The organism is Actinomadura madurae, from assembly GCF_900115095.1.
GTDB classification, from domain to species: Bacteria; Actinomycetota; Actinomycetes; order Streptosporangiales; family Streptosporangiaceae; genus Spirillospora; species Spirillospora madurae.
In genome coordinates this window covers 1-227,344 of the sequence record NZ_FOVH01000001.1, presented here as the reverse complement: position 1 = coordinate 227,344, position 227,344 = coordinate 1, and the positions used below count along the sequence as shown (strand labels likewise).

The 227,344-nt window shown below is 73.0% G+C and carries 214 protein-coding genes, 6 tRNA genes and 4 pseudogenes; 74 read left to right on the top strand and 150 right to left on the bottom strand.

Annotated features, from left to right (window positions below; all coding sequences use genetic code 11):
- Positions 1-52 precede the first annotated feature (52 nt).
- The 8 genes from BM339_RS01105 to BM339_RS01070 form a co-directional block, all read right to left on the bottom strand.
- Positions 53-895, bottom strand: a complete 843-nt coding sequence (locus BM339_RS01105; protein ID WP_024936782.1) for a GNAT family N-acetyltransferase — start codon at positions 893-895, stop codon at positions 53-55.
- A 137-nt stretch (positions 896-1,032) separates the two neighbouring features.
- Entirely contained in the window at positions 1,033-2,625 is a 1,593-nt protein-coding gene (locus BM339_RS01100; RefSeq protein WP_083597160.1) for an alpha/beta hydrolase, read from the bottom strand.
- Positions 2,626-2,795: 170 nt separating this feature from the next.
- Positions 2,796-4,385, bottom strand: coding sequence for an alpha/beta hydrolase (locus BM339_RS01095; protein WP_256255138.1), 1,590 nt, complete (start codon positions 4,383-4,385; stop codon positions 2,796-2,798).
- 173 nt (positions 4,386-4,558) lie between these two features.
- On the bottom strand, positions 4,559-6,220 hold the full coding sequence (locus BM339_RS01090; RefSeq protein ID WP_024936590.1) for an alpha/beta hydrolase: 1,662 nt from the start codon (positions 6,218-6,220) through the stop codon (positions 4,559-4,561).
- Between the two features lie 260 nt (positions 6,221-6,480).
- Complete coding sequence (gene ispG / locus BM339_RS01085; RefSeq protein WP_021596338.1) at positions 6,481-7,674, bottom strand: flavodoxin-dependent (E)-4-hydroxy-3-methylbut-2-enyl-diphosphate synthase; 1,194 nt, start codon at positions 7,672-7,674, stop codon at positions 6,481-6,483.
- 115 nt (positions 7,675-7,789) lie between these two features.
- Positions 7,790-8,989: a M50 family metallopeptidase gene (locus BM339_RS01080; RefSeq protein WP_075019660.1), complete on the bottom strand. Its 1,200-nt coding sequence runs from the start codon at positions 8,987-8,989 to the stop codon at positions 7,790-7,792.
- A 38-nt stretch (positions 8,990-9,027) separates the two neighbouring features.
- The gene (gene dxr / locus BM339_RS01075; RefSeq protein ID WP_021596336.1) at positions 9,028-10,245 is read right to left on the bottom strand and encodes a 1-deoxy-D-xylulose-5-phosphate reductoisomerase; all 1,218 of its coding nucleotides are present in this window, start codon (positions 10,243-10,245) and stop codon (positions 9,028-9,030) included.
- Between the two features lie 40 nt (positions 10,246-10,285).
- Complete coding sequence (locus BM339_RS01070; RefSeq protein WP_218163545.1) at positions 10,286-10,666, bottom strand: winged helix-turn-helix transcriptional regulator; 381 nt, start codon at positions 10,664-10,666, stop codon at positions 10,286-10,288.
- Between the two features lie 122 nt (positions 10,667-10,788).
- On the opposite strand from BM339_RS01070, the gene BM339_RS01065 reads away from it, so the two are divergent.
- The gene (locus BM339_RS01065) at positions 10,789-11,637 is read left to right on the top strand and encodes an NAD(P)H-binding protein (RefSeq protein ID WP_075019659.1); all 849 of its coding nucleotides are present in this window, start codon (positions 10,789-10,791) and stop codon (positions 11,635-11,637) included.
- Between the two features lies 1 nt (position 11,638).
- Here BM339_RS01065 and BM339_RS01060 read toward each other — a convergent pair whose 3' ends face one another.
- Entirely contained in the window at positions 11,639-12,685 is a 1,047-nt protein-coding gene (locus BM339_RS01060) for a sensor histidine kinase (protein ID WP_075019658.1), read from the bottom strand.
- Positions 12,686-12,922: 237 nt separating this feature from the next.
- Here BM339_RS01060 and BM339_RS47370 point away from each other — a divergent pair, with 237 nt between their 5' ends.
- Positions 12,923-13,306 carry a hypothetical protein gene (locus BM339_RS47370; protein WP_024936591.1) on the top strand — a complete coding sequence of 128 codons (384 nt, stop codon included), beginning with the start codon at positions 12,923-12,925 and terminating at the stop codon, positions 13,304-13,306.
- Between the two features lie 9 nt (positions 13,307-13,315).
- Here BM339_RS47370 and BM339_RS01050 read toward each other — a convergent pair whose 3' ends face one another.
- The 4 genes from BM339_RS01050 to BM339_RS01035 form a co-directional block, all read right to left on the bottom strand.
- Positions 13,316-14,533: an ABC transporter substrate-binding protein gene (locus BM339_RS01050; RefSeq protein WP_021599366.1), complete on the bottom strand. Its 1,218-nt coding sequence runs from the start codon at positions 14,531-14,533 to the stop codon at positions 13,316-13,318.
- A gap of 467 nt (positions 14,534-15,000) precedes the next feature.
- Positions 15,001-15,366 carry a hypothetical protein gene (locus tag BM339_RS01045; protein WP_021599367.1) on the bottom strand — a complete coding sequence of 122 codons (366 nt, stop codon included), beginning with the start codon at positions 15,364-15,366 and terminating at the stop codon, positions 15,001-15,003.
- A gap of 222 nt (positions 15,367-15,588) precedes the next feature.
- Complete coding sequence (locus tag BM339_RS01040) at positions 15,589-17,088, bottom strand: CoA-acylating methylmalonate-semialdehyde dehydrogenase (RefSeq protein ID WP_021599368.1); 1,500 nt, start codon at positions 17,086-17,088, stop codon at positions 15,589-15,591.
- The gene (locus tag BM339_RS01035; RefSeq protein WP_075019657.1) at positions 17,085-18,389 is read right to left on the bottom strand and encodes an aspartate aminotransferase family protein; all 1,305 of its coding nucleotides are present in this window, start codon (positions 18,387-18,389) and stop codon (positions 17,085-17,087) included. Before BM339_RS01035 ends, BM339_RS01040 begins: the two co-directional genes overlap by 4 nt.
- A 145-nt stretch (positions 18,390-18,534) precedes the next feature.
- On the opposite strand from BM339_RS01035, the gene BM339_RS01030 reads away from it, so the two are divergent.
- Positions 18,535-20,151 carry a PucR family transcriptional regulator gene (locus BM339_RS01030; protein WP_024936592.1) on the top strand — a complete coding sequence of 539 codons (1,617 nt, stop codon included), beginning with the start codon at positions 18,535-18,537 and terminating at the stop codon, positions 20,149-20,151.
- Between the two features lie 61 nt (positions 20,152-20,212).
- On the top strand, positions 20,213-21,007 hold the full coding sequence (locus BM339_RS01025; protein ID WP_075019656.1) for an alpha/beta fold hydrolase: 795 nt from the start codon (positions 20,213-20,215) through the stop codon (positions 21,005-21,007).
- Here the strand turns inward: BM339_RS01025 and BM339_RS01020 are convergent.
- Positions 20,970-21,968, bottom strand: a complete 999-nt coding sequence (locus BM339_RS01020; RefSeq protein WP_024936594.1) for a hypothetical protein — start codon at positions 21,966-21,968, stop codon at positions 20,970-20,972. The two genes, BM339_RS01025 and BM339_RS01020, sit on opposite strands and share 38 nt — an antisense overlap.
- 118 nt (positions 21,969-22,086) lie before the next feature.
- Between BM339_RS01020 and BM339_RS01015 the strand changes: the two genes are divergently transcribed.
- Both BM339_RS01015 and BM339_RS01010 read left to right on the top strand, forming a co-directional pair.
- A complete protein-coding gene (locus BM339_RS01015; RefSeq protein ID WP_075019655.1) occupies positions 22,087-23,217 on the top strand; it encodes a carboxylate-amine ligase in 1,131 nt (376 codons plus the stop codon).
- A 17-nt stretch (positions 23,218-23,234) separates the two neighbouring features.
- Complete coding sequence (locus tag BM339_RS01010; RefSeq protein WP_075019654.1) at positions 23,235-23,870, top strand: class I SAM-dependent methyltransferase; 636 nt, start codon at positions 23,235-23,237, stop codon at positions 23,868-23,870.
- Between the two features lie 216 nt (positions 23,871-24,086).
- Here BM339_RS01010 and BM339_RS01005 read toward each other — a convergent pair whose 3' ends face one another.
- Complete coding sequence (locus BM339_RS01005) at positions 24,087-24,572, bottom strand: helix-turn-helix transcriptional regulator (RefSeq protein WP_075019653.1); 486 nt, start codon at positions 24,570-24,572, stop codon at positions 24,087-24,089.
- A gap of 201 nt (positions 24,573-24,773) precedes the next feature.
- Here BM339_RS01005 and BM339_RS01000 point away from each other — a divergent pair, with 201 nt between their 5' ends.
- From BM339_RS01000 to BM339_RS00965, 8 genes are all read left to right on the top strand, one after another.
- Positions 24,774-26,024: a hypothetical protein gene (locus tag BM339_RS01000; RefSeq protein ID WP_075019652.1), complete on the top strand. Its 1,251-nt coding sequence runs from the start codon at positions 24,774-24,776 to the stop codon at positions 26,022-26,024.
- Complete coding sequence (locus BM339_RS00995; RefSeq protein ID WP_075019651.1) at positions 26,021-28,396, top strand: serine/threonine-protein kinase; 2,376 nt, start codon at positions 26,021-26,023, stop codon at positions 28,394-28,396. Before BM339_RS01000 ends, BM339_RS00995 begins: the two co-directional genes overlap by 4 nt.
- Positions 28,393-29,658, top strand: coding sequence for a protein phosphatase 2C domain-containing protein (locus tag BM339_RS00990; RefSeq protein WP_075019650.1), 1,266 nt, complete (start codon positions 28,393-28,395; stop codon positions 29,656-29,658). The genes BM339_RS00995 and BM339_RS00990 overlap by 4 nt, the downstream gene beginning before the upstream one ends.
- Positions 29,655-30,986: a vWA domain-containing protein gene (locus BM339_RS00985; RefSeq protein WP_075019649.1), complete on the top strand. Its 1,332-nt coding sequence runs from the start codon at positions 29,655-29,657 to the stop codon at positions 30,984-30,986. Before BM339_RS00990 ends, BM339_RS00985 begins: the two co-directional genes overlap by 4 nt.
- 2 nt (positions 30,987-30,988) lie before the next feature.
- Positions 30,989-31,765, top strand: a complete 777-nt coding sequence (locus BM339_RS00980) for an FHA domain-containing protein (RefSeq protein WP_075019648.1) — start codon at positions 30,989-30,991, stop codon at positions 31,763-31,765.
- A complete protein-coding gene (locus BM339_RS00975) occupies positions 31,762-33,276 on the top strand; it encodes a hypothetical protein (RefSeq protein ID WP_024936576.1) in 1,515 nt (504 codons plus the stop codon). Before BM339_RS00980 ends, BM339_RS00975 begins: the two co-directional genes overlap by 4 nt.
- Positions 33,264-34,118 carry a glutamate ABC transporter substrate-binding protein gene (locus tag BM339_RS00970; protein WP_337959894.1) on the top strand — a complete coding sequence of 285 codons (855 nt, stop codon included), beginning with the start codon at positions 33,264-33,266 and terminating at the stop codon, positions 34,116-34,118. The genes BM339_RS00975 and BM339_RS00970 overlap by 13 nt, the downstream gene beginning before the upstream one ends.
- Positions 34,119-34,309: 191 nt before the next feature.
- Positions 34,310-35,506 (top strand): hypothetical protein, encoded by a 1,197-nt coding sequence (locus tag BM339_RS00965; RefSeq protein ID WP_021594754.1) that lies wholly within the window; start codon positions 34,310-34,312, stop codon positions 35,504-35,506.
- Here BM339_RS00965 and BM339_RS00960 read toward each other — a convergent pair.
- Entirely contained in the window at positions 35,467-36,087 is a 621-nt protein-coding gene (locus tag BM339_RS00960; RefSeq protein WP_075019647.1) for a hypothetical protein, read from the bottom strand. The two genes, BM339_RS00965 and BM339_RS00960, sit on opposite strands and share 40 nt — an antisense overlap.
- A 136-nt stretch (positions 36,088-36,223) precedes the next feature.
- Between BM339_RS00960 and BM339_RS00955 the strand changes: the two genes are divergently transcribed.
- The gene (locus BM339_RS00955; RefSeq protein ID WP_021594756.1) at positions 36,224-36,742 is read left to right on the top strand and encodes a PH domain-containing protein; all 519 of its coding nucleotides are present in this window, start codon (positions 36,224-36,226) and stop codon (positions 36,740-36,742) included.
- Position 36,743: 1 nt separating this feature from the next.
- Here the strand turns inward: BM339_RS00955 and BM339_RS00950 are convergent, their stop codons facing one another.
- The 6 genes from BM339_RS00950 to BM339_RS00925 are packed head-to-tail and all read right to left on the bottom strand — an operon-like array spanning position 36,744 to position 43,753.
- Positions 36,744-38,165, bottom strand: coding sequence for an NAD(P)/FAD-dependent oxidoreductase (locus tag BM339_RS00950; protein WP_177287623.1), 1,422 nt, complete (start codon positions 38,163-38,165; stop codon positions 36,744-36,746).
- 43 nt (positions 38,166-38,208) lie between these two features.
- The gene (locus BM339_RS00945) at positions 38,209-39,030 is read right to left on the bottom strand and encodes an ABC transporter permease (protein ID WP_075019645.1); all 822 of its coding nucleotides are present in this window, start codon (positions 39,028-39,030) and stop codon (positions 38,209-38,211) included.
- Positions 39,027-39,890: an ABC transporter permease gene (locus BM339_RS00940; protein ID WP_075019644.1), complete on the bottom strand. Its 864-nt coding sequence runs from the start codon at positions 39,888-39,890 to the stop codon at positions 39,027-39,029. Before BM339_RS00940 ends, BM339_RS00945 begins: the two co-directional genes overlap by 4 nt.
- On the bottom strand, positions 39,890-41,134 hold the full coding sequence (locus tag BM339_RS00935) for a polyamine ABC transporter substrate-binding protein (protein ID WP_075019643.1): 1,245 nt from the start codon (positions 41,132-41,134) through the stop codon (positions 39,890-39,892). The genes BM339_RS00940 and BM339_RS00935 overlap by 1 nt, the downstream gene beginning before the upstream one ends.
- A complete protein-coding gene (locus tag BM339_RS00930) occupies positions 41,131-42,282 on the bottom strand; it encodes an ABC transporter ATP-binding protein (RefSeq protein ID WP_075019642.1) in 1,152 nt (383 codons plus the stop codon). The genes BM339_RS00935 and BM339_RS00930 overlap by 4 nt, the downstream gene beginning before the upstream one ends.
- Before the next feature lie 37 nt (positions 42,283-42,319).
- Positions 42,320-43,753 (bottom strand): gamma-aminobutyraldehyde dehydrogenase, encoded by a 1,434-nt coding sequence (locus BM339_RS00925; RefSeq protein ID WP_021594762.1) that lies wholly within the window; start codon positions 43,751-43,753, stop codon positions 42,320-42,322.
- 164 nt (positions 43,754-43,917) lie between these two features.
- On the opposite strand from BM339_RS00925, the gene BM339_RS00920 reads away from it, so the two are divergent.
- The 3 genes from BM339_RS00920 to BM339_RS00910 all read left to right on the top strand — a co-directional run bounded on the left by BM339_RS00920 (position 43,918) and on the right by BM339_RS00910 (position 45,198).
- Entirely contained in the window at positions 43,918-44,379 is a 462-nt protein-coding gene (locus BM339_RS00920) for an Lrp/AsnC family transcriptional regulator (protein WP_021594763.1), read from the top strand.
- Positions 44,380-44,474: 95 nt separating this feature from the next.
- Positions 44,475-44,741: a type II toxin -antitoxin system TacA 1-like antitoxin gene (locus tag BM339_RS00915; RefSeq protein ID WP_021594764.1), complete on the top strand. Its 267-nt coding sequence runs from the start codon at positions 44,475-44,477 to the stop codon at positions 44,739-44,741.
- 4 nt (positions 44,742-44,745) lie between these two features.
- Positions 44,746-45,198: an NUDIX hydrolase gene (locus BM339_RS00910; RefSeq protein WP_075019641.1), complete on the top strand. Its 453-nt coding sequence runs from the start codon at positions 44,746-44,748 to the stop codon at positions 45,196-45,198.
- Here the strand turns inward: BM339_RS00910 and BM339_RS00905 are convergent.
- Complete coding sequence (locus BM339_RS00905) at positions 45,193-45,606, bottom strand: HIT family protein (protein ID WP_075019640.1); 414 nt, start codon at positions 45,604-45,606, stop codon at positions 45,193-45,195. The genes BM339_RS00910 and BM339_RS00905 overlap by 6 nt on opposite strands.
- A 117-nt stretch (positions 45,607-45,723) precedes the next feature.
- On the opposite strand from BM339_RS00905, the gene BM339_RS00900 reads away from it, so the two are divergent.
- Both BM339_RS00900 and BM339_RS00895 read left to right on the top strand, forming a co-directional pair.
- Positions 45,724-46,392 carry an ATP-binding cassette domain-containing protein gene (locus tag BM339_RS00900; protein ID WP_021594767.1) on the top strand — a complete coding sequence of 223 codons (669 nt, stop codon included), beginning with the start codon at positions 45,724-45,726 and terminating at the stop codon, positions 46,390-46,392.
- Positions 46,389-47,078: a hypothetical protein gene (locus BM339_RS00895; protein WP_021594768.1), complete on the top strand. Its 690-nt coding sequence runs from the start codon at positions 46,389-46,391 to the stop codon at positions 47,076-47,078. The genes BM339_RS00900 and BM339_RS00895 overlap by 4 nt, the downstream gene beginning before the upstream one ends.
- A 347-nt stretch (positions 47,079-47,425) precedes the next feature.
- Here the strand turns inward: BM339_RS00895 and BM339_RS00890 are convergent, their stop codons facing one another.
- From BM339_RS00890 to rlmN, 5 genes are all read right to left on the bottom strand, one after another.
- Positions 47,426-48,250, bottom strand: coding sequence for a DUF1963 domain-containing protein (locus tag BM339_RS00890; protein ID WP_075019639.1), 825 nt, complete (start codon positions 48,248-48,250; stop codon positions 47,426-47,428).
- 193 nt (positions 48,251-48,443) lie between these two features.
- A complete protein-coding gene (locus BM339_RS00885) occupies positions 48,444-49,361 on the bottom strand; it encodes an RNA polymerase sigma-70 factor (protein ID WP_075019638.1) in 918 nt (305 codons plus the stop codon).
- Between the two features lie 7 nt (positions 49,362-49,368).
- Positions 49,369-50,313 carry an NAD-dependent epimerase/dehydratase family protein gene (locus BM339_RS00880; RefSeq protein WP_075019637.1) on the bottom strand — a complete coding sequence of 315 codons (945 nt, stop codon included), beginning with the start codon at positions 50,311-50,313 and terminating at the stop codon, positions 49,369-49,371.
- Positions 50,314-50,459: 146 nt separating this feature from the next.
- Positions 50,460-50,963: a DivIVA domain-containing protein gene (locus BM339_RS00875; protein WP_075019636.1), complete on the bottom strand. Its 504-nt coding sequence runs from the start codon at positions 50,961-50,963 to the stop codon at positions 50,460-50,462.
- Positions 50,964-51,025: 62 nt separating this feature from the next.
- Positions 51,026-52,171: a dual-specificity RNA methyltransferase RlmN gene (rlmN, locus tag BM339_RS00870; protein WP_021594773.1), complete on the bottom strand. Its 1,146-nt coding sequence runs from the start codon at positions 52,169-52,171 to the stop codon at positions 51,026-51,028.
- Positions 52,172-52,285: 114 nt separating this feature from the next.
- On the opposite strand from rlmN, the gene BM339_RS00865 reads away from it, so the two are divergent.
- Positions 52,286-53,431 carry a suppressor of fused domain protein gene (locus BM339_RS00865; protein ID WP_083597150.1) on the top strand — a complete coding sequence of 382 codons (1,146 nt, stop codon included), beginning with the start codon at positions 52,286-52,288 and terminating at the stop codon, positions 53,429-53,431.
- 21 nt (positions 53,432-53,452) lie between these two features.
- Here the strand turns inward: BM339_RS00865 and BM339_RS00860 are convergent, their stop codons facing one another.
- The 5 genes from BM339_RS00860 to rpsB form a co-directional block, all read right to left on the bottom strand.
- On the bottom strand, positions 53,453-54,442 hold the full coding sequence (locus BM339_RS00860; protein ID WP_244938930.1) for a phosphatidate cytidylyltransferase: 990 nt from the start codon (positions 54,440-54,442) through the stop codon (positions 53,453-53,455).
- Positions 54,442-54,999 (bottom strand): ribosome recycling factor, encoded by a 558-nt coding sequence (gene frr / locus BM339_RS00855; RefSeq protein ID WP_021594776.1) that lies wholly within the window; start codon positions 54,997-54,999, stop codon positions 54,442-54,444. The genes BM339_RS00860 and frr overlap by 1 nt, the downstream gene beginning before the upstream one ends.
- Before the next feature lie 74 nt (positions 55,000-55,073).
- On the bottom strand, positions 55,074-55,775 hold the full coding sequence (gene pyrH, locus BM339_RS00850; protein ID WP_052357961.1) for a UMP kinase: 702 nt from the start codon (positions 55,773-55,775) through the stop codon (positions 55,074-55,076).
- Between the two features lie 134 nt (positions 55,776-55,909).
- Positions 55,910-56,746, bottom strand: a complete 837-nt coding sequence (tsf, locus tag BM339_RS00845; protein ID WP_021594778.1) for a translation elongation factor Ts — start codon at positions 56,744-56,746, stop codon at positions 55,910-55,912.
- 83 nt (positions 56,747-56,829) lie between these two features.
- Positions 56,830-57,849: a 30S ribosomal protein S2 gene (rpsB, locus tag BM339_RS00840; protein WP_075019634.1), complete on the bottom strand. Its 1,020-nt coding sequence runs from the start codon at positions 57,847-57,849 to the stop codon at positions 56,830-56,832.
- A 388-nt stretch (positions 57,850-58,237) separates the two neighbouring features.
- Between rpsB and BM339_RS00835 the strand changes: the two genes are divergently transcribed.
- Entirely contained in the window at positions 58,238-58,924 is a 687-nt protein-coding gene (locus tag BM339_RS00835) for a murein hydrolase activator EnvC family protein (protein ID WP_075019633.1), read from the top strand.
- 1,215 nt (positions 58,925-60,139) lie between these two features.
- On the opposite strand, the gene BM339_RS00830 is transcribed toward BM339_RS00835, so the two are convergent.
- Positions 60,140-61,054: a tyrosine recombinase XerC gene (locus BM339_RS00830; RefSeq protein ID WP_244938929.1), complete on the bottom strand. Its 915-nt coding sequence runs from the start codon at positions 61,052-61,054 to the stop codon at positions 60,140-60,142.
- A gap of 155 nt (positions 61,055-61,209) precedes the next feature.
- Here BM339_RS00830 and BM339_RS00825 point away from each other — a divergent pair, with 155 nt between their 5' ends.
- Genes BM339_RS00825 through dprA form a run of 3 tightly spaced genes read left to right on the top strand, consistent with a single transcriptional unit; the run spans position 61,210 to position 64,280 of the window.
- A complete protein-coding gene (locus tag BM339_RS00825) occupies positions 61,210-61,563 on the top strand; it encodes a YraN family protein (RefSeq protein WP_075019632.1) in 354 nt (117 codons plus the stop codon).
- Positions 61,564-63,120, top strand: coding sequence for a YifB family Mg chelatase-like AAA ATPase (locus tag BM339_RS00820; RefSeq protein ID WP_075019631.1), 1,557 nt, complete (start codon positions 61,564-61,566; stop codon positions 63,118-63,120).
- Positions 63,117-64,280: a DNA-processing protein DprA gene (dprA, locus tag BM339_RS00815; protein WP_033334322.1), complete on the top strand. Its 1,164-nt coding sequence runs from the start codon at positions 63,117-63,119 to the stop codon at positions 64,278-64,280. The genes BM339_RS00820 and dprA overlap by 4 nt, the downstream gene beginning before the upstream one ends.
- Positions 64,281-64,426: 146 nt before the next feature.
- Here dprA and BM339_RS00810 read toward each other — a convergent pair whose 3' ends face one another.
- The 28 genes and pseudogenes from BM339_RS00810 to rsmD form a co-directional block, all read right to left on the bottom strand.
- A complete protein-coding gene (locus BM339_RS00810) occupies positions 64,427-64,759 on the bottom strand; it encodes a DUF2469 domain-containing protein (protein WP_021598313.1) in 333 nt (110 codons plus the stop codon).
- Positions 64,756-65,481 carry a ribonuclease HII gene (locus BM339_RS00805; RefSeq protein WP_021598312.1) on the bottom strand — a complete coding sequence of 242 codons (726 nt, stop codon included), beginning with the start codon at positions 65,479-65,481 and terminating at the stop codon, positions 64,756-64,758. The genes BM339_RS00810 and BM339_RS00805 overlap by 4 nt, the downstream gene beginning before the upstream one ends.
- Positions 65,482-65,539: 58 nt before the next feature.
- Complete coding sequence (gene lepB, locus BM339_RS00800) at positions 65,540-66,439, bottom strand: signal peptidase I (protein WP_021598311.1); 900 nt, start codon at positions 66,437-66,439, stop codon at positions 65,540-65,542.
- A 166-nt stretch (positions 66,440-66,605) separates the two neighbouring features.
- Positions 66,606-66,956: a 50S ribosomal protein L19 gene (rplS, locus tag BM339_RS00795; protein ID WP_021598310.1), complete on the bottom strand. Its 351-nt coding sequence runs from the start codon at positions 66,954-66,956 to the stop codon at positions 66,606-66,608.
- Between the two features lie 118 nt (positions 66,957-67,074).
- Positions 67,075-67,620: pseudogene (trmD, locus tag BM339_RS50560) on the bottom strand (tRNA (guanine(37)-N(1))-methyltransferase); the annotation flags it as partial.
- 315 nt (positions 67,621-67,935) lie between these two features.
- Positions 67,936-68,154 (bottom strand): annotated as a pseudogene (locus BM339_RS50555) (tRNA (guanosine(37)-N1)-methyltransferase TrmD); the annotation flags it as partial.
- Positions 68,151-68,663, bottom strand: a complete 513-nt coding sequence (rimM, locus tag BM339_RS00785; RefSeq protein ID WP_021598308.1) for a ribosome maturation factor RimM — start codon at positions 68,661-68,663, stop codon at positions 68,151-68,153. The gene rimM and the pseudogene BM339_RS50555, both read right to left, overlap by 4 nt.
- 10 nt (positions 68,664-68,673) lie before the next feature.
- A complete protein-coding gene (locus BM339_RS00780; RefSeq protein WP_021598307.1) occupies positions 68,674-68,916 on the bottom strand; it encodes an RNA-binding protein in 243 nt (80 codons plus the stop codon).
- 1 nt (position 68,917) lies between these two features.
- The gene (gene rpsP, locus BM339_RS00775) at positions 68,918-69,367 is read right to left on the bottom strand and encodes a 30S ribosomal protein S16 (RefSeq protein ID WP_075019629.1); all 450 of its coding nucleotides are present in this window, start codon (positions 69,365-69,367) and stop codon (positions 68,918-68,920) included.
- A 230-nt stretch (positions 69,368-69,597) separates the two neighbouring features.
- The gene (gene ffh, locus BM339_RS00770) at positions 69,598-71,184 is read right to left on the bottom strand and encodes a signal recognition particle protein (protein WP_024936768.1); all 1,587 of its coding nucleotides are present in this window, start codon (positions 71,182-71,184) and stop codon (positions 69,598-69,600) included.
- A 107-nt stretch (positions 71,185-71,291) separates the two neighbouring features.
- Positions 71,292-73,916, bottom strand: coding sequence for an ACT domain-containing protein (locus BM339_RS51105; protein WP_256255129.1), 2,625 nt, complete (start codon positions 73,914-73,916; stop codon positions 71,292-71,294).
- An 8-nt stretch (positions 73,917-73,924) separates the two neighbouring features.
- Positions 73,925-74,263: a P-II family nitrogen regulator gene (locus tag BM339_RS00755; RefSeq protein WP_021600195.1), complete on the bottom strand. Its 339-nt coding sequence runs from the start codon at positions 74,261-74,263 to the stop codon at positions 73,925-73,927.
- 3 nt (positions 74,264-74,266) lie between these two features.
- Positions 74,267-75,610, bottom strand: a complete 1,344-nt coding sequence (locus tag BM339_RS00750) for an ammonium transporter (RefSeq protein WP_024935310.1) — start codon at positions 75,608-75,610, stop codon at positions 74,267-74,269.
- Positions 75,611-75,779: 169 nt separating this feature from the next.
- On the bottom strand, positions 75,780-76,934 hold the full coding sequence (gene ftsY, locus BM339_RS00745; RefSeq protein WP_024935311.1) for a signal recognition particle-docking protein FtsY: 1,155 nt from the start codon (positions 76,932-76,934) through the stop codon (positions 75,780-75,782).
- A 76-nt stretch (positions 76,935-77,010) separates the two neighbouring features.
- Positions 77,011-77,679: a DivIVA domain-containing protein gene (locus tag BM339_RS48350; protein WP_021599798.1), complete on the bottom strand. Its 669-nt coding sequence runs from the start codon at positions 77,677-77,679 to the stop codon at positions 77,011-77,013.
- 5 nt (positions 77,680-77,684) lie between these two features.
- Positions 77,685-78,839, bottom strand: a complete 1,155-nt coding sequence (locus BM339_RS00735) for a globin domain-containing protein (RefSeq protein WP_021599797.1) — start codon at positions 78,837-78,839, stop codon at positions 77,685-77,687.
- Between the two features lie 5 nt (positions 78,840-78,844).
- Entirely contained in the window at positions 78,845-79,258 is a 414-nt protein-coding gene (locus tag BM339_RS00730; RefSeq protein ID WP_024935312.1) for a globin domain-containing protein, read from the bottom strand.
- Positions 79,259-79,568: 310 nt separating this feature from the next.
- Positions 79,569-83,225 carry a chromosome segregation protein SMC gene (gene smc, locus BM339_RS00725; protein ID WP_075019628.1) on the bottom strand — a complete coding sequence of 1,219 codons (3,657 nt, stop codon included), beginning with the start codon at positions 83,223-83,225 and terminating at the stop codon, positions 79,569-79,571.
- A 553-nt stretch (positions 83,226-83,778) separates the two neighbouring features.
- Complete coding sequence (locus BM339_RS00720; RefSeq protein ID WP_021598747.1) at positions 83,779-83,976, bottom strand: hypothetical protein; 198 nt, start codon at positions 83,974-83,976, stop codon at positions 83,779-83,781.
- A 178-nt stretch (positions 83,977-84,154) separates the two neighbouring features.
- Positions 84,155-84,460, bottom strand: a complete 306-nt coding sequence (locus BM339_RS00715) for an acylphosphatase (protein WP_021598748.1) — start codon at positions 84,458-84,460, stop codon at positions 84,155-84,157.
- Between the two features lie 51 nt (positions 84,461-84,511).
- Complete coding sequence (gene mutM, locus BM339_RS00710; protein ID WP_021598749.1) at positions 84,512-85,390, bottom strand: bifunctional DNA-formamidopyrimidine glycosylase/DNA-(apurinic or apyrimidinic site) lyase; 879 nt, start codon at positions 85,388-85,390, stop codon at positions 84,512-84,514.
- Positions 85,383-86,162, bottom strand: coding sequence for a ribonuclease III (rnc, locus tag BM339_RS00705; protein ID WP_075019627.1), 780 nt, complete (start codon positions 86,160-86,162; stop codon positions 85,383-85,385). Before rnc ends, mutM begins: the two co-directional genes overlap by 8 nt.
- Positions 86,159-86,341 (bottom strand): hypothetical protein, encoded by a 183-nt coding sequence (locus BM339_RS00700; RefSeq protein ID WP_143118258.1) that lies wholly within the window; start codon positions 86,339-86,341, stop codon positions 86,159-86,161. The genes rnc and BM339_RS00700 overlap by 4 nt, the downstream gene beginning before the upstream one ends.
- 105 nt (positions 86,342-86,446) lie before the next feature.
- Positions 86,447-86,626 (bottom strand): 50S ribosomal protein L32, encoded by a 180-nt coding sequence (rpmF, locus tag BM339_RS00695; RefSeq protein WP_021598752.1) that lies wholly within the window; start codon positions 86,624-86,626, stop codon positions 86,447-86,449.
- Position 86,627: 1 nt separating this feature from the next.
- The gene (locus BM339_RS00690; protein ID WP_024935315.1) at positions 86,628-87,275 is read right to left on the bottom strand and encodes a YceD family protein; all 648 of its coding nucleotides are present in this window, start codon (positions 87,273-87,275) and stop codon (positions 86,628-86,630) included.
- 106 nt (positions 87,276-87,381) lie between these two features.
- Positions 87,382-87,864 (bottom strand): pantetheine-phosphate adenylyltransferase, encoded by a 483-nt coding sequence (gene coaD, locus BM339_RS00685; RefSeq protein ID WP_021598754.1) that lies wholly within the window; start codon positions 87,862-87,864, stop codon positions 87,382-87,384.
- Positions 87,865-87,980: 116 nt separating this feature from the next.
- A complete protein-coding gene (locus tag BM339_RS00680; RefSeq protein WP_075020103.1) occupies positions 87,981-89,420 on the bottom strand; it encodes a penicillin-binding transpeptidase domain-containing protein in 1,440 nt (479 codons plus the stop codon).
- 42 nt (positions 89,421-89,462) lie between these two features.
- Positions 89,463-90,029 (bottom strand): 16S rRNA (guanine(966)-N(2))-methyltransferase RsmD, encoded by a 567-nt coding sequence (gene rsmD / locus BM339_RS00675; RefSeq protein WP_075019626.1) that lies wholly within the window; start codon positions 90,027-90,029, stop codon positions 89,463-89,465.
- A gap of 212 nt (positions 90,030-90,241) precedes the next feature.
- On the opposite strand from rsmD, the gene BM339_RS00670 reads away from it, so the two are divergent.
- Entirely contained in the window at positions 90,242-91,201 is a 960-nt protein-coding gene (locus BM339_RS00670; protein WP_075019625.1) for a hypothetical protein, read from the top strand.
- 51 nt (positions 91,202-91,252) lie between these two features.
- Here the strand turns inward: BM339_RS00670 and BM339_RS52250 are convergent, their stop codons facing one another.
- The 4 genes from BM339_RS52250 to BM339_RS00655 all read right to left on the bottom strand — a co-directional run bounded on the left by BM339_RS52250 (position 91,253) and on the right by BM339_RS00655 (position 97,284).
- Positions 91,253-93,007 carry a serine/threonine-protein kinase gene (locus tag BM339_RS52250; protein WP_024935319.1) on the bottom strand — a complete coding sequence of 585 codons (1,755 nt, stop codon included), beginning with the start codon at positions 93,005-93,007 and terminating at the stop codon, positions 91,253-91,255.
- Positions 93,008-93,225: 218 nt separating this feature from the next.
- The gene (locus BM339_RS49515; RefSeq protein ID WP_177287601.1) at positions 93,226-93,396 is read right to left on the bottom strand and encodes a hypothetical protein; all 171 of its coding nucleotides are present in this window, start codon (positions 93,394-93,396) and stop codon (positions 93,226-93,228) included.
- Between the two features lie 63 nt (positions 93,397-93,459).
- Positions 93,460-95,649 (bottom strand): ATP-dependent DNA helicase RecG, encoded by a 2,190-nt coding sequence (gene recG, locus BM339_RS00660; protein WP_075019624.1) that lies wholly within the window; start codon positions 95,647-95,649, stop codon positions 93,460-93,462.
- A 33-nt stretch (positions 95,650-95,682) separates the two neighbouring features.
- Positions 95,683-97,284 (bottom strand): DAK2 domain-containing protein, encoded by a 1,602-nt coding sequence (locus BM339_RS00655; RefSeq protein WP_075019623.1) that lies wholly within the window; start codon positions 97,282-97,284, stop codon positions 95,683-95,685.
- Between the two features lie 200 nt (positions 97,285-97,484).
- On the opposite strand from BM339_RS00655, the gene rpmB reads away from it, so the two are divergent.
- Positions 97,485-97,679, top strand: coding sequence for a 50S ribosomal protein L28 (gene rpmB, locus BM339_RS00650; protein ID WP_021600139.1), 195 nt, complete (start codon positions 97,485-97,487; stop codon positions 97,677-97,679).
- A gap of 113 nt (positions 97,680-97,792) precedes the next feature.
- Here the strand turns inward: rpmB and thiD are convergent, their stop codons facing one another.
- From thiD to BM339_RS00635, 3 genes are all read right to left on the bottom strand, one after another.
- Positions 97,793-98,596: a bifunctional hydroxymethylpyrimidine kinase/phosphomethylpyrimidine kinase gene (thiD, locus tag BM339_RS00645; protein WP_024935321.1), complete on the bottom strand. Its 804-nt coding sequence runs from the start codon at positions 98,594-98,596 to the stop codon at positions 97,793-97,795.
- A gap of 38 nt (positions 98,597-98,634) precedes the next feature.
- Positions 98,635-99,504, bottom strand: coding sequence for a cellulose binding domain-containing protein (locus tag BM339_RS00640; protein WP_075019622.1), 870 nt, complete (start codon positions 99,502-99,504; stop codon positions 98,635-98,637).
- A 101-nt stretch (positions 99,505-99,605) separates the two neighbouring features.
- Positions 99,606-100,523 carry a thiamine-phosphate kinase gene (locus BM339_RS00635; protein ID WP_075019621.1) on the bottom strand — a complete coding sequence of 306 codons (918 nt, stop codon included), beginning with the start codon at positions 100,521-100,523 and terminating at the stop codon, positions 99,606-99,608.
- A gap of 133 nt (positions 100,524-100,656) precedes the next feature.
- Between BM339_RS00635 and BM339_RS00630 the strand changes: the two genes are divergently transcribed.
- The 3 genes from BM339_RS00630 to BM339_RS00620 all read left to right on the top strand — a co-directional run bounded on the left by BM339_RS00630 (position 100,657) and on the right by BM339_RS00620 (position 103,549).
- Positions 100,657-100,890 carry an Lrp/AsnC family transcriptional regulator gene (locus BM339_RS00630; RefSeq protein ID WP_021600577.1) on the top strand — a complete coding sequence of 78 codons (234 nt, stop codon included), beginning with the start codon at positions 100,657-100,659 and terminating at the stop codon, positions 100,888-100,890.
- 46 nt (positions 100,891-100,936) lie between these two features.
- Positions 100,937-101,431 carry a DUF3515 domain-containing protein gene (locus tag BM339_RS00625; RefSeq protein WP_024935323.1) on the top strand — a complete coding sequence of 165 codons (495 nt, stop codon included), beginning with the start codon at positions 100,937-100,939 and terminating at the stop codon, positions 101,429-101,431.
- 207 nt (positions 101,432-101,638) lie between these two features.
- Positions 101,639-103,549: an AMP-dependent synthetase/ligase gene (locus tag BM339_RS00620; protein WP_075019620.1), complete on the top strand. Its 1,911-nt coding sequence runs from the start codon at positions 101,639-101,641 to the stop codon at positions 103,547-103,549.
- A gap of 16 nt (positions 103,550-103,565) precedes the next feature.
- Here BM339_RS00620 and BM339_RS00615 read toward each other — a convergent pair whose 3' ends face one another.
- Complete coding sequence (locus tag BM339_RS00615; RefSeq protein ID WP_075019619.1) at positions 103,566-104,591, bottom strand: AraC family transcriptional regulator; 1,026 nt, start codon at positions 104,589-104,591, stop codon at positions 103,566-103,568.
- A gap of 121 nt (positions 104,592-104,712) precedes the next feature.
- Between BM339_RS00615 and BM339_RS00610 the strand changes: the two genes are divergently transcribed.
- The 5 genes from BM339_RS00610 to BM339_RS00590 are packed head-to-tail and all read left to right on the top strand — an operon-like array spanning position 104,713 to position 110,407.
- Positions 104,713-105,552 (top strand): MaoC/PaaZ C-terminal domain-containing protein, encoded by an 840-nt coding sequence (locus BM339_RS00610; protein ID WP_021595880.1) that lies wholly within the window; start codon positions 104,713-104,715, stop codon positions 105,550-105,552.
- 26 nt (positions 105,553-105,578) lie between these two features.
- Positions 105,579-106,781: a lipid-transfer protein gene (locus BM339_RS00605; RefSeq protein WP_075019618.1), complete on the top strand. Its 1,203-nt coding sequence runs from the start codon at positions 105,579-105,581 to the stop codon at positions 106,779-106,781.
- A 23-nt stretch (positions 106,782-106,804) separates the two neighbouring features.
- Positions 106,805-108,400 carry a carbon-nitrogen hydrolase family protein gene (locus BM339_RS00600; protein ID WP_083597146.1) on the top strand — a complete coding sequence of 532 codons (1,596 nt, stop codon included), beginning with the start codon at positions 106,805-106,807 and terminating at the stop codon, positions 108,398-108,400.
- Between the two features lie 37 nt (positions 108,401-108,437).
- Positions 108,438-109,268, top strand: a complete 831-nt coding sequence (locus tag BM339_RS00595; protein ID WP_075019617.1) for an SDR family NAD(P)-dependent oxidoreductase — start codon at positions 108,438-108,440, stop codon at positions 109,266-109,268.
- Positions 109,265-110,407: a CaiB/BaiF CoA transferase family protein gene (locus BM339_RS00590; protein WP_021595875.1), complete on the top strand. Its 1,143-nt coding sequence runs from the start codon at positions 109,265-109,267 to the stop codon at positions 110,405-110,407. The genes BM339_RS00595 and BM339_RS00590 overlap by 4 nt, the downstream gene beginning before the upstream one ends.
- Here the strand turns inward: BM339_RS00590 and BM339_RS00585 are convergent.
- The 6 genes from BM339_RS00585 to BM339_RS00560 are packed head-to-tail and all read right to left on the bottom strand — an operon-like array spanning position 110,371 to position 115,128.
- A complete protein-coding gene (locus BM339_RS00585) occupies positions 110,371-110,925 on the bottom strand; it encodes a Cif family virulence factor (RefSeq protein ID WP_218163543.1) in 555 nt (184 codons plus the stop codon). The two genes, BM339_RS00590 and BM339_RS00585, sit on opposite strands and share 37 nt — an antisense overlap.
- The gene (locus tag BM339_RS00580; RefSeq protein ID WP_021595873.1) at positions 110,922-111,116 is read right to left on the bottom strand and encodes a ferredoxin; all 195 of its coding nucleotides are present in this window, start codon (positions 111,114-111,116) and stop codon (positions 110,922-110,924) included. The genes BM339_RS00585 and BM339_RS00580 overlap by 4 nt, the downstream gene beginning before the upstream one ends.
- On the bottom strand, positions 111,113-112,558 hold the full coding sequence (locus tag BM339_RS00575; RefSeq protein ID WP_075019616.1) for a cytochrome P450: 1,446 nt from the start codon (positions 112,556-112,558) through the stop codon (positions 111,113-111,115). Before BM339_RS00575 ends, BM339_RS00580 begins: the two co-directional genes overlap by 4 nt.
- Positions 112,555-113,334, bottom strand: a complete 780-nt coding sequence (locus BM339_RS00570; RefSeq protein WP_075019615.1) for an SDR family oxidoreductase — start codon at positions 113,332-113,334, stop codon at positions 112,555-112,557. Before BM339_RS00570 ends, BM339_RS00575 begins: the two co-directional genes overlap by 4 nt.
- Complete coding sequence (locus BM339_RS00565) at positions 113,334-114,530, bottom strand: cytochrome P450 (RefSeq protein ID WP_256255127.1); 1,197 nt, start codon at positions 114,528-114,530, stop codon at positions 113,334-113,336. The genes BM339_RS00570 and BM339_RS00565 overlap by 1 nt, the downstream gene beginning before the upstream one ends.
- Before the next feature lie 10 nt (positions 114,531-114,540).
- Positions 114,541-115,128: a TetR/AcrR family transcriptional regulator gene (locus BM339_RS00560; RefSeq protein ID WP_021595869.1), complete on the bottom strand. Its 588-nt coding sequence runs from the start codon at positions 115,126-115,128 to the stop codon at positions 114,541-114,543.
- Positions 115,129-115,212: 84 nt separating this feature from the next.
- Between BM339_RS00560 and BM339_RS50550 the strand changes: the two genes are divergently transcribed.
- A complete protein-coding gene (locus tag BM339_RS50550) occupies positions 115,213-116,856 on the top strand; it encodes a serine/threonine-protein kinase (RefSeq protein WP_075019613.1) in 1,644 nt (547 codons plus the stop codon).
- Positions 116,857-116,864: 8 nt separating this feature from the next.
- On the opposite strand, the gene BM339_RS00550 is transcribed toward BM339_RS50550, so the two are convergent.
- The 5 genes from BM339_RS00550 to BM339_RS00530 form a co-directional block, all read right to left on the bottom strand.
- Positions 116,865-116,948: transfer RNA gene (locus BM339_RS00550), tRNA-Tyr, on the bottom strand.
- A 26-nt stretch (positions 116,949-116,974) separates the two neighbouring features.
- Positions 116,975-117,047 (bottom strand) — tRNA-Leu (locus BM339_RS00545).
- 5 nt (positions 117,048-117,052) lie between these two features.
- Positions 117,053-117,126: transfer RNA gene (locus tag BM339_RS00540), tRNA-Leu, on the bottom strand.
- Between the two features lie 228 nt (positions 117,127-117,354).
- The gene (locus BM339_RS00535; protein ID WP_021595867.1) at positions 117,355-118,809 is read right to left on the bottom strand and encodes a protein kinase domain-containing protein; all 1,455 of its coding nucleotides are present in this window, start codon (positions 118,807-118,809) and stop codon (positions 117,355-117,357) included.
- 127 nt (positions 118,810-118,936) lie between these two features.
- Positions 118,937-119,512 carry a TetR/AcrR family transcriptional regulator gene (locus BM339_RS00530; protein WP_021595866.1) on the bottom strand — a complete coding sequence of 192 codons (576 nt, stop codon included), beginning with the start codon at positions 119,510-119,512 and terminating at the stop codon, positions 118,937-118,939.
- Positions 119,513-119,589: 77 nt separating this feature from the next.
- On the opposite strand from BM339_RS00530, the gene BM339_RS00525 reads away from it, so the two are divergent.
- The 5 genes from BM339_RS00525 to BM339_RS00505 all read left to right on the top strand — a co-directional run bounded on the left by BM339_RS00525 (position 119,590) and on the right by BM339_RS00505 (position 123,864).
- On the top strand, positions 119,590-120,303 hold the full coding sequence (locus BM339_RS00525; RefSeq protein WP_075019612.1) for an enoyl-CoA hydratase-related protein: 714 nt from the start codon (positions 119,590-119,592) through the stop codon (positions 120,301-120,303).
- Between the two features lie 85 nt (positions 120,304-120,388).
- Positions 120,389-121,849, top strand: coding sequence for an aldehyde dehydrogenase (locus BM339_RS00520; protein ID WP_075019611.1), 1,461 nt, complete (start codon positions 120,389-120,391; stop codon positions 121,847-121,849).
- On the top strand, positions 121,846-122,580 hold the full coding sequence (locus tag BM339_RS00515; protein ID WP_075019610.1) for an SDR family oxidoreductase: 735 nt from the start codon (positions 121,846-121,848) through the stop codon (positions 122,578-122,580). The genes BM339_RS00520 and BM339_RS00515 overlap by 4 nt, the downstream gene beginning before the upstream one ends.
- A gap of 50 nt (positions 122,581-122,630) precedes the next feature.
- A complete protein-coding gene (locus BM339_RS00510; protein ID WP_218163542.1) occupies positions 122,631-123,470 on the top strand; it encodes an NAD(P)-dependent oxidoreductase in 840 nt (279 codons plus the stop codon).
- Positions 123,463-123,864: a carboxymuconolactone decarboxylase family protein gene (locus BM339_RS00505; protein WP_024935328.1), complete on the top strand. Its 402-nt coding sequence runs from the start codon at positions 123,463-123,465 to the stop codon at positions 123,862-123,864. The genes BM339_RS00510 and BM339_RS00505 overlap by 8 nt, the downstream gene beginning before the upstream one ends.
- Here the strand turns inward: BM339_RS00505 and BM339_RS00500 are convergent.
- Complete coding sequence (locus tag BM339_RS00500; RefSeq protein ID WP_033331806.1) at positions 123,861-124,433, bottom strand: acetamidase/formamidase family protein; 573 nt, start codon at positions 124,431-124,433, stop codon at positions 123,861-123,863. The genes BM339_RS00505 and BM339_RS00500 overlap by 4 nt on opposite strands.
- Before the next feature lie 162 nt (positions 124,434-124,595).
- Between BM339_RS00500 and BM339_RS00495 the strand changes: the two genes are divergently transcribed.
- Positions 124,596-126,446: a beta-propeller domain-containing protein gene (locus BM339_RS00495; RefSeq protein ID WP_083597142.1), complete on the top strand. Its 1,851-nt coding sequence runs from the start codon at positions 124,596-124,598 to the stop codon at positions 126,444-126,446.
- Positions 126,447-126,474: 28 nt separating this feature from the next.
- Here BM339_RS00495 and BM339_RS00490 read toward each other — a convergent pair whose 3' ends face one another.
- Genes BM339_RS00490 through BM339_RS00480 form a run of 3 tightly spaced genes read right to left on the bottom strand, consistent with a single transcriptional unit; the run spans position 126,475 to position 129,508 of the window.
- Positions 126,475-127,596 carry a D-alanine--D-alanine ligase family protein gene (locus tag BM339_RS00490; RefSeq protein ID WP_075019608.1) on the bottom strand — a complete coding sequence of 374 codons (1,122 nt, stop codon included), beginning with the start codon at positions 127,594-127,596 and terminating at the stop codon, positions 126,475-126,477.
- 56 nt (positions 127,597-127,652) lie between these two features.
- Positions 127,653-128,642 (bottom strand): NAD(P)H-dependent glycerol-3-phosphate dehydrogenase, encoded by a 990-nt coding sequence (locus BM339_RS00485; RefSeq protein WP_033331832.1) that lies wholly within the window; start codon positions 128,640-128,642, stop codon positions 127,653-127,655.
- A 17-nt stretch (positions 128,643-128,659) separates the two neighbouring features.
- Positions 128,660-129,508 (bottom strand): lysophospholipid acyltransferase family protein, encoded by an 849-nt coding sequence (locus BM339_RS00480; protein ID WP_024935332.1) that lies wholly within the window; start codon positions 129,506-129,508, stop codon positions 128,660-128,662.
- A gap of 140 nt (positions 129,509-129,648) precedes the next feature.
- On the opposite strand from BM339_RS00480, the gene cofC reads away from it, so the two are divergent.
- Positions 129,649-130,326: a 2-phospho-L-lactate guanylyltransferase gene (gene cofC, locus BM339_RS00475; RefSeq protein WP_083597140.1), complete on the top strand. Its 678-nt coding sequence runs from the start codon at positions 129,649-129,651 to the stop codon at positions 130,324-130,326.
- A 10-nt stretch (positions 130,327-130,336) separates the two neighbouring features.
- Entirely contained in the window at positions 130,337-130,540 is a 204-nt protein-coding gene (locus tag BM339_RS00470) for a hypothetical protein (RefSeq protein ID WP_021598707.1), read from the top strand.
- A 69-nt stretch (positions 130,541-130,609) separates the two neighbouring features.
- Here the strand turns inward: BM339_RS00470 and BM339_RS00465 are convergent, their stop codons facing one another.
- The 4 genes from BM339_RS00465 to leuC form a co-directional block, all read right to left on the bottom strand.
- On the bottom strand, positions 130,610-130,888 hold the full coding sequence (locus BM339_RS00465) for an HU family DNA-binding protein (RefSeq protein ID WP_021598708.1): 279 nt from the start codon (positions 130,886-130,888) through the stop codon (positions 130,610-130,612).
- 158 nt (positions 130,889-131,046) lie between these two features.
- Positions 131,047-131,268 (bottom strand): SCO5555 family protein, encoded by a 222-nt coding sequence (locus tag BM339_RS00460; protein WP_075019606.1) that lies wholly within the window; start codon positions 131,266-131,268, stop codon positions 131,047-131,049.
- Between the two features lie 235 nt (positions 131,269-131,503).
- Positions 131,504-132,091 carry a 3-isopropylmalate dehydratase small subunit gene (gene leuD, locus BM339_RS00455; RefSeq protein WP_021598710.1) on the bottom strand — a complete coding sequence of 196 codons (588 nt, stop codon included), beginning with the start codon at positions 132,089-132,091 and terminating at the stop codon, positions 131,504-131,506.
- A 10-nt stretch (positions 132,092-132,101) separates the two neighbouring features.
- Positions 132,102-133,547 (bottom strand): 3-isopropylmalate dehydratase large subunit, encoded by a 1,446-nt coding sequence (gene leuC / locus BM339_RS00450; RefSeq protein ID WP_075020100.1) that lies wholly within the window; start codon positions 133,545-133,547, stop codon positions 132,102-132,104.
- A gap of 115 nt (positions 133,548-133,662) precedes the next feature.
- Between leuC and BM339_RS00445 the strand changes: the two genes are divergently transcribed.
- The 5 genes from BM339_RS00445 (at position 133,663) to BM339_RS00425 (ending at position 138,198) form a co-directional block, all read left to right on the top strand.
- The gene (locus BM339_RS00445; protein ID WP_021598712.1) at positions 133,663-134,382 is read left to right on the top strand and encodes an IclR family transcriptional regulator; all 720 of its coding nucleotides are present in this window, start codon (positions 133,663-133,665) and stop codon (positions 134,380-134,382) included.
- A gap of 25 nt (positions 134,383-134,407) precedes the next feature.
- Positions 134,408-136,750 (top strand): glycoside hydrolase family 3 protein, encoded by a 2,343-nt coding sequence (locus BM339_RS00440; protein ID WP_075019605.1) that lies wholly within the window; start codon positions 134,408-134,410, stop codon positions 136,748-136,750.
- A gap of 59 nt (positions 136,751-136,809) precedes the next feature.
- Positions 136,810-137,439: a MerR family transcriptional regulator gene (locus BM339_RS00435; RefSeq protein WP_021598714.1), complete on the top strand. Its 630-nt coding sequence runs from the start codon at positions 136,810-136,812 to the stop codon at positions 137,437-137,439.
- 62 nt (positions 137,440-137,501) lie between these two features.
- Positions 137,502-137,891, top strand: a complete 390-nt coding sequence (locus BM339_RS00430) for a YidH family protein (RefSeq protein WP_021598715.1) — start codon at positions 137,502-137,504, stop codon at positions 137,889-137,891.
- Positions 137,892-137,898: 7 nt separating this feature from the next.
- Positions 137,899-138,198, top strand: coding sequence for a DUF202 domain-containing protein (locus BM339_RS00425; protein ID WP_021598716.1), 300 nt, complete (start codon positions 137,899-137,901; stop codon positions 138,196-138,198).
- Positions 138,199-138,232: 34 nt separating this feature from the next.
- On the opposite strand, the gene BM339_RS00420 is transcribed toward BM339_RS00425, so the two are convergent.
- Positions 138,233-139,144 (bottom strand): LysR family transcriptional regulator, encoded by a 912-nt coding sequence (locus tag BM339_RS00420; protein ID WP_276525113.1) that lies wholly within the window; start codon positions 139,142-139,144, stop codon positions 138,233-138,235.
- 37 nt (positions 139,145-139,181) lie between these two features.
- Between BM339_RS00420 and BM339_RS00415 the strand changes: the two genes are divergently transcribed.
- From BM339_RS00415 to BM339_RS00400, 4 genes are all read left to right on the top strand, one after another.
- Positions 139,182-140,003, top strand: coding sequence for an SAM hydrolase/SAM-dependent halogenase family protein (locus BM339_RS00415; protein ID WP_075019604.1), 822 nt, complete (start codon positions 139,182-139,184; stop codon positions 140,001-140,003).
- A gap of 26 nt (positions 140,004-140,029) precedes the next feature.
- Entirely contained in the window at positions 140,030-140,428 is a 399-nt protein-coding gene (locus BM339_RS00410; protein WP_177287600.1) for an NUDIX hydrolase, read from the top strand.
- Between the two features lie 124 nt (positions 140,429-140,552).
- Positions 140,553-141,641, top strand: coding sequence for an abortive infection protein (locus BM339_RS00405; protein WP_083597138.1), 1,089 nt, complete (start codon positions 140,553-140,555; stop codon positions 141,639-141,641).
- Positions 141,642-141,769: 128 nt separating this feature from the next.
- Positions 141,770-142,504, top strand: a complete 735-nt coding sequence (locus BM339_RS00400) for an alternative oxidase (protein WP_024935338.1) — start codon at positions 141,770-141,772, stop codon at positions 142,502-142,504.
- On the opposite strand, the gene BM339_RS00395 is transcribed toward BM339_RS00400, so the two are convergent.
- The 10 genes from BM339_RS00395 to BM339_RS00350 form a co-directional block, all read right to left on the bottom strand.
- A complete protein-coding gene (locus tag BM339_RS00395; RefSeq protein ID WP_021596650.1) occupies positions 142,485-142,895 on the bottom strand; it encodes a MarR family winged helix-turn-helix transcriptional regulator in 411 nt (136 codons plus the stop codon). The two genes, BM339_RS00400 and BM339_RS00395, sit on opposite strands and share 20 nt — an antisense overlap.
- 46 nt (positions 142,896-142,941) lie before the next feature.
- Positions 142,942-144,306, bottom strand: coding sequence for an NADH-quinone oxidoreductase subunit N (locus tag BM339_RS00390; RefSeq protein ID WP_021596651.1), 1,365 nt, complete (start codon positions 144,304-144,306; stop codon positions 142,942-142,944).
- Positions 144,306-145,793, bottom strand: coding sequence for a complex I subunit 4 family protein (locus tag BM339_RS00385; protein WP_075019601.1), 1,488 nt, complete (start codon positions 145,791-145,793; stop codon positions 144,306-144,308). The genes BM339_RS00390 and BM339_RS00385 overlap by 1 nt, the downstream gene beginning before the upstream one ends.
- 5 nt (positions 145,794-145,798) lie before the next feature.
- Positions 145,799-147,385 (bottom strand): proton-conducting transporter transmembrane domain-containing protein, encoded by a 1,587-nt coding sequence (locus tag BM339_RS52245; RefSeq protein ID WP_276526549.1) that lies wholly within the window; start codon positions 147,383-147,385, stop codon positions 145,799-145,801.
- A 52-nt stretch (positions 147,386-147,437) separates the two neighbouring features.
- Positions 147,438-147,743, bottom strand: a complete 306-nt coding sequence (gene nuoK / locus BM339_RS00375) for an NADH-quinone oxidoreductase subunit NuoK (protein WP_021596654.1) — start codon at positions 147,741-147,743, stop codon at positions 147,438-147,440.
- Positions 147,733-148,239, bottom strand: coding sequence for an NADH-quinone oxidoreductase subunit J family protein (locus BM339_RS00370; protein WP_021596655.1), 507 nt, complete (start codon positions 148,237-148,239; stop codon positions 147,733-147,735). Before BM339_RS00370 ends, nuoK begins: the two co-directional genes overlap by 11 nt.
- A 9-nt stretch (positions 148,240-148,248) precedes the next feature.
- Complete coding sequence (locus BM339_RS00365) at positions 148,249-149,112, bottom strand: complex I subunit 1 family protein (RefSeq protein WP_021596656.1); 864 nt, start codon at positions 149,110-149,112, stop codon at positions 148,249-148,251.
- The gene (locus BM339_RS00360) at positions 149,105-149,971 is read right to left on the bottom strand and encodes a hypothetical protein (RefSeq protein ID WP_256255124.1); all 867 of its coding nucleotides are present in this window, start codon (positions 149,969-149,971) and stop codon (positions 149,105-149,107) included. Before BM339_RS00360 ends, BM339_RS00365 begins: the two co-directional genes overlap by 8 nt.
- Positions 149,962-150,306 (bottom strand): NADH-quinone oxidoreductase subunit A, encoded by a 345-nt coding sequence (locus tag BM339_RS00355; protein ID WP_075019599.1) that lies wholly within the window; start codon positions 150,304-150,306, stop codon positions 149,962-149,964. Before BM339_RS00355 ends, BM339_RS00360 begins: the two co-directional genes overlap by 10 nt.
- A gap of 80 nt (positions 150,307-150,386) precedes the next feature.
- Entirely contained in the window at positions 150,387-150,833 is a 447-nt protein-coding gene (locus BM339_RS00350) for a helix-turn-helix domain-containing protein (RefSeq protein WP_021596659.1), read from the bottom strand.
- A 192-nt stretch (positions 150,834-151,025) separates the two neighbouring features.
- Between BM339_RS00350 and BM339_RS00345 the strand changes: the two genes are divergently transcribed.
- The 3 genes from BM339_RS00345 (at position 151,026) to BM339_RS00335 (ending at position 154,191) form a co-directional block, all read left to right on the top strand.
- Entirely contained in the window at positions 151,026-151,586 is a 561-nt protein-coding gene (locus BM339_RS00345; protein WP_021596660.1) for an ArsR/SmtB family transcription factor, read from the top strand.
- Between the two features lie 113 nt (positions 151,587-151,699).
- Complete coding sequence (locus tag BM339_RS00340) at positions 151,700-153,736, top strand: MMPL family transporter (RefSeq protein ID WP_075019598.1); 2,037 nt, start codon at positions 151,700-151,702, stop codon at positions 153,734-153,736.
- A complete protein-coding gene (locus BM339_RS00335) occupies positions 153,733-154,191 on the top strand; it encodes a hypothetical protein (RefSeq protein WP_075019597.1) in 459 nt (152 codons plus the stop codon). The genes BM339_RS00340 and BM339_RS00335 overlap by 4 nt, the downstream gene beginning before the upstream one ends.
- A gap of 45 nt (positions 154,192-154,236) precedes the next feature.
- Here the strand turns inward: BM339_RS00335 and BM339_RS00330 are convergent.
- The 10 genes from BM339_RS00330 to BM339_RS00285 form a co-directional block, all read right to left on the bottom strand.
- Positions 154,237-154,312 (bottom strand) — tRNA-Glu (locus BM339_RS00330).
- 277 nt (positions 154,313-154,589) lie between these two features.
- A tRNA-Glu gene (locus BM339_RS00325) sits at positions 154,590-154,662 on the bottom strand.
- A 24-nt stretch (positions 154,663-154,686) separates the two neighbouring features.
- Positions 154,687-154,758, bottom strand: a tRNA-Gln gene (locus BM339_RS00320).
- Positions 154,759-154,861: 103 nt separating this feature from the next.
- A complete protein-coding gene (locus tag BM339_RS00315) occupies positions 154,862-155,497 on the bottom strand; it encodes a DUF2461 domain-containing protein (protein ID WP_075020097.1) in 636 nt (211 codons plus the stop codon).
- An 11-nt stretch (positions 155,498-155,508) separates the two neighbouring features.
- Positions 155,509-156,276, bottom strand: a complete 768-nt coding sequence (locus BM339_RS00310) for a fumarylacetoacetate hydrolase family protein (RefSeq protein ID WP_024935342.1) — start codon at positions 156,274-156,276, stop codon at positions 155,509-155,511.
- A gap of 22 nt (positions 156,277-156,298) precedes the next feature.
- A complete protein-coding gene (locus BM339_RS49505; protein ID WP_177287599.1) occupies positions 156,299-157,837 on the bottom strand; it encodes a cellulose binding domain-containing protein in 1,539 nt (512 codons plus the stop codon).
- A gap of 81 nt (positions 157,838-157,918) precedes the next feature.
- Complete coding sequence (locus BM339_RS00300; protein ID WP_075019595.1) at positions 157,919-158,287, bottom strand: hypothetical protein; 369 nt, start codon at positions 158,285-158,287, stop codon at positions 157,919-157,921.
- Between the two features lie 183 nt (positions 158,288-158,470).
- The gene (locus BM339_RS00295) at positions 158,471-158,860 is read right to left on the bottom strand and encodes a DUF6292 family protein (protein ID WP_075019594.1); all 390 of its coding nucleotides are present in this window, start codon (positions 158,858-158,860) and stop codon (positions 158,471-158,473) included.
- Between the two features lie 165 nt (positions 158,861-159,025).
- A complete protein-coding gene (locus BM339_RS00290) occupies positions 159,026-159,379 on the bottom strand; it encodes a hypothetical protein (RefSeq protein WP_075019593.1) in 354 nt (117 codons plus the stop codon).
- Between the two features lie 44 nt (positions 159,380-159,423).
- On the bottom strand, positions 159,424-159,636 hold the full coding sequence (locus tag BM339_RS00285) for a hypothetical protein (RefSeq protein ID WP_021596766.1): 213 nt from the start codon (positions 159,634-159,636) through the stop codon (positions 159,424-159,426).
- Between the two features lie 245 nt (positions 159,637-159,881).
- On the opposite strand from BM339_RS00285, the gene BM339_RS00280 reads away from it, so the two are divergent.
- The 3 genes from BM339_RS00280 (at position 159,882) to BM339_RS00270 (ending at position 162,385) form a co-directional block, all read left to right on the top strand.
- Positions 159,882-160,769 (top strand): GntR family transcriptional regulator, encoded by an 888-nt coding sequence (locus tag BM339_RS00280; RefSeq protein WP_021596765.1) that lies wholly within the window; start codon positions 159,882-159,884, stop codon positions 160,767-160,769.
- Positions 160,770-160,898: 129 nt separating this feature from the next.
- Positions 160,899-161,519, top strand: a complete 621-nt coding sequence (locus tag BM339_RS00275) for a GNAT family N-acetyltransferase (protein ID WP_143118253.1) — start codon at positions 160,899-160,901, stop codon at positions 161,517-161,519.
- Between the two features lie 32 nt (positions 161,520-161,551).
- Entirely contained in the window at positions 161,552-162,385 is an 834-nt protein-coding gene (locus tag BM339_RS00270; protein ID WP_075019592.1) for a GntR family transcriptional regulator, read from the top strand.
- Between the two features lie 41 nt (positions 162,386-162,426).
- On the opposite strand, the gene BM339_RS00265 is transcribed toward BM339_RS00270, so the two are convergent.
- Positions 162,427-162,717: a hypothetical protein gene (locus BM339_RS00265; protein WP_021596762.1), complete on the bottom strand. Its 291-nt coding sequence runs from the start codon at positions 162,715-162,717 to the stop codon at positions 162,427-162,429.
- Positions 162,718-163,124: 407 nt separating this feature from the next.
- Between BM339_RS00265 and BM339_RS52565 the strand changes: the two are divergent.
- Positions 163,125-163,679 (top strand): annotated as a pseudogene (locus BM339_RS52565) (cyclic nucleotide-binding domain-containing protein); the annotation flags it as partial.
- A 50-nt stretch (positions 163,680-163,729) separates the two neighbouring features.
- On the opposite strand, the gene BM339_RS51085 reads toward BM339_RS52565, so the two are convergent.
- A complete protein-coding gene (locus BM339_RS51085; protein WP_256255122.1) occupies positions 163,730-163,873 on the bottom strand; it encodes a hypothetical protein in 144 nt (47 codons plus the stop codon).
- A gap of 86 nt (positions 163,874-163,959) precedes the next feature.
- On the opposite strand from BM339_RS51085, the gene BM339_RS51080 reads away from it, so the two are divergent.
- Positions 163,960-164,370, top strand: coding sequence for a hypothetical protein (locus BM339_RS51080; protein WP_256255120.1), 411 nt, complete (start codon positions 163,960-163,962; stop codon positions 164,368-164,370).
- Positions 164,371-164,373: 3 nt separating this feature from the next.
- Here the strand turns inward: BM339_RS51080 and BM339_RS00255 are convergent, their stop codons facing one another.
- The 11 genes from BM339_RS00255 to BM339_RS00205 all read right to left on the bottom strand — a co-directional run bounded on the left by BM339_RS00255 (position 164,374) and on the right by BM339_RS00205 (position 178,091).
- A complete protein-coding gene (locus BM339_RS00255; protein ID WP_021596760.1) occupies positions 164,374-164,655 on the bottom strand; it encodes a GNAT family N-acetyltransferase in 282 nt (93 codons plus the stop codon).
- A 58-nt stretch (positions 164,656-164,713) separates the two neighbouring features.
- Positions 164,714-166,291 carry a citramalate synthase gene (gene cimA, locus BM339_RS00250; protein ID WP_021596759.1) on the bottom strand — a complete coding sequence of 526 codons (1,578 nt, stop codon included), beginning with the start codon at positions 166,289-166,291 and terminating at the stop codon, positions 164,714-164,716.
- A gap of 234 nt (positions 166,292-166,525) precedes the next feature.
- A complete protein-coding gene (locus tag BM339_RS00245) occupies positions 166,526-167,629 on the bottom strand; it encodes a branched-chain amino acid aminotransferase (RefSeq protein WP_083597134.1) in 1,104 nt (367 codons plus the stop codon).
- A gap of 164 nt (positions 167,630-167,793) precedes the next feature.
- Positions 167,794-168,843: a 3-isopropylmalate dehydrogenase gene (locus BM339_RS00240; protein ID WP_021596757.1), complete on the bottom strand. Its 1,050-nt coding sequence runs from the start codon at positions 168,841-168,843 to the stop codon at positions 167,794-167,796.
- Between the two features lie 38 nt (positions 168,844-168,881).
- Positions 168,882-169,559, bottom strand: coding sequence for a (2Fe-2S)-binding protein (locus tag BM339_RS00235; protein ID WP_021596756.1), 678 nt, complete (start codon positions 169,557-169,559; stop codon positions 168,882-168,884).
- A gap of 897 nt (positions 169,560-170,456) precedes the next feature.
- Positions 170,457-172,046: a phosphoglycerate dehydrogenase gene (serA, locus tag BM339_RS00230; RefSeq protein ID WP_021596753.1), complete on the bottom strand. Its 1,590-nt coding sequence runs from the start codon at positions 172,044-172,046 to the stop codon at positions 170,457-170,459.
- Positions 172,047-172,201: 155 nt separating this feature from the next.
- Positions 172,202-172,840, bottom strand: coding sequence for a thymidylate synthase family protein (locus tag BM339_RS00225; RefSeq protein ID WP_021596752.1), 639 nt, complete (start codon positions 172,838-172,840; stop codon positions 172,202-172,204).
- Between the two features lie 356 nt (positions 172,841-173,196).
- Positions 173,197-174,723 carry a DUF2079 domain-containing protein gene (locus tag BM339_RS00220; protein ID WP_143118252.1) on the bottom strand — a complete coding sequence of 509 codons (1,527 nt, stop codon included), beginning with the start codon at positions 174,721-174,723 and terminating at the stop codon, positions 173,197-173,199.
- Between the two features lie 94 nt (positions 174,724-174,817).
- The gene (locus tag BM339_RS00215) at positions 174,818-176,794 is read right to left on the bottom strand and encodes an ABC transporter permease (protein ID WP_075019589.1); all 1,977 of its coding nucleotides are present in this window, start codon (positions 176,792-176,794) and stop codon (positions 174,818-174,820) included.
- Entirely contained in the window at positions 176,791-177,507 is a 717-nt protein-coding gene (locus tag BM339_RS00210; protein ID WP_075019588.1) for an ABC transporter ATP-binding protein, read from the bottom strand. Before BM339_RS00210 ends, BM339_RS00215 begins: the two co-directional genes overlap by 4 nt.
- A complete protein-coding gene (locus tag BM339_RS00205) occupies positions 177,504-178,091 on the bottom strand; it encodes a PadR family transcriptional regulator (RefSeq protein WP_075019587.1) in 588 nt (195 codons plus the stop codon). The genes BM339_RS00210 and BM339_RS00205 overlap by 4 nt, the downstream gene beginning before the upstream one ends.
- Positions 178,092-178,231: 140 nt before the next feature.
- Here BM339_RS00205 and BM339_RS00200 point away from each other — a divergent pair, with 140 nt between their 5' ends.
- Positions 178,232-179,020 carry a hypothetical protein gene (locus BM339_RS00200; RefSeq protein WP_021595478.1) on the top strand — a complete coding sequence of 263 codons (789 nt, stop codon included), beginning with the start codon at positions 178,232-178,234 and terminating at the stop codon, positions 179,018-179,020.
- 115 nt (positions 179,021-179,135) lie between these two features.
- On the opposite strand, the gene ilvC is transcribed toward BM339_RS00200, so the two are convergent.
- From ilvC to BM339_RS00180, 4 genes and pseudogenes are all read right to left on the bottom strand, one after another.
- Positions 179,136-180,119 (bottom strand): ketol-acid reductoisomerase, encoded by a 984-nt coding sequence (gene ilvC, locus BM339_RS00195; protein WP_021595477.1) that lies wholly within the window; start codon positions 180,117-180,119, stop codon positions 179,136-179,138.
- 73 nt (positions 180,120-180,192) lie between these two features.
- Positions 180,193-180,717 (bottom strand): acetolactate synthase small subunit, encoded by a 525-nt coding sequence (gene ilvN / locus BM339_RS00190; RefSeq protein ID WP_021595476.1) that lies wholly within the window; start codon positions 180,715-180,717, stop codon positions 180,193-180,195.
- 5 nt (positions 180,718-180,722) lie between these two features.
- Positions 180,723-182,489, bottom strand: a pseudogene (locus BM339_RS00185) (acetolactate synthase large subunit); the annotation flags it as partial.
- Between the two features lie 218 nt (positions 182,490-182,707).
- Positions 182,708-185,536, bottom strand: a complete 2,829-nt coding sequence (locus BM339_RS00180) for a putative bifunctional diguanylate cyclase/phosphodiesterase (protein ID WP_075019586.1) — start codon at positions 185,534-185,536, stop codon at positions 182,708-182,710.
- 408 nt (positions 185,537-185,944) lie between these two features.
- On the opposite strand from BM339_RS00180, the gene BM339_RS00175 reads away from it, so the two are divergent.
- Positions 185,945-187,063 (top strand): PQQ-dependent sugar dehydrogenase, encoded by a 1,119-nt coding sequence (locus BM339_RS00175; RefSeq protein WP_021595473.1) that lies wholly within the window; start codon positions 185,945-185,947, stop codon positions 187,061-187,063.
- A gap of 40 nt (positions 187,064-187,103) precedes the next feature.
- On the opposite strand, the gene gatB is transcribed toward BM339_RS00175, so the two are convergent.
- From gatB to gatC, 5 genes are all read right to left on the bottom strand, one after another.
- The gene (gene gatB / locus BM339_RS00170) at positions 187,104-188,588 is read right to left on the bottom strand and encodes an Asp-tRNA(Asn)/Glu-tRNA(Gln) amidotransferase subunit GatB (protein ID WP_075019585.1); all 1,485 of its coding nucleotides are present in this window, start codon (positions 188,586-188,588) and stop codon (positions 187,104-187,106) included.
- Between the two features lie 14 nt (positions 188,589-188,602).
- On the bottom strand, positions 188,603-189,205 hold the full coding sequence (locus BM339_RS00165) for a DUF4276 family protein (protein WP_021595471.1): 603 nt from the start codon (positions 189,203-189,205) through the stop codon (positions 188,603-188,605).
- Positions 189,202-190,368: an AAA family ATPase gene (locus BM339_RS52940; RefSeq protein ID WP_075019584.1), complete on the bottom strand. Its 1,167-nt coding sequence runs from the start codon at positions 190,366-190,368 to the stop codon at positions 189,202-189,204. Before BM339_RS52940 ends, BM339_RS00165 begins: the two co-directional genes overlap by 4 nt.
- Positions 190,369-190,393: 25 nt before the next feature.
- Positions 190,394-191,872 (bottom strand): Asp-tRNA(Asn)/Glu-tRNA(Gln) amidotransferase subunit GatA, encoded by a 1,479-nt coding sequence (gene gatA, locus BM339_RS00155; RefSeq protein ID WP_075020095.1) that lies wholly within the window; start codon positions 191,870-191,872, stop codon positions 190,394-190,396.
- A 102-nt stretch (positions 191,873-191,974) separates the two neighbouring features.
- Complete coding sequence (gene gatC / locus BM339_RS00150; RefSeq protein WP_021595468.1) at positions 191,975-192,322, bottom strand: Asp-tRNA(Asn)/Glu-tRNA(Gln) amidotransferase subunit GatC; 348 nt, start codon at positions 192,320-192,322, stop codon at positions 191,975-191,977.
- A gap of 198 nt (positions 192,323-192,520) precedes the next feature.
- On the opposite strand from gatC, the gene BM339_RS00145 reads away from it, so the two are divergent.
- Positions 192,521-192,772 (top strand): DUF6458 family protein, encoded by a 252-nt coding sequence (locus BM339_RS00145; protein WP_021595467.1) that lies wholly within the window; start codon positions 192,521-192,523, stop codon positions 192,770-192,772.
- 106 nt (positions 192,773-192,878) lie between these two features.
- On the opposite strand, the gene BM339_RS00140 is transcribed toward BM339_RS00145, so the two are convergent.
- The 5 genes from BM339_RS00140 to mnmA form a co-directional block, all read right to left on the bottom strand.
- On the bottom strand, positions 192,879-194,987 hold the full coding sequence (locus tag BM339_RS00140) for a putative bifunctional diguanylate cyclase/phosphodiesterase (RefSeq protein ID WP_075019583.1): 2,109 nt from the start codon (positions 194,985-194,987) through the stop codon (positions 192,879-192,881).
- A 255-nt stretch (positions 194,988-195,242) separates the two neighbouring features.
- The gene (ligA, locus tag BM339_RS00135) at positions 195,243-197,402 is read right to left on the bottom strand and encodes an NAD-dependent DNA ligase LigA (protein WP_372506062.1); all 2,160 of its coding nucleotides are present in this window, start codon (positions 197,400-197,402) and stop codon (positions 195,243-195,245) included.
- A 58-nt stretch (positions 197,403-197,460) separates the two neighbouring features.
- Positions 197,461-198,462 carry a methionine synthase gene (locus tag BM339_RS00130; RefSeq protein ID WP_024935349.1) on the bottom strand — a complete coding sequence of 334 codons (1,002 nt, stop codon included), beginning with the start codon at positions 198,460-198,462 and terminating at the stop codon, positions 197,461-197,463.
- 24 nt (positions 198,463-198,486) lie between these two features.
- Positions 198,487-199,305: an LLM class F420-dependent oxidoreductase gene (locus BM339_RS00125; RefSeq protein WP_024935350.1), complete on the bottom strand. Its 819-nt coding sequence runs from the start codon at positions 199,303-199,305 to the stop codon at positions 198,487-198,489.
- 148 nt (positions 199,306-199,453) lie between these two features.
- Positions 199,454-200,584 (bottom strand): tRNA 2-thiouridine(34) synthase MnmA, encoded by a 1,131-nt coding sequence (gene mnmA, locus BM339_RS00120; protein ID WP_024935351.1) that lies wholly within the window; start codon positions 200,582-200,584, stop codon positions 199,454-199,456.
- A 67-nt stretch (positions 200,585-200,651) separates the two neighbouring features.
- Here mnmA and BM339_RS00115 point away from each other — a divergent pair, with 67 nt between their 5' ends.
- The gene (locus BM339_RS00115) at positions 200,652-201,755 is read left to right on the top strand and encodes a DUF695 domain-containing protein (RefSeq protein WP_021599090.1); all 1,104 of its coding nucleotides are present in this window, start codon (positions 200,652-200,654) and stop codon (positions 201,753-201,755) included.
- On the opposite strand, the gene BM339_RS00110 is transcribed toward BM339_RS00115, so the two are convergent.
- The gene (locus tag BM339_RS00110) at positions 201,743-202,567 is read right to left on the bottom strand and encodes a DUF1206 domain-containing protein (RefSeq protein ID WP_021599089.1); all 825 of its coding nucleotides are present in this window, start codon (positions 202,565-202,567) and stop codon (positions 201,743-201,745) included. The two genes, BM339_RS00115 and BM339_RS00110, sit on opposite strands and share 13 nt — an antisense overlap.
- A 55-nt stretch (positions 202,568-202,622) precedes the next feature.
- Entirely contained in the window at positions 202,623-203,798 is a 1,176-nt protein-coding gene (locus BM339_RS00105; RefSeq protein ID WP_024935352.1) for a cysteine desulfurase family protein, read from the bottom strand.
- 165 nt (positions 203,799-203,963) lie between these two features.
- On the opposite strand from BM339_RS00105, the gene BM339_RS00100 reads away from it, so the two are divergent.
- The 3 genes from BM339_RS00100 to BM339_RS50545 all read left to right on the top strand — a co-directional run bounded on the left by BM339_RS00100 (position 203,964) and on the right by BM339_RS50545 (position 207,699).
- Positions 203,964-204,497 (top strand): TetR/AcrR family transcriptional regulator, encoded by a 534-nt coding sequence (locus BM339_RS00100; protein ID WP_075019582.1) that lies wholly within the window; start codon positions 203,964-203,966, stop codon positions 204,495-204,497.
- Positions 204,498-204,617: 120 nt separating this feature from the next.
- Positions 204,618-205,835 (top strand): MFS transporter, encoded by a 1,218-nt coding sequence (locus BM339_RS00095; protein WP_075019581.1) that lies wholly within the window; start codon positions 204,618-204,620, stop codon positions 205,833-205,835.
- A 55-nt stretch (positions 205,836-205,890) separates the two neighbouring features.
- Positions 205,891-207,699, top strand: a complete 1,809-nt coding sequence (locus BM339_RS50545; protein WP_075019580.1) for a serine/threonine-protein kinase — start codon at positions 205,891-205,893, stop codon at positions 207,697-207,699.
- Between the two features lie 48 nt (positions 207,700-207,747).
- On the opposite strand, the gene BM339_RS00085 is transcribed toward BM339_RS50545, so the two are convergent.
- From BM339_RS00085 to BM339_RS00050, 8 genes are all read right to left on the bottom strand, one after another.
- Positions 207,748-208,698: an electron transfer flavoprotein subunit alpha/FixB family protein gene (locus BM339_RS00085; RefSeq protein ID WP_021599674.1), complete on the bottom strand. Its 951-nt coding sequence runs from the start codon at positions 208,696-208,698 to the stop codon at positions 207,748-207,750.
- Between the two features lie 23 nt (positions 208,699-208,721).
- Positions 208,722-209,501 (bottom strand): electron transfer flavoprotein subunit beta/FixA family protein, encoded by a 780-nt coding sequence (locus BM339_RS00080; protein ID WP_075019579.1) that lies wholly within the window; start codon positions 209,499-209,501, stop codon positions 208,722-208,724.
- Positions 209,502-209,697: 196 nt separating this feature from the next.
- Positions 209,698-211,032, bottom strand: coding sequence for a hypothetical protein (locus BM339_RS00075; protein WP_075019578.1), 1,335 nt, complete (start codon positions 211,030-211,032; stop codon positions 209,698-209,700).
- Between the two features lie 62 nt (positions 211,033-211,094).
- On the bottom strand, positions 211,095-213,008 hold the full coding sequence (locus tag BM339_RS52240) for a serine/threonine-protein kinase (protein ID WP_083597128.1): 1,914 nt from the start codon (positions 213,006-213,008) through the stop codon (positions 211,095-211,097).
- A gap of 52 nt (positions 213,009-213,060) precedes the next feature.
- The gene (locus BM339_RS00065) at positions 213,061-213,864 is read right to left on the bottom strand and encodes a serine/threonine-protein kinase (protein WP_083597126.1); all 804 of its coding nucleotides are present in this window, start codon (positions 213,862-213,864) and stop codon (positions 213,061-213,063) included.
- Positions 213,865-213,929: 65 nt separating this feature from the next.
- A complete protein-coding gene (locus tag BM339_RS00060) occupies positions 213,930-214,880 on the bottom strand; it encodes an acyl-ACP desaturase (protein WP_021596127.1) in 951 nt (316 codons plus the stop codon).
- Positions 214,881-215,091: 211 nt separating this feature from the next.
- Positions 215,092-215,859 (bottom strand): SDR family NAD(P)-dependent oxidoreductase, encoded by a 768-nt coding sequence (locus tag BM339_RS00055; protein ID WP_021596126.1) that lies wholly within the window; start codon positions 215,857-215,859, stop codon positions 215,092-215,094.
- Between the two features lie 66 nt (positions 215,860-215,925).
- Positions 215,926-216,591, bottom strand: coding sequence for an NADPH-dependent F420 reductase (locus BM339_RS00050; RefSeq protein ID WP_024936683.1), 666 nt, complete (start codon positions 216,589-216,591; stop codon positions 215,926-215,928).
- A gap of 97 nt (positions 216,592-216,688) precedes the next feature.
- On the opposite strand from BM339_RS00050, the gene BM339_RS00045 reads away from it, so the two are divergent.
- The gene (locus BM339_RS00045) at positions 216,689-217,093 is read left to right on the top strand and encodes a winged helix-turn-helix transcriptional regulator (RefSeq protein ID WP_075019575.1); all 405 of its coding nucleotides are present in this window, start codon (positions 216,689-216,691) and stop codon (positions 217,091-217,093) included.
- Positions 217,094-217,105: 12 nt separating this feature from the next.
- On the opposite strand, the gene BM339_RS00040 is transcribed toward BM339_RS00045, so the two are convergent.
- Positions 217,106-217,888, bottom strand: coding sequence for an enoyl-CoA hydratase/isomerase family protein (locus tag BM339_RS00040; RefSeq protein ID WP_021596123.1), 783 nt, complete (start codon positions 217,886-217,888; stop codon positions 217,106-217,108).
- A gap of 176 nt (positions 217,889-218,064) precedes the next feature.
- Here BM339_RS00040 and BM339_RS00035 point away from each other — a divergent pair, with 176 nt between their 5' ends.
- Both BM339_RS00035 and BM339_RS00030 read left to right on the top strand, forming a co-directional pair.
- A complete protein-coding gene (locus BM339_RS00035; protein ID WP_075019574.1) occupies positions 218,065-221,094 on the top strand; it encodes a DEAD/DEAH box helicase in 3,030 nt (1,009 codons plus the stop codon).
- Entirely contained in the window at positions 221,094-221,885 is a 792-nt protein-coding gene (locus tag BM339_RS00030) for an SWIM zinc finger family protein (RefSeq protein ID WP_075019573.1), read from the top strand. Before BM339_RS00035 ends, BM339_RS00030 begins: the two co-directional genes overlap by 1 nt.
- Here the strand turns inward: BM339_RS00030 and BM339_RS00025 are convergent.
- Entirely contained in the window at positions 221,882-223,063 is a 1,182-nt protein-coding gene (locus BM339_RS00025; protein WP_075019572.1) for a sensor histidine kinase, read from the bottom strand. The two genes, BM339_RS00030 and BM339_RS00025, sit on opposite strands and share 4 nt — an antisense overlap.
- A 156-nt stretch (positions 223,064-223,219) precedes the next feature.
- On the opposite strand from BM339_RS00025, the gene BM339_RS00020 reads away from it, so the two are divergent.
- Together BM339_RS00020 and BM339_RS00015 are read left to right on the top strand one after the other, a co-directional pair.
- Positions 223,220-223,477, top strand: coding sequence for a helix-turn-helix transcriptional regulator (locus BM339_RS00020; protein WP_200871999.1), 258 nt, complete (start codon positions 223,220-223,222; stop codon positions 223,475-223,477).
- Entirely contained in the window at positions 223,474-224,067 is a 594-nt protein-coding gene (locus tag BM339_RS00015; RefSeq protein ID WP_021596118.1) for a hypothetical protein, read from the top strand. The genes BM339_RS00020 and BM339_RS00015 overlap by 4 nt, the downstream gene beginning before the upstream one ends.
- On the opposite strand, the gene glgP is transcribed toward BM339_RS00015, so the two are convergent.
- Complete coding sequence (glgP, locus tag BM339_RS00010; protein ID WP_075019571.1) at positions 224,064-226,667, bottom strand: alpha-glucan family phosphorylase; 2,604 nt, start codon at positions 226,665-226,667, stop codon at positions 224,064-224,066. The genes BM339_RS00015 and glgP overlap by 4 nt on opposite strands.
- A gap of 309 nt (positions 226,668-226,976) precedes the next feature.
- Here glgP and BM339_RS00005 point away from each other — a divergent pair.
- Positions 226,977-227,344 (top strand): maltotransferase domain-containing protein (locus tag BM339_RS00005; RefSeq protein ID WP_143118250.1); only part of this gene is annotated, 368 nt, incomplete at its 3' end.

Here is a 227,344-nt window from a genome sequence, read left to right as displayed (position 1 = left end):
ATCGATTCAGGAAACCGGGCAGATCAGGCACGCAGCGACAAATCAGAAGACATCAGAACAGGATCGACGTGAACGAGCCGAGTTCGGTGAAGCCGACCCGCCGGTAGGCCGCCCGCGCCCGCGTGTTGTAGTCGTTGACGTACAGCGACACGGTCGGCGCGATGGTGCGCAGCGCCTCCCGCACCACCGCCGACATCCCGGTCTCCGACAGGCCCCGGCCGCGCAGGTCCGGCGGCACCCACACGCCCTGCACCTGGCAGGCCCGCGGGGTGACGGCGCCGACCTCGGCCTTGAACATGACGCGGCCGTCCTCGATGCGGGCGAACGCGCGGCCGTCGCGGATCAGCTCGGCGACGCGGGCGCGGTAGAGCACTCCCCCGTCGCCGGCGTTCGGCGACACCCCGACCTCCTCGGTGAACATCGCCACGCAGGCCGGGTAGACGATGTCGAACTCCTCCATCCGGACGCGCCGCACCCGCGGGTCGGCGGGCACGGCGGGGACCGCGGAGGTGGCCATCACCGGCTGGACGGCGCGGACGGCCCTGGCCGGCCCCCAGTAGGGCGCGAGGATCTCCCACAGGTCGCCGACCGCGTCCACGGGCCCGACGATGGACGAGCAGCGCCGCCCCTGGGCCTGGGCGCGCTCGGCGAACGCGCGGACCGCCTCGGGGCCGGCCGCGACCGGGATGAGGTTCGCGCCGGAGTAGCACAGCGAGACGAGCCGCCCGTCGCGCAGGTAGCCCCACATCTGGGCGCCGAGCCGGCGCGGGTCGAGTCCCGCGGCGTGCACGCGGGAGCTGACGAACACGTTGGACACCGGGTCGGCGTCCAGGATCGCGAGGGCCTCCGCCCGGTGCCGGTCGTCCAGCACGCGCACCGGCACCGAGCCCAGCATGCGCACGGCTACCGGCCCCTGGACGGGCGCGGCCCCCGTTCGGCCCTCACCACTGAAAGCTCCACGTGGACAAGCCTATGTCGTCCAGGGGCCGCGTACCCCCACCGGCTCCGGTCGCGCTCCGATCCGGCGCCGGGTCACGGGTGGGTGGCCACCACCCGCCCGGTCTCCCGCGCCGTCCCGCGCTTCGCGGGCTCGGGCGCGGGCCCGCGCGCGCACCTCGCGTCGGGGCCGGGCCGGGAGGCGGGGACCCGGCCGGTGGCGAGGTAGCCGGCGACGGCCCCGTCGACGCACTCGTCCCCGCCCAGCGTGACGCCGTGGTCGCGCCCGCCGGTCTGCACCAGCAGCCTGGACGTGGGGAGCCTGCGGTGCATCTCCAGCGCGCCCCGGTAGGGGGTCGCCGCGTCCTCACTGCCCTGGACGAGCAGGATCGGCGGCAGCGAAGAGGCGCCCTTCACCCGCGGCGGCGGCCCGCCCGGCACCGGCCAGAAGGCGCAGGGCGCGTTGTACCAGGTGTTGCTCCACGTCTCGAACCGGTAGCCCTGGCTGAAGAGGCGCCGGCTGTCGGCGTGCCAGCGGGCCCAGTCGCGCGGCCAGGGCGCGTCGCGGCACTCGACCGCGACGTAGACGGTGTAGTTGTTCTGGTCGAGCCGCCCCGGCGGCTGCCACGCCTTGCGCAGCGGCCCGGGGTCGTGCCGGACGACGAACGCGGACAGGGCGCTCGCGTGCGACGCCCAGGAGTGCTCGCCGTAGCCGTCGGCGAGGAACACGTCGTCCAGCTCGGACGGGCCGATCTTCCCGTCGACGGGCCGGGCCTTGAGCGCGGCACGCGCCTTCGCGTAGGAGGCGGCGACCTTCCGCTCGGTCCTCCCGAGCCGGTACACGTCGTGGTGCCGGGCGATCCAGGCGAAGTACGCGCGGATGCTCTTCTCGAACGCGACGTTCTGGTCGAGGTTGTTGCCGTACCAGACGCCGCTCGGCCGGACGACGCTGTCGAGCACCATGCGGCGGACCCGCCCGGGGAACATCGTCGCGTACACCGCGCCGAGGTAGCTGCCGTACGAGTACCCGAAATAGCCGATCTTCTTCTGGCCGAGGGCGGCGCGGATCGCGTCCATGTCGCGCACGAGGTCGGCGGTGCCCATGTGCGGCAGGATCCCGCGGTACTTGCGGGCGCAGTCGCCGGCGTAGGCCTTGGCCCTGGCGGTCCAGGCCCGCTCCTCCGCGGCGTTCGCGGGGATGGTGTCGGGACGTGCCCGGCCCGGGTTCTGGTAGCCCGGGTCGCAGATCAGCGCCGGTTTGCTCGCGCCGACGCCGCGCGGGTCGAAGCCGATCCAGTCGTAGGACGCGGCGACCTGTTTCGGGAGCCTGCGGGAGAAGAAGCCGGACAGGTCGCGTCCGTGCGCGCCGGGCCCGCCGCGGTTGAGCAGCACCACCCCCTTGTACGTGCGGGCGGTGTGCCGGGCGCGGGTCAGCGCGAGGGTGATGTGCTCGCCCCTGGGCCGCGCGTGGTCGAGCGGCACGCTGAGGGAGGCGCACTCCAGTCCTTTGAGCCGGGTGCCCTCCACCGGGTCCTTGGCGGGGCAGGGCTTCCACGCGAGGCCGGCGGGCCTCGGCTCGGGACGGGGCGCGGTCCGGGCGGCGGCGGGCGGCCCCAGAACGGCGACTCCGAGCGTGAGTGCGGTGGCGGCCGTCCCGGCGGCGGCCTTCTTTCCAGCGTCGTTCAGCACCTTCGATTTCTACAGGCGCGAGGCCCTGAACTGCGCGAACTCCCACATCGCGCGATTCCGGCCGCAACCGGCGGAAACGAACGCGGCGTGCCCGGCTCCGCCCTGCGTGAGGGACGGAGCCGGGCACGCCGCAGGCGGTGTGCTACCCGCGTGCCACCGCTACCCGCGTGCTACGGGCGTCCGACCGGGAGGTCCTTGCCCGCGGCGGCGCGGGCCGCCTTCGCGGTCATGGCGGTCGGGTCGGGGTCGTTCAGCTCCGGAACGGCCTTGCAGTAGGCGTCCGGGCCGCGGTGGCCCGCCGGCAGGGCACCGGTGTCGAGGTACGCGGCGACCTTGTCGTCCAGGCACACGTTGCCGTTGAGCGTGTTGGCGTGGGTCTTGCCGCCGACCTCGAACACCAGCCGGGAGGACGGGAAGACCTTGTGCATCTCCAGGCCGCCCGCGACCGGCGTCGCCGCGTCCTTCGTGGACTGGACGAGCAGCATGCCCGGCAGGCCCTTGGCGCCCTTCAGCCTGAACTCCGGACCGCCCGAGAACGGCCAGAAGGCGACGGGGGCGTTGAACCAGACGTTGCTCCAGGTGTTGAACCGGTAGCCCTGCTCGTAGAGCTTCACGGCGTCGCGGTGCCACTTGCTCCAGTTGCGCGGCCACTTGGCGTCGGCGGCCTGGACGGCGTTGTAGACGGCGAAGCCGTTGTCGTCGCCGCCGGGGCTGAGCCAGTCGAGAAGGCCGGCGGGGTCCTTGTCGTTGGCCCACGCCGAGAGCGCCTGCGCGAACGGGATGTAGAAGCCCGTGTTGTAGCCGGCGGACAGGACGATGTCGTCCAGCTCGTCCGGGCCGATCTTGCCGCCGATGGGCGCCTTCTTCGCCGCCGTGCGGACGGCGTAGTACTTGGCCTCGACGGCCTTCTCGGTCGTGCCGAGGTGGTAGACCGAGTCGTACTTCGCGATCCAGGCCCACCAGGCCTTCATGTTGGCCTCGAACGCCTTGTCCTGTTCGAGCTGGGCGTCGTACCAGACCGTCTTCGGGTTGACGTTGCCGTCCAGCACCATCCGGTTCACGCGGTTGGGGAACAGCGTGGCGTAGGTGGCGCCGAAGTAGGTGCCGTAGGAGAAGCCGTACCAGCTGATCTTCTGCTGGCCGAGGGCGGCGCGGATCGCGTCGACGTCGCGCGCGGCGTCGGTGGTGCGCATGTGCGGCAGCAGCCAGCCGAACTTCTTCGCGCAGTCCTGCGCGTACTTCTTCGACTTGGCGATCCAGGCCTTCTCCTCCTTCCACGACGCCGGGTTGTAGTCCGGGCGGATCGGGTCGGAGTAGTTCGGGTCGCAGCTCAGCGCGGGCTTGCTGGAGCCGACACCGCGCGGGTCGAACCCGATGATGTCGTACTTGGCCGCGACGTCGGCGTGCCCGGTGCCGCCGATCCAGCGGGCGAGGGCCGGCGAGTACGCCAGCCCGGACCCGCCCGGCCCGCCCGGGTTCACGAACAGGACGCCCTGGTAGTTCTTCTCGTCGGTGTGCTTGAAGCGCGACACCGCGATGGAGATCTTGCGCCCGCCGGGCCGGGAGTGGTCGAGGGGGACCTCGACCTGGGCGCACTCGGCCTGGTTCATCGGGTCGTCGGGGCCGCTGACCTCGCACTTGCCCCAGGCGATGCCCTCGGCGGCACCGGCGGGGCCGGTGTCCGCGCTCGCGGAGACGGCGACGCCCGCCCCGCCTGCCGTCACGACCAGCGCGGTCGCGACGAGGATGGTTCTCTTCACGTGACCCCCTCAGATCGGCGGCTCCGGACGCCCGACACGGGCCGGAGGGGGGAGCGACGCCGATGCGTTGCGGATGCGTACTGCGAATCGGTTCGCCGTCCGCGCCGGGCCCCGGGGATCGCTCCCCGGGGCCCGCGCGGGCGGCCCTGTGCGGACGGCCTGGCGGCCGGGCCTCAGCGGATGACGTCGGCCTTCAGGCGCGCGGCCTTCTGCGAACCCGGGCCGTTCAGCGTCCTGGCGGTCGCCGACGACGGCGGGGTCGGGTCACCGAGCTGCGGGACGTGCACCGTGCGCTGCTCCGGACGCTCTCCCCGCAGGAAGTAGGCGTCGAAGTAGGCGTCCACCTCGGCGGAACCGCGGTGGACGATGCAGTGCGTGCGGTCACCGTCCTGGACGACCAGGCGCGATCCCTTGAGCCGGCGCTGAAGCTCCAGCGCGCCCTCGTACGGGGTGGCCGCGTCGGCGGTCGACTGGAACATCAGGATGTTCTTCGGCAGGTCGCGCGTGTGGCCGATGTTCACCGGCTTGCCGGCCTTGGCGGGCCAGAACAGGCAGGGCGCGTTGAACCAGGCGTTGCTCCACGTCATGAACGGGTGCTTGCGGTTGATCCGCGTGTTGTCCCGCCACCACTTGCCCCAGCTCTGCGGCCACTGGGCGTCGGTGCACTCGGTCGCGGCGTACATCGCGTAGCCGTTGTCGTCGGTCTCGCCGGACGTCGGGGAGCCGAACGTCCCGACGAAGGTGGCGGTGTCGCCGGTCTTGTGGGCGGCGAGGCCGGCGGCGTAGCCGTGCCAGACGGCCTGGCTGCGGCGGTAGGCGGCGTTCAGGATCACGTCGGTCAGCTCGTCCGGACCGACGGCGAGCTGCTGCCCGCTGTCGGGGTCGGTGTAGTAGACCGGCTTCTTCTTGAGCTTGCCGCGCAGGTCGTAGAAGAAGCTCCGCACCTTCTTCTGCGTCGCGCCCAGGTGGTACACCGAGTCGTACTTGGCGATCCAGCCGAAGTAGTACTCGATGTTCTTGTCGAAGGCGACGTCCTGGTTGAGGTTGGCCTCGTACCAGACGCCGGACGGGCCGACGTTGCCGTCGAGGACCATCTTGTCGACGTTCTTCGGGTACACGGTGGCGTAGGCCGAGCCGAGGTAGGTGCCGTAGGAGGCGCCGTAGTAGTCGAGCTTGTCGCCGCCGAGCGCCTTGCGGATCGACTCCACGTCGTTCACCGAGTCGATGGTCTTGACGTGGTCCAGCAGCCCGATCTTGTCGGCCTCGCCGCAGTCGTCCGCGTAGCCCTTGGACAGCTTCAGCCAGGTGGCGACGGACTTGCGGTCGCCGGTGCCGTAGTCGGGCCTCGGGGCGTTGGTGTAGGTGGGGTCGCAGCTCAGCGCGGGGACGCTCATGCCGACGCCGCGCGGGTCGAACCCGATGACGTTGTAGGCCTCGCGCATCGGGGCGGAGTTCTGCGCGAACACGCGCGGCCCGAAGAGCGCGCCGCCGCCCCCGGGGCCACCCGGGTTGACGACGATGTCGCCCTTCGCCTTGCCCTCGCCGGTGTGCGGCGTTTTCGTGAGCTGGAGCGTGATCTTCTTGCCCCGCGGCTTGGCGTAGTCCAGGGGCACCGACAGCTCGGCGCACTGCACGATCTTGGAGACCGGGTACAGGGCGTCGTAGAGGTCGTGCACCGTCTGGACGAAGTCGGTGGGGCAGGCGTGCCACTTGAGCGCGGCGGGGTTGAAGCCTCCGGCCGTTCCGGCGGATGGACCCTCGGCCTGCGCGCTTGTGGCGCCGAGGCCGGTGAGACCGAGCCCGGCCACCGCGGCCACGACAACGATCCTCTTCACATATCCCCCTATCGTGCCGACTCCGGTTGAGTCAGACATACGGGTAAATGAGTGAAGATTGTTGCGGTTCGGGCATCCGGCTCGACAGGTCCTGATCAGAGTGGATGCCGAATCGTGACAAGATCAGCGGAACTCCGTGACATGCTGGATCGTTCCGGATCCGGGATCACGATCCGCGGTCCCCGGGCACGCGAAAGGGCCCCGGGTCGCATTCACACCCGGGGCCCTTCGAACGCTGCGGCGTCAGCGCATCGGTGAGATCAGCCGACCACCACGTCGGCGCCCGGCCCGGAGACCGAGCCGTCCTCGCCGATCTCGATGCCCATCTCGTCGGCGATCCGCATCGCCTCCTCGATCAGCGTCTCAACGATCTGCGACTCGGGGACGGTCTTGACGACCTGCCCCTTCACGAAGATCTGGCCCTTGCCGTTGCCGGAGGCGACGCCGAGGTCGGCCTCCCGGGCCTCGCCCGGCCCGTTCACCACGCAGCCCATCACCGCGACGCGCAGCGGGACGGGGAAGTCCTTCAGCCCGGCGGTGACCTGCTCGGCGAGCGAGTAGACGTCCACCTGCGCGCGCCCGCAGGACGGGCAGGACACGATCTCCAGGCCGCGGGTGCGCAGCCCGAGCGACTCCAGGATCGCCGCGCCGACCTTGACCTCCTCGACCGGCGGCGCCGACAGCGACACCCGGATCGTGTCCCCGATGCCCTCGGCGAGCAGCGCGCCGAACGCGACCGCCGACTTGATCGTGCCCTGGAACGCCGGGCCCGCCTCGGTGACGCCGAGGTGCAGCGGGTAGTCGCAGGCCGCCGCCAGCTTCCGGTACGCCTCGATCATCACGACCGGGTCGTTGTGCTTGACGGAGATCTTGATGTCGCGGAAGTCGTGCTCCTCGAACAGCGAGCACTCCCACAGCGCCGACTCCACCAGTGCGTCGGGGGTGGCCCTGCCGTGCTTCTCCAGCAGCCGCTTGTCGAGCGAGCCGGCGTTCACCCCGATCCGGATCGGCACGCCCGCGTCCTTGGCGGCGCGCGCGATCTCGCCGACCTTGTCGTCGAACTTCTTGATGTTGCCGGGGTTGACCCGGACGGCCGCACAGCCCGCGTCGATCGCCGCGAACACGTACTTGGGCTGGAAGTGGATGTCGGCGATGACGGGGATCGGCGACTTGCGCGCGATCGCCGGCAGCGCCTCGGCGTCGTCCTGCGACGGCACGGCGACCCGGACGATCTGGCACCCGGACGCGGTCAGCTCCGCGATCTGCTGGAGCGTGGCGTTCACGTCGGCGGTGAGCGTGGTGGTCATGGACTGCACCGACACCGGCGCGTCGCCCCCGACCGGAACGTTCCCGACCATGATCTGCCGGGATGCGCGGCGGGGCGCGATCGGATCCGGCGCCCCCTGCCCGTCGCCTGCGCCGCGGACGCTCGGAATTCCCAGTGAAACGCTCATCCCTCTCCTCTGGCTTGCGGCCCCGTACAAAGCCTAGGCGCCCCGCGCCGCTGTGTTGACACCGCGCGGCACATATCACTGTGAGCATTTGACCCCGCAACGTGAACATTTTGGGTCACTCCGGTAGCCGGAGCGGATTGAACAGGTCGGCGAGGATCAGCAGCACCCCGAACCCCACGAGCACCAGGACGGCCAGGTATGTCAAGGGCAGCAGCCGGGTCATGTCGACGGTGCCCGGATCCGGCCGCCCCCGGATCCGGTTGACGCCGGCGCGCGCCCGCTCGTACCCGACGACCGCGAGGTGCCCGCCGTCCAGCGGCAGCAGGGGCAGGACGTTCAGCGCGCCGAGGAAGATGTTCACCGACACGACCAGCGACAGGTACAGGGCGAGCTTGTCACGCGCGGAGCTGTCGGAGGAGAAGATCTGCCCGGACACGTCGGTGGCGCCGACCACGCTGCCGACCTGGCCGCCCGGCGTGCTCTCCCGCTCGGGCGTGAACAGCTTCGGCACGGCCGCCGGCAGGTCCACCACGACCTCGCCGATCCCGGCGAGGGTCCGGCCGATGCCGCGTTCGGCGAACACGGCCGCGTTCAGCGGGCCGGTCCGCTCGTACCCGGCGCCGACGACCTTCGCGGACATGCCGACGAACGGCCGCCCGTCCACGTCCGCCAGGGTGATGGGCAGCGTCACCGGCCGGGCCGCGCCCGGCCGCCGCACCGCCACCTGGACCGTCTCCCCCGGCTTCGCGTCGTCGATCGCCCTGGTGAGGCCGTCCCAGTCGGACACGGGCGTGCCGCCGAAGGAGACGACGCGGTCGCCCGCGCGCAGCCCCGCCCGGGCCGCCGGGGAGGGCGGGCGGCCGCCGCCGCAGTCGCTCGTCATCGCGGCCGGCACGCAGGGCGTGACCTCCTCGACCGTGCTGGTCACCGTGCCGGGCTCGCGCACGCCGACCGTCATGGCCATCACCATCAGCAGCAGGAACGCGAACACGAAGTTGGCGACGACGCCGGCGACGATGACCACCGCGCGGCGGCCGGCCGGCTGCCGGTAGAAGGCGCGCGGGCGGTCCGCGGGGTCGATCTCCTCCAGCGGCGTGTAGCCGACGATCTTGACGAAGCCGCCCAGCGGGATCGCCTTCACCCCGTACTCGGTCTCGCCGCGCCGGGTGGACCACAGGGTCGGCCCGAAACCCACGAAGTACTGGGTGGCCTTCATGCCGAACCGCTTGGCGGTCAGCAGGTGCCCGCCCTCGTGCAGCATCACCGACACCAGCAGCGCGACGACGAACGCCGCCGCGCCGAGGACGAAGGCCATCGGGTCTCCTCGGGGTCGGTCCCGAGGCGGGCCCCGGGTCAGCCGGTTCCGGTCAGTTCCGCGGTCCGGGCCCGCGCCCATCCGTCCGCCGCGAGGACGTCGTCCAGCGACAGGTCTCCGGGGGTTCCGGAACCGTGCTCCTCCACTACCCGCGCGATCGTGTCGACTATCCCGAGGAACGGGAGCCGTCCGGCGCGGAACGCGTCCACACATTCCTCGTTGGCGGCGTTGTAAACCGCCGGGACGGTGCCGCCCAGCTCACCGGCGTGCCGCGCCAGCGCGACGGCCGGGAACGCCTCGTCGTCGAGCGGGGACAGCTCCCAGGTGTGGGCCCTCGTCCAGTCGACGCCGGGCGCGGCGTCCGGGACGCGGTCCGGCCAGTCGATCCCGAGCGCGATCGGCAGCCGCATGTCGGGCGGGCTGGCCTGGGCGAGCGTGGAGCCGTCGGTGAACTCGACCATCGAGTGGATGACCGACTGCGGGTGCACCATGACCTCGATCCGGTCCATCGGGACGTCGAAGAGCAGGTGCGCCTCGATGACCTCCAGGCCCTTGTTGACGAGGGTCGCGGAGTTGATCGTGATGACCGGGCCCATGTCCCAGGTCGGGTGGTTCATCGCCTCCTCGGGGGTGACCTCGGCCAGCTCGGCGCGGCGGCGCCCGCGGAACGGGCCGCCGCTCGCGGTCAGCACGAGCCGCCGCACCTCCTCCGCGCGCCCGCCGCGCAGGCACTGGGCGAGCGCCGAGTGCTCGGAGTCGACGGGGACGATCTGCCCCGGCCGCGCCCGCTCCTTGACGAGGGGGCCGCCGACGATGAGCGACTCCTTGTTGGCGAGGGCGAGCGTCCGGCCCGCGTCCAGCGCGGCGAGGGTCGAGGCGAGGCCGAGGGCGCCGGTCACCCCGTTCAGCACCACGTCGCACCGCCACGCGGCGACCTCGGCGACCGCGTCCGGGCCCGCCGCGATCTTGGGGATGGGGTACTCGCCGGTGGCGTAGCCGCGCCGTTTCGCCTCGGCGTAGAAGGCGAGCTGGAGCTCCTGCGCGGCGGACGCCTTGGCCACCGCGACGATCTCGGGACGGAACTCCAGCGCCTGCGCGGCCAGCAGGTCGACCCGGCCGCCGCCCGCCGCGAGGCCGGTCACCCGGAACCGGCCGGGGTTGCGGCGGATCACGTCCAGCGCCTGGGTGCCGATCGAGCCGGTGGAGCCGAGGACGGCGATCTCGCGGGCGGTCGCGTCGGGGCTGGGTGCAGACATCACCGCTCCATTGTCGGGCATCTGCCGGGCATCGGCCCGCTCAGCTCCCGGTGGCGTCGTAGGCGCGCCGCGCCCGCTCCACCTTCTCCAGGTTCTCCGCGGACCACTCGGCGAGCGAGGCGAACAGCGGCCCCAGGCTGCGCCCCAGCTCGCTGATCTCGTACTCGACGCGCGGCGGCACCTCGGGGTGGTAGGTGCGGACGACGAGGCCGTCGCGCTCCATCTGCCGGAGCCGCTGCGTCAGCACCTTCGGCGTGATGGAGCCGATGCGGCGCTGCAGCTCGACGAACCGCTGCCGGCCGTACTCGTGCAGCGTCCACAGGATCGGGGTCGTCCACCGGCTGAACACGATGTCGACCACAGGGGCGATCGGGCAGGCGTGCTCGGCGTCGAACTCCTCCGCGTTCCACACGGTCCCCACGGCGCCCTCCCGGGTAGTCACTATCTTCTAGGTACCTACTATATCGAGGATGCTAGCTTCGCCGGGTCGCACCGCGACAGCGCCGCCGCGGCGGCGTCAGCGCAGCTCATACGGAGTGACTCATGATCGTTGTCACGGGTGCCACGGGAAATGTCGGACGGCCGCTCGTCCGGGCGCTGGCCGGGGCGGGCGAGGACGTGACGGCCGTGTCCCGGCACGTCCTGGACGATCTGCCGGACGGCGTCCGCCATCGCGCGGCCGACCTCGCCGACCTCGAAACCCTCCGGCCCGCCCTGGACGGGGCGGACGCCCTCTTCCTCCTCGTCGCCGGGCCGCTGCTCGGCTCCCCTGCCGGCCCCGGCCCGCGCGACGTCCTCGACGTGGTGAAGGCCTCCGGCGTCGCGAACGTCGTGCTGCTGTCGTCCCAGGGGGCGGGGACGCGCCCGGAGTCGCCCGCCCACGCGCGGCTGAGGGCGTTCGAGGAGGCCGTCCGGGAGTCGGGGCTCGACTGGACGATCCTGCGGCCGGGCGGCTTCGCCAGCAACGCGTACGCGTGGGCGGAGCCCGTCCGCGCGCACCGGTCGGCCGCCGCGCCGTTCGCCGGCGTCGCGCTGCCGTTCGTCGACCCGGCCGACATCGCCGAGGTCGCGGCCGCGGTGCTGCGGGAGGGCGGGCACGCCGGCCGCGTCTACGAGCTCACGGGCCCGGCGCCGGTCACGCCGCGGGACCGCGCGCGGATCATCGGCGAGGCGCTGGGCGAGCCGGTGGCGTTCACCGAGCAGACGCGAGAGGAGGCGAGGGCCCGGATGCTGGAGTTCATGCCCGCGCCGGTCGTCGACGGCACCCTGGACATCCTCGGCGAGCCCACCGAAGCCGAGCGGCGGGTCAGCCCGGACGTGCAGCGGGTCCTCGGCCGCCCGGCGCGGTCGTTCGCGCAGTGGGCGGCCGGCGCCGTCGCCGCGTTCCGCTGAGTCACCGGGCGAGCGGGAGCCGCAGGACGAGGCGGGCGCCGTAGGTGCCGTCGGCGACGTACAGGCTCCCGCCGTGGCCGATCGCGATCTGCCGGGCGATCGGGAGCCCGAGGCCGCTGCCGCCCTTGTCGCGGCTGCGCGCCGTGTCCAGCCGGGCGAAGCGCTCGAAGACGCGGTCGCGGTCGGCGTGCGGGATGCCGGGGCCGTCGTCGTGCACCTCGACGACGGCGTCCCCGCCTTCCGCGCGCGCCTCGACCTCGATCCGCCCGTCCGCGTAGCGCTCGGCGTTGGCGAGCAGGTTGATGACGACGCGGCCGAGGCGCAGCCGGTTGCCCACCACCATGAGCCCCGGTTCCACCTTGACGGCCGTCGGGACGGCGGAGCAGCGCCGGGCGACCTCCGACTCCACCAGCGCGCCGAGGTCGATGCGCTCGCGGACGGGGACGTCGCCGGCGTCGAGGCGGGCGAGCACGAGGAGGTCGTCCACGATGTGGTGCAGGCGTTCGATGTCGGCGAGCGAGGACCGCAGCGTCTCGGCGACGTCCCCGTCCTCGGGGGCGGCGAGGGCCAGCTCGATGCGGGTCCGCAGGCCGGTGATCGGCGTGCGGAGCTCGTGCGAGGCGTCGGAGATGAACGCGCGCCGCTGTGCGGCCGCGCCGTCCAGCCGGCCGAGCAGGTGGTTGACCTGGCCGGCCAGCCGCTCGGCGTCGTCGCCCGTGGCCGGGACGCCGACCCGCTCGCCGAGGCCGGCCTCGTCGAGGTCCTGCAGTTCCCGGCAGAGCCGGCGTACCGGTTCGAGCAGCCCGCGGGCCAGGCGGGCGACGCCCCGGCCGGCGAGGCCCGCGGCGGCCGCGGCCAGCACCGCCATGACCGCCGCGAGGACTCCGGGGCGGCCGACGTCGGCCAGCAGGGCCAGCGCCACGGCCGCCAGGGCCACCACGGCCACCAGCAGGGAGCCGAGTGCGGTGACCGCGAGCGTCACGCGCGCCCGTACGGGGCGGGGCCTGTGCGGCCGGAGGCGCCGGAGACCGACGTTCCAGGCCGACATGTCTCCTTTGTACGCAACTGCCGACCAACGGACGGCAAAGATCCCGGCCCGTGACCGCATAGCCCTGGTCCGCGATCCCCGCCCGCGGGGCTCCGGCGGCGCATAGCTCAGCCGATCTTGGACGTCCCGGCGACACGGGATGCTTTGCCGCGCTTTTCACCTTCGGTAACGGTGACCACACCCTCCCCCGCCTATAAAGGAGTGACGTGAAGCCGACTCCCGCCGGGGGATGGAGACATGGGCCAGACAGGCGAGCCGATCGTCGACCAGGGCGGGCTCAGCAGAGCCCAGCGCCTGGGCGACGCGTGCGTCGTCTGCCGCAAGAGCTGGCCCCGGCCGCGCGTCCGCGTCGGCCGCCTGCCGGACTCGTCCGGGGTGTTCGCGTGCGACGACTGCGCACCCGCCCCGCCGGTACCCCGCGCACGCCGGGGCCCCAGGGAGCAGCTCACGGGCGCCGGGCGGCCGGTCGGGGAGCCGCCGCCCGCGCGGACGGCGGCGCCCGCCGCCGTCATGGAGGTCTCTCCAAGGAGAAGGGTGACCCGGGCGTTCGGGGGGAAGTCCGGGACCACCCCGCAGGCGCGTCCGGCTGGGGGCGGCCGGACGCGCCGGAGAGACCCCTAGGGGCCGCCGTCAGCCCTTCGTCCGCGTCGCCGTGAGCCAGGTGCGGGTCCACTCGGCGTAGTCCGTGCAGCTCGCCTTCTCGTCCTCGTCCTTCTTCCCGCCGCACGCCTTCGACGGCGCGTGCGCGAAGATGATCTTGTCGAGGTAGGCGCGGTCGCCCACGTGGTAGGCGGCGCAGAACCCGGATCTGAGGCGGTCGCCCGAGCATGCCTGCGGGTTGGCGGGCGCCACCCCGGTCCACTCGGCGACCTGCTGCTGGACGTCCGGCGAGGCCGTCCACTGGAGCCACTGGTACATGCAGTTGGGGTGCTGGGCGCGGGCGCCGATCATCCACGCGTCCATCCACCCGGTCGCGCCCTCCGACGGGATGACGCCCTGGACGGGACGGGACGCGCGGTTCAGCACGTCCACGTGGTAGGGCCACGCCTGGCCGAGGACGGCCCGCCCCCCGGCGAACGCGCTGACGGCCTCGGCCGGCAGCTCCCAGTACTCCCCGACGTACGGGCGCTGCTCGGCCAGCACGCGCCCGGCGGCGGCGAGCTGCGCCGGCGTCAGCGAGTACGGGTCGCGGATCTTCAGCTTGCGCCGCTCGCCCTTGAGGTAGAGGGCCGCCTCGGCGATGGCGAGCGGGCTGTCCCGCATGATCAGCCTGCCGGAGTACCGGCGGGCCTGGGCGGGGTCGAACAGCGCGGCCCAGCTCGCCGGCGGCGGCACGGTCCGGGTGTCGTAGGTGAGCAGGTTGGTGCCCCACACGTACGGGATGCCGTAGTGCTTGCCGCCGCGGTCCAGCAGCTTGCGGAGCTTCGGCTCCAGCTTCTTGTAGCCGTCCACGAGGTCGGGGTTGACCGGGACGACCTGGTTCTCCTCGATCAGCCGGCCGGCGACCTCGGGCGGCGCCGCGACGCCGTCGTAGCGGCGGTCGGGGTCGCGCATGAGGGCGGCCATCTCCTCGGGCGTCTGGACGGTCTTCAGCCCGACCTTGCAGCCGGTGCGCTTCTGGAACGGGGTGGCCCAGTCGACGCGCGGGTCGGTGGTGCCGCTCTCGACGGACCCGGGCAGGGCGACCAGGTTGAGCATCCCCTCGCCCGGCCCGAGAGTGCCGGCCACCTTGGCGACCCCGGCCGGCCTCTCCTCGTCCCCGCTGCAGGAGACGAGGCCCGCGGCGAGCGCCGTGGCCGCCACCAGGGCCCCTGCCGTCCAGACCCGCGCCGTGGCCGTCAGCCGCATCTCGCTCCCGATCCGTGCCAGGGCCCTCCCCCTTCGCGAACGGGCCCGTCGGCGCAGCGTAGCGTCTCCGGGGCCGCGAGGCGGCGCGCACCCGGCACCGGGCGGGGGTCCGCGCCCGTCCGGCCGCCATTCCGTCCGTTCCGGAGGCCGCCGGCGAATTTATCGCCGGTGGGGTACGGCTTTTCCCGCCGACTTCGAGCCGTACGACCGGGAATTACCGGTGATCGCGACTCGCGAGTTCAGCCGAAACTTTCCCGGAGGTAAGAACTCCATAGCCATTGCCGTACCGTTTACTGGCGCATTTCGGCCGGCCGCTCAACGGAGAAACCGCCGGGGCCCCGGGAGACGGCGGGTGCTGGCGTCCGCGCCATACACGGAGGTTGCTGGAGAGGGATATGGCGCGGGCTGCCGTCCTGCCCGGGACCGCGGCGGCACCGGCGGGCGTGGCGAGGTTGGGGAACAGCGGATCACCGTGCGGTGCTGCCTGGCCACGCGATCACCGGTACCCGGCCGAACGGCGACGGTGTGACGCCCTCGAGACGGAGGAGGTTCGAGGGACGCCGCACGTCCTGCCGGGTGTCGCGGGACGGCCGCGGAGGGCCGTCGGGGGATGCCGGCACACCGGCCGGCGGCCGCCTGGGAGCGGCGTGCTTGACCACCTCGATCCGTGCGATGAGCCGCTGCGGGGTGTCGGCCTCCAGGAAGTCGCCGACGTCGCGGTCCTTGGGCGGCAGCGCCCACCAGTGGCCGGTGCACAGGCCGAACCAGATGGTCCAGCCCGGGAATCGCCTTGCGAGGGCGTCCACCTCTGCGGCGTGGTCGCCTGCGGTCATAGCGCGGCTCTCCTGCACGTTCCGGCCCCACGTGGCCCTGCGGCCCCTGGACTCCGTGTTTCTGACTGCCAACCCTGACTTTTGAATTCATCCCAATTAATTGAGACAGTCAGATTGTGTCGCCGGACACAGACCCCGTCAATGGGTGTAGCCATTATTCGTCCGCGCACGGCGGACGAAAATCAACGACGAAAAACGCCGGAGGTAGGAAACTCCCGTACCTCAGCCGCCGGCGGGAAATCCCAGCTCAACGCCCCGGTGGCTGGGATCGGCCCAGCGCGCGGTGACGGCCTTGGTCCGCGTGTAGAAGTGGACGCCCTCCATCCCGTGGGCGTGACTGTCGCCGAACAGTGAGTCCTTCCAGCCGCCGAAGGAGTAGTAGGCCATCGGGACCGGGATGGGCACGTTGACGCCGACCATGCCGACCTCCACCTCGTTCTGGAAGCGGCGCGCCGCCCCGCCGTCGTTGGTGAAGATCGCCGTTCCGTTGCCGTACGGGTTGGCGGAGATCAGCTCCATGGCGGCGTCGTAGGAGCCGGCCCGCGCGACCGACAGCACCGGCCCGAAGATCTCGTCCTTGTAGGCGTCCATGTCCGGGGTGACGTGGTCGAGGACGGCCGGGCCGAGCCAGAAGCCGTCTCCCGCGCCGCCGAGAACGTCCGGGTCGCGCCCGTCGACGGCGAGGGTGGCGCCCTGCGCGACGGCGCCGTCCAGGTACGAGGCGACCTTGTCGCGGTGCGCCCGGGTCACCAGCGGCCCCATCTCCGCCTCGGGATGGTCGCCGGGGCCGATCCGGAGCCGGGCGACCCGCTCGCGGATCTTCGCCGTCAGCTCGTCCCCGACCGGGTCCACGGCCACGACGACGGAGATCGCCATGCACCGCTCCCCCGCCGACCCGAACCCGGCGGACACGGCGGCGTCCGCGGCGAGGTCGAGGTCGGCGTCCGGCAGCACGAGCATGTGGTTCTTGGCGCCGCCGAGCGCCTGCACCCGCTTGCCGTTCGCCGCCGCCGTCGCGTAGATGTACCGCGCGATGGGGGTGGAGCCGACGAAGCTGACCGCCTTGACGTCCGGATGGTGCAGCAGCCCGTCCACCGCGGCCTTGTCCCCGTGCAGGACGTTGAACACGCCGTCCGGCAGCCCCGCCTCGGCCCACAGCTCGGCGAGCCGCACCGACGCCGAGGGGTCCTTCTCCGACGGCTTGAGCACGAAGGTGTTCCCGCACGCGATCGCCACGGGGAACATCCACATCGGCACCATCGCCGGGAAGTTGAACGGGGTGATCCCGGCGGCCACGCCGAGCGGCTGCAGGATGGAGTAGGCGTCGACGCGCGACGAGACGTTCTCGGAGAAGCCGCCCTTGAGCAGGTGCGGGATGCCGCAGGCGAACTCGACGACCTCCAGGCCGCGCGACACCTCGCCCGCCGCGTCGGAGACCACCTTGCCGTGCTCGGAGGAGATGAGCCGCGCCAGCTCGTCGCGGTGCCGGGCGACCAGCTCGCGGAACGCGAACAGCACCTTCGTGCGCTGCGAGAGGGAGGTGTCCCGCCAGCCGGGGAACGCCTCCTTCGCGGCGGCGACGGCCGCGTCGACCTCCGGCCGCCCGGCGAGGTCGACCGCCCCGGCGAGGCGTCCGGTGGCGGGCTCGTAGATGTCGCCCTGCCGGCCGGGCTCCCCGTCGAAGGGCTTCCCGCCGATCCAGTGTGCGACGCGGTGGCTCATACGGACTCCTCCGGAAGTGCTTCGAGGGACGCGATCAGGATGCCGAGGCCTTCGGCGGCCTCGTCGTCGGTCAGGGTCATCGGCGGCGCCATGCGGACCACGTTGCCGTACAGGCCGCCCTTGCCGACCAGCAGCCCCCTCTCGCGGGCCGCCTCCATGAGGGCGGCGGCGAGCGGCGGGCTCGGCTCGCCGGTGCGCGGGTCGGCGAGCTCGACGGCGAACATCAGGCCCTTGCCCCGGACGTCCGCGACCACCGGGAACCGGCCGGCCGCCGCCGCCAGCCCGCCGATGATCGTCGCGCCCTGCCGCGCCGCGTTGGCCTGCAGATCGTGGTCGAGAATGTGGTCCAGCGTCGCGTTCGCCGCGGCCATCGAGACCGGGTTGCCGCCGAACGTGGAGATGCCGACCGCGTGCAGGCCGTCCATGAGGTCGCCGCGCGCGACGACGCCGCCGACCGCGAAGCCGTTCCCGAGGCCCTTGGCGAACGTCATCGCGTCCGGGGTCACGCCGTGGTCGTCGATCCCCCAGAAGCCCTGGCCCGTCCGCCCCCACCCGGTCTGCACCTCGTCGGAGACGAACAGGATCCCGTGCTCGTCCAGGACGCTCTTGTAGGCGGCGAACAGCCCGTCGGGCGGCATCGTGAAGCCGCCGACGCCCTGGATCGGCTCGGCGATCAGCGCGGCGACGTCGCCGCCGGTCGCGGTGGCGAGCACGTGCCGCAGGTCCTGCGTGCAGGCGTCGATGTACCGCTCGTCCGACATGCCCGCGAACTGCGGGAGGTGGCGGTCGGCGCCGTGCAGGAAGTGGACGTCCAGCGGGGAGAAGGACAGGTTCGTCCAGGCCCGGTTGCCGGTCACGCCCGTCGCGGCGAACGACCGGCCGTGGTAGCTCTGCCGCATCGCGAGGACCTGGTCGCTGCGCCGCGCGTACGCGGCGAGCAGCAGCGCCGCCTCGTTGGCCTCCGTTCCGGAGTTGACGAAGAACACCTTCGCGTCCGGGATGCCGGAGAGCCGGGCGATCTTCTCGGCCAGCTCCACCTGCCCGCGCAGCAGGTACGCGGTGGAGGTGTGCACGACGCCCGTCGCGATCTGCCGCTCCACCGCCTCCCGGACCTCGGGCACGTCGTAGCCGAGCATGTTGGTCAGGATGCCGGTGAAGAAGTCGAGGTAGACGTTGCCCTCGGCGTCGGTCACGCGGTTGCCCTTGCCGCCGACGATCTCGATGGGGTCCCGGTAGTTGAGCGCCATCCACGACGGCATGACCGCCCGGTGGCGCCGGAGCAGGTTCGCGTGTTCCGACATGGCACAAGTCTCGTTCGCGGGAGGGGCCGGAGGCCACCCGCAGAGTGTCAATACCGCGCCGCTCCGCTTGACGGTCTGCTCGCGGCTGACACCCTGTAACGACCTGATCATCGTCGTTGACACCCTGTCGGATACCATCGCGGTGATGCTGCCCACTGTCGACGACGTCCTCCAGCTCGACGCGGTCCGCCGCGGCCAGCCGCACGTCGTCGCGGGCGCCGACCGCACCGGCAACCGGGTCCGCTGGGTGCACGTCGCCGAGGTCACCGACATCGCCCACCTGCTGCACGGCGGCGAGCTGGTGCTCACGACCGGGATCGCGCTGCCGGACGAGCCGGAGCGGCTGCGCGCCTACATCGGCGACCTCGCCGAGGTCGGCGTCAGCGGCCTGATGATCGAGCTCGGCCGGCGCTACGCCAGCGTGCTGCCGCCCGCGCTGATCGCCGCCGCCGAGGAGTTCGGCCTCCCGGTGATCGTGCTGGCGCACGAGCCCGCGTTCGTCGACATCACCGAGTCGGTGCACGCCCGGATCGTGCAGGAGCAGTACGCGGAGCTGCGCGCCTCCGAGCAGCTGCACGAGATCTTCACCCAGCTGTCGGTCGAGGGCGCCTCCACCGACGAGGTGGTCCGGCAGGTCGCGGCGCTCGGCGGGCATCCCGTGGTGCTGGAGAACCTCGCCCACCAGGTCCTCGCCGCCGACGCCGGCGGCGCCGACCCCTCGGAGCTGCTGTCGGCGTGGGAGACCCGGTCCCGCGCCGTGCGGCCGGGCCGCCGCACCGGCTACGACGAGGCGTCCGGCTGGCTGGTCACCATGGTGGGCGCGCGCGGGGAGGACTGGGGCCGGCTCATCATCGACCTCGGCGCGCCGCCCTCGCCGCGGGAGACGGTCCTGGTCGAGCGGGCCGCGACCACGCTCGCCCTCGGCCGCCTCCTCGACCGGCACGCCGAGAGCGTCGAGCGCCAGGCGCACGGGACGATCATCGCCCGGATCCTCGCGCACGCCTACTCCGACCCGCAGGAGGCCGCCGCCCGCGCCCGCGCCCTCGGCGTCCCGCTGTCCGGCCGCCGGCTGCTCGGCGCGGTGCTGCGCCAGCGCGGCCCCGCCTCGGCCGCCCCGCGGGTCGGGGAGCTGTCCCAGCTCGCCGAGACCGCGGCGGCGGCCTGCAAGGACGCGCGGCTCGCCGCCCTCGTCGGGGTGCTGGACGAGGGCGGCCCGCACGCCCGCGTCGGCGTGCTGGCCTCCCTGCCGGCCCGCGCCGACGTGGAGACGGCCCTCGCCGAGGTCGCCACCCGGATCCGCGCGCAGTCCGGCGGCACGGTCATGGCCGCCGGGTCCGTCGTGGAGACGATCCGGGACGTCCGCCGCTCGTTCCTGGAGGCCGAGCAGGTCGCCGACGTCGCCGCCCGCGGCTCCGGCGCCCGCCTCTTCTACCGCCTGCCCGACCTGCGCCTTCGCGGCCTCCTGCACCTGCTCCGCGACGACGCCCGCGTCCAGACGTTCGTGGAGCGCGAGCTCGGCCCGCTCCTGGAGTACGACGCCGAGCGCGGCGGCGACCTGACCCGCATCCTGGAGCTCTATCTTGAATCGGGGCGTAACAAGGCGGTGGCCGCCCAGCGGGCGCACCTGTCCCGTCCCGCCTTCTACGAACGCCTCCGCCGGATCGAGCGCGTTCTGGACGCCGACCTGGACGATGTCGAGTCCTGCGTGTCCCTCCACGTCGCGCTGCTGGCTCTGTCGTCCGTTCGCTGGGAACGTTCCTGACATCCGGCCGTGACCGGTGAAGGCCGTCCGCGCGGGTTCTTCCGCGCATACGCTTTACCTCATGGCGGACTCGGCATTGCACGTTCATCGGTATGGGGATCCTGCCGGCGACCCCGTGGTCCTGCTGCACGGCGTCACAGGGCACGGGGCGCGCTGGCGCCGGACCGCCGAGCGGTACCTGGCGGACCGGTCCGTCCTGGCACCCGACCTGCGCGGGCACGGGCGGTCGACGCACGAGCCGCCGTGGACGGTCGAGCGGCACGTCGCCGACGTCCTCGGCCTGATGGACGCCGAGGGCGTCGAGCACGCCGACCTCGTCGGCCACTCCTACGGCGGGATGATCGCGGTGCACCTGGCGCGGACCGCGCGGCGGCGGGTGCGGCGGCTCGTGCTGCTCGACCCGGCGATCGGCCTGGAGCCGGCGAAGGCCGCCGAGGAGGCGCGCGGCTACCTGGCGCCCGCGTCGTTCGGCGACGTCGCCGAGGCGCGGGCGTACCGGGCGGCGCGCTGGCCGAAGTCGCCGGACGACGCCGTGGACGAGGAGATCGCCGTCCACCTGGAGCACGGCGCGGACGGGCGGCTGCGGTGGCGGTTCGAGCCGGCCGCGGTGGTGACGGCGTACTCGGAGATGGCCCGCCCCCATCTGGCGCCGCCCGCGGACGTCCCGACGCACCTGGTCATCGCGGCCGAGGCCGACCTCGTCCGGCCCGAGTTCGTGGTGGACCTGCGCGCGGCGCTCGGGCCCGGCCTCGTCATCAGCGAGATCGAGGCCGGGCACATGCTCTACCTCGACCGGTTCGAGGAGACCGGATCGCTGCTCAGCGGCTGGCTGGACGGAGCAGGCGCCGCCCGGTGAACGGCGGCAGGGTCAGCGGCGTGTGCAGTCCGGGCGGGGCCCCGGCCACCGCCGGAACGGCGGCCGCCATGCGAAGCGCGGCCGAGTCGCCGGGACCGGCGAGATCGGCGCGCCAGGACGGCTCGCCGGCGATCTCGACGCGGTGGCCGCCGCCGGAGGCGGCCGCGGGCCAGTGCGGGGCCACGTCGGCGCGGGCCCGCGCGACCCGCTCGACGGTGATCACCGGGCGGCCGCCCAGCATGCCCGACACCTGGAGCCGCAGCCCCGCCTGGGCGCCCCGGGCGATCCGGCCGATGTCCTCGGGCGCCGTGCACAGCTCGTAGGTCTCGCGCACCTCGTCCAGGGGGACGGCCAGATGCTCGGCGAGGAGGCGGACCACCGGGCCCCACCGGCGCCGCGGGGTGCCGGGCCGCACGGCCGGCGGGCGGTGGCCGGCGGGTGCGCCGAAGCCGGCGGTCTCCGGGGCGTCCGGGCCGGTGAACGTGGTGATCGTGACGGCCTCGATGCGCAGGCAGGCGCCGCTGAGCAGCAGCGGGAGCACGTCCTCCACCGGGCCGGGGCCGAGCGTGAGGCAGGCGGCGCCGCCGGTGGCGCAGGCCGCGCGGACACGCCGGACCAGGCCCCGGTCGGCGGACGGCGGATGGACGAGCGAGGGCACGGCGTCCGACACGACTCCGGCGCCCGCCTCCAGGAGGCGGCACAGTTCGCCCACCGCGTCCGTCCCGCCGGACTCCGTGTGGCAGATGACATGGGGGCGGCGGGCCAGGAGCTCCGCCGGGTCATCGGCGGCGAGGACGCCGAGGGGGCGTCCGGTTCCGGCCAGTTCGGCGGCGTCCGCGCCGGCGTGCCGGGGGTCGCCGGTGACGACGCCGGCGAGTTCGAGGTCCGGATGCTCGATCAGGGCTCTGAGCACCCGCATGCCGACGGTTCCGGTGCCCCACTGGCCGACAAGAAATGACATATCACCACTTTTCAACCAAGCGCTCGGTCAACGGCGGCGCGCATTGTAAGCACGCTCGTCCGGCCAGGACGAGACCCGTCCGGGACGTACATCCGTGCACCCCGGGAAGGACTCTCTTGTGACGTTTCGTACCGATCCGCGCACTTTCGGGGTGGAAGAGGAACTGCTGCTCGTCGACCCCGAGAACGGCGCGCCCCAGGCCGTCTCCGGGTCCGTCATCCGGTACGCCCGGCGCCACGACGAGCTGTTCCTGACCGGCGGGCGGCGGTCCAACCCGCTGGAGACCGAGTTGCAGCGCGAGCAGCTGGAGACGGCCACCCCCGTCTGCACCTCGCTCGGCGAGGTGTCCGAGCACGTCCGGTCGGCGCGGCTGGCCGCGGCCGAGTCCGCGGCGGGCGCGGGCGTCGCGGTGGCGGCGCTCGCGACCTCGCCGGTCAGCGTCCGCCCGTCGCTGACCCCGACGCACCGCTACCTGCGGATGGCCGACGCCTACGGGCCCACCGCCGACGAGCAGCTCACCTGCGGCTGCCACGTGCACGTCGGCGTCGAGTCCCCGGACGAGGGCGTCGCCGTCCTGGACCGCATCCGGCCGTGGCTGCCGCCGCTGCTGGCCCTCAGCGCCAACTCGCCGTTCTGGCAAGGCGCCGACACCGGCTACGACAGCTGGCGGCACCAGGTCTGGAGCCGGTGGCCGTCGAGCGGCCCGACCGAGCTCTTCGGCTCGGCGGAGGGGTACCGGGCGACGGTCGAGGCGCTGCTCGCGACCGGGGCGCTGGTCGACGAGGGCATGATCTACTTCGACGCCCGGCTGTCCCGGCGCTACCCCACCGTGGAGATCCGCGTCCCGGACGTGTGCCTGAGGGCCGACGACGCCGTGCTGGTGGCCGCGCTCGTCCGCGCCCTGGTCGACACGGCCGCTGCCGCCTGGCGGTCCGGCGAGCAGCCCGACCCGGTGCGCGCCGACCTGATGCGGCTGGCGATGTGGCGGGCCGGACGTTCAGGCCTGCGCGACGACCTCGTCCACCCGTGCACCCGCCGCGCCGCGCCCGCCCGCGAGGTCGTGGGCGCGCTGCTGGACCACCTGTCCCCCGCGCTCGACCGCTCGGGCGACCTCGGGACCGTGGCCGGGCTCCTGCGCGACGTGATCGAGCGCGGCAACGGCGCCCAGAGGCAGCGCGCCGACTTCACCCGCACCCACGACGTCACGGCCGTCGTCACGAGCGCCGTCGAGCAGACGATCGCCTTCTGATCAGAGACAATCCCCGGATGCTCCTCGACGACGCCGCCCTGGAACAGTCCGCGGTCGTGGCCAACTGCGCCATGAACCGCGAACGCCGCCTCGACGGCTACGCCCGCGAGCTGGGCATCGACATCACCGAGCTGGCCGCGGACCGATGGCTGGACCTGTGCTGCGGCACAGGCCGAGCCCTAGCCGAAGCGGCCGCCGCCCTACCAGGAACGGAGATCGTGGGCGTAGACCTGGTAGACCACTTCATCCCCGACACGAACGCGGTCCACCTGATCACCGCCTCGGTAACCACCTGGGAACCGGAGGCGCCCTTCGACCTGATCACCTGCGTCCACGGCCTGCACTACATCGGCGACAAGCTGGGCCTCCTCACCCGAGCCGCATCATGGCTGACGGGCGACGGCCTGCTGGTCGCGAACTTCGACACCGGAAGCGTTCGGCTGCCCAACGGAACCCCGGCCGGACGCCGCCTGACCACAGCCCTCCGCGAAGCGGGCTTCACCTACGACTCCCGAAGCCGCCGCATCTCGATGCGCGGCCACCGAAGGATCGGCCTGCCCTACCTCTACCTAGGCGCGGACGACCAAGCAGGCCCCAACTACACAGGCCAACCAGCCGTCCACTCCTTCTACAAACGTATGAACAACGCCTGATCCGGGACCACGAGATGTGGCCCCGGACCATCACGCACCTACCTCAGCCACCACCGCAACCACGCAACAACCTCAATGGTCGCGATCGCGTCCGAAGGCAGGTTCAAGCGAAGCGAGAACCTGATCGCGCAGCGAGCCGCTAGGCGAGTCGGATGCGATGCCAGCGATCGCCCGCATTTGTCGACGATGGAGGGCCGCCAGGCCCGAAGGAGGAGATCAATGCCATGGGAGGTACCTCTCTGCGCGGCGGGGGCGGGCGAGGAGGCCGGTGGACTCGACGGCGAGGACGCGGTCGAAGCGGAAGGCGCGGACGCCGCGCCGCATGCGGCACCAGCCGACGAGGTACCAGTGGTCGCGGTGGACGAGGCAGGTGACGGGCTCGACCTCGCGGATCGTGACGTTGGCGCCGGCGTCGCCGTAGCAGAGCCGGACGACGCGGTGCTCGGTGATGGCGGCGGCGATCACGCGGGCGCGATCGGAGGTGGAGGCGTCCAGGGGCGCGGTGAGGGTGGCGAGCGTGGTGGTGACCACGTCGTCGTGGGGGGTGGCGTCGAGGAGGGTGTGCAGGGCGCGGCGCGCGGTGGTGGCCTGCGGGCCGGTGCCGAGGTGCGCGAGGGACAGCGCGAGGGCGGCGATCTCCGCCGCCGTGAGCGCGGCCGGCGCGGTGGGCGCGGTCTGGGGGTGCGTCGCAACGTTCGCCATGGTTCGATCATACGTTCGAACACTGACATTTTGGAGGTCGCGGCACCCTCCGGCCGAGTCGTGCGACGCACCGCGGGGCGGCCGGGGCACATGATCGGCTTCACGCTTGAGAAGGCGGCCTCACATGGGGAAAACTGAGGCACCGAAACGTGCTCTATTCGGGGGAATCAGGGGCGAACATGGGCCAAGCGTGGACCGGCGTTGAGTGACGCGCGCGTGAACCGGCCCCCGTTGAGCCGGGACGAGGCGGACAGGATGCTCGCGCGCCTCCAGGACGAGAAGGAGCGCATCGGCGCCGCCCTGCTCGAACTGGAGGCCCATCACGGCTACCAGCTGCTGGAGGGCGCGAACCTCACCGGGCGGACGCTGAGCGTGCAGTCCGACGTGCGTTCCCGCATGGCGTCCCTGTGGCTGCTGTTCGACCTGTACGGGCGCGTCCTCACCGAGGCCGGTGAACTGCGGGCCCGCCATGCCAAACCGGGCCAGGCGCAGCTCGCGGAGCTGACCCGGCTCCTGGACGGGCCGTCGGTGGAGCTGCCCGCCCAGGAGGTGCCGCTGGAGCGGCGGACGCTGCTGTCCGCCCCGTCCGGCGAGCGCCTCACGCTCCGCGCGGCGGTCGACCGGATGACGCCGCTCTACGAGGAGATCGCCCAGGCGGTCGCCGAGATCGACGGCGTCTGGTCGGCGCTGCTGTCCCGGCTGGCCGAGGTGGAGGCCGAGCGGCGCGCGGTCGAGGAGCTGCTGCGGTCCCTCGGCGGGGTGGACCCCGACTTCGAGAGGCTTCGCGGCGAGCTGGAGTCCGCGGCCGCCGTCGTGCGCGGCGACCCGGTGGCGCTGGAGCGGGACGGCCGCGCCGACACCGCGCGGCTCGACGAGATCCGCACCGGCCTCGCCGAGGTGCGTCGCGGCCTGGAGGAGGCGCGGCGGCTGCGCGACGGGTTCGCCGACCGGATCCGCGGCGTCACCGCCGTCCTGGACCGGCTGCGCGAGGCGGAGGCGGAGGCGCGGGCCGCCCACGACGAGGTGCTCGTCAAGATCGCGGCCCCGGCGCCGCCCGAGCCGCCCGGCTCCAGTGCCGCCCTCGCCGACCGGCTCGCCGCCGTCGCGCGGCCCCGGGACGGCGCGGCGGCGCGCGGCGCGGGCTGGAACGACGTCGCCGAACGGCTCGCCGACCTGGAACACTCGGCGGACACGGCGCTGGCGCGGGCGCGCGAGGCCACCGCCCTCATCCGGGGACTGCTGGACCGGCGCGAGGAGCTGCGCGGCCGGCTTCAGGCCTACCGGGTGAAGGCCGCACGGCTCGGCCACGCCGAGGACCCCGACCTTGCCAGGATCTACGAGCAGGCCCGCGAGCTGCTGTGGACCTCCCCCTGCGACCTGCGGAAGGCGACCGTGGCGCTGACCGGCTACCAGCAGGCCATCACCTCGCGGGCGAAGGGAGTGGATCGATGAGCCAGTGCGCGCAGCCGGGCTGCGGCGGGACGATCGCGGACGGGTACTGCGACGTCTGCGGAAATCCCCCCGCGAGCGCCGCGCCGGGCCCGGCGCCGGCCGCCGCGCCGAGCGTCCCGGCGCCGCGCCCGCCCGCGGAAGGGCCGGAGAAGTGCCGCCAGGCCGGCTGCACCGGCACGATCATGGACGGCTACTGCGACGTGTGCGGCTCGCCGCCCGCGCACACCACCCGCGTCCCGACCACGTCCTCGCCGGGGACGTCCGGCACCGCGGGGAGCACGGGGAGCACGGCGACCGGCAGCACCCGGACGGGCAGCACCCGCACCGGGTCGGCGCGCTCGTCCGGACGCCGCGGGATGCTCGGCGCCGGGCTCGTCGAGGTGCCGCGCGTGCCCTACCGGGACCCGTCCAGCGCCGTGCTGAGCAACCCGGAGGTCGCCGAGGCCAAGCGGTACTGCAGCGGCTGCGGCGAGCCCGTCGGCCGGAGCCGCGGCGACCGGCCGGGGCGGACGGAGGGCTTCTGCCCCAAGTGCGGCGCCCGCTTCTCCTTCACCCCGAAGCTCGCCCCCGGCGACCTAGTCGGCGGGCAGTACGGCGTGCTGGGCTGCCTCGCCCACGGCGGCCTCGGCTGGATCTACCTCGCCAAGGACAGGAACGTCAGCGACCGCTGGGTGGTGCTGAAGGGCCTGCTCGACAGCGGCGACGCGGACGCGATGGCCGCCGCGGCGGCCGAGCGCGCCTACCTGGCCGAGGTCGAGCACCCCAACATCGTCAAGATCTACAACTTCGTCCAGCACGACGGCGACGGCTACATCGTCATGGAGTACGTCGGCGGGCAGTCCCTCAAGGACATCCTGCTCCAGCAGCCGCTGCCGCCGGGCGAGAAGCACCTGCCGCTCGCACAGGCCATCGCCTACGGGCTGGAGGTCCTGCGGGCGTTCGAGTACCTGCACGCGCAGGGCCTCGTCTACTGCGACTTCAAGCCGGACAACGTCATCCAGTCCGAGGAGCAGCTCCGGCTGATCGACCTCGGCGGCGTCCGCCGGCTGGACGACCCGGACGGCGCGATCTACGGCACGGTCGGCTACCAGGCGCCCGAGATCGCCGACGACGGGCCGTCGATCTCGTCCGACCTGTACACGGTCGGCCGCGCCCTGTCCGTGCTGAGCTTCCCGTTCAAGGGCTACACGAGGACGTACGTCGACGCGCTCCCGCCGCGCTCGGAGGTCCCCGTCCTGCAGCGGTTCGAGTCCTACGACCGGCTGCTGCGCCGCGCGACGCACAAGGACCCGCGGGCGCGCTTCCAGGACGCGGCCGAGATGGCCGAGCAGCTCACCGGCGTGCTGCGCGAGGTCCTGGCGGCCGAGGACGGCACGCCGCGCCCCGCCCCGTCCGGGCTGTTCGGCGCGGAGCGGTTCACCTCGTCGATGGCGGGCGAGGCGCAGGAGGGGCCCGCGCTGCCGCCCGTCCCGCCGGAGGTGGCCGCGGCGGCGCTGCCGGTCCCGCTGGTGGACGGCGCCGACCCCGCCGCCGCGTTCGTGTCCGGTCTCGGCGCGCTGGAGCCCGCGCAGGCGGCCGAGGCGGCGGCGAACGCGCCGGAGCGGACGCCGGAGGTCAGGCTGACGCTCGCCCGCGTCAAGATCGAGCTGGGCGCGGCGGCCGAGGCGGACGCGCTGCTCGACGAGCTGGCCACCGAGCGTCCCGCGGACTGGCGGATCGGCTGGTACCGCGCGGTCGGGCTGCTCGCGCAGGGCCGGGTGGACGAGGCCGCGCCGCTGTTCGACCGGCTGTACGGGCTGCTGCCCGGCGAGCCCGCGCCGAAGCTCGCCCTCGCCTACTGCCGCGAGCGGTCCGCTCCCGACGAGGCCGTCCGCCTGTACGAGACCGTGTGGCGCACCGACCAGAGCTACATCAACGCGGCGTTCGGCCTGGCCCGCGTGCACCTGGCGGCGGGTGACCGGCGCGCGGCCGTCGCCGCCCTCGACTCGGTGCCGCGGATCTCGATCCGCTACGTGCCCGCGCAGGTGGCCGCGGTCGCGACCACCGTCCGCGGCCGTCCGCCCGCGGAGCTGTCGGCGGCCGAGCTGGTCGCCGCGGGCGACCGGCTCACCGCCCTGGACCTGGACGGCGAGCGCCGCGACCGGCTCGCCGCCGAGGTGCTGGAGGCGGCGCTCGGCTGGCTCCTGGGCGGCCCCGGCGCCGCGCCGGGCACGCACGGCGGCGCCCTGTTCGGCTCCCCGCTCACCGAGATCCCGCTGCGCCGGCTCCTGGAGCGGACCTACCGGGAGCTCGCGCGCCGCACCCGCGACCGGGACGAGTGCCGGCGGCTCGTCGACTCCGCCAACGCCGTACGCCCGAGGACGCTGCTGTGACCGACGACCGACCCGGACCCGACGCGGCCGGCACCGACCACGCGAAGGCCGCGGAGCTGACCTGCCCCGCCTGCGGCGAGACCGTGTACCCCGACGAGATCTTCTGCGAGGAGTGCGGGCACCGGCTGGCCGACGCCGCGCCCGCGCCGCCCGCCGGGACGGGACGCGACGGCGCGACGATCAGGCAGGAGTCGGCGCCGTCCGCGGGCCGGCCGGCCGCGGGGCCGTGCCCCGGCTGCGGCGGGACGGCGATCGACGCGGACGGCTACTGCGAGGCGTGCGGGCTCCGCCAGCCCACCGAACGCGACCACGTCGAGATCGAGCTGCCCGCGCTCGGCGCCGGGAACGGCTCCCGCCCGGTCGTCGCGGCGGGCGCGAGCGACCGGGGCCGCCGCTATTCCCGCAACGAGGACGCGCTGGCCATCGCCGCCCACTCCGCCGGGATCGCGGCCGTCGTGTCCGACGGCGTCGGGTCGTCGCAGCGTCCCGACGAGGCCTCCCGCGCCGCCGCCGACACCGGCGCCGCCGAGCTGGTGGCGCGGCTGGACGCCGGCGAGGACCCCGAGGACGCCACCCGGCACGCCGCGCTGCGCGCCGCCGCGGCCGTCGCGGCGCTCTCCACGTCGCCGTCCGACGCGCCGTCGTGCACGTACGTGTCCGCGGTGACGCGCGGCCCGGCGGTGACCGTCGGCTGGGTCGGCGACAGCCGCGCGTACTGGCTGTCCGCGGACGGCGCCGCCGAGGACGGGCCCGGCCCGGCGCCGGGCGAGGCGGACGCGGCCGAGGTCAGCACCGGCGACATGGCCGAGCTCGGGCCGTCCCGGCGGCTCACCGAGGACGACTCGTGGGCCGCGTTCATGATCGCCGAGGGCTCGCTCTCCGAGGCCGAGGCGGAGGCCCACCCGAACGCGCACGTCATCACGGCGTGGCTCGGCGCCGACGCCGGGCAGGTCACCCCGCACGTCGCGACGTTCCGCCCGGCCGGCCCCGGGACGCTGCTGGTCTGCAGCGACGGCCTGTGGAACTACTTCCCGGCGGCCGGCGACCTCGCGGCGCTGCTGGGCGGCGGCGCCAGCGAGGCCGGGGCCTCGGCGCACGACCCGGCGGCGGACCCCCTCGGCGCCGCGCGGACCCTCGTCCGGCACGCGCTGGACGCCGGCGGCCGCGACAACATCACGGTCGCGGTGATCCCGCTGCCCTCCCCGGGCACCGCCGACGGCCGCATCCACGAGAGCACACCGCAGAGCACGGAGCCACGATGAGCGAGCAGCCGCAGTTCACCATCTCGATCGACCAGAACAAGTTCCTGCCCGAGGGCGGCCGCGAGGTGCACGCCATCGTGTCCGTCGAGGCGACCGCCGCGGAGGGCGCGCCCGTCCCGTCCTCGACGCGGGCGTCCGAGGTCATCATCATCGACACCTCGGGCTCGATGTCCTACCCGGAGACCAAGCTGCGCGCCGCGGTGGCGGCGGCGCAGGTCGCGATCGACACGCTGCGCGACGGCGTGGAGTTCGCCGTCGTCTCCGGCTCCAACACCGCCACCATGGTGTACCCGCGGCAGCCCGGGCTGGTGCCGGCGAACCCGCAGACCCGGGACGAGGCCAAGCACGCCCTGGCCAGGCTGAGGGCGGCCGGCGGCACCGCGATCGGGTCGTGGCTGCGGCTCGCCGACGAGCTCTTCGGCGACCGGGGCGGCATCCGGCACGCGATCCTGCTGACCGACGGCAAGAACCAGCACGAGACGCCGGAGGAGCTCGACGCGGTCCTGTTCCGCTGCGGGGGCCGGTTCGTGTGCGACTGCCGCGGCGTCGGCACCGACTGGGAGGTCGCCGAGCTGCGCAAGGTCGCCTCGGCGCTGCTCGGCAGCGTCGACATCGTCGCCGACCCCGCCGGGCTGGTCGCCGACTTCCGGGCGATGACGGAGGCGGCGATGGGCAAGTCCGTCGCCGACGTCGCGCTGCGGGTGTGGACGCCGCAGACGGCGCGGCTGCGGTTCGTCAAGCAGGTCCTGCCGTCGGTGGAGGACCTGACCGGCAAGCGCGTCGACTCTGCGCCGCAGGCGGGCGACTACCCGCTCGGCGCGTGGGGCGCCGAGTCCCGCGACTACCACATCTGCGTGAGCGTCCCGCCCGGCGAGGTCGGCAAGGAGCTGCGCGCCGCGTGGGTGAAGCTCGTCGTGCCGGGCGGGCCGGGCGAGGAGGCGCGGGTCCTCGCGTCCGCCAACGTCCTCGCCCAGTGGACCGACGACGAGGCGGAGTCCACCCGGATCAACGCGCGGGTGGCGCACTACACCGGGCAGGCCGAGCTGGCGTCGGCGATCCAGGAGGGCCTGCAGGCCCGCAAGGACGGCGACCTCGACACGGCTACCGCGCGGCTCGGCCGGGCCGTGGTGCTCGCCGACGAGGCGGGCAACGACGCGATCACCGCCATGCTGCGCAAGGTGGTGGACGTCGTCGACCCGGCGACCGGCACCGTCCGGCTGAAGCGCAACGTCGACAAGGCCGACGAGATGGAGCTGGACACCCGCTCCAGCAAGACGATCCGGACGCGCAAGGACGAGACCGTGACCACCAGGAGGGGCGAGGGCTGAGCATGGCGAGCTGTCCCAACGGACACACGTCGCAGTCGCCGGACTACTGCGACATCTGCGGCGAGCGCATCGGCGCCGCCTCCTCCGGCCCGTCCTCCGGCGGCCCGTCCTCCGGCGAGGCACCGGGCGCGCAGTCCTCGCCCGGCGCGAGGCCGTGCCCCGACTGCGGGACGCCCGGCACCGACCGGTTCTGCGAGGCGTGCGGCTACGATTTCGCGACCGGCGGCGGCAAGCCGACGCCCGCGCCTCCGGTGCCCGCCCCGCCGGTGCCGGCGCCCCCGGTTCCGGCGCCCCCGGTGCCCGCTCCTCCGGTCCCCGCGCCGCCCGTGCCGGCGCCCCCGGTCCCGGCGCCGCCCGTGCCGGGAGCGGTGTGGACGGCGGTCGTGACGGCGGACCGCGACTACTACAACGCGATCATGGCGGAGGAGGGCCCCGACTCGGCGTCCCTGGCGTTCCCGCCCTACGCGCCCGAGCGGCGGATCCCGCTGACCGGGCGGCAGGTCCGGATCGGGCGGCGCAGCTCCTCGCAGCCGACCCCGCCGGAGATCGACCTGCGGGAGCCGCCCGAGGACCCCGGCGTGTCCCACGTCCACGCGGTCCTGCTGGCGCGGCCGGACGGCGCCTGGACGCTGGTCGACCCCGGATCCACGAACCGGACCTGCGTGAACGGGTCCACCGACCCCATCCCCTTCAACGTGGAGATCCCGCTCTCCGAGGGCGACCGGATCCACGTGGGCGCCTGGACCACCATCACGCTCACCCGAGGCGAGGCGACATGACGGCCGTTCAGCAGGCTCCGCAGGCGGGCGGACCCGCCCCCGGCGCGCAGGCGCCGCCGCCCGCCCGGCGCGGCCCGGCGGCCCGGCTCCGGCCGCGACCCGAGGCACCGCCGGCCGGTGTCGCGCGGCTGCTGCCGCGGACGGTCGCGGCCCGCGTCAGGACGCTGACGGCGCTCTCCCTCGTCCTGCTGGTGGTGCTGCTCGGCGTGGCCTGGGCGGCGGTCTCCAACGCCCGCGAGGGCGTGCGGGTCATCGGGCACGACGCCGGCCCGCAGGTCGTCGCCACCGGCGACCTGTACTTCCAGCTCACCGACATGGACGCGCAGCTCGCGAACGCGCTGCTGATCGGCGACGCGGCGGGCGGCGGGCGCGACCAGGCGCTGGCCCGCTACGACGAGAACCGGCGCAAGGCCGGCGACGCGCTGCTGAAGGCCGCCAAGCTCGCCGACGAGACGACCGAGAACAACACGGCCCGCGACCTCCTGGACGCCCTCGCCCGCTACGAGCGCCTCGCCGGGCAGGCGCTCCTGCTCGACCGGCAGACCCCGCACGCGTCCGGGCCGCCGTCCCAGCGGGTCATCGACCTGTACCGGCAGGCCACCGACCTGATGAAGCTGGACCTGCTGCCGAAGGCGTACAACCTGACGCTGGACAACGGCACCCTCGTCCGGCACACCTACGAGGACAAGCGGTCGGCTGTCCTCATGGGGCGTACGGGGATCCTCGTCACGGGCCTGGTCCTGCTGGCCGTGCTGGCCGGGTTCCAGCTGTTCCTCGCGCGGCGTTTCCGCCGGCTGCTGAACCTGCCGCTCGCGGTCGCGACGCTCGGCACGCTCGTCCTGGTCGGCGCGGGCACGCTGATGCTCTCCGGCCAGGCCGACCATCTGCGCCAGGCCAAGGAGGAGGGCTTCGACTCCATCCTGGCGCTCTCGCGGACGCGCGCCATCAGCAACAGCGCCAACGCGGACGAGACCCGGTTCCTGCTCGACCCGGGACGCGCCGACGCGTACGAGCAGGTCTACCTGAGCAAGTCGCAGACCGTCCTGTACCTGAAGGCCGGGAACCTGACCCAGTACAACGCCGCCGTGCAGAAGGACCTGTCGTTCGAGCCCGGTCGCGCGCCGTTCCTCGGCTTCCTCGGCACCGAGGCCAACCGGCCGGTGCAGTCGGCCGAGCAGAGGGCGCAGCTCGCGACGATGATGAACAAGGTGCTCGGCGACTACCAGAAGGTGCAGGCGAACGACCGCCGGATGCGGGACCTCGTCCACGGCGACCAGCGCGACCAGGCCGTGGCCGCGCGCACGGCGGCCGCCGCGGACTTCGCCCAGTACGACCGGTCCCTGCAGGGCCTCATCGGCATCCACCAGAAGGCGTTCGACGAGGCCGTCAAGGACGGTGACGGCGGGACGAGCGGCTGGTACGTGGTCCTTCCGGTCGCCGGCGTCGTCATCGCCGTGCTCGTGCTCGCCGGGGTGCGCCCCCGGCTGGCGGAGTACCGGTGGTCGGCGTGAGGGCGCGGCGCCTGGCGGCGGCCCTCCTCGCCGCGGCGGCGGTCCTCGCCGCGGGGACGGCGTGCGGGATCGCCGACGCCGGGGAGAGCACGGTCGCCGGCAAGGACTCGCTGGTCATCGGCGTCAACGGCGACCAGCCGGGGCTCGGCGAGCGGCAGGGCGACGGCTCCTTCGCCGGCTTCGACGTCGACGTCGCGAAGGAGATCGCCCGGCGGCTCGGCGTGCCCGCCGCGAACGTGACGTTCCGGCGGGTCACGTCGGCGACGCGCGAGAAGGTGATCCAGGACGGCGACGTCGACCTGGTGGTGGCCAGCTACTCCGTCACGCCCGAACGCAAGGTGGACGTGTCGTTCGCCGGCCCGTACTACGTCGCCCACCAGGACATCCTCGTCCGCAAGTCCGACGCCGGAGAGATCCGCGGCATCCACGACCTGAAGGGGCGGCGGCTCTGCCGGGTGGCGGGGTCGGTGTCGTTCCCGCGCGTCCACGACGAGCAGGGCGTCGCCGCGCTGCCGGTCGACGCGGACGGGTACGCCGGCTGCCTCTCGGAGCTGACGGGCGGGCGGCTGGACGCGGTCTCCACCGACGACCTCATCCTCGCCGGCCTCGCGGCGAAGGCGTCCGGCAACGGCCGCGAGATCACGGTGGTCAACGCGCCGTTCACCGACGAGCCGTACGGCGTCGGCATACGCAAGGACGACGTGGACGGCTGCGAGGCGGTCAACAAGGCCATCACCGGGATGTACCAGGACGGCACCGCGCCGCGGCTGCTGAACAAATGGTTCCGGGCCTCCGGGCTGAAGCCGACCACGACGGTCCCGCAATTCGAGGGATGCGTCTGACCGGGGACCCTCCCGAGAATTCGTCACCCACCGCAGGGAATGGATTACGGAATGACACCGGAAGGGCAGGTGAGACCGGCCGGTCACTGAGATCAGTCGGTTACGTAAGTTACGGTCGGCGCGCGTGATCGTAAGTTATGGTCGCGATCAAAACCCGATCCGGCAACCACCGTCACCCCCCGAGGAGTTCCATGACGACGGTCATCCTGGTGGTGATGTGCGTCGTGGTAGGGGCGCTCGAACTGTACGCGGGCAAGCAGAGCCGGGACCAGGCGAACGCCTTCCGCCGCCGGATCGACGAGCTGAACGACCAGGTCACGAAACAGAACAACGTGCTCGTCACCGTCGGCGAGCAGCTCACCGCGGAACTGTCGCGCGTCAAGCAGGACGTGCTCCCCGCGCTCGACAACCGGCTCCGGCAGAACACCGGGCAGGTGGAGGAGCTGGCGGGCCTCGTCCACCAGGCGGACGACTACCTGCGCACGCAGGCGAACCGGCTGCACGAGCTGGAGCAGCAGCGGATCACGCTGGCCGCGCTGCGCCGCAAGCTCGGCGAGGTCGAGACGTCGGTGCGGGCCGTCACCCGGACGGGCGGCGAGGCCGTCGAGGGCAAGGTCGACGCCGCCCTCGGCCGGCTCGCCGACCTGGAGCGCGGCGGCGAGGAGATCCTGGAGCTGCAGCGCGCCCTCACCCGCACCCTGGAGGACGTCGAGGACGTCGTCGCCGAGCTGCTCCAGTTCACCGAGGGCGAGCTCGACGACACCGTCACCGCGGCGCTCACCGGCCGCCCCCGCGCCCACGGCGACGCCGTCACCGCCACGGGCCGGCTGTGGACCCGCGACGACCAGCTGGAGGACATCCTCTGCGAGATGTACGAGCGGTGCGTGCGCGCGAGCCGGCTGAACGTCCGGTTCCGCACCGCCGAGGGCTCGGACGGCCCGGACCCCGGGTCCCCGGAGCGCCGCCGCTACTTCCTCGGCGGGCACGCCAGCGAGGACCTCGCGGGCGTGTTCAGCGCGCTGCTCATCTCGGCGGGCGCCGACCTGCCGTCCAACGGCCTGGCGAACGGCGGGGGCAGGCGGGGCCTCGCGCGGGTGGAGCCGGGCGTCCCGTCAGGGGTCGACCCGGTGCGCCCGCCGGAGGACGAGGCGGCGCTCCAGGCCCTGCTGCGGACGCTGTCGGAGTGCACGGGCGCCGTCGCGCAGATCGGCCCCCTCATGGCCGTCCGGACGCGGGACGAGCTGCTGTGCGCGGTGCTGACGGCCGGGCAGTCGCTGGAGCTGGAGAGCGACGAGGTGTTCTGGGACCCGGCCGCCGCGACCGTCCGGCTGCGCCGGCTGCCGTCCCATCAGCTGTGGGACCTGACCGGCTGGGCGACGGCCCCGTAAGCACGCACGGTCCGCTCCCCCGGCCCGCCGATGCGCACGTACAGGGGGCAGCTCAGGGCGCGCGTCGCCGGATCGACCTCGGCGCACAGCCCGATCCCGGCGGCGCGGTCGAGGAACACCGCGTTCTCCACCGCCCGCGCCCCGCGGATCGCGTACGGGACGGAGTCGGCGTCGCCGGTCTCGAAGAGCTCCTCGAACGTCAGCCGGCGCGCGAACCGCATCAGCACCTCGGCGTCCACGACGCGGCTGCCGATCGCGGCGGCCGGGCCCGCGACGACGATGCCGAAGCTCGGGTCCTCCCGGCCGCGGACGTAGATCTCCCGGTCGGGTTCCAGGCCCTTGCGGCGGCCGGTGATCTGGACGCCGAACCCCGCCTCGCCGTTGAGGTAGGCGGGCGGGCCGAACCCGGGCGGCGCCGTCCCGTTCCGGACGCGCACGGCCCCCGCGGGCATCTCCCAGCCGGGCAGGTACACCCCGAGACCGCGCAGCAGCAGGCGCCAGATGGGACGTCCGGTCACATCGGGCGCGAACTCCCCGCGCGGTCCCCTGGCCCCCCGCGAACCTTCGGCGTCGCCGTCCATAACGTCCATCATCGGTGTCCGGATCTTGCTCTTACAAGGCCCCGCACGGGCACCAGAGCCCTTACCGCGCCGCCCCTGCATCGCCCGGGCCGGGTCGGCTACGGTTGGAGCAACCGGATCATGACGAGGACCCGCCGTGAATCTGCAGGACATGATGGTGCACCGCGACACCGCGTCGCGGACCGTCGACAAGTATCTGATGTCCTACGAGGGACGTGTCATCGCCGTGCGCCGGCACCCCGCCGTCCTGCTGCTGCCCGTCTCCGTCGTCGTCGCCGGTCTCGTCGCGTGCGCCGCGATCAGCGCGGTCGGCGGGCTGATCTGGGTCTGGTGGCTGTGGCTGATCACCCTGTGCTACCTGGTCTGGAAGGTGATCGCCTGGTCGGTGGAGTTCTTCCTGGTCACCGAGCACCGGGTGATGGTGATCAACGGGGTGCTCAACCGCAACGTCGCGATGATGCCGCTCGCCAAGGTCACCGACATCGCGCTGAACCGCTCCGTGATCGGCCAGCTGCTCGGCTACGGCGAGTTCGTGATGGAGTCCGCGGGCCAGAAGCAGGCGCTCCGCAACGTCGACCACATGCCGTACCCGGAGCAGCTGTACCTGGAGGTCTCGTCCGTCATCTTCGGCACGATCGACCAGTCCCCGGACTGACCTAGGAGTCGAAGCCGAGGCCCATGCGGTCGAGGGTGCGGAGCCAGAGGCCGCGGCGCCCGGCGTTGCGGTCCGCGCGGGCGATCTCGCGGCGGGTCAGCTCGATGACGCCGTAGCGGAGCGGCTCCGGCGGGAACGGGACGGGCCTGGACCGCACCATCCTCAGCCGCGTCCGCTCGGTCTCCTCGCCGGGGGCCAGGCCGACGCGCAGCAGGTCGAGCATGACGTCCGCCCCGAACCGGGTGGCTCCGACGCCAAGGCCGGTGTAGCCCGCCGCGTACGCGAGACGGCCGTCGCAGGCCGTCCCGTAGAAGGCGCAGAAGCGGGTGCACGTGTCGATTACGCCGCCCCAGGCGTTGCTGAAGCGGACGCCTTCGAGCTGCGGGAACGTGGTGAAGAAGTTCCGGGCCAGGGTCGCGTAGGTCGCGGGGCGGCGTTCGAGGCCGGGACGCATCCCGTTGCCGAAGTGGTAGACGGCGTCGTAGCCGCCCCACAGGATCCGGTCGTCGGCGGTCAGCCTGTAGTAGTGGAACCGGTTGGCGCTGTCCCCCAGGCCCTGCCGGTGCCGCCAGCCGACGGCCTCGCGCTGGCCGGCGGTGAGCGGCTCGGTCACGAGGGCGTAGTCGTACACGGGGACGACGAAGCCGCGCAGGCGCCGCAGGACCGGCGGGTGGGCGCCGGTGCCGAGCGCGACGCGGCGGGCCGTCACCGTCCCGCGCGTCGGACGGCCGTCCGCGGTGGCCGCGCAGGTCAGCGTCAGCCGCCGGGCGTCCGAGCGCAGCCGCGTGACGCGGGTGTGCTCGTACACGCGGACGCCGAGGGACCGGCACGCGTCCGCCAAGCCCCAGGCGAGTTTGGCGGGATGCACCATCGCGACGGCGTCGCGGTCCCACAGCCCGGCGAGGTACGTGGGCGAGTCGACTTCGGCGCGGACGGCCTCCGGGCCGAGCAGGATCGGCTCCCAGCCGTGCTCGTACGCCTTCTCCGCCGCCTCCTCCAGCGCGGGCACCTGCCACTCCTCCGTGGCGACGCTCATCTCCCCGGACGGCTCCCACTCGGCGTCGATGCCGTACCGGGTCAGCGTCCCCGCAATGGCGCGGAGGTTGTCCCAGCCGAGGCGTTCGAGCGTGTGCATGTCGTCCGGCCAGCGTCCGAGGCCGTTCTCCAGCCCGTGGGTGAGGCTGGCGGCGCAGAACCCCCCGTTGCGCCCGGACGCGGCGGCGCCGATCCGGCCTCCCTCCAGCACGACGACGTCGAGCGACGGGTCGCGCTCCTTGGCGAGCAGGGCCGTCCACAGCCCGCTGTACCCGCCGCCGACGACGGCGAGGTCGCACGCCTGCGCGCCGGTCAGCGCGGGACCCGCGTCCGGGCGGCCGGGGTCCTGGAGCCAGAACGGCTCCGGCGCGGCGTCGGCCAGCGACATCGTCACGTCCACGTTCGTCCCCCGATCATGCCCCGCGTCCCCGTCAGCGGGACGCCCGGACGCTGCGCCGCGCCGACACGACCGCGATCACGACGCCGGCCGCGAAGATGAGCGTCCCCATCACGTTGACCTGCGGCGGCGTGCCCGTCCTGGTGGAGCCGTAGATCCACAGCGGGAACGTGACGGTGGCGCCGCTGGTGAAGTTGGTGATGACGAAGTCGTCGATGGACAGCACGAACGCCAGCAGCGCCCCCGCGACCACCCCGGGCATGATCATCGGCAGCGTGACGAGGCGGAACCGCGTCCACGGTCCGGCGCCGAGGTCCTGCGCCGCCTCCTCCACCGCCGGGTCGAGGCCGACGACGCGCGCCCGGACCGTCACGGCCACGAACGCGATCGAGAACATCACGTGCGCGACGAGGATCGTCAGGTAGCCGCGCGGCAGGTTGAACGTGACGAACATCGACAGCAGCGACGCGCCCATCACGATCTCCGGGCAGGAGATCGCCATGAACAGCAGGAGGTTCGTCGAGCCCTTCCCGCGGAACCGGTACCGGCCGAGCGCGAGGCCCGCGAACGTCCCGATGACCGTGGTGATGAGCGTGCTGAGCAGCGCGATCGTCAGCGAGTTGACCACGGCGGTGGTGAGGTCGCTCTTGTCGAACAGCTGCGCGTACCACTTCAGCGTGAAGCCCTGCCACTGGAAGTTCTGCTTGCTGCGGGTGTCGTTGAACCCGAACAGGATCATGATCGCGATCGGCAGGATCAGCCAGGCGATCAGCACCAGCGTGTAGACGTGCAGGCCGGAGATCCGGCGCCGGTGCGGCGCCCGGCGCCGCCGCGGGGCCTTCGTGAGGACCGTCATCGCCTCGCCGCCTCCAGGACGTCCTGCGTGCCGAGCGTGCGCGCGTAGGCGAAGATGCCGGCGAGCAGGATCGCCATCAGCACGAACGACAGCGCGGACGCCGTCGGGTACGCGCTGTTGTTGAAGTACTCGGTCTGGATGATGTTGCCGATCATCGTGTTCTGCGGGCCGCCGAGCACCTCGGCGTTGACGTAGTCCGACGACACCGGCACGAACGTCATGATCACACCGGCGAAGACGCCGGGCAGCGACAGCGGCAGGATGACCCGCGCGAACGCCTGGAGGCGGCTCGCGTACAGGTCGTAGGCGGCCTCCACCACGCGCGGGTCGATGCGCTCCAGCGCCACGTAGATCGGCAGCACCATGAACGGCAGGAAGTTGTAGGTGAGCCCGGACACCACCGCGACGCCCGTGTCGAGGACGTGGAATCCCTCCGGCAGGACCCCGTGGTCGCGCAGCGGCCCGAGGATCGGCCCGTTGTCGGTGAGGACGAGCTTCCAGGACACCGTCCGCAGGATGAACGAGACGAAGTACGGAAGCAGCAGCAGGAACAGGTACGTCGACTTGTGCCGCCCACTGCGGAACGCGATCCAGTACGCGGCCGGGTAGGCGATCGCGATGCACGCGACGGTCGCGAGCAGCCCGTACCAGAGCGACCGGACGAACTTGTCGCCGTAGGTGCTCAGGCCGTCGGTGTAGTTCTGCCAGTGGAACGTCTGCCGGAACCCGTCGATGAGGTTCCCCGTCTGCAGCGACAGGGACACCATCAGCACCATCGGGACGAGGAAGAACGCCGCCAGCCACAGCCCGCTCGGCAGGATCATCAGGTACGGCGCGAGCCGTCCCCGGCCCCGCGCCATCACGACCCCTTGGAGATGGGCTCGAAGATCTTCTGGTACTCGGTCTCCTCGGCCTGGGTGAGCCGCCGGTAGTGCCGCAGCCGGGCCAGGTCGGCCTCCGACGGGAAGACCAGCGGGCTCGTGCTCAGCCGGGTCAGGTCCTTCTTCTCGTCCCCGGTGGCCTCCGCCGCGTGCTGCGTGATGATCTGCTGGGTCGACGGGATCGGCGGCATGTAGTTGATGAACTCGGTGAGCGGGGCGTTGTTCTCCGGGACGTACAGCCAGTCCATGAGCGTCAGCGCGTCCACCGGGTTGTCGGCCGTCTTCGGGATGCACAGGTTGTCGGTCCAGATCGTGCCGCCCTCCTTGGGCACCACGAACTTCACGTCCGGGCTCGTCAGGCTGTAGACGTCACCGGACCACGCCATCGTCATCCACACGTCGCCCTTGCTGACGGCGTCGACGTAGTCCTGCGTGTAGTACTTGCGGACGATGCCCTGGTCGCGCTGGTCGCGGAGCTTCGCGGCGGCCTTCTCCCAGTCGGCCTTCGTCGACTTCTCCGGGTCGATGCCGAGCAGGAACATCCCGAAGTTCCCGAGCTCCTGCGAGTCGCCCATCATCCCGACCCGGCCCTTGTACTTGGCGTCGAACAGCTGCGCGATGCTGGTGATCTCCTCCTTGACGTACTTGGTGTTGTACGCGATGCCGGTGACGCCCGACTCGTAGGGGATCGTGAAGGCGTTGCCGGGGTCGTAGGACGGGTTCTTGTACGGCTCCCCCGCGTTCGCCTGGAAGTTCTTCAGCTTCGACAGGTCGAGCGGCGCCAGGTAGCCGAGCTGGCGGCACTGCTCCAGCTGGATGCCGTTCGTCATGACCATCAGGTCGAAGCCGATGGACTGGCCCGCCGCGAGCGGCGCCTGGATCTTGCCGAACCACGGGCCCATCTCCTGGATGACCTCCTTGTAGGTCACCTTGATGCCCGTCTCCTCCTCGAACGCCTTGATGGTCGCCTGGTCGTCCTGCATGTAGCCCGGCCAGTTCGCCCAGTTGAGCTTGCCGCTCTTCACCTTGCCCGCCCAGTACTTCTGGACGTCGCTCTGGCTGACCTTCTCCTTGCCGCCCTGCCCCTTGACGCCGCAGGCCGACAGGGCGAGGCCGGCGCCCGCCGCGCCCATCAGCCGCAGCACGTCGCGGCGGGCCGGGTGGGAACGCGCCAGGCGCGGCCGGGTGAGTCCGCGCAGGAATGCGGGGTCGATCTGGCTCACTGGGGGGCTCCTATGGCGTACGAGTGGCGCGGATCCCACGACAGCCAGACGCTGTCGCCGCGCACGGCGATGTCGTCGGCGGACGTGGCGTTCTGCAGGAAGACGACGACGTCGGCCCCGGCAGAGGTGGTCACGTTGTAGTTCGTCGACGTCCCGAGGTACACGACCTCGGTCACGGTCCCCCGGACCCCGCACAGGCCGTCGCCCGGCTTGTCCGGCCCTATGCCGATCTTCTCGGGGCGGACGGTCAGCTCCAGGCGCTCCCCGGCCGCGACGTCCAGGCCGTTCCGCACCGGGACCTCGATCCGGCCGTCCTGGCCGTGCGACAGCACGGCGGTGCCCTGCCCCGTCTCGGTGACCTCGCCCCCCAGCAGGTTGGACGTCCCGATGAACCCGGCCACGAACCGCGTCGCGGGATGCTCGTAGATCTCCCGCGGCGTCCCGAGCTGCTCGACCAGCCCGTCGTTCATGACGGCGATGCGGTCCGACATCGTCAGCGCCTCGCCCTGGTCGTGCGTCACGTACACGAACGTGACGCCGACCTCCCGCTGGATCCGCTTCAGCTCGACCTGCATCGCCTGGCGGAGCTTCAGGTCGAGGGCGCCGAGCGGCTCGTCCAGCAGCAGGGCCCGCGGCCGGTTCACCAGCGCGCGGGCCAGCGCGACCCGCTGCTGCTGGCCGCCGGACAACTCGGCGGGACGGCGCCGCTCCCGTCCCGCCAAGTCGACGATGTCCAGCATCTCCCCCACCCGGCGCGTGATGTCCGCCTTCGGGACGCCGCGCCGGCGGAGGCCGAACGCGACGTTCTCGAAGACGCTCATGTGCGGGAACAGCGCGTACGACTGGAAAACCATGTTCACGTCGCGCCGGTTGGGGGGCACGCCCGTGACGTCCTGCCCGTGCAGCCGGACCTCGCCCGCCGTCGGCTCCTCGAAGCCGGCGATGACGCGCATGGTCGTCGTCTTGCCGCAGCCGGACGGACCGAGCAGGGAGAAGAACTCCCCCTGCGCGATCGCCAGGTCGACACCGCGCACCGCCGCCACGGTCTCGCCATAGGCGTGGTACGCCTTCTCGACACCCGTGAGCTCGATGGCGGGAACGGCGCGACCCGGGTCGTCGCGCGCCGGGGCGGGTTTCGTCTCGGTCATGGGCGGGGCTTCCTTCACGGGCCTCGGTCGGCGGCGGTCAGCCGCCGATGTAGTGCATGACGTGCTTGACGCGGGTGTAGTCCTCGATTCCGTACATCGACATGTCCTTGCCGTAGCCGGAGTGCTTGAAGCCGCCGTGCGGCATCTCGGACACCAGCGGGATGTGGGTGTTGACCCAGACGGCGCCGAAGTCCAGCGCCTTGCTCATCCGCATGGCACGGCCGTGGTTCTGCGTCCACACGCTGGCGGCCAGGCCGTACTTGACGCCGTTGGCCCATTCGATGGCCTGCCGCTCGTCCGAGAAGCTCTGGACGGTGATGACGGGGCCGAACACCTCGTTCTGCACCATCTCGTCGTCCTGCCTGAGCCCGCCGACGACGGTCGGCGCGAAGAAGTAGCCGCTGTCGCCGACACGCTCGCCGCCGGTCAGGACCTTCGCGTGGCTGGGCGCCCGCTCGATGAAGCCCTGGACGCGCTCCAGCTGGTTCGCGCTGTTCACCGGCCCGTAGAAGGCGTCGGCGTCGCTGGGCGGCCCGACCACCGTCCCCTTGGCGGCCTCGGTGAGCGCCTCGGTGAAGGCGTCGTGCAGCCGGTCGGCGACCAGGACGCGCGTCGCCGCCGTGCAGTCCTGGCCCGCGTTGAAGTACCCGGCCTCGGCGATGCCGGTCGCCGCCGCCTCGACGTCGGCGTCGTCGAACACGACGACCGGCGCCTTGCCGCCCAGCTCCAGGTGGACGCGCTTGAGGTCCTTGGCCGCGGACGCCGCGACCTCCATGCCGGCCCGCACGCTCCCGGTGATCGACACCATCTGCGGCGTCGGGTGCTCCACCAGCGCGCGCCCGGTGTCGCGGTCCCCGCAGATCACGTTGAAGACGCCCGGGGGCAGGAACTCGGCGGCGATCTCCGCCAGCATCAGCGTGCTCGCCGGCGTCGTCTCCGACGGCTTCAGCACCACGGTGTTCCCCGTCGACAGGGCCGGCCCGATCTTCCAGACCGCCATCATCATCGGGTAGTTCCAGGGCGTCACCTGGGCGCAGACCCCGACCGGCTCCCGCCTGATCGAGGACGTGTGGTCCGCCATGTACTCGCCGGACGCCTTGCCCTCCAGGACACGGGACGCCCCGGCGAAGAACCGGAGGTTGTCCACCATGGGCGGCACCTCCTCGTCCAGGGTCATCTGGAGGGGCTTGCCGGTGTCCCGGCTCTCCGCCTTGACGAGCTCCTCCGCGCGCGCCTCCACCGCGTCCGCGAAGCGGAGCATCGCGAGGCTCCGCTCGCCCGGCGTGGCGTCGCGCCAGGCGGGGAACGCCTCGGCCGCCGCGCGGAACGCGGCGTCGACGTCCTCGGCGCCGGACACGGGCGCCTGCGCGTACGTCTCGCCGGTACTGGGATCGACCACCTCCAGGGTCCGCCCGTCCTTGGCGTCCACGTACTCGCCGCCGATAAAGTTGCGCAGCCGATCGCCGCTCATCCTCAGGTCCCTCCTGGGCACCGTCGCCCGTTGTGTCCTGTTGGCCCGACCCTTACAGAGGATTCAGCCCAACACAAGTGATTCCGTTGTTACGATCCAGTTTCACGACTAATTCACTTGACCCAGAGGCCTCACACCCTCGATGCCGCAGCTAGGAGACCCCGATGGCCCGCGCCGCCCACGTCCAGCTGGACGAGACCGCCAAGCAGATCATCGAACAGCTCCAGCAGGACGGCCGCCGCTCCTACGCCGCCATCGGCAAGGCCGTCGGCCTCTCCGAGGCGGCGGTCCGCCAGCGCGTCCAGAAGCTCCTCGACACCGGCGTCATGCAGATCGTCGGCGTCACCGACCCGCTCATGCTCGGCTTCTCCCGGCAGCTGATGATCGGCGTCAGGTGCGAGGGCGACCTGGAGAAGATCGCCGACGAGCTGGCCGACGTGCCGGAGATCGACTACGTCGTGATCACCGCCGGCTCGTTCGACATCCTCCTGGAGCTCGTCTGCGAGGACGACGAGCGCCTGCTGGAACTGCTCGGCCGCATCCGCGCCGTCCCCGGCGTCGTCTCGACCGAGAGCTTCGTCTACCTCAAACTGCGCAAACAGACCTACTCCTGGGGAACCCGCTGACTCCATCGGACACCCGGCGATTCTCGTCCTCAGTGGGGATGTCCTGGCTACACCCGGCGGCGTACGTTGAAAAGCCGCAAGGAAGGAGACCGGCCATGTCTGAGTCGGTTCGCCAGGACCTTCCCGCCGCCTGGGGCCACGACCACATCGCCCTTCCAGCGTCCGCCGACCAGCTCCTCGTGATCCGCAAGGCCGCCGAGCTGGCCGGATGGACGGTCAGCGACTACATCCTGTCCACCGTCCTCGACCGGGCGGAACGCGACCTCTACGCACACGCCGCGGCCCAGGAGGCCGCGGTGCCGCCCCCCGCTCCCCCGGATCCGGCCGCCCCCTTCGTCGCCCTGCTAGCGGCCCTCGGCTGACGCGATGCCCTTGGCCCGGGACGGCGACGGCAACCTGCTGCTGGCCTTCCTCCCGCCCGCGGCCCCGCCGGCGGACGCCCCGATGCCCGCCGCCCTCGCCGCGGTCCGGCACGGCCGCCACCTGCTGCTGGTCTTCAACCGGCACCGAGCCCACTGGGAACTCCCCGGCGGCCTGATCGACCCGGGCGAAACCCCCCACGAAGCGGCCGTCCGCGAACTGCACGAGGAGAGCGGCCTCCACCTGCCCACCCTCACCCTCGCCGGCTACGGCCGCTTTCACCTCGTCAGACCACCCCGCGACGAGTACGCCGCCTTGTACACGGCTTCGACGACGTCCCGCCACACCGCCTTCACCCCCAACGAGGAGATCAGCGCGATCCGCTGGTGGGACACCGCCACCCCGCATCCCCCCGACGCCCAGATCCTCGACACGACCATGGCCCGCGCGGCCCTATGACCGGAGGACGCCGGCGAGCCGCTCGGCGTACTCGGCGGCCTCGGCATCGGACTCGTACTTCTGCCGCGGCCAGAAGAACCCCCTCAGCCCGTCCTTCCGGTTCCGCGGCACCACGTGCACATGCAGATGCGGGACGCTCTGGCTGACCCGGTTGTTCATGGCGACGAACGACCCCGCGGCCCCCAGCCCCTCCTCCATCGCCGCCGCGAGCCGCTGCGCGTACCCGAAGAACGTCCCCAGGAAATCCCCGGGCAGATCCGTGAGCGTCTCGTAGTGCGTCCGCGGAATCAGCAGCGTGTGCCCCTTGAACAAGGGCCGCACATCAAGAAACGCGACGACCTCGCCCTCATCCAGAACAACATGCGCCCCCCGCTCTCCCGCCACAACCTCACAGAACAAACAACCCATCCCCCCATCCTCCACCCGGCCGGGGGGTTAACGCCGGGCTTACGGGTGGGGGTCTAGCGTGCGGGTCTCATGCGGCTGGACAACGTCGCCTTTCGTTATCGCCGGAAGGATCCCTGGGTGTTCAGGGATGTCACCTTCTCCCTCCCCGGCGGCAGCGTGACCGAGGTGACCGGGCACAACGGCGCCGGGAAGTCCACGCTGCTCCGGGTGATCGCCGGGCTGCGGAGGCCGGGTGCGGGCGCGGTCAAGGAACGGCCCGCGCGGGTGGGGTACGCGCCGGAGCGGTTTCCGGTGGACCAGCCGTTCAGCGTCCGCGCATACCTGGGGCACATGGCCGCCATTCGGCGCGTCCCCGCGGATACGGTCGGCACGTGGGCGGAGCGACTTGCCTTCGGTCATCTCCTCGATGTGCGGCTGCCCGAGCTGTCGAAGGGCAGTGCCCAGAAGGTGGGGCTCGCGCAGGCCCTCATGGACGACCCCGAACTGCTGGTATTAGACGAGCCGTTCGCCGGCCTGGACGCCGCGACCCGTGATGCGCTGCCCACGTTGATCGCCGAGCTCGCCGCAGGCGGCACCACCGTAATCATCAGCGACCACCAGCGCTGCATCGAGACCATGCCGGGCGTCGACCGGCTGCGCGTGGCCGGCGGCACCGTCACCCGCCTTCCGTCGGGCGACGCCCCCGGTTGGGCCGTCCTCGAGGTCGAGGTGCCCGCGGACGAAGCCGACACCGTGGAGACCAAGCTGCGCGCGGACGGCTACCGGGTGCGGAGGCGCGAGGGGTGATCGCGCTCGTCCGGTTCCAGGTCGCGGGATACGTCCGATCGCTCCGTGTCCTCCAGCCGCTGATCCTCGTCCTGCTGGCCGTCGCGCTGATCCTCGTCCAGGGGCCCAGCGGTCCGGACGCCGCCGACCTCGCCGTCGGCACCTTGGGAGACGTGGCCGCCTTCATGTTCCCCGTGTGGGCGTGGGCGGCGCGCGCCCTCCTCGACACGCAGCCCGACGAGCAGCGCGCGCTGACGACCACCGCCGCCCGCTCCCCGTCGGCCCCCGTCTGGGCGGGCCTGTTCGCCGCATACACGGTGAACGCCTTCCTGGGTGCCGTCGCACTGGCGGTTCCCCTCCTTCAGGCACTCGGTGCAGGCTCACCCGGGCAGGCGATTCTGGCGGGTCTCGTGCTCAACCTCCTGGTGGCCATTCCGGGGACGCTCCTCGGCGCCTGGACGAGCCGAGCGCGCATCCCCCATCCGGGCATCTCCTTGCTCGTCCTCCTCGGCGGCGCCACGGCGCTGCTCCTCCTCGGCCTGGGACGGCTCGCCTGGCTCTCCGTCCCCATGATCGGGTGGATGCGCGCGGCCCACGACGGCCCGTCCGCCTTCACCTCCGCCTTCCCCGGCATCGCCCTCCACCTCCTCATCTGGTCCACCCTCGTAGGCGCCGCCTACCTGACAACCACCCACCGCTCCCCCTAACACCCCGCAACTCTCACCTCCGCGCACCCAACTGTCTCAACCAGCACCACCTCCGCCCGGCGCCCCCGGCTGCGCGGCACCGATGCGCGCCGCGACGGCGGCCCGCGCCTCGATCCAGGCAAAACCCGGCCAGCCGCCTGCGCACCAACCGGCGGTGGGCCAGCCCACCCGCAGTCGCTAACGAACACCACGACGCAGCACGCCCACGCACCCCGCGGCCGCGGGTGGGGGCGCGATGCTGCGCGCCTCGGGTCGTGTCTGTCCTGGGGCGGTCTGCTGAAGGCCTCATTGGATGTTCAGGGCTGCACGGGCACTCCCTTGGCGCGTGGGTTGGGCGGCTTGGAGGGTTAGGCGGCTTGGAGGGTTAGCCAGGATTGCTCTAGTGGGGTGTTCTGGCGGGTGCAGAAGTAGACGCGGCCTGGGTCGCCCCAGTACCAACCGAGGCGGTCGTCCGAGTCGAGTTGGAGGAGGAGGTGCCATTCCTCGACGGCGTGCTGCTCGTCCGGGCTCAGGGACGGGGGCTTGACGGAGTCCAGGGGACGGCCGGTCGAGGCGTAGAGGCAGTCGGGGCCGAGCGGGCGCTGGACGAGGACGGGCCAGCCGCCGAGCTGGTGGGCGGGTGCGTCGTCCGGGCAGGTGTGGCGCGTCCAGGCCGCGTGCAGTTGCGCGTAGACGGCGGCGACGCCGCTGTAGACGGCCTCCAGGCGCTGGACGGCGGGCTCCTGCGGGGACGGTAAGGAAAGGAACGGAGCGGCTCCCAGGGTGGTCTGTGGGTAGGGGCGCGATCCGGGCGGTGGATCCGCGGCGTGGAGGTCGCCGGTGAAGACGCGCCACCCATCGCGCTGTACGGCCTCGTCGCCCCACGGACGCGGGGTCTCGCTCGCGTAGTAGAACGCGGCGCGGCAGGACGGCAGGCCGGGGATGTCGCCGAGGGAGGCGAGGCCGGCGAAGTCGATCGCGCCGAGGAAGTCGAGCGGGCGGCCGTTCCATTCCGGCCACGGCTCGTCCGGTGGCAGCAGCGGGGTGCCGCCGAGGTGGACGGGCACCTCCCCTTCGGCGCCGAGCCGAAGGGCCGGTCTGATCAGCGGCAGCACGGCGGCCGTGGCCTCGGGGGCGAGGAAGACATCGAACAGGGCGCGGAGCCGGCGGTATTGCGCTGCGATGTTGTCCATGCACGTAGCGTTGCCTGGGTCCGGCCGCGTGTGCAGGGTCCCGCGAAATTGTGGATAACTCATCCGGTCTTGCGGCCCGGGGTCGTCCCGGGCCGCAAGACCGGCTGGAGCACCGAACAGCCGCCGCCAAGCTTCCGCTCAGCGGCCGCGTACGGGTGCATGGTGAAGACGGCGTCGGCGCGGCGGCCGTGCCTCACTCTGCGCCGTCGACGGCGCGCAGCAGGGCGCCGAGGTCGTCGAACCGGTCGACGTGCCGCAGCTTGTCGGGATTGGCGATGGAGTGGATCGTCTGGATCCGGCCGTCGGTGATGCTGAGCGCCGTGACCATGACCAGCCGGTCCTGTGCGTCGGTCGCCACCGCGCCGGGCTGGCCGTTGACCTCGGTGACACGGACGCGGACACCTCGACGCGCCAGTTCGGACATCCCGGCCGACAAGGTCCGGGCCACGTGCCGCCGCCCGTTGACCGGTCGCGCCAGCGCCCCCGGCACCTTGCCGCCGCCGTCGGCGTGCAGCGCCGCGTCCTGCGCCAGCAGCGCCTCCAGCGCTCGCAGGTCGCCCTGCCCGGCGGCGGCGAAGAAGCGCTGAGCCAGCTCTTGTCGCTGCCGCCGAGAGGCGTGGTAGCGCGGCCGGCGTTTCCGGACGTGGTCGCGGGCCCGCGCGACCAGGTGCCGCGTGGTGTCCACATCGGTGCCGAGGATCTCGGCGACCTCCGTATACGGATACTCGAACACCTCGCGCAGCAGGAACGCGGCCCGCTGCTGTGGCGACAAGCTCTCCAGCAGCACCAGGAACGCCAGCGACAGCGAGTCGGCCGTCTCGGCGCGCTCGGCCGGCGTCGGCTCGGTGACCAGCGGTTCCGGTAGCCACTCGCCGACGTAGCGCTCCCGCCGCACCCGTGCCGAGCGAAGATGGTCGATGGCCAGCCGGGTGACCAGCGTGGCGATGTACGCCCGGGGTGAGGCGATCGGCTCGTCCCTCCGCAGCGTCTGGTGCATCCGCAGGAACGCCTCCTGCACCACGTCCTCGGCCTCGCCGACACTGCCGAGCATCTGGTAGGCGATCGCAAAGGCCCGCGGTCGCAGCTCTCCGTACAGATCCGAGGTGGACACGGCCGGGTCACCCCAGTCCCTCGATGAACCCCGTGCGCCAGCTCGGGTACTGCGGCGCCCACCCCAGTTCGCGTTTGGTCTTCTCGCTGGAGATCCCGCGTGCCTGCGTCATCAGGTTCACCGGGCCCTTGCCGGCCAGCCGGCGTACGAGCCAGGCCGGCACGCGGCGCGGCGGTTCGGCGCCCAGCGCGCGGGCCAGTTCCGAGAGCCAGTCGTTCACCGGTGCCGGCTCGTCATCGCCGACGTGGTAGATCCCGGGCCTGCCACGCTCGATGGCCGCGACCGTGGCCGACGCGGCGTCGATGATGTGCACCAGCGACCACACCCCACCGCCGTCGCCGACGATCGGGAACTTCCGCCTGCGGATCTGCGCGGCCATGACGGCGTCCGGCGCGGCGCTGATGCCGGTCCCCGGGCCATAGAACCCACCGTAGCGAAGCGCGATGCCCTCACCCCAGCTGATGCCGGTCACCGCCTCCTCCAGGTGACGCAACGCGTCCACCGACTCCTTGACGTCCGCAGGCGGGTTCGGCTCGATCCGGCCGTTCTCGTCGGCGACCGGCCCGCCGGTGCGCTCCATCCACAGGGCGTTGCTCTGCGCCACGAACTTGCGGACGCCGACGGCGCGCGCGGCGGCCAGCAGGTGGTCGGTGCCTTCGGTGCGCAGCCGGTCGGTGGCGGCCGCCATTCGCTTCACGTGCCGGAAGTCCGCCGGTCCGCTCAGCGCTGTGAGCTGATGGACGATCACCTCTGGCTCGGCCCTGGCCACCACCTCGGCCACCGAGTCGGGGTCGAGCGCGTCGACGATCACCGGTTCAGCGCCGAGCGCGCGCAGCGCGGCGGTCTTGGCGGCCGAGCGGGTCGTGCCGACGACCTCGTGGCCGCGCACCACGAGCTGGGGAATGAGCTGGCCGCCGATCGCACCGGACGCTTCGGCGATGAAGATCTTCATGACGTCTCCGTTCGTTGTTCTCACCAACAGAGACGAGACAGGCCGGCACCCCATGAACGGCAGTAACCCACTTCACAGCACGACCCCTGGGGCCGCCACACCACGGCCGCGCCGTTGGGGGTCGGACGGAGGCCGGGATGACTTCGTCAGCGTTCGAGGGCGGCGGCGAGCTGGAGCAGGAAGCGGTCGACCTCGTGCTCGTCGTAGCCGGGCCCGAGCCGGACGACGCGGAACGCACTTTCCCGGACATCCCGGGCCGTCACCGACGGGGCGGTGCCGCGCAGACCGGCGATCACGCGCTCGAGGAACGCGTCCACGTCCCGCACGTCGTAGCCAGAGCGCAGGCGGGCACCGGAGAACCGGGCGTTCTGGATCCAGTTGATCAGCCAGCCGGGCTGGGCCCGTGGACGGCCCGGCCGCTCGCCGATCGGCGCCCGGCCCTGGAGCTCCCTGATGCATTCGCGGAGCAGCTCGTCCACGGCGCGACGCTCGTAGCCGCGCAGGACGACGTCGAAGCGGGTCATGCGCACGTCGTCCACGGAAACCGGCGGACCGCCGTCCAGCGCCTGCGAGACCCGTTTCAGCAGAGCGTCCACCTGGTGCCGGTCATAGCCGCGCATGACCACCGGCAGCCGCGCACCCGTCCTCACCGGCACCGCTCCTCAGCCGTGTCCCCGCGCCCGCACGGACGCCGGACACGCCCGCGGAGCGCTCAGTCCTTGGTCGACGCGGCCAACTGGCCGCAGGCCCCGTCGATCTCCCTGCCCCGAGTGTCGCGCACCGTGACCGGGACACCGTGGGCCTCCAGGCGGCGGACGAACTCGCGCTCGTCCTCGGGCCGTGAGGCGGTCCACTTGGAACCCGGCGTTGGGTTCAACGGGATCAGGTTGACGTGAACGAGATTCCCGCGCAAGAGCCTGCCGAGAAGATCCGCCCGCCACGCCTGGTCGTTGACGTCCTTGATGAGGGCGTACTCGATCGAGACGCGGCGGCCGCTGCGGTCCGCGTAGGCCCAGGCGGCGTCCAAGACCTCGGAGACCTTCCACCGGTTGTTGACCGGCACGAGGTCGTCGCGCAGCTCGTCGTCGGGCGCGTGCAGGGACACCGCCAGGCGGACGGACATGTCCTCCGCGGCGAGCTTCTCCATGGCCGGGACGAGCCCGACGGTGGAGACGGTGACCGATCGCTGGGAGATGCCCAGGCCGGCGGGTGCGGGGTCGGTGATGCGGCGTACCGCGCCTATCACGGCCTTGTAGTTGGCCAGGGGCTCGCCCATGCCCATGAAGACGATGTTGGATACGCGCCCCGGACCGCCTGGGATACGTCCGCGGGCAAGGGCACGCGCCCCTGCAGCGACCTGTTCGACTATCTCGGCCGTCGACAGGTTACGGGTGAGCCCTGCCTGACCGGTCGCGCAGAACGGGCAGTTCATTCCGCACCCCGCCTGGGACGAGACGCACATCGTGGCCCTGTCCGGGTACCGCATCAGCACCGATTCGAACAGGACGCCGTCGAACGCCTTCCAGACGGTCTTGAGGGTCGTCCCCCCATCGCAGTCCATTTCACGGACCGGGGTCAGCAGCGAGGGAAGCAGCTCAGAGACGAGCCGTTCGCGGAGAGCGGCGGGCAGGTCCGTCATCTTGGACGGGTCGTCGATCAGCCGCGCGAAGTAGTGCCGCGACAGCTGGTCGGCTCTGAACGGCTTCTCCCCCAGCGCGGCGACCGCCTCGCGCCGTTCCTCCGTGGTGAGGTCGGCGAGATGCCTCGGCGGCTTGCCGCGCCTCGGGGCGGCGAAGACGAGCTTCGCCGGGGTCTTCTTGGGCGCGGCGCCGGTCGCGGCGGGCTGGGTGGCAGACATGGTCCTCCAAGTGTCGCAAACACCTGCCCGTGCCTCGTCCGTCTGCGGCCACTCACCTTTACCCGCCGCACGACATTCCTGCACATGACCTTGTCTGCGACTAAGGTCTCGATCATGTCGGTATTGCGCAGGGGTGCGGCCACGGCACGGGGGCCGGCGGCGACGGTCGTCCACACGGCGGCCAGCCCGTACGGCAGCCGGCGGCTCACCGTCGAGACCGACGGCGACGTCACCGCGGCTTACCTGAAGGACGCGCGGGACTCGGTGGTCGGGGCGGTCTGGGTCGCGAACCACCGTGCGGCCCCGTCTGAGCTGGATCGGGCACGGCTGGAGGCGGGACGCGCGCCGCTCCTGCCGGAGTCGCACGTCCGCCATCCCTCGGGACGCGGGGCGCTTGACGGCGAGGTCCTGGAAGTCGTGTGGTTCGAAGAGGGCGACGGGGTGGCCGTCCTGGAGGCGGGCGACCCGCTCTTCGTGATCCCCGGCTGGTCGGACATGGGCCGCGGCATCCCCGGCTATGCCCGGGACGCCACGCGCCAGAGCCCGTTCGCGTTCCCCCTGGACGAGGAGATCGAGGACTTCGGGCCACGCATCGACCAGGCGCGCGAGCACTGGAAGCGGTGCCGTGCCGACGGCTCCTGGGCCGAGTTCCAGCAGTCGGTGCTCGGGCACCTGCTGCAACGGCTCGGCCCGAGTGGCCACTACTGGCACGACGTCGGACGCCAGCTCACCAACGGCAGGCCGGCCGCGGCCCCGACAGTAGGTGTGTCGGAGCGTCCCGCACGAGGCGACCGCGAGTACACCGTTCTCAGCACCGTGGGGATGAGCCGCCAGCGGATGCCCACGGTCGAACTGTACGAGGACGACGTCGCCCCGTACGGGCGGATAGAACTGGCCGTCGCCAGCACCCTGCCCAGCCAGCGGGCAGGGAGCATCTTTCCGTGGCTGGCGCAGTACCCCTGGCGGTCGGTGACCTGGTTCGCGCCTGGAGACGTCGTCAAGTGGTACCACGAGGCCCGCACGTTCCCTCTCGGCAACGGTGAGTCGTCCTGGGAAGGCGTGCTCCTCCTGGACGATCCGAACCGCCTGGCGGGCCCTCAGGGGCCGGCCATGACGGGGCTGACGCTGAACGGCGACGCCGTCCGGTGGCTGTGGCTCGTGCCCATCTCCGCTGAGGAACATCGCTACGCGAAGAGCGAGGGGTCGGACGCGCTCATCCGGCGTCTGGCCCAGCAGGGCCGCTCCTGGGTCGTCTCCTGACGAGACGCCGGGAGCGGCGGCCTAACTCGGGACGAACAGCTCCAGCAGCAGCCACACGACGGGCGCCGTCGCGACCAGCGAGTCGAGGCGGTCCATCACCCCGCCGTGGCCCGGCAGGAGCGTTCCCATGTCCTTGATGCCCAGATCGCGCTTGACCACCGACTCGACGAGGTCGCCGGCGGTCGCGGTGACGACCGCGGCCAGCCCGATGATCACGCCCTGCCAGACCTGCCCGCCGTCCAGCAACCACCACACCAGCCAGCCGCCGATGAGCATGCAGGTGAGGGCCGAGCCGGTGACGCCCTCCCAGGTCTTCTTCGGGCTGATCGTCGGCGCCAGCTTGTGCTTGCCGAGGAACGACCCAGCGAAGTAGCCGCCGATGTCGCTGGCGACGGTGGCGGCGATGAAGATGACGATACGGTGGTCGCCGTCGTCCGGGCGCATGAGCAGCGCGACGATCCCGCCCATCAGCACCAGGTAGACCGCCACGAACGAGCCCGCGGCCACGTCCCGGACGTATCCGGCGGCTCCTTCGGTCATCCGCGTCATCAGGAGCGCCAGCACGGTCAGGGACACCGCGGCGATCGTCGCGGTGGGCCCCCACACGTACGCGACGACGGGCGTGCCGACCATGCCCGTCGCGACCGGGATGAACGGGACGCGGATGTCGCGGGTCTTGAAGGCCTCCGTCAGTTCCCGCATGCCGAGGAACAGGAACACGACCATCACGCCAAGGAAGATCTCCTTGACGGTGTAGAGAGAGAGCAGCACGAGCGCGCCGAGCGCGACGCCCACGCCGATGGCCATCGGGAGGTTGCGGCCCGTCCTGCCGTGGGGCTGGTCGGACCGGTCACCGGCAGTCGCGCCGGCGGAGGGCGGGACGTCCTCCCCGGGGCCGTCCGGTTCCCGCCCCGGGGACGAGTCCACTGCCTCACCGGGGGGTGGGCCGGCCATGTCGACCTCCGGCTCGTCCGGGGAGCCCGAGGGCTCCCCGGCGTCGTCGAGTTCCATCAGACTTCGAGCAGTTCGGCCTTCTTGTGCTCGAGCAGCTCGTCGATCTGCGCCACGTAGCGGTGCGTGGTGTCGTCGAGCTCCTTCTCGGCACGCCTGACCTCGTCCTCGCCGGCCTCGCCGTCCTTGGCGAGCTTGTCGAGGGTGTCCTTGGCGCGGCGCCGGATGTTGCGGATGGAGATCCTGCTGTCCTCCGCCTTCGTCCCGGCCACCTTGATGAACTCCTTGCGCCGTTCCTCCGACAGCTCGGGGAACACGACGCGGATGACGTTGCCGTCGTTGGTGGGGTTCACGCCGAGGTCGCTGTCCCGGATGGCCTTCTCCACCGCCTGCATGGACGACTTGTCGAAGACCTGGACGATGACCATCCGCGGCTCCGGCAGCGTGAACGACGCGAGCTGGTTGATCGGCGTCGGGGTGCCGTAGTACTCGGCGGTGATCTTGTTGAACATCGCGGGGGTGACGCGGCCGGTGCGGATGGCCTGGAAGTCCTCCTTGGCGACCGCGACCGCCTTCTCCATTTTCTCCTCGGCCTCGAGGAGGGTCTCGTCGATCACTGTGACTCCCATGTCATCTGGTCGGCCTTGGTCCTGGAGTGCCGCGACGGGTCCGGCGCGGCCGCGGGCTGGGGTCAGCCCTCCGCCGGGCTGACCAGCGTGCCGATCTTCTCACCCCGGACGGCCCGGACGATGTTGCCCTGCCCCATGAGGTCGAAGACCACGATGGGGAGCGCGTTGTCCATACAGAGGCTGATGGCCGTGGCGTCCATGACCTTCAGGCTCCTCTGTAGAACTTCACCGTAATCCAAACGGTCGAACTTGACCGCGTCTGGATTCTTTCTGGGGTCGGCGTCGTACACACCGTCCACCTGAGTCGCCTTCAGCACCGCCTCCGCACCGATCTCCAGCGCGCGCTGGGCGGCGGTGGTGTCGGTGGAGAAGAACGGCTGGCCGAGGCCCGCGCCGAAGATGACGACGCGGCCCTTCTCCAGGTGCCGGATGGCGCGGCGCGGGATGTAGGGCTCCGCCACCTGGCTCATGGTGATGGCGGTCTGCACACGGGTGTCGAGGCCGAGCTTCTCCAGGAAGTCCTGCAGGGCGAGGCAGTTGATGACGGTGCCGATCATCCCCATGTAGTCGGCGCGTCCGCGGTCCATGCCGCGCTCGGCCATGACGGCGCCGCGGAACATGTTGCCGCCGCCGCACACGACCGCGACCTGCACGCCGTCCCGTACGGCCTCCGCGATGGCCTCGGCGACATGCTGGACGACCTCGGGATCGATGCCGAGCGGGTCCTTTCCGGCGAAGGCCTCGCCCGAGAGCTTCAGCAGCACCCGCCTCCAGCCCGCACGCGGCGCGTGCTGGCCGGACGACGAGGCCGCCGTCGCGCTACTGGTCGTCTTGTCCGGCACGTCGGCGGCCTCCTCGTTGCATCGCGGTATCTCTCGGGTGCCCGTCTCCGGCGCCCTTACGCCTGCCCGACCTTGAACCGGGCGAAGCGGACGACCTTCACGCCGGCCTCGTCGAGGACCTTCGCGATCGTCTTCTTGTTGTCCTTCACGAACGCCTGCTCCACGAGCACGAAGTCGCGGAAGTAGGCGTTCACCCGGCCCTCTACGATCTTCGGGATCGCCTTCTCGGGCTTGCCCTCGTCGCGGGTGAGCTGCTCGGCGAGCGCCCGCTCCTTCTCGACCGCCTCGGCGGGGATCTCCTCGCGGGTGAGGTACTTGGGGGCCATCGCCGCGATCTGCTGGGCGACGTCCTTGGCGACCTCGGGGTTCTCGCCGTCCAGCTCGACCAGCACGCCGGTGGTCGGCGGCAGGGACGGGTCGGACTTGTGCAGGTAGCTCGCCACGTAGGCGCCCTGGAAGTGGGCGAAGCGGCGCAGCTCCAGCTTCTCGCCGATCTTGGCGCTGTTCTCCTCGATCAGGGCCTGGACGGTCGTGCCGGGCTCGATCTCGGCGGTCAGCAGGGCGGGGGCGTCGGCGGCGCCGCTGCCGGCGGCGAACTCGACCAGGCGCTGGGCCAGCTCGATGAACTGCGCGTTCTTGGCGACGAAGTCGGTCTCGCAGTTCAGCTCCAGGAGCGCCCCGTCACCGGAGTTCGCAAAGTGCTCGGCGACCAGGCCGTTGGCGGCGGTGCGCTCGGCGCGCTTGCCGACGTCCTTGGCGCCCTTGAGGCGCAGCAGCTCGGTCGCCTTCTCGAAGTCGCCGTCCGCCTCGGTCAGGGCGTTCTTCACGGCCATCATGCCGGAGCCCGTCAGGTCGCGCAGCCGCTTGACGTCAGCGGCGGTGAAGTTGGCCATCGCTCTCTTCGCTTCTCTCGTCGTTGGTCGTGTGACCCGCGACGGTCCCGGCGGCGCGATGGGGCGCCGCCGGGACCGCGGGATCAAGCCTGCTCGGCCTCGTCGGCCTTCGGGGTCTCGTCGGCCTTCGGGGCCTCGTCGGCCTTCGGAGCGTCGTCCGCCTTCGGGGCGTCGTCCTTCGGGGCGTCGGCCGTCGGGGCGTCCGCCGTCGGGGCGTCCGCCGTCGGGGCGTCGTCGGCCTTCTCGGCGTCCGCGCCCTCGGTGGTCGCGGCGGCGTCCGCCGGGGCCTCCGCGGAGGCCTGCGCCTCGTCCGGCTTGAGCAGGTTGCGCTCCCATTCCGCCAGCGGCTCTTCGGAGCCCGCGGCGGCGGCGCCCTCGGCCGGCTTCTCGTCGCCGCCGGAGGCGGCGCCCGCACGGGCGATCAGGCCGTCGGCCACGGAGTCGGCGACCACGCGGGTCAGCAGGCTGACGCTGCGGATGGCGTCGTCGTTGCCCGGGACCGGGTAGTCGACCTCGTCGGGGTCGCAGTTGGTGTCGAGGATCGCCACGACCGGGATGCCGAGCTTCTTGGCCTCGTTGACCGCGATGTGCTCCTTCTTGGTGTCCACGATCCAGATGGCGCTCGGAACCTTCGCCATGTCGCGGATACCGCCGAGGGTGCGCTCCAGCTTGTCCTTCTCGCGGCGCAGGCCGAGAAGCTCCTTCTTGGTCATGCCGGAGCCGGCCACGTCGTCGTAGTCGATCTCCTCCAGCTCCTTGAGCCGGGTGAGCCGCTTGTGGACGGTGGAGAAGTTCGTGAGCATGCCGCCCAGCCAGCGCTGGTTGACGTAGGGCATGCCGACCCGGGTGGCCTGCTCGGCGATGGACTCCTGCGCCTGCTTCTTGGTGCCGACGAACAGGATCGTCCCGCCGTGGGCCACCGTGGCCTTGACGAACTCGAACGCGCGGTCGATGTAGGACAGCGACTGCTGGAGGTCGATGATGTAGATGCCGTTGCGCTCGGTGAGGATGAAGCGCTTCATCTTCGGGTTCCACCGGCGGGTCTGGTGGCCGAAGTGGACGCCGCTCTCCAGGAGCTGCCGCATGGTGACGACGGGTGCCATTGCCCGTGCTCTCCTTCTCTGGCCCTGCCGGGCCGCATTTGGTTGTCTGCCTGCGCCCGGGTGCGGTCCCACCGTCGCCGAGGCGACGGACCGAGGGACTGCGCCCCACCATGGTTTCCGGTGGCATGCGGACGCGTGAAATCAGCCGCCGGGATACCTCCAGGCGGCTGTGACCCGTTTCCGAGTCTGGGTCCCGGCCGCTCTGCGAGCGGCTTCCGCCTCCCCGCCCGCGGCGGTTCAACGGCGGCCTGGCCCTGGCCGATGCCCTCTCAGGCACGTTTACAGATTATCAGGGCGCGGAGGTGGCCGGGCCCCATCGGTCCCGGAGGTTATCCACAGTTCGCGGACCCTCTCGCGGCGCCGCCCGCCACCCGGCAGGGTGCGGTGCATGACGTTGCTGACGCTGCTCCTCACCTGCATGATCACCCTCGGATCGCCCGGCCCGGACGCCTGGCGCTGGCCCTTAGGCCCGTCCGCCCCGCCGGTCCTGCGGGGCTTCTCGCCACCGTCCTCCCCATGGGGTGCCGGGCACCGCGGGGTCGACCTCGCGGCGCGCCCGGGCCAGATCGTCCACGCCGCGGGGCCGGGACGCGTCTCGTATGCCCGCGACCTGGCGGGACGCGGCGTCGTCGCGATCGACCACGGCGTCCTGCGCACCACGTACCTGCCCGTCCGTCCCAGCGTCCTGGTGGGACGCCGCGTCGCATCCGGTACCCCCATCGGTGTCCTGGAGGACGGCCGGGTCCACTGCCCCGTGACCTGCCTGCACTGGGGGCTACGCCGTGGCGCCCTCTACCTGAACCCGCTGAACCTGGTCCAACGTCAATTCCGCCTCCTACCCCAGTGGGACCAACCCACCCCCAAACCACGCCCAGCCGAGCCTTCCCCGTCCAGGATGGGCCTACGCGACGCCACCACGGCAACGGGCGGCGCCCTAACGGGGATGGTCCTGGCGTTCGCAATGGCGTTCGTATGGCGCCGCACCCGCCTGCGATTCCGCCTGCACCGCAGACGCCGCCCGCCGCCGGGCGTTATCAACCTCTCCCACCAACGCCACCTACGCCGCGCCCGCTGACCAAAGACGGCCTGCCCGCCGGCCACCGGGCCGGCAGGCCGTCCACCACACCACCCACCCACAGGCCACCGCGCCGACGGCGACCACGAACACACCTCCACCCAACACGCAGGCGACGCCCCTGCACGACAACCCCTACGCCCCCCAACAAAGGAGGTCCAGCAAGCCAGATCAGCTCGGGCTCGCTGGGTCGCCAACAAGCCACCCACCACGACAGACCACGGCACGCACGCGAGCCGGACACCAACACCAAGCGGCAGGTCAACGACGACCCGACCCACACCACAATCCGCGGCACAGACGCGGACGGCACCCACGCAAGGCGGTCGGCCGATGCCAAGGCGGCAGGCGCAGAGCCCTCGGCACGGACGCATACTGAGCCCCCGACGAGCCGCCCCGCACAACAAGACCGCGGTACGCACGCGCGCCGGGCAGCGACACCGAAGGACAGGTCAACGACGGCCGACCTTCACGACAGACCGCAGCGCAGAGGCGGGCCAGCAGCGACGCAAGGCAGCGGGCCGACGCCAAGTCGGCCAGCGCGAAGGTCCGGCGCGGACGCGTGCTGGGCAGCAACGCGAGGTGGCTGGCCCACGACGAACCGACCCGCACGGCAGACCGCGGCACGCACGCGGGCCGGACAGTGACATGAAGGGCAGCCGAGGACGAGGCGGGCGCATGCCAAGCCGCGACATAGCCGCAGACCGGACATCAACACCAGTCGGCCGACCGACAACAAGCCGACCGGCACGACAGGCCTCGGCGGGGACGCAGACCAGGCACCAACACCACGGCCAGGCCCACTATGAGCCGACCGGCGCGGGCTCGCGCGACAGGCAGCCAGCCGACAGCGAGCCCAGCCCGCCGCCAGGTCGCGAAATGGACGCAGGCTGGACATCAACGTCATACGGCCGAGCGGCACGACAGACCTGGCGCGGACGCGGACCGGGCGCTGACTAACGCCGCGGCCACCGCCACCGCGCCCGCGTCGGGCGCCGGCGGGCGGGGGCCGGGGCCCGTCGGCCTGGACGCCGATGGCCGCGGCGCGCGGACGCCGGACGCCGGGCGCCCGGCCCGCATCGGCAACGGGCCGACTGGTGCGGCCCTACAGCATGGACGCGTGCCGAGCACAAACGCCCAGGCCACCCGTGCACCGGGGCGGCAGCGGCGGCGCAGAGTGGGCAGCGAGGCGGGGGGTGGGGGGCGATGGTGGGCTTATTGGGCTGGGCGGGTGCCTCGGGGGTGGGCTTGGCGGTGGACTTGTTTGAGGCGGTCGGCTGATACGTGGGTGTAGATCTGCGTGGTCTGCAAGGAGGCGTGGCCCAGGATTTCTTGGACGCTTCGCAGGTCGGCGCCGCCTTCGAGCAGGTGGGTGGCCGCGCTGTGGCGCAGCCCGTGGGGGCTGAGATCCGGGACCTGGCCTACCTCGGAGATCCGCGAGTGGACGATGCGGCGGGCGCTCGTCGGGTGGAGACGTCCGCCGCGGGCACCGAGGAAGAGAGCGGGGCCGCTGTCCTCGGTCACGAGCGCGGGGCGTCCGGCGCGCAGCCAGTCCTGGACGGCGCGGACGGCGGGTTCGCCGACGGGGACCGTGCGCTCACGTCCGCCCTTGCCGAAGACGCGGATAGTCCGGCGGCCGGTGTCAAGATCGTCGATGTCGAGTCCGCACAGTTCGCTGACTCGGACGCCGGTCCCGTAGAGCACCTCCAGGACGGCCAGGTCGCGCAGACCGAGCGGGCCTTGGGCGTCCATGGTGTCCAGGAGATGCGCGGCGTCGTCCTGGGTGAGCACGTCGGGAAGGTCGCGCCGTCGTTTGGGCGTGCCCAAGAGCAAGCCCGGGTCGTCTTCGAGGAGGCCCCGCCGGTGTAGGTGGCGGGTGAAGGCTCTGACTGCGGCCGTACGGCGGGCCAGGGTCGCGCGTGACCGTCCCATGGCGTGCTGACGGGCCAGCCACGCACGCAGCAACGAGACGTCCAGTTCGGCCGGTTCGGTGACCCCGGTGACCGCGGCGTAGGCGCACAGGTCGGCCAGATCACCGAGATAGGCGCGCAGGGTGTGCGGCGAGACGTCCCGTTCGGCGCGCAGATGGCGCCCGAACTCGGAGACGGCGTCCTCCAGCGGCTCGGTCACAGGCGTCACGCTGCGCCACAGCCCCGGCCGAAGCAAGCACCGCACCCCGGTTTCGAGCGATCTGCCGAGCTTGTTCCCACGGTTATCCACAGGTTGTCGTTTCTCGGCTACGCACCGTGACGGTCGGCCAGTGTCGAAGGCCGGAGGTGAGGCCCATGAACGCCCACATCAACCTCGGCCGCCGCGGCGAGGACGCCGCGGCCGAATACCTGGCCGGCCTCGGCTGGACGATCCTCGACCGCAACTGGCGGTGCCGCGAAGGCGAGCTGGACATCGTCGCCCATGACGGGCGAAGGCACGTGGTCTGCGAGGTGAAGACCCGCCGCTCGGCCAGGTTCGGCGACCCCCTCGAAGCCATCACCGCCGACAAGGCCGCCCGGTTACGGCGGCTGGCCTGGCGGTGGGCCGCCGCGAACGGGGTCGGCGGCGTGTCCATTCGGGTCGACGTCCTCGGCCTGACCGGCGACGGCGACCGCTTTTCGATCGACCACCTGCGGGAGGTGTGCTAGATGACGCTCGCGAAGACGCGCTCGGTGTCCCTGGTCGGGGTGGACGGCTTCGTCGTGGACGTCGAGGCCGCCATCACCAGCGGCGTCCCCGGCCTCCACCTGGTCGGCCTTCCCGACACCGCGCTCAGCGAGGCCCGCGACCGGGTCCGCGCGGCAGTCTTCAACTCGGGCGAGGACTGGCCCAACAGGCACGTCACGGTCTCGCTGTTCCCGGCGAGCATGCCCAAGAAGGGTTCGACCTTCGATGTCGCCATAGCCGTGGCCCTGCTCGCGGCGGCGGAAGTGGTCCCCGCCCGTAGCTGCGCGGGGCTCGTGCTGATCGGCGAGCTCGGGCTGGACGGCCGCCTCCGTCCCATCCAGGGGGTCCTGCCCGCCGTCCTGGCCGCGGCCAACCGCGGCTGCCGCACGGTCGTCGTCCCGAGCCAGAACGCCGCGGAGGCCGAACTCGTCCCGGGCATGGAGGTCCTGTCCGCGCGTAACCTGCGCGGGCTCCTCTGCCTGCTGCGCGACGAGCCGCCACCCATCGAGGAGGAGGACGAGGAGGACGCCCTCGGCTCCCCGATGAACGGGTTCGCTCTGCGCCAGCAGGAGATTCCACCCGACCTGGACCTGGCGGACGTCCGCGGCCAGGCCGAGGCCCGCCGCGCTCTGGAGATCAGCGCCGCGGGAGGGCATCACCTCTTCTTCGCCGGCCCGCCGGGCTGCGGCAAGACGATGCTGGCGGAGCGGCTGCCGACGCTGATGCCGCCCCTCGAACCCGAGATCGCGCTGGAGGTCACCGCGATCCACTCCGTGGCCGGGACGCTCCGGCCCGGCCAGCCGCTGATCACCCAGCCGCCGTTCTACGCGCCGCACCACACCGCCTCCCGCGCATCGATGGTCGGCGGGGGTTCGGGCCGGGTCCTCCAACCCGGCGCCGTGTCCCTCGCACACCGCGGGATCCTCTTCCTGGACGAGGCCCCCGAGTTCCAGCTCGGAACGCTCGACGCCCTCCGCCAGCCCCTCGAAGAGGGCGAGGTGCGGATCACCCGCATCGAGGGCATGGCGCACTTCCCCGCGCGGTTCACGCTCGTCCTCGCCGCGAACCCGTGCCCGTGCGCCGCGGCGAAGCAGATCGACTGCTCCTGCGCACCCGGCATCCGCCGCAAGTACGCGACCCGCGTGTCCGGGCCGCTGCTCGACCGCGTCGACCTCAAGCTGGAGCTGACCCCGGCCAGCCGGGCCGAACTCCGCTACGACCTGGAGTTCGCCGAGTCGAGCAAGGTCGTGGCCGAACGGGTCCTGCTCGCCAGGGAGCGGACGCTCAGACGCCTGGCCGGAACCCCATGGCGGTCGAACGCCGAGGTCCCCGGGCCGGAGCTGCGCCGCCGGTTCACCCCGCCGCAGGAGGCGATGCGGGCCGCCGACGACGCCCTGCAGCGGGGAACGCTGAGCGCCCGCGGCCTCGACCGGGTCCTGCGGGTCGCGTGGACGATCGCCGACCTCGCCGGCCACGACGAACCGGGCCCGGACGACATCGGCGGCGCGCTCACCCTGTGGTCGGCGGGGCGCCAATGAGCGACGAGCGAACCGCCCGCGCCACCCTGACCGCGGTCGCCGAGCCCGGCGACACCTTCCTCAACCGGATCATCGACCACTGCGGCCCGGAAGGGGCGCTGGAGGCGATCCGGGCCGCCCGGGTCCCGGAGGGTGTGCCCGCCGCTCCGAAGGAGGCCCGGCGGCTCGACGCCTGGCGGATCCGCCTCATCGCCGCGGAACCCGACCAGGACATGGCCGTCTGCGCCCGGTTCCGCGGCCGGCTCGTCTGCCCCGGAGACCCCGAATGGCCGACGACTCTCGACGATCTCGGCACCGGCCGGCCGTACGCGCTCTGGCTCCAGGGCCCGGTCGATCTGCGCTACGGCTGCCTGCGCTCGGTCGCCGTCGTCGGTTCCCGCGCCGCGTCCCCCTACGGCCTGCGCGCCGCCGCCGACTTCGCCTCCGAACTCGCCGACGCGGGCTGGACGGTGATCTCCGGCGGCGCCCTGGGCATCGACGCGGCCGCCCACCGCGGCTCGCTGGCCGCCGACGGCGCCACCGTCGCCGTCCTCGCCAACGGGGTCGACGTCCCCTACCCGGCGTCCAACGAGGGCCTCTTCGCCGAGATGGCACGGCGGTCGCTGCTGGTGAGCGAGTCGCCGCCGGGCACCCATCCGCACCGCCTCCGGTTCCTCGTCCGCAACCGGGTGATCGCCGCCCTCTCCCGGGGCACCGTCATCGTCGAGGCGGAGGCGCGCAGCGGCGCGCTCAACACCGCCGGCTGGGCGGCCAAGCTCGGCCGCGTCGTCATGGCGGTGCCCGGCCCGATCACGTCCCGGTCCTCGGTCGGCTGCCACCGTCTCCTGCGCGAGGAGGGCACCACGCTGGTGACGCGCTCCGAGGAGATCGTCGAGGCGGTGGGTCTCATCGGCGACGACCTGGCGCCACCACCGGACACCCCCGTCCTCCCCCGCGACCGCCTGGAGCCGGTCACCCGCTGCGTCCTGGAGGCCTTCCCGGCGCGCGGCGCGACCGGCCCCGCCCAGCTCGCGGTCAAGGCGGGCGTCGACCTGAACACCGTCAACGCCAAGCTCGGCCTCCTGGCCGCCGCCGGCTTCATCGAACGCACCCCAGCCGGCTGGCGCCTAACAAAATCCGCCAAATCCCCCACCGGCCCCACCCCACCCCCCGAACAATGACCCACCCCCCACCACCCTGCTCACCGACAACGCCGGACGCTCCCGCCTCCCGCCAGACGCCCAGGTCTCGGCGAACTCCAGCCACCGTTCCATCGCCGCCGCCTCGGTCGAGGCTCGGATGGGGGCGGGGCTTGGGTGGGTGGGGGTTAGGGGTTTATTGGAGGGTGTTGGTCTGAGGGGAGTTCGAAGTCGCTTTTGGCGAGTTCTTCGACGTTGACGTCTTTGAAGGTGACGACGCGGACGTTCTTGACGAAGCGGGCCGGGCGGTACATGTCCCAGACCCAGGCGTCCTGCATCGTGACCTCGAAGAAGACCTCGCCGTTGTCGACGCTGCGCACCTGGAGGTCGACCGAGTTCGTCAGGTAGAAGCGGCGCTCGGTCTCCACGACGTAGGTGAACAGGCCGAGGACGTCGCGGTACTCGCGATAGAGCTGAAGCTCCATCTCGGTCTCGTACTTCTCGAGATCCTCGGCGCTCACGCTCGTGCCCCCTCCGTGCGGTCCTCGCCGGGGAGTTCCCCCTCGGTCTCCTCCTCCAGGACCACATCCCCATTGTTCCGCAAGGCACGCCCGACGTTGACGTAGGAGAACCGATGTTCCGGACAGGGGCCGTGCTCGGCGAGCGCCTTGCCGTGCGCGCGGGTCACGTAGCCCTTGTGGACGTCGAAGCCGTACTCGGGGTAGCGCTCGTGGAGTTCCACCATGATGCGGTCTCGGGTGACCTTGGCGATGATGGACGCCGCGGCCACGCAGGCCGCGACCTGGTCCCCTTTGATCATCGCGAGGCCGGGGACGTCCAGGCCGGGGACGGGGAAACCGTCGCTGAGCACGTAGGCGGGCCGCCGGTCCAGGGCTGCGAGGGCCCGCCGCATCCCGGTGATGTTGCACCGGTGCAGGCCGATCCTGTCGATGTCGTGGCAGGGGATGATGACCGCGCTCCACGCGTGCGCGCGTTCGGTGATCTCCGTGTAGAGCGCTTCGCGGCGGGCGGGCGTGAGGAGTTTGGAGTCGGTGAGGCCGTCGATCCTGCCGCGCCCGCCCTGGAGGATCACCGCGCCGACGACCATTGGTCCCGCGCAGGCGCCCCGGCCCGCTTCGTCGACGCCGGCGACGGGGCTGAACCCGGCGTGGGCCAGCGCGCGCTCGTACGCGAACAGCCCCGCGTCGCGGCGCGGAGTGAAGCGAAGCGGACGATCCCTCATGCTCCGCAGCGTACGACCCGACCGCCCCCGGTCGCCCACAGAACGCCCCCTTGCGGCCTTATGTCACAACCGTGCCGCGTCTCCTCCGGTGGCGGCGCCGCAGGTAGGCGATGGGGAGGGCGCCGAGGAAGCCGAGGGCGTACGGCGTGGCGGGGAGGGCGGCGGCGGCCGGTTTCTCCAGGCCCTGCTGTTTGAAGGTGCCGGGGATCGGCAGCGTCCCCATGCGGTCCAGGGGCCAGACGATGACGAACGCGCGGCCGATGACGCGGTCGATCGGGATGGTGCCGCCGCCGGGGTCGCCGCGGTGCGAGCGGGAGTCGTAGGACAGCTCGCGGTGGTCGCCCATGACCCACAGCTGGCCCGGCTTCACGGTGACGTCGAAGGGGTCGTTGGACGGCTTGTTCTGCTCGCGCGTGACCGGGTCGGTGAAGATGTAGGACTTCTCGTCGAGCGGGACGCCGTTGACGGTGACGCGGCCCTTGGCGTCGCAGCATTTGACGCGGTCGCCGGGGATGCCGATGACGCGCTTGATGTAGTCCTTCTCGTTGGGCGCCACGCCGAAGGCGGTCCCGATCGCGCGCAGGACCTTGGAGACGGGGTTGCCGGGCTCCTCGACCTGGACCTCTGGGTCCCAGGAGTCGAGCCCGTTGAAGACGATGACGTCACCGCGGGCGATGTCGCGCGTGTGGTAGACGATCTTGTTGACGAGGACGCGGTCGCCGACCTGGAGGGTGTTCTCCATGGAGCCGGACGGGATGTAGAACGCCTGGACCGCGAACGCCTTGATGACGAGGGCCAGGACGACGGCGACGACGATGAGGACCGGGAGCTCTTTCCAGAACGATCCCTGCTTCTTCTTCTTGCGCCTGCCCTCGTCCTCGGAGCCGTCGGCCGCCTCGTCGGCCGAGTTCGCGGGCTCCTTCTCTTCGGGCACCGAGCCCTCGGCTTCGGATCGCACGTCTCTCCGATCGTCCTCGTCAGTCATCAGAGCGAAAGCCTAGCGGCGCCGGGACCGCCGGGCGCCGCGCGCGGGCGTGTCGGCGGGGTGCCGGCGATCGGCTCCGTCCGGAACGGGCAACGCCCCGGTCACCGCTGCGGGTTCCCGGGGCGTCGTCGTCATCGGCTCAGTGGTCGCGCTTCTCCTTGATGCGCGCGGCCTTGCCGCGCAGGTTGCGCAGGTAGTAGAGCTTGGCGCGGCGGACGTCGCCGCGGGTGACGACCTCGATCTTGTCGATGGAGGGGCTGTTGAGCGGGAACGTCCGCTCGACGCCGACGCTGTAGCTGACCTTGCGGACGGTGAAGGTCTCGCGGGCGCCGCCGCCCTGCCGCCGGATCACCACGCCCTGGAAGACCTGGATACGGCTCCGGTTGCCCTCGGTGACGCGCACGTGCACCTTCAGCGTGTCTCCCGGACGGAAGTCCGGGATGTCGGCGCGCATCGCGGCCTTCTCGATCTCCTGGATCAGGGTGTGCATCGCAGCCGTTCCTCATGGTCGAACGCGGGCGTCGAGAGGCCCCGGTGGATCGTTCGTGGGGGCGTCGCGCCGCGGGAAGTGGTCTTGGGATGCCGTGCGGCCTACGCGCACGGACGCTCTAGTCTGCCATATCTTCGCCGTCAACCGGAAAACCGGCCTCCCGCAGGACGGCCCGGTCGCGTTCGTCCAGGGCCTCGCGGTCGAGGCGGTCGAGCAGTTCGGGACGGTGCCGCGCCGTCCGCCGGAGCGCCTCGTCGCGCCGCCAGCGGGCGATCGCCCCGTGGTGGCCCGACAGCAGGACGTCGGGGACGGCCCGGTCGCGCCAGACCGGGGGTTTGGTGTAGACGGGCCCTTCCAGCAGCGACTCCATGGCGCCGGGGGCGAAGGAGTCGTCGGCGGCGGAGTCGGCGTTGCCGAGGACGCCCGGCAGCAGGCGCCCGATCGCCTCCACCATGACGAGGACCGCGACCTCCCCGCCGGCGAGGACGAAGTCGCCGAGGCTGACCTCGTCCACCGGCATCCGGGTGCGGGCCTCCTCGGCGACCCGGGAGTCGATGCCCTCGTAGCGCCCGCACGCGAACACCAGCCACGGCTCCGCGGCGTAGCGGACCGCGTCGGCCTGGGTGAACGGCCGCCCGCTCGGCGTCGGAATGATCAACCGCGGACCCGACCCGGCCGGGGACGCAGGGGACGGGACATCGCCGGCAGGCATCCGAGATGACGGGTCGCCGAGAGACCGCCCGTCACCGGACGCCGATGCGCCTTGTGCCGCGTCGCCGGACGGCGGGCCGCCCGCATGTGACCGGTCGGACGAGACGCCGCTCAGGGACGTCCCCTCCGAACGTGAACCCGCTGGCAGGCCGCCCGCATCTGTCGGGTCGGACGACGCGCCGCCGTCCTGCGGCCGGTCGGACGGCAGGGTGCCGTGGGGTGCCTCCTCCGGACGCGGGCCGGCTGACGGCTCGCCCGGTGGGGGGACGAGGGCGTCGAGGGCCTCGCCCCAGGGGGTGGGTTTCATGACCATGCCGGGGCCGCCGCCGTACGGGGTGTCGTCGACGGTGCGGTGGCGGTCGTGGGTCCAGGCGCGCAGGTCGTGGACGTGGACGTCCAGGATCCCGGCGCGCCGCGCCTTGCCCAGGAGGGAGATCTCCAGGGGGGCGAAGTACTCGGGGAAGATCGTGACGATGTCGATTTTCATGATTCGTCGAGCAGGCCGGGGGGCGGGTCGATCACGAGCCGCCCCCCGGGGACGTCCACCTCCGGGACGAGCGCCGCCACGAACGGGACGAGCTTCTCCCCGCCGGCGCCGCGCACGACCAGGAGGTCCTGGCCGTGGTGGAGGACGCCGGAGACCTGGCCGACATCGGTCCCGTCCGCGGTGACCACGGCTAGCCCGATCAGTTCCTGGTCGTGGAAGTCGTCGGGGTCGGCGGACGGGGGGATGTCGCCGGGGTCGACGACGAGCCAGATGCCGCGCAGTTGCTCCGCGGCGTCGCGGTCGCCGATCCCGGCGAAGCGCACGAGCAGGCGTCCCGAATGCCAGCGTGCCCGCTCGACGGTGAGCGGACCGGCGGTGGAGGGGTCGGTGGCGACCGTCGCGCCGACGGCGAACCGGGAGCCCGGCTCGTCCGTGCGGACGTCGATGGTGACCTCGCCGCGGACCCCGTGCGGCCGTCCGATCCGTCCCACCACGAGCGGTTCGCTCATCGGGACACTCTCAGCGGACCTCGTTGACATCGAGGAGGTCGACACGCACGTAGCGGCCCCCGGACAGGGCGCTGATCACCGTGCGGAGGGCCTTGGCGGTGCGACCGCTGCGGCCGATGACCTTTCCGAGGTCCTCGGGGTGCACGCGCACCTCGAGGACCCGGCCGCCCCTGATCCGGCGGGCGCGGACCCGGACGTCGTCCGGGTTCTCCACGATCCCGCGGACCAGGTGCTCGAGCGCTTCTTCGAGCACGTCAGCCCTCGCTCTTGGCTTCGTCGTTCTCGGTGGCCTTCGCCTCGGACTTCTTCGGCTCGGCCTTCTTCTTGCCCCGGGTCGCGGTGCCGGAGGCCGCGTCGTCGCCCAGCGACTCCTTGACGGCGGCCTCGAACGCGGCCTTCTTGTCGGCCTTCGGCTCGGCGATCTTGAGGGTGCCCTCGGCGCCCGGCTCGCCCTTGAACTTCTGCCAGTCGCCGGTGATCTTCAGCAGGTTGAGCACGGGCTCGGTCGGCTGCGCGCCGACGCCGAGCCAGTACTGCGCGCGCTCGGAGTCGATCTTGATGAGCGACGGCTCCTGCTTGGGCTGGTAGAGCCCGATCTCCTCGATGGCGCGCCCGTCACGCTTGGTGCGGGCGTCGGCGACGACGATCCGGTACTGCGGGTTCCGGATCTTCCCCAGACGCTTGAGCTTGATCTTGACTGCCACGGGTGTGGTGTACTCCAACTTCATCACTGGGTGGACGGGCCCGTGCCAGGTGGGGAACACCGGCTCACGGCCGTCCGATGGACTCCGGTCGCGCAGGACGAGAGAGGGCGCCTCGCGAGTCCGGGTTTCCAGCCTGTCATTCTGCCAGACGTTCGGCGTGAAAGCGCAATCGCTCAACCGGGTGTCGCCCGGCCCGCGGCGGGCCCGCGAAGGCCGGGCGAGCGGGGCGGTCACTTCTTCTTGCGGCCCTGGAGCTTGCCGAGGTCGGGCATCTGGAAACCGGGCGGGAGCTGGCCGCCGAGGCCCGGGGGCAGGCCGCCCTTGCCGCCGAGGCCGGGCGGGAGGCCCTGGGGCACGCCGTCGGCGGCGGGCTGCTGCTGCTGGTCCGGGCGGCCGTCCTTGCCGGCGGCGCGCTTGCGCGGGTCGCCGCTGCGCTGCTTGCCCTTCTTGTTCTTGGCCGCCTTCGCCGCCTTGGCGGCCTTCTTGCGCCCGCCGGGCATGCCGGGCAGGCCCATGCCGCCGGCCATCTGCCGCATCATCTTCTGCGCGTCGAAGAAGCGGGTGACGAGGCTGTTGACCTCGCCGACGCCGACGCCGGAGCCCTTGGCGATGCGGGCCCGTCGGGAGCCGTTGATGATCTTGGGCTGGGAGCGCTCCTGCGGGGTCATCGAGCGGATGATCGCGGCGATCCGGTCCAGGTCGCGGTCGTCGATCTGGCTGATCTGGTCGCGGACCTGCCCCATGCCCGGCATCATCCCGAGCAGGTTGCCGATCGGGCCGAGCTTGCGGATCATCATCATCTGCTCGAGGAAGTCCTCCAGCGTGAAGTCCTCGCCCGAGGCGAACTTGCTGGACATCTTCTCGGCCTGCTCGGCGTCGAACGCCTGCTCGGCCTGCTCGATCAGGGTGAGGATGTCGCCCATGTCGAGGATCCGGCCCGCCATGCGGTCCGGGTGGAAGACGCTGAAGTCCTCCAGCTTCTCGCCCGTCGAGGCGAACATGATGGGGCGGCCGGTGATGTGCCGGACCGACAGGGCCGCGCCGCCGCGGGCGTCGCCGTCGAGCTTGGTGAGGACGACGCCGTCGAAGCCGACGCCCTCCATGAAGGCCTGGGCGGTGTTGACGGCGTCCTGGCCGACCATGGCGTCGACGACGAACAGCACGTCGTCGGGCTCGACGGCGTCGCGGATGTCGATGGCCTGCTGCATCATCTCGGCGTCGATGCCGAGCCGGCCCGCGGTGTCGATGACGACGACGTCGTGCTGGGCGTGCCGGGCCTGGTCGATCGACCGGCGCGCGACGTCGACCGGGTCGCCGACGCCGCTGCCCGGCTCGGGCGCGAAGACCGGCACCCCGGCGCGCTCGCCGACGACCTCCAGCTGCTGGACGGCGTTCGGGCGCTGGAGGTCGGCGGCCACCAGCAGCGGCGTGTGGCCCTCCTGCTTCAGCCAGCGGGCCAGCTTGCCGGCGAGCGTGGTCTTGCCGGCGCCCTGCAGGCCGGCGAGCATGATCACGGTGGGCGGCGTCTTGGCCAGCCGGATCCGCCGGGTCTCGCCGCCGAGGATGTTGATGAGCTCCTCGTTGACGATCTTGACGACCTGCTGCGCCGGGTTCAGCGCCTGCGAGACCTCCGAGCCCCGCGCCCGCTCCTTGACCTGCGCGATGAAGTCCTTGACCACGGGGAGCGCGACGTCGGCCTCGAGCAGGGCGATCCGGATCTCGCGGGCGGTCGCGTTGATGTCGGCCTCGGAGAGCCGGCCCTTGCTGCGCAGCGACGAGAAGACCGTCGTCAACCGGTCGGAGAGCGTCTCGAACACGTGTCTGGACCGTCCTTGGAAAGCTTCTGGGATCGCCTATCAGCGTATCGGGTCGCCGGCGGGTCCCCGCCCGTCTCGCCGGCCCTTTTCCGGCGGGGGCGTCCGCGTCAGCGGAGCGCCGCCAGCACCTCGTCCCGGACGGCGGCCGCCGCGGCCGGGTCCTCCAGCGGGCGGCCCTGCCCGTCCACCACGTAGAAGACGTCCACCGCCTCGGCGCCGAGGGTGTCCACCTGCGCCGCGCGGATCTGGACGCCGCACGCCCCGAACGCCTGGCCGATCCGCCACAGCAGGCCGGGCCGGTCGTGCGCCCGCACCTCGACGACGGTGGCGGTCCGCGACGCGTCCGGGACGATCATGACGCGCGGCGGCGGCACGGTGATCCCGGGCCGCGCCCGCACGGACCGCGCCCGCCGCTCCAGGCGGGCGGCGACGTCGAGCCGGCCGGCGAGCATCCGCCGCAGGTCCGCCTCCAGGCTGGCCGGATCCGGCGGGGTCCCGTATTCGGGGACGGCCGTGAAGTCCAGGACGGCCGTGTCCCCCTCGCCGTCGAGGGAGGACGTCGTCCGGGCGGTCTTGACGGCCAGGCGGTGGAGGGCGAGGACGCCCGCGGCGCGCCACAGGAGGCCGGGCCGGTCGGGCGCGGCGATGGTGATCCGGGAGCCCGCGACGCGGACGGCGGCGCCGTCGTGGCGGGCCAGGGCGAGGTGGCCGGGGGCCAGGGCGGGCGCGGGCGGCGGGGTGCCGCCGGCGAGGGCCGCGGCGGCGCGGCGGGCGAGCTCGGCGACGAGCCCGGCCTTCCAGGGGCCCCAGGCGGCGGGCCCGGTGGCGCCGCCGTCGGCGATCGCCAGGGCGGCGAGGAGGTCGAGGAGCTCGCGCTCCCGGCCCGGCACCTCCGCGACGGCTTCCGTGACGGTCTGGATCGTCACCGGGTCGTCGATGTCGCGGCGGGTGGCGGTCTCGGGCAGCAGCAGATGGTGCCGGACGAGCGTTTCGAGGACGCGCACGTCCTCCTCGGGGAAGCCGAGGCGGGCGCCGATGTCGCGCGCGACGACGGCGCCGCCGGTGGAGTGGTCGCCGGGCCAGCCCTTGCCGATGTCGTGCAGGAGGGCGCCGACCAGCAGCAGGTCGGGGCGGGCCACCTCGCGGGTCAGGGCGGCGGCGCCCGCGGCGGTCTCCACCAGGTGGCGGTCCACGGTGAAGCGGTGGACGGGGTTGCGCTGCGGCCGGTTCCGGACGCGCTCCCAGTCGGGCAGCAGCCGGACGATCAGCCCGGCCTGGTCGAGGGCCTCCCAGACGGCGATGGCCGCGGGGCCGGCGCCGAGCAGGGAGACGAGGGCGTGGCGGGCCTCGGCGGGCCACGGGTCGCGGGGCAGCACCGCGCGCTCGGCCAGCCGCGCGACGGTGGCGGGGGCGGGCGGCAGGCCCGCCTGCGCGGCGGCGGCGGCGAGCCGCAGGACGAGCGCCGGGTCGTTCAGGTCCGCGTTCCGCGCGAGGACGACCTCGCCCTCGTACTCCACGGCCCCGTCCCCCACCGGCCGCCGCTCGCCACGCCCGTCCGCGCCGACCCGCCCGAAGCCCGAAGCCCCCTTGCTCGGGACGGCGGCGCTCGGCCCGGCGGCGCCCGGTCCCTCTTTGCTCGGGTCGGCGGCGTTCGAGTCGGCGGCCTTCGAACCGACGGCATCCGGAGCGGCGGCATCCGGAGCGGCTGCCTTCGGAGCAGCGGCATCCGGAGCGGCGGCATCCGGAGCAGCGGCGTCCGGAGCGGCGGCGTCCGGAGCGGTGGTGGGCGGGTCAGCGGCGTCCGGAGCGGTGGTGGGTGGTTGGGCGGTGGATGGGGTGGGGTGGGCGGTGCTGGCGCGGGTTCTGGTGAAGCGGTCCACGCGGCGCCACAGGTGGGAGGCCGCGTAGGTGATCGTGCGGGCCGCTTCCGCGATCGAGCGCTGCAGGACGTCGGCGTCCAGGAGACCGAGGGTCTCGGCCACGGCCTGCTTCTCCTGGAGGACGAGGCGGTCCGAGGAGCGGCCCGTCACCTCGTGCAGGGCGTGCCGGACGTCGAGGAGCAGGTCGTGGGCGGACCGGACCCGGGCGTCCGGGGCGGAGGCCACCCAGGAGGCGGCGACGGCGTGCATGACGTGCACGTCCCGGAGGCCGCCGTGGGCCTCCTTCAGGTCGGGTTCCTGCAGGAAGGCCAGCTCGCCCTGGGCCTCCCAGCGGTCGCGGCACATCGCCGACAGCTCGTTGAGCCGGGCGGGCGCGTCGGCGCGCCAGTCCGTGAGGACGGCGGCGCGCAACTCGTCCACGAGCGCGTGGTCCCCGGAGATCCGGCGGGCCGACAGCAGGCCGAGCGCGGCCTTCATGTCGCCGCGCGCCACGGTGCGGGCCTCGTGCACGGTGCGGACGGAGTGGTCGAGCCTGGTCCCGGAGTCCCAGACCGGGTACCAGACGCGGTCGGCGAGGGCGGCGACGCCGGCCAGGCCGCGGTGCAGCAGGACGAGGTCGAGGTCGCCGCCGGGGGTCAGCTCGCGGCGGGCGTGGCTGCCGACCGCCACGAGGGCGACGCCGTCCGGGACGGGGCCGGCGGCCAGCAGGTCGGCCAGCCACCGGTCCAGCTCGGCGGCGCGGGCGGCCCGCGCTCTCGCCAGGGCCGCCCGCGCGGTGTCCGCCGTTCCAGTGCCGCCGGCCGGAGCGGGCGCGGGGGCCCGGTCTCCGGCCGGCGGGCGGGCGAGGGTCACCGGGGTCCCTAGAGGGCGTCCGGACCGGTCTCGCCGGTGCGGACGCGGACCACGGTGTCGACCGGGACGGCCCACACCTTGCCGTCGCCGATCTTGTCGGTGCGGGCCGCCTTGACGATCACGTCGATGATGTCGTCGGCGTCCTCGGCCTCGACGAGGACCTCGATGCGCAGCTTGGGCACCAGGTCGACCTGGTACTCGGCGCCGCGGTAGACCTCGGTGTGGCCCTTCTGCCGGCCGTAGCCGCTGGCCTCGCTGACGGTCATGCCCTTGACCCCGAAGGTCTCCAGGGCCTTCTTGACCTCGTCCAGTTTGAACGGCTTGATGACCGCCGTGATGAGCTTCATGGCTTAAGCCTCCACCTTCTTCGCCGCGTCCCCGGAGACCGGGGCCGGGGGCGCCGCGACGCTCGCACCGGAGCCGCCGGCGCGGATGGTGCCGAAGTCGTAGGCGGTCTCCGCGTGAGCCGTGCTGTCGATGCCGGTGGCCTCGTCCTCCTCGCTGATCCGGAAGCCCATGATCAGGTCGATCACCTTCGCGATCACGAAGGTGACGACGAACGAGTAGGCGAGGGTCGCGAGGACGGCGACCGCCTGCTTGCCGAGCAGCGAGAACCCGCCGCCCGCGAGCAGCCCGTCGGCGCCCGCGTCGTTCACCGCGGTGGTGGCCAGGAAGCCGATCAGCAGGGCGCCGACGATGCCGCCGACCATGTGGACGCCGACCACGTCGAGCGAGTCGTCGTAGCCGAGCTTGTACTTGAGGCCGACCGCGAACGCGCAGACCGCGCCGGCGATGAGACCGAGGACGATGGCCCCGAGCGGGGTGATGAACGCGCAGGCCGGGGTGATGGCGACCAGCCCGGCGACGACGCCGGACGCGATGCCGAGCGTGGTGGACGCGCCGTCCCGCAGCTTCTCCACGATGATCCAGCCGAACGCGGCGGCGCAGGTCGCGGCGAGCGTGTTGACGAACGCGACGGCCGAGGTGGCGCCGGCCGACAGCGCGGACCCGGCGTTGAACCCGAACCAGCCGAACCACAGCAGACCGGCCCCGAGCAGGACGAACGGCAGGTTGTGCGGGCGCATCGGCTCCTTCGGCCAGCCCTTGCGCTTGCCGAGGACGATCGCCAGCGCGAGCGCCGCGACGCCGGCGTTGATGTGCACGACCGTGCCGCCCGCGAAGTCGAGCGCGCCGAGGTCGAACAGCCAGCCGGCCTTGCCGCCCTCCTCGCCGTCGGACCACCACACCCAGTGGGCGATCGGGAAGTACACGAGCGTCGCCCAGACGACGGCGAACACGACCCAGGCCCCGAACTTGGCGCGGTCCGCCACCGCGCCGCTGATCAGGGCGACGGTGATGATGGCGAACGTCGCCTGGAACGCCACGAACACCAGCTGCGGGATGCCCGTTCCGTCGTCGGCCGTCGCCGCGGTCTCCAGGCCGACCAGGCCCCAGTCTCCGAACCCTCCGATGAACGAGCTGAGCCCGCCGCCGGAGGAGAACGTGAGGGAGTAGCCGTAGACGACCCACGCCATGCCCACCACGGCGATGCTGACGAAGCTCATCATCATCATGTTGAGCACGCTCTTGGCCCGGCTCATGCCTCCGTAGAAGAAGGCGAGCCCGGGTGTCATCAGCAGGACGAGCGCGGTGCTCGTCAGCATCCAGGCGGTACTACCGCTATCGATCTTCATCTCTGAGAGAGTCCCTCCTCGCCAGGAACTTCGAACTGCTCAGAGACTCGACCTCGGCGATTTCACCCGAGGGACCCGTACGTTTCCAGGGTGTGAAAACCGCTCCCGGTGTGTTTCACCGGTGTTTCCAAATCCTCACATGCCGTATTTGTGTGACAGGAGGCCGTTATTACTCGCCCAGGATGGCGTCCACGAAGGCCTCGGGCTCGAACGGCGCGAGGTCGTCCGGCCCCTCCCCGAGGCCGACGAGCTTGACCGGGACGCCCAGCTCCCGCTGCACCTGGACGACGATGCCGCCCTTCGCGGTGCCGTCCAGCTTCGTCAGCACGACGCCGGTGACGTTGACGACCTCGGCGAAGACGCGTGCCTGCTGCATGCCGTTCTGGCCGGTCGTCGCGTCCAGGACGAGCAGGACCTCGTCCACCGTGGCCTGCTTCTCCACGACGCGCTTGACCTTGCCGAGCTCGTCCATCAGCCCGGTCTTGGTGTGCAGCCGCCCGGCGGTGTCGATGATCACCGCGTCGACCTTGGTGTCGATGCCCTGCTTGACGGCGTCGAACGCGACGCTGGCGGGGTCGGCGCCCTCGTCCTTGCGGACGACCTGCGCGCCCACCCGCGTCCCCCAGGTCTCCAGCTGGTCGGCGGCGGCGGCGCGGAAGGTGTCGGCGGCGCCCAGCAGGACGGTGTTCCCGTCGCCGACGAGGACGCGGCCGAGCTTGCCGCAGGTGGTCGTCTTGCCGGTGCCGTTCACGCCGACGACCATGAGCACGGCGGGGCGGTCCCCGGGCGCCTCGGTGCGCAGGGAGCGGTCCAGATCGGGGCCGATCTGCTTGACCAGCTCCTGCTTGAGCAGCTCCCGGACCTCCGCCGGGCTGCGCGTGCCGAGGACCTGGACCCGGGTCCGCAGGTCGTCGGTGACCTGCCGGGCCACCGAGGTGCCCATGTCGGCGGTGATCAGCGTGTCCTCGATCTCCTCCCAGGCGTCCTCGTCGAGCGTGTCGCGCGACAGCAGGCCGAGGAGGGTCTTGCCGAAGGTGTTCTGCGACCGGGCGAGCCGCGCGCGCAGCCGGACGAGCCGGCCCGCCCCCGGCGGCGGACGCTCGATCTCGACCGTGGGCCGCGGCGGCGGCACCTCGGTCGGCGGCGCCTTCTCGATCGTGGGGGCGCCGGCCTCCGCCTCGCCGGCGGCGGTGGCCCCGCCGGTCCGGTCCGCGGGCGGCTCGGCGGGCGGGCGCGGGCGGGTCCGCCCCGGCCGCAGGAGCGCGATACCGCCGGCGATCAACGCGACTACCGCCAGCGCGGCGATGACGATCACATATTCCATAGCGCCCCCAGTTTTCCAGAAGATGCTAGTGCCCACCCAGGCGGGCGACCCCTGGAGCTCCCGTGGGCCTGACCGGTCAGTCTGGCATCCGCCCGGGGAGGGATGCCCGCTCGGACGACTCCCACTCGTCGACGTTGCGCAGGAGGGCCTCCAGGTACGAGCGCAGGTGGGTGCGGTAGACGTCGCTGTAGGTGCGCAGGTAGGCGATCTCCCGTTCCATGGCGCGGCGCTCGTCGTCCGGGAGGGACGCCGGACCGGGGGCGGGCGGCGCGGCCTGCTCGGCGTGGCGGACGGCCGCGTCGGCGACGGCGGCGGCCTTGCGGTGGGCGTCCTCCAGGAGCTGCTCGGCACGTCCCTTGGCGTCGGACAGGATCGCCTCCCGGTGCAGGCGCGCCTCGTGGGCCAGCTCGCGGGTGTAGCGCTCGGCGTCCGCCACGTACAGGTCGGCGGTCTGCTGGGCCTGGGACAGGATGCGGACGGCCTGGAAGTGGGCGTCCTCGGGCGCCATCACGCCGCGGGTGCCCTTGGCCGCCTGGGCGCGCAGCCGGTTCACCTCGTCGGCCAGGGCGGCCCTGTCGGTGAAGATCTGGACGAGTTCCCTCTCCACGTACTGCAGGAAGTTGCGGACCTGCTCCTCGTCGTATCCGCGGCGCCCGAGGGCCGCCCTGGCGAACACCACCGAGTGGAGCTCGCCCGGGGTCAGCCGCGAGCCCTCGGAGACGACGGGAAGGTTCGGGGAGTTCAAGGCGCTCACCTCTGTGCGTCTGCGAAGGTTTCCAGGCGGATGCGGTCGCGCGGGACGCCGAGCCGCGTCAGCTGCTCGACGGTGTGCCCGACCATGGCGGACGGGCCGCATACGTAGGCGTCGTGGCCGTCCCAGGGGCCGCGCCTGGCGACCACGTCGGACAGGTTCCCGTGCTCGACGTCGCCGTCCCCGCCCTGGAGCAGCGAGGAGAAGCCGTGCCCGCCGGACTCGTCCGACACGGCCGGGACGACGGTGAGCCAGGGGAACTCACCGCCCAGCTTGGTCAGGTCCTCCAGGTCGTAGAGGCCGTCCCTGGTGCGGGCGCCGAAGAACAGGTGCACGCGCGGCGGCGGGGCCGGACGGTGCGCGATCTGCTCCAGGATCGCCTTGAGCGGCGCCAGGCCGGTGCTGCCCGCGATCAGCAGGACGTCCCGCCCGGACGCCTCGTCCAGCGTGAGGGTGCCGATGGGCGCGCCCATGCGGACCCGGTCGCCGGCGTCGGTCCCGCGGACCAGCACGGGGCTCACCGGCCCGCCGTCCACCAGCCGGACGTGGAAGTCGACGGTCTGGTCGGGCCGCGGGGCGTTCGCCATCGAGTAGTAGCGCCAGTGCCGCAGCCGGGACGGCACCTCCAGGGCCACCGACTGCCCGGGCAGGTACGGCAGCGGCCGGTCGGGCTGGACGCGCAGGACGCTGATGTCGAACCGGCGCCGCTCGACCGCGACGACGTGGCCGTTCCACCAGGCGGGGCTGCTGAGGGCGTTCTCGTCGGCGGCCTCCAGCATCACCTTGGCGACGAGGCTGTAGGCGGCGTTCCAGTCGCCCTCGACCTCGTCGGTCCAGGCCGTCCCGGAGAAGTGCCGCAGGGTGGCGAGGAGGCTGGCCCCCACATGCGGGTAGTGCTCGGCGACGATGCCGAACCTGCGGTGGTCGCGGCCGAGCTGCTGGAGGAACGGGACGAGGGCGGGCAGGTCGTCCACCCGGGACACGATATGGCCGAGGGCGCGCAGCAGCTTGTCGCGCTGGCCGCTCATCCCGATCGGGAACATGTCGCGCAGGTGCGGGTTGCGGACGAAGAGGTCGGAGTAGAAGAACAGCGCCACGGCGTCGCCTTCTCCGGCGACCCGGTCGAAGCTGTCCTTCAGTCGCTGGGTGTCCATGCGGGTCAGGAGACGGGCTCGGCCGCGGCCTCCGACATGACCTTGGCGACGAGTCCGTAGGCGGCCGCCCAGTCGCGTTCGAGGTCTTCGCTCCACGCGGGGCCGCTGAAATAGGCGAGGGTGGCGAGCAGGCTGGCGCCGACGGGCGCGTAGTGGTCGGCGACCACGCCGAAGCCGTGGTGGCGCCGGCCGAGGTCCCGCAGGAACGGGACGAGCGCGTCGGTGTCGTCGACCGACGAGACGATCTGCGACAGCGCCGCGAGCAGCACCTCGTGCTGTTTGGCCATCGCCGCCGGGAACATCGACCTGAGCTGCGGTTCCCGCGCGAAAAGGTCGGCATAGAAATAGTCGGCGACGTCCACGCCGTTAGCGCCCACCAGGGCGAAATTGTCTTTGAGTTTCCCGGTGTCCACGGGCATCACCCCTCCCGCGATCCTCCGTACCGGACGGGGGGAGCCCGGTGGGGGAGCCGGAGAACCGCCGGTGCCTATGGGTAGTGGATGGCCGACGGGCCGCACAAGCCCGCGAGCGTCGCCACGTCATCACGGTCGGTGGCGGCCGGTCCGGATGCTCAGGCGCCACCGGGGCCAATGCGATGTAACCAAACGGTTATTGGAGACCGAAAATACTTGGGAGCTGATCACGATCTCGCCCGAAATACTGAAGATTGGGCGATGTCACGTTCCATCAGAGGTACCGGATATTGCCGTTATGTGAAAAGCGCGGGCGCTAGTCGCGCAGCCGCTGGCTGACCACCTGGGTGACGCCGTCGCCGCGCATGCTGACCCCGTAGAGGGCGTCGGCGCCCTCCATCGTCCGCTTCTGGTGCGTGATGATGATCAGCTGGGACGACTCGCGGAGCTCCTCGAAGACGGTGATGAGCCGCTGGGTGTTGGTGTCGTCCAGGGCCGCCTCGACCTCGTCCAGCACGTAGAACGGGGACGGGCGGGCCTTGAACACGGCGACGAGGAACGCGATGGCGACCAGGGAGCGCTCGCCGCCGGACAGCAGCGACAGCCGCTTGACCTTCTTGCCCGGCGGGCGGGCGGCGACCTCGACGCCGGTGGTGAGCATGTCGCCGGGCTCGGTCAGCGACAGGCTGCCCTCGCCGCCGGGGAACAGCCGGGCGAAGATGCGCTCGAACTCGCGGGCGGTGTCGTCGTAGGCGGCGGCGAACACCTGCTGGACGCGGTCGTCCACCTCCTTGACGAGGCCGAGCAGCTCCCGCTGGGTCTTCTTCAGGTCTTCGAGCTGCGAGGTGAGGAACGCGTGCCGCTCCTCCAGCGCGGCGAACTCCTCCAGGGCGAGCGGGTTGACCTTGCCGAGCTGGTTGAGCTGCCGCTCGGCGGTCTTGGCCCGCTTCTCCTGGACGGCCCGGTCGTACGGGACGGGCCGCGCGTCCTCCCCCTTCTCGGGATCGGGCGGGACGAGCTGGTCGGGCCCGTACTCGGACACGAGCGACTCGACCTCCAGGCCGAACTCGTCCAGGGCCCGCTGCTCGAACTGCTCCAGCCGGAGCCGCTGCTCGGCGCGGGCGACCTCGTTGCCGTGCACGACGTTCACCAGGCGTTCGAGGGTCGCCGACAGCTCGCGCACCTGGGTGCGGACGACCTTCAGCTCGGCCTCCCGCGCGGCCTTGGCCTCCTCGGCGGCCTCCCGGCGGCGGACGGCGGCGGCCAGGGAGTGCTCGATGCTCTCCAGGGCGGTCCGGGCCCCCCGCAGGACGGCCTGGGCGACCCTGGCCTGCTCCTCGCGGCGGGCGCGGCGCCGGGCGGCTCGGGCGCGCTCCTCGCGTTCCCGCCGCGCGCCGCGTTCGAGGGCGTCGGCGCGGCCGGAGATGGCCTGGACGCGCTCCTCGGCGGTGCGCACCGACAGCCGCGCCTCCATCTCGGCGGTGCGGAGCTCCTGGCAGCGGGCGTCCAGCTCGTCGCGGGCGTCGGTGTCGTGCCCGGCCTCGTCGGCGACCTCGGCGGCCTCCTCCGCCTCGGCGAGCCGCAGCGCCAGTTCCTCGGCCGCCTCGGTGTCGCGCTCCAGGGACTCGTTCGCGGCGTCGAGCGACTTGGTCAGCCGCTCGGCCTCGCCCCGGGCGGCGCGGACGCCGGCCTCCAGGCGGGCCGCGCGCTTGGCCTCCTGTGCGGCCTGCGCGTCGAACTCCCGCACGCGTGCGCGGACGCGGTCGAGCTCGGCCTGGGCGTGGTTCACCCCCGCCTGGGCCTCGTTGGCGGCGGCCTCGGCGGCCTCCACGGCCGTCTGGGCGGACTGCTCGCGCTCCACCGACGCGGTGAGGTCGTCCGCGGCGGCGCTCGCGGCGGTCTCCGCGGCGGCCAGGTCCTCGGTCGCCTGGTCGAGCGTGGCCCTCATCTGCAGCAGGCTCTGGCCGCCCCCCGCGGCGCCGCCCTGCGCCCAGTGCGCGCCGACGAGCTCACCGTCCCGCGTGACCGCTCGGAGGGACGCCTCCCGGCGAACGAGCGCGGCGGCGGACGGCACGTCCTCCACCACGACCACGTCGCGCAGGAGATGCTCGACCGCGGGCCGCACGGCGTCCGGGACGCTCACCGCGTCGATCGCGTAGTCGGCTCCCGCGACCCGCCGGGGCGGGGAGGCCGCTCCCCCGCCGACGAGCAGGCCGGCGCGTCCCGCGTCCCGGGAGCGCAGCAGCGCCAGCGCTGCCTCGGCGGTGTCCAGGGACCCCACGGCGATGGCCTCGGCGGCGTTCCCGAGCGCGGCGGCGACGGCCGTCTCGTACCCGGGACGGACGTTCAGCAGCGACGCGACGGTGCCGAGGATCCCGTCGAGCGTCCCGTCCGCGCCCGCCGCGAGGAGGGCCTCGCCGCCGTCCGCGGCACTGGCGAGTGTCAGGTTGAGGGCCTCGATCCGCGCCTGGAGCGCGGTGACCTTCTTCTGGGCGCCCTGGTCGGCGGAACGCGCCGACGCCACGGCCGCCCGCGCCTCCTTCAGGGCGCGCCGCGGGCCGTCCACCGCCGCCCTGGCGGACTCGGCGGCGTCCTTCGCGGTCGCGAGCGCCTCCTGGGCGGCCTCGTGCTCGGCGGCGAGCTCCGGGTCCTCGACGACCTCGGCCTCGAACGCCTCGAACTCGGCCTGCGCGGCCTCGGCGCGCTGCTCGGCCTCCTCCCGGGCGCCGGTGAGCCGCCCGATCTCCGCCCGCCCGGCCTGGGCCTTGCTCCGCAGCGCCTCGACCCGGCCGCGCAGCCGGGCCAGCTCCTCGCGCCGGTCGGCGGCGGCGCGGGCGGCGGACCGCAGGCGGCGCTCCTCGGCCGCGAGGGCCTCCTCGGCCCCCGACCGCTCCTCGACCGCGCGGGCCAGGCCGTCCTGCGCCTCGTCCAGCGCGGCGCGGAGCATCTCCTCCTGCTCGCGGATCTCGGCGGCCTCGCGCTCCATGTCCTCGGGGTCGCGGCCGCGCCGCTCCTCCTCGCGCGCCTCGGCGGCGTTGCGGTGCCGCTCCGCGGCGAGGTCGGCGACGCCCCGCAGCCGCTCCTTGAGCGCCGACAGCCGGAACCACGTGTCCTGGACCTGCGCGAGCCTCGGCGCCTGCTCGGCCTCCTCGGCCTCCAGGACGGCCTCGCGCTCCTGCGCCTCGGTCAGCGCCCGCTCGGTCTCGGCGCGCCGCTCCCGGATCGCCGCCTCGTCGGCGGCCTCCTGCTCCAGCTTCGTCCGCAGCGTGACGAGGTCGTCGGCCAGCAGCCGCAGCCGGGCGTCGCGCAGGTCGGCCTGGATCACCGCGGCCCGCCGCGCGATCTCGGCCTGCCTGCCCAGCGGCTTCAGCTGCCGCCGCAGCTCCCCGGTCAGGTCCTGGACGCGGGTCAGGTTGCCCTGCATCGCGTCCAGCTTGCGGAGCGCCTTCTCCTTGCGCTTGCGGTGCTTGAGGACGCCGGCCGCCTCCTCGATCACCGCGCGCCGCCCCTCGGGCCCGGAGTGCAGGACGCGGTCGAGCTGCCCCTGCCCGATGATCACGTGCATCTCGCGGCCGATGCCGGAGTCCGACAGCAGCTCCTGGATGTCCAGCAGCCGGCAGGAGTCGCCGTTGATCGCGTACTCGCTCGACCCGGACCGGAACATCAGCCGGCTGATGGTGACCTCGGTGTAGTCGATCGGCAGCGCACCGTCGGAGTTGTCGATGGTCAGCACGACCTCGGCGCGCCCGAGCGGCGCCCGGCTGGCGGTGCCGGCGAAGATGACGTCCTCCATCTTGCCGCCGCGCAGCGACTTGGCGCCCTGCTCGCCCATCACCCAGGCCAGGGCGTCGACGACGTTGGACTTGCCGGACCCGTTGGGCCCGACCACGGCGGTGATGCCGGGCTCGAACCTGAGCGTGGTGGAGGACGCGAAGGACTTGAAGCCGCGCAGCGTCAGATTCTTCAGGTACACGCGCTAGCCGTCCCCCTCCTGCGTACCCGGCACCTGGAACATCCGTCGAACGATACCGGCCGCGGCACCCCGGAGCACGGCACACGCACGCCCACCCGCCCGACTCCCGGACACCACCCCCGCAACCCCTCAAATGCCCCAATTCGGTAGATCAACGCAAAACCCTAATAATCGGACAGCCCGAAATCCCACCGAACCTTGACCGTCCCACCGCGATCAGCGGCGCCCGCAATTGCCGACCCCGCGACGACCGCCGATCGCGGTAACCGAGAGTCACCGCCGCCGCGCCGCTCGCCAAGGCCTCGGCGGGTACACGGCTGCCCAAGACATGAGCACGGCCACAAGGGGGCTCCTCCGGGACCTGAACACCGCCGAGGGCCCAGCCGTACCAACAGCGGGGACTGACGGGCGCACGCGGCACCCGGCCCGCCAGAAAGGGCAGACGTCAACGGTGAACGCCCCTAGCCGGGCGTGGACAGGGGTACCGAAGGCAAAAAACAAGGGACGCCATGGGCGGCGTCCCTGGTCAACTTGAGAGAGAAGAAGGCGCCGATCAGGTCAGCGCCGGTTCACGGTCCTTCACCGCGAGCGACATCACATCGTCGTCCGTCGCCGTCGCAAGCGCGTCGTTCTCTGCCTGAAGCCGTACCAGCTCGGCTTCCAGATCACGTACGCGCTGCTGAAGGCGCCGCATCTCCGCGACCATCCGGGGGTCGGGACCGCCGACGTGGCCGAGTAGAGCCTTCGCCATGACTAAGGGTCCTCCACGCTGAGTAACCAGCAGGGATCGCGCACGAGAAACAGCTGAAGTCGGTGCGCGTACCGTCTAGAGTCGCACCGGCCGCTGTCCTGGTCAAGACGCACATCACAGGCCGGTAACAACCTTCCTCTACTAGTTTAGCAGGTACAAACCGGTACTCCCTACCCGCTCACCGTTCGAGGAATCCGGCGGCCTCGCCGCGCGGCCCACTCCAGCGCCCGGTGACGCCGGTGACCTTTCCGGGGCGCCCCGGGAGGCCGGCCGGGGAGTCGCCGTCGAGCAGTTCCAGCAGTCGCCGGCACCTGCCGCGGGGGCCTTCGGCGACGACCTCCACGCGCCCGTCGCGCAGGTTGGTCGCGCTGCCGTCCAGGCCCAGTTCCAGGGCCCGCGCCCTGACCCACCAGCGGAATCCGACGCCCTGGACGCGCCCGCGCACCCACGCCGTCAGCCGCACGATCTCGTCGTCGTCTCCCATGTCGCCCCCCTCGGCCCCAGCCCCTGGCACAGTGCCCCAGTACCGTGCCCGCTAGTACCGTGCCCGCCGGGGGCGCGGCTGGCACACGGGGCAGCTGTAGGACGAGCGGTTCATGAACTCGTCGCGGCGGATCGCCGTGCCGCAGCGGCGGCAGGGCTCGTCCCGCCGCCCGTAGGCGTCCAGGGACCGCTCGAAGTAGCCGCTCTCGCCGTTCACGTTCACGTAGAGGCTGTCGAAGGACGTGCCGCCGACGTCCAGGGCGGCCGCCATGACCTCCTGTGCGGCCTCCAGGACGCGTGCGGCCTCCGCCCGCGTCATCGTCTCGGTGGGGCGCGCCCAGTGCAGCCTGGCCCGCCACAGGGCCTCGTCGGCGTAGATGTTGCCGACGCCGCTGATCAGGGACTGGTCGAGGAGGGCCCGCTTGATGCCGGTCCTGCGGCGGCGCAGGGCGCGGAAGAACGCCTCGGTGTCGAAGGCGTCCTCCAGCGGGTCGGCGGCGATGTGCACGATCGGCTCGGGCACCAGCGCGTTCTCGTCGAAGGCGTCGGGGACGAGGTCGGCGACCATGAGGTGCCCGAACGTCCGCTGGTCGACGAAGCGCAGGTCGTGGCCGCCGTCGCCGAACGCGATCCGCACCCGCAGGTGCTTCTCCCGTTCCCGGTCCGGCTCGCCGACGAGCAGCTGCCCGCTCATCCCGAGGTGGGCGAGGACGGCCTCGCCCTCGCCGTCCAGCGGGATCCACAGGTACTTGCCGCGGCGGCGCGGGGCCAGCAGGGTGCGGCCGGCGAGGCGGCCGGCGAAGTCGGCGGGGCCCGCCTCGTGGCGGCGGACCGACCGGGGGTGCAGCACCTCGGCGGACGCGGCGGTGCGGCCGGTCGTCCAGCGCTCCAGGCCGCGCCGGACGACCTCGACCTCGGGCAGCTCAGGCACCGGCCTGCGCCGCCTGCCCGGCCTGCTGCGCGGCCTGCTCGCCCTGCGCCTGCGCCTCGCGCTGCACGACGATCTCGCGGATCTTGTTCCAGGCGGCCTCGGCGGCGTGCTGCTCGGCCTCCTTCTTGCTGCGGCCCTCGCCCGACCCGTAGGTCTTCCCGCCGACCCGCACGGAGGCGCGGAACGTCTTCTGGTGGTCCGGGCCGCTCTCGGCGACGTGGTACTCGGGGACGCCGAGTTCCTCGACGGCGGTGAGCTCCTGCAGCGAGGTCTTCCAGTCCAGGCCGGCGCCGAGGCCCGCCGACCGGGCGATCAGCGCGTCGAAGAGCCGGTGCACGAGGGCGGACGCCTCGTCCAGGCCGCGGTCCAGGTAGACGGCGCCGATCAGCGCCTCCAGGGTGTCGGCGAGGATCGAGGCCTTGTCGCGGCCCCCGGTGCCCTCCTCGCCGCGGCCGAGCCGGATGTGGGCGCCGACGCCGAGACCGCGGGCGACGCCGGCGAGGGCGCGCATGTTGACCACGGCGGCGCGCAGCTTGGCCAGCTGCCCCTCGGGCAGGTCGGGGTGGCCCCGGAACAGGGTGTCGGTGACGACCAGGCCGAGCACCGAGTCGCCGAGGAACTCCAGGCGCTCGTTGGTGGGCAGGCCGCCGTTCTCGTAGGTGTAGGAACGGTGCGTCAGTGCGCGTTCGAGCAGCTCGTCGTCCACACGGACGCCGAGCGCGGCGGTCAGTTCCGCGCGGTCCGGCGCGGGTTCGCTCTTCTTGGCGCTCACGGGCCCTCCTCGCAGGCCGTGTGTACCGCGCGCTGCGCGGTCGCGTCGATGGCGCGCGGCCGGAAGCCGGCCGGGACGGCGAGGACGCTCGGCGGGAGGGTCCGCGAAGACGAGGTGCGCGCCGGTCGGCTGATCCCGGCGTGCACCACGGCTCCGGGCGCAGTCTCCGCGCCGGTCACCACGCCGACGGCACACGCCGGGGTGGTCGGGGTGCGTGTCCTACCGCACCGTGGGGGGCGGGCCGCGCCGTCCGCGCGGATCCGCCCCCCAGGATGCGAGAAGACTCAGGCCGACGGGGCGATGACCTGCCGCCGGTCGTAGGTGCCGCACGTCGCGCACGCGGTGTGCGGCAGCTTGTGGTCGCGACACGTCGGGCACTCGACCAGGTTCGGCGCGGTGGCCTTCCACTGCGCACGCCGGTGCCGCGTGTTGCTGCGCGACTTCTTCCGCTTCGGGACGGCCACGTCAGCCCTCCTGCTTTCCTTCTCGTCGGTCGGATGAACCACGGGAGCCGAGGCTTCCGTTCCCCCGGTCGGGGGCGGCCGGCGCCATGTCGCCGGCGAGGTCCGCCAGCGCCGCCCACCGGGGGTCGGCGACGTCGTGGTGGTGCCCCGGCTCGGCGTCCGCCAGCCGTGCACCGCAGTCCGGGCACAGGCCCGGGCAGTCGTCCCGGCACAGCGGGGACAGCGGCAGCGCGAGCACCACCGCGTCCCGCAGGACCGGTTCGAGGTCGATGAGGTCGCCCTCGAGGCGGAGCTCGTCGTCGCCGGCGTTCCCGCCCGAGCGGGTGTCGTCGTAGACGAAGAGCTCCTGGAAGTCCGCCTCGAAGGTCGAGGCGATCGGGTCGAGGCAGCGGGAGCACTCCCCCTTGAGGGGGACCGTCGCCGTGCCGGTGACGAGCACCCCCTCCAGGACCGCTTCGAGCCGGAGGTCCAGCTCGACCGCGGCGCCCTCGGGGACGCCCACCATCTCGACGCCGAAATTCTCCGGTGCCGGCACGGACAGGTGCTCCTCCCGCGACGACCCGGGTTGCCTGCCCAGAGCTCGGGTGTCGAGCTTGAGAGGTGCGCTGGGTTCGTGGCGTGTCAGCGGATTCCTGCTTTCGTGTGGCATGGTGAACGGCGGCCGCCTGCGATGGCCGATGTCCCAGGGTACCGAACACCGGCGCGCCGACCCAACTCGCGGGCCGCTCACCAGGGCCGCGCGCCGGAGCGGGCCGTCACCCCGACTGCTGGAGCCGCTCGACCAGCCGGTCGTGGACGCTGTCGGGGACGAGCCCGGAGATGTCCCCGCCGAACTTCACGACCTCCTTCATGAGGCTGGACGACAGGAACGCGTACTCGGGGTTCGTCGCCATGAACAGCGTCTCGACGCCGGCGATCCGGTGGTTCATCTGCGCCATCTGCAGCTCGTACTCGTAGTCGCTGACGGCCCGCAGGCCCCGGACGATCACCGGGATGTCCTGCTCCCTGCAGTAGTCGACGGTCAGCCCGTAGAAGGTGTCCACCCGGATGTTGCCGTACTCGCGGGTGACCTCGGCGATCATGTCGGCGCGCTCGTCGACGGTGAACAGGCTCTTCTTGTTCTTGTTGATCAGCACGGCGACGACCACCTCGTCGTACAGACGGGAGGCGCGGCTGATGATGTCGAGATGCCCGTTGGTGACGGGGTCGAACGATCCCGGACAGACGACACGGCGCACGGCGCGAACCCCTTCGGTCCCGGTTTCTGACCTGCGGCGTGAACGTACCAAATGCCGTTCGGGTCACTGACGGCCGGGCTCGCCGGAGGGCCTCGGCGCGGTCTCGCCGGCCCCGTTCAGCGGTCGAGCGCGTCCACGATCCGGGCCGCGATCGGGCCGGACTCGATGCCGTAGCCGGACGCCTCGGTCATCACCGCCACCGCGTACCTGGGGTCGCTGCGCGGGCCGAACCCGATGAACCAGCGGTCGTTGTAGGCGGCGCCCTCGACGTCGGCGGTCCCGGTCTTGCCTCCGAGGACGGACGTCCCGCGCAGGGACTTGCCGGTGCCCCGCTCGACGACCGCCTTCATCATGTCCCGCAGCTGCTCGGCCTGCTCGGAGGTGAGCGCGCGCGACAGGCGCCGCGGGGAGATCTCGTCGACCGTGGAGCCGTCCGGGGCGCGCAGCCTGTCCACGAGACGGGGCCTCATGACCTCCCCGTCGTTGAGGACCCCGGCGGCGACCATGGCCATCTGAAGCGGCGTGGCGACCGTGCTGCCCTGCCCGATCGAGCCGAGCGCGCTGAGGGAGGGCTGGTCGGTCTCCGGGAAGGCGCTCGGGGCGGTCGTCAGGCCGTCCGCGAACTCGACGCGGTCGCCGAACCCGAACTTGCCCGCCTGCGTGCGGACGGCGCCGTTGCCGGGCTCCTCGGCGCCCATGTAGGCGAACGTGGTGTTGCAGGACTGGGCGTAGGCCTCGATGAGCGGGATGCGGCGGAGGTCGCAGGAGCCGCCGATGTCGCCCGCGTCGTTGTTGATGGCCTGCCCCGCGCCCGGCGGCCGGTAGCTGCGTCCGGCCCGGACATCGGTGTCCTCGTTCCCGCCGGCCTGGAGCGCCGCCGCGGCGACCACGGTCTTGAACGTGGAACCCGGCGGGAACAGCTCGTAGGCGGCCTTGTTGAGCAGCGGCTTGAGCGGCTGGTCACCGAGCCGGTCGAACGCCCGCACGGCCTGCTCCCGGTCGAGCGTCGACACCTCGTTCGGGTCGTAGGAGGGCGTGGACGCCATCACGAGGATCGCGCCGTTGGAGGCGTCGAGGACCACCGCCGCCGCGCGGCGGGCGCCGCTCGCCCGCAGCGCCTGGTAGGCGACGCGCTGCGCGTCGGGGTCGACGGTGGCCTCGACCGTCCCGCCCGGGACGGGCCTGCCGATCAGCTTGTCGATGAAGTTGGACGTGGCGAGCCGGTCGTCCGAGCCGTCCAGGAAGTGGTTCTCGGCGTCCTCCAGCCCCGTCTGGGAGAAGACCGAGAAGTAGCCGGTGATGGGAGCGAAGACGGCGCCGTCCTTGTAACGCCGCTGGTACCGGTCGCGGCCGGTCTTCTCCGACCAGGCGAGCCGTTCGCCGTCCGCGACGATGGGCCCGCGGTCGATCTTGAACCGGTCCTCGAACTGGCGGGCGTTGCGGGAGTCGTCCCGGAGCTCCTGCGCCTCGAACCCCTGCACGTAGGTGATGTTCACCAGGAGCGCGATCGCCATCACCAGCGTGATGATCCACGTACGTCCCAGCGCTCGGTCCATGCCGGGCTTCATGCGCATGGCTCTACCCGAACTCCCCCCGTATCAGCGTCCTTCGGCTCGGCCGTACCAGAAGATCGCCTCGCCGTAGCGGCGGTCGCGCTCGGGGGCGTAGCCGTCCGGCCACGCCAGGGCCGGGCCGCGCGCGGCGCGTTCCACGACGACGAGCGCGTCCGGGGCGGCCCACCCGTTGTCGCGCAGGTCCTCCAGCAGCGCGGTGACGGACGCGTCCGCCAGCGCGTACGGCGGGTCGGCGAAGATCAGGTCGTAGGGCTCGTCCGGCGGCCTGCGGACGAGGCGCTCCACCCTGTCCGCGCACGGGACGGCGCCCGGCAGCCCGAGCGACGCGGCGTTCCGGCGGATCACCTTCATGGCGCGCGGGTGCGACTCGACCAGCAGCGCGTGGGCGGCGCCCCGGGAGAGCGCTTCGAGGCCGACCGCGCCCGAACCGGCGTACAGGTCGGCGACGCGGAGCCCGTCCAGCGGGCCGAGCAGGGCCAGCACCGTGGAGAACAGGCCCTCCCGGGCACGGTCGCTGGTCGGCCTGGTGTCCTTCCCCGCCGGGACCGCCAGCCGCCGTCCGCCCGCACTGCCCGCGATGACCCTGCTCACCCGTCCAGTATCGGGGGCGTCCCGCGATGGTCGCGCAATCCCCCGGCCGGGGAACGCGCGGAATCATGCACAACCGCCACGCCCTTCCGTTGTGAACCTCTACCCAAATGGTCGGGACCCTGTTCACAACGACTACTTGACGTGTAAACGTGCTCGCAGGTTGTGCAACCCAGCCATCAGGAGCAGCAGTGCATCACGGAAAGAGACTGGCGGTGACTGCCGGAGCGACGGTTCTCGGCATCGCCGCCATGAGCGGCGTCTCACATGCTGAGACCTCGCAGCCCCCCGCCAGGCACGCGGCGCATCCGCTCGGGGACCTGGCACTGAAGAAGGCCCCCCAACTGAAGAAGGCGACGCCCAAGAAGGCCGCCCAGAAGAAGGCGACGCCGAAGAAGATCGGCCTGAAGAAAACGGCCGCACCGAAAACCACAAAAACGACGAAGACTCCCATTAAGGCGAAAACCCGAAAAGCGGCAACAAAGAAGGCACAGCCGGGGGTCGGCCTTCACCTCGGCGCCACGCTGAAGTACGACGAGCGCACCAGGACCGCGAGCGCCGGCGTCGACCTCGGCGCGGGCCTCCGGACACCGGAGGGCGGCGCGGGCGTCCGGCTCCAGACCGGCGCGAGCGTCTCGCTGAACGACGCCACGGTGCAGGCGGGCACGCGGCTCGGCGCACGCGCCGCCTCGCCCGCCGGAACGGCGGGGCTGACGCTCGACACCGGCGCCACGGTGTCGGCGGGCCGGCAGCTCCTCAGCGCGCAGACCCGGCTCGGCGCGTCCGTCACGCCGGCCGGCGGCACGCCGCTGTCGGCCCAGCTGTCCGTCGGCGCCTGCGTCGGCGGCGGATGCGAGGCCCCGACCCCGCCGACTCCGCCGACGCCGCCGACCCCGCCCACGCCGCCGACTCCCCCGGTGCCGCCCGGCGGGCCGACGCCGCCCGGTCCGTCGCCGGCGCCGCCGTCGCTCCCGTCGTCGCCGCTGCTGCCGGAGCTCCCGTCCGGCGGCGGCATGGGCCCCGGCGCGACCGCGGCCGGCGAGATCACGCCGCCGAAGGAGCTGCCCTTCACCGGCGCCGGCGCGCTGCCGCTGGTGGCGCTCGGCATCACCGCCATCGCCGCGGGCAGCGCCGCGGTGGCCGCGACCCGCAGGCGGCACGTCCGCGAGTCCTGAGCACCACCTTGAAAGGGGCGTCTCCCACCCGGGGGGCGCCCCTTCGGGTGTTCAGAGCGCCTCGGACTTCGCGACCTTCCACCCGCCGCCCGCCGGCTGGAGCAGCAGCCGGCGCATCTCGATCTTGTCGTTGTCGGTGCAGGTGCTCTCGCAGTCACCGACCAGGACCAGCGCCGTGAGCCCGGTCCCCGCCTCGCCGGAGCGCAGGCCGACCTCCAGTGCCGTCCCCCGCGCGACGGACGGTTCCCGCGACACCGTGTCGATCACCCCGCGCGCGTCCGTCCCCGGCCACGTCGCCCCCGACACGTCGGCCTTCGGCGACCCGGCCTTCAGCGAGTACAGGCTGTCGAGCAGCCACCCGCCCCCCTGCTTGACCATGGTCGCGCGCATCGGGTCCTGGAGCCGGGTCGGGTCGGCGTTCTCGGCGCGCACCGTCCGCTTGACGTACGACAGCACGGTCACCTGGCCGGACCTGGCGGACACGACGGCCGAGTCGACGACCTCCGTGCTGACCGAGCCCTTCTTGGACGCCAGCTCCTCCTTGTAGTCCCGCGTCCCGAGCTGCCGGTCGTAGTCCGCGCCGTAGCGGGGCGTCGACACCCGGTGCGCCGCCGCCACGTTCTCCTCGAACTCGGCGTGGTCGAAGCTGAGCACCGACGTGATCGCCTGCGCGGCCGGCGCGACCGCCTCCGCCGCCGCGGCGGGCGGGGCGACCGACCCGGTGTCGGCCTTCGCGGGATTCTCCCCCGAACCGTCCGACATCAGCAGCCACGCCGTCCCGCCCGCGGCGAGCGCGACGAGCGGCGCCACCACCGCCGCGGCGATCCCGAGCCCCCGGCGCCGCCGCCGCGGCGGGACGGTGTGCGGCTGCGGGGCCTGGTACGTCCCGCCCGAGTCGGTCCCGGCCGGCTGCGCCGGGCGCCCCACGGTCGGCGGCACCCGCGCGTCCCCGGCGAAGTGCGCGCCGGTGCTGAGCGCCCCCTCGTCCTCGGGGACGTCGTGCCCGCCGAGCAGGGTGAGCAGCACCTCCTGCGCCGCCGGCCGCATCGCCGGGTCCTTCGCGAGGCAGGACGCGACGACGCCGCGCAGCGACTCCGGCAGCGGCGACAGGTCCGGCTCGTAGTTCAGGATCCGGTGGAACACCGCGGAGATCGTGTCGTTGCCGAAGGGGTGCCGCCCCGTCGCCGCGAACAGCATCGTCGCCGCCCACGTGAACATGTCCACGCCGCTGCCGAGCTCGGCGTCGGTGACCTGCTCGGGCGCCATGTAGGACGGCGTGCCGACCACGCCGCTGCCCCGCGCCGACGCCGCGCCGATGACCCGCGCGATGCCGAAGTCGATGACGCGCGGGCCGTCCGGCCCCATCAGCACGTTGGACGGCTTGAAGTCGCGGTGCAGGATCCCCGCCCGGTGGATCGCCGCGAGCGCCGTGACCGTCCCGATCGCCAGCCGGTCCAGGTCGGTCCCGATCCGCGGGCCCTGCTCGTTCACCAGCCCGCTGAGCGACGGCCCCGGCACGTACTCGCTCACGACGTACGGGAGGTCGCCGGAGATGTCGGCGTCCACGACCTGCGCCGTGCAGAACCCGGCCACCCGCCCGATCATCCGCATCTCGCGCTCGAACCGCGCCCGCCACTCCGGGCTGCGGCTGAGCTGGTCGCGCAGCAGCTTCACCGCCGCCCGCACGCCGTCCTCCCGGCGCCCCAGGTAGACGACGCTCTGCCCGCCCTCCCCGAGCCTCCCGACCAGTTCGTACCGCCCGAGCCGCGCCGGGTCTCCGGGCACCAGGGGACCGGGGGACGTCATGGGGAGCTCCTCAATCGCGTACCGACCCGCCACGGGGACCTGTACCCGCACAAGCCCCCGATGGCCACCTACCATCCTGTACACGTTAGACGTCCGTGATCAACCATGTGTTCTGAGTTAGCCCAGGGAGGCGACACCCCTGGAACCCCCGGGTCACGGTGGCCGGGGTGGTTCTCGCCGCGCCGTGCCACGCGGCGGCCCGTCCGTCTGTTCGCCGGTCAGGCCGGGGACCAGCGGGCCCGGGTCCGGACCCCGGGGTCGGGGTCGGCGAGTGCCCGGGCGAGGGCGTCGCCGGTGCCACGCGGCGCCTCCCCCGCCCGGGCGGCCCGCGTGAGCACCGTGAGCGCGGCGGCGCGCGGCCGGGCGCTCGGGGCCTCAGTCGGGTTCACGCGTTCATCGTGACCCGTCCCGGACAGAGATGTCAACTTAATAGGTAGAGAATATCGGGAGCCCTAGGCCTTCTCCAGGAAGTCGGCGCGCTCGTCGTCCAGGAGAGAGGCCAGCACGGTGGCGAGGCCGGGGTGGCCGGAGAGGTCCGGATCCGCGTCGACGAGGGCGGTCGCCTCCTCGCGTGCGTCGCGGATGACCTCCTCGTCCCGCTGGAGGGTGAGGAGGCGCAGGCTGGACGCGCGGCCCGCCTGCGCGGCGCCGAGGACGTCGCCCTCGCGGCGCTGCTCCAGGTCGAGGCGGGACAGCCGGAAGCCGTCGGTGGTCGAGGCGACCGCGTCGAGCCGTTCGCGCGCCTTGCCGCCCGGCGCGGCGTCGGTGACCAGCAGGCACAGGCCGTGCAGCGATCCCCGCCCGACGCGGCCGCGGAGCTGGTGGAGCTGGGAGACGCCGAACCGGTCCGCGTCCATGATCACCATGACGGTGGCGTTCGGCACGTCCACGCCCACCTCGATGACCGTGGTGGCGAGCAGGACGTCGACGTCCCCGGCGGTGAAGCGGCGCATCACCGCGTCCTTCTCCTCCGGGTGCAGCTTGCCGTGCAGGACGCCGATGCGCAGCCCGGCGAGGAGCTCCTCCAGCTTCGGCAGCACCTCCATGATCCCGAGCGGGGAGCGGCGCTCGCCCTCCTCCGCCACGACGGCGTCGCCCTCGTCGCCCTCCTGCTCGCCGATGCGCGGGCACACGATGTAGACCTGCCGCCCGTTCGCCGCCTCCTCCTTGATCCGCTCCCAGGTGCGGGCGAGGAAGGCGGGCTTCTCGGGCGGGACGACATGGGTGCGGATCTCCGACCGCCCGGCCGGGAGCTGGCCGAGCACCGACGTCTCCAGGTCGCCGAAGACGGTCATCGCCACGGTCCGCGGGATCGGCGTCGCCGTCATGACCAGGACGTGCGGGCGGCCGCCGCCGGCCTTCTCCCGCAGGGCGTCGCGCTGCTCGACGCCGAAGCGGTGCTGCTCGTCCACGACGACGAGCCCGAGGTCGGCGAACTGGACGGTCTCCTGCAGCAGCGCGTGGGTGCCGACCACGATGCCGGCGGCTCCGGACGCCACGTCCAGCAGCGCCTCCTTGCGCGCCTTCGCGCCCTGCGACCCGGTCAGCAGCGCGACCCGGGTGGCGTGCTCCGCCCCGCCGATCTGCCCCGCCTGCGCCAGGTCGCCGAGCATCCCGGTGATCGAGCGGTGGTGCTGCTGCGCCAGCACCTCGGTGGGCGCGAGCAGCGCGGCCTGCCCTCCCCCGTCCACGACCTGCAGCATCGCCCGCAGCGCGACCACGGTCTTGCCCGCGCCGACGTCGCCCTGGAGCAGGCGGTGCATGGGGTGCTCGCGGGCCAGGTCGGCGGCTATCTCGTCGCCGACCTCGCGCTGGCCCTTGGTGAGCTCGAAGGGGAGGCGCGCGTCGAACTCCGCCTGGATGCCGCCGAAGGACGGGGGCCGCGGCCTGGCCGGGAGCGCCGCGGCGGCGACGCGGCGCTGCGCCAGCGCGATCTGGACGACGAACGCCTCGTCCCACTTCAGGCGCGCCCTGGCGCGGCCCAGCTCGTCCCAGGTGCGCGGCCGGTGGATGCCCTCGTAGGCCTCGCGCAGGCCGATCAGGTCGCGGCGCCGGAGCAGGGCCGCGGGCATCGGGTCGGCGGGCAGGTCCAGCTGGGACAGGACGGTCTCCACCGACGTGCTGATCGCCTCGATGGGCAGCGACTTGGTGGACGGGTAGATCGGGATGATCTCGTCGGCCCACTCCTGCGCGGCCTCCGCGGCGCCCTTCTCGGGGACGACCTTGTACTGCGGGTGCGCGAGCTGCCGCACGGGCCGGCCGCTGCGCGGCGCGTAGGTGCTGATCTTCCCGGCGAACAGGCCGCGCGTGCCGGGCGACAGGTCCTTCTCCGGCCGGTAGGAGCCCTTGCGGCCGAAGAAGCTCAGCTTGAGCTCGCCCGTCCCGTCCGTGACGGTGATCTCCAGGACGTAGCCGGGGTTGCGGGTGAGGGTGCGGCCCTGCACCTTGACGACCTCGGCCATGACGGTAACGTGCTCGCCGTCCTGCAGGCCGCTGAGCTGCGTCAGCTCGCCGCGGTGGGCGTAGCGGCGCGGGTAGTGGTGCAGCAGGTCGCCGACCGTGCGCAGGTCGAGGCCCTTCTCCAGCGCCTTGGCCGTCTTGTCGCCGAGGACCTTGCCCAGCGGCTCGTCGAGATTCGCCACGTGGTCTTTTCTAGCCCATGGGGGCGACGGGAATCACTCGACGCCGATGAGCAGCGGGTACCGCTCCTGGTCGCCGTCGTAGACGCCGACCTCCACGTCGGGGTGCGCGCGGCGCAGGTGATCTTCGAGGGCGGCGGCGAGGCCGGGCGGCGCGTGCCGGCCGGCGATCAGGGTGACCAGCTCGCCGCCGCCCGACAGCATGCGGTCCAGGACGTCCGCGGCCACGGCGGCGACGTCCGCGCCGATCGTCGCGACGTCGCCCTCGATGAGGCCGAGGACGTCCCCCGGCTGGCAGAGCCCGACGCTCGTGACGGCCTCCTCGGCGGCGACCTCCAGGTGGCCGAAGCGGGTGGCGCCGGCGGCGCGCGTCATCTCGATGACGTCCTCGGCGAAGCGGCGGAGCGGGTCGTGCACCGCGAGCGCCGCCATGCCCTGGACGGACGCCTTGGTCGGCACCACGGCGATCCGCGCCCCGCCGTCCCGCGCGCGCTCGGCGGCGGCCTCGGCGAGCGACAGGACCTCCGGCTCGTTCGGCAGGACGGCCACCTCGTCGCCCGCCGCGAGGATCGCCGCCGCCAGCACCGCGAGCGGCGGGACGCCGCCGGACTCGCGCCGCACGACCCGGGCGCCGCACTCCTCGAACAGCGCGGCCAGCCCGTCGGCGGCGGTCACGGCGATCACCGCGCGGCCGGTGTGCGGCGCGTGCGGCTCCCCGGCGCCGGCGTGCAGGCAGGTGACGCGGATCCGGTGCGGGCGCCCCGCCGCCATGCCCGCCTCGATCGCCGCGCCGGCGTCGTCCACGTGGACGTGGACGTTCCACAGCCCGTCGCCGCCGACCACGACGAGCGAGTCGCCGAGGCCGTCGAGGCTCTCCCGCAGCGGGTGGACGGCGTCGTCGGAGGCGTCCAGCAGGTACATGACCTCGTAGCCGGGGCCCGGCGGCTCGGGCCGCTCCTCCGCGGGGGCGGGCGCCGCGGCGGAGCGGGCCGGGACCTCGTACCGCTCGGGGTACTCCTCGGTGACCACGGCGGCGAGGGCGTCGAGCACCACGCAGAACCCGGCCGCGCCCGCGTCGACGACGCCGCTGCGGGCGAGCACCTCCAGCTGGCCGGTGGTCAGGCGCAGCGCCCGCCGGGCGCCCGCCGAGGCCTCCCGCGCGGCCCCGGCCAGCCCGGGGTTCCGCGCGCAGGACGAGGCGGCCTCGGCGAGCACGCTCAGGATCGTCCCCTCGACGGGGCGCTCGACGGCGCCGCGGGCCAGGCCGGAGGCGTGGCCCAGGGCCCGCGCGAGCGCGGCGCCGTCCGGCGGTTCCTCCAGCGGGCCGAGGACGTCCGCGAGCCCCCGGAACACCTGGCTGAGGATCACGCCCGAGTTGCCCCGGGCGCCGAGCAGCGCCCCCTGGGCGAGCGCCCGCCACGTCCGGTGGCCGGCCGCGCCCTCCGGCAGCTCGTCGAGCGCGTCCGCCGCCGCGACGACGGTCAGGTGCAGGTTGGTCCCCGTGTCGCCGTCCGGGACGGGAAACACGTTGAGGGCGTCGATCTCGGCCCGGGTGCGGCCGAGCGCGTCCGCCGCCAGCCTGCACCACCGCCGCACCGCACCGCCGTCGAGGACGGCGCTTCGATCAGAGTGGCCCACAGCGCTCCTTTCCCGCGGCGCAAGCTTCGCACGCCGCACGGGATGCCCGGTCGATTCGCCTAGCCGACGGGCTGTCGGCTACTCTGATTCATGCGCCTCGTCCGAGGCGCTCATCAGTGAGCGCCCATGATGCCCGGTTCGCCCGCGGCGGCACCGGGCGGCGCTCCGGTTCAGAGCATCGACACCACTTGGAGTTTCCCGTGGCTTCCGTCTGCGACGTCTGCGGCAAGGGACCCGGTTTCGGCATGCGCGTCTCCCACTCGCACCGCCGCACCCCGCGCCGCTGGAACCCCAACATCCAGCGCGTGCGCGCCGTCGTGAACGGCACCACCAAGCGGATCAACGCCTGCACCTCCTGCATCAAGGCCGGCAAGATCGTCAAGCCGACGGTCTGATCGCGCCGCCGAGCGGGTAGGGGTCACCCCCGGCACGGTCCACGAGGGGCTTCGGCCGGCTCATCGGAGATGTCCGATGAGCCGGCTTTCTGCGTCCAGGGGCGATCGCGTTCTCAGGACCGGTGGCGCCAGGCGTGGTCGACGGGGCCGATGCCGGCGCCGAGCGGGAAGCCCGCCGCGATCGCGCCCGTCACGTACTCCTTCGCCTTCGCCACCGCGCCCGGGACGTCCTCGCCCAGCGCCAGGTGGGACGCGATGGCGGACGCGAGCGTGCAGCCCGTCCCGTGCGTGTGCCGGTTGTCGTGCCGGGGCGCGGTGAAGCGGTGCTCGCGCTCCCCGTCGAACAGCAGGTCGGTGGGATCGCCCGGCAGGTGGCCGCCCTTGATCAGGACCCAGGCGGGGCCGAGCGCCTTGACGGCCTCGGCGGCCTCGCGCAGCCCGGCCTCGTCCACCACCTTGACGCCGGTGAGCTGCTCGACCTCGTACAGGTTCGGCGTGACGACGGTCGCGGCCGGCAGCAGGGCCGTCCGGACGGCGTCCACGGCGTCCGGGGCGAGCAGCGAGTCGCCGTGCTTGGACACGCCCACCGGGTCGACGACGGCGGGGGCGTCCGACGCGGCCAGCGCCTCGGCGACGGTCTCGACCAGAACGGTGGACGCGAGCATGCCGGTCTTGAGCGCGTGGACGCCGATGTCGGACAGCACCGAGTCGAGCTGGGCGCGGACCGCCTCGGGCGGCAGCTCCCAGTAGCCCTGGACGCCGAGGGAGTTCTGCGCGGTGACGGCGGCGACGACGCTCATCCCGTGCACGCCCTGGGCGAGCATGGTCTTCAGGTCCGCCTGGATGCCGGCGCCGCCGCCGGAGTCGGAGCCCGCGATGGTGAGCACGAGGGGAGGGGCCTTCGGAGCGCGCGTCATGCCGTCCACTTTATGGCGATCCGGCGGGAGCGGCGATCTCAGACGAGCGTGCAGGGCAGCCGGTTCAGCACGCAGGCGGACGGCGTGGACGCCGTGCCGCGCGCGGTGAACACGATCCGCACCGTGGCGCCGGGCGCGATGGCGGTACGGCCCCGGACGAAGGGGGTGGTCCCGCCCCGGACGACGGTGGCGCCGCTGACGGCGGTGACGGTGGCGTTCGGGATCTTGAAGGCGAGGGCCCACGCCGCGACGGGCTGGCGTCCCTTGTTGGCGATGGTGGCGGTGGCCTTGAAGCCGCCCGGTGTCCGGGACGCGACGCGGAAGGCGACGATGAGGCCGTCGGGGCGGTCGCCGCGGCTGGCGCGCTCGCCGGGGCCGCGCTGGGAGACCTGGCTGTCGCGCGGGTCGGTCTGCGTCGTGCGGGGGGAGCCGCCGGCGAAGTTGAGGGAGATCTGCTGGGTGCTCAGCGCGTAGGAGACGATCCCCACCGCGATGACGAGCGCGACGATCGGGAGCAGAGGGAGCGGGAGCACGGAGACGAACCTGGTCCAGCCGCGCCCGCCGGGGGCGCCGGGGGCGCCGGACGTGTCCGCCTGCTCCGGCGGATCGGGGGGTTCGCGCGGCTGCTCGGGGAGCGTCGTGCCCGGGGCGCCCGGGTAGTCGCCGGGATAGTCCCCCGGGAGCGGCTCGAACCGGAACGGGCCGGGCGGGTCGTGGCGGCGGTCGGCGACCGGTCGCGCTCCCCGGCGGGCCTGGTCGTTCGGCTCCACGACGACCCGGTCGTCGGTCGGTCCGGAGAAGGCGTCGTAGGTGGGGTCGACCGGAGCCCCGTAGTACGAACCCCGGGGCGTGCCGGCGCCCCGTGGGGGTTCGTCGTCCGGTTGCTCAAACCTGGAGTGTCGTCCCATCCCATCCCTCTTCGATCACAGGATGTATACCAAACCCGTACCAAACATGCCTACCGGATGCGTCAACGCACACGGCTGTACGCGCTGGGTGCACGACGCGTTCAGGTGGGGAAGTGGTCCCACGCGCCGGCGGGCGGCTCGCGGCCGTCCACCCGCACGCCGGCCCCTTTCACCACGTCACCGATCCGCGTCCACGACGCCGGCAGGGCGGACGGCGGGAACGTCGCGGCGAACGCGTGGTCCTCGCCGCCGGTGAGGACGTGCCGCAGCCCGTCCGGCCCGAGGATCTCCGGGACGGGCACGGCCGCCGAGTCTATGTCGATGCGGACACCGCTCGCGTCCGCGATGTGGCCGAGGTCCTGGACGAGCCCGTCGCTCACGTCGAGCAGCGCGGTGGCGCCGTGGGCCCGCGCCTCGTCCCCGGCCGCGTAGGGAGGCTCCGGACGGCGGTGGGCCGCCAGCAGCTCCTCCGGGACGTCCTCGCCGGCGCCGAGCAGCGCCAGCCCGGCGGAGGCGAACCCGAGCCGCCCCCGCAGCGCCACGACGTCGCCCGGACGCGCCCCGGACCGGGTCAGCGGCGCCGCGCCGCCGAGGTCGCCGAGCGCGGTGACGGCGAGGGTGATCTCCGGCGCCCCGGCGACGTCGCCGCCCGCGACGGACGCGCCCGCCGCGCGGCACTCGTCGGCGAGGCCGTCGTAGAGCCGCCCGGCCCAGGCGGCGCCGGTGCCGGGCGGCGCGGCGAACCCGACGAGCAGCGCGGTCGGTCGGGCGCCCATCGCGACGACGTCGGCGAGGTTCTGCGCGGCGGCCTTGCGCCCGATGTCGTAGGGGCCGGACCAGTCGCGGCGGAAGTGCCGGCCCTCCACGAGCAGGTCGGTGGTGGCGACGACGCGCCCGTCCGGCGCCGCGATCACCGCCGCGTCGTCGCCCGGCCCGAGAAGGACCTGCGGGCCCTGGGGCAGCCGCCGGGTCAGCAGGCCGATCAGCCCGAACTCGCCCAGCTCCCCGATGGTGCCCATCCGCCGCCTTCTCCCCGTTTCACATGTTTCCCACCGGTCTCACCGGGCACGCCGTACCCCGGCCGCCCGCGGCGGCGCGTAACACGATACGGTGAACCGTCCGACGGTTGATTCTCCGCCCGGGGAGGACGTGATGGTGCAGGCCTACATCCTCATCCAGACCGAAGTCGGGAAGGCCGCCGAGGTGGCCAGTCACATCTCCGGCATATCGGGCGTCACGCTGGCGGAGGACGTCACGGGGCCCTACGACGTGATCGTCCGGGCGGAGGCGCGCAACGTCGACGAGCTGGGCAAGCTCGTCGTGGCGCAGATCCAGGCGGTCGAGGGAATCACGCGCACGCTCACGTGCCCGATCGTCCACATCTGAGAGGCGCGCGGAGCGGAGCACGGGCGGAGTGGAGAGCGCCGTACAGATGCCCTCGAAGGGTCCGGGCCGGCGTCCCGGCAACGGGCGCGCGGCACGGCTCGCCCCGGCCCTGATCGGCGCCGCGCTGCTGGCCGCGGCCTGCGGCGACGGGGCGGTGCAGGTCCCGGTCCCGAGTCCGGACACCGCGACGAGCCGGCTGTGCGCGGGGCTGCGGCTGCCCGAGAAGGTGCACGGCGAGAAGCGCCGCGACACCTCCCCGAGCTCGCCGCTGACCGCGGCCTGGGGCTCTCCCGCGATCGCGCTGCGCTGCGGCGTGCCGCGGCCCGCCACGCTGAAGCCCACCTCGGAGCTGGTGACGATCAACGGGATCGACTGGTTCGGCATGCCCGCCGACCGGCCGGTCACGTTCACCGCGGTCGGCCGGCAGGCCTACGTCGAGGTGACGGTACCGCCCAAGTACAACCCGGCCGGCGACGTGCTCATCGAACTGGGCCCGGCGATCAGATCGACGATCCCGGCCAAGCCCGAGGGCCAGATCTGATCACGGCCCCGCCCGCCCTCCGGCCCTGCCCGTGCCCCGGTGGATGGCGCGCCGCCCGGCCGCCGTGCGCGCGAGGGTCCCGCGATCCGCGCGGCACGGTCCTCGGCAGGCCGGCGGCGGCCGATCCACGATGGCGGGCGTCCGGGCGGTCGAGGCGGGCCCCGGCAGGGAGCCAGGACAACCCGGGGATGAGGAGCCAGCTCGCCCATGGAATCCAGAGACGTCCCGGAGTCGGTGCGGAGCCTCGCCGAACTCTTCCAGCGCACGGCCGGAGCGCGGGCCGGGCAGGTCGCCCTTCGCTCTTCGGACGGCGCCGTGGAGCTCACCTGGCGGGAGTACGCCGAGCGTGTGCGGCGGATCGCCGGCGGCCTCGCCTCGCTCGGCGTCCGCCATGGGGACACGGTGGCGCTCATGCTCACCAACCGTCCCGAATTCCATCTCGTGGACACGGCCGCGCTGCACCTCGGCGCCACGCCCTTCTCGGTCTACAACACGAGCCCGCCGTCGCAGATCGCCCACCTGTTCTCCAACGCCGGCAACCGGGTCGTGGTGACCGAGCGGCAGTGGGTGCCGGCGGTCCGCGCCGCGGGCGGGGCGGTGGAGCACGTCGTCTGCGTCGACGGCGCGGCCGAGGGCGCGCTGACGCTGGCCGACCTCGAAGACCGGACTCCGGAGTCGTTCGACTTCGAGGCCCGCTGGCGGGCGGTGGGCCCCGAGGACCTGGTCACCCTGATCTACACCTCCGGGACGACGGGGCCGCCGAAGGGCGTCGAGGTGGAGCACCGCGCGATCCTCGCGTGCCTGCGCAGCGGCCTCGCGCTCCCCCACGTGGGTGCGGGCGCACGGGCCGGGCGCCTGGTCTCCTACCTTCCGGACGCGCACGTGGCCAACCGGTACTTCAGCCACTACCTGGCGATGGCCGGCGGCTCCTCGATCACCACCGTGGCCGACCTGAAGAGCGTGGCCCAGGTGCTGCCCGCGGTTCGGCCGACCGTCTTCCTCGGCGTCCCGGCCTTCTGGTACCGGATCCAGGCCGCGCTCACCCAGGCGATCGACGCGCAGGGCGGCCCGCGCCGGCGCCTCGCCGGCTGGGCCGTCCGCGTCGGCCGCGAGGCCGCGGACCGGCGGGCCTCCGGCCGCGCGCTCCCGGCCCGCCTGGCGGTCCGGCGGGCCGCCGCGGACCGGCTGGTGCTGCGGCGGCTCCGCGCCCGGATCGGCCTGGACGGGGCGGACGCGGTCATCACCGGTTCCGCCCCGATCGCCGCCGACGCCGTCCGGTTCTTCCAGTCGCTCGGCATCGAGCTGTGCGAGGGGTGGGCGATGTCGGAGTCGTCCGCGGCCGGGGCGATCAACCTTCCGGGCGGAATACGGCCCGGGACGGTCGGCCGGCCGATGCGGGACGTCGAGGTGCGGGTGGCGGCCGACGGGGAGCTGCTGCTCCGCGCGCCGACGCTGATGCGGGGCTACCGCGGGGACGAGGAGCGGACGGCCGAGGCGATCGACGCGGACGGCTGGCTGCACACCGGCGACGTGGGCACGGTCGACGCCGACGGGTACGTCACGATCGTCGACCGCAAGAAGGACCTGATCGTCAACACCTCGGGCAAGAACATGTCGCCGGCCAACATCGAGAACGCCGTGCTGGCCTCCTGCCCGCCGGTCGGCTCGGTGATCGCGGTCGGCGACCGCCGCCCCTACGTGGTCGCGCTGATCACCCTCGACCCCGTCGCCGCGCGGGCCTTCGCCGACGCGCGCGGCATCGCCGGCGGCGAGGACGTCGCGGTGCTCGCCCGCGCCCCCGAGATGCGCGCGGCCGTCGAGGCGGGGGTCGCGCGCGCGAACGCGACGCTGTCGCGGGTCGAGCAGATCAAGGACTTCCAGATCCTGCCGGAGACGTGGACCCCGGGCGGCGCGGAACTGACTCCGACGAACAAGCTGCGGCGGCGGGCGATCGCCGAGCGGTACGCGGAGGAGATCGAGGCCCTCTACCGGCGGGAGCGGCGGCCGGACCGGTTCCCGGAGCGGAGCTCCAGCGGAGCGGAGGGAGCCGGACCGGCCTGCTCTTCCGGGGGGAGTGGGGGGTCGTCCCCCCACAGGAAACCGGACCGGACCCGCTGACGACGCCGGCCCGCCGTCACTCCGTGGCGGGCGTCCGCGGGCGCCCGCCACCGGGGCGGTACGCGCCGGGCGGCTGCCCGGTCCACCGGCGGAACGCGCGGCGGAACGCGCTCGCCTCCGAGAACCCCAGCCGCCTCGCCAGATCCTCGACGGACTCCTCGCCGCGGGTCAGGCTGGCGATGGCGGCCTCCCGCAGCAGGTCCTCCTTGAGCTGGCCGATCGAGGTGTGCTCGGCGCGCAGCAGCCTGCGCAGGTGCTGGGTGCTCACGTTGAGCCGCGCGGCGATGTCGTCCGGCGCCGGCCAGTGCCCGCTCAGCCCGCGGGCGAGGATTGCGCGCACCTGGTCCGCGGTGGACGATCCGTAGTCGCGGGTCGCGAGCCACACGTGCGGCTGGTCGGCGAGGTAGTCCGCGAGCTGCTGCTCGTCCCGCACCAGCGGCGCGGTCAGCAGCTCGCGGTCGAAGGCCAGCACCAGCCCGCCGGCGTCGAACCGCGGGTGCCGGCCGAACACGGTCTCGTAGTCCGCGGCGTACGCGGGGGACGGCCAGGGCAGGCGCAGCTCGCGCAGGGCGATCCGCCGCCCGACGAGCCAGCCGAGGACCCGGTGCACCACCGTGGCGAGGAGCTCGGCGCCCAGATGATCGGGATCGTCCAGCCGGCCGACGTCGATCTCCACCTCGACGAGCGCGGCACCGGCCGTCACCCGCAGCCGGGGCGTGCCCAGCACCTCGCCGGCCTCGGCCAGCCGCTGCAGCGCCGCCCGCAGGTCCGGGACGTGGATCACCGAGCGCATCATGAGCTGGAACGCGCCCAGGGGCACGGGCGGTCCCAGCCCGAACAGCTCGTCCCCGGTCAGGATCCACAGCTCCTGGGTCAGCTCCCCGACCTGGGAGATCGTCACGGCGGCACCGCCGGACGGGTCCGCGACGCTCGCGGGCAGGCCCGCGCGCCGCAGCAGCGACGCCGCGTCCAGGCCCTGCCGCTCGCCGACGCGCACCAGCCGCCGGGCCATGTCCCCCGCCGGCGCCGACCTGCTGCTCACGGACGCACCCTAGCGCCCGGACCGGCGGCCGCCGAGCCGCGGGCCGTGTGCGCGCGGCGGTCATGGAACGTGCGAGGCACGGTGCTCGGCCGGACGGGCGGAGATCCGTAGCTTCGCCGGTATGTTCCACACGCAGAAGGTCGGGGTCTGGAGCGACCCCGTCGAGTTCGCGGTGACGGCGGAGCGCACGGTCGCCTACGCCGAGGCCACCAACGACCCCATCGCCGCGCATCGTGACGGCACTCTGGCGCCTCCCGTGTTCGCCGTCGTCCCGGGCTTCTCCGTCATGGCGCGGCTGACGCTGGCCGCGGCACCGGAATCGGCGGCCGGCCGGATCCTGCACGGCCGGCACGATCTGCGGATCCACCGTCCGATCGTGCCCGGCGACGTGCTCAGCACTCGCGCGCAGGTCGTCGGCGTCCACGCGCGGAGCTCCGGTGTCGTGGTGACCACGCTGGTGGAGACGCGGGACGCGGCGGCGGAACCGGTCAACGAGCAGCACTTCACCGGCTTCTTCCGCGGCGCGCGGCACACCGGCGGGGACGCCGGGCGCACGGCTCCCGACCACGGCCCGGCCGGCGACGCGCGCGGCCGGACGCCCGACGCCACCGTGGTCCAGAAGTTCGACGACGACCAGACCTTCCGCTACGCGGAGGCGTCCGGGGACACCATGCCCGTCCACCTCGACGAGGATTTCGCCCGCCGGGCGGGCCTGCCGGGGATCATCGTCCACGGCCTCTGCACGATGGCCTTCACGTGCCACGCCCTGATCGGGCACGCCGCGCCCGGCGACCCGGCCCGGCTGCGGCGGCTGGCCGTGCGGTTCAGCGCTCCGGCGCGTCCCGGCCAGACGATCACCACGACCGTGTGGACGTCCGGGACCGACCGGTACTCCTTCGAGACGGCCGGCGACGACGGCACGCCCGTGATCACCGACGGCCACGCCGAGTTCACCGCCTGACGGACCGCACGCGGAAGGAGATTCCCATGTCACGCAAGGTCTTCGTCATCGGCGTCGGAATGACGAGGTTCGAGAAGCCCGGCCGCCGCGAGGGCTGGGACTACCCGGCGATGGTCGCCGAGTCCGGGTCGGCGGCGCTGGCGGACGCCGGCGTCACGTTCGCCGACGTCGGAGAGGTGTACGCCGGATACGTCTACGGCGACTCCACCAGCGGCCAGCGGGCCGTCTACGAGCTGGGCATGACCGGTGTGCCGGTCGTCAACGTGAACAACAACTGCGCCACCGGATCGTCGGCGCTGTGGCTGGCCGCCCGCGCCGTCGCCGGCGGGCTCGCCGGCTGCGCGCTCGCGGTCGGGTTCGAGCGGATGTCGCCGGGATCGCTCTCGGAGGTCTGGACGGACCGGGCCCGCCCGCTGGAGCGGCACGTCGGCGCGCTGGCCGAGCTGCGCGGGCCGGGCGCTCCGATGGCGCCGTGGATGTTCGCCGCGGCCGGCCTGGAGCACATGGAGCGGTACGGCACGACCGCCGAGCACTTCGCGCGGATCGCGCAGAAGAACCACAAGCATTCGGTGAACAACCCCTACGCCCAGTTCCGGCGCGAGTTCACCCTCGACGAGATCTTGAGCGCGCCGGCCGTCGTCGAGCCGCTCACCAGGCTTCAGTGCTCCCCGACCTCGGACGGGTCGGCGGCGGCGGTGCTGGCCGACGAGGAGTTCGTCGACCGCCACGGCCTCGCCGGCCGGGCGGTCGAGATCGTGGGGCAGTCCGTCGTGACCGACCTGGAGAGCACCTTCGACGGCACCGCCGCCGCGATCGTCGGGGCGCACATGAGCCGGGCCGCGGCCAGGCAGGTCTACGAGCAGGCGGGGATCGGCCCGGACGATGTGGACGTCATCGAGCTGCACGACTGCTTCTCCACCAACGAGCTGCTCACCTACGAGGCCCTCGGGCTGTGCGCGCCCGGCGAGGGCGGCAAGCTCGTCGACGCCGGGGAGACGACCCACGGCGGCACCTGGGTGGTCAACCCGTCCGGCGGCCTGATCTCCAAGGGCCACCCGCTGGGCGCGACGGGACTCGCGCAGTGCGCGGAGCTGACCTGGCAGCTGCGCGGCACGGCCGGCCTCCGCCAGGTCCCCGCGGCCGCGTCCCGGACGGGTGTCGCGCTCGCGCACAACATCGGCCTCGGCGGCGCCGCCGTCGTCACCGCGTACCGGCCCGCCGAGCGGTGAGCTCCGCACCCCCGGGAGGAATGATGAGCAGCAGCACGACCGGCACCGAGCCGGGACCCGGTGCCGCCGGGCAGCCGGCGCCATCGCGTCAGCACAAGGACCAGGGCTCCGGACGGCGAGGCTCCGGACACCGTCTCCCCCGGGAGCGCCGCCGGTACCTCTGGCTGGCCCTCGGGCTGCTCCTGCAACTCTTCGCCGTCGGCGGCCGCTGGGATCTGGCCATGGCCGCCTGGGTCTTCCAGATCTTCCTGCTCAGGTTCCTGCGGACCGGCCGCCCGGCGACCGGCCTGCCGCTGATCTGGCTGGTGGGCGTCGCCGGAGGGCTGTTCTGGGTGGTGCAGCTCGCCGTGCCGCTGACCTTCCTGACGTTCATCGGCGTGCTCAGCCTCGCGTCCGGCTGCCTCGTTCCCTTCGCGGTGGACCGCTTCGTGTCGCCGAGGCTGGGACCGCTCGGGCGGCTGCTCGCGTTCCCGGCCGCGCTGACCGCGACCGCCTTCCTGCTCGGCACCTACAACCCGTTCGGCACCGCCTACGGGCTGCTCGCGGTCACGCAGCACGCGAACCTGGCGCTGCTCCAGGTGCTGTCCGCCGCCGGGCCGTACGCGATCTCGTTCCTCATCGGCGTCACCGCCACCGCCGCGAACCACCTGTGGGAGCACGGCGTGTCCTGGCACGCCGCGAGGCCCGCCTTCGCGGTGGCCGCCCTGCTCGGCCTGGTGCTCGTGGGCGGGCAGGCGCGGCTCGCGTTCTTCCCCGCCTCGACCGCGCCCACCGTCCGCGTCGCGGGGATCAACCCGAGCAAGGCGACGCTGGCGGAGGCCGAGCGGCGGATCGGCACGGACATCGGCGACCACGAGGCCGTCTCCCGGGTCGACGCGGCGAAGGTGCGCGCCGCGGCCGACGTGCTCACCGCGCAGCTGTTCGCCGACACGCGGAGCGCGGCCCGGTCGGGCGCGAAGATCGTCTTCTGGTCGGAGAACGCGCAGCGGCTGCGGTCCGCCGACGAGCCGGCGTTCCTCGCCAAGGCCGCCGAGCTGGCCGGGCAGGAGCACATCTACCTCAGCGTCGCCGCGAACGTCTATCTGCCGGACGCCCCCTACGGCCGGGACCAGACGGTGCTCTTCGGCCCCGACGGCACCAGACTGTGGACGTACCAGAAGCGCCACCCCATCCCCGGGCTGGAACCCTACAAGGCCGGCACCGGGCCGGCTCCCGTGGTCGAGACGCCGTACGGCCGCCTGTCCAACGTCATCTGCTACGACGCGGACTTCCCGGCCATGATGCACGTCGACGCCGACATCATGCTCGTCCCCGGCGGCGACTGGCCGGAGATGGGCCGCATCCACACCCAGATGGCGAGCCTGCGGGCGATCGAGAACGGCTACGCCCTGGTCCGGCAGGACTTCAACGGCTCGTCCCAGGCGTTCGACCACCAGGGCAACGTCCTGGCGCAGCAGGACACCACGCCCGGCGACAACGCCCCCTGGATCGTGGACGTCCCCACGCGCGGCGCGACGACTCCGTACCGCCTCATCGGCGACGTCTTCGCCTGGCTGTGCGCGGCGGCGACCCTCGCCGCCATCGGATTCGCCGTCCGCCGCCCGCGCCCCCGCGGCTGAAGCCGGGCCCGCCACACCACCACACGAAGGAGACCCCATGGGAAAGCTCGACGGGCGCACCGCGCTCGTGACCGGCGCCGGACGCGGGATCGGCCGGGAGATCGCGCTCAAGCTGGCCGCCGACGGGGCCGGCGTCGTCGTCAACGACCTGGACGGCGAGCCGGCCGCGCAGACCGTCAAGGAGGTGGAGGCGCGCGGCGGGGCCGCAGTCGCCTGCCCCGGCAGCGTCACCGGTACCGGCTTCGCCCAGCGGTTCGTGACCACGGCCGTCGACGCCTTCGGCGGGGTCGACGTCATCGTCAACAACGCCGGCTACACGTGGGACTCGGTCATCCAGAAGATGACCGACGAGCAGTGGGACGCCATGCTCGGCGTGCACCTGACCGCGCCCTTCCGCATCCTGCGCGCGGCCCAGCCGGTCATCGCCGCGGCGGTGCGCCGGGAACGGGAGGCCGGGGAGACGGCCGCCTGCCGCAAGGTCGTCAACGTCTCGTCGGTCGCCGGTCTCGGCGGCAACGCCGGGCAGCTCAACTACGCGGCGGCCAAGGCCGGCGTCACCGGGATGACCAGGACGCTCGCCAAGGAGTGGGGCCGGTACAACGTCACGGTCAACACGGTGGCGTTCGGCTTCATCCGCACCCGGCTGACCGAGGCGGCGGCCGGCGAGGGCGGCACCATCGAGGTCGAGGGCCGCAGCGTCAAGGTCGGCGTCAACCCCGGGCTGCTGGCGGCGGCGGAGCAGATGATCCCCCTCGGCCGCACCGGAACGCCCGAGGAGGCCGCCGGCGCGGTGTACCTGCTCTGCACGCCCGAATCCGACTACGTCAGCGGCCAGACCCTCGTCTGCGGCGGCGGGATGACCCTGTGAGAGGGGACGGACCGCGCGGCCCGCTGGCCGGGATCCGGGTGGTCGAGCTGGCCGGCATCGGGCCGTGCCCGTTCGCCGGGATGATCCTGGCCGAGATGGGCGCCGACGTTATCCGCGTCGACCGTCCCGCCCGGGGCGTCCTGGACGCGGCCGAGCCGGCCGCCGACCTGCCGGGCCGGGGCAAGCGGTCGATCGTGCTCGATCTGAAGCGCCCGGAGGCCGTCGCGGCGCTGCTGGACCTCTGCGACACGGCCGACGTGCTGCTGGAGGGCTTCCGCCCCGGGGTGGCCGAGCGCCTCGGCCTCGGGCCGGACCGGCTGCGCGCCCGCAACGCCCGCCTCGTCTACGGCCGGATGACCGGCTGGGGGCAGGACGGCCCCGACGCCGCGACGGCGGGCCACGACATCGCCTACATCGCCCCGACGGGCGCGCTGCACGCCATCGGCGCGGCGGGCGGCGCGCCCGCGATCCCCCTCAACCTCGTCGGCGATCTCGGCGGCGGCGCGGCCTACCTGGTGATGGGCGTCCTCGCGGCCGTGCTCGAAGCGCGCTCCACCGGCCGCGGCCAGGTGGTGGACGCGGCCATCGTCGACGGGACGGTCCACCTGCTCGGGATCGTGCACGGCCTGCTGGCCGACGGCCGGTGGAGCGACGAGCGCGGGACGAACCTGCTCGACGGCGGCGCGCCCTTCTACGCCGTCTACCGGACGCTGGACGGGGAGCACATGGCCGTCGGGGCGCTGGAGCCGCAGTTCTTCGCCGCCTTCGTCCACCTGCTCGGCGTCGACGTCGACCCCGCCGACCAGGCGGACCGCGGCCGCTGGGGCGACATGCGCGCGGCGTTCGCCGCGGCCTTCGCCACCCGCACCCGGCGGGAGTGGACGGAGGTCTTCGCGGGCAGCGATGCCTGCGTGGCGCCGGTGCTGTCCCTGCGCGAGGCCGCCGGTCACCCGCACCTCGCCGAGCGGCGCTGCCTGGTCGAGGTCGACGGCGTCCTGCAGTCCATGCCGGCCCCGCGCTTCTCGCGCCATCCCCGCACGGCCCCCGCCCCGGCACCGGCGGTCGGGCAGCACACCGCGGAGGTGATCCCCGCGGATGCCGCTCACCAGATCGGGACGGGACTCTCCCCGCGCGGGTAGTAGCCGGGGACCGGCTCGCCGGCGGCGGCCCGCTCCAGCCGCCGCTTCATCCCGTCCGACAGCACGTCCGCCTTCATCATCTCGACGAACACCGACGTGACGTTGCCGAGGTCGAACCAGTCGCGCTGCCACGACCACCGCCGGTTCCCCGCGTACCGGAACCACGAGCCGCCGATGCCGAGCACCTCGTACGGCGTCCCGTCGGGGCGGCGGGCGTCGGCGACCTGCTTCCAGAAGCCGACGACCTCGCCCTTGACCTCGTCGATCAGGATGCTCTGGTACGGGTAGGTCCAGCCGTCCAGGCCGCCCATCTCCGACCCGAGCGCGAGGTCGCGGATCTCGTCCCGGCCGACGGCCATGAAGTCCTGGTCGGGGCCGATGTTCCAGCCGTAGGTGGCGTCCTCGGTGTAGAGGTCGGCGAGCGGGCGCCAGTCGCCCGCCTCCTCGCAGCGGCGGTTCTCGGCCAGCCAGTGCTCGACCATCGCGTCGAGCTCTTCGCGCGGGAACGAGGGCATCATGTCTCCAGCAGTCTGAGGGCCCGGGTGGGGCAGTAGCGGACGGCGGCGGTCACCTCGGCGCGCAGGTCGTCCGCCGGCTCGGCGTCGAGGACCCGCACCTTGCCTCTGGGCGGCACCTCGAAGACGTCGGGCGCCTCCAGCTCGCACATGGCGTGTCCCTGGCACAAGTCCAGGTCGGCCTCGATCCTCACCGGCGCCCTTCCTTTCCGGGGGGCGCCCCCCAGGCCCCCGACCCGACGATCCTCGCTTCGCTGCGGTCATCGGTCCTCCGGCGGTACCTGGCCGCGCACGGCTGGGCGAGCTGGACGACCATCTTGGAGTGGTCGTTGCGGTAGGTCTCCGGCGGCTGCGCGGGCTCGAACTCCCAGTCCCGCAGCAGCACCGAGAAGATCGCCTTGAGCTGCATCATCGCGAAGTTCGCGCCGACGCAGCGGTGCCGCCCGGCGCCGAACGGCACCCACGTCCAGCGGTTGAGCAGGTCCTCCTCGCGGGGCGCGGCGTAGCGCTCGGGGTGGAAGGCGTCCGGGTCCGGGAAGTCGGACTCGATCCGGTTGGAGACGGCGAGGCTGCAGCCGACCATCGTGCCCGCCGGGATGCGGTGGCCGAGCACCTCCTGGTCGGACTGCGCGACCCGCAGCAGCAGGATCAGCGGCGGGTGCAGCCGCAGCGCCTCCTTGATCGCCGACTCCAGCTTCGGGATGGCGCGCAGCGCCTGGAACGACACCTCGCGGCCGTCGGCGTACAGCTCGTCCAGCTCGCGGACGACGCCGTCCAGCACGTCCGGGTGGCGGAGCAGCTCGATCAGCGTCCAGGCGGCGGTGCCGGACGTGGTGTGGTGACCGGCGAACATCATCGAGATGAACATGCCGGTGACCTGGTCGGCGTCGAACTTCAGCGTCCCGTCGGCGTCCTTGATCGACATCAGGACGTCGAGGAGGTCGCGGTCCTCCTTGGGCGGCTGTGTTTCACCCCCATGGCTACGCCCCGCCGCCCCCCGGGGCGGCCGGCCGTCCATGATGCCCTGGACGAGCCCGACGAGCGCCGCGCGGGCCGCGTCCCGCCGCCGGAAGCTCTCGATGTCGGCGTAGGGGTCGACGTAGGCTATGGCGTCGGTGCCGCGTTCGAGGTCGTGGTACAGGTCGGCGAACCGGCGGTCGAGCTGCTCGCGGAACTTGCGGCCGATCAGGCACGCGGACGAGGTGTAGATAGTCAGCTCGGCGAAGAAGTCGAGCAGGTCGATCTCGCCCTCGTCGCCCCAGCCGGCCACCATCCGGTCGACCTCGGCGGCGATCGTCGCGGCGTGCCCCTTCAGGTACGAGCCCTTGAGCGCCTGGTTGTGCAGGGCCTCGCGGCGCTGCTCGGGGGTGGCGTCGAACACCACGCCCTCCCCGAAGATCGGCGTCATGAAGGGGTAGGCCTCGGCCTGGTCGAGCTCCTCGTCGGGGGCGCGGAAGAAGAACTCGTTGGCCTCGGCGCCCGACAGCAGCACCACGCGCCGCCCGGCCAGGACGAACTCGCCGACGCCGCCGCACTCGTCCCGGACGCGGCGCATCAGCCCGATCGGATCGCGGCGCAGCTCCTCCAGGTGGTCGGGCCCGCCCGACACGACGCGCGGCTCCACCAGAGCGGTCATGATTCCTCCAAGGGGGCTTCGGGCTGTACTTCGACGAGCCGGAGATGGGCGCCGCGCGGGGTCGCGACGACCGCGGCGACGGCGGCGGCGACGTCGGACGGGCGCAGGAAGTACGGGTGCCGGGCGTGGCCCCACTTCACCCAGTCCTCCAGGACGGCCCCGGTCGTCTCGGCGTCCCAGGTCATGCCCATGCCGGTCGCGGTGGGTCCGGGCCGGACGATGGACGCCCGCACCCCCGTCCCCTCCAGCTCCATCTGCATGGTGCGGGCCATGCCCTCCACGCCGCTCTTGGCCGCGACGTAGGCGCCCGTCCAGGAGCGCGGGGCGGGGACGGTGTCGGAGGAGATGAACACGATGTCGCCGCGGCGCCGCGCCACCATCCGCGGGACGAAGTGCGACACGAGGCGGTGCGCGCCGACGAGGTGGACCTGCGTCTGCGCGAGGAAGTCTTCGGAGTCGATCTCGTGGAGGCGTCCGGCGGCCAGGTCGCCGGCGCTGGACACGACGACCTCGACCGGCCCGAGCGCGTCCTGCGCGGCGGAGGCGAACGCCTTGACCGAGTCGGAGTCGCCGACGTCCAGCGGGTGGGCGAACGCCTCTCCCCCGCCGGCCCGGATCGTCGCGGCCAGCTCCTCGCACTTCTCCAGGCGCCGCGCGCCGAGCGCGACCGGATGCCCGGCCATCGCCAGGGCGGTGGCGGTCGCGGCGCCGATCCCGGACGACGCGCCGGTCACCACGGCGGGCCGCCGCTCGGGATGGGGATCGAACCGGGGCACTAGCGCACCTCCACACGGACGGGCAGCGAGGCGAAACCGCGGACGTTCACCGAGTGCACCCGCTCGGCGCCGCCGTGGTCGACCTCGTAGGACGAGACGCGCCGCACCAGCTCGGCCAGCGCGATGCGGGCCTCCAGCCGGGCCAGGTTGGCGCCGAGGCAGAAGTGCCGCCCGCCGCCGAAGCTGACGAGCCGGGAGGTGTCGCGGTCGAGGTCGTAGGTGTCGGCGTCCTCGAAGGCGCGGGGGTCGCGGTTGGCCGACCCGACGAGCAGCAGCATCCGGTCGCCCGCGGGCACCCGCTTCCCGTGCAGCTCGACGTCCTTGACGACCTTGCGGGCGAGCATCTGGCTGGAGGTGTCGTAGCGGAGCGTCTCCTCCACCCAGTCGTCCACGCGGGCCGGGTCGCGGAGCGGCCTGGCGGCCTGGTCCGGGTTCAGCGACCCCCAGTACAGCGCGTTGGCCAGCAGCTTGGTGGTGGTCTCGTTCCCGGCGACCACCATCAGGAACAGGAACGCGATGACCTCGGTGTCGTCCAGCCGGTCGCCGTCGACCTCGGCCTCCAGCAGCGCGGACGTCAGGTCGTCCGCCGGCCTGCGGCGGCGTTCGGCCACCATGTCCTGGTAGTAGCCGGCGAGGGTGAGCGCCGCGTCCATCCCGGCGGGCGGGACGTCGTTCAGCCCCTCCTCCCGGTGGACGACGGTGTCGGCGAGCCGCCGCACCTCCGCCCGGTCCGCCTCGGGGACGCCCATCATCTCGGAGATGACGTCCATGGGCAGCAGCCCGGCGAAGTCGGCGACGAAGTCGAACTCGCGCTTGTCCAGAGCCGGTTCCAGGTGGCGCCGGGTCAGCGCCAGGATGCCGTCGCCCATCTCCTTCACGCGCCGCGGGGTGAAGCCCTTGGACACCAGCGCCCGCATGCGCGTGTGGCGCGGCGGGTCGAGGGCCAGGAACGACATCGTCCGGCTCGCGTGCGGGCCCCAGGCGCTCGGTTCGACCGAGACGCCGTGGGAGTTGGAGAACGTGGCGTGGTCGCGGAACGCCGCCGCGACGTCGGCGTGCCGGGACAGCGCCCAGAAGCCGATCTCGTCGTTGCGGTACAGGGGCGCCTCCTCGCGGAGACGCGCGTAGAGGGGGTAGGGGTCCTCGTGGACCGCGTAGTCGAACGGGCTGTAGGAGACCTGCTCAGCAGGGTCCACGGCCGTCACCTCACTCGGGGGGTCCGGGCAGGATGAGCTCCGCCATCTCGGCGAGCCGGTCGGCCATGCGGGCATAGGACGTGTAGCCCATGCCCGCGTGCACCAGCGCGCCGGTGTAGGCCAGTTCCAGCGCGCCGAGGATCCTCGGGTCGTCGTGGTCGCGCAGCGCCGCGCGGAGCCGCTCGCGGATGGCGACGCCGATCCGCTCCCGCAGCTCCCGGACGTCCGGGTCGGTGCCGAGCAGCGCGGTGGTGCACGCCGCCGCCAGCTCCGGCTCGTCCGACACCAGCAGCGCGATCTCGCGCAGCGTCTCCACCACGCGTTCGAGCAGCGTCCCGTCCGCCTCCACCGGGGGCAGGGCGCTCAGCCGGCGCCAGAACACCTCGGTGATCAGGTGGTTCTTGGACGCGAAGTAGGTGTAGGCGGTGGCCGGGGCCACTCCGGCGCGCCGGGCCACGTTGCGGACGGTCAGCCCGTCGTAGCCGGCCTCGCCGACCTCCACCACGGCGGCGTCGGTCAGCCGCCGCACCGTGTCGGCCTGCCGCTCGGTGAGGCGGCGGCGGGTGGGCTCGGTCGTCAGCTGCTGTTTCCCGGACACGTGTCCAGACATTAGTTCAGAAACGACCCGTTGGCAACAACCGGGGTGCTGGGCAAGGCTGTGCGCATGGAAAGGCTGTGCGGCATGGATCCGTTACTACCGGACGACCCGGACCAGGTCGGCGGCTACCGGCTGCTGGGCCGGCTCGGCGGCGGCGGCATGGGGCAGGTGTTCCTCGGCCGCTCCGCGGGCGGCCGTCCCGTCGCCGTGAAGATGGTGCGCCCCGAGTTCGGCGCCGACCCCGGCTTCCGGCGCCGGTTCAAGATCGAGGTTGAGGCCGCGCGCCGGGTGGGCGGCTTCTACACCGCCCAGGTCGTCGACGCCGATCCGGACGCCGAGCGGCCGTGGCTCGTCACCGCCTACGTCCCCGGCCCGTCGCTGGCGGCGGCGGTCAAGGCCCACGGCCCCCTGCCGGTCCCGGCGGTGCGGGTCCTCGGCGCCGGGCTGGCCGAGGGGCTCGCGGCCGTGCACGCGTGCGGGCTCGTGCACCGCGATCTCAAGCCGGCCAACGTGATCCTCGCGCCGGACGGACCGCGCGTCATCGACTTCGGCATCGCGCGCGCCCTGGAGTCGGCGCCCGTGACGGCGACGGGCGCGACCACCGGCACCCCGGCGTTCATGTCGCCGGAGCAGGCCCGCGGCGCCTCCGGCATCGGCCCGGCGAGCGATGTGTTCTCGCTCGGCGCCGTGCTGGCGTACGCCGCCGCGGGCCGCCCGCCGTTCGGGACGGGTCCGGCCCCCGCGCTGCTGTACCGGATCGTCGGCGAGGAGCCCGACCTCGCGGCCGTGCCCGCACCGCTGCGCGACCTGGTCGCCGGATGCCTGGCCAAGGATCCGGCGGACCGTCCCGGCGTGGCGGAGGTGCTGAGCCGCTGCGCCGCCGGCGGTCCGGACCCCGGCGGCGGCTGGCTTCCCGGCGAGGTCGCCGCCATGGCCGCGACCGCGGCCGACCTCGACGCCGCCCTCGCCCCTGCCGCGCCCATGGGGCGGCCCGCTCCGCGGGAGTCCGCGGGCCGGGCCGGACGCGGATGGCTCCTCCCGGGCGCGAGCGCGCTGGCCCTCCTGGTGCTCCTCGCCGCCGGGGTGGCGGCGGCCCTCGTCCTGGACGGGCAGGGCGGGAAGGCCGCGTCGAAGTCCCCGGCGGCGGCATCCGCCGGCGGCACGCCCTCCTCTCCGGCGGGCGGCGCGTCCTCGCAGGTGGTGGGACGGATCGACGACCCCGAGGCCGGGCTGTCGTACGCCCGGCTCGGCCGGCCGTGGGTGGCGGCCCCCGCGAACTGGCTCGGGGACGGCGGGTTCACCGCGGGGCAGATCGCCCCCGTGCAGGAGCCGGTCAACGGGGCGAGCTTCAACGCCACGAGCCTCTCCCGGCCGGCGCTCCCCGACGAGAGCGAGGGCTATCCGGCGGCGGTGGAACCGCGGACGGTCGCCGACCGCGTCGAGGCGCGGATGCTCCGGGAGATGTTCACGGTCCAGCACTCGATCACCGCGCTGCCGTCGGGGCGGCGGCGGACGGCCGACGGGAGGGAGGCCTGGCTCCGGAAGATCCGGCTGGACTTCCCGCAGGCACGGGCGAACGGCTGGCGGGTCTCGTCCGCCGTCCTGGCGATCCTGGTCGTCCACCGCGGCGCCGGCGAGGAGCCGGGCGTGCTGATGGTGTCCCTGCCGGACGCGTTCACGGCGCAGGGCGACCTGGAGGCGGTGCTCGGCTCCGTCCGGACGCTCTGACGGCGAGGTGGGGCGGGTGGGATTCGAACCCACTCAGTCCGAGACACCTGGGTTACAGCCAGGCCCGACTCTCCGAGCGTCGGCGCCGCCCCTCGTGCGGGCCGGGCGGCCCGCGTCGTACCTCCGGAGGGATTCGAACCCCCATCACACGGCACCTCATGCCGCTGTCTCTACCGTTGGACTACGGAGGCAGGCGTGCGGCTCCCGGGATTCGAACCCGGATCATCCACTTCCTGAGAGTGGCCTCTCTACCGGTTGGAGTAGAGCCGCGAGAAGATCGCGAGGGTGGCGTCACTCGCGGCGGCTCGGCCGAGGGTCTCTAGGAGACGGGATACCGGCCGGGGCGGGCGTGCGACGCCGAGGGCAGTCGAAGTCGATACTGCTCCAGAGCCATGGCCGGTCCTCCTCTCACTGCTCCGTCTTGGACGGGCTGACGTCGTCTACGGTGCCATCGATCATGGGGCGCCGCAACGTGTTTTCCGATCAGGTGTTTTCCGATCAGGGCTCGTCCGGCAGCGCCGCGCCGAAGGCGATCAGCGCCCAGAGCGCGACCATGATCCAGCCGAGGGCGATGCCGGTCACCGCGAGCCCCAGCCCGCGTTCGCCGGACCGCCGCAGCCGGACCCACGCCATGTGCCCGGCGACGATCGCGGGGATGGACGGCAGCCCGCACGTGATCAGCCCCACCGCGCCCATGGAGACCGCGTAGATCGCCAGGCTGTTCACGGGCGGCTTGGCGTGCGGGTGGTACCCGCCCGCGTACTGGTGGTGCGCCGCCGGATGCCCCTGGTATGCCGCCGCCTGCTGCTGCGGGTAGGTGGACGGGCGGGCGGCGATCGCGTCGGCGTAGCGGTTCCAGGTCTCCGCCTCGGCGGTCCGCCCCTGCCCGTTGAGCAGCGCGGCGAGGTTGCGCATGGCGGCCGGGTCGCCGGCCTGCGCGGCCTGCCGGTACTGCCGCTCGACGAGCGCCTCCGCCTCCCCCGCGGCGAGCGGCGAGGCCGGAGGCGGGACGATCGAGGACGTCTGCGGGCCGCGGGACTGCGCGGACGGCCGGGCGGGCGCCTGCTGGGCGGACTGGGACTGCTGGGACGGCGCCTGCGCGCGCTCCCGGACGGGCTCCCGCGCGGACGTCCGGGATCGGTCGGGCTGCTGGCGGACGCCACTGGAGATGAGGCCGTCCAGCAGCGACTGGGCGGACGGCCTGCGCGCCGGGTCCTTGGCCAGCGCCGCCCGGACGGCGCCGAGCAGCGTCCCGTCCAGGCCGCTCAGGTCGGGCTCGCCGCTGACGATCTGGTGGATGATCGCCGGGATCGAGTTGCCCCCGAAGCAGGGCCCGCCCTTCGCGGCGAACGCCACGGTCGCGCCCCAGGCGAACACGTCGGACGCCGGGGTCGCGCCGCGCCCGTCCAGCTGCTCGGGGGCCATGAAGGCGGGGGTGCCGACGATGCCGCCGGTCGCGGTGAGGCGCGTCCCGTCCAGGGAGCGGGCGATGCCGAAGTCGATGACGCGCGGGCCGAACGTGGACAGCAGCACGTTGGCGGGCTTCAGGTCGCGGTGCACGACGCCCGCGTCGTGGATGGCGGTCAGCGCGGTCGCGATGCCGACCGCGACGGCCTCCAGATCCGCGCCGCGCAGCGGCCCCTCCTTGACCACGTTGGCGTCGAGGCTCGGCCCGTTGACGAACTCGGTCACCAGGTAGGGCGGCTCGGCGGCGGGGTCGGCGTCCAGGACGGGCGCCGTGCAGAACGGCCGGACCCGCTGCGCCGCCGCGACCTCCGCCTGGAACCGCGCCCGGTACTGGCGGTCGGCGGCGAACTCCCGCCGGATCACCTTGATGGCGACCTTGCGCCCCGAGGTGTCCAGCCCCGCGTACACGGTGCCCATGCCGCCCTCGCCGAGGCGGTCCACGACCCGGTAGGGGCCGATGCGCTCCGGCAGGTCGGGGTGAGGCACGGACGCTCTCCTCGGGACGGGAAACAGGCTCCATAAGCCTGGCATATCCGGACGCCTCGCGCGGCCACCGGCGGCGATCATTCCGGCGCGGTGGACGGCGGCGACCTTGACCCGCTGGAACGGCATGTCAGGAGAGCTCGGCCCGCAGCGTCCCCGCCACGACCTCCGCGGTGACCTTCAGCGGACGGACGTCGTGCGCCGCCCGGCTGAGCACGAGCGCGCCCTCGAACGCGCTGAGCACGTACGTCGCCAGATCTCCGGCGCGCCGCTCGGCGATCCCGGCCCCGCGCAGCCGCCCCGCGACCGACGCCTCCCACGAGGCGAACACCTCCGCGCACGCGTGCCGCAGCGGCTCGCTCGTGCTGGCGGCCTCCAGCGCGACCGTCGCGATCGGGCACCCGTCCGCCCAGTCCGACTTCTGCAGCGCGTCCACGCTCAGCTGGAAGAAGTCGCGCACCGACTGCACGACGTCCTGCTCGGTGCGCTCGAAGACGAGGTCGAACAAGCGCAGGTACCGGTCACCCGAATGCCGGACGGCCTCGGCCCCCAGCTGCTCCTTCCCGCCCGGGAAGAAGTGGTACAGCGATCCCCACGGCGCCTCGCCCGCCGCGGTGATCTGCTTGAGCCCCGTCCCGGCGTACCCCTGCTCCCGGAACAGCTGCGCACCGGCCTCCAGCAGCCGGGTCCGTGTGTCGCGCGTCATCCCGCCACCCTAGCCATTGCCCTTACTAGATCGATCTATCTAGTCTATGACGACCGATCTAGATAGCGAGGACGCCCATGACCGTGCGCACCGAACGCCGAGGCCCCGTCGAGATCATCACGCTCGACCGCCCGTCCCGCCGCAACGCCGTGGACGCCCCCACGGCGCGCCGGCTGGCCGGGGCCGTCCGCGACTTCCTGTCGGGCGACGCCGCGGTCGCCGTCCTGACCGGCGCGGACGGTACGTTCTGCGCGGGCAACGACCTCAAGGCGATGGCCGCCGGCGAGTTCCCCGCCCCCAGCCTTGTCGGCCCGCCCCCGATGGCGGTGACGCGCACCCGCCCGTCCAAGCCGGTGATCGCCGCGATCGAGGGCTACTGCTTCGGCGGCGGGTTCGAGCTGGCCCTCTGGTGCGACCTCCGCGTCGCCTCCGAGACCGCCGAGTTCGGCCTGCTCAACTTCGAGCACGGACTCCCGTCCCTGGACGGCGCCACCGTCCGCCTTCCCCGCCTGATCGGCCAGTCCCGCGCCCTGGACGTCCTCCTGACGGCCCGCCGCGTCCCGGCCCGGGAAGCCGCCGACTGGGGCCTGGTCACCACCCTCACCCCGCCCGGCGACGCCCTGGGAACGGCCCTGGCCCTGGCCGGACGGGTGGCGGCCCTCCCCCAGCCCGCCCTCCGGGCCGCCCGGACCTCGCTGCGAACCCAGTCCCCGCTGCCCGAACACGAAGCCCTGATGAACGAGGCGGTCCTCGCCCTGACGTCGCCGCCCCCGTCCGCCGAGCGCGCCTGAGTCGCCCGGCGAGCTCGCCCCCGACGTACGAATTCGCCTGATCGGTCCTTGCGCTCCACCCGGGCCTGAACTGTAGTCTGGACACGTGTCCAGAACAACCGATCGCTTGCTTCTGCTGGACGGGCGGCTCGTCCCCGGGACGGGCGGCGCCTTCGAGACGATCAATCCCGCCACCGAGGAGGTGCTCGGCACCGCCGCCGACGCCACCGCCGCCGACCTGGACCGCGCGATCGGGGCGGCCCGGCGCGCTTTCGACGAGACCTCGTGGTCGTCCGACCACGCCTTCCGGGCCCGGTGCCTGCGGCAGCTCCGGGACGGGCTGCGGCGCCGCGCGGACGAGCTGCGCGAACTCACGATCAAGGAGGTGGGCGCGCCCCGGTTCCTGACGTTCGGCGCCCAGCTCGACGCGCCCGTCGACGATCTGGGCTGGTTCGCCGACCTGGTCGAGGGCTACGCCTGGGAACGCGACCTCGGCCGCGCCGAGCCGATGGGGATGCCGAGCCACCGGCGGGTGCGGCGGGAGGCCGCGGGCGTCGTCGGCGCCATCACGCCGTGGAACTTCCCGCACCAGATCAACCTCGCCAAGCTGGGCCCCGCGCTCGCGGCAGGCAACACCGTGGTCCTGAAGCCGGCGCCCGACACGCCCTGGTGCGCGGCCGTCCTCGGTGAGGTCATCGCGGCGGAGACCGACATCCCGCCGGGCGTGGTGAACGTGGTGACCTCGTCCGATCACGAGCTGGGCGCGCGGCTCAGCCGGGACCCGCGGGTGGACCTGGTGTCGTTCACCGGGTCCACGGCGACCGGGCGGGACGTGATGGCGAGCGCCGCCGCGACGCTCAAGAGGGTGTTCCTGGAGCTCGGCGGCAAGTCGGCGTTCATCGTGCTGGACGACGCCGACCTGCGGTCCGCGTGCGCGTACGCGGCGTTCTCGGGCGTCGCCCATGCCGGGCAGGGCTGCGCGATCACGACCCGGATCCTCGTCCCGCGCGACCGGTACGACGAGGCCGTCGAGGTGACGGCGGGCACGCTGGCGAAGCTCGGCGTCGGCGACCCCCAGGACGACCGGACGATCTGCGGCCCGGTGATATCGGCGCGGCAGCGCATGCGCGTCGAGGGCTATCTGGAGCTGGCCGCGAAGGAGGGCGGCGCGTTCGCCTGCGGCGGCGGCCGTCCGGAGGGCCGCGACCGGGGCTTCTGGATCGAGCCGACGCTGATCACCGGGCTGGCCAACGACTGCCGGACCGCGCGCGAGGAGATCTTCGGGCCGGTGCTGGTGATCCTGCCGCACGACGGCGACGACGACGCCGTGCGGATCGCGAACGACTCGCCGTACGGGCTGTCGGGCGCGGTGCACGGCGGCGACGCCGAGCGGGCCCGCGGGGTCGCGCGGCGGCTCCGCACCGGCACCGTCAGCGTGAACGGCGGCGTCTGGTACGGCGCGGACGTCCCGTTCGGCGGCTACAAGCAGTCGGGCATCGGCCGCGAGATGGGCGTGGCCGGCTTCGAGGAGTATCTGGAGACCCAGGCGATCGCGGAGGGCTTGTGAGGTTCGAGGGAAGGGTCGCGGTCGTCACCGGGGCCGCGCAGGGGATCGGCGAGGCGTACGCGCGGGCGCTGGCGTCCGAGGGCGCGCGCGTGGTCGTCGCGGACGTGGACGAGCGCGGCCAGGGCGTCGCCGACGACATCAAGGGCCTGTTCGTGCGGACGGACGTCTCCGACCCCGCGTCCGTGGAGGCCATGGCGGCGGCGGCCAAGGAGCGGTTCGGCGGGATCGACCACCTCGTCAACAACGCCGCCATCTTCGGCACGATGAAACTGGACTTCCTCTTCACCGTCGACTGGGGCTACTACAAGAAGTTCATGTCGGTGAACATGGACGGCGCGCTGCTGTGCGCGCGCGCCTGCTACCCGCACATGCAGGAGCGCGGGGGCGGCTCCATCGTCAACCAGTCGTCCACGGCTGCGTGGCAGTACTCCGGCTTTTACGGGCTGGCGAAGGTCGGGGTCAACGGGCTCACCCAGCAGCTCGCGCACGAGCTGGGCGGCATGAACATCCGCGTGAACGCGATCGCGCCCGGACCGATCGACACCGAGGCGAACCGCGCCGTCGTCCCGGGCGACATGTCGCAGAAGATCGTCCAGGACAAGATGGCGCTCAAGCGGATGGGCTCCCCCGAAGACCTGGTCGGCGCGTGCCTGTTCCTCCTGTCGGACGAGGCCGCATGGATAACGGGCCAGATCGTGAACGTGGACGGCGGCGAGGTGTTCAGGGCATGAGCGAAGCGAACCGGGGGGCGCGGGGGGTCGTCCCCCCGCAAGAGACACGCATGAGGGTGGGGTTCATCGGGCTCGGCCGGATGGGCGCGCCGATGGCCGGTCACCTGGCCGGCGGGGAGCTGGTCGTGTACGACGCGCGGGCCGAGGCGGTGGCGCCGCTGGTGAAGGCGGGGGCGCGGGCGGCGAAGGGCGTCGCCGACGTGGCCGCGCACGCGGACCTGGTCTCGATCATGGTCCGGGACGACGCCCAGGTGACCGAGGTCGGCGAGGAGGCGATCGCGACCGCCCGTCCGGGCACGGTCCTCGCGATCCACTCGACGATCCGCGCGGGGACCGCCGAGGATCTCGCCGCGCGGGCCCGGCGGTACGGGATCGAGGTGGTGGACGCGCCGGTCAGCGGCGGGTTCATGGGCGCGAGCGCGGGCAGCCTCGCGGTGATGGCCGGCGGCACGGACGAGGCGTTCGAGCGCTGCCGCGGACCGTTCGGCGCGTGGGCGGACCTCGTCCTGCACATGGGCCCGGTCGGCGCGGGCACCCGGACGAAGCTGGCCCGCAACATGCTGCACTTCATCTCGTTCACGGCCGCCGCCGAGGCGCAGCGGCTGGCGGAGGCGTCCGGGGTGTCGCTGCGCAAGCTCGGCCGGGTCGTCCGGCACACCGACGCGATCACCGGCGGGGCGGGCTCGATCATGCTGCGTCCGACGACCGCGCCCCTGAAGCCGGACGACGACCTGTACGAGATCCTCAGCCACACCCGGGACCTCGGCGAGAAGGACCTGTCGCTCGCCCTGGAACTGGCCGAGGAGCTGGGGGTGGACGTTCCGCTGGCGCGCATCGCCCTCGAACGGTTCGGCGCCGGGCTCGGGCTGGAGGGTGAGGGCGATGAGTGAGGGTGATCTCCCCGCGGAGGGCAGGGACGAGCGTCGCGAACGCGGGCTGGAGATGATGCGGCAGGTCTACGGCTGGGAGATCGGGGACGCGCCCGGCGAGTTCTTCGGCATCACCGTCGACCACCTCTTCGGCGACATCTGGACGCGTCCCGGCCTGACCATGCGCGACCGGCGGCTCCTCCTGCTCGGCGTCCTGGCCGGTCAGGGGCTGAACGACGTCCTCGACATCCAGATCCCGGCGGCGCTGGCCAACGGGGAGCTGGCACCGGACGAGCTGCGCGAGATCGGCATCTTCCTGACCCACTACATCGGCTGGCCCCTCGGTTCCCGGCTGAGCGTCCAGATCGACACGCTGATCGCCAAGCACGAGAGGCGCGCGCGGAAGGAGGGTTAGGCGACGCGCGGGGACGGGTCGGGCATCAGCATCGGCCCGGTCACGCGGAACCGCTCGACGCCGCGGCGGGTGAGGTTGACGCGCAGGTCGATCCAGCCGGGCGCCGCCGCGCCGTCGCAGCCGTCGCCGCCGCGCGCGGGGAAGTGCAGGTCGCCGGCGGACAGCTTGGCGCCGCGCACGCGCACCGGCAGCAGGACGCGCGAGCCGGCGGACAGCGGCGCGATGCGGCAGCCGCCGACGTCGCGTCCCCGGGCGCCGGCGGGCAGCGCGACGGGGTCGGACGGCGCGCAGCCGATGATGCCCGGGTGGCCGCCGGTGTCGTGCGCGCCGCCGGTCCGGCCGACGCCGAGCACGTCCACGACGATCACGTCGCCGGGCTCGGCGCCGACGACCACGAGCGGGCCGCACAGCAGGACGCCGTCGCCGGGACCGCGGCCGGGGCACTCCATCCGGACGGAGCCGCCGGTGATGACCTCCGCGACGCCCGGCAGGTCGGGGTGCCAGTGGTCGTGGCCGGGCACGTCCCGGCTGCCGGGGTCGTGGAGGTCGAACATGGCGGGTGAGGGCATGGGAGGGCGTTCCTTCCGGTCGGGTTCGGTCCGTGGTCCGATCGTGCCGGTCGGCTGTTTCCGGACGATTTCAGCGCTCTGACGGCCGCGTTAGCCAGAGATCACCGGAAAATCGGAGGGAATCCGCGGGAACCAGGACGGTGATGCGAGCGTCTAAGGCCCATGCGTGGTCGCATCCTCGTACCGGCCGCGACGATGCTCCTGCTGGCCGGGTGCTCGGGTTCTCCGGAGCCCCCCGGACGGCCGGCCCCCGCATCGCCGGTACGCCTCGTCGCCTATGACGGCTGCGGCAAGCTCCTCGACGAGTTGCGCAAGGCCACGGTCGACAGGGTGGGCCCGACCGGGCTGGACGGCATGCCCGTCCTCCCCGCCGACGGGACCTGGGCGCTGGGGAAGGTCCCGGGCGGCGCCGAGTCGCGGGCCCAGGGCCAGGCTCCACCCCATTCCACCACCAACTCCCACGAGGCGGGCGCGGACGAGCCCGACCTCGTGAAGACGGACGGCCGCCGGATCATCGCGCTCGCGGACGGACGGCTCAGGGTCATCGACCCGGCGACCCGCAAGGTGGCGCACTCGCTGGAACTGCCGGGCGAGACCCGGTACGGCAACGGGCAACTGCTCCTCAGCGGCGATCGCGTGCTGGTGACGAGCCGGCAGCAGCGGGCCATCCCGCTCGACCGGCCGGGGCCGGGCGCCGGCCCGCTGCCCGTGCCGGAGCAGCTGATGCGGCTGACCCTGGTCGACGTGGCGGGCGCGCCGAAGATCATCGGTTCGATGACGTCCACCGCCGACTACCTGGACGCCCGCCAGAGCGGCTCGACGGTCCGGGTCGTGGTGCAGTCGCGCCCGCGCATCGACTTCCCCGGCAGGGGCGACGCGGACAAGGCCACCTCGGAGAACCGGAACGCCGTCTGGGCCGCCCCGCTGGAAGCCTGGCTGCCCGCCTTCGAAACGGACGCCGGCCAGACCTACCGGGCGCCGTGCGACCAGGTCAGCCGCCCGTCCGCGTATGCCGGTTCCTCGATGCTGACCATGCTGACGTTCGATCTGTCGAAGGGCCTGGGCGATCCGCAGCCGATCGCGGTGACCGCGGAGGGATCGACGGTCTACGGCAACGGCAAGAGCCTGTACGTCACCGGCACTCCCCCGCAGCCGTTCACGCGGTCGCCGCAGAAGAGAGTGCAGCCGCGCACGGACATCTACAAGTTCGACGTCAGTGGCGCGGGCCGTCCCCGCTACGTGGCGTCAGGCTCGGTGAAGGGCTCCCTGCTCAACCAGTACTCGATGTCGGAGCACGAGGGGAACCTGCGGATCGCCACGACGACCAGCCGGCCGGTGCCAGGCGACAGGTCGTCCCAGAGTTCGGTGTACGTCCTCGCACAGCGGAACGCGTCGCTCACCGAGATCGGGCGCGTCGACGGGCTCGGCAAGGGAGAGCGAATCCACTCGGTCCGGTTCATCGGCGCCGGGGCCTACGTCGTCACGTTCCGGCAGACCGACCCGCTGTACACGCTCGATCTGAAGGACCCGCGGCGCCCGCGCCTCACCGGCGAACTCAAGATCACCGGCTACTCGGCCTACCTGCACCCCACGGCGGACGGGAGACTCCTCGGCGTCGGGCAGGACGCGGACACCTCCGGCCGGACGAGCGGCCTCCAGATCTCCCTGTTCGACGTCTCCGGCGAACCGCGGCGGGTCGGAGCCCACAAGCTCCCCGGCACGAGCTCCCGGGCGGAGTTCGACCCGCACGCCTTCCTGTACTGGCCGGAGACCGGGCTGACGGTCGTCCCCGTGCTGCGGCCCGGCCGCGGGGCGGCCGAGGCCCTCGTCCTCAAGGTCGCCGGAACCCGCATCACCGAGACCGGCACGGTCCGCCATCCCGGGAAGACCGGCCGCAACGGCGTCGACCGCTCCCTGCTCGTGGGCGGAACCCTCTGGACGTTCTCCGACGGCGGAGCGCACGCCACCGACGCGTCCACCCTCAAGGGCGGCGACTGGCTGCCGTACGGCTGACGTTCAGCCTGCACTTTCAGCCCGACGTTCAGCGCAGCCCGGTGGACCGCCGCAGCGCCGTCTGGATCAGCCGGTCGACCAGCGCCGGGTAGTCCAGCCCGGTCGCCGCCCACATCTGCGGGAACGCCGACGCCGGGGTGAAGCCGGGCATCGTGTTGATCTCGTTGAGGATCCACCGGCCGTCGGGCGTGTGGAAGAAGTCGACCCGGGCGAGGCCCTCGCAGTCGAGCGCGTCGAACGCCTGCACCGCGATGCGGCGGACCTCCTCGATCGCGGCGGGCGGCAGGTCCGGCGGGATCGCCATGGTGGTGGAGCCGTCGAGGTACTTGGTCTCGAAGTCGTAGAAGTCGTGGCCGCCCGCCATCAGCACCTCGGCGGGCAGGCTCGCCTCGGCGGGGCCGTCGTCCACGCCCTGCAGGACGCCGCACTCGATCTCGCGGCCCTCGACCGCCGCCTCCACGATGACCTTGGGGTCGTGCTCGCGGGCCGCCTCGACCGCGGCCTCCAGCCCGGCCTCGTCGGTCACGCGGGTGATGCCCATGCTGGACCCGGCGCGGGCCGGCTTGACGAACACCGGGGTCCCGGCGGCCAGGCCCAGCTCCTTGATCTCGTCGATCTTGCGCTTGCGCTCGCGCCGCCACTCCCGGTCGCCGACCAGGACGTACGGGCCGACGGGCAGGCCGCGCGCCTGCCAGACGAGCTTCATGAACCCCTTGTCCATGCCGACCGCGCTGGCCAGCACCCCGGCGCCGACGTAGCGGATCCCGGCGAGGTCGAGCAGGCCCTGGATCGTGCCGTCCTCGCCGTAGGGGCCGTGCAGGAGCGGCAGGACGACGTCGACGTCGCCGAGGGTCGAGGGCACCTTGCCCGGCTCGACCACCATCAGGCCGCGGCTCTCGGGGTCGAACGGCAGCGCCAGGACGCCGCCCTCGCCGGTCACCTCCGGGAGCCGGCCGTCCTCGATCGCGAGCCGCAGGTCCGCGGGCGGGAGCACCCAGCGCCCGTCGCGGGCGATGCCGACCGGCACCACCTCGTACCGGTCCCGGTCGATGGCGGCCATGACGGCGCCCGCGGTGACGCAGGAGATCGCGTGCTCGGAGCTGCGCCCGCCGAAGACCACGGCCACGCGGATCCTAGAAACCTGGGACATGAGGCCCGACCCTACCGGTGATCAGCCCGCGCGGGCCACGAGCGCGGCGATCATGGTCACACTCCGTACCGCTCCGGCTTCGGGGACCGCGAGATCAGCGAGATCGCCGCCTCCTTGATCGGCATGCCGTGGTGCAGGACCGCGGTGACCGCCTCGGTGATCGGCATCTCGACGTTGTGCTTGCGGGCCAGCTCCAGCACCGCCTCGGACGACTTGACGCCCTCCGCGGTCTGCTTGGTGGCGGCGATGACCTCGTCGAGGGTCATCCCGCGGCCGAGGTTCTCGCCGAACGTCCGGTTCCGCGACAGCGGCGACATGCACGTCCCGACGAGGTCGCCCATCCCGGCGAGCCCGGCGAAGGTGTGCTCGTCCGCGCCGAGCGCGGCGCCCAGCCGGGCGATCTCGGCGAGCCCGCGCGTCATCAGCACCGCCTGGGTGCTCGCGCCGAACCCGAGCCCGACCGACATGCCCACGCACAGCGCGACGATGTTCTTCACCGCGCCGCCCAGCTCGCAGCCGACCACGTCGGTGGAGGTGTAGACGCGGAAGTACGGGGTCATGGTCGCGGCCTGCAGGCGCACCGCGGCGTCCTCGTCCACGCAGGCGGCGACGGCCGCGCCGGGCTCCCCGCCGGCGATCTCCCGGGCGAGGTTGGGGCCGCCGAAGACGGCGACGCGCTCCTCCGGGACGTCGGCGACCTCGCAGATCACCTCCGACATCCGCTTGGACGTCCCGATCTCGACGCCCTTCATCAGGCTGACGAGCACGGCCTCCGCGGGGAGCAGCGGCACCCAGCCGGCGAGGTTCTGCCGGAGCGTCTGCGCCGGGACGGCCAGCGCGACGAAGTCGGCGCCCTTGAGGGCCTCGGCCGGGTCCAGCGTGGCGCGGACGGCCTCCGGGATCGGGACCCCGGGCAGGTAGTCGGGGTTCTCGTGCCGCTCGTTGATCGACTCGACGACCTCGGGGCGGCGGCCCCACAGGACGACGTCGCCGCCCGCGTCGTGCAGCAGGCGGGTGACCGTCGTCCCCCAGGATCCGGCGCCCATCACCGCGGTACGGAAGGTCACGAGTCGGCCGCCTTCGGCTCCGCGGCCCGCCGCCCGCCGGACTCCGCCTCGGCCGGCGGCGCGGGCTCGGGGACCGCGGGCCCGGCGGCGGCGCCGCGGCGCTCTTCGAGCACCCTGTGGTGGTCGTAGCGCTCCGCGGGCGGCTCCTCGCCGCGCAGCTCGCCGAGCAGCCCGGTGATCGCGGTCATGATGTCGTCGGTGGCGGCCCGCAGCGTCTCCCGGTCGAGCGGGCGCCCCTCGTACTCCGACAGGTCGACCGGCGGCCCGGCGATCACCTTCATCGTCTTGCGGGGCAGCGGATGGAAGCCCTTCTTCAGGCTGCCCGCCAGCCCCTTCTGCTCGCCCTTCTTGTACGGCATGAGCTCGTGCGCGCCCCAGCTCGCCACGGGGACGACCTTGGCGCCGGTCGTCAGCGCCATCCGCGCGACCCCGGTCTGCCCGGTCATCGGCCACAGCTCGGGGTCACGGGTGCAGCTGCCCTCCGGGTAGAACATCAGGCACTCGCCGTCCAGCAGCGCCTTCTCGGCGTCCTCGAGGGCGAGGGCCGCGTCGGCGCGGTCGCGGTAGACGGGGATCTGGCCGGTGCCGCGCAGCACGCCGCCGATGAACCTCACGTCGAACAGCGTGGACTTGGCCAGGTAGACCGGGTAGCGGCCCGCCTCGTAGACGAAGTGCGCGAGCGCGAGAGGGTCGGATTCGGAGATGTGGTTGGCGGCGATGATGACGCCGCCCTTCCCGGGCACGTTGCCGCGCCCGCGCCAGTCCCGCTTGAGCAGCCCGAACAGCAGCGGGCGCAGGATGACGATCGTGAGCCTGCGCCATGCCGGCGAATACGCGTGGCCCATCCGCGCTCCCTGCGAGGTGACGGCCCCCCGCGCGCCCCGCTTCCCTTCGCTCATAAGACGCCCCCTCCTCTATCCGTCCCCCGGGTGAACGTGGGGTGTCCTCAAGTGTCGCGGTTGCGTGCGCATAGTGTCGAGTTGCCATGTCTACACCAGCACCGTCCATGCCGGCGCCCGGCACGCCCTCCCTCCGGTGGTCGCTCATCGTCCCCGTGAAGGTCCTCGCCAAGGCCAAGACCCGCATGTCCGCGGCCGCGGGCCCGCACCGGGAGGCGCTCGCGCTCGCGGTGGCGGCCGACACGGTCGCCGCGGCGCTGCGCTGCGACCGGGTCCGCGGCGTGATCGTCGTCACCGACGACCCCCTTCCCGCCGCCGAGCTGGCCGCGCTCGGCGCCACGATCGTGCCGGACGTCCCGGACGCGGGCCTGAACCCGGCCCTGGTCCACGGCGCGGGCCGGGGCCGCGAGCTGGCCCCCGACGCGGGGGTCGGGGCGCTGTCGGCCGACCTGCCCGCGCTGCGGCCGGGCGAGCTCGGCCGCGTCCTCGACGCCGCCGGGGCCGTGCCGGAGGCGTTCGTCCCGGACGCGGCCGGTGTCGGCACGACGCTGTACACGGCCCGGCCGGGCGTCCCGTTCTCCCCCGCGTTCGGCGGCGAGTCGCGGGCCGCGCACCGCGCCCGCGGCGCCCGCGAGATCGCGCTGCCCGGGACCGACAGCGTCCGCCGCGACGTCGACACCCCCGGCGACCTCCGCGCCGCCCTGGCCCTCGGCGCCGGCCCCCGCACCACCGAGGTCGCGTCCCGGCTGCCGTCGTTGGCCTAGAGTTCCGGTCATGCAGGGGACGGTGAAGGCGTTCGACGCGGAGACGCGGACCGGGAGCGTGCTGCTCGACGACGGGACGGAGCTGCCGTTCGACGCGGACGCGTTCGCCGCGGGCGGGCTGCGGCTGCTGCGGTTCGGCCAGCGGGTGAACCTCGCGACGGACGGGGACCGGGTCACGGTGGTGACCCTGTCGACCTTCCCGCTCCCGTCCTGACCGGCCCGAACAAAGCGGCAGCGCCCGGGACCGGCTTTTGGCACGGTCCCGAGCGCTGGCGCGGTGCGGCTACTTCTTGCCGGCCACCAGGTTCTTGAAGTCGGCGCCCGCCTTGAACTTCGGCACGGACGTCGCGGGAACCTCGATGGTCTTGCCCGTTGCGGGGTTGCGGGCCGTACGGGCAGGCCGGTCGGCCTTCTCGAACGAACCGAACCCGGTGATGGCGACCTTGTCGCCCTTGGCGACGGCGTTCTGGATCGCCTCCAGGATGGCGTCGACGGCCTCGGCTGCGGCCTTCTTGCTGCCCAGCCGGTCAGAGATGGCGTCGACCAGCTCACGCTTGTTCATGGGTTACTCCTCTAGTTCCCCCCTTGCCCGAACGAAACTAAGGGACCCTCAGCAAGGACACAATCACCTGCACGCACGAGTTGGCGTGTCGCTGGCGTTTTTGTCGGCCTCGCCCCCGTCTCGCCGGGCGACCGGACCGGATCCGGTCACTGCGCACGCTAACCGACGTCGGGGCCGTCTTGAAAATCGGCGAGGAACGCGTCCAGCCTGCGGGCGGCCAGTTCGGCGTCCCGTTTCGCCAGATCGGTGATCGCCAGCAGGTGCCGGATGAGCCGCTGCCGGTCCTGCGGAGGGAGCGGCGCCACGGCCCGGTGAGCGTCACGCAACTGCCGCGCGAGCCGAGTCAGAGCCGGATCGTCCCACTCCGGCTCTGTGTTCATGGCAGTGCCCTCCTCCTTCGGGCCTGGCGGCCCTCCATCGTCGGGCACCGCGGGCGATCGCTGGCATCGCTCCGACTCGCCTTGCGGCTCGCTGCGCGATCGGTTTCTCGCTTCGCTCGAAACCGCCTTCGGACGCGATCGCAACCGTCGAGGTCGTCGCGTGGTCACGGCACCGGCGATGTGGGTGCGTCCGTAGCCAGCGGGCCAGGGGTCCTGCCCCCTGGCCCAGCACAGCTTACGCGGTGGTGGGGAGGAGCGGGTTGCGGGCGGACTCGAACTCGGTGATGGCGTCGGCGTGGCGGAGGGTCAGGCCGATGTCGTCCAGGCCCTCCATGAGCCGCCAGCGGGTGTAGTCGTCGATCTCGAAGGAGGCGACGTCGGCGCCCCAGCGGACCTCGCGCTTCTCCAGGTCGACGGTGATCTCCAGGGCGGGGTCCTTCTCGGCCGCGTCCTGCAGCGCCTCGACCTGCTCGTCGGTGAGGACGACCGGCAGCAGCCCCATCTTGGTGGAGTTGTTGCGGAAGATGTCGCCGAAGCGCGAGGCGATCACGACGCGGAAGCCGTACTGCTGCAGCGCCCAGACGGCGTGCTCGCGGGACGATCCGGTGCCGAAGTCGGGTCCGGCCACGAGGATCCCGGCACCCTCGTACTGGGGCCGGTTGAGGACGAAGTCCGGGTCCTCCCGCCAGGCGGAGAACAGGCCCTTGTCGAACCCGGTGCGGCTGACCTGCTTCAGCCACACGGCGGGGATGATCTGGTCGGTGTCGACGTTGCTGCGGCGCAGCGGCACCGCGCGCCCGGTGTAGGTGGTGAACGCTTCCATCGCGATGTCCTTACAGGTCGGCGGGGGCAGTCAGGCGGCCGGTGACCGCGGTGGCGGCGGCGACGGCGGGCGACACCAGGTGGGTGCGGCCGCCGGGTCCCTGCCGGCCCTCGAAGTTGCGGTTGGACGTGGAGGCGCTGCGCTCGCCGGGCGTGAGCTTGTCGGGGTTCATCGCCAGGCACATCGAGCAGCCCGCCTCGCGCCACTCGGCGCCGGACGCGGAGATGACCGCGTCGAGGCCCTCCTCCTCGGCCTGCTTCTTGACCTTCATCGAGCCGGGGACGACGAGCATCCGGACGCCGTCGGCGACCCTGCGGCCCTTGAGGACGCCCGCGACGGCGCGCAGGTCCTCGATGCGGCCGTTGGTGCAGGAGCCGACGAAGACGGTGTCGACCTCGATGTCGCGCAGCCGCGTCCCGGCGGTGAGGCCCATGTACTCCAGCGCCCGCTCGGCGTTCTGCCGCTTGACCGGGTCGTCGATGGACGCCGGGTCCGGGACGGACTCGGCGAGCGGCAGCCCCTGGCCCGGGTTGGTGCCCCACGTGACGAACGGCGTCAGCTCGGACGCGTCGATCACGACCTCCTTGTCGAAGACCGCGTCGTCGTCGGTGCGCAGGGACGTCCAGTACTCGACGGCCTTGTCCCACTCCTCGGCGTTCTCATTCTGGGGGGACGACCCCCCAGACCCCCCGGCAACAGCGTGTGAGGGCGCGTGCGGACGGCCCTTGAGGTACTCGAACGTGGTCTCGTCCGGAGCGATCATCCCGGCGCGGGCGCCGGCCTCGATGGACATGTTGCAGACCGTCATGCGGCCTTCCATCGACAGCGACCGCACGGCCTCGCCGCGGTACTCGATGATGTGGCCCTGGCCGCCGCCGGTGCCGATCCGCGCGATGATCGCCAGGATGAGGTCCTTGGCGGTGACGCCCTCGGGCAGCGCGCCGTTCACGGTCACGGCCATCGTCTTCGGCCGGATCTGCGGCAGCGTCTGGGTGGCGAGGACGTGCTCGACCTCGCTGGTGCCGATGCCGAAGGCGAGCGCGCCGAACGCGCCGTGCGTGGAGGTGTGCGAGTCGCCGCACACGACGGTCATGCCGGGCTGGGTGAGGCCGAGCTGCGGGCCGATGACGTGCACGATGCCCTGGCCGTCGTCGCCCATCGGGTGCAGCCGGATCCCGAAGTCGGAGCAGTTCTTGCGGAGCGTCTCGACCTGGGTGCGCGACACCGGGTCGGCGATCGGCTTGAGCAGGTCCGTGGTCGGGACGTTGTGGTCCTCGGTGGCGATCGTGAGGTCGGGGCGGCGGACCTGGCGGCCGGCCATCCGCAGCCCGTCGAACGCCTGCGGGCTGGTGACCTCGTGGACCAGGTGCAGGTCGATGTAGAGGAGGTCCGGCTCACCCTCGGCTCGCCGTACGACGTGCGCGTCGTACACCTTCTCGGCCAGTGTTCGGCCCATCACCTTCACCTCACCTGTAATGATCGTCGGCGCGCCGCCCGCGGTCCGGGCGGCGCACCCGTGGTCCCTGTGACCTCGACTTGCATCTCAAATTACGAGACGGCAATATCAAGACATGGACAACTCTAGCGGAGTCGGCGTACTTGACAAAGCGGTTCTCGTCCTGAACGCGCTGGAGGCCGGCCCGGCCTCGCTCGCCCAGCTCGTCCAGACGACCGGGCTGGCCCGCCCCACCGCCCACCGGCTGGCCGTCGCGCTGGAGCACCACCGCCTCGTGCACCGCGACACGCAGGGGCGGTTCATCCTCGGGCCCCGGCTCGCCGAGCTGGCGGTCGCGGCGGGCGAGGACCGGCTGCTCGCCATCGCGCAGCCCATCCTGGCCCAGCTGCGCGACCTGACCGGCGAGAGCGCGTCGCTGTTCCGCCGCCAGGGGGACGTCCGGGTCTGCGTGGCCGCCGCCGAGCGCACCAGCGGCCTGCGCGACACGATCCCGGTGGGCGCCGCGCTCCCGATGACGGCCGGCTCGGCCGCGCAGGTCCTGCTGGCCTGGGAGGAGCCCGACCGGCTGCACCGCGGGCTGCGCGGCGCCAAGTTCGAGGCCACGACGCTCGCCTCCGTCCGGCGCCGGGGCTGGGCGCAGAGCGTCGGGGAGCGCGAGCAGGGCGTCGGCTCGGTCTCGGCGCCGGTCCGCGGCGCCGGCGGGCGGGTGATCGCCGCCGTCTCGGTGTCGGGCCCCCTCGAACGCCTGACCCGCTCCCCCGGCCGCCTGCACGCCGGGCCCGTCGCCGCCGCGGCGGAGAAGATCTCCGAGGGGATGCGCCGCACGGCGTCCTGACCGCCCCCCGGCATAGGCTCGGCGGATGGACGACCCCCGCCTGCGCGCCCGTCTCGCGGACCTCAGCCTTGAGGAGAAGGTCCACCTCCTCACCGGCGACGGATTCTGGACGCTGCGCCCGCTGCCGAAGATCGGGCTGCGGCGGATCGTGATGTCGGACGGTCCGAGCGGCGTCCGCGGCACCGCCTGGGACGAGCGCGCGCCGAGCCTGCTGTTCCCGAACCCGTCCGCGCTCGCGGCGACGTGGGACCCGGCGCTCGCGGAGCGCGTCGGGCGGCTCAACGGCGCCCAGGCGCGCGACAAGGGCGTGCACGTCCAGCTCGCGCCGACGGTCAACCTGCACCGGACGCCGCTCGGCGGGCGGCACTTCGAGAACTACTCCGAGGACCCGCTGCTCACCGCCCGCATCGGCGCAGCGTTCGTCCGGGGCGTCCAGTCGGCGGGCGTCGCGGCGACGGTCAAGCATTTCGTCGGCAACGACTCCGAGACCGCCCGGAGGTCCTACGACGCGCGCATCGGCGACGACGCGCTCGATGAGCTGTACCTGCGCCCGTTCGAGGAGGCGGTGCGGGCCGGCGCCTGGGCGGTGATGGCCGCGTACAACGGGGTCAACGGCGCGTCCATGACCGAGAACCGGCCGCTGCTGACCGGCGTGCTGAAGGAGCGCTGGGGGTTCGACGGCGTGGTCGTCTCGGACTGGACGGCGATCCGCTCGACCGCGCCGAGCGCGAACGCGGGCATGGACCTGGAGATGCCGGGCCTGCCGCGGAGCCCGTGGCGGGCCAGGCTCGTCGCCGCCGTCCGGGACGGCGAGGTCGCCGAAGCCCTGATCGACGACAAGGTCCTGCGGGTCCTGCGGCTGGCCGCGCGGGTCGGCGCGCTCGACGGGTTCCCCGAGCCGCCCCCGGTGACGACGCCTCCCGATGCCCGCGACCGGCTGCGTGAGGTGGCTGTCAGGGCGGCCGTGCTGCTTCGGAACGAAGACGGGGCGCTGCCTCTGAACCCGCCGCGCAGGATCGCCGTCCTCGGCCCGAACGCCGTCCGGTTCAGCGCCCAGGGCGGCGGCAGCGCGCACGTCGAACCCGCCCGCGTCGTGACCCCGGTCGAGGGCCTCCGGCGGGCGCTCGGGGACGGCACGGAGCTGGTGGTCCGGGCGGGCGTCCACTCGCATACGCGCCTGGCTCCCCTGCCGCTCGGCCTGACGGCCGATCCGGAGACGGGCGAACCCGGCGTCCGCCTGGACTTCCTCGACGGCGACGACGTGCTGCTCGTCTCCGAGCACCGCATGGCCACGCGCTTCGTGCTCCTCGGCGGTGTGCCCGAGGGCACGGCGCGGATCGTCCTCCGCGCGCGGGTGACGCCGGCCGCGGACGGCGTCCAGACGTTCGCGGTCACCGGGACCGGCGAGTACGAGCTGCGGGTGGGCGAGGCGACCACGGCGGTCACGCTGTCCCTCGACGGCGGCGATCCCGTGGAGGGGATGCTGCGCCCGCCGGAGCACCGCGTGGAGGCGGACCTGCCTGCGGGAGTGCCCGTGCCGGTGGAGCTGCGCCATTCCCGCGCCCCCAGCCGGTTCGGGGCGTCGTTCGGCCTCGGCTACCACGAGCCGCACCCGTCCGAGGACGAGGAACTCGCCGCGGCCGTGGCCGCCGCCCGGGACGCCGACGCCGCGGTCGTGGTCGTCGGGACGAACGACGAGGTGGAGAGCGAGGGCTTCGACCGGACGTCCCTCGCCCTCCCCGGCCGCCAGGACGAGCTGGTCTCCGCCGTCGCCGCCGCCAACCCCCGCACGATCGTCGTCGTCAACGCGGGCGCGCCGGTGCTGATGCCGTGGCGGGACGAGGTCGCGGCCGTCCTGTGGGCATGGCTGCCAGGGCAGGAGGGCGGCGACGCGATCGCCGACGTCCTCACCGGCGCCGCCGAGCCCGGCGGGCGGCTGCCGACGACGCTCCCCGCGTCCGAGGACGGCGTCCTGTCCCCGGTCCCGTCCGAGGACGGCACTCTCGACTACGCGGAGGGCACCGTGATCGGCTACCGGCACTACACGCCCGCGCAGGTCGCCTACCCGTTCGGGCATGGGCTGGGCTACACGACGTGGGACTACGAGTCGCTCGCGTTCTCGGGCGATGTCGCGGAGGTGACGGTCCGCAACACCGGGAGCAGGGCCGGCCGGGAGGTCGTCCAGCTCTACGCGCTGTACGGCGGGGCGGTGCGGCTCGCGGGCTTCGCCGTCGCCGAGGCCGCGCCCGGCGCCTCGGTCACGGTCGCGATCACGCCGGACGAGCGGCTGCCCGCCCCGCGCGCCTTCCGGGCGGGCCGTTCGGCGGCGGACCTCCAAACCAGCACAACTTGGACAGACCTGGGATAACGCCGGTCGCAGGCGCTCTGACCTCGCTACCTTTGACCCCGCGTCAAGGGGGTGCCACGGTGCAGATCTCCGAGCTCAGCGATCGAAGCGGGCTCACGGTCCAGACGATCAAGTTCTACATCCGGGAGGGACTGCTGCCGAAGGGCTCGGCGGTGAGCGCGACCCGCGCCGAGTACGACGGCCGCCACCTGGAGCGGCTCCGGCTGATCAGCGCGCTGCGCGAGGTCGGCGACCTCCCGGTGGCGGCGATCCAGCAGATCATCGAGGCCGTCGAGGACGACCGCGCCGGCCTGCACGACCTCGTCGCCACCGCCCAGCACGCGATCGGCCCGCACGCCACCGCCCCGCACGACCCGCACTGGCGCGCCGCCCGCGAGGACGTGGACGCGCTCGTCCGCGAGCTCGGCTGGACGGTCGGCGAGCACGCCCCGGCCCGCGACCTGCTCGCGCACACGTTCGTGGCGCTGCGCCGCCTCGGCTTCCCGATCACGCTCAAGGACCTGCGCCCCTACGTGAGCGCCGCACGGGAGATCTCCGAGCACGAGGCCGGCCGGGTCACCGAGGGCACGCCCCGGGCCCGGACCGTCCACACGCTGATCGTCTCCACCGTCCTGTACGAGCAGGTCTTCACCGCCCTGCACCGGCTCGCCCTGGAGGACGCCTCGGCCCGCCGCTTCGGCCGCCCCTGACCCCTTCCTACCAGGCATTTCCGAGGAATTGGGTGTGTTTTCGTCGCCTATGATGGACGGCGATGACCGCGACCCAGCCCCCGGACCCCGCCGGCGGCAGGTGGACCGACCGCCTGCTCGCCGAAGGCAGCGACCCCGATCCGCGCTTCACCCTCGCCAACGAGCGCACGTTCCTGGCGTGGATCCGGACGGCCCTGGCGCTGATCGCGGCGGGGGTCGGCCTCTCCCTCGCCGGTGACCTGATCGACGCGCCGCTGCGCGTCGGCGTCGCCGCCGGCTTCGCCGCGGCGGGCGCCGCCGTGGCGGCCCTGGCGTTCCGCCGCTGGCTGCGCACCGAACGCGCCCTGCGCCGGTCCGAGACCCTCCCGCCGCCGGTCCTGGCCCCGGTCATCTCCTACGGCCTGGCGGTCGCCGCGGTCGTCCTGCTCGGTGCCCTGCTGGCCACCCGGTGACCGGCCGGTGAGACTGCGGGACCCGGGAGCGCAGCCCGAGCGGACCTCGCTGGCCTGGTCCCGCACGACGCTCTCGCTGATCGCCGCGGGCCTGCTGTGCGTCCGGCTCGCCCCCTCTACGGCGGCGGCGGCCGGCGCGGCGGCCGTCGTCTGCGGCAGTGCCGCGCTGATGCTCCGCCGCAACCGGACCGGTTTCCGCGCCCGCCGCGGCCTTCCGGAGGGCGGCGCGGCCGACCCGGTCTCGGTCCTGATCGCGACGGGGCTGACGATCCTGCTGGCCGCGGTCGCCGTCCTCTTCACCCTCTGAGGCCGCCGCCCCCGCCGGGTGCCGCCCGCGCCCCCTACGGCCGCAGATCGCCCGCGACGTCCCGCAGGTCCGCCAGGAACGCGGTGACGGCCGGGGACCTGCGCGCGTGCCGTCCCACCGCCGCGTAGACCGTCCGTCGCGGCCGCCCGGCCGAGACGGCGCGCAGCACCACCCCGTCCCGCGCCATCGCGGTGGCGGCCAGCGCCGGGACGAGCGTGACGCCGAACCCCTCCGCGACCAGGCCCAGCTTGGAGACCCACTCGGCGACCCGCAGCGGCGTCTGCGGGACGAACCCGGCGGTCTCGCAGCGGGCGCGCAGCGCGGCGATCGCCGCCGGGTCGTCGGCCACGATCCACGGCTCGCCGGCCAGGTCGGCCAGCCGGATCCGCTCCCGCGCGGCGAGCCGGTGGCCGTCCGGCAGCGCGACGAGCAGGACGTCCTCCAGCAGGGTCACCAGGTCGTCGGCGGCGATCGAGGGGATCTTGTGCGTGCTGACCAGCGCGACGTCGAGGTCGCCGGCCTCCAGCATCGGCAGCAGCCGCTCCGTCGTGCCCTCGCGCAGCAGCGGCCGGACGCCCGGATGGCGGGCCCGGAACCGGGCGAGGGCGCGCGGGACGAGCACGGCGTTCGCGGTGGGGAACGCGCCGAGCCGCAGCGTCCCGGTGTCGAGGCGGCGCAGCCCGTCGAGCGCGCGGGCGGTGTCGGCGAGCCGGTCGAGGAGGCCGCGCGCGTGCGGCAGCAGGTACTCCGCGGCCGGGGTCGGGCGGACGCCCCGGGCCCCGCGCGCGAACAGCTCCACCCCGCACACGTCCTCCAGCGCCGCGATCTGCCGGGAGACGGCCGACTGCGTGTACCCCTCGGCGGCAGCGGCGGCGGTGAACGAGCCGAGGTCGGCGACGGCGACGAACGTCCGCAGCAGGACGGGATCGAGGGCTTCGGCGCGCACGCTCCGGAGCATACGGGCACGTCGATAGCATCGCCGCATGCCCGGGAGCCGGCCCTTCGTCAGCCTCGCCACCGACTTCGGCGCGGCGTACACCGCGATCTGCGCGGGCGTCGTCCACACCATCGCCCCGGCGGCGACGGTGCTCGTGCTCAGCGACGAGATCACGCCGTTCGACGTCCGCGAGGGCGCGATGCTGCTGCGGCAGGCGCTGCCGTACTTCCCGGTGGGCGTGCACGTCGGCATCGTCGACCCGGGCGTCGGCACGCCGCGGCTGCCCCTCGCGATCGAGACCGGGCGCGGGGACGTCCTGGTCGGGCCCGACAACGGCCTGCTCGTCCCGGCCGCCGGGAGGCTCGGCGGCGTCGTGCGCGCGCACGTCCTGGAGAACCCCGCCTACCGGCTGCCGGAGGTGTCGGCCTCGTTCCACGGCCGCGATATCTTCTCCCCCGCCGCCGCGCACATCGCCGCCGGGGCCGACGTCGCCGAGCTCGGCGCGCGGGCGGAGCCGCTGCCGCTGGACGTCCCGCCGCCGGCGGTGGGCGACGGGGAGCTGACCGTCCCGGTGCTCTACACCGACCGCTTCGGCAGCCTCGTCCTCGGCGCCGAGCGCGGCGACCTGGCGGCGGCGTTCGGCGAGCTGCCGCCGGGAACCCCGCTGGACGTCGCCTGGGACGACCCCGCCCCCGGAGGCGTCCGGGTCACGTTCGAGGAGACCTTCGGCGGCGTCGCGCCGGGCGACCCGCTGGTGTGGATCGACTCGTCCGGCTGGGTGGGCCTGGCCGTGAACCAGGGCTCGGCCGCCACCGCCCTCGGTCTCGGCGGTGTGCGGACCCTCACCCTGCGCGCGATCTCCCCATGACGCCCGCGTGGGGGACACTGATCACCGTGGAAGATCTCGATGTCGTCGCGTGGATCCAGGTGTCGGACGGCCGGATGCTCGCGGTCCGCGCGCGGGGACGCGACCTGCTCTACCTCCCCGGCGGTAAGCGCGAACCGGGCGAGGACGACTGGTCGGCACTGTCCCGGGAGATCCGCGAGGAGCTGGATCTCGAACTCGACCGGACGTCCTTCCGGGAGCTCGGCGTGGTCCGGGCCCCGGCGCACGACCAGCCCGACTTCGTCCACGTGCGCATGGCGTGCTTCACGGCCGCTTTCCGGGGCGCGATGGCGGCGACCGGCGAGGTGGACGAGTACGTCTACGTGAGCCGGGGGGAGCGGCACCTGCTCGCCCCGGCGGCGCGGGCCGCGCTGGACCTCGCCGCGCGGCACGGCCTGCTCGCCTGACACCGACCTTCGGCGCGGCGCCCGGCGACCTTGGTCGCCGCGGAGGTGTCCCGGTGGCCGCTGCCCCCGAGAGCGGCCCCGGCAAGACTCGTCGGCGGGCGGTACGACCACCGAGGAGCAGGCCATGCCACACCAACCGATCAGCCGCAGGACGATGCTCGCCGGGACGGCGGCGGCCGCCGCGGGCCTCGCCGCCGGGCCCGCGCATGCCGCGCCCGCCGCGCCCGCCCGGGGCCGGCCGCTGCCGCAGCGCGGCGTCAACTACGACACCGAGCGCGAGGTGTGGAAGCCCGCGTACGTCCGGCGCGAGATGCGGGCGATCCGCCGCGACCTGCACTGCAACGCGGTCATCATCCTCGGCTCCGACCTGCGGCGCCTCATGCTCGCGGCGCGCTGCGCGGCGGACGAGGGGATGTTCGTGTGGCTGGAGGCGCGCCAGTTCGACCGGGACGCCCGGACGACGCTGCGGTTCCTCGCGTCCGTCGCCCGCGAGGCCGAACGGCTCCGCCGCGCGCATCCCGGCGTCGGCATCTCGGTCGGCTGCGAGCTGACCATCTTCATGGCGGGGCTCGTGCCCGGCGAGGACTGGATGGAGCGGGGCGCGAACCTCGGCACTCCGGCGGCCGCCGGCTACAACGAGCGGCTGAACGCATTCCTCCGGCGGGCGCTCACGACCGTCCGGCCGCTGTTCGGCGGACGCCTGACCTACACGTCCGGCGAGTGGGAGGAGGTGGACTGGCGCGGCTTCGACGTGGTCGGCGTCGACCTCTACCGGGACGAGTCGAACGAGGCGACCTACGCCCGGAACGTCCGCGCCCTGCACCGGTTCGGCAAGCCCGTCGTCATCACCGAGTTCGGCTGCTGCACCTACCGGGGCGCGGGCGACCGCGGCGGCATGGGGTTCGACATCGTGGACTGGACGCGGAACCCGCCCGTCGTCCCGCCGGGGTACGTCCGGGACGAACAGGAGCAGGCCCGCTACATCTCCGAGCTGCTGGACCTCTACGAGGCCGAAAGGCTGCACGGCGCGTTCGCCTACAACTTCATCGACCCCGGTGCCCCGTACTCGCCCGACCCGGGCCAGGACCTCGACATGGCGGGGTTCTCCCTGGTCAAGGTGCTTCCGCCGGACTCGGGCCTCGGCTACGAGCAGACCGGGCACTTCGCGCCGAAACTCGCGTTCCGCACGCTCGCCCGCCGGTACGCCCCTTAGACGGTCTCAGGGTCGCCCTTACTCCCCGGGCGGTACCGGAGGCGCCGGCCGATGATCGGGGCGCTGTAGGGGAGGTGTCGCTCGGCGGCGGATGCCCGGGCACGGACCGTGCACGCAGCATCTTCCCCATGACGAACACGACGCAGACCCTCACCCGCCCCGACGCCCCCGTCCACGCCGGCCCGCCGAAGCTCACGCCGCTGGAGCTGCGCGCCGCCCAGATCGAGACCCTCGAAAGCCCGCGGCTGAAGTACGGGCTGCTCGCCCGGATGCTGTTCAAGCAGATGGACCTGGTCTACGGCCGCGAGCGCACGCTCGTGAAGTTCACGATGCTGGAGTTCATCGCCCGCGTCCCGTACCAGGCGTGGGAGCGCATGGGCTACCTCTCGCTGTCGCGGCACCGCCGCCGCTCGGCGCTCGCCAAGCGCGTGTACGAGCGGATCGTCGAGACGCGCGAGGAGCAGGACAACGAGCAGTGGCACCTGCTGATCCTGCAGGACCTCGTCCAGCGGGACGGCGTGAAGCAGTCGTTCCTGCTGCACCGGCTGGCACCGTGGCTCGTGGCGTTCTTCTACTACCACGTGTCGTGGCTGCTGTTCCTGGTGCGGCCCGAGCTGAGCTACCGGCTCAACGCCGACTTCGAGGACCACGCCGAGCACGAGTACATGTCCTACGTGGCGGAGCATCCCGAGCTGGAGCACGTGGCCGCCCCCACGACGTACGCCGGGGAGTACGGCCGGTACGACACCGTGGCGGACCTGCTCCGCCAGATCGGCCACGACGAGCGGATCCACAAGCTCGACAGCCTGGTGAACATGCGGGCGCCCCGCTTCCAGGACGCGCCTACGCCAGCTCCTCGATGATCTTCTCCAGGGCGGTGCGGACGTGGCGCCGCTCCTCCTCCGACAGCGCGGCGGCGACTCGCTCCTCGAGCCGCCGCCGCGCCTCTTCGACGGGTTCCCGCGCCCGCAGGGCCTTGCCGGTGAGGTACAGCCGGACCAGCCGGGCGTCGGCCGGGTCGCGCCGCCGCACCACGAGGCCGGCGGCCTCCATCCGGGTGGCGGTGTTGACGATCGTCGGGGTGGTCAGGCCGAGCCGCGCGGCGACCTCGCCGGGCGTGAGGCCGTCCCGCTCCCACAGGGCCTCCAGGACGAGGTTCTGCCCGACGCGCACCCCGTGCTCGCTCATCGCCGCGTCCGAGGCGGCCCGCAGCAGCTTGTCCGCCCGGGCCAGCAGCCTCACCAGGTCGTCCATGCCGAATCCTCCAGGTCGTCCGGCTCCCCGGGGTCACCATTCCCGATCAGGGCAGAACAAGGCCGCTGCCGATGCCGAGGGCCACCGAGGCCAGGGCGGCGGTCACGGCGACCGCGGACGCCCCGCGCGCCGGGCGCGCCCGGCGCGCCGGCCGCCGGAACAGCGGGACGATCCAGCGCAGGTAGTAGAAGACGCTCGCGACCGTGTTCACGGCCGCGACCGCGGCGAGCCAGACGTGGCCGCCGTCGACGGCCGCGCCGAACATCAGGACCTTCCCGACGAACACGGCGGTCGGCGGCGTGCCGACGAACCCGAGGAGGCAGACGACGAGGGACAGGCCGAGGAGGGGGGAGCCGCGCATCAGCCCGGCGTAGCCGCCCAGGTCGTCCCGGCCGGTGGCCAGGACGACCGCGAAGGCGCCCACGTTCGTCACCGCGTAGGCGCCGAGGTAGTAGAGCAGCGCGGGCTGGGCCAGGTCGCTGCGGTCCGCCATGGCGACCGGGACGAGGAGGTAGCCCGCCTGGGCGACGGTCGAGTACGCCAGCAGCCGCCGGACGTTGTCCTGCGCGAAGGCGGCGAGGTTGCCGAGCGTCATCGTGGCCGCCGCGACGACCGCGAGGAGCACGGGCCGGCCGTCCGGCAGGGTCTCGGCTCCGAACCGGTAGAGGGCGGCCAGCGCGCCGATCTTCGGGACGGTCGTGACGTAGGCGGCGACGGCCGGCGGGGCGCCCTCGGTGACGTCCGGCACCCAGAAGTGGCCGGGGACGGCGCCCGCCTTGAACAGCAGCCCCGCGAGCAGCGCGACGAGACCCGCCGCGACCGCCGCCGGGGGCGCCTCCGCCAGCCCGGCCCGCAGCACCGGATACGCCGTGCCGCGCCCCACCCCGGACAGCAGCGTCACCCCGCCGAGCATGAGCACGCCGAGCAGCGCGCCCATCAGGTAGTACTTGAGCGCGGCCTCGGTCCCGGCCGCGTCCTTGCCGAACCCGGCGAGCGCGTAGGCGGGCAGGCTCGCCAGCAGGTACGCGGCGACCACCACGAGCAGGTCGGCCGAGGCGCCCAGCACCATCGTCCCGAGCGCCGACAGCAGGATCAGGACGTAGTGCTCGCTCTCCCTCGGATGCCCGCGCACCCGCCCGGCGGCGAGCACCACGACCGGCAGCGTCGAGCCGAGCACGGCGATCCGGGTGACGTGCGTGATCGGGTCGACGGCGAAGGAGCCGAAGGCCATCAGGTCGGCGCCGGCCACCGCGACCGCGGAGGCGGCCAGGCCCGCGGCGAGCCCCGCCGCGCAGACGACCGCGACGCGCCGCTGCCGGGCGCGGGGCAGGAACATCCCGTAGACCAGCCCGAGGACGGCGGCGGCGAGCACGCACAGCTCGGGGGCGAGGTCGGCGGGGTTCTCGTTCATCACCGTCCCACCAGCGCGACGACGGCCGCCGACAGCGGCTCGATCGTGTCGAGCAGCACGCGCGGCGCGACGCCGATCAGCACCGAGAGGGCCAGCAGCGGGGCGAGCGCCGCCAGCTCGGGCCACCGCACGTCGCCGACCAGCGGGGTCAGCTCGCCGGGCGGCCCGAGGACGGCCCGGTGCAGGACGCGCAGGAACAGCGCGGCCGTGATCAGGATGCCGAGCACGGCGAGGGCGCCGGTGACCGCCGTCGCCGCCGCGCCGCCGCCGATCGTCCCGGCGAAGATCTGGAACTCGGCGATGAACCCGGACAGGCCCGGCAGCCCGAGCGAGGCGAACGCGGCCAGCCCGGTCAGCCAGGCGAGCACGGGGGCACCTCCGGCGATGCCGCCGAACCGGCCGAGGTCGTAGCTTCCGGCGCGGTCGTACAGCACCCCGCACAGCAGGAACAGCGCGCCGGTGACGAGGCCGTGGCTGACCATCTGCGTGACCGCGCCGGTCACGGCGAGCCGCCGGGCGTCCGCGCCGCCGGACGCGTACCCCGCCGCGCCCAGGGCCAGGACGATGTACCCCATGTGGTTCACGGACGTGTACGCGACGAGCCGCTTCACGTTCTCCTGCGCGAGCGCCACCAGCGCCCCGTACAGGACGCTCACCAGGCCGACGACCAGCGCCACGAGGGCGTAGCGCCGCCACGCGTCGGGGAGCATCGGCATGGCGATCCGGACGAGCCCGTACGTGCCCATCTTCAGCATGACCCCCGCGAGGATCGCCGACCCGGCGGCGGGCGCGTCGGTGTGCGCGGGAGGCAGCCAGGTGTGGAACGGGACGACCGGCGTCTTGATCCCGAGCCCGATGCCGATGGCGAGGAGCGTCAGGCCGGCCAGGCCCGGCGACCCCTCCAGGGGAGGCGTGCGGGCCAGCTCGACCATGTCGAACGTGTTCGGGTCGGCACCCAGGTAGAGGCCGATGAAACCCAGCAGGAGGACCAGTGAGCCCAGAAACGTGTACAGGAAGAACTTCAGCGCCGACCGTGACCGGTCGCCGTGCCCCCACAGCAGGATCACGAAGTACATGCCGGCGATCGACAGGTCGAAGAAGACGAAGAACAGCAGGAGGTCGAGCGCCGCGAACAACCCCAGGCACACCGTTTCCAGGAACAGGAAAAGGATCGCGAACGCCCGCACCCGGTGCTCCTGCCGCAGCGAGTACACCGCGCAGGCCGCGAACAGGACGGCGGTGAGCGCCAGCAGCGGCAGCGACAGGCCGTCCACGCCGACGTGGTAGCCGGCCCGGACGGACGGGATCCACCGCACGTCCGTCTCGGACGAGACCCCGGCGCGGGTCCCGTGCACCGCCCACAGGCCGGCGACGAGCGCGACCTCGACGACGCAGGCGCCGATCCATACCAAGGGCACCGCGCGTCGCGGGACGGCGGGGAGCGCGCACGCGACCGCCAGCGGCAGGAAGATGACCAGCGTCAGCATCCCGCTCACCCGGCCAGCAGCGCGACGACGACGAGCACCGCGAGCACCACCGCGGCCTGGGCGTAGTACAGGTGGACCTGCCCGGTCTGAGGCCGCCGTGCCAGCGCGGCCAGGACCCGGGCCGCGGACCCGACCGCGCCGACCAGCCCGTCCACGCGGAACTCGACGCGACGCCCGGCGAGCCCGGCCAGGACTCGCCCGCCCCGCGCGGTCCCGCGCACCGCGCCGTCCACGACGCGGTCGTCGAACCGGGCCAGCGCCCGCGCCGCCGCGAAAGCGGGACGGACCACGCCCGCCGTGACGGCCCGCTCCAGATACAGCCAGTCCAGCGCCCATGCAGGTTCAGGAACCCGCCGGGCCGCCACCACCCCGGCGACCGTCACCACCGCGAGCGCACCGGAGAGGGCGACGACCCACGGTTCGGGCCCGGCCTCGCCCGCCGCCCCCAGCATGCGCCGCCAGCCGTCCGCCACGGCCGGAACACCGAGGACGCCCAGGGAGGCCGCCGCGACCGCCAGCGCCACCAGCGGCACCCGTTCCACGGTCCGCACCCGCGGCCCCTCGGACGGACGCAGCAGCATCACCAGGGCCTTGCCCGCGTACACGGCCGACAGCACGGACGCCGCGAGGCCGGCCGCGAGCAGTCCACCCGACCGCTCCACGGCGCCGCCCAGCACCTCGTCCTTCGTCACCCACAACGACAGGGGCGGGACGCCGGCCAGCGCGAGCGCCCCCACGCCGAACGCGACATCGACCACCCGATCGCGCCGGGCCCACATACCGGCGCAGAGAAAGAGCAGGCTCTTCACGGCCGCGTGCGCGACGAGCTGGGCCGCGCCGGCCCCCACCGCCCCGGCACCGGCCGCCAGCACCATGAAGCCGATCTGCGCGCACGTGGACGCCGCGAGGAGCTGCTTGAGGTCGCGCTGCGCCACCGCGACGGCCCCCAGGACCAGCGCGGTCAGCGCGCCCGCCCAGCTCACCAGGCCGGCGGCCCAGCCGGTCGCGGCCAGCAGCGGATGCAGCCGCATCAGCAGGTACGCGCCGGCGGCGACCATCGTGGCCGAGTGCAGCAGCGCCGACACCTGGCTCGGGCCCGCCATCGCCCGGGACAGCCAGAACGAGAAGGGCAGCTGCGCCGACTTCCCCAGCGCGGCGACGACGACACCGGCCGCGACGAGGTCCCGCCAGGGATCCCCGGCGCCGGCGAGGTCGCCGAACCGCAGCGAACGCGCTCCGGCCACGGCGAAACCCGCCGCCGCGTAGAGGCCGAGGTCGGCGGCCCGCGTGGTCAGGAAGGCGACGTTCGCGGACCGCACCCGGTCCGCCTCCGGCCACGCGTGGCCGATGAGCGCGTACGACGTCGCGCCCATGACCTCCCAGCCCATCAGCAACAGGAGCAGATCGGTCGCGGTGACCGTCACCGCCATCGCCGCCGCGAACAGCAGCATCAGCAGGTGGAACCGGGCCCCGAACCCCTCCCCCGCCGCGTGGACGAGCACCGCCGCCAGGACGACGGCCAGGGTCACCAGCAGCACGGCGGAGAGCCCGTCCACCGCCAAGCCACCCGGCCACCCCGGAAGCACAGTCACCTCGAATCTCCCTGTGGGGGGACGACCCCCCACACCCCCCGGTTCGCTCCGCTCATCCCTGGAGATCCCCGGCGTCATCCGTCATATCGACGTCACGCGCCCGGAACAGGGCGGTGACGACGGCGAAGCCCATCGCCATCTCCAGGGCCATCACCGTGATCGCGACGAGCACCAGGACCTGCCCGTCCGCCCTGCCGGGCGACACCCAGTACCAGAACCCGGCCGCCGCGACCACCACGCCGTTGACCATGAGTTCGATGCCCATCATCAGCATCACGATCGACTGCTGGGACAGCGCCCCGAACAGCCCGACGCAGAACAGCGCGGCGGCGAGCAGCAGGAACGTCTCAAGCGTCATCGCCGTACCGTCCCCGGTGCGCGGCCAGCACCACGGTCGCGATCATGGTGGCCAGGATGGCGACGCCGATCACCATCATGACGAGCATCGCCGGCCCCATGATCGCCTCGCCGAGCGCGACGGCCGGATCGGGCGGCGGCCGTCCCTCCCGCTGCGGCCACGGCACCGTGAAAACCCCGGCCGCCAGCGCCGCGAACGCGGTCCCGGCGATGGCGAGCGCTCCGCGCGTGTTGTGCCGCATCGCCATCGGCATGAGCCCGGCCGGGTTCATCATGTACATGATCATGAAGACGGCCATTACCAGCATTTCCATGATCATCATGAGCACGACCAGCACGCCGAGATAGCGCAGGCCGATTAGCAGCAGCTCGCCCCCGGCGCACAGGAACGACGCCAGCAGCGCGAACGTCGCGCGGGCCATCGAGTCCACGACGAACACGGCGACGCCGGATCCCACGGCGGCGACGGCGAGCACCCAGAACGCGACGGCCTCCACGGCCCCTCCTCACACGACGACGATCGCGACGACGAGCATCTGCAGCACGGCGGCGGGGATCAGGACCGTCCAGGCCGCGGTCATCGCGCGGTCCATGCGCAGTACGGGCAGGTGCCTGCGCGTCCACACCAGGAGGGCGAGGACGGCGCACGCCTTCAGCAGCGACCACAGCCACGCCGGCAGCAGCGGACCGGACCCGCCGCCGAGGAACAGCGGCACGGCGACGGCCGCGGCCACCGTCAGCAGCCCGTACCGTCCCGCCAGGAAGACGAGCCGGTCGGGTCCGGACAGCTCGGCCAGGACGCCCCCGGCCACGTCGCCGCCGGCGGGGTGGCCGAACGGCCCCCAGAACGCCATCGCCGCCGCCGACACCAGGTAGACGGCGAACGCGACCGGCATCCACACCGCGAACCACAGCCCGTCCTGCGCGTCGCCGATCACCCGCAGGTCCAGCGAGTGGGCGCCGAGCGCCGCGGTGATGAGCGCGAACATGTGCGGCAGCTCGTACGCGAGCCCCTGCGCGAGGAACCGGTACCCGCCGACCAGCCCGAACGCCGCGTTGACGCCCCACCCCGCCAGCCACACCGACGCCCAGGCCACGACCTCCATCGCGTTGAACCAGACGACGCCGACGCTCGTCCCGACCGCCGCGCTCCCGCCGAGGGGCACGACGAGGGCCGCGAGCGCCGCCGCCACCGGCAGCGAGATCACCCCGATCCTGGTCAGCAGCACATCGGACTCGGCGGTGACACGCCGCTGCGAGGTCAGCAGGCGCGCCGCCTCGCGGAACGGCTCGGCAGGACGTCCCGCGAGCGCGCCGTTCAGCGAGGCCGCCGCGAGCGCGAGCACCCCGAGCACGAGGACCTCAGCCATCGGCGCCCGCCCCGAGATCCGGATCGAGGCTCGCGACGATCAGCCGTGCCTGAGCCAGCTCGGCCCCTTCCAGCAGCGACGGCATGGCCTCCAGCACCTCGCCCCAGGGAGCGCGAGGCGGGCAGGGGCGCCCTTCCAGGGACGCGCCGATCTCCCGCAGCCACCCGTCCAGCCGGCGCTGCACGTCGCCGACGCCCCGCGTCATCCACCGCAGGGCCCACGAGCGCCGGACCTTCCACGCGAACGCGGCGAACCGCCTCGCCAGCGCATCGCCGGGCGCGCCCCTCAACGCCTCGTCCCGCAGGACGGCCGCGCGGTCCGCGGCCGCCTCCCATCCCGCGACGCGCAACAGCCGCGACACGCTGTCGAGACGCCCGGCCGCCTCCCGCTCCTCCGTCCAGAACGTCCCGCCGCCCGTGTCGACGGCGGTGACCTCGGCGGCCTGGACGACGTCCCCCTGCAACACCAGGTCGACCCGCAGCCCCGCGGGCCAGTACGGCAGGACGGGACCGAGCGGGACGTGCAGGACGTCCAGCCGTAACCCGTCCCGGTCGTCCGCCCGATCGGCCATGCCGGCGTCCAGGTCCAACGCCTCCCGAGAACCGCCGGCGACCCCCTCCAGGTCGGACGGCGAGGCGAGGACCCGCGGCTCGGGCATGTCCCGCCACACGACATCGATGGCGGCGGCCAGCGCGGGGCCGGGATTCCCGCACACCACGAGCATCCCCGTCTCCCCCGGCGACAGCGCGGGGCGCCACCCCCGCGACCGGAGCGCGCCCTCGGCCGCGAGCCGGTCCCGCGTCCCGTCCGCCGCCTGCACGACGAGGGGGCGCGGGGCCATGAACCGGCTCAGGCCCACCGCAGCGCCCCCTCCCGCCAGGCGTACAGGACGCCGACCAGCAGCAGCGCTAGGAAGACGAACATCTCCACGACCGCCTTGACGCCGATCGACGCGACGACGAGCGCCCACGGGTACATGAAGACCATCTCCATGTCGAAGGCGAGGAAGATCATCGCGACCGTGTACCAGCGCACGTGGTACCGCGACAGCGCGTGCTCCGCCGGCCGCGCCCCCGACAGGAACGGCCCGCTCTCGAACTCCTTGGGCGCCGTCACGAACGAAACGGCGTAGACCCCCGCCACGACGGCCCCCACCAGCCCGAGGACCGAGAGGACGACGGCGTACGGAGGCATTGCCCCTCCGGGGTACGGGTGGACCGGGCGCTAGTCCGCCTCTACCTGATCAGCCCGTGATCGAAACATCGCCGGCGCGGTCAGGCGTGCCGCTCGCGGTCCGCCTCGGCGGCGGCGAGGATCATCTCGTCCACGACCCAGCGTGCCTCCGGGGACAGGTCCACGAGGGCGCGCAGCACCTCGGGCCGGATGATGCCGTGCTCGACGTCCCGGCGCAGCGCCTTCAGCGTCAGATCGTCGCCGATCGGGTCGGACTCGCTGGAGAAGCCGAAGTAGCCGATCGGCACGCCGAAGAACGTGGCGAGTGCCGTCAGCGTCTTCAGCTGCGGGTTCTCCTGCCGGCCGGTGCGCAGCTTCCACACGGTGGTGGACGAGATGTCCTCGCCGGTGGCCCGCGCGATGGCGGCGGCCGTCTCGACGTTGTTGCGCGGCGGCCGGTCCTCCGCCGGCCACAGGTTCTGGATCAGCCACTCGACCTTCTCGGCGAGCGACGCCCCGGGCGGCACTTCCTCGGCTCGGCGCTGCATTCGGCTCCCTCCCCCGTCACCAGTGATTTAAGTTGACCACATTCGCGTTCGTCAGCCAAGGACATGAACCGTGGCGCCGGGACCACAGGGGTAGTCCGGGTCCGGCTCTCAGGTCGCAGGCCCCTCATCCCCTGCGGTGAACTTTGCCATGAGGCATTGCAAAGAGGCTTTGCAACTCTTAGCGTCCCTCCCATGAAGGAGCAACCGGTCCCGGAGGTGATCACCGATCCGCGGCAGGTGCGGCTGCTCGCGCACCCGCTGCGGCAGCGGATCGCCGAGATCATGAGGCGCGGGCCCGTCTCGTCCACCACGCTCGCCCGCGAGCTGGGCGAGAGCACCGGCTCGACGAGCTACCACCTGCGGCAGCTCGCCAAGTACGGGTTCGTCGAGGAGGTCCCGGAGCTCGCGCGCGGACGGGAGCGCTGGTGGCGGGCGGTGCCCGGCGACCGGCGGCTGCCCCCGTACGGCGAGCAGTCACCGGGCATGCGCGAGGCGGTGGAGGAGCTGACCCGGCTGGAGTTCGCGAACGAGCTGGAGATGCTCACGCGCTACATGCGGGAACGCGACGGGATGGGCCCCTGGGCGGACGCCCTGCTCTTCTCGTTCTCCACCATCACGCTCACGCCGGAGCAGGTGCGCCCCTTCTTCGAGGAGTACATCGCGCTCCTCTACCGCTACAAGCGCGCCGACGGCGACCCGCCGCCGGACGCGCGGACCCTGCACGCCAGATTCCTGGCGTTCCCGGAGGTCTGAAGCCCGGACCGCCGAGTTGCCCCTCGGCGGCCCGGGCGGGCGGAAGCCCGCATCACCACGCCGAACGGCGTGTTCTCACGCAACGCGAACCCCCACGGAAAGGAGAGCACCTCATGCTGCTCTCACGCAAACGGCACCTGCAGAAATGGGCGGTGCTGCTGTTCTGGGTCGCGGTCACGGCCGTGGCCGTCCCGCTCGCGAGCCGGCTGCCGGACGTCGTCCAGGCGAACTCCTCCGCGGAGCTGCCGCGCGGCGCCCAGTCGACCCAGGCCGACAAGCTGGCGTCCCGGTTCCCGGACGGCGAGCTGGCGCCGGGCATCATCGCCTACGTCCGCCCGTCCGGCATCACCCCGGCCGACCGCGCCAAGGCCGAGGCCGACCGGCGGGCCCTCGCGCCGGTCGCCGCCGGGACGATCGCGCCGGCGGCCCCGTCCCGCGACGGCAGGGCGCTCATGCTGACCGTCCCGCTGCGGGACGGCGACACGCTGTCCGACCAGGCCGGCAAGCTCCGCGACCGGTCGCGCGTGGACGCGCCGCCGGGCCTCGACATCCACCTGACCGGCCGGGCCGGTGCCGCGCTGGACGTCGGGGACGCGTTCGAGAAGGTCGACAAGCGCGTCCTGCTCGCCACGATCGTCCTGGTCACCGCCGTCCTGCTGGTCACCTACCGCAGCCCCGTCCTGTGGCTGCTGCCCATCGTGAACGCGGCGATCGCGCTCCAGGTCAGCGGCGCCGCCGTCTACCTCCTCGGCGAGAACGCCGGGCTCTACGTCGCGGACGGGACGTCCACCATCCTCAACGCGCTCGTCTTCGGGATCTCCACCGACTACGCGCTGCTCCTGCTCGCCCGCTACCGGGAGGAGCTCCGCCGCCACGAGGACCGGCACCGGGCGATGGCGGCCGCCCTCCGCCGCGCGGCCGCACCGATCACCGCGTCCGCCGCGACGGTGTCGCTCGGCCTGCTGTGCCTGCTCGCGGCCCGCATGGGCTTCAACTACGCGCTCGGCCCGATCGGCGCCCTGGGCGTCATCGGCGGCCTGGTCGTCGTGATGTCCCTGCTCCCCGCCCTGCTCGTCATCCTCGGCCGCTGGGTCTTCTGGCCCCGCATCCCCCGCCACGGCGACCCGGCCCCCACCCGCGGCCTGTGGGACCGGATCGGCCACCGCGTCGCCGCCCGCCCCCGCCTGGTCTGGGTCGGCGGCCTGGCCGTCCTCGCCGCCCTCGCCGCGGGCTGCCTCGGCATCAACACGGGCCTGGACCGCGCCCACTTCCTCACCACGACGCCCAGCTCGACGATCGGCGAACGCGTTCTCGCCGAGCACTACCCGGGCGGGCAGGGCCGCCCGCTCCAGGTCATCGCGGAGGACCCGGCACCCGTGGCCGCCGCCCTCCGGCAGCACCCCGGCGTCGCCCGCGTGGGAGAGCCGCAGCCCTCGACCGACGGCCGGCTGGCCAGGCTCGACGTCGTCCTGACCTCGCCACCCGACAGCGACGCGGCGAAGGACACCGTCCGCGACCTCCGGCGCACCATCCCGGACGCGGTGATCGGGGCGGGCACCGCCAGCGCGATCGACCTCGCCGACGCGCAGTCACATGACCGCCGCGTGGTGATCCCGCTGATCCTGGGAGTCGTCCTGCTCATCCTGGTCGCGCTGCTCCGCGCACTCGTCGCGCCCCTGCTGGTGATCGGCACGGTCGTCGCGTCCTATTTCGCCGCGCTCGGCACCGCCTGGCTGCTGTTCGAGCACGCCTTCGGGTTCCCCGCGGTCGACATCCAGGTCGCCCTCATGGGCTTCCTGTTCATGGTGGCGCTCGGGGTCGACTACAACCTGTTCCTCGTCTCACGCATCCGCGAGGAGGTCGCCGGTGCGGGCCACCACGCCGGCGTCCTGCGCGGCCTGGGCCTCACCGGCGGCGTGATCTCCAGCGCCGGCCTCGTCCTCGCCGCGACGTTCGGCGTCCTCGGCCTCATGCCGGTCACGATGATGGTGCAGATCGGCGTCCTGGTCTCCCTGGGCGTCCTGCTGGACACCTTCTTCGTCCGCTCGGTCATCGTCCCGGCCCTCGCCCTGGACACGGGCACCCGCTTCTGGTGGCCCGCCCGCCGCGGGACCGGTCCCGCGCGAAGCTGGGACACTGACGTCCCATGACCCACAACCCCACACGAACCCGGGCCGCCGTCGCCGGCCTCGCGCTGGCACTGGCCTGCGCCGGCTGCGGCGGCTCCGGCGACTCCGCGGAGGCGACGTCACCGCCCGCCGGCACCACCGACGCCGCACAGAGCCCGGCACCGTCCCCGACCTTCCCGAAGGCCGCGGACGGGACGAAGGCGAGCGCCTGCCGCGATGGGCGGTGCGAGATCCTGGTCACCAAGCGGACGAAGATCCCCATCGACCGCCGTTTCGGCCTCGCCACCCTCTCCTTCGCCCCCACCGATCTGACCTGGCGGTACACCTATCCGAACGGTGGAAGCGGAAGCATGAAGTTCCTGGAGCCGCCCTACACCGGTTCGGTGGCGGGCCCGACCGCCAAGCAGGGCCTGAGCCTCCGCGTGGTCGCCAGCGACGGCTCCAAGGCCGTCATCTCCCTGTCCCCCGGCAGCTGAGCGACAAAAGAACCGCAGATCGCCGATGACGGCGTCTGCGGTGCGTGGTACCCCCGAGCGGATTCGAACCGCCGTTACCGCCTTGAGAGGGCGGCGTCCTAGGCCACTAGACGACGGGGGCCGGACTATGAACCCCAGCGATCTCCCGCCCGGGCGCCCCCCACCTTACCGGACCCCGACCCCCACCTCGACCCGATTTTCGGAAGGCACACAAAACCCCAAAACCGGAAAGGAAAAAACGAAACTCGGACGTCGCAGAGAAACCCTCTATGCGTACGCCTCAACCCACGTTCGGGCGAAGCCCGAACAGCCGGGGGTTCCAGGGGGTCGCCCCCTGGGAAGACACTGCGGGCCCGGCGAAATCGAGCAAAGCTCGATGAGCACACCGACCCGCCCCGTACCCCCGAGCGGATTCGAACCGCCGTTACCGCCTTGAGAGGGCGGCGTCCTAGGCCACTAGACGACGGGGGCGTGGTCCGCGTGAGGCGGACGCAGCTGGGGTACCAGGACTCGAACCTAGACTAAGTGAACCAGAATCACTCGTGCTGCCGATTACACCATACCCCAGTGAGGTACGGGCTCCCGGGCCGTCTCCGGCCTGGTCGCTCGCGCCTCGATGAGAATACAGGACCTTGGGAGAAGGGCCAAAACGATTGGTGGCGCGGCGTGGTCACCGGGTGAAGTCGGGCGGCCCGATGTGCTCGCGGCCCCAGTCGACGAGGGGGCGCAGGCGCCGCCAGGACGTTCGCACCCGGGCGGCCACCTCCTCGGCGTCGGCCATCCAGGGGTCGGCGGGCCAGCCCTCGTGGGCGTAGAGGGAGCGGTGCCGGAGCAGGTCGAGCCGCGGATGGTCCGGAGGCGTGCCGCGGGGCCGGGTCTTGAGCCGGTCGCCCGCGATCTCCATGCCGGCGTCGCGGAGGTCGTCCACGATGGCCTGGAGCTCGGCCCCGTCGGTGTCGGAGCCGGCGGCTTCGCGGTAGCGGCGTAGCTGGTCCGGGGTCGGCGCGTACATGCCCCCGGCGACCATGAGGCCGTCCGCGTCGACCTGGAGGTAGAAGCCCTCACTCGTGTGGCCGCCCTGATGGGTCTTGTACGGCGACTTGTCCTTGCTGAACCGCACGTCCCGGTACGGGCGGAAGAGCTTGACCGCGCCGAACTCGTCCTCCAGCACGGCGCACAGCTCGATCAGCGGTTCGCGCACGTGCCGCTCGTAGACGTCCTTGTGGGACGTCCAGTAAGACTTGCTGTTGTCGGCCTGGAGGCCCTCGTAGAACGAGAACGCCTCGTCGGTGAAGCCGGCGGACACCACTGGCCTCCTCAGTCGCGGGCGATGACCCGGTTGGTGAGGCCGCCGATGCCCTCGACGGTGACCGTCACCTCGTCGCCGATCTCCAGCGGGCCGACGCCGGCCGGGGTGCCGGTGAGGATGACGTCGCCGGGCAGCAGCGTCATGACCTGGCTGACGTACTCGACCAGCGCCGGGACGTCGTGCAGCAGCAGGGACGTGCGGGCCTCCTGCCGGACCTCCCCGTTGACGGTCGTGGAGATCGCCAGGTCGCCGGGGTCGGCCTCGGTCTCGATCCACGGGCCGATCGGGCAGAACGTGTCGAAGCCCTTGGCCCGCGTCCACTGCCCGTCCTTCTTCTGCAGGTCGCGGGCGGTGACGTCGTTGGCGCAGGTGTAGCCGAGGATGACCTCGGCGGCGCGGGACGCCGGCACCTCGCGGCACATCCGGCCGATGACCACGGCGAGCTCGCCCTCGTGATCGACGCGCTCGGTGAGCTTGCGCGGGTAGGTGATCGCCTCTCCCGGGCCGATCACGGCGGTGGACGGCTTGGAGAACAGCACCGGCTCCGCGGGCGGCTCGTCCCCGCCCATCTCGCGGACGTGGTCGGCGTAGTTCTTCCCGATCGCGATGATCTTGCTGGGCAGGATCGGGGCGAGCAGCCGGACGTCGGCGAGCGGGAGGCGCTGCCCGGTGAAGGTCAGCTCACCGAACGGGTGCGCCGCGATGACGGCGATGGTGTTCTCCTCCACCACTCCGAAGGACATGCCCTCGTCGGTGGAGAACCTGGCGATACGCATGGTCGAGAGCCTAGTACGGCGCTCAGAAGCCGCACGCCTTGCCGTTCAGCTTGCAGCTCTTCGGGGTGGACGCGGGACCGGCCGCGCCGAACTGGACGTCCCACGTGGCGCCCGGCGGGATCGCGGGCGCGCCCTCCAGGTTCCTGATCTCGACGGTCGAGCCGCCGTGCACCAGCCGCGCGCCCCAGATGTTCTTCACGTCCGCCCGCGGCGCCTGGAACGTCAGCTTCCACGTCTTCATGGGCTTGCTCGTGCGGTTCGTGATGACCATCTTGCCCTCGAAGTACCCCTCGTCCTGCTGGACGAGCTGGTAGGTGATGCCCTTGCCCTTGACCAGCGGGCCGATCGGCGCGGTGGTCACCGGGGGCGAACCGGGCTGCGGGGACCCGGGCTGGCCGGGCTGCTGCCCGCCGGGCGGCTGCGCGGACGGTCCGCCGCTCGGCGGCGCCGCGGGCGACCCGCTGGGCGCGGGCCCGCCGGGCGACGCCGGACCCGCGCCGCCACCTTCGGACGCCGGGGTGCTCGCCGCCGGGGAGGTCTTCCCGCCGGCCTTCCCCTCGGTCTCCGAGCCCCGGTTGACCAGCAGCATCGCGACCGCGGCGATGGCGAGGACCACCACCGTGGCGACCAGCGCGATCACGATCAGCGTGCGGCCGGAGCGTGACGGGGACGACCCGCCGGGCAGTCCGCCGGACGGCGAGACGGCGGGCGTCGGCAGCGGCGGGACGGGCGGCTGGGGCGGCGGAGGCGTCCCCTGCGCGGACGGCGGGGTCCCGGGCATGGCGTAGGCGAACGCCGGGCCCTGCTCGCCGGGGTTCGTGCGCTCTCCCTCCGAGGAGAACTGCTCGGTCCAGGGCGCCTCGGCGGGCGCCGGCTGCTCGTGCGCCACCGGCTGCCCGACCGGCGGCTGCTCGGGCGCGGGCGCATGCCCGTGCGCGAACGCCTGGTCGGGGGCGGTCGCCTCCTCGGGGGCGGGCGCCTGCTCGGGTGCCGGCGCCTGCGCCTGCTCGGGGACGGGCGCCTGCGCGTACTCCGGCACCGGGATGGAGCTGAACTCGAACGCCACCGCCTCGCCGTGAAGCGGGACGTCAGGAGCCGGCACGGCGGGCTGCTCCACCGGGACATCGGCCACGGTGACGGGGGCCTCCTCCTCGGGCGCCTCGGGCTCGTCCGGCGTCACCTCGACGAACGTGACCTCCGCGCCACCGGACGGGAGGTCCTGGTAGGTCGCGTCCTCGACGGCGTCCTGGAAGGTCTCTTCGGGATCGTCGACCGGATCGTCCTGGTAGGTCGCCCCCGGGTCGCCCAGGTAGGCCGCCTCCGGGCCGTCCACGTAGGTCGTCTCCGGATCGTCCACGTAGGTCGTCTCCGGGTCGTCCTCGGGGTCGTCGGACGGAAGTTCCCGGAAGGTCACGCCGGCGAGGTCGTCCACGGGCCCGTCCACGACGGTCGCGTCGGCTCCCGGGGCCGTGTCCTCGGGCGCACCGGATTTGCCGGGAACGCGGAACTCGGCGGTCGTCTTGTGGTCCGGGGGAACGTACCCGGGCTCCTCGCCGCTCAACTCGGCCACCTTCCACTGTCGTCGATCTCATGGAGTCCGACGACGGGCGCGGCGGTTCGGTTCACGCCCGGCCGGAAGGCGTCATCCCGCCGGGGACGGTTCGAACCCGCGGCGCGCGGCCTGCCGCAGCTGCCGGTTGAGCATGTCGGTGATCAGCTCGATGGCGTCCGGGGTGGTGGCGGCCTGGGCGCCGCTGAGCCAGCGGGCGGCCTCGGCCAGCAGGTCGTCGGCGGAGTCGGCGGCGCCCGCGTCGGCCAGCCGGCCGAGCACGGCGCCGAGGCGGAGCGCGGCGTCGGCGCGGCCGGCCTCGGCGGCCCGCCGGTACCAGCCGGCGGCCTGCTCCAGATCGTCCTCGCGCTCGTACATCTCGCCGAGGCCGAAGGCGATGTCCGCCCAGGTCCCGTCCGTCGGACGCCCGAGGTCCTCGGGGCTCCAGGGGCGGACAGGCATAGGATCACTCCGGCAGGTCGGTTCGTCGGAACGCGGCACGCGGAAACCTCGCACGTGCCGTGCAGATCCTCATAGTGGATCCTCCACCAGAAATCCGCCACCCGTTTCGCCACTTTTGGCGGATTTTCTCCGTAGCAGCGCCGCTACGCACGGAAAGGTCCTCGTTCTTTCGAACGAACGACCTCAGACCGTGTACCGGACGAGCTCGTCCTCGAACCCGTCATGACCCGCGGCGAAGGACCGCAGAGAAGCCGGCGCGCCCTCGCCGCCCCGCTCCAGCAGCCCGGGAACGGACCTCGGGTCGGGCAGGACGGAGTCCCCGAGCCGGACGGGGTCGCGCAGTACGGTGCGGACGCCGGGTTCCCCGGAGACGAACTCGCCGAGCACGAAGCCCTCGGACTCGTTCCACACCAGGGCCCGCAGCCCGAGGACGAAGGTGGCGTCCCGCGGATCGGACGGATCGAGCCAGACGTTCGAGAGCGGCACCCCGCGCGCCTGCAGCGCGTCGCCGACGCGGGTGACGTACCCGCGGGTGACGTCGACGAAGGGGTCCGGGTGAGGCAGGGGTCGCATACGGCCGATCACTGGTCATCCCTCTCTTCGGTCACTAGAAGTATGAGGGAAAAGATCCGTTATGTCCCGTTTCTGGGCGGAGAAATCCGCCTGAAGGCAGGCCAAACTCCCCCTTTGGCCACATACCTCCCTTCAGTCTCCCCGGACTCCCCCGTCCTACGGTCGTCAGGGTGCCGCGCTCGCGGCGGCCGGCCGGAGCCGGAGACGTGGAAGCGGCGCGGCCGGCGCGTACCGGGGCACGATCACCGCGGCGCAGGCGCCCGCGCAGAAGATCGCGGTCAGCCGGGCCGGCGCGCCGGCCCGGCGGCCCAGCTCGGCGGTGAGCAGCAGGACCACGATCCCGCTGACCACAGCGCCGGCCCGCGGCTCGCGCTCCGCACGGGGCTCGGCGGCCGGGGTGAGCACGAGACGCGGATGGGCACGCTCGGTCGGCTCCTCGACCGCGGCGGTGCGCTCCCGGCCGTCGGCGGCCGTCGGGTACGGGACGTCCGGCGCCGGGTCCATCAGGCTGTCTTCCACGTCGAACTCCTTGGGTCAGCGGCGCGCTCGGCGGCGACCGGAGATCATGCGCCCGTCCGCACGGGCCGGACCGGCGGCGTCCTGTCCGCCGGCACCGAGACGTTGACCAGCGGGCCCCGCCGGCCGACCGCCGGCGACGGCGCCGCCATCCGGCTGCGGAACTGCAGGTCCCTCGTGCGGTAGCCCATCAGGGCGACGTAGAGCGCCAGGGTCAGGAACAGTGCCGCGGGACCGAAGATCCACAGAGCGACCATCATGGTGAACCCTCCTCCGAGTGTTCGCGGTATCCCTTACATCCCGAACATCCTGCTGGTAGAGTTGTCCGAGTTCTCAACCGGTCGACTTGTACCAACAAGTTCCCTCACTCAACTTGTTACCATTCCTAGAGATTGCAAACACGTTGAGCGGGAACTACTTGTTCAAGAGTTAAGTCCGGTTCGATGTACGTTGCTTGTCCGGCTCAGCGGTACCAGTCGAGCGGACAGGGAGGGGAGCGGTTCGGATGGCTCGCACGACGCCCGCCCGGTGGCGCGACATAGCCGATGACCTGCTCCGCCGCATCGAGTCGGGCGACCTCGCCCCCGGCGAGGGGACGGCCGGCCGGCGGCGCCTCCCCGCCGAGAAGGAGCTCGAAGCGCACTACAAGGCGTCCCGCAACACCGTCCGCGACGCGCTGTCCTGGCTGCAGCAGCAGGGATACGTCGTGTCCCAGCAGGGCAAGGGGACCTTCGTCGTCGGCCGGCCCAACATCGTCCACGTGACGCTCTCCGCGGTGGCGCTGGGCCTCGCACCGGGCAGCGGTTCGGGCGAGTGGTACAACCGGGACGCCTTCATCCCCGTGCACCGCGACGTCACGGTGTCGCAGGTCAAGGTGGAGGTCCAGGAGGGCACCAAGGTCATCGCCCGGTACCTGCAGTCCGACCCCGGCGCCGAGCTCATCTCCCGGCACCAGGAGATCTTCCTCGACGACCGCCCGTGGGCGCTGCAGACCTCGTTCTACCCGCTCGACTTCGCCACCGGCGGCGCGTCGCGGCTCCTCTCGCCGCGCGACATCCCCGAGGGCGCGGTCGCCTACCTGGGCGAGACGCTCGGCTACAGTGAGGTCGGCTTCCACGACGAGATCAAGGTCCGCGTCCCGGACGAGAACGAGAAGCGGTTCTTCGGCCTCGGCGACTCCGCGGCCGACGTCGTCTTCGAGACGGTCCGGACCGCCTACTCCCCTGACGGCAAGGCGTTCCGCCTCACCGTGACGGTCTGGCCCGCCGACCGGACACGGCTCCACTACAACGACGGAAAGGTACCCGAAGACGTCCTCAGGGCGCCCGGTCTGGCGCCGGCCGAGGACACTCCGCACGAATCCCCACCGGACGACGGCGCCGGAAGCGGATAGATCGCCGCCGCCCCGACCACGGCGGCAGTCTCACACCTATCCACACGCCCCCCTTCCCGACCGGCTCGGAGCCTCGGCTCCCGGCGGCCAGGAGGCGGGGGCTCGGTTTTTTCTCGGAGTCAGGAGCACGTGGACACACCCACCATGGCCCGCCAGCGCAGCCGGGCCCGCCACGCCGGTCACCACATCCGCCTCGCTCGTCCGGACGAACTGCGGGACGTCCTCGACCTCATCGACCACGCCGCCCGCTGGCTGCGGGAGGAGAAGAACACCACGCAGTGGGCCCGCCCATGGCCGAGCGAGGACGACCGCACCAAACGCGTGTACGAGGCCCTCCTCAACAAGGAGACCTGGCTCCTGTTCGACGGCGAGCTCGCGATCGGCACCGTCTCCATCCGGCTGATCGGCCACGAGGAGCTCTGGACGCCGGAGGAACGCCGGACCGAGGCCGTCTACCTCCACCGCCTGGTCATCCACCGCGACTACGCCGGCCGCGGCCTCGGCGCCGAACTGATCGACTGGGCGGGACGCAAGGGCGCGTCCCGGCAGAAGAACGCGGAACTGATCAGGATCGACGTCTGGACCGACAACACCGAGCTCCACGCCTACTACCGCCGCCAGGGCTTCCAGGACGTCGCGATCCGCAAGACCAGCGACAACACCCCGTCAGGCGCCCTCTTCCAGAAACCCCTACCATCCCGGACACCCACAAGGCACCATCACATCATCGAACAGATCCACCTCCGCTGACCCCCGCCCCCCGCCGCCGAGAAGGGAACGTCATGGCAGGCAGGGTCTCCAAGTACTCCGAGATCGCCTCCGACCTCAGAGCCAAGATCGACAACGGGACGCTCGGCCCTGGCGTCCAGCTGCCGACGGAGAAAGAACTGGCGGACAGCTGGGGGGTGTCACCCAACACGATCAAGAAGGCCGTCAACGAGCTCCGCCAGGAAGGCCTCGTCGAGACCGTCCCGCAGAAGGGCAGCTTCGTCGCCGAGCCCGCCGCGCCCTTCGTCATCACCCTGAACCACACGGACCTGGGCGAGGGGAACGCGCTCGGACGCGGATTCGGCGGCGGCGAGGGCGAGGCGTTCGTGGCCGAGGCGCAGCGCCAGGGCCATCGGACGCATTCGTCGAAGCCCGAAGTCCAGGTCGAGGACGCCGACAGCGCGCAGATGGAGGCGCTCGGGATCAACCCCGTCCCGCCGGACTCACCGCAGAAGCCGCAGGTGGTACGCCGCTCCCAGGAGCGGTTCGTGGACGGCAAGCCGAACTCGCTCCAGCACTCCTACTTCAAGCTCGAACTCGCGATCCAGGCTCAGGCGCTCCTCAAGTCCGTCGACATCGAAGAGGGGACCGTGGCCTATCTGCAGAGCCGCGGCCATGAGCAGACCGGCTACGAGGACGAGTTCGACGCGCGCCCTCCGAGGGACGAGGAGCTGAGGTTCTTCGGACTCTCCCGAGGCAGCCTCGCCGTCATCGAACACAAACGCACCGCATACGACCAGAACGGTGAGCCCTTCCGCCTCACCATCACCGTCTACAAGCCCGGCACCAACAAGATCCGATTCATAGCCGGAGACGTCCCCGACACGGTCTGGCAACACGATTCCTGACCTCGTCTCACCAGCACCCACGTGCCCGGTCTCGGTGAGGGTCAGACGAAGCGGACGAGCATGAGGTCGGAGTCGGGGGTCTTGCGCCAGTAGACGGCGCCGGGTTCGCGGGACATGTTCTCGATCTCGCCTGCGATGATCAGGGCGCGGTTGATGCAGTCGGTCTTGTTGTAGCCGGTCTGCTCCTGGAGGCGCTGGAGGGCCTGGACGGCCTTGCCGGTCAGGTTGATGGTCACGCGCTCGTTCTGCGGAACGGCCTCGGCGCGGTGGCTCGGGGCGGCCGGGTCCCGGCCGGTGCCCGGCGCGTCGGAGGCTGCTCGGTTGTTCGTCATGAGCGCTTTCTCCCATCCCGGGGGGCGTGAAGCCCGGTCCGCCGTGCGGGCCGGGATCCGCCGGTCAGGCGATCGTGCGGTCCTTCGTCAGCAAACCCATGCCCCGCATACAGGGGGTACGGGGGAGGTTCCCTCGGTTCGTGCTCCGGAAACCTCCGATGCTCAGCATCGCATCACTCTCGCCATCAGGATACGTAATCGTCACCGTGTTTTGTACAGCCTTCGTATGGCTTTTATATGCATATCGTCCTACCTTGGTCGTGGGGAGACGTGGGGCATGACCAACGCCGGGAGCGGGACGGCGGCAGATCGCCGTGCCTTCCCGGGGGAAGGACGACTCCGTGAGCACGAACCGCTGGGTGGCGCGGGCGCGGAGGCGGGTCGCCTCGAACGCCGGCACCGGCGCCATGGACGCCCGCGTCACCGTCCCCGTGACGCTCCTGTCGGTGACCCTGGGGTACGCGCTGGGCGGCTCGGTGAGCGCCGCGATCACCGGCTTCCTGACGTTCCTGTCCTGCCTCGCCGTGAGCGTGACGAACGCCCTCGTCCAGTACCTGCGGTCCGGGACGTTGCACGAGACGTCCGGTCCCCCGCCGGGGGCGGGGGCCGCACTGCCGGCGGTGCCGTTCGCCAGGGAAGTCGTACCGGACGGCGCGGAGACGTTCTGGGACGCGCTGACCGCCGGCGAGCGGCACGCCCTCATCGCGCGGGCGCGCGGGCACGTGTACCGGAAGGAGGAGGTGCTGTGCCGGGAGGGCGGCCGGGCGGGCGAGGTCGTCGTGATCCTGTCCGGCTGGACGCGGGTCTGGGTGCGGGAGGGCGCCGAGCAGCGGATCGTCGCGTTCCGGGGCGCCGGGGAGCTGGTCGGCGAGCGGGCGGCGCTGACCGTGCGGGACCGGTCCGCGACCGTGACGGCGGAGAGCGACGTCCAGGCGCTGCGGATCGGCGCGCAGGACTTCGCGGCCTTCCTGGACGGCAGCCCCCGGGTCCGGGCCGTCCTCGAACAGCAGGTCTACCGGCGGCAGGTCGAGCGGCTCGGCCCGCCCGAGCTGCCGCAGGGAGCGCTCGGAAACTGCTCGATCCTCATCACCGACATCACCGGGTTCAGCTCGCCGGTGCGCACCGACGCCGACCGCGGGTACGTGCTGGACGCCATGTACGACCTGATGGGCGAGGCGTTCGGGGCCGTCCGCGCTCGACCTGTCGCACCTGTACCAGGAGGACCGCGGCGACGGGGCGCTGGTGATCGTGCCGGCGACGACGCCGACGGAGGCGGTCGTGGACCCGATGGTGGCGCACCTGGCGGCGGCGCTGCGGCGGCACAACCGGCGCGCCGCCGAGGCCACCCGGCTGCAGCTGCGGGCCGCGCTGCACGTCGGTCCCGTGCGGCGCGGCCCGAAGGGCGTGGCCGGCGGCGCCATCATCACCACGCGCCGGATGGTGGACGCGCCCGCGGTGAAGCGGCGGGTCGCCGAGACGGGCGCCGACCTGGCCTTCGTCGCGTCCGACTTCGTGTTCGACACGGTGATCACGCCCGCGCCGGGCCTGGTCGACCCGGCCCGCTACACGCGGGTCCGGGTGCGGGTGAAGGAGACCTCGGCGTGGGCGTGGCTGATGCTGGAGGGCGGCAAGTCGCGGCTCAGGGCGGTGTAGCCGTCAGGACCGGACGAGGTCCTGGTAGTCGGGGTGCCTGCCGATCCACTTCTTGATGAAGGGGCACAGCGGGACGGCCGACAGCCCCTTCGCGCGGACGTCGTCCAGCGCGCCCCGGGCCAGGGAGCCGCCCACGCCCTTGCCCTCGAACGCGGGGTCGACCTCGGTGTGGGTGAAGACGACGGCGCCCTCGCCCCGCTCGTACTCGGCGAACCCGGCGAGTTCCCCGTCGAGCCTGATCTCGTAGCGGCTCTTCCCGGCATTGTCGGTGATCTCGGTGCTCATGCCCCGATAATGCCCGGCGGCCCCGGGAGATTCCCGATGCGGGGGACGGGCCCGCCGGTCAGCCCGCCTCGTATCCGGCGCGCAGCAGGCAGTAGGTGACGGCCTCCTCCAGGGCCTGCCAGGACGCGGCGATGACGTTGTCCTCGACGCCGACCGTCCCCCATTCGCGCTCGCCGTCGCTGGACTCGACCAGCACCCTCGTCCGGGCGTCGGTGCCGTGCGCCCCCTCCAGGATGCGGACCTTGTAGTCGACCAGCTCCAGCCGCGCCAGCTCCGGGTAGAGGCGGCCGAGCGCGATCCGCAGCGCGTTGTCGAGCGCGTTGACGGGGCCGTTGCCCTCGCCGGTCGCGATGATCCGCTCGCCCTTGGCGTGCAGCTTGACGGTGGCCTCGCTGACCATGGAGCCGTCGGGACGGCGCTCCACGATCGACCGCCACGACTCGACCTCGAAGTGCCGCTGCCGGACGCCGGTCAGCTCCTCGCGCAGGAGCAGCTCGAAGGAGGCGTCCGCGGCCTCGAAGGTGTAGCCGGTGGACTCCAGCTCCTTCACCTTGCCGACGACCGCCTTGGCCTTCTCGCCGGACAGGTCGTAGCCGAGCTCGCGGCCCTTCAGCTCGACGGACGCCCGCCCGGCCATGCTCGACACCAGCATCCGCATGTCGTTGCCGACGGCGGCCGGGTCGATGTGCTGGTACAGGTCCGGGTCGACCTTGACGGCGGACGCGTGCAGCCCCGCCTTGTGCGCGAACGCCGACACCCCCACGTACGGCTGCTGCGAGCTGGGCGCGACGTTGGTGACCTCGGAGACGGCGTGCGCGATCCGGGTCATCTCGCCGAGCTGCGCGTCCGACACGAGGCTCATGCCCCGCTTGAGCTGCAGGTTCCCGACGACCGTGAACAGGTTGGCGTTGCCGCTGCGCTCGCCGTACCCGTTCGCGCAGCCCTGGACGTGGGTGGCCCCGGCCCTCACCGCGGCCAGCGTGTTCGCGACGGCGCAGCCGGAGTCGTCGTGGCAGTGGATCCCGACGCGGACCCCGTACCCGACGACCTCGTGGACGACCTCGGCCAGCTCGTCCGGCAGCATCCCGCCGTTGGTGTCGCAGAGCGCGACGACGTCCGCGCCCGCCTCGGCGGCGGTGCGGACGGCCTCCAGCGCGTAGGCGCGGTTGGCCTTGTGGCCGTCGAAGAAGTGCTCGGCGTCCAGGAAGACTCGTTGGCCCTCCGCACGCAGGTGGGAGACCGTGTCGCGGATCATCGCGAGGTTCTCCTCCAGCGTCGTGCGGAGGGCCAGCTCGACGTGCCTGTCGTGACTCTTGGCGACCAGGGTCACGACGGGCGCGCCGGAGTCGCGCAGGGCGGCCACCTGGGGGTCGTCGGCGGCCTTCACCCCGGCCCGGCGGGTCGCGCCGAACGCGGTGAGCTGCGCGTGCCTCAGGTCGAGCTCTGTTCGAGCCCGCCTGAAGAACTCGGTGTCCTTGGGGTTGGCGCCCGGCCAGCCGCCCTCGATGAAGCCGATGCCCAGGTCGTCCAGGTGCCGCGCGATGGCGAGCTTGTCGGGCACGGAGAGGTTCAGCCCCTCCTGCTGCGACCCGTCGCGCAGGGTGGTGTCGTAGACGTGGAACGCGTCGCCTTGCATGTGAGGAACCCCCAGAGGGATCAGCCAGGGCACAAAAAAGACCCCTCACGGACGTGAGAGGTCTGCGCGCCGGCGATGTCCCGTTAGCTGCCGGCGCGCCAGCCGATAATCACGAGGCTGTGGCGCATGATGCGCACAGTCTGCCACACGGTTCGCGGGCGTGGGACATCGGTCTCGGATGCTGAGACGGTGCGGCCCCGGCGCGGTCTGCGCCGGGGCCCGCGAACACCCAGGTCAGACGATTTTGTGGACCCATCCGTACGGGTCGGGACGCGTGCCGTACTGGATGCCGACCAGCTCCTGGCGGAGCCGCATCGACACCTCGCCGGGCTCGCCGTCCCCGATCGTCCACTCCCGGTCCCGGCCCCGGACCCGGCCGACCGGGCTGATGATCGCGGCGGTGCCGCAGCCGAACACCTCGGTGATCTCGCCGGACGTGCAGCCGGCCTGCCACTCGTCAATGCTGATCTTGCCCTCCTCGGCGGGGACGCCGAGGTCGGGCGCCAGCTTGAGCATGGAGTCGCGGGTCACGCCGGCGAGCAGCGTGCCGGTGAGCGCGGGCGTGAGCAGCCGGGCCCCCGCGCCGGACCCGTAGACGAACATCAGGTTCATCGAGCCGACCTCCTCGACCCAGCGGTGCTCCACCGCGTCGAGCCAGACGACCTGGTCGCAGCCCTGCGCGACGGCCTCGGCCTGGCCGGCGAAGGACGCGGCGTAGTTGCCGCCGAACTTGGCCTCGCCGGTGCCGCCGGGCGCGGCGCGCGTGTAGTCCTGCGACAGCCAGACCGAGACGGGCTTGACGCCGCGCGGGTAGTACAGGCCGGACGGGGACGCGATGACCATGAAGAGGAACTCGCTCGCCGGGCTGTTGACGCCGAGCGCCCGGGTCGTGGCGAACATGAAGGGCCGCAGGTAGAGGCTGTGCCCCTCGGCGTCGGGGACCCAGTCCTTGTCGGTCCGGACGAGGAGCTCGATCGCGTCGACGAACAGCTGCTCGGGGATCTCCGGCATCGCCATCCGGTGCGCGGACCGGTTCATCCGCGCCGCGTTCATGTACGGCCTGAAGGTGACGATCGAGCCGTCCGGCTGCTTGTAGGCCTTGAGACCCTCGAAGAGCTCCTGGGCGTAGTGGAACACCTGGGAGGCCGGGTCCATCGGGATCGGCCCGTACGGTTCGAGCCTGGCCTCGTGCCAGCCCCGCTCCGCCGAGTACCTGATCGTGATCATGTGATCGGTGAAGTGCCGGCCGAAGCCGGGATCGGCCAGGATCCGCGCGCGCTCGGCGGCGGTCGCGGGCCGCTCGGTGCGCGTGATCTCGAACTCCAGGGTGTCGCTCATCGCGGTTCGTCCTCTCGCGGATCGCCCAGGCGGCCCCATCGCCGCATCGGCTTCCTAGTCCCTATTGTCATACTTCGTCTAGACCTGCTCCTCCGTGCGCGGCGCATACGGATGACCGGGCGCGCCGCGAGGGCACGCCCGGTCTGGCCGGAGGCGGCGTGCCCCTAGCCGGATACTCGCTTCGCGATCGCGTCGCCGATCTGGGACGTGGTCCGGGCGCCGAGGGCGGCGCGCTCGGCCAGGTCGTCGGAGACGGCCTGCTCGACGCGGCGGGCGGCCTCGCCCTCGCCGACGTGGTCGAGCAGCATGGCGACGGACAGGATCGTGGCGGTCGGGTCGGCCTTGCCCTGCCCGGCGATGTCGGGCGCGCTGCCGTGCACCGGCTCGAACATCGACGGCGCGGTGCGGTCTGGGTTGACGTTGCCGGACGCGGCGAGCCCGATACCGCCCGCGATCGCCGCGCCGATGTCGGTGATGATGTCGCCGAACAGGTTGTCGGTAACGATCACGTCGAACCGCCCCGGCTGGCTGACGAAGAACATCGTGGCCGCGTCGACATGCACATAGTCCGTCGTGACCTGCGGATACTCCGCTCCGACCCGCTTCAGCGTCCGCTGGTAGAGGTCACCGGCGAAGGTCAGGACGTTGTCCTTGTGGACGAGTGTGAGCTTCTTGCGGGGCCGGGACGCGGCGACGTCGAACGCGTACCGGATGACCCGCTCCACGCCGTAGGCGGTGTTGACGCTCTCCTGCGTGGCGACCTCGTGCGGCGTGCCCTTCCGCAGCACACCGCCGACGCCGGTGTACGGCCCCTCGGTGCCCTCCCGGACCACGACCATGTCGATGTCGTCGGTCGTCACCCCGGCCAGCGGCGTCGCGACACCCGGGAAGAGCTTCACCGGGCGCAGGTTGACGTAGTGGTCGAGCTCGAACCGGGCCCGCAGCAGCAGGCCCCGCTCCAGCGTCCCGCTCGGCACGCTGGGGTCGCCGACGGCGCCGAGCAGGATGACCTCCTGCTCGCGCAGCTCCTCCAGGACCGAGTCGGGCAGCGTCTCCCCCGTCCGGTGCCAGCGGGCGGCGCCCAGGTCGTAGGCGGTCTGCTCGAAGGCCAGGTCACCGGACACGGCGTCGAGGACCTTCAGTCCCTCGGCGACCACCTCGGGGCCGATCCCGTCCCCCGGGATGACGGCCAGACGAATGCTGCGCGAAGCCATGCGCGCACTCTACTGCAAACGTCTCAGTGCTTGGGCTCTCATCTCACATTTCGGGCAAGCCCGCAATCTCCGCACATTCCACCACCCGGCACCCGGTAGTACAGGCAGCAGTTGTTCCGGACGAACCCGCCGGCCCCGAACTCCCCCGCACCGGCGAGCGGCCCCCGCCCGAGCAGCTCACGCACCAGCGCCACACGACCATCGGGCCCGACGTTCAAACTCCCCGCGAGCGCCGACGCGGCGTTCCCCCACAACAAGCCGTCCGCAAGGCCGACGAACCCCAGCATCACCTCACGCAGAGGCCGCAACTGCCCGTCCACGACCACCCGCTCGACAAGCCCGACAGCCTCCCCCACAGACCCGACCCGCCACCCACGCGGCTCATCGAGCCCCAACTCGATCGCTTCCCCTGCCGCCCACCGCCAGCGCAGCCCACCCAAGTCGGGGACGATCCCCCGAGCCGCCGCCGCGACGACCGGCGACCACAATCGAGCCGCAAGCCCCTGGAACACCAGCGAAGCGGCCACCCGCCGCTCCCCCGTCCCCAGTTTCTCGGCGTAGTCGTCCGTCAACGCCGCCAGCAGCGCCCCGTCCCCAGGAAAAGCACCCCACCCAGCCCCGCCCACCGGAGAAGTGCCGACATCAAAGTAAGGCCCGATCCGAGCAACGTCCCGCAAAACCCCCACGACCTCGGCCGCCCCGACCTCAAGCGCCATCCCCCCAGTCTCGCACCACGACCTCACCCACCCCGAACCAAACGGCCGCCGGGAACCGAGGTCGATCACCCAGTCGGCGAACTTGACGACGTGCAGGTCGTGCTGCGGGAGATGCAAACATGACCCGCTCGCACGACAAGCGAGCCGCGAACGGGCCGCCGTAGGCCGCCGTAAGGAGACAGGAGGGCCCGCGACGGTCCGACGCGACGTTCTAGGGCGAGCTCGTGGCCCCACCAGTTCAGCATCGAAAACCGCGACGACCGGGAGGAGCCGTGCGCGCAGGCATCAGCCATTGCCGCAACCACGCAACGACCTCAACGGTCGCGATCGCGTCCGAAGGCAGGGGCGAGCGAAGCGAGACCCTGATCGCGCAGCGAGCCGCTAGGCGAGTCGGATGCGATGCCAGCGATCGCCCGCAGTGCCCGACGATGGAGGGCCGTCAAGGCCCGAAGGAGGAGGGCACTGCAATGAACACAGCAGGGCCGCTAGGCCCGAAGGAGGAGAAAAAGCAATCTAATCCGCCCGCCGGTCCAGGGCCGTTTGCAGGGCTCGGGCGGCTTCTTCCTGGGCGTCGTCGTCGGCGGGCGTGTTGGTCCAGGTGTCGTTCATGAGGTTGCTCCTGAGTCGCTGGGCTTCGGCCAGAGGGGCGCGGCCGGGATGCCGTGGTTCGCACGGTCCGGGCGCGGCATCGGACTCACGGCCAGGCAGGGCCTCCGCAGCGGGTGCCGGCCTGCCGATGATCAGGCCCCGCTGCGGCAGCGAAGGATCTCCACGAAGCGCCGCATGACTACCTGTGAGATTACCTCCGCCTCCGCGGGGTGTCCCGACCCGTGGCAGATAATCTCACTATCCGAGATGATCGCGGGCGGGCGTCCGGGACGCCCGCCCGGGTTCCGGTCAGCCTTCGAGGTCGACGCGGCGGCCCATGTCGGCACCGACCTCGCGGGTGATGGCGTCGACGAGCTGGGGCGGGATGGCCGAGTCGACGGTCAGCGCGATCAGCGCCTTGCCGCCCTTGGCGTCCCGGCCGACCTGCATGCCGGCGATGTTGACCTGCTCGTCGCCGAGCAGCTTGCCGACCGCGCCGACGATGCCGGGGCGGTCGACGTAGGAGAAGAACGCCATGTGCTCGGTCGGCACGAGCTCCATGTCGTAGCCGTTGATCTCGACGATCCGCTCGGCGTGCTTCGGGCCGGTGAGCGTGCCGGACACCGACACGACGCCGCCGTCGGCCATCGTGCCGCGGACCTGCACGACGTTGCGCCAGTCGGGGCTGTCCTCGCTGGTGGTGAGGGTGACCTCGACGCCGCGGTCGCGGGCCAGCAGCGGCGCGTTGACGAAGGTCACCGCCTCCTCGATGACGTCCACGAACACGCCCTTGAGGGCGGCGAGCTCCAGGACCTTCACGTCGTGCTCGGCGATCTCGCCGCGGACGACGACGTCGAGGCGCACGGGGACGCCCCCGGCGAGGGAGGTGAAGATGCGGCCGAGCTTCTCGGCGAGCGGCAGGCCGGGCTTGACGTCCTCGGCGACCGCGCCGCCCTGCACGTTCACGGCGTCCGGGACGAACTCGCCGGACAGCGCGAGCTTCACCGAGCGGGCGACCTGGGTGCCCGCCTTCTCCTGCGCCTCGTGGGTGCTGGCGCCGAGGTGCGGGGTGACGACGACGCTGTCGTGGTGGAACAGGGGGCTCTCGGTGCACGGCTCGGTGCTGAACACGTCGATGCCGGCGCCGGCGACGCGGCCGTCCTTGAGCGCGAGGTCGAGGGCCGCCTCGTCGACGATCCCGCCGCGGGCGGCGTTGACGATCCGCACCGTGGGCTTGACCTGCTGGAGCTCGCGGTCGCCGATGAGGCCGAGGGTCTCGGGCGTCTTCGGCAGGTGGACGGTGATGAAGTCGCTCTCGCGGAGCAGCTCCTCCAGCGTGACGAGCTTCACGCCGAGCTGCGCGGCGCGGGCGGCCTGCACGTAGGGGTCGAACGCGATGACGTTCATGTCGAAGGCGGCGAGGCGCTGGGCGACGAGGACGCCGATCCGGCCGAGGCCGAGGACGCCGACGGTCTTGCCCTGCAGCTCGACGCCGGTGTACTTGGACCGCTTCCACTCGCCCTGCTTGAGGGCGGCGTGGCCCTGCGGAACGTTCCGCGCGGTGGCGAGGAGCAGCGCGATCGCGTGCTCGGCGGCGGTGACGATGTTGGACGTGGGCGCGTTGACGACCATGACGCCGGCCTTGGTGGCGGCCTCCACGTCGACGTTGTCGAGGCCGACGCCGGCGCGGGCGACGACGCGGAGCCTCCCGGCGTGCCGGAACACCTCCGCGGTGACCTTGGTGGCGCTGCGCACGATCAGCGCGTCGACGTCGGCGACGGCGGGCAGCAGCCGCTCTTTGTCTCCGCCGTCGACGTGGCGGACATCGAAGTCGGCTTCCAGCACGGCGATGCCGGCCGGGGAGAGTTCTTCTGCGACGAGGACGACGGGCTTGCTCAAGGAAACAGTCCTTCGGAAGTGGATGTTCGTGTGATCTGCAGGTGAAGTCGCGAGTCACCTCGTCGTGCCCTCGCCCCGTCGGCGAGTCTATAACCCGCAGGCGACCGGGGTTCGCGGCGGGGAAACACCCACCGGTAACTCCGATATGTCGTGTGTCACGCGGCGTTCGGCTCGGGCACCGACGCCAGCACGGACGCGACCCGCTCGGCGTCGCGGACGTGCACGTGCGGGACGTCCACGAACACCCGCAGCGGCCCCGCCGGCAGCCCCAGCTCGTCCGCGACCTGCGTCTGCACCTCGCGCAGCGGGATGTACATCAGATAGGCCCGGTGGACGTTCTGCGACCGGAACATCGCGGTCATGATGAGCCGGTAGCCGCGGATGCGGAACGACAGCGCGGTGAGGGCCGGCAGCCCGTCGGCCGGCTCCCCCGGGATCGTCAGCGAGATCCAGGCGCTCGTCGTCCACGGCCGGGCGCGCAGCAGGTCCACCACCCAGCGGACCTGGTCGTGGCCGTCCAGGTCGTGCAGCCGCGGCCAGTACCGCCCGCGGACGACGCTGCGGGTGCGCTCCTGCGCGCGCCGGACGAGCCGCGCCCGGTCGCCGTGCTCGCGCAGGATCGGGTCCTCCCAGCTGAGCGAGGCGACCTCGAACAGCAGCGGCGGGCCCTCGATGATGGGCCCGCCGTCCTCCAGCCCGGCCTCGCCGGCCGTCCAGACGTGCCGCAGCACGCCGATCCACGCCTGCCCGCACGTCTCCCAGCGCCGGACGTCCTTGTCCTCTCCCGCCGGCATGTCACGGCTCCTCGCAATTCGTTCCCCGGCCCGCCGCCCGGACCCGGGAATTACCTGCCCGCCGCATTGCCGCCCCGGCAATGAATTCCCGCCCGTCTCCGGCCGGTGACCTTCCGTTGTCGTCGATCGGCCTCACACCGTCCATGCGCTCGCCCCAAGGCCCGCTCCGGCGGCGGCAACGTGAGTGTTCGCGCAGGTTCTCCCGCACCTGCCGCGGCCGTCACGGCTTTCTTCAAGTATCCGCTAAAGTACCCGAAAACGACAGGGATATTTATCCCCGGGGCATCTTCACCGGCATTCTGACCTGTGCGCCGATGATCGGTCACTGGACATTGTCCAAACGATCGCGATAAGTCTCACCAGGGGTCGGGAACGTCCCGGTACAGCACGATGTACCCGTCCTGCCGGAAGACCTCCGCGTAGCCCTCCGCCTTCAGCTCCGCCACCCGCAGGCGCTGCTCGGCGGGCGAGCCGAAGGGGAACTCCAGCCGTCCGATGTAGGCGATCACCCAGGGCGCGCCGTGCGACCGGTCGTCCCAGAGCAGCACGCGGGCGCGGGACGTCAGCGCCGGGCCGACGCCGTTGGCCGCCTCGACGAGCGCGCCGTCCGGGATCTTCGAGGCCGCCGCCGAGGCCGCCCGCGCCCGCTCGTTCTGCCGCCACAGCGCCGGGTCGGCCAAGTGCCGGTAGGCGAAGAACGGCACGCAGGCGAGCACCGCGGCGAGCACCCCGGCCATCGGCAGCGCGGACGGGAGCCGCCCCGCGGCCGGGACCCTGCCGCGCAGCCGGGCCGCGCCGTCGGCCGCCGCCAGGACGAGCACCCCGATGATGAACGCGTTGTAGTGGTAGTGCGGCTCCCACCAGTTGCTGAAGCCGCTGGCGAGCATCCGCTCGGCGAGGAGCGGGACGGCGGTCAGGGTCAGCGGGGAGGCCAGCGGCAGCAGGAGCAGCGGCAGGACGACCAGGGCCATCGTGAGGAGCTTCCGCGGCGGGGTGCCGAGGACGGTCACGACGTCCCACGGGTGGGTGAGCGCGTGCGCGGCGGCGTGCGGCAGGTCGGGGCCGAGGGAGCCGTACGCCCAGTAGTAGTCGTTGTCCCCGCCTAGCGCGGCGATGAGCAGGCGGGAGCAGACCCAGGTGGCGGCCAGGCCGACCGCGAGGTAGGCGAGGCCCTCCCGGCGGTCGGCGGGAGCCAGCAGGTCGCGCAGGGTCCGGCGCTCCCGCAGGTCGGGACGGGCCAGCAGGTAGAGGCCGAAGCCGGCGAGCAGCAGCCCCATGTCCTCCTTGACCAGCAGCAGGAGGCACGCGGCCAGCGCGGCCTGCCCCCGCCGTCCCGCGTCGTGCCGCTCGACCATCAGCGCCGACAGCAGCGGCACGAAGGCGACCTCGTGGAAGTCGAACGCGAGCGCCTCCGCGATCGGCCACGACAGCGCGTAGGCGCCGGCGGCGCAGTACGCGGCGCCGGCGCCGAGCCTCCGCTCGGTGTAGCGCCAGATCGGCGGGACGGCGAGCGCCAGCAGGACGGCCTGCGCGACGAGCAGGGTCTCCGGGCCGTCGTGGATCCAGTAGAGGGGCGCGAGGAGCGCCAGGATCGGGGAGAAGTGGTCGCCGAGGATGGAGAAGTCCGGGCCGAAGTCGTTGTGGACGCCCTTGACCATGGCGACCGGCAGGTCGAACCGGCTGTAGGAGCGGATCGCCTGGTCGAAGATCACCAGGTCGTAGCTGCCGCTCCGGAAGGCGTGCAGCCGCATCAGCGAGTACGCCGCGTACAGCAGCGCGCTCGCCGCGACCAGCGCCGCGAGCGCGGCGCCGCGCCGGTCCGGACCCTCGTGGTCCGCGGGGGCCGCGCCCGCCGGCCCCTCCACCGCAACCGCCTCAGCCACGCGCCGGACGCTACCACCGGCGCCGGCGCGCGGCCGATCCGCCCGCCGCGCGTTTACCAAGATCCGCCGCGGGTTTCGTCGGGCGGGGCGGGTCTCAGGACAGGACGCGGCGCCCCATGGGGAGCCGGGAGCGGGTCACGGCCCCCGCGAAGCAGGCCGCGACGAGCGGGATCCCGAGGCCGATCGCCAGCAGGAGCAGCCAGGGGACGTCGACGATCGCCCCGTGGGCCGGGATGCCGACGTCCCCCGCGCTCTCGGTGAGCGGCCGCGTCACCGCGAGGCCGGGCACGAGCCCGCCCGCGAGGCCGAGCCAGCAGCCGAGCACCGTGATGAACGCGGCCTGGCCCATCGTCAGCAGTCGGCGGGTGCGCGGCCGGGCGCCGACCGCCGCGAGCGTCGCGACGTCGGGACGCGCGTCCGCGGCCGCCAGGCTCGTCGCGATCAGCGAGGCGCCGAGGGCGAGGACGGCCGCGGCCGCGCCGAGCAGCAGGGTGGGCTTGTCGTAGGAGTCGGTGAAGCCCCGCTCGACGTAGACCAGGTCGTCGTAAGGGGTGGAGGCGGCCAGCGTCTTCTCCAGCTTCGCCTGCTCGGCCGGGGTGACGCGGTGGTCGGCGCGGTCGATGCCGTACGCCTCCGTCCGGACGGTGGTGTCCGCCCGCTCGGCGACCCGCTCCGCGACCTCGGGCGGCACGATCGCCGCCACGTGGGGGTCGCCCTCGACCGCGACGGCCGGGAGGTCCTTGACCGTTCCCGCCGTGTGCTCCTGGTCGTCGGCCCAGTAGCTGATCGTGGCGGTGACCTTCCCGCCGGCGGGCGGACGCGTCCCGAACAGGACGATCTTTCCCTCGGCCAGCGCCGCCGCCACCGCGGGATCGTCGCGGCCGAGCAGCATCCGGGCCTCCCGCGCACCGCCGACCACGTTGTCCACGATGTTGAAGCCGGACATCTCGTCCTCGTCGGGGGTGAAGGCCACGCTCTTGCACCGCGACGGGTCGGGGTCCATGCAGGTGGAGCCCTCCCCGGGCAGCGCGCGCAGGGTGACGAGGGGCACGCCGGGCAGGGCGTCCCGGAGCGCCGGGGCGACCGCGTCCGCCTTCTCGACCGTCGGCCGGATCACCGCCGACCCCATGGGCAGCTCCGCCCGGTAGTCCAACTGCTCCTGCCGGAAGTCGCTGGCGCCCCCGATGGCCAGCGCGGTGATCCCGGCGACGGCCGCGGTGATCGCGGCGATGGCGGGTGCGGTGCGGGCCCGGTTGCGGGCCCCGTCCCGGACCGCGAGACGCAGCGGCAGCGGGAGCCGGTGCGCGAGCCGCCCGGTCGCCCCGACGAGCCACGGGCAGGCGACGACGAGCCCGATGATGATCGCGGCGGCGCCGAACGCGGCGCCGAACTCGTGCAGCACACGGACGCCCGCCAGCGACCCCGCGACGCCCGCGACGACGAGCAGGCCGCCGACGACGGGCCAGCCCCGGCGGGCGCGGCCGGGCGGCTCGCGGCGCCCGGCGAGGGCGGCGACGACGTCCATCCGGGCGGCCTGCCGGGCGGGGATCAGGGCGGCGAGCAGCCCGGTGACCAGGCCGAGCAGCGCCGTCACGGCGACCGCGGACCACGGCACCCGGAACGGGCCGAACGGCTCGGCGCCGTTCGCCTCGGCGACCCGTATGATGACCGCCGCGGCGGCGACCCCGAGTGCGGTCCCGGCGACGGCGGCGATGCCGCCGAGCAGCAGGCCGCTCGCCAGGACGACGGCGCGCAGATGCCGGCCGGCGCCGCCCGACGCCGCGACGAGCGCGAGCTCGCGGCGCCGCCGCCGCACGTCGACGACGAGCGCGGGGCCGGCGAGCAGGACGACCTGGAGGACGGCCATCGCGACGATCATCGCCAGGATCGCCGACTCGGCGGGGGCGGACGTCGCCTCGACGCCGGGCTCGCTCGCGGTCTTCCTGATCACGGCCAGGGCGACCACGACGCAGACCGGCAGCCCGATCATGCACAGCACCAGCGCGGTGCGGCCCTTCGCGCGCAGCGCGTCCTGCCGGGCCATGCGCAGTGCGAAGGCGTAGCGGTTCACGTCGTCTCCTGGAGAAGGGTCTCGGGGCCGGACGGGGCCGGCGTGGCGTCGACGATCCGGCCGTCGCGCAGGAAGACGATCCGGTCGGCCCAGGCGGCGTGCCGGGACTCGTGCGTGACCATCAGGCAGGACGCGCCCGCGTCGCAGCGGCCGCGCAGGACGCGCATGACGTCCTCGCCGGTGTGGCTGTCGAGCGCCCCGGTCGGCTCGTCGGCGAGGACGAGCCGGCGTTCGCCGACCAGCGCGCGGGCGATGGCGACGCGCTGCTGCTGGCCGCCGGACATCTCGTCCGGGAACCGCCCGGCCAGGTCCTCGACGCCGACCTCGGCCAGCGCCCGCCGCGCCTCCTGGCGGGCCTGCCGCGCGCGGACGCCGTCCAGCTCGCGCGGCAGCATGACGTTCTCGGCCGCGGTGAGGCTCGGGATGAGGTTGAGGTCCTGGAAGACGTAGCCGACGTGGCCGCGGCGCAGGGCCGACCGGCCGGCGGGTCCGAGCGGGCCGAGGTCGGTCCCGGCCACGACGATCTGGCCGGAGGTGGGGGTGTCCAGGCCCCCGGCGAGCGTCAGCAGGGTCGACTTGCCTGAGCCGGACGGGCCCATCACGGCGACGAACTCGCCCGCGGCGACGTCCAGGCTCACCTCGCGGAGCGCGTGGACGAGGGACGGGCCGGAGCCGTGGTCGCGGGAGACGTCCCGCAGGGACAGGGCGTTCATCGGCGCGCCTCCTCGTCGGTCCGCGCCGGTGCCTCCGCGGGCGCGGCGGGGGCGGCGGGCATGGCGCGGGTGACGTAGGACTCGCAGTGGTCCAGCCAGCGCACCTCGGCCTCCGCCTGGAAGATCATCGATTCCAGGACCAGCCGCCAGGCGCGGTCGCCCTGGTCGGCGGGGACGGCGGGGCCGTCGGCCTTGAGCCGGGTGAGGTCCTGGAGGGCGCGCAGCGTGGCGGTCCGCTGGGTCTGCACGACCTGCGCGGCGTCCACGCCGGGGGTGGTGACGGCCATCGCCAGCTTGATCGCCAGCTCGTCGCGGGGGCGGTCGGACCGGGCGATCGGGGTGGCGAACCACCGCCGGACGTCCGCCTCCCCCGCCGGGGTGATCCGGTAGACGAAGCGGCCCTCGTCGTCGGCGCCGACGCGGGTGACGAGGTCGTCGCGTTCGAGCCGGGAGAGCGTGGAGTAGACCTGCCCGATGTTGAGCGGCCAGGTGGCGCCGGTGGACGACTCGAACTCGGCGCGCAGCTGGTAGCCGTAGCGGGGCCCCTGGGACAGCAGTGCCAGCAGGCCGTGACGTATTGACATACCTACCAAGTATGCATACCGAGTATGGGTAGGGCAATACCGAGTATGCATCCAGGAGGACACACCGCCGGGATTTCACTGTGCGCGACCGTCCGGAGCCTTAACGTGACCGATGTCCCCGGCCGATCAGGAGATGACCCGTGACCTCGGACAGCACCATCAGCGTCCTGCATGACGTCCTGCGCGTGTACGACCACCGCTACCTGAGCCTCGACCGGCTCCAGCGGGAACGGCTCGTCGAGGGCACCCGCCGCGTCATCGGCGAGGAGGGTCTGAGCGACGCCGCCCGCGCCGCCATGCCCGCGTCCGCGCGGCTCCGGGCGTTCTGCATCCAGCACGGCCTGCGCGAGGAGCTGGAGCGGCTGATCCGCGACGAGGTCGAGGGCAGCCCGGCGGGCGCGGTCGTGGTCGGCGGCCGGATCTACGCGATGTACCCCTACCTGCGCGGCGTCCCGCGCCAGGACGCCGACATCACCACCGAGGTCGGCGTCGAGCACCGGCTGGAGTCGGTCGCCTGGCAGGGCAGGAAGGTGCGGATCCGCGGCTTCGCCAAGCTCCAGCGCGTCGAGACGAACCGCACGGCCGTCGACGTCATCCTGCGGGAACGGACGTCCGGGAAGGAGCACGGCTTCCCCGCCGACCCCCGCGACGACGGCGCCGGGCGGTTCGAGGCCGTCGCCGACCCCGCCGCCATCGAGCCGGGACGCTGGGACGTGCACGTGGCCGCGACCGCCCTCGGCGTGACCCGCGAGGCCCGCTTCGGCTCCGTGCGCGCCGCCGGGGTGCGGACGGCGCCGCAGCGGCGGAAGGCCGGGCCCAAGGACGTCGGCGTCTACTTCACCAAGGGCGGGCACCTGGCCCTCGTCGTCGCCGAGCCGCCGCCCCCCGCCTCACTCGGCGCCCGGATCCGCCGCGCCCTCCGCCGCTGACAGCGCACGACGGACACTCCAGAACACAACAGACACGCCACAGCACAACAGACACGACAGAGCACGACGGCGCGGGACCCGCCCTCGGGCCCCGCGCCGCCTGGAAGAACGGGCCTCAGTCGTTGAGCCAGCTCATCATCGGGCGCAGCTCGGCGCCCGTCTTCTCGATCGGGTGCGCGGCCAGCTCCTCGCGGTACTGCTGGAACTGCTTCTGGCCGCCCTCGAACTCGTCCACCAGCTCCTTGGCGTACTGGCCGGACTGGATCTCGCCGAGGATCTTCTTCATCGCGGCCTTGGTCTCCGGCGTGATCACGCGCGGGCCGCGGCTGTAGCCGCCGTACTCGGCGTTGTCGGACACCGACCAGTACATCTTGGAGACGCCGCCCTCGTACATCAGGTCGACGATCAGCTTCATCTCGTGGAGGACCTCGAAGTAGGCCACCTCCGGCTGGTAGCCGGCCTCGGTCAGCACCTCGAACCCGGTCTTGATGAGCTCGGAGACGCCGCCGCACAGCACCGACTGCTCGCCGAACAGGTCGGTCTCGGTCTCCTCGGTGAAGGTGGTCTTGATGCCGCCCGCGCGCAGGCCGCCGATGGCCTTGGCGTAGGACAGGGCCAGTGGCCAGGCGCTGCCGGACGGGTCCTTCTCCACGGCCACGATCACCGGCACGCCGCGCCCGGCGACGAACTGGCGCCGGACGAGGTGCCCCGGGCCCTTCGGCGCGACCATCGCCACGTCCACGCCCTCCGGCGGCTGGACGAGGTCGTAGCGGATGCTGAACCCGTGCCCGAAGAACAGCGCGTCGCCCTCGACGAGCGCGGGCTTGATGTCCTTCTCGAAGATCTCCCGGTGGTGGTGGTCGGGGGCCAGCAGCATGATGAGGTCGGCCTCCTCGGCCGCCTCCGCCGGGGTGACCACGCGCAGGCCCTCGGACTCCGCCTTCTCCCGGCTGGCCGACCCCTCGCGGAGCCCGACCCGCACGTCGACGCCGGAGTCGCGCAGCGAGAGCGCGTGCGCGTGCCCCTGGCTGCCGTAGCCGATGACCGCCACGTGCCGGCCCTGGATGACGCTCAGGTCGGCGGCGTCGTCGTAGAACATCTCAGCCACAGTGCTGTTGCCTTTCGTTGATGTGGGTTTCGTGTCGCCCGCGGGGCGGCCGTACGTCGCGGGGTCAGGCGCTGCGCTCGATGGCCCGCAGCGAGCGGTCGGTGATGGACCGGGCGCCGCGGCCGATGGCCACCATGCCCGACTGCACCAGCTCCTTGATGCCGAACGGCTCCAGGACCCTGATGAACGCGTCCAGCTTGTCGCGGTTGCCGGTCGCCTCGATGGTGACGGCGTCCGGCGCGACGTCCACCACCTTGGCACGGAACAGCGTCACCGTCTCCAGGACCTGCGACCGCGTCTCCGCGTCGGCGCGCACCTTGACCAGCACCAGCTCGCGCTGGACGGACGCCGACGGGTCCAGCTCGACGATCTTCAGCACGTTGATCAGCTTGTTGAGCTGCTTGGTGACCTGCTCCAGGGGCAGGTCGGCGACGTTCACCACGATCGTCATCCGGGAGATCTCCGGATGCTCGGTGGTGCCGACCGCGAGGGACTCGATGTTGAAACCGCGCCGGGAGAACAGCGCCGCGACCCGAGCCAGGATGCCGGGCTTGTTCTCCACCAGCACCGAGAGGGTGTGCAGGCTCATCGGGGTCAGTCTCCGTTCTCCCAGTCGGGCGCCATGTCCCGGGCGATCTTGATGTCGTCGTTGGTGGTGCCGGCCGCGACCATCGGCCAGACCATGGCGTCCTGGTGCACGACGAAGTCGATCACGACGGGCGCGTCGTTGATCTCCATGGCCTTGGCGATGACCTCGTCGACGTCCTCGGCCTTCTCGCAGCGCAGCCCGACACAACCGTACGCCTCGGCGAGCTTGACGAAGTCGGGGATCCGCTTGGCCGAGTGCAGATCGGTGTTGGAGTAGCGCTCGTTGTAGAAGAGCGTCTGCCACTGCCGGACCATGCCGAGGTTGCCGTTGTTGATCACGGCGATCTTGACCGGGATGCCCTCGATCGCGCAGGTCGCGAGCTCCTGGTTGGTCATCTGGAAGCAGCCGTCGCCGTCGATCGCCCAGACCGTGGTGTCGGCCGCGCCGACCTTGGCGCCCATCGCCGCCGGGACGGCGTACCCCATCGTGCCGGCGCCGCCGGAGTTCAGGAACGCGCCGGGCCGCTCGTACTTGATGAACTGCGCGGCCCACATCTGGTGCTGGCCGACGCCCGCGACGTAGTAGGCGTCCGGCCCGGCGATCTTCCCGATCCGCTCGATGACGTACTCCGGGGACAGCGAGCCGTCGCCGGGCGTGTCGTAGCCCAGCGGATACGTCTTGCGCCACGCGTCGAGCTGCCGCCACCAGTCGGTGTAGTCGCCCCTGCGGCCCGCCTCGTGCTCGTTCTGGACGGCGACGATCAGGTCGGCGATGACCTCCCGCGCGTCCCCGACGATCGGGACGTCCGCGTGCCGGTTCTTGGAGATCTCCGCCGGGTCGATGTCGGCGTGCACGACCTTGGCGCCCGGCGCGAACCCGTCCAGCTTGCCGGTGACGCGGTCGTCGAACCGGGCGCCGAGCGCGACCAGCAGGTCGGCGCGCTGCAGGGCGCCGACCGCGCCGACCGCGCCGTGCATGCCCGGCATGCCCATGTGCTGCGGGTGGCTGTCGGGGAGCGCGCCCTTGGCCATCAGCGTGGTGACGACGGGCGCGCCGGTCAGCTCGGTCAGCACCTTCAGCTCGGCGGACGCGCCGGCCTTCAGCACGCCGCCGCCGACGTAGAGCACCGGGCGCTCCGCCTGGACGATCAGCCGTGCCGCCTCGCGGACCTGCTTGGAGTGCGGCCGGGTGACGGGACGGTACCCGGGGAGCTGCAGCGGCACGGGCCACTCGAACGCGACCGTGGCCTGCAGGGCGTCCTTGGCGATGTCGACCAGCACGGGGCCCGGCCGCCCGGTGCCGGCGATGTGGAACGCCTCGGCGATCGTGCGGGCGATGTCCCCCGCCTTGGTGACCAGGAAGTTGTGCTTGGTGATCGGCATCGTGATGCCGGCGATGTCGGCCTCCTGGAAGCCGTCGGTCCCGATGAGGGAGGACGCGACCTGCCCGGTGATCGCGACCATCGGCACCGAGTCCATGTAGGCGTCGGAGATCGCGGTGACGAGGTTGGTCGCGCCGGGCCCGCTGGTGGCCATGCACACGCCCACCTTGCCGGTCACCATCGCGTAGCCCTGGGCGGCGTGGCCGGCGCCCTGCTCGTGCCGGACGAGGATGTGGCGCAGCTTCGCGGAGTCGAACAGCGGGTCGTAGGCCGGGAGGATCGCGCCACCCGGGATGCCGAACACCGTGTCGACGCCGACGTTCTCCAGGGCGCGGACCAGCGCCTGGGCTCCCGTCATCTGTTCGGTCGTCATGATTCTGCGGTTCCTTGGGGAGTGAGTCTGGCTCGCCGGGCAACAAAAAACCCCCGCCGCCGGGAGGCGGTCGAGGGGAGGCGCGCAGGACGGAAAGCTTGGTCAGCCTGCGCGCCGACCAAGTACTACGAGGATGGTGAAGGTGCTCTGCACGAGCCTTACTTTCGCCGATGTCCGCCCGCCGGTCAAATCCTTGGACGCTTTGTCTCAGATGTCGAGACGCCGTGTCCGGGCGGTCAGCCGGGCAGCGGCAGCGCGACATCGCCCGGACGGTCCTGCTCGGCGAGGTTCGTCCGGACCAGCGACTCGACCCGCCTCGCCTCCATCGGGCGCGCCACAAGGAACCCCTGGCCGCGCGGGCAGCCCATCTCGCGCAGCAGCTCCAGCTGCTCGGGCCGCTCGATGCCCTCCGCCACCACGGTCAGCCCGAGGTCGCTGCCGAGCCGCACGATCGTCCGGGTGAGCAGCGTCAGCGTGTCGTCCGAGCCGAGCCCCGCCACGAACGACGGGTCGATCTTGATGACGTCGACGGGCAGCTGCCCGAGGTAGGCGAGCGAGGCGTACCCGGTGCCGAAGTCGTCGATGGCGAGCCGGACGCCGAGGTCGCGCAGCTCCGACAGCCGGGCCACGTTCTGGCCCGCGTCCTCGACCAGGACCTCCTCGCGCACCTCCAGCGTGAGCGCCTGCGGCGGCAGCCCGGTCTCGGCCAGCGCCGCCGCGACCGACTCCACGAACCGCGGCGCGGCGATCTGCCGGGCGGTGAAGTTGACCGACAGGCCGACGTCCCACGCGTCGCCGCGCCACCGGGCGACCTCCCGGCACGCCTCCCGCAGCACCCAGTCGCCGAGCGGGATCATCAGGCCGGACTCCTCCGCCGGGCCGATGAACTCCTCCGGCGGCACCGCCTCGTTCTCCCGCCGCCAGCGCAGCAGCGCCTCCACCCCGGTGACCCGGGACGTCGACAGGTCCACCACCGGCTGGAACTCGACGGAGAACTGCTCCTCGGCGAGCGCGGCCTGCAGGTCGCTGCCCAGTTCCAGGCGCCGGACGACGTCGGCGTGCATGTGCGGCGCGAACACCTCGACCCGCCCCCCGCCGAGCTCCTTGGCGCGGGCCATGGCGAGGTCGCCGTTGCGCATCAGGTCGGCGGCGCTGCGGCGGACCCGGCGCCCCGCGTCGGCCCCGGCGCCGTCCGGCTGCTCCTCGTCCCCGGCGAAGGCGATGCCGACACTCGCCGTCAGCACGATGTGCTTGCTGCCGACCTGGTAAGGGTCGACCGAAAGCACGCGCAGGAGCCGACCGGCCAGTTCGACTGTGGCGCGCGTCTCACCGTCGTCCGGCGGCAGCTGGACGAGGACGGCGAACTCGTCGCCGCCCCACCGCGCCACCGTGTCGTCGGACTGGACGGTCGCGCGCAGCCGCCGGGCCGCCTGCGCGAGCACCTGGTCGCCCGCCGCGTGCCCGTCGGAGTCGTTCACCGCGGTGAACCCGTCCAGGTCGACGAACACCACCGCGGCCCGGCCGCCGGACGGCTGCCGCGACAGCACCTCGCGGGTGCGCTCCTCGAAGTAGGACCGGTTCGGCAGGCCCGTGAGCCCGTCGTGGAACGTCAGATGCGCGACCTGCCGCTGCAGCGCCGCCTGCTCGCTCAGGTCGCGGGTCGTCACCAGCAGCCGGGACGGCGCCCCGTCCGACCCGCTGTACCGGGAGATCGTCGACTCGGTCGGCACCCACGTCCCGTCCGCCGCGCGCAGCCGGCACGACACGCGCAGCACGTCCTGGGGGCCGACGTCGTCGGCCTGCTCGTCCAGGAACTCGGTGAACACGTCCTGGACGCGCGGCAGGTCCTCCGGGTGGATGATCTCGTTCAGCGGGCGGCCGAGCAGCTCGTCGGCCGTGTAGTGGTAGGTCCGCAGGGCGCCCGCGCTCGCGTACCGCACGGTGGCGTCCAGGTCGCAGATCAGGACGGCGTCGTTGATGCTCTCCGACAGCGCGCGGAAGTGCTCCTCGCCGGTGCCGACGGCCCGGCGCAGCGCGTCGTTCTCCCGCAGCAGCCCGGCGAGCCGCCCGATCAGCACCAGCGCCGCCGAGCCCGCGGCGATCGAGATGCCGGGCTCCAGGCCGTTGTGGCCGGTGAGCGAGTGGCCCGCGATGAACAGCGCCGCCGCGGCGGCCACCGCGGCGGGCGCGATGCCGGGCCCGATCATCCGGCCGCACTGCTCGCCGTCGACCTCGACGTCGGGCGGGATGTCGTCGACGGGCAGGTCCGGCTCGGCGGCCGGGCCCGTCCACGGCACCAGCAGCAGGAGCAGCAGCCCGGCGAGGCGCAGGATGTCGGACGGGTCGTCGGACGGGCCGCCGCCGTCCAGCCGGACGAACGTGGTCACGAGGTCGGCGACCGCGATGGCGGTCAGCGCGCCGTATCCCATCCAGGCGAGGCGGCGGTGCCCGCGGGCGGCGCCGAGGACGAACGGCAGCGCGCCGCAGACGAACACGATGTCGATCAGCGGGTACAGCAGTTCCAGCAGGAACTCCGAGGGCGCCTCCCCCGACCGGTGGTAGAGGCCTCCGAACAGCGCGACCCAGCCGAGCACGAACAGCGCGCAGGCGCAGACATAGGTGTCGGCGGCGTAGCGCAGCCACGTCCCCGCGTCCCGGGGCAGCCTGATCGGGGCGACCAGGCCGGTGACAAGCGCGACCAGCGCGAACAGGTAGAACAGGTCGGGCACCGACAGCGACAGGGCGCTGCGGACGTGCCCGTCGGACAGGGCGCTGCCGAGGGCGCCGACGAACCAGGACGCGGCGGCGATCCCGAACCACCGCCAGGAGGCGCGCCAGATCCCGCCCCGGCCCCCGGCGCCGTCCGCCGGGACGCCATCGGGCATCCGCGACGACAGCAGCAGCGAGACCGCGGCGGCGCCGGCGGCGCCCACCTCGGCCCAGGCGATGAAGGCACGGCCGCCCCAGCCGAGCAGCGAGCCGGTGGCGTACAGCACCCCGACGACCGCGGCCATGGCGACCGGCAGCGCACGCGGCGGTATCCGCCTCGCGTAGTCGCCGCTCATCTCGCCGTGTCCCTTCCTGCCCCGGTGGAGCGAATCGGCCCCGCGGACGCCACGTCACGCCGGGGGAAAGAGTCGGGCCGAGGACCCTCGCCGTGTGGGTAACGGCCGGAAGGTCACGGACCGTGCCCGCGCGGGATCGGCGCGGGCCGGCGGCGGGCGCGCGGGCCTCGCCTGCCGAAGATCAGCGACACTGCTGCACAACGGGATCACCGTGTCGCTCACTGTACGTTCGGTAGGTCACGGAGCGATTGAGGCTCAGCGTCCTCCCGGCGACGAACGACCTAGTCGCGAATCCGTTTTGGGACGTCCGAAAGTGGATCGTCACGGAATCGGCGCCGCGCCCCGGGTTACGCTCGGTGACCGGGAACGGGGAGCCTCCCGGATCCGTACTACCTACGGGAGGCGCTCATGCGACAGCACACGACCATCCTCGTCCCGGCCGCCCTGGCCTCGGCCGCACTGCTCCTCGCGGCCTGCTCGTCCTCGACGTCCGGCGGCGACGGCGGCGAGGGGGGCCGCACCCCGCCGCCGCTCTCGTCCAGCACATCGCCGGCGACGGGGACCGGCGGGGCCGGGAAGCCCCGCACCATCGCGGGCGATCTGAAGGTGCCATGGGCGGTGGCGTTCCTGCCCGGTGGCGACGCCCTGGTGACCGAGCGCGACACCGCCCGGCTGGTGCGCGTATCTCCGTCCGGGCGGAAGACCGCCGTCGGGACGGTGCCCGGTGTGGAAGCGCAGGGTGAGGGCGGCCTGCTCGGCGTGGCGGTGTCCCCGTCGTACTCCACCGACCGTCTCATCTACCTGTACTTCACGGCGTCGTCCGACAACCGTGTCGTCCGCGCCACCTATGACGGCCGTCTCGGCACCCCGGACCCGATCGTCACCGGCATCCCGAAGGGCGGCATCCACAACGGCGGGCGGCTCGCGTTCGGCCCGGACAAGATGCTGTACATCACCACCGGCGAGACCGGAGAGCCCGGCCAGGCGCAGGACAAGGGCTCCCTCGGCGGCAAGATCCTCCGCGTCACTCCCGGCGGCGAGCCCGCGCCCGGCAACCCGTTCGGCTCCCGCGTCTGGACCTACGGGCACCGCAACGTCCAGGGCCTCGCCTGGGACGGCAAGGGCCGCCTCTACGCCACCGAGTTCGGCCAGAACCGGTTCGACGAGGTCAACCTGATCCAGAAGGGCGAGAACTACGGCTGGCCGGAGGTCGAGGGCATCGGCGACGAGGAGGGCTTCACCGACCCGCTTCTGACATGGACGACCGACGAGGCGTCCCCGTCCGGCCTCGCCTACGCGGGCGGCTCGCTGTGGGCGGCCGGCCTGCGCGGCGAACGGCTCTGGGAGGTCCCCCTCGACGGCGGCAAGGCGGGACGTCCCGTCGCCCACTTCGAGTCCGAGTACGGGCGGCTGCGCGCCGTCGTCCAGGCGCCAGACAAGTCCCTCTGGTTCACCACCAGCAACGAGGACGGCCGCGGCGACCCCGCCGAGGACGACGACCGCATCCTCAGCGTCCAGCCCCGCTGACCCGCCGTCCCGTGGCCGCGCCACGGGACGACGGCACGCGTCACGACGCGCCGAGCTTCTCCAGGATGAGCTCGCGGGCCCGCCCGGCGTCGGCCTGGCCGCGGGTGGCCTTCATCACGGCCCCGACCAGCGCCCCGGCGGCGGCGACCTTCCCGGCGCGGACCTTGTCGGCCACGTCCGCATTGCCGGCGATCACCTCGTCGATGATCGAGTTCAGCTCGCCCTCGTCGCTGACGATCTTCAGGCCCCGCTTCGCGACGACCTCGTCCGGGGTGCCCTCCCCGGCGAGCACGCCCTCGAACACCGTGCGGGCCAGCTTGTCGTTCAGCTCCCCGGCGGTGATCATCGCCTGCACCTGGGCCACCTGCTCCGGCGTGATCGGCAGGTCGGCCAGCTCCACGCCCTGCTCGGTGGCGCGGCGGGACAGCTCGTTCATCCACCACTTCCGGGCCGCCGCCGCGTCGGTGCCCTGCGCGACCGTCGCCTCGATGAGGTCGACGGCGCCGGCGTTGACGACGTCCCGCAGCTCCAGGTCGGACAGGTTCCACTCCGCCTGGATGCGGCGGCGCCGCGCGGCCGGCAGCTCCGGCAGCGACGCGCGCAGCTCCTCCACCCACTCCCGCGACGGCGCCATCGGCACCAGGTCGGGCTCGGGGAAGTAGCGGTAGTCCTGCGCCTCCTCCTTGCTGCGCCCGCTCGTGGTGCGGCCGGTGTCCTCGTGGAAGTGGCGGGTCTCCTGGACCACGCGCTCACCGGCGGCCAGCACGCCCGCCTGCCGCTCGATCTCCGACCGGACGGCCCGCTCGATCGACCGCAGCGAGTTGACGTTCTTGGTCTCCGTCCGGGTGCCCCACTCCCCCGCACCGCGCGGCATCAGCGACACGTTCACGTCGCAGCGCATCGAGCCCTGCTCCATGCGGACGTCCGACACGCCGAGCGAGCGGACCAGCTCGCGCAGCTCCGTCGCGTACGCCCGCGCCACCAGCGGCGCCCGGTCACCGGTCGCCGCGATGGGCCTGGTGACGATCTCCACCAGCGGAATGCCGGCCCGGTTGTAGTCGACCAGCGAGTACTCGGCGCCGTGGATGCGCCCGGTCGCGCCGCCGACGTGCAGCGACTTGCCGGTGTCCTCCTCCATGTGCACGCGCTCGATCTCGATCCGGTACGTCTCGCCGTCGACCTCGACGTCCAGGCGGCCGTCCACGCACAGCGGCTCGTCGTACTGCGAGATCTGGAAGTTCTTCGGCATGTCCGGATAGAAGTAGTTCTTCCGGGCGAACCTGCACCAGTCCACGATGTCGCAGTTCAGCGCGAGGCCGATCTTGATGATGCCCTCGATCGCGGCGCGGTTGGTGACGGGCAGCGCCCCCGGCAGCCCCAGGCACACCGGGCACACCTGCGTGTTCGGCTCCGCCCCGAACTCCGTCCGGCACCCGCAGAACATCTTCGACGCCGTGCCGAGCTCGATGTGCGTCTCGATCCCCAGCACCGGCTCGAATCGCGCCAGCGCCTCGTCGTACTTCATCGGCGTTTCCACGCTCACAGGTATCCCAGTCCCTTCAACGCCTCATCCGTCTCGGCCACCCATGCGGCGTACGCCGGTATCTGCGCGAGCACGTCGAGGTCGACGTTCTGTCCTATGTAATCGAAGTAGTCGACCCGCGAGCGGCGACCGCTCCCGGGACGCACCGCGTCCAGCACGGGCTTCGGATCGAGGATCTTCTCCACGTCCCTCGGACGCTCGGGCAGGCCGGAGATGTCGCTTCCCCGAAGCCCCGCCCATACCTTCCGGTCGGCGAGCAGCCAGGCCTCGGTCTCCCGCACCGGCACAAGCGGGACCACCGGGATCGTCAGGCCCTGTGCACGCAGCACCTCCACGACCTTCTCGGCCTTGCCGCGCTCGTTGTGGTCGTTGTGGACGCAGATCAGGTGGCAGTCCTTTGCCAACTCCACCACTGCCCGGCAGACCCGGTCGGCGTCCTTGATCGTCCAGCACTCGCCGATCTCGGTCTTACCGACGTCCACGACGTGCCGGGTTCCCTTTTCCGTCAACGCCCGCAGCTGCCTGAACACCACGGCGCCGAGGAACCGCTCGTCGGTGGTGTTCTCGGCCACGAGCCCGGGGACCAGCGGACGGCTCACAACTCGTCCTGCCGAACAGTGCCCAGGTACTTGCGAACCTGCCTGGGCGACACGAATGTTCCCGGTTCGCCCTCGTCCCGGACGGGCTTGGCCACGGTGACCCGGGAGACCCGCTCCTTGTCCGGGTCGACGCGGACGGCCGTGTCCAGGAACACCAGCGACTCGGGACGCGTCCGGTACAGCTCGGAAACCACCACGGGCGAGTGGCTGGTGATGATGACCTGCCGCAACGGCCGTTCCAGCGACTCGGGGTCGTTGAGGTCGGTCACCCGCTCCTGGATCCGCCGCAGCAACTCGGCCAGCCGCCCCGGATGCAACCCGTTCTCGATCTCCTCCACCAGCAGGACCCCGGAGTGATCCGGGTCGTGCAGCGCGGCGAGGAGGCCGAGGACGCGCAGCGTCCCGTCCGACAGCAGGGTGCTGGGGACGCTCCCCTGCCCCTCGAAGACGAGATCGAACGACCACTCCTGGCGCTTCTCGTCCAGTTCGGTCCTGATCTCCCGCACATCCGGTACCAGAGCCGCGAGATCGACCATGAGATCGTCCAGCGCCTCGGACGAGCTCATCCGGCCGAGCACGGCGGCGAGGTTACCGCCATCGGTCCGCAGCGGCCGCCTGTCCGCCAGGTTCGCGAGTGTCCGCATCGCCCGGGGGTCGGGAACGTACTCGCGGACCTGCTGCATCTCTTCTTCGACGGTGACCATGAGCCCGGCGGGCAAGCGGTCCACGTCACTACCGAGAGCCACACGAACCGTCCGAGACTCGTGATCTCGGACGGCATCCGGCAGGCCTGCCTCCTTCACGTCAAGAAACTCGAAGTGGGAGAGCTTGGCCACGGGGATCCCGTCTCGCAGCCCGACACCCTCCGCTGACTCGACGGCGACCAAGCCGTCTGGCAGTCGCAGAAGGAACCGGGCAACAACCCTCAGCTCGGCCACCGGATGGCCGTCGCGGGCTCGGTGAAGGTTCTCCTGCGGACGTCCCCGGCGGGCATTCAGCAGAGCCTCAGATGGAGAGATCCAGGCGTCCTGGTGGTACTCGATCGCGTCGAAAAGGTTGGATTTGCCGCTGGCATTGGGGCCGACGAGGGCGAGGAACGGCGGAACGTCCAGCTCGAAGTCCAGGAAGGACTTGAAGCCGTCGATCTCGATCCGGGTGATCACTGACGCACCGCCGTTCCGTGGTCGCCTAGAGGGCCGGGGCCTTCGCCAGCAGGGGATCGCCCCAGCGGTCTTCGAGGGCGCGTTCGACGGCGGCGCCGACGCGGTAGGCGCGGTCGTCGCCGAGGACGGGGGCCATGATCTGCAGCCCGACGGGCAGGCCGTCGGACAGCCCGCACGGCACGGAGATCGCGGCGTTGCCGGTGAGGTTGGCCGGGATCGTGCACAGGTCGGCGAGGTACATCGCGATCGGATCGTCGGCGCGCTCGCCGATGGGGAACGCCGTGGTCGGCGTGGTCGGCGAGACCAGTACGTCGACCTGCTCGAACGCGGCCTCGAAGTCGCGCTTGATCAGGGTGCGGACCTGCTGCGCCTTGCCGTAGTAGGCGTCGTAGTAGCCGGACGACAGCGCGTACGTGCCGAGCATGATGCGCCGCTTGACCTCGGGGCCGAAGCCCTCCGCGCGGGTCAGCGCCATGACCTCCTCGGCGCTGCGGGTGCCGTCGTCGCCCACGCGCATGCCGTAGCGCATCGCGTCGAAGCGGGCCAGGTTGGACGAGCACTCCGACGGCGCGATCAGGTAGTAGGCGGGCAGCGCGTAGGTGAAGTGCGGGCAGGAGACCTCGACGACCTTCGCGCCGAGCGACTCCAGCAGCTCGACCGCCTCGGTGAAGCGGGCGGAGACGCCCGCCTCGTAGCCCTCGCCGGCGAACTCCTTCACGACGCCGACGCGCAGGCCGTTGACGTCGGCGTGGCGGGCGGCCTCCACGACCGGCGGGACGGCCTCGGGCACCGAGGTGGAGTCCATCGGGTCGTGGCCGCTGAACGCCTCGTGCAGCAGCGCCGCGTCGAGCACGGTCCGGGCGAACGGGCCGGGCGTGTCGAGCGACGACGCGAAGGCGATCACCCCGTAGCGGGACGAACCGCCGTAGGTCGGCTTCATCCCGACGATGCCGGTGACGGCGGCGGGCTGCCTGATGGAGCCTCCGGTGTCGGTGCCCGTGGACAGCGGCGCCTGGTACGAGGCCACCGCCGCCGACGACCCGCCGGACGAGCCGCCCGGGACGCGCTCCAGGTCCCACGGGTTGCGGGACGTGAAATAGGCGCTGTTCTCCGTGGACGAGCCCATCGCGAACTCGTCCATGTTCGTCTTGCCGAGGATCACCAGCCCGGCCGCCCGCAGCCGCGCCGTGACGGTCGCGTCGTACGGGGGGCGCCACCCCTCCAGGATCTTCGATCCGGCGGTGGTGGGCATGTCCGTCGTGGTGAACACGTCCTTGTGCGCGATGGGGACGCCGGCCAGCGGGCCGAGCTCCTCCCCCGCCGCGCGCCGCTCGTCCACCGTCCGCGCCTGCGCCAGCGTCGTCTCGCGGTCGACGTGCAGGAACGCGTTGACCTGCCCGTCCACCGCGGCGATGCGGTCCAGATGCGCCTCGGCGACCTCGACCGCCGACACCTCGCCGCCGCCGAGCAGCTCCCCGAGCTCCGCCGCGCTCTTCCCGACCAGCTCGCTCGCTGCGACCTGCTGGGGGGACGACCCCCCAGACCCCCCGCCACGTGCCGCCTGACCGGTGCCCTGCACTCCGCTGCGCTCCGTTCCGGTCACCGGTCAGGCCTCCTCGTCCAGGATCCGCGGGACGCGGAAGCGCTGCTCCTCCGCGGCGGGCGCGCCGGAGAGGGCCTGCTCCGGGGTGAGGCACGGCCGTACCTCGTCCGCGCGGTAGACGTTGGTCAGCGGCAGGGCGTGCGAGGTCGGCGGGATGTCCTCCGCAGCGACCTCCTGCACCCGCGCGACCGCGGAGATGATCTGGTCGAGCTGGGCGGCGAGATGGTCGAGCTCATCGTCGCCGAGCGCCAGCCGGGACAGCCGGGCGAGGTGCGACACCTCGTCACGGGTGATGGCTCCGCCGGGAACTTCGTCCGCGGCGGAGCCATGAGAGGCGGCGTGCTCACTCATGGGATGAGAAACCGTTCCTGCGATGAAGTGGGTTCCCGGCCATCCTATGGGCCGCACCCGCTCCGCCCGACCGATTTACCACCCCGGCAAGCCGGTGCCGCGGCCAGGCGTACCTCCCGAAACATCCAAGGATTGTTTAGCTTCACCTGGTGGGGAACGCTCTCGTCGTCCAACCGGGGACGACGAGAGGAGACCGCCATGACCATCGGCGGCAGCATCGCCCTGATCATCGTCGGCGCGATCCTGGCTTACGCGGTCGACTACGACCTGAGCGGCATCGACATCCGGCTGGTCGGTGTGATCCTGATGGTCGGCGGCCTGATCGGCCTCGTCATCGGCCTCATCCGGATCATGTCCGCCCGCCGCACCGTGGAGCGCCGTCCCCCGCCCCCGCACGTTCGCGAAGAGCACTACTACGAGGACGACTACCAGCCGCGCCGCCCCTATTGACCCAGGGGGCGACCCCCTGGAACCCCCGTCACGACGGGCATGCGTGCTGCACTCGCTCCGCGCGCCTGCCCGTGACCCTGGCTGAGCTTCAAAACCCGGTGGGAGTTCAGGCGGCTGGTTCGGGGGCCTTGCGGGCCTGGCGGCGGAGCCATTGGGTGGCGGTGTCGGCGTCCATGGGGCGGCCGAAGTGCCAGCCCTGGGCGGCGTCGCAGCCCATCTCGCGGAGGGCGTCGGCGGTGGAGGGGTCCTCGACGCCCTCGGCGACCGAGCGGAGGCCGAGGGTGCGGACGAGGTCGACGATGGAGCGGACGATGACGGCGTCGTCGGGGGACTCGCCGAGCCGCTGGACGAACGACGCGTCGATCTTGATCTCCTCGACCGGGAGGCGTTTGAGCCGGACGAGCGAGGAGTAGCCGGTGCCGAAGTCGTCCAGGCTGAGCGGGATGCCGAGGTCGGCGAGGGCGCCGACGGTGTCGGAGGCGTAGGCGGGCTCGTTCATCAGGATCCGCTCGGTGATCTCCAGCTGGAGGGCGGCGGCGGGCAGGCCGCGGGCGAGCAGGCCCTCCTCGATCGTCTCGGTGAGGCCGGTGTCGAGCAGGTCGCGGCCGGAGGCGTTCACCGCGACCTGGACGGCGAGGTTCTCGCGCCACCAGGCGGCGGTCTGGGTGAGCGCGGCGTCGACGACGTAGTGGGTGATCGAGCGCATGAGGTAGGTCTGTTCGGCGATCGACAGGAACGCCTCGGGTTCGAGCACGCCCTTGTCGGGGTGGCGCCAGCGCAGCAGGGCCTCCATGCCGACGAGGTGGCCGTCCCGCAGCGCGACCTTGGGCTGGTAGAACAGCTCCAGCTCGGAGCGGTCGATGGCGCGGCGCAGGTCGCCGAGCATGGTGAGGCGGGCCGGGGAGTTGCGGTCCTTGGTGGGCGAGTAGATCTCGACGCCGGAGCGGGCCTCCTTGGCGTTGTACATGGCGACGTCGGCGCGCTGGAGGAGCAGCTCGAAGTCGGGGGCGTGGTCGGGGAACAGCGCGATGCCGACGCTGCCCTCCAGGTCGAAGGACATGCCGTCCAGCCGGACGGGTTCGCTGAGCGCGGCGCGCAGCCGGGCGGCGACCTCGCGGGCGGCGGCCTCGTCCCGGACGGTGGGCAGCAGCACCGCGAACTCGTCGCCGCCGAGCCGCGCCACGAGGTCGCCGGGGCGGACGCTGTGGGTGAGCCGGTGCGCGACGAGCTGCAGCAGCCGGTCGCCGGTGGGGTGCCCGAGGGTGTCGTTGACCTCCTTGAACCGGTCGAGGTCGAGCAGGAACAGCCCGGCCCGGTGGCTCGGCGGCTCGGCGGTCTTGCGGCGGCGGGAGGCCAGGCCGGCGGCGCGCGGGAGGCGCCGGTCGGCCCCGCGGGCCTCGGCGAGCGCCTCCTCGGTGCGGACGATCAGCAGCTTGCGGTTCGGCAGGCCGGTCAGCCCGTCGTGCAGGGCCTGGTGCTCGCGCCGGACGGAGACGGACGCGTTCATGTAGACGGCGATGAACGGCAGGACGATCAGCGGCACGAAGAGGGCCGACCGGTCCATCGCGACGACCATGAGGGGGGCGAGGCCGAGCAGCGCCAGGTGGACGAGGACCTGGTAGGCGAGGTCCCAGCGGAGCGCCTTGAGGAGGGGCACGCGGGCGTGCAGGGCGACGGCGGCGCCGACGAGGGTGTCGTTGCAGGCGAAGTAGACGGCGCCGGCGAGCGCGATCGCGGGCAGGTCGGAGCCGTCCGGCACCCAGCGGTCGGACGGGGTGGCGAGGTCGCCGAAGAGCGCGAGGACGAGCTGGGCGGCGGCGAGGCTGAGGGTGTACTGCGCGGCGTTGAAGGCGATGCGGTGCGGGGCGCGGGCGCGCAGGATCCCGCAGGTGATCACGGCGACGGCCTGCAGGGCGGCGGCGACGGGCAGCCCGGCGTACAGCAGCGCGGCGAACGAGAAGGTGGTGGAGGTGGTGGCGCCGTTGTTCTCGGTGGAGCCGGGCGTGATGATCGGGCGCAGCTCGCCGAAGATGATGAAGCCGCCGAGGATCCAGAAGACCGGCGTGCTGACGAGCGCGTCGAGGTCGGCGCGGCTCAGCCCGGAGAAGGAGGTGGCGCCGGCGGCGACGCCGAGCAGGATGACGACGAGGAAGTACGTCCACAACGGGGAGCCACGGCGTGGCGCCGTGTTCCGCGTGTTGTTCGGGTCCTTCATCACATCCTCGGGGGGTTCGGGGGGCCGTCCCCCGGCACCGGACGCCCCCGACCTCGGGGACGCCCCCCGGGTGCGACGTCCGGAGATTCAGGTGTGGGTCGTGATGAGAGGGAGGGTACGGCCTTTGCTCAACTTCGCGAAACCGGTTGCGTACGTTCCGTTATGCCCATTCCGCACCCATCCCTCGCCGTTGGGTAGTTGAAGTGTACCCCTGAGTAACGCAACCCTGGTCGCAACCCCCGAAAACACACCGTGTTATCCGTCGGCGCGCATAGTCACGTTTTTGGCCGCATCCGGCCCATCGGCCAGCAGGACGCGGAAGCCGTCCTCCTCCAGGACCGGTACGCCCAGTTTGACGGCCTTGTCGTATTTGGACCCGGGGCTGTCGCCCACGACCACGAAGCCCGTCTTCTTCGACACCGACCCGGACACCTTGCCGCCGAGGCGCTGCACCGCCTCGGTCGCCGAGTCCCGGCTGAACCCCTCCAGGGAGCCGGTGATCACCACGCTGACGCCCTCCAGCGGGCGCGGGCCCGCGGCGCCCTCGTCCTCCATCCGGACGCCCGCGGCCCGCCACTTGTCGACGATCTCCCGGTGCCAGTCGACGGCGAACCAGTTCTTGATCGACGCGGCGATGGTCGGCCCGACGCCGTCGACCGCCGCGAGCTCCTCCTCGGTCGCCTCCGCGATCGCGTCCATCGAGCGCATCTCGCGGGCGAGGTCGCGCGCGGCGGACGGCCCCACGTGCCGGATCGACAGCGCCACCAGCACCCGCCACAGCGGCTGCCGCTTGGCCTTCTCCAGCTCGTCGAAGAGGATCTCGACCGTCTTCTTCGGCTCGCCCTCCTTGTTCGCGAAGAAGGAGACGATCTTCGGCTCGCCGGTCTTCGGATCGGTCTTGGCGGTGCCGGTCTTGGGGTCGAGCACGACGCTGCGGATGGGCAAGAGCCGGTCGACGGTCAGGTGGAACAGGTCGCCCTCGTTCTTGACCGGCGGGTCGGACGGTTCCAGCGGCTGCGTGAGCGCGGTGGCCCCGACGTAGCCGAGCGCCTCGATGTCGAGCGCGTTGCGGCTCGCCACGAAGAACACCCGCTCGCGCAGCTGCCCGGGGCAGTACTGCGCGTTCGGGCACCGGATGTCGGCGTCGCCCTCCTTCTCGTACGCCAGCTCGGTGCCGCACTCGGGGCAGTGCGAGGGCATCTGGAACTCGCGCTCGGAGCCGTCCCGCAGCGCGGTGACCGGCGCGACGATCTCCGGGATGACGTCGCCGGCCTTGCGCAGGACGACCGTGTCGCCGACCAGCACGCCCTTGCGCTTGACCTCGCCCGCGTTGTGCAGCGTGGCCCGGTCGACCGTCGACCCGGCGACCTTCACCGGCTCCATCACGCCGTACGGGGTGATGCGCCCGGTGCGCCCCACACCGACCTTGATGTCGAGGAGCTTGGTGTTGACCTCCTCGGGCGGGTACTTCCACGCGATCGCCCAGCGCGGCGCCCGGCTGGTCGAGCCGAGCCGCCGCTGCAGCGAGAACTGGTCGACCTTGACGACGACGCCGTCGATCTCGTAGGCGGTGGCGTGCCGGTTCTCGCCGTACTCGGCGATGTACTCCCGGACGGCGTCCAGCCCGCCGACGACCTTGTAGCGGTCGCTCACCGGCAGGCCCCAGCCGCGCATCAGCTCGTACGCGCCGGACTGGCTCTCCGGCTGCGTCCCGCCCCGCCACGCGCCGAACCCGTGGACGAGCATGCCGAGCGGCCGGTGCGCGGTGACCCGCGGGTCCTTCTGCCGCAGCGACCCGGCCGCGGCGTTGCGCGGGTTGGCGAACGGGTCCTTGCCCGCCTCGACCTGCGCCGCGTTGACCTGCTCGAACCCCTCGACCGGCAGGAAGACCTCGCCGCGGACCTCCAGCACGTCCGGCCAGCCGTCGCCGGACAGCCGGTCCGGGACGTCGGAGATCGTGCGGATGTTGTTGGTGACGTCCTCGCCGGTGCGCCCGTCGCCGCGGGTGACCCCGCGGACCAGCCGCCCCTTCTCGTACGTCAGCGCGATCGCCAGCCCGTCGATCTTCAGCTCGCACAGGTAGCCGGCGACCGTGCCGACCTCCTTGACCACCCGCTCGTCCCACGCCAGGAGCTCGTCGGCGCTCATCGCGTTGTCGAGGCTCTGCATCCGCTCCAGGTGCTGGACGGTCGCGAAGTCGGTGACGATCGGGGCGCCGACCTTCTGCGTCGGCGAGTCGGGGGTGACGAGCTCTGGGTGCCGCTCCTCCAGCTCGCGGATCTCCCGCATCCGCCGGTCGTACTCGGCGTCGGTGAGCGTCGGCTGATCGAGGACGTAGTACCGGTAGTTGGCGTCCTCGAGCTCCTCGCTCAGCTCCAGGTGCCGCTGCCGCGCCTCCGCGGGTACGTCGCTCATGGTCATGCCCCTATTGTCGCCAACACCGCCGACAATACGAGCGCCCGCCACACCCCGCTCAGTCGGCCGCTTCGTAAAGCATCCGGGCCGTCTCGCGGCACCGTTCCAGCGCCGCGCGGACGTACCGCGGCGACGCCCCCGCCATCCCGCACGCGGGTGTGATCACGACCTGCCGCCCCAGTTGCGCGGCCGGGAACCCGAGCCGCCGCCACAGCTCCTTCACCGGCCCGGCGGTCGCCTGGAGGGACGGCAGGGCGGCGTCGGTCGCCGGCACCGCGCCGAGGAACAGGCCCGTGCCCGCGTCGATCGCCTCCCCCACCGCGTCGTCGTCGCGTTTCGGCACCAGCCGCAGATCGACGGAGATGGCCTTCGCGCCCGCGCCGCGCAGCAGCCCGTACGGGACGTTCCGGGCGCAGCAGTGGACGACGGGGTAGGCCTCCGCCGCCTCGATGACCCCGCGCAGCGTCTCCTCGGCGACCGGTTCCTCGATCGCCCGGAGCCGGGAGAAGCCGCTGGCGGTCGGGACCGTCCCGGCGAGGGCGGCGGGCAGGCCCGGCTCGTCCAGCTGCAGGACGATCCGCGCGGCGGGCAGCCGGCGCCGGACGTCGGCGACGTGCGCGGCGACGCCCTCGGCGAGGGACGCGGCCAGGTCGCGGACGGCGCCCGGGTCCTTGAGCGCCCGGTCGCCGTGCCGCAGCTCGATGGACGCGGCCAGCGTCCACGGCCCGCACACCTGGATCTTGAACGGCCCGTCGTGGCCGCCCGCGGCCTCCTCCAGGACGTCCAGGTCCCGGGCCAGGTGGTCGCGGGAGCGGAGGGTGTCGCGCCCCGGGCGGTCGGAGAACCGCCAGCCCGACGGCTCCAGGTGCACCGGCATGTCGATCAGCAGCCCGGCCGTGCGGCCCGCGAGGTCTGCGCCGGGGCCGCGCGCGGGCAGTTCCGGCAGGTGCGGTAGGTCGGGCAGCTCGCCGAGGACGATCCGCAGCGCCTCGGCCGGGTCCTCGCCCGGATAGGACCCGACGCCGGTCGCCGTCCCGGCCTGCCAGGGGTAGTCGGTCACGCGCAGAACCCTATCGGCGCGAGATCACACCAGTTCCGCGAGCCGGTCCAGGGCGCGGAGCGTGTCGTCCTCGGGCTCGGTCGGCAGGTTGAACAGCACCTCGTCGACGCCGGCCTCCTCCAGGCCGGCGACGACCTCCCCCTTGGGCGGCGTCCCGAACACCGTGACGGGCAGGCGCCGGCCGGCGCGCTCGCGCAGCTCGGCGATCTGCTCCGCGAGCCGGTCGGTGCCGCGCCCGTAGATCGGCATCCAGCCGTCGCCGAACTCCACGACCCGGTCGAACGTCGTCGGGCCCGCCCCGCCGACCAGCACGGGAGGATGCGGATCCTGGACGGGCTTGGGGTAGGAGAACACCGGGTCGAAGTCGACGAACTCGCCGTGGAACTCCGCCTCGTCCTTCGTCCACAGCTCCTTGACGGCCAGCACGCGCTCGCGGAGCAGGCGCATCCGCGTGGTGGGCTCGGTGCCGTGGTTGCGCATCTCCTCCCGGTTCCAGCCGGCGCCGACGCCGAGCGCGGCCCGCCCGCCGGAGACCAGGTCGAGCGAGGCGACCTCCTTGGCCAGCAGGATCGGGTCGCGCTGGACGACCAGCGCGATGCCCGTACCGACGCGCAGCCGCTCGGTCGCCGCCGCGGCGGCGGTCAGCGCGACGAACGGGTCGAGGGTCCGGTAGTAGTGCCGCGGCAGCTCGGCCCCGCCCGGCCACGGCGTCTCCCGCTTCACCGGGATGTGCGTGTGCTCGGCCAGGTACAGCGATTCGAACCCGCGCTCCTCCAGCGCCCGCCCGAGCACCCCCGGAGCGATCCCGTCATCCGTCACAAAGGTCGAAATACCGAACTGCACAGCACGCCTCCCATGATCCGCCGGTGCAACGACCTCGGCCACCGGCTCAGCCACCGACTTGCCCGAGCCGGTCGATCGCGTGCGAAGCCAGTTTCGAGCCTGCGAGAAACTGATCGCGCAGCGAGCCGCCAGGCGAGTCGTAGCGATGCTAGCGATCGCCGCGGTGCCCGTTGAAGGAAGGCGCTCCAGCGCCTGACGCCGAGGGCGACGCAGTAAGAATCGTGGAGGACGCTAGGACGCGGTCGCCGCTGTAGAGGACGGCCGCCTGCCCCGGCGCGACGCCGCGGGCGGGGGCGGACAAGGTGATGCGGAGCTCGTCGCCCGCCTGCTCGGCCGTGCAGTCGTAGACCTCGCCGTGCGCGCGGAGCTGGACCTGGCAGCCGAACGGGCCGCCGGGCGCCTCGCTCAGCCAGACCGGACGCCCGCCGGTGATCTCGTGGACGTCCAGCGACTCCCGCGGCCCCACCGTCACGGTGTTCGACACCGGCGAGATGTCGAGGACGTAGCGGGGGCGCCCGTCCGGCGCGGGGGTGCCGAGCCGCAGGCCCTTGCGCTGGCCGATCGTGTAGGCGTAGGCGCCGTCGTGCTCGCCGACCTCGTTGCCGTCGGTGTCGACGATGGGGCCGGGCGCCGAGCCGAGCCGGTCGGCCAGGAAGCCGCGGGTGTCGCCGTCGGCGATGAAGCAGATGTCGTGGCTGTCGGGCTTGTCGGCGACCTGGAGGCCCCGCCGCTCCGCCTCCCGCCGGATGTCGGCCTTGGCGGTGTCGCCGAGCGGGAACAGCGCGTGCGCGAGCTGCTCGGGCGTGCACACGGCGAGGACGTACGACTGGTCCTTGCCCGCGTCGACGCCACGCCGCAGGACCGGGACCGCACCGGAGGAGTCCAGCCGCGCGTAGTGGCCGGTGCAGACGGCGTCGAAGCCGAGCGCCATCGCCCGGTCCAGCAGCGCCGCGAACTTGATCTTCTCGTTGCAGCGCAGGCACGGGTTCGGGGTGCGGCCCGCCGCGTACTCGCTGACGAAGTCCTCCACCACGTCCCGGTGGAAGCGCTCGGCGAGGTCCCACACGTAGAACGGGATGCCGATCACGTCGGCGGCGCGGCGCGCGTCCCGGGAGTCCTCCAGGGTGCAGCACCCTCGCGCGCCCGTCCGGTACGACTGGGGATTCCTGGACAGGGCCATGTGGACGCCGGTGACGTCGTGCCCGGCCTCGGCGGCGCGGGCGGCGGCCACGGCGGAGTCGACGCCGCCGGACATGGCGGCTAGAACGCGCAGAGTCATAGTCCTTCGAGCGTACGCGGCGTGGCCCGGTCCCCCGGCGTCATTTCCGCGTACGATTGGGGCCGCTATGGGAATCTTCCGCCGTCCGCGCGAGGCGTCCGCCGTCGTACCGCCCGCCATCAGCGAATTCTGGGAGTGGTGGGCGCAGGCCCGCCCGACGATCGAGGCGTCGCTGGCCGCCGCTCCGGAGGAGGCCGCGCCCGGCGAGGGCTCCGCGCCGGGCGAGGCCGCCGTGCCGGGCGAGGGCCTGTCCGCGGACACGATCGGGGAGCTGTCCCGCCGCGTCCACAAGATCCACCCCGGGCTGCAGTGGGAGATCGGCGGTGCCGACGACCGGTCCCCGTCGCTGACCGTGACCGGCGGCGGCGACCCCGAGCTGCGCGGCCTGACCGAGCGCTGGGCGCGGTCCGCGCCGGCCGGGGCGGCGGCGGGCGGCTGGAGCTTCCACCCGGCGCGCCAGCCCGACCCGGAGATGCTCTCCCAGGACCTCGTCCTCGGCGACCACGAGTTCGACCTGGAGTACGTCCGCCTCGGCATGCGCGCCGACGCCGACCGCGCCCGCGTGCACATCACCGCCTACCACCCCGACTTCCTGTTCGTCTCCGAGGAGCAGCAGCTCCAGGTGGCGCTGAACGTCCTGCACTGGGCGCTCGGCGAGGACGACGTGGCCCGCTGGGTGGGCGAGGTGACGATCGCGACGGAGGCGCCGATCGACGCGCTGCCGCCGTCGATGCTCGCCGCGGTCGTCGAGCAGGTGGCCGAGCCGTTCGCCGAGCCCGCCTGGCTGACCGGCGAGGGCCGCACCCCGCGCGGCCATCCCGCCCGGCTCGGCGCCCGGTTCCCGCTGCACCGGCAGGACTACCCGCTCTGCGACCTGCATGTGGCGATCACCGTCCCGTACGCCAACAGCAACCCCGACCGGCTCCCCGTCGAGCCGTCGGCGGGCGCCCTGCGCGCCTTCGAGAAGAAGCTCACGAAGCTGGGTGACCGCGCGGTCCTCGCCGTCCGCGAGACGGGCGACGGCCTGCGCGTCTTCCACCTGTACGCCGACCCCGACTCCGGCGTCATCTCCGAGCTCGACCAACTCGCCGCGGCATGGTCGGAGGGCAAGGCCAAGGTCGCCTCGACCAGCGACCCCGGCTGGAAGGCCCTCGCGCCCTACCAGCCCTGACGGGTCGTGTCGACCTTGCGGTAGCGGGCCTCGCAGAAGCTGTAGAGGCCGAAGGTGAGGACGCCGAAGGCCACCGCGACCAGGCCCCAGGGGCCCGCGGGCGTGTCGGCGAACTCGCGCAGGGTGCCGTCCAGGCCCTGGGCCTTGTCCGGCTGGAAGGTGACGGCCGCGTAGGCGAGGAAGGCGCCGACGGCGGCGCCGACGAGGCCGCGGGCGCCGTTGCCGACGATCCCGAGCGGCTGGACGGAGCGGCGCGCGAGGCGGCCCATCTCGCCCCTTCGGAGCTCCTCCATGAACGTGCGGCGGACGGCGTGCGCGATCACGACGCCGCCCCACACCACGAAGCCCGCCGCGACCGCCAGGACGAGCCATCGGCCGCCGGGCTCGCCCATCAGCCGCGCCGTGATGGTCTTGGACTGCTGGTCGCTCGACCGGCCCTGGTAGCCGAACGCGAACGCGAGGGTCGCCGCGAAGCCGGCCGTGTAGACGACGCCGCGCGCGGCGGAGGCGAGGCGCTTGGTGGGCTTGTCGCCGTCCGGGACGGGGCGCCCGTACAGGGCCTCGGCGTACTGCCACAGAGCGAGGGCGGCGAAGCCCACCGCCATCAGCCAGAGGATCGCGTCGCCGCCGGGTTTCTCGGCGACCTCCTGGAGGGCGCCCTTCCGGTCGGCCTCCTGCCCGCCGCCGCCGAAGGCGACCTGCAGGGCCAGCCAGCCGATCAGCAGGTAGAGGAGGCCGCGCGCGACCAGCCCCACGCGCGACATGTGGTGGAACCAGGGATGTCCCGCCGCCTGCTTGATTCCGTCGCTCACGTCCGTTGCCACGGGCACGCTGTCCCCGTTCAAGGGACGGTCAAACCAGGACAGATCAGCTGAGACCGGCGCGGCGGGCGCGCTCGACGACCGGGCCGATCGCGTCCGCGAGGGCCTTGACGTCGGCCTCGGTGCTGGTGTGGCCGAGCGAGAAGCGCAGCGAGCCGCGGGCCCGCTCGGGGCTCGCGGCCATGGCAGTCAGGACGTGGCTCGGCTGCGACACGCCCGCCGAGCACGCCGAGCCGGTCGAGCAGGCGATGCCGCGCGCGTCCAGCAGCATGAGCAGGGCGTCGCCCTCGCAGCCGGGGAAGGAGAAGTGCGCGTTGCCGGGCAGCCGGTCGTCGGGGTCGCCGTTCAGGACGGCCTCGGGCACCGCGGCGCGGACGGCGTCGATCAGCTGGTCGCGCAGCTCGGTGAGGCGGCGCGCCTCCGACTCGCGGCGCGCGACCGTGGCCTGGACGGCGGCGGCGAACCCGGCGATGGCAGGGGTGTCGAGCGTCCCGGACCGCACGTCGCGCTCCTGGCCGCCGCCGTGCAGCAGCGGCACCGGCTCCAGGAACACCGGCGGCTTCGGCTTGGCCAGCAGCAGCGCGCCGACGCCGAGGGGGCCGCCGAGTTTGTGGCCGGTGACGGTGAGGGCCTGCGCCCCGCTCGCCGCGAACCCGACGGGCAACTGCGCGGCGGCCTGGACGGCGTCGGTGTGCAGCGGGACGCCGCGCTCGCGGGCGGCGGCGGCCAGTTCGGCGACGGGCTGGACGGTGCCGACCTCGTTGTTCGCCCACATCACGGTGGCGAGCGCCACGTCGTCGCCGGAGCCGAGCGCCGCGGCGAGCGCCTCCGGAGTCACCCGGCCGAGCCCGTCCACCGGGACCCACTCGATCTTGGCGCCCTCGTGGTCGGCGAGCCACTGCACCGCGTCGAGGACGGCGTGGTGCTCGACGGCGCCGGCCAGCACGCGGGTGCGGGACGGGTCGGCGGCGCGGCGCGACCAGTACAGGCCCTTGACGGCGAGGTTGTCGGCCTCGGTGCCGCCGGAGGTGAACACGACCTCGCTCGGCCGGGCGTCGAACGCCTCGGCGATGATCTCGCGGGACTCCTCGACGACGCGGCGCGCCCGCCGTCCGACCGCGTGCAGCGAGGACGGGTTCCCGAGTTCGTGCAGTTCTGCGGTCATCGCCTCGATGGCCTCGGGCAGCATCGGGGTCGTCGCCGCATGGTCGAGGTAGGTCACCACGCGCTCAACATTAGCCGCGCGCCGCCTGTTCCCTCCGGGCGCCCGGAGGGTTGGCCCGGGGGCGCCCGGCCGATGGCCCGGCACCCGCCGCACCCCCGCGGAATACCTCGCCTTGACCTGCGGTTGGCCTCTATACCGTCCAGCCGGTACAGTGGAGTCGCCATGAAGAGACAAGCCCTCCTGGACGCCGCCGAATCCGTGCTCTCGGAGCAGGGGACGCAGGCGCTGACGCTCATCGCGGTCGCCGAGCGCGCCGGCGTGAGCAAGGGCGGGCTGCTCTACCACTTCCCCACCAAGGAAGCGCTCGTCCGGGCGATGGTGGCGCGGGTCATCGAGGAGTTCGACGACCTGATCGCCTCCTACATAGACTCCTACGGGGAGGGCGCCACGGGCGCCTACACCCGGGCGTACGTCGAGGCCACCTTCGAGATCCTCACCGGGGAGGCCCGCGCGTACCGGCGATGGTCGGCCATCACGGCCGCCGCCGCCGACCCGGAGCAGGCCGAGCCGCTGAACGAGGCCATGCGGCGCTGGCACGGCCGAACCCCCGAGGACGACCCCGACCCGGGCATCGCGATGATCGTCCGGCTGGCGGCCGAAGGCCTCTGGGAGGTGGTCAGCCATGATCCCGGGCTGTACGACGCCGACCGGCTCGACGCGCTGAAGCAGCGGCTGCTGAGCCTGCTGGAGCGCTGACACCGGGGCTCGCGCCCCCTCACCGCACCGTCCGTCCGGACCCGCACGCGTCTGGACCGTTCCATGACGTCCGTCACACGATCGGGGCGCCGCCCCGCCGAGCCTGGAGAGAGGTGAACGATGCTGTCGCGTGCCCGCTGGGGGACGTCCCTGACCTTCGCGCTGGCAGGCCTGCTGACCGGAGTGTGGGTGGCCCGCATGCCCGCGCTGGCCGGCAAGTTCGGGACGAGCGAGGGCGAGATCGGCATCGTCGTCCTCGTCTGGGGCATCGGCGCGATCGCGGCCATGCAGGCGCTGCGCGCCCTGATGGCGCGTGCCGGCAGCCGCGCCGCCCTGCGCGCGGCGCTGCCGCTGACGGCGCTGTCCTACGCGGCCGTCGCCCTCGCCCCGTCCTACGGCCTGCTCCTCGCCGCCGTCGCGCTGTTCGGCATGACGTTCGGGATCACCGACATCGCCATGAACGCGCAGGGCAGTGTCGTCGAGCAGGCGTACCGGCGGCCCGTCCTGAGCGGCATGCACGCCGGCTGGTGCGCGGGCGCGATGAGCGGCGGCCTGTTCGGCGTCCTCACGGCCGCGGCCGGGCTCGGGTTCACCGGGACCGTGCTGGCCGCCGCGCTGCTGTCGCTGCCGGCGGCCCTCGCGCTCGGCCGCACCTACCTGCCCGACCCGCCGGCGCCCGCCGCGGCCGGGACCGGGCGCGGGGCGCGCCGCCTGCCCGCCGCCGTCTACCTGATCGGCGCCCTCGGGTTCATCGCGTTCATGACCGAGGGGTCGATCGCCGACTGGAGCGGGCTGCTCCTGCACGAGGAGCTGGGCGCCACCGAGGCCGTCGCCGCGGCCGGCTACCCGGTGTTCGAGCTGGCGATGCTGCTCGGGCGGCTGGCCGGCGACCGGATCCGGATGCACGTCGGCACCCGCCGGCTGATGATCGGCGCGGGGCTCGGCACCGCGGCCGGCATGACGGTCGTCGTGCTGGCGCCGGCCCCGCCGGTCGCGATCGCCGGGTTCTTCGTGACGGGCCTCGTGGTCTGCACGATCGTCCCGACGACGATCTCGCTGGCGGGCACCGCCGCGCCGGACCGCCCGGCCGCGGCCGTCGCCCAGGTCGGCGCGATGGGCTACGGCGGGCTGCTGCTCGGCCCGGTGGTGGTCGGCTTCCTCGCGGACGCCACCTCCCTCCGCGTCGGCGTGGGCACCGTCGTCGTGCTCGCCCTGGTCATCGCCGCCGGCGCCCGCTTCGTCCCGCTGCGCCCGGCCAGGGCCGCCGCCGTCCCGGCACCGGCCGAGGCCCCGGCCGGGGATCCAGGCGATACCCGCCCCGCGCCGGTCGCCGCCTGACGCCCGATCCGATATAACCCCTTCTGATCATCGGTTCGGCGCTGGGGGCGGATTCATGAGCGGGTGGCGGGTTCCGGGGTACAGCGAGCTGAGGCTGCTCGGCGAGGGCGCACAGGGCCGGGTCGTCCTCGCCCGGCACGACGCCACCGGGCGTCCCGCGGCGATCAAGTACCTCGCCGGCGCGCTGCTCGGGGACGAGGGGTTCCGGGAGCGGTTCCGCGGCGAGGCCGACCTGCTCAGCCGGCTCCGCAACCCGTTCGTCGCCCAGCTGTTCGGGCTGGTCGAGACGCCGGACGGCGCCGCGATCGTCATGGAGGCCGTGGACGGGGCGCCGCTGAAGGCGGTGCTCGCCGAGCGGGGCCCGCTGGCGCCGGAGGCGGCGCTGGCGCTGCTCAAGGGCTCGCTGCTCGGGCTGGCCGCCGCGCACGGCCTCGGCATCGTCCACCGCGACTACAAGCCGGCGAACGTGATCGTGCGCGGCGACGGGCTGAGCAAGCTGATCGACTTCGGCATCGCGGTGGACGCGGGCGCGTCGGGGCGCGCCGGAACGCCCGTCTATATGGCGCCCGAGCAGTGGCGGGACGAGCCCGCCTCCCCCGCGACCGACGTCTACGCGGCGGCGTGCGTGTTCTACGAGTGCGTGACCGGGCGCCGCCCCTACACGGCCGAGGACCCCGCCGGGCTGATGGGCCGCCATCTCACGGCGCCGATCCCGGTGGAGGACGTCCCGGAGCCGCTCCGGCCGCTGATCCAGAGCGGGCTGGCCAAGAACCCCTGGGACCGCCCGATGGGCGCCGCCGCCTTCGTCACCGAGCTGGAGTCGGTCGCGGCGGGCGCGTACGGGGCCGACTGGGAGGGACGCGGCGTCCGCACGCTCGCCGGGACGGTCGCCGCGCTGTCCGTGCTGTTCCCGCTGACCGCGCTCGGCCTCGGCTCGGGCGGCGCGTCGGCGAGCGCCGCCGGGGCCGCGGGCGCCGCCGGGGCGGGCGGAGCCGCCGGGGCCGGTGGCGCGGGCGGCGCGGGCACGGCGGCGGGTGCGGCGGGCAAGGGCGTCATCGGCACGCTCGGGGCGAAGGGGGCGGCGGCCGTCGCGGGCGGCGCCGCCGCGGTGGCCGTGGGCGGCGGCGCGGCGGTCTACGTGGCCACGGCGGACGAGGCGCCCAAGCCGGTCGTGGCGCGGCTCGCCGCGCTCAGCGAGCCCGCGCGGAGCATCGGCGGCGGGAAGACGTTCCAGGCGCAGGGCCGCATCGTGCGCGTCTCGGGCGGGGACCCCGCGGTCACCAGGAAGATCAACCAGGCCCTGCGGGCGCCGCTCGAACAGCGCTGGGAGAAGACCCGCGGCGGGCTGCGGGACATCGGGTCGGGCGCCTACACCGACGTCGTGACCCCGCAGATCCTCATGCGCAACGACCGGCTGCTGTCGGTCTGGTACAAGGTCGAGCTGCGGGGCGAGCGCGGGTCCGGCTGGGACCAGTCGCAGGCCGCGACAGTCGACCTGCGGACCGGCGCGTCCTACCGGCCGCTCGACCTGTTCCGCGTCCCGACCGACCAGGGCCTCAAGCCGCTGGACACGAAGATCAAGGCGCATCTGCCGGAGGGCTCCTACTGCTACGGCGACCGGAGCCCCTCGCCCGGCGCGGTGGTCCCGCGCGGCACCGACGACCCGTCCAGGTTCGTCAAGTCCGGCGAGGTCACCATGGCCCTCACCCCCGCGGGCCTGCGCGTGGCCTTCTACGGCGCGATCCTGGGCTACGAGTCCGCGTGCGGCCTGCTCGACACGGTCGTCCCCTACGCCGAGGTGCGCGACATGGTGAAGCCCGCGCTGCTCAAGGCCGTCCCGTACCCGTCGCCGAAGCGCTCGTAGCGTGCGGCGGCCCCGGCGACGGGCGTCGCCGGGGCCGCGCGCGGAAGATCACTTGCGCTTGTTGATCTCCTCGGTGAGCTGCGGCGCGACCTGGAAGAGGTCGCCCACGATGCCGTAGTCGACGAGCTCGAAGATCGGCGCCTCGGGGTCCTTGTTGATGGCGACGATGGTCTTCGAGGTCTGCATGCCGGCCCGGTGCTGGATGGCACCGGAGATGCCGACCGCGATGTACAGCTGCGGCGACACGGTCTTGCCGGTCTGGCCGACCTGGAACGAGTGCGGGTACCAGCCGGCGTCGGTCGCGGCGCGGGAGGCGCCGACGGCCGCGCCGAGCGAGTCGGCCAGCCCCTCGATGATCGTGAAGTTCTCGGCGCCGCCGACGCCGCGGCCGCCGGAGACCACGATCGCGGCCTCGGTCAGGTCGGGGCGCTCGCCCTTCTCCTGGACGACCTTCTCCACGATCTTCGCGCCCTTGTCGGCGTCGGACAGCGTCACCGACACCTGCTCCTCGGCCGGGGTGGCCGCGGACGCCTCGGGGGCGACCGAGTTCGGCCGGACGGCGATGATCGGCGTGCCGGTCCGCACCTTGGCGTGCGCGATGATCCCGCCGCCGAAGATGGAGTGCTCGCCGACGAACCCGTCGGCGACGTCCACCACGTCGGTGAGCACGCCGGAGCCGGTCTTGACCGCCAGCCGGCCGGCGATCTCCTTGCCCTCGGCGGTCGCGGCGACGAGCACCGCGCCCGGGGACTTCTCGCTCACCAGCTGGGCGAGCAGCGCGGCCTTGGGGGCGACGACGTAGGCGGTCAGCTCCTCGTCGGCGGCCACGTAGACCTTGCCGGCGCCGTACTCGCCGAGCCGGTCCCTGGCGTTCTCGTAGCCGGGCCCGACCCACACGGCGGCGGCCTCGCCGAGCCGGTTCGCCAGCGTCAGCAGTTCGAGCGTGACCTTCTTGACCTCACCGTCGACGTGGTCGACGAGGACGAGAATCTCAGCCATCGGTTCCTAATCCCCTTCCCCGCTCAGACGAACTTCTTCGACGCGAGGAACTCGGCGATCTTCGCGCCGCCGTCGCCCTCGTCGGTGACGATCTCGCCCTTGGCGCGCGGCGGCGCCTCGGCGAAGTCGACCACCTCGGTCGCGGCGTTCGCCAGGCCGACCTGGGCGGCGTCGATCCCGGCGTCGCCGAGGCCGAGCGTCTCGACCGACTTCTTCTTGGCCGCCATGATCCCCTTGAAGGAGGGGTAGCGCGGCTCGTTGATCTTCTCCACGACGGACACGACCGCGGGCAGGCTCGCCTCGACCCGGTCGAAGCCGTAGTCGGTCTGCCGCTGCACCTTGATGGACGTCCCGTCGATCTCGACCTTGTTGGCGAGCGACAGCTGCGCGACGCCGAGGCGCTCGGCGAGCATCGCGGCGAGCACGCCGGTGCGCGCGTCGGTGGACTCCGAGCCGAGGACCACCAGGTCGAACCCGGTGCGGCCGAGCGCCTGCTGGATCGCGTAGGAGGTCTGCAGCGCGTCGGAGCCGGCGAGGCCCTCGTCGTTGAGGTGCACGGCCTTGTCGGCGCCCATGGCCAGCGACTTGCGGATGGAGTCGGTGGCCTTGTCGGGACCCATGGTCAGGACGGTCACCTCGCCGCCGTGGGCCTCCTTGATGCGCAGCGCCTCTTCGATCGCGTACTCATCGAGCTCGTTGATCACACCGTCCGCCGCGGCGCGGTCCAGCGTGCTGTCATCGGACTTCAGCTTGCGCGGGCTCTCCGTATCGGGAACCTGCTTCACCAGGACGACGATGTTCATGGCCGGTGGCCGACCTCCCTGCACTCAGTTGGCCGCTGAGGTAAGCGGCAGAGGGGCGCCGCCCATGACGGGTCGACGCGGACATGCGCTTTCGTGGTCACAGCCTGCCAAACACCCGAACGTGCTTCGGAGCCGGGTCCCTGATTCGGCCGTGCGCCCTCATGTTACTTGCGAGTAGCCTCATGGCAAAATCGCCTCACCACCGGTCGACGGCGTGCTGGAAGCGGTCGACCGCGCTCTCCAGCGTCTGCTGGAGCCCGTACATCGGGGAGAAGCTCGGCGTCAGCGTCATGGCGCCGACGCCCGCGAGCAGGCACAGCACGCCGAGCCCCAGGGCCGCGGCGGCGACGGCCCGCGGCCGCCGCGCCACGGGCAGGAACATCAACTCCAGCCGCCGCCTCGGGGCGCTCACGCCCGGCGCCGTCCACAGCGCCGCGGCACCGGCCCCGGCCCCGAACGCGCAGGCGGCGAGCGGGTCGACGTCACCGCCGACCACCGACGCCGCCGCGAGGCACAGCGGGACCGCGACCGCGAACACCGCCGCGTAGGGGACGGTCAGCAGCGTCCGCCCGAACGCCCACCCCCAGCCGCGCGCCGCCGTGCCGGCCACGCGCAGCAGCGTCACCGCGCCGAGCGTCAGGACCAGCCCCCCGATCGGCACCATGATCACCACCCCGACGCCGATCACCACCACCATGGCCGCCAGCAGCCGAGCCCACCCCCGCACCACCGCGCTCTCCCGCGCGGGCTCCGCACCCGGCGCACCAGCGGACCCCGTGGGCGCGGCGGACCCCGTGGGCGCGGCGGAATCCGGGGGCGCCACGGAATCCGAAGTCGTGGGCGGGGGCGGGGTCGGGGTGCGGTGGGATGGGGGCGTGGCGGGCGCGGGGCCGGGCGGGAGGTCTAGGACGGACGCCGCTTCAGCCAGGTCCGCTGCCGCTGGGCGTGCCTGCGGGTCGGGGTGCGCGGCGGCGGTCACCAGCGGGCGCAGAGCAGCCGGCAGTGACTCGGCGGGGGCGTCCGGGCGGCCGGTCGCCGCGAACGTCACCGTCGCGGCCCACGCCCGGACGTCGTCCGCGGGAGCGGCGCCGGTGGTCAGTGCGAAGTCGACGACCACGGGCGCGTCGTCCACGACCAGGACCGTCTCGGGCCCGAGCCCGCCGTGCGCGAGACCGGCCCGGTGGATGGCGGCGAGCGCCCTGGCGAGCCCGGCGGCCATCAGGCGCAGCGCGTCCCCCGCCATCGGCCCCCGGGCGGCGATCGTCTCCCCGAGCGGCCTGCCGGGCACGAACCGGGTCACGACGAACGGGCGGGGGCCGGCGGGCTCGCCGTCCAGGACGTCCACCGCGTAGGGGCTGAGCACCTCGCGCATGCGCTCCACGTCGGGCGCGGCGCCCTCCGGGAGCATCCTGATCGCCACGTCGCCGCCGTCGGGCCCCGTGGCGCGATGGACGCCACCGGTGCCGCCGCCCGGCCTGGACAGCAGCCGGTACGGGCCGATGTACGCCTGGTGGCTCGTCTCACCGCTCATATGGGTCGCCACCCTACCGAGCGGAGGCGTCCGGCCGGGCCCGTCCGGAAGGGACGGGTCCGTCAGGTACCGGGGACGCTCGAGACGAGGTCGCGGACGTCGTTGCGCAGCCCCTCCAGGCTCTGGCTCATGCCGTCCACCGGAGTCGTGTCGGGCGGCTGCTTCTGCGACATCACCACCAGCACCGTGGCGAAGATGCCGAGGATCAGCGCGCCCGCGAGGGCCGCCTCGGCGCGCGGCAGCAGCGCGCCCCAGATGCGGGCGAGCTGGCGGCGGGGCGCGCCGCTGCCCGGCGCGAGGCACAGCAGCCCGATCACCGCCATGGCCGAGTACGCGATGGCCTTCGAGGCGGTCATGTCGGGCTTGGCGAAGATCAGCACGCCGAGCAGGATCACGCCCGCGACGCCGCTGAGCGACGTCCACAGGGCGGTGGACATCAGCGCGCCCGGCAGGTGCAGCGGCGTCCGGAACGCGGCGGCGACCGCGTCGCCCGAGCGGGGGCCGCGCCGCGTCTGCCGGCCCTCCATCCCCTTGGCCGCCTTGTCGCCCATGCGCAGCACGAGCACCCCGGCGACGGTGACGCCGAGCGCGAGCAGCGGCGCGATGTTGGCGAAGCCGAGCAGCGCGACCAGGACGAGGAGGCTGAGCACCCGGTACCAGCCGTACGGTTTGCGGCGTTCCCGGTCGGCGCGCTCGCGCTCGCGGTCGGCGCGGGCCTGGTCGGCGACGCGCCGCTGCGCGTCCTGCGTCTGCGGGTCGTAGGGGCCGCGCTGCAGCGCGCCCGGCGGGGGCTGGCCCGGCGGGGGCGCGTACTGCGGCGGGTACCCGCCCTGCTGGTACGGGCCCTGCTGCGGGCCCTGCTGCTGCGGCTGGGCGTAGCCGCGCTGCGCGAACTGCTCCCCGGCCTTGAACGGCGCCGGCGCGGGCGGCGGGACGGGCGGCGGCGCGGCGGGCGGCAGCTGCCCCACGAAGTCCTTCGGCTGCGCCGGGACGGGTGCGGGCGCCGGGATCGCCGACCCGCCGGGCGCCGTCGGCCGGGCCGCGGAGTCCTGCGGGTCCGGCAGCGGCATCGAGAACTGCCGGGAGTGGTCGGCGGCGGGGTCGTCCACCGGCTGCGACGTGCCCGGCGACGGGTAGTGCTGGTCGACGCGGGTCTGGTCGGTGATCGTCGCTTCGAGGTGGATCCGCCGGGTGAGCTGCACCAGGTTGACCGCGGTCGGGCGCTCGGCCGGGTGCCGCGCCATCGCCGACCGCAGCACGGGCAGCAGCGCGTCGGGCACGCCGTCCAGGTCCGGCGTGCCCTGCATGATCTTGTAGAAGATCGACTCGAAGGTGCCGGAGCCGAACGGCGGGCGGCCGGTCGCGGCGTAGGCGACCGTCCCGGCCCAGGCGTGCACGTCCGAGGGCGGGCCCGCGTCCTCACCCTCGATGATCTCGGGGGCGAGGTAGCCGGGGGTGCCGATGACCATGCCGGTCGCGGTGAGCCGGGTGGCGTCGGCGGCCTGCGCGATGCCGAAGTCGATCACGACGGGCTCGCCGTCCACCAGCATCACGTTGCCGGGCTTCATGTCGCGGTGCACGATCCCGGCGCCGTGGATCGCCGACAGCGCCGCCGCCAGCCCCACGCCGAGCCGCTGCAGGCCGGGCCCGTAGATCGGCCCGGACTCCTCGACGATCTCCTCCAGCGTCCGGCCGGGGACGTACTGGGTCACGATGTAGGGGCGGTCGGCGGTCACGTCGGCGTCGAGGATCTCCGCGACGTGCGGGCTGTGCACCCTGCGCATCGAGTCGACCTCGCGGGCCAGCCGGCGGCGCGCCGTGGCGTCGCCCGCGACCGCGGGCCGCAGCACCTTGATGGCCACGTTGCGCCCCTCGGGGTCGGCGCCGAGGTAGACGACGCCCATGCCCCCTTCCCCCAGGGTCTGGAGCACGCTGTAATGGCCGATTCGGTCCCCGGACGTGACAGCTCCCTTCATCGTTTCCGAAACCCTACCCTCGCTGATCGAGCCGGGGCGGATCCGGCCGGCATCAGACCGCCACTCCGTCGCGCGGCGTGGCGAGGGCGCCGGCGAACCACCGCGCGGGCGGCCGCTCGGACGGGACGCGGGCGAACGCCGCCCGCAGGAGCCCGGCCAGCGGGGCCGGGACCCCGTCGATGTCGGCCTGGCCGCGCAGGATCCGGAAGCACACCCCGTGCAGCGAGCCCCGCCCGAACGGGGGCCGCCCCGTCGCCGCGTACGCGACCGTGGCCGCCCACGAGAACACGTCCGACGCGGTGGTGGCGCGCTCCCCCTCGATCAGCTCGGGCGCCAGGTAGGCGGGCGTCCCCACGACCAGCCCGCGCTTGGTGAGCTGGTCGGCGCCCGACTCGTGCGCGATGCCGAAGTCGATCAGCGTCGGCCGGTCGCCCATGACCATCACGTTGCCGGGCGACACGTCGCGGTGCAGCACGCCGGCGTCGTGGACGTCGCCGAGCGCGAGCGCCAGCCGCCGCGCGAACCGGACGAGCCGGTCGGCGCGCAGCGGGCCGTACGCCGGCACCAGGTCGCTCAGCGGGCAGCCCGGCACGTACTGCATGACCACGTGCGGCCGCTCCGCCGAGACGGCGCCGTCCAGCAGCCGGGCGACGTAGGCGCTGCGCACCCGCGCCTGCGCCGACATCTCCCGCGCCAGCCGGCTGATCGCCTCCGGCTCCCCCGCCAGCTCCGGTACCAGTTCCTTGACCGCGACCTCGCGGCCGTGGGCGTCCATCGCCAGGTACACCACGGCCGTGCTCCCCCGGCCGATCTCGTCCAGCAACCGATACCCGCCCAGTCGCCGATGCGTCCCCATGCTCCCTTTGACGCCGGAAAACGACCTCGCGTTCCCGCCCTTCGGCGTACGGAGGGGGCCGGCGCTCAGCCCTTGCGGGCGGCCTGGCGGGCGCGGCGCTCCTCCCGGCGGGTCTCGAACTTGGTGGCGGAGGCGTCGAGCTGCTCCAGGTACTCCACGAGTTCCTCGCGGGCCTTCTCGCCGTCACCGGTCAGGTCGGTGCGGTCGAACACGCCCCACTTGCGCAGCACCGGGACGAGCACGTCGTCGTGGTGCAGGCGCAGGTCGTAGATGCCGGCGTTGGCGATGACGACGGACTTGCGCATGAACCCGTCGATGCTGTGCCCGGGCATGTGGAACGTCGTCACCACGTCGGTGATCGCCCGCATCGTCTCGTTCGGGCTGGCCTCCAGCGCGGCGGCCATCAGGTTCCGGTAGAAGATCATGTGGAGGTTCTCGTCGGCGGCGATGCGGGCCATCATCTGCTCGCAGACGGGGTCGCCGGACGCCTTGCCGGTGTTGCGGTGCGACACGCGGGTGGCGAGCTCCTGGAACGACACGTACGCCGTCCCGTGCAGGAACGAGTCGCCGTGGTCGGCCTCGTAGCCGGCCTCCATGTGGTGCATGCGGGCGCGCTCCAGCGCGATCGGATCGACCGCGCGGGTCACCGTCAGGTAGTCGCGCAGGACGATGCCGTGCCGGTTCTCCTCCGCGGTCCACCGGTTGACCCAGGTGCCCCAGGCGCCCTCGCGGCCGAACACGGTGGCGATGGCGCGGTGGTAGCCGGGGAGGTTGTCCTCGGTGAGAAGGTTGACGATGAGCGACTCGCGCGCCTCCAGGCTCAGCTTCGACTGCTCCAGCGACCACGCCTCGCCGCCGAGCGGGCCGTCGAAGTCGGTCCCCTGGCTCCAGGGGACGTACTGGTGCGGGAACCATTCCTTGGCCATGGACAGGTGCCGGTTCAGTTCCTTCTCGACCACAGGCTCCAGGTCGAGCATGAGGCCGGTCTGGAACTTCTCTTCGGGGGTCACGGACATGCGGTTCCTTCACTGGACGACGTGGTCTGCCGGACGGTTCTCCGCCGCGAGGGCGGGCTCGGAAAGGCGCCCAGCAGGCCGTACCCACAACCTACTCAAGCGTAGGTTCGATCGTCGCCACTCCGCGTGACCCCCGTCAAGTAACCCCCGTTACAAGCAACCCGCGGGAACTTTTGTAGACCGGAGCACAAAGACGTGTGGTGCCCCTTTGTCACCGGGTTTCCGCCGCCTGTTGCCACATGCGGTTCACCGCGGCTCTGAGCAGCGGCCTCGGCACGAGCTTCAGCGCGGGGAACGCGGCCTTGTACTGCGCGCCCGGTACGCAGAGCGCGCGTCCGGCCGACACCGCCTCCAGGCCCGCCCGCGCCACATCGTCGCGGCGCAGCCACAGGAGGCTGGGCGGGACGTCGTCCTCCGTGCGGGTGAACCCCGGGCACAGTGCCGTGACATGGACGCCCCGGCCCGCGACCTCGGAGTGCAGGCTCTCGGAGAAGGACGCGACGTACGCCTTCGTCGCGCCGTAGGTCGCGCTGCCCGGCGACGGCGCGAAACCCGACATGGACGCGACGTTCAGCACCCCGCCCCGGCCGCGCGCGACCATCCCCGGCAGGACCGCGTGGGTGAGCCGCACCAGCGCGGCGACGTTCAGCTCGATCTGCGCGAGGTGGTCGTCGAGCGGGAGGTCGGCGAACGCTCCGAAGGCGCCGTGGCCGGCGTTGTTGACCAGCAGCTCCACGGGCTCGGTGCGCAGCCGCCCCTCGACCTCGGCGCGCTGCCCGGGGTCGGTGAGGTCGGCCGCCAGCACCTCCACGGCGACCCGGTACCGCTCGACCAGCTCGCGGGCCAGCCCGTCCAGCAGCTCGGCCCGGCGCGCCACGATCACCAGGTCGGTGCCGCGGGCGGCCAGGAGGCGGGCGAAGCTCTCCCCGATGCCGCTGGACGCGCCCGTCACGAGCGCGGTCCGGTATGCGTGTCGCATGGCGGGAGATGCTATCCGTCGTTCTTCACAACCCCGGGCAGCACACTCAAAAACATGAATAACGGTTTAGTGCGCAAGTTCCGACGTGCGCCGCGGTTCGCCGGCGGCGGCCTCGGGCGGCGGCAGCATCGCCGCCGGGTCCTCGCCCGCGACCCACAGCCCGACCACGAACGCGGTGGCCGCCTCCAGGAGGCCGGCCCTCGCCAGGCGGCCGCCGTCCATCGGCACGCAGCCGAGGTCGGTCACGAGCGCCCGGACCACCGCCAGCGCCTCCTCGTCGTCCCCGCACAGCGGGACGCCCAGCGGGCGCCCGCCGAACACCGGCGGCGTCATGCGCCACACGCTCTCGTGGCACATGGTGAACGCCTTGACGACCCGCGCTCCGGTCGCGTCCGCTATCCGGCGCGCGGCCGACGGCCCGTCCCCGGTCTTGAGCCGCTCGAACGGCGGCTCCATCGGGTTGGTGCAGTCGATCAGCACCCGTCCCTCCAGCGGACCCGCCCGGCGCAGCGCGTCCGGGACGCCCTCGTGCCAGACGGCGAGGAGCACCGCGTCCCCGGACTCCGCCGCCTCCCGCAGCGTGCCGCCGGACGCGCCGTGCCCGATCCGCTCGGCCAGCGCGACCGCCTTCGCCGGCGTCCGCGCCCCGATCCGCACCTCGTGCCCCTTGCGCGCCCACTGCGTGGCGAGCGCGTCCGCCATGGCGCCCGCGCCCAAGACTCCGATCCGCATGCCGTCCTCCCGTTCGATTACCTTCGGACGGGACGCTAGGCGAGCCGTCGCGCACCATCCGGTGCGTATCGGGAGAGGCAGGATGGCGGGCGGATCCATGGACGAACACGAATTCATCGCCGACTGCCGGACGCGGCTCGGCCTCGACCTGCTGTCCGGCACCTGGACGGGCGTCGTGGTCTGGACGCTGCGGCACGGCCCGCTGAGGCCGAGCGAGATCCGGGAGCGGATCGGCGGCATCAGCCACAAGGTGCTGACCGGGACGCTGCGCCACCTCGAGCGGAACGGGCTGGTCACCCGCCGCCGCTACGCCGAGGCGCCGCCGCGCGTCGAGTACGCGCTGACCGGCCCGGGACGCGGGCTGCTGGAACCCCTGTCCGCCCTGGGCCGCTGGACCGAGCGCCACGCCGACGAGGTGCTGGACGCGCAGGACCGCGCGGACGGCCCGCCCGTCGACCCCGCGCTCCGGCCGGTGAACCCCACCGCGGTCAGCGGCCGGTGAACCCCACCGCGGTTAGCGGCCGGTGAACTTCGCCTTGCCGGGGCCTTCCTCCATGAAGCTCTTCATGCCGGCCGCCTGGTCCTCGGTGGCGAACAGGGCGGCGAACTGCGTCCGCTCGATCTCCAGCCCGGTGTCGAGGTCGGCCTCCATGCCGCGGTCGACGGCCTGCTTGGCGGCGCGCAGCGCGATCGCGGGGCCGCCGACGAACGTGGCCGCCCACTCCTTGGCGGCGGTGTAGACGGCGTCGTCCGGGACGACCCGGTCGACCAGCCCCATCGCGAGCGCCTCCGGCGCGGCGACGTGCCGGCCGGAGAAGATCAGGTCCTTGGCCCGCGCCGGGCCGATCAGCCGGACCAGCCGCTGCGTGCCGCCCGCGCCGGGGATGATGCCGAGCTGGATCTCCGGCTGCCCCACCTTCGCGCCCTCGCCGGCGACGCGGAAGTCGGCGGTCAGCGCGACCTCCAGCCCCCCGCCGAGCGCGTACCCGGTGATCGCGGCGATGACCGGCTTCGGGATCCCGGCGAGCGCCTTGGCGAAGTCCTGCAGGAGCCGCGAGTGCCCCGCCGACATCTCGGCGTACGACATCGGGGCCATCTCCTTGATGTCCGCGCCCGCCGCGAAGACCCGCTCGCCCCCGTACAGCACGACGGCGGCGACCGCCTCGTCCTGCGTGACCTCCCGGGCGGCGTCGATCAGCTCGCGCTGCATCTGGGCGTTCAGGGCGTTCATCTTCGGACGGTCCAGCCTGATCGTCGCGACCCCGTCCTCGACCTCGACCCGTACGAACTCGCCCACGGCGATCCTCCTGTGCACACTCGGCTGCGGACGTCCCGAGCCTAACCAGAGGGCAAGGGCACACCGGCGGCCGGGCGCGGTGAGTGCGGCGCGGAGCCGTCCGAGTGGCCGGTGTCGGGCAGCGCGACCGCTGTGATGCCCGGGAACGTCAGGGGCTGCTGGTAGCTTCGGGGACCATGCTCGTCGCCCACGCCACCTGGCATGGCGGTGCGCTCTGCCTGTGGGCCGAACGCACCGGCCCGCACGAGCCGTCACCGGACGTCCACCCCTTCGCGACCTGCGACTTCACGGGGACGTCCTACGAGCCGCTCGTCCGCACGGCGTTCCGCGTCGAGCTGGCGATGTCGCTGCCGACCCTGGACGGCCGCCCGCTGCCGTCCGCCGAGCTGGGCCCGCAGCCGGTGCCGGACGAGCCCGAGCTGCGCCCGTGGCGGGTGCCGGCGCTCGTCCTCGAACCGTTCCCCGCGATGGCGCTGCTCCAGGCCGCCGAGCACAGCGCAGACGTGGTCCCGGGCACCGACCTGCGGTTCCTGTGCATGCTCGCGGACGAGGCGGTGAGCCTCACCGGGCGCGGCCACGTCCTCCCGGCCCTCCTGCGCGAGGACGGCGACCTCGTCGCCCGCTGGCGCCCGGTGATCGACGACCCCGCGCGCTTCCGGGCGCTGGCCCGCGCGATGCCCGCCGCGTGCCGCGCCGCCGGCGGCGGGCGTCCCGCCGCCGAGGTGCTGCGGGAGGCGCTGTCCGGACTGGTCGACACGGCCGTCCGGGGCGTGGTGCCGCATCCGCTGCTGGTGTCGCGGCGCAAGGAGCCCGACCGGCTGCCGCTCGCGGAACGCTGGGTGATGGCGCTGACCGGCCCGTCCGCCGCGGTCGCCCGCGAGCCTCGCGACGACCCGGACGACCTGATCGCCGAGCTGGACGCCTGGGCCGCCGCCGCGCGCCGCCCGTCCGGCCCGCTGCGCGTCTGCTTCCGCCTCGCCGAACCGGGGGCCGAGGAATTCGGGGACGGGGAATTCGGGGACGGGAAGCTCGAAGACGGAGAGCGGGAGGCGGGGGACGACTCCTGGCGGGTCGAGTTCGCCCTCCAGGGCACCGACGACCCGAGCCTCTACGTCCCGGCGTCCATGGTCTGGGGCGGTGAGGCGACGTCGATCCCGGACGCCGAGGAGACCCTCCTCGGCGGGCTCGGCCGCGCGCTGCGCCTGTTCCCCGACCTGGCGCCCGCGCTGGACGGCCCGGCGCCCGCCGAACTGCTCCTCGACACCGCGGGGGCGTTCCGGTTCCTCCGCCAGACGGCCGCGATGCTCGCCGCCGCCGGGTTCGGCGTCCTGCTCCCCCAGTGGGCGGGCAAGGCGAAGCTCGGCATGAAGCTGACGGCAAGCCCCGAAGACCCCGAGGCGTCCTCCGGCGCCGCCGCGCCGTCGGGCTTCGACCTGAAGGCCATGGTCGACTTCCGCTGGGACCTGGCCATCGGCGACGACAGCATCGACGAAGCCGAGCTCGAAGAGCTGGCCCGCCTGAAGACCCCGCTCGTCCGGCTGCGCGGCCGGTGGGTCGAGCTGGACGAGGAGCAGCTCGAAGCCGCGCTCGACTTCCTGCGCCACCCGCGCCGGGGGCGCATGACCGCCGCCGAGGCGATCCGCGCGATCGTCCACGCGGGCGACGACGCCCTCCCGCTCACCGGCGTCGACGCGGGCGGCCCCCTCGGCGACCTGCTGTCCGGCGAGGCCGACCGCCGCCTCACCCCCATGCGCACCCCGGACGAGCTGGACGCCGAGCTGCGCCCCTACCAGGAGCGTGGCCTGGCCTGGCTGACCTTCATGAACGACCTGGGGCTGGGGGCGCTGCTGGCGGACGACATGGGGCTCGGGAAGACGATCTCCGTCCTGTCGCTGCTGGTCCACGAGCGGGAGGACGGCGCGCGCCCGGCCCCGACCCTCGCGATCCTGCCGATGTCGCTGGTGGGGAGCTGGCAGCGGGAGGCGGCGCGGTTCACGCCGAAGCTGCGCGTCTACGTCCACCACGGGACGGGGCGGCATCGCGGCGAGGACCTCGTCGCGGCCGTGGCGGGCGCCGATCTGGTGCTGACCACCTACGGGACGGCGACGCGGGACGCCGAGACGCTCGCGCCGATCGAGTGGGGGCGGGTCGTCTGCGACGAGGCGCAGGCGCTGAAGAACAGCGGGACGCGGCAGGCCAGGGCGGTGCGGAGCATCCCGGCGCGGAGCCGGATCGCGCTCACGGGCACGCCGGTGGAGAACCATCTGACCGAGCTGTGGTCGATCATGGAGTTCGCGAACCCGGGGCTGCTCGGGCCGCGCGGCGAGTTCCGGCGGCGGTTCGCGATCCCGATCGAGCGGGAGGGCGACGAGCAGGCGGCGCTGGCGCTGAAGCGGGCGACGCAGCCGTTCATCCTGCGCCGTCTCAAGACCGACCGGTCGATCATCTCCGACCTGCCGGAGAAGCAGGAGATCAAGGTCTACTGCAACCTCACCACCGAGCAGGCGTCGCTCTACCAGGCGACCGTGGACGACATGCTCCGGCAGATCGCCGAGGCCGACGAGACGCAGCGGCGCGGGCTCGTCCTGGCGACGATGGCCAAGCTCAAGCAGGTCTGCAACCACCCGGCGCAGCTGCTCAAGGACGGCTCGCGCCTCCCCGGCCGCTCCGGCAAGCTCGAACGGCTGGAGGAGATCTGCGCCGAGGTCCTGGAGCAGGGCGAGAAGGCGCTGGTCTTCACCCAGTACGCCGAGTTCGGCTCGATGCTCCGGCCCTATCTCGCGGCGCGACTCGAAAGTCCGGTGCTGTGGCTGCACGGCGGGACGTCCAAGCAGCAGCGCGACGACCTGGTCCAGCGGTTCCAGGAGGACGACGAGCCCTCGGTCTTCCTGCTGTCCCTCAAGGCGGCCGGGACGGGCCTGACGCTGACGGCCGCGAACCACGTCGTGCACGTCGACCGCTGGTGGAACCCGGCCGTCGAGGACCAGGCGACCGACCGCGCGTTCCGCATCGGCCAGACCCGCAACGTCCAGGTCCGCAAGTTCATCTGCGTCGGGACGATGGAGGAGCGCGTCGACGAGATGATCGAACGCAAGAAGGCCCTCGCCGAGTCGATCGTCGGAACCGGCGAGGACTGGCTGACCGAGCTGTCGGTCGCCGAGCTGCGCGACGTCCTGCGGCTGTCGCCCGAGGCGGTGAGCGACTGATGTCCGAGCGACCGATGGGCGAGCGCATCCGGGCACGCACCAAGCGCGGCTCGATCGGCACCCAATGGTGGTCGCGGCGCTTCATCGACCTCGTCGAGTCGTTCGCCGACCCGGGCCGCCTCCAGCGCGGCCGGACCTACGCCCGCAAGGGCACCGTGGTCGGCCTGAAGGTCGAGCCGTACGAGGTGACCGCGAAGGTGCACGGCTCGGCGCCCGAGCCGTACGAGGTGGCGCTCACCATCGACGCGATCGGCGCGGACGACTGGCGCGCCGTGGAGAAGGAGCTGGCGTCGCGCGCGGTGTTCCGGGCGCGGCTGCTCGCCGGGGAGATGCCCCCGGAGATCGAGTGGGTGTTCGCCGAGATGGGCCTCGCCCTGTTCCCGGGATCGGCGTCCGACCTGCACCTGATGTGCGACTGCCCCGACTGGGGCGATCCGTGCAAGCACGCCGCGGCCGTCCTGTACCTGCTGGCCGAGGCGTTCGACGACGACCCGTTCCTCATCCTCCGGTGGAACGGGCGGGGGCGCGAGCAGTTGCTGGCCGCGCTGCGCCGCGGAACCGCGACCGAACCCGACCCCTTCGACATCGAGGACGAACCCCTCACCGCCGCCGGTTTCTGGACGCCGCCGACCGGCCTGGCCCGCCTGCGCGACCGTCCGCCCGCTCCGCCCGTCCCGCCCGGCTTCGTCCTCCAGGTGGCCACTCCCCCGCCGGTCAGGATCCGCCGCCGCCCCCTCCCGGACGTCCTGGCCCCCGCCTACGAGGCCCTCGCCGGAGACGACGACGGCTAGAGCGGCAGGTGGGCGCGGACCTTGAAGCCGCCGTCCGGGCGCGGGGCCGCGTCGAGGGTGCCGCCCAGGGCCTTGGCCCGGTCGCGCATGCCGCGGATGCCGCTGCCGTCCGCCGACGGCGGCGGGGAGGCGGCGCCCCTGTCGTCCACCCCGTCGTTCTCCACGCTGACGGTCACGGCGCCGTCGTCGTACTCGATGCGGACGAGCACGGAGCTCGCCTCGGAGTGCCGGGTCACATTGGTGAGGGCCTCCTGGACGATGCGGTAGGCGGCCAGGTCGGCCTCGGCGGGCAGCGGGCGCGGGTCGCCCTCGACCTCGGTGCGGATCTCGATCCCGGCCGCCGCGATCCGGCCGGTGAGCTCGTCCAGGCGGGCGAGGCCGGGGGCGGGCGCGACCGGGGCGGCCTCGTCGACCTGGCGCAGGACGCCGAGGGTGGCGCGCATCTCGCGGAGGGTGTCCTTGCTGGCCTGCTTGATCGCGGTGAGGGCGTCCTCGGCGCGTTCCGGCTCGCGGCGCAGCCCGTGCAGCGCGGCGGTGGCCTGCACGTTGATCAGCGAGATGTTGTGGCCGAGGACGTCGTGCAGCTCGCGGGCGATGCGCAGCCGCTCCTCGATGGCGCGGCGGCGGGCCTCGGCCTCGCGCCCGCGCTCGGCGATCCGGGCGCGCTCCTCGGCCTCGCGCAGGTAGGCGCGGCGGTTGCGGACGACGCCGCCGATCGCGACGACCGCGACGAACCATCCGACGAGCAGGAACCCGGCGGCGTCCGCGAGATGGTCGACGTCGTCGCGGCTGTCGGCGACCACGGTCGCCACCACCGAGACGCCCGCGAGCGCGGCGGCGGCCGCGAGGTGGCCCTCGGCCGCCGCCGTGTACAGGGCGATGACGAACGTGATCAGGGCGGGGCCGTCGGGATCGGTGACCGGGTAGTAGACGGCGCAGGCGGCGAGGGTGACGGCCGCCACCACGACGGGATGGGAGCGGCGGAAGTACAGCGCCCCGCAGGTGACGGCGAGCAGCGCCCAGCTGTAGAGCGGCATCCGCGTGGGCGGGCCGGTGTGCGTCGAGACGAGCGTCATCGCGGCCAGGGCGGCGAAGAAGCCGCCGGCCAGGAGCGCGTCCGCCGTGCGCCCTTGCGGCAGCCGCGGGACCGGCCGCTCGCGTCGGTCTCCTAGTCGCACGTGCCCATCCTGCCAGGGCCCGTCCACTTGCATGTCTGCGATGAGATGTAGTACTTCTACTATTACCCGAGGCAAGGATACGACGAAATATGCAAGAGCCCGTACAAGGGCAGGGTGACGGGTGAGAGCGCCGACGACGCGGAGGGCCGGGCGGTGATCCGGAAGAGCGACCCGGTGCCCGCCGGCAAGGAGCACGTCCACAACCGGATCACGGTGCTGCGGGCCGAACGCGGCATCTCGCGCCGCGACCTGGCCGCCGCCCTCGGAGTGCACTACCAGACGGTCGGCTACCTGGAGCGCGGCGAGTACAGCCCCAGCCTGCACCTCGCCCTCCGGATCGCCGAGTACTTCGAGGTGCCGGTCGAGGTCGTCTTCTCCCTCGAACCGTTCCCGAGGATCGGAGACACGCCATGACGAACGACGCAGGATGGCTGGAGCGGTCCCGCCGCAAGCGGGCGGACCGCCTGGCGGCCCTGGACGACGAACTGGAGCGTCGGCTGCCCGCCCGCTACGCCCGCCGGCGCCCCCGCCGGGTGCTGGCGGGGGCGGGCGCGGTCACGCTGGGCCTGTTCTGGGTGGACGCCGCGGTGTCGTGGGCGCTGGCGCCCAGCGACACCGCGATGATCAGCAACTTCGTGATCCTGGGCGTGCTCGTGGTGGTCGGCTTCCCGCTGGCCGGCCAGTTGATCGCGGTGACCCGCGGGCTGACGTCCAAGCGCGAGCGGGAACTCGACGAGCGCCAGCTCACCGCGCGGCTCCGCGCGTTCGCCACCGCGCACCGGGCCACGACGTACGTGATGATCGCCGTGGTGCTGGCGGTGTCGGTCGCGGACCGTGACGGCCGCGATTCGCAGATCCCCGGCGCCGCGCTCTTCCTGATCCTGTTCGCCCTGCTCGTGACGCACGCCCTCCTCCCCCTCGTCGTCGCGGCCTGGCAGGCGGCCGACCCGCCGGCCGACGAGGACGAGGACGAGGACGGCGAGACCGGAGAGGCCGCGGCCTAGCGCAGGTCGCCGTTCGTCATGCCCTGCGGTGCCGGCGGCAGCGCGACCAGGCCCAGCTCGGCGAGCCCCGGCAGCATCGGGTGGCTCGGCACCACGCGGACGCTGTAGCCGAAGGCGCCGCTGCGCCCGAGGGGGACCTCGCCGGTGTAGCGGCGCCGCCCGTTCTCCACGGGCGCGCTCTCCGCCAGTTCCAGGTAGGACGGCCCGACGAGCGCGTCGCTGTCGTCCACCCGGCCGTAGGCGACCTCCACGGCCACGTCCTCCGGGTCGAGGCCGCCGAGGTCGACGACGACGCGGACCGCCAGCCGCGTCCCCACCTGCGGGCTCTCCTCCCCGTTGGACTCGACGTGCTCGACGGCGACGCGCGGCCACGCCGCGCGGACCCGCCGCTTCCACGCCGCCAGCTCCCGGGCGCCCGCGAACTTGTCGGCCACCATGGCCCGCTCGGACGCGGCGGCCGGGGCGTAGAGGTCCTCGACGTAGTCGCGCAGCATCCGGGACGCGAGCACCTTCGGGCCAAGGGTGGCGATGGTGTGCTTCACCATCTCCAGCCAGCGGCGCGGGAGATCGGCCGAGTCCCGGTCGTAGAACGTCACGGACACGTGGTCCTCGACCAGCTCGTACAGGGCGGCGGCCTCCAGCTCGTCCCGCCGGTCGGGGCTCGCGAGGCCGTCGGCGGACGGGATCGCCCAGCCGTTCTGGCTGTCGTACCACTCGTCCCACCAGCCGTCGCGGATCGACAGGTTCAGCCCGCCGTTCAGCGCCGCCTTCATCCCGGACGTGCCGCACGCCTCCAGCGGGCGCAGCGGGTTGTTCATCCACACGTCGCAGCCCTGCACCATCAGCTGCCCGAGCGCCATGTCGTAGTCGGGCAGGAACACGATCCGGTGCCGGACGTCCTCGGACCCGGCGAACCGCACGATGTCCTGGATGAGCCGCTTGCCGCCCTCGTCGGCCGGGTGCGCCTTCCCCGCGATGACGATCTGCACGGGCCGCTCGGGGTTCAGCAGGATCGAGCGGAGCCGGTCCTCGTCGGACATCATCAGCGTGAGCCGCTTGTAGGACGGGACGCGCCGCGCGAACCCGATCGTCAGGACGTCGGGGTCGAGGGCGTCGTCGATCCAGGAGATCTCCGCCTCGCTGGCGCCGCGCTGCCGCCACGACTCGCGCAGGCGGCGCCGCGCGTCCAGCACGAGGCGGCGGCGCAGCAGGCCGCGCATCCGCCAGATCTCGGCTCCGGAGACGTTCCGCACGCCCTCCCAGCCGCGCCCCGACTCCATCACCGACGGCAGCTCCCGCGCGGTGAACTCCAGCACCTCGCGGGCGACCCACGTCCCGGCGTGCACCCCGTTGGTGATGGAGCCGATCGGGACCTCGGAGGTGTCGAACCCGCCCCACAGCCCGCCGAACATCTCCCGGCTGACCTCGCCGTGCAGCTCGCTGACGCCGTTGACGCGCTGCGCGAGCCGCATCCCCATCACGGCCATGTTGAACACGGTGCGGTCGCCGCCGGGGTAGTCCTCGGTGCCGAGCGCGAGGACCCGGTCCAGGGGGACCTGCTCCTCCTCGTTCGCGCCGCCGAAGTACCGGCTGATCAGGTCGCGGGGGAACCGGTCGATCCCGGCCGGGACGGGGGTGTGCGTGGTGAACACGGTGCCCGCCCGGGTCGCCTCCAGGGCCTCGTCGAACGTCAGGCCGGCCTCCGACACGAGCTCGCGGATGCGTTCGAGGCCGAGGAAGCCGGCGTGGCCCTCGTTGGTGTGGAAGACCTCCGGCCCGGGGTGCCCGGTGATGCGGCAGTACGCGCGGATCGCCCGGACGCCGCCGATGCCGAGCAGCATCTCCTGGAGCAGCCGGTGGTCGCCGCCGCCGCCGTACAGCCGGTCGGTGACGTCCCGCGCGGACTGGTCGTTGTCCTCGACGTCGGAGTCGAGCAGCAGCTGCGGGACGCGCCCGACGTGCGCGATCCACACCTGCGCGCGCAGCTCGCTCCCCTTCGGGAGGCCGATGGCGACGCGGACCGGCGAGCCGTCCCGCTCGCGGAGCAGGGTGAGCGGCAGCCCGTTCGGGTCGATCGGCGGGTAGCGCTCCAGCTGCCAGCCGTCCGGCGACAGCGACTGGGAGAAGTAGCCGTGCCGGTACAGCAGCCCGACGCCGAGGATGGGGACGCCGAGGTCGCTCGCGGTCTTCAGGTGGTCGCCGGCGAGGATGCCGAGGCCGCCGGAGTACTGCGGCAGCGCGGCGGTGATCCCGTACTCGGGTGAGAAGTAGGCGATGCACGCCGGCGCGTTCTCGCTAGTAGAGCGCTTCTGGTACCAGCGGGGCGCCGTCAGGTACTCGTGCAGGTCCTCCGCGGTGTCCTGGAGGCGGCGCAGGAACCGCCGGTCCTCCGCCAGGCGCGCCAGCCGCTCCGGTGCGACCTCGCCGAGCAGCCGGACCGGGTCGTGGTGGACGGCCTTCCACAGCGCCGGGTCCACGGCGCGGAACAGGTCGAGCGTCTCGTGGTGCCAGGACCAGCGCAGGTTGAGGACGAGCTCCTCGAGCTGCCGCAGCGGCTCGGGAAGGACGGTGCGGACCGTGAATCGTCGGATTGCCTTCACGCAACGTCACGGTATGCGGTGCGGGGCCGTGCGCGCGACGGCGGGGGACCACACCCTCACCTCGCGGACCGGCCGCCGTCGCGCCGGAGGAACCGCGAAAACCCCGTCCCCGCACGGGCTTCCGCCGCGCCGCCGGGGACCTCCGCGCAGGCCGGGCCGGGTGCTACGGCAGAGCGTTTGCCCAAACTCGACCATCCACAGACCGGCGGTGACCGGCGCGCAGCGCAAAGTTACGGGCGGCCGGACGACGGCAGCCGCCCGATCCCGGGCATGGACGTTTTGTATGTCTCGAACGGGTAGGGGTGGCACATGCACGTCGAGTCCGGAACGTCCAGTTCGACCGGCATTCCGAGGCTCGGTCGCATTCCGATCCTGGATGTGGCGCCGGTGGTGGGGTGCGGCCGGTGGCCTGCCAAGGCGGTGGTGGGTGAGACCGTCGAGGTGTCGGCGACGGTGTTCCGTGAGGGGCACGAGATGCTGGGCGCGGCGGTGGTGCTGCGGACGCCGGACGGGGAGGAGCTGCCGCCGCGGCGGATGGCCGAGGTCGGGGCGGGGCTGGACCGGTGGTCGGCGGAGGTGACGCCGACCGAGATGGGGTCGTGGTCGTTCCGGGTGGAGGCGTGGGGCGACCCGATCGCGCACTGGTGGCACGACGCGCAGATCAAGGTCCCCCGCGG

Coding starts and splice junctions, on each gene's coding strand:
- BM339_RS00030 (WP_075019573.1), top strand. CDS start 221,094: ATGTCCGAGCGACCGATGGGCGAGCGCATCCGGGCACGCACCAAGCGC.
- BM339_RS00340 (WP_075019598.1), top strand. CDS start 151,700: ATGCTGCTCTCACGCAAACGGCACCTGCAGAAATGGGCGGTGCTGCTG.
- BM339_RS01020 (WP_024936594.1), bottom strand. CDS start 21,968: ATGTCATTTCTTGTCGGCCAGTGGGGCACCGGAACCGTCGGCATGCGG.
- BM339_RS00015 (WP_021596118.1), top strand. CDS start 223,474: ATGACGAACGACGCAGGATGGCTGGAGCGGTCCCGCCGCAAGCGGGCG.
- BM339_RS00440 (WP_075019605.1), top strand. CDS start 134,408: ATGGACGACCCCCGCCTGCGCGCCCGTCTCGCGGACCTCAGCCTTGAG.
- cofC (WP_083597140.1), top strand. CDS start 129,649: ATGTCTACACCAGCACCGTCCATGCCGGCGCCCGGCACGCCCTCCCTC.
- rpsB (WP_075019634.1), bottom strand. CDS start 57,849: ATGGCACCCGTCGTCACCATGCGGCAGCTCCTGGAGAGCGGCGTCCAC.
- BM339_RS00115 (WP_021599090.1), top strand. CDS start 200,652: ATGGGAATCTTCCGCCGTCCGCGCGAGGCGTCCGCCGTCGTACCGCCC.
- BM339_RS00640 (WP_075019622.1), bottom strand. CDS start 99,504: ATGGGACGACACTCCAGGTTTGAGCAACCGGACGACGAACCCCCACGG.
- BM339_RS00205 (WP_075019587.1), bottom strand. CDS start 178,091: ATGTCAATACGTCACGGCCTGCTGGCACTGCTGTCCCAGGGGCCCCGC.
- BM339_RS00835 (WP_075019633.1), top strand. CDS start 58,238: ATGACGTTGCTGACGCTGCTCCTCACCTGCATGATCACCCTCGGATCG.
- BM339_RS00265 (WP_021596762.1), bottom strand. CDS start 162,717: ATGACGAACAACCGAGCAGCCTCCGACGCGCCGGGCACCGGCCGGGAC.
- BM339_RS00690 (WP_024935315.1), bottom strand. CDS start 87,275: ATGCCACACGAAAGCAGGAATCCGCTGACACGCCACGAACCCAGCGCA.
- BM339_RS00335 (WP_075019597.1), top strand. CDS start 153,733: ATGACCCACAACCCCACACGAACCCGGGCCGCCGTCGCCGGCCTCGCG.
- BM339_RS00500 (WP_033331806.1), bottom strand. CDS start 124,433: ATGCCCTCACCCGCCATGTTCGACCTCCACGACCCCGGCAGCCGGGAC.
- BM339_RS00825 (WP_075019632.1), top strand. CDS start 61,210: ATGAACGCCCACATCAACCTCGGCCGCCGCGGCGAGGACGCCGCGGCC.
- BM339_RS01030 (WP_024936592.1), top strand. CDS start 18,535: ATGCTGCCCACTGTCGACGACGTCCTCCAGCTCGACGCGGTCCGCCGC.
- BM339_RS00735 (WP_021599797.1), bottom strand. CDS start 78,839: ATGGACACCCAGCGACTGAAGGACAGCTTCGACCGGGTCGCCGGAGAA.
- BM339_RS00145 (WP_021595467.1), top strand. CDS start 192,521: ATGACCATCGGCGGCAGCATCGCCCTGATCATCGTCGGCGCGATCCTG.
- BM339_RS00880 (WP_075019637.1), bottom strand. CDS start 50,313: ATGAAGATCTTCATCGCCGAAGCGTCCGGTGCGATCGGCGGCCAGCTC.
- BM339_RS00430 (WP_021598715.1), top strand. CDS start 137,502: ATGACCGCGACCCAGCCCCCGGACCCCGCCGGCGGCAGGTGGACCGAC.
- BM339_RS00915 (WP_021594764.1), top strand. CDS start 44,475: ATGTCTGAGTCGGTTCGCCAGGACCTTCCCGCCGCCTGGGGCCACGAC.
- BM339_RS00890 (WP_075019639.1), bottom strand. CDS start 48,250: ATGGACAACATCGCAGCGCAATACCGCCGGCTCCGCGCCCTGTTCGAT.
- BM339_RS00940 (WP_075019644.1), bottom strand. CDS start 39,890: ATGGCGCGGGGCCGGGGACGGCTCGCGCCGTACCTGATGATCCTGCCG.
- BM339_RS01080 (WP_075019660.1), bottom strand. CDS start 8,989: ATGGCCTTCGTCCTCGGCGCGGCGGCGTTCGTCGTCGCGCTGCTGGTG.
- BM339_RS00575 (WP_075019616.1), bottom strand. CDS start 112,558: ATGACCGCTCTGGTGGAGCCGCGCGTCGTGTCGGGCGGGCCCGACCAC.
- BM339_RS00525 (WP_075019612.1), top strand. CDS start 119,590: ATGACCGTGCGCACCGAACGCCGAGGCCCCGTCGAGATCATCACGCTC.
- BM339_RS00345 (WP_021596660.1), top strand. CDS start 151,026: ATGAAGGAGCAACCGGTCCCGGAGGTGATCACCGATCCGCGGCAGGTG.
- BM339_RS00280 (WP_021596765.1), top strand. CDS start 159,882: ATGGCTCGCACGACGCCCGCCCGGTGGCGCGACATAGCCGATGACCTG.
- BM339_RS00400 (WP_024935338.1), top strand. CDS start 141,770: ATGACGAACACGACGCAGACCCTCACCCGCCCCGACGCCCCCGTCCAC.
- BM339_RS00635 (WP_075019621.1), bottom strand. CDS start 100,523: ATGGGCACCATCGGGGAGCTGGGCGAGTTCGGGCTGATCGGCCTGCTG.
- BM339_RS00485 (WP_033331832.1), bottom strand. CDS start 128,642: ATGGGCGCCGGATCCTGGGGGACGACGGTCACCCGCCTGCTGCACGAC.
- dxr (WP_021596336.1), bottom strand. CDS start 10,245: ATGTCTGCACCCAGCCCCGACGCGACCGCCCGCGAGATCGCCGTCCTC.
- dprA (WP_033334322.1), top strand. CDS start 63,117: ATGAGCGACGAGCGAACCGCCCGCGCCACCCTGACCGCGGTCGCCGAG.
- BM339_RS00245 (WP_083597134.1), bottom strand. CDS start 167,629: ATGAGCGACACCCTGGAGTTCGAGATCACGCGCACCGAGCGGCCCGCG.
- BM339_RS00235 (WP_021596756.1), bottom strand. CDS start 169,559: ATGGCGCTTGAGGTCGGGGCGGCCGAGGTCGTGGGGGTTTTGCGGGAC.
- BM339_RS00300 (WP_075019595.1), bottom strand. CDS start 158,287: ATGCCTGTCCGCCCCTGGAGCCCCGAGGACCTCGGGCGTCCGACGGAC.
- BM339_RS00050 (WP_024936683.1), bottom strand. CDS start 216,591: ATGCGGATCGGAGTCTTGGGCGCGGGCGCCATGGCGGACGCGCTCGCC.
- BM339_RS00920 (WP_021594763.1), top strand. CDS start 43,918: ATGGCCCGCGCCGCCCACGTCCAGCTGGACGAGACCGCCAAGCAGATC.
- BM339_RS00750 (WP_024935310.1), bottom strand. CDS start 75,610: ATGAAGATCGATAGCGGTAGTACCGCCTGGATGCTGACGAGCACCGCG.
- BM339_RS01010 (WP_075019654.1), top strand. CDS start 23,235: ATGCTCCTCGACGACGCCGCCCTGGAACAGTCCGCGGTCGTGGCCAAC.
- ilvC (WP_021595477.1), bottom strand. CDS start 180,119: ATGTTCTACGACGACGCCGCCGACCTGAGCGTCATCCAGGGCCGGCAC.
- mnmA (WP_024935351.1), bottom strand. CDS start 200,584: ATGACTCTGCGCGTTCTAGCCGCCATGTCCGGCGGCGTCGACTCCGCC.
- BM339_RS00175 (WP_021595473.1), top strand. CDS start 185,945: ATGCGACAGCACACGACCATCCTCGTCCCGGCCGCCCTGGCCTCGGCC.
- BM339_RS00960 (WP_075019647.1), bottom strand. CDS start 36,087: ATGGACGGCGACGCCGAAGGTTCGCGGGGGGCCAGGGGACCGCGCGGG.
- BM339_RS00605 (WP_075019618.1), top strand. CDS start 105,579: ATGTCACGCAAGGTCTTCGTCATCGGCGTCGGAATGACGAGGTTCGAG.
- thiD (WP_024935321.1), bottom strand. CDS start 98,596: ATGACGCGCGCTCCGAAGGCCCCTCCCCTCGTGCTCACCATCGCGGGC.
- tsf (WP_021594778.1), bottom strand. CDS start 56,746: ATGGCCAACTTCACCGCCGCTGACGTCAAGCGGCTGCGCGACCTGACG.
- BM339_RS00285 (WP_021596766.1), bottom strand. CDS start 159,636: ATGATGGTCGCTCTGTGGATCTTCGGTCCCGCGGCACTGTTCCTGACC.
- BM339_RS00365 (WP_021596656.1), bottom strand. CDS start 149,112: ATGGCTGAGGTCCTCGTGCTCGGGGTGCTCGCGCTCGCGGCGGCCTCG.
- BM339_RS00095 (WP_075019581.1), top strand. CDS start 204,618: ATGCTGTCGCGTGCCCGCTGGGGGACGTCCCTGACCTTCGCGCTGGCA.
- BM339_RS01025 (WP_075019656.1), top strand. CDS start 20,213: ATGGCGGACTCGGCATTGCACGTTCATCGGTATGGGGATCCTGCCGGC.
- BM339_RS00865 (WP_083597150.1), top strand. CDS start 52,286: ATGTCGGTATTGCGCAGGGGTGCGGCCACGGCACGGGGGCCGGCGGCG.
- BM339_RS00965 (WP_021594754.1), top strand. CDS start 34,310: ATGACGACGGTCATCCTGGTGGTGATGTGCGTCGTGGTAGGGGCGCTC.
- BM339_RS00985 (WP_075019649.1), top strand. CDS start 29,655: ATGAGCGAGCAGCCGCAGTTCACCATCTCGATCGACCAGAACAAGTTC.
- BM339_RS00975 (WP_024936576.1), top strand. CDS start 31,762: ATGACGGCCGTTCAGCAGGCTCCGCAGGCGGGCGGACCCGCCCCCGGC.
- ftsY (WP_024935311.1), bottom strand. CDS start 76,934: ATGGAATATGTGATCGTCATCGCCGCGCTGGCGGTAGTCGCGTTGATC.
- BM339_RS00390 (WP_021596651.1), bottom strand. CDS start 144,306: ATGAACGAGAACCCCGCCGACCTCGCCCCCGAGCTGTGCGTGCTCGCC.
- BM339_RS00905 (WP_075019640.1), bottom strand. CDS start 45,606: ATGGGTTGTTTGTTCTGTGAGGTTGTGGCGGGAGAGCGGGGGGCGCAT.
- nuoK (WP_021596654.1), bottom strand. CDS start 147,743: ATGACGCTTGAGACGTTCCTGCTGCTCGCCGCCGCGCTGTTCTGCGTC.
- BM339_RS00350 (WP_021596659.1), bottom strand. CDS start 150,833: ATGCAGCGCCGAGCCGAGGAAGTGCCGCCCGGGGCGTCGCTCGCCGAG.
- BM339_RS00045 (WP_075019575.1), top strand. CDS start 216,689: ATGGACGAACACGAATTCATCGCCGACTGCCGGACGCGGCTCGGCCTC.
- rimM (WP_021598308.1), bottom strand. CDS start 68,663: ATGAGCGAACCGCTCGTGGTGGGACGGATCGGACGGCCGCACGGGGTC.
- BM339_RS00510 (WP_218163542.1), top strand. CDS start 122,631: ATGAGGGTGGGGTTCATCGGGCTCGGCCGGATGGGCGCGCCGATGGCC.
- BM339_RS00910 (WP_075019641.1), top strand. CDS start 44,746: ATGCCCTTGGCCCGGGACGGCGACGGCAACCTGCTGCTGGCCTTCCTC.
- BM339_RS52240 (WP_083597128.1), bottom strand. CDS start 213,008: ATGAAGGGAGCTGTCACGTCCGGGGACCGAATCGGCCATTACAGCGTG.
- BM339_RS00035 (WP_075019574.1), top strand. CDS start 218,065: ATGCTCGTCGCCCACGCCACCTGGCATGGCGGTGCGCTCTGCCTGTGG.
- BM339_RS01045 (WP_021599367.1), bottom strand. CDS start 15,366: ATGACCGCAGGCGACCACGCCGCAGAGGTGGACGCCCTCGCAAGGCGA.
- BM339_RS00610 (WP_021595880.1), top strand. CDS start 104,713: ATGTTCCACACGCAGAAGGTCGGGGTCTGGAGCGACCCCGTCGAGTTC.
- BM339_RS00945 (WP_075019645.1), bottom strand. CDS start 39,030: ATGACGGTCCTCACGAAGGCCCCGCGGCGGCGCCGGGCGCCGCACCGG.
- BM339_RS50550 (WP_075019613.1), top strand. CDS start 115,213: ATGGATCCGTTACTACCGGACGACCCGGACCAGGTCGGCGGCTACCGG.
- BM339_RS00715 (WP_021598748.1), bottom strand. CDS start 84,460: ATGGGAGACGACGACGAGATCGTGCGGCTGACGGCGTGGGTGCGCGGG.
- BM339_RS00480 (WP_024935332.1), bottom strand. CDS start 129,508: ATGGGCCACGCGTATTCGCCGGCATGGCGCAGGCTCACGATCGTCATC.
- BM339_RS00470 (WP_021598707.1), top strand. CDS start 130,337: ATGCAGGGGACGGTGAAGGCGTTCGACGCGGAGACGCGGACCGGGAGC.
- BM339_RS00505 (WP_024935328.1), top strand. CDS start 123,463: ATGAGTGAGGGTGATCTCCCCGCGGAGGGCAGGGACGAGCGTCGCGAA.
- BM339_RS01060 (WP_075019658.1), bottom strand. CDS start 12,685: ATGTCGGCCTGGAACGTCGGTCTCCGGCGCCTCCGGCCGCACAGGCCC.
- gatC (WP_021595468.1), bottom strand. CDS start 192,322: ATGAGTGAGCACGCCGCCTCTCATGGCTCCGCCGCGGACGAAGTTCCC.
- leuD (WP_021598710.1), bottom strand. CDS start 132,091: ATGGAAGCGTTCACCACCTACACCGGGCGCGCGGTGCCGCTGCGCCGC.
- BM339_RS00060 (WP_021596127.1), bottom strand. CDS start 214,880: ATGTCCGTGACCCCCGAAGAGAAGTTCCAGACCGGCCTCATGCTCGAC.
- BM339_RS00930 (WP_075019642.1), bottom strand. CDS start 42,282: ATGACCGAGACGAAACCCGCCCCGGCGCGCGACGACCCGGGTCGCGCC.
- BM339_RS00805 (WP_021598312.1), bottom strand. CDS start 65,481: ATGAGGGATCGTCCGCTTCGCTTCACTCCGCGCCGCGACGCGGGGCTG.
- ispG (WP_021596338.1), bottom strand. CDS start 7,674: ATGAGCGTTTCACTGGGAATTCCGAGCGTCCGCGGCGCAGGCGACGGG.
- BM339_RS01040 (WP_021599368.1), bottom strand. CDS start 17,088: ATGAGCCACCGCGTCGCACACTGGATCGGCGGGAAGCCCTTCGACGGG.
- BM339_RS00680 (WP_075020103.1), bottom strand. CDS start 89,420: ATGGACCGAGCGCTGGGACGTACGTGGATCATCACGCTGGTGATGGCG.
- rplS (WP_021598310.1), bottom strand. CDS start 66,956: ATGCACACCCTGATCCAGGAGATCGAGAAGGCCGCGATGCGCGCCGAC.
- BM339_RS50545 (WP_075019580.1), top strand. CDS start 205,891: ATGAGCGGGTGGCGGGTTCCGGGGTACAGCGAGCTGAGGCTGCTCGGC.
- BM339_RS00625 (WP_024935323.1), top strand. CDS start 100,937: ATGCCCTCGAAGGGTCCGGGCCGGCGTCCCGGCAACGGGCGCGCGGCA.
- BM339_RS00465 (WP_021598708.1), bottom strand. CDS start 130,888: ATGAACAAGCGTGAGCTGGTCGACGCCATCTCTGACCGGCTGGGCAGC.
- BM339_RS00980 (WP_075019648.1), top strand. CDS start 30,989: ATGGCGAGCTGTCCCAACGGACACACGTCGCAGTCGCCGGACTACTGC.
- BM339_RS00355 (WP_075019599.1), bottom strand. CDS start 150,306: ATGCCTCCGTACGCCGTCGTCCTCTCGGTCCTCGGGCTGGTGGGGGCC.
- BM339_RS00950 (WP_177287623.1), bottom strand. CDS start 38,165: ATGTCGCTGGCCGACGCCGCGCCGGAGCCGTTCTGGCTCCAGGACCCC.
- BM339_RS00530 (WP_021595866.1), bottom strand. CDS start 119,512: ATGACGCGCGACACACGGACCCGGCTGCTGGAGGCCGGTGCGCAGCTG.
- BM339_RS00065 (WP_083597126.1), bottom strand. CDS start 213,864: ATGGGGACGCATCGGCGACTGGGCGGGTATCGGTTGCTGGACGAGATC.
- BM339_RS00240 (WP_021596757.1), bottom strand. CDS start 168,843: ATGGCTTCGCGCAGCATTCGTCTGGCCGTCATCCCGGGGGACGGGATC.
- BM339_RS00100 (WP_075019582.1), top strand. CDS start 203,964: ATGAAGAGACAAGCCCTCCTGGACGCCGCCGAATCCGTGCTCTCGGAG.
- BM339_RS00055 (WP_021596126.1), bottom strand. CDS start 215,859: ATGCGACACGCATACCGGACCGCGCTCGTGACGGGCGCGTCCAGCGGC.
- BM339_RS00600 (WP_083597146.1), top strand. CDS start 106,805: ATGAGCAGCAGCACGACCGGCACCGAGCCGGGACCCGGTGCCGCCGGG.
- BM339_RS00405 (WP_083597138.1), top strand. CDS start 140,553: ATGCCACACCAACCGATCAGCCGCAGGACGATGCTCGCCGGGACGGCG.
- BM339_RS00730 (WP_024935312.1), bottom strand. CDS start 79,258: ATGCCCGTGGACACCGGGAAACTCAAAGACAATTTCGCCCTGGTGGGC.
- BM339_RS01065 (WP_075019659.1), top strand. CDS start 10,789: ATGATCGTTGTCACGGGTGCCACGGGAAATGTCGGACGGCCGCTCGTC.
- gatB (WP_075019585.1), bottom strand. CDS start 188,588: ATGAAGTACGACGAGGCGCTGGCGCGATTCGAGCCGGTGCTGGGGATC.
- BM339_RS00820 (WP_075019631.1), top strand. CDS start 61,564: ATGACGCTCGCGAAGACGCGCTCGGTGTCCCTGGTCGGGGTGGACGGC.
- BM339_RS00585 (WP_218163543.1), bottom strand. CDS start 110,925: ATGATGCCCTCGTTCCCGCGCGAAGAGCTCGACGCGATGGTCGAGCAC.
- BM339_RS00270 (WP_075019592.1), top strand. CDS start 161,552: ATGGCAGGCAGGGTCTCCAAGTACTCCGAGATCGCCTCCGACCTCAGA.
- BM339_RS01105 (WP_024936782.1), bottom strand. CDS start 895: ATGCTGGGCTCGGTGCCGGTGCGCGTGCTGGACGACCGGCACCGGGCG.
- BM339_RS00595 (WP_075019617.1), top strand. CDS start 108,438: ATGGGAAAGCTCGACGGGCGCACCGCGCTCGTGACCGGCGCCGGACGC.
- BM339_RS00310 (WP_024935342.1), bottom strand. CDS start 156,276: ATGCGTATCGCCAGGTTCTCCACCGACGAGGGCATGTCCTTCGGAGTG.
- BM339_RS00395 (WP_021596650.1), bottom strand. CDS start 142,895: ATGGACGACCTGGTGAGGCTGCTGGCCCGGGCGGACAAGCTGCTGCGG.
- BM339_RS00630 (WP_021600577.1), top strand. CDS start 100,657: ATGGTGCAGGCCTACATCCTCATCCAGACCGAAGTCGGGAAGGCCGCC.
- BM339_RS00995 (WP_075019651.1), top strand. CDS start 26,021: ATGAGCCAGTGCGCGCAGCCGGGCTGCGGCGGGACGATCGCGGACGGG.
- ilvN (WP_021595476.1), bottom strand. CDS start 180,717: ATGAGCCTGCACACCCTCTCGGTGCTGGTGGAGAACAAGCCCGGCATC.
- cimA (WP_021596759.1), bottom strand. CDS start 166,291: ATGCAAGGCGACGCGTTCCACGTCTACGACACCACCCTGCGCGACGGG.
- BM339_RS01005 (WP_075019653.1), bottom strand. CDS start 24,572: ATGGCGAACGTTGCGACGCACCCCCAGACCGCGCCCACCGCGCCGGCC.
- BM339_RS00180 (WP_075019586.1), bottom strand. CDS start 185,536: ATGAGCGGCGACTACGCGAGGCGGATACCGCCGCGTGCGCTGCCGGTC.
- BM339_RS00755 (WP_021600195.1), bottom strand. CDS start 74,263: ATGAAGCTCATCACGGCGGTCATCAAGCCGTTCAAACTGGACGAGGTC.
- BM339_RS00445 (WP_021598712.1), top strand. CDS start 133,663: ATGGACAACTCTAGCGGAGTCGGCGTACTTGACAAAGCGGTTCTCGTC.
- BM339_RS00495 (WP_083597142.1), top strand. CDS start 124,596: ATGCGTGGTCGCATCCTCGTACCGGCCGCGACGATGCTCCTGCTGGCC.
- BM339_RS51085 (WP_256255122.1), bottom strand. CDS start 163,873: ATGGCGTCCAGCACGTACCCGCGGTCGGCGTCGGTGCGCACCGGCGAG.
- ligA (WP_372506062.1), bottom strand. CDS start 197,402: ATGAGCGACGTACCCGCGGAGGCGCGGCAGCGGCACCTGGAGCTGAGC.
- BM339_RS00085 (WP_021599674.1), bottom strand. CDS start 208,698: ATGGCTGAGATTCTCGTCCTCGTCGACCACGTCGACGGTGAGGTCAAG.
- BM339_RS52250 (WP_024935319.1), bottom strand. CDS start 93,007: ATGACGTCCCCCGGTCCCCTGGTGCCCGGAGACCCGGCGCGGCTCGGG.
- BM339_RS00385 (WP_075019601.1), bottom strand. CDS start 145,793: ATGCTGACGCTGGTCATCTTCCTGCCGCTGGCGGTCGCGTGCGCGCTC.
- BM339_RS01050 (WP_021599366.1), bottom strand. CDS start 14,533: ATGCGGCTGACGGCCACGGCGCGGGTCTGGACGGCAGGGGCCCTGGTG.
- BM339_RS00720 (WP_021598747.1), bottom strand. CDS start 83,976: ATGGCGAAGGCTCTACTCGGCCACGTCGGCGGTCCCGACCCCCGGATG.
- rlmN (WP_021594773.1), bottom strand. CDS start 52,171: ATGTCTGCCACCCAGCCCGCCGCGACCGGCGCCGCGCCCAAGAAGACC.
- BM339_RS00075 (WP_075019578.1), bottom strand. CDS start 211,032: ATGAGCGGTGAGACGAGCCACCAGGCGTACATCGGCCCGTACCGGCTG.
- BM339_RS01035 (WP_075019657.1), bottom strand. CDS start 18,389: ATGTCGGAACACGCGAACCTGCTCCGGCGCCACCGGGCGGTCATGCCG.
- BM339_RS00490 (WP_075019608.1), bottom strand. CDS start 127,596: ATGTCCCAGGTTTCTAGGATCCGCGTGGCCGTGGTCTTCGGCGGGCGC.
- BM339_RS00620 (WP_075019620.1), top strand. CDS start 101,639: ATGGAATCCAGAGACGTCCCGGAGTCGGTGCGGAGCCTCGCCGAACTC.
- BM339_RS00255 (WP_021596760.1), bottom strand. CDS start 164,655: ATGAGCACCGAGATCACCGACAATGCCGGGAAGAGCCGCTACGAGATC.
- BM339_RS00860 (WP_244938930.1), bottom strand. CDS start 54,442: ATGGAACTCGACGACGCCGGGGAGCCCTCGGGCTCCCCGGACGAGCCG.
- BM339_RS00925 (WP_021594762.1), bottom strand. CDS start 43,753: ATGAGCGGCGATCGGCTGCGCAACTTTATCGGCGGCGAGTACGTGGAC.
- BM339_RS00460 (WP_075019606.1), bottom strand. CDS start 131,268: ATGAACACAGAGCCGGAGTGGGACGATCCGGCTCTGACTCGGCTCGCG.
- BM339_RS00415 (WP_075019604.1), top strand. CDS start 139,182: ATGCCCGGGAGCCGGCCCTTCGTCAGCCTCGCCACCGACTTCGGCGCG.
- BM339_RS00210 (WP_075019588.1), bottom strand. CDS start 177,507: ATGAACGCCCTGTCCCTGCGGGACGTCTCCCGCGACCACGGCTCCGGC.
- BM339_RS00295 (WP_075019594.1), bottom strand. CDS start 158,860: ATGCGACCCCTGCCTCACCCGGACCCCTTCGTCGACGTCACCCGCGGG.
- BM339_RS00140 (WP_075019583.1), bottom strand. CDS start 194,987: ATGAAGGACCCGAACAACACGCGGAACACGGCGCCACGCCGTGGCTCC.
- BM339_RS00225 (WP_021596752.1), bottom strand. CDS start 172,840: ATGCCGGCGGGAGAGGACAAGGACGTCCGGCGCTGGGAGACGTGCGGG.
- BM339_RS47370 (WP_024936591.1), top strand. CDS start 12,923: ATGGGCCAGACAGGCGAGCCGATCGTCGACCAGGGCGGGCTCAGCAGA.
- leuC (WP_075020100.1), bottom strand. CDS start 133,547: ATGGGCCGAACACTGGCCGAGAAGGTGTACGACGCGCACGTCGTACGG.
- BM339_RS00080 (WP_075019579.1), bottom strand. CDS start 209,501: ATGAACATCGTCGTCCTGGTGAAGCAGGTTCCCGATACGGAGAGCCCG.